General features: G+C 45.5%; 244 protein-coding genes, 3 pseudogenes and 1 riboswitch (2 of these 248 running past the window's edge). Of the genes and pseudogenes, 190 read left to right on the top strand and 57 right to left on the bottom strand.

Annotated features, from left to right (window positions below; genetic code table 11):
- The 3 genes from ACUTVW_RS01990 to ACUTVW_RS02000 form a co-directional block, all read left to right on the top strand.
- Positions 1–184, top strand: the end of a protein-coding gene (locus ACUTVW_RS01990) for a pilus assembly protein (RefSeq protein WP_445644960.1). Its footprint begins 788 nt before the window's first position; 184 of the gene's 972 nt are visible here — the last part of the coding sequence; the start codon falls outside the window, past its left edge; it ends in the stop codon at positions 182–184.
- Positions 185–199: 15 nt separating this feature from the next.
- Positions 200–703, top strand: coding sequence for an A24 family peptidase (locus tag ACUTVW_RS01995; protein ID WP_445644232.1), 504 nt, complete (start codon positions 200–202; stop codon positions 701–703).
- Positions 704–825: 122 nt separating this feature from the next.
- Positions 826–2,547 (top strand): DUF6382 domain-containing protein, encoded by a 1,722-nt coding sequence (locus ACUTVW_RS02000; RefSeq protein WP_445644233.1) that lies wholly within the window; start codon positions 826–828, stop codon positions 2,545–2,547.
- A 25-nt stretch (positions 2,548–2,572) separates the two neighbouring features.
- On the opposite strand, the gene ACUTVW_RS02005 is transcribed toward ACUTVW_RS02000, so the two are convergent.
- Together ACUTVW_RS02005 and ACUTVW_RS02010 are read right to left on the bottom strand one after the other, a co-directional pair.
- The gene (locus tag ACUTVW_RS02005; RefSeq protein ID WP_445644234.1) at positions 2,573–3,484 is read right to left on the bottom strand and encodes a TIGR01777 family oxidoreductase; all 912 of its coding nucleotides are present in this window, start codon (positions 3,482–3,484) and stop codon (positions 2,573–2,575) included.
- Positions 3,485–3,658: 174 nt separating this feature from the next.
- On the bottom strand, positions 3,659–4,126 hold the full coding sequence (locus ACUTVW_RS02010) for a DUF2621 domain-containing protein (RefSeq protein ID WP_445644235.1): 468 nt from the start codon (positions 4,124–4,126) through the stop codon (positions 3,659–3,661).
- Between the two features lie 168 nt (positions 4,127–4,294).
- Between ACUTVW_RS02010 and ACUTVW_RS02015 the strand changes: the two genes are divergently transcribed.
- The gene (locus ACUTVW_RS02015) at positions 4,295–5,401 is read left to right on the top strand and encodes a deoxyribonuclease IV (protein ID WP_445644236.1); all 1,107 of its coding nucleotides are present in this window, start codon (positions 4,295–4,297) and stop codon (positions 5,399–5,401) included.
- A gap of 66 nt (positions 5,402–5,467) precedes the next feature.
- On the top strand, positions 5,468–6,361 hold the full coding sequence (purU, locus tag ACUTVW_RS02020) for a formyltetrahydrofolate deformylase (protein WP_445644237.1): 894 nt from the start codon (positions 5,468–5,470) through the stop codon (positions 6,359–6,361).
- 107 nt (positions 6,362–6,468) lie between these two features.
- On the opposite strand, the gene ACUTVW_RS02025 is transcribed toward purU, so the two are convergent.
- Positions 6,469–6,948 carry a hypothetical protein gene (locus ACUTVW_RS02025; protein ID WP_445644238.1) on the bottom strand — a complete coding sequence of 160 codons (480 nt, stop codon included), beginning with the start codon at positions 6,946–6,948 and terminating at the stop codon, positions 6,469–6,471.
- Positions 6,949–7,481: 533 nt separating this feature from the next.
- Between ACUTVW_RS02025 and tkt the strand changes: the two genes are divergently transcribed.
- From tkt to ACUTVW_RS02050, 5 genes are all read left to right on the top strand, one after another.
- Positions 7,482–9,524, top strand: coding sequence for a transketolase (tkt, locus tag ACUTVW_RS02030; protein WP_445644239.1), 2,043 nt, complete (start codon positions 7,482–7,484; stop codon positions 9,522–9,524).
- 154 nt (positions 9,525–9,678) lie between these two features.
- Positions 9,679–9,996: a pyrimidine/purine nucleoside phosphorylase gene (ppnP, locus tag ACUTVW_RS02035; RefSeq protein ID WP_090918062.1), complete on the top strand. Its 318-nt coding sequence runs from the start codon at positions 9,679–9,681 to the stop codon at positions 9,994–9,996.
- Positions 9,997–10,178: 182 nt separating this feature from the next.
- Positions 10,179–11,534 carry a glucose-6-phosphate isomerase gene (locus ACUTVW_RS02040; RefSeq protein ID WP_090918059.1) on the top strand — a complete coding sequence of 452 codons (1,356 nt, stop codon included), beginning with the start codon at positions 10,179–10,181 and terminating at the stop codon, positions 11,532–11,534.
- A gap of 168 nt (positions 11,535–11,702) precedes the next feature.
- Entirely contained in the window at positions 11,703–12,335 is a 633-nt protein-coding gene (locus ACUTVW_RS02045; RefSeq protein ID WP_445644961.1) for a YigZ family protein, read from the top strand.
- 5 nt (positions 12,336–12,340) lie between these two features.
- Positions 12,341–12,943, top strand: a complete 603-nt coding sequence (locus ACUTVW_RS02050) for a TetR/AcrR family transcriptional regulator (protein ID WP_445644240.1) — start codon at positions 12,341–12,343, stop codon at positions 12,941–12,943.
- A 175-nt stretch (positions 12,944–13,118) separates the two neighbouring features.
- On the opposite strand, the gene ACUTVW_RS02055 is transcribed toward ACUTVW_RS02050, so the two are convergent.
- A complete protein-coding gene (locus tag ACUTVW_RS02055; RefSeq protein ID WP_445644241.1) occupies positions 13,119–13,520 on the bottom strand; it encodes a secondary thiamine-phosphate synthase enzyme YjbQ in 402 nt (133 codons plus the stop codon).
- Between the two features lie 408 nt (positions 13,521–13,928).
- Here ACUTVW_RS02055 and cysT point away from each other — a divergent pair, with 408 nt between their 5' ends.
- The 11 genes from cysT to ACUTVW_RS02110 all read left to right on the top strand — a co-directional run bounded on the left by cysT (position 13,929) and on the right by ACUTVW_RS02110 (position 23,158).
- Positions 13,929–14,744: a sulfate ABC transporter permease subunit CysT gene (gene cysT / locus ACUTVW_RS02060; RefSeq protein WP_445644242.1), complete on the top strand. Its 816-nt coding sequence runs from the start codon at positions 13,929–13,931 to the stop codon at positions 14,742–14,744.
- The gene (locus ACUTVW_RS02065; RefSeq protein WP_445644243.1) at positions 14,741–15,538 is read left to right on the top strand and encodes a sulfate ABC transporter permease subunit; all 798 of its coding nucleotides are present in this window, start codon (positions 14,741–14,743) and stop codon (positions 15,536–15,538) included. The genes cysT and ACUTVW_RS02065 overlap by 4 nt, the downstream gene beginning before the upstream one ends.
- A 1-nt stretch (position 15,539) precedes the next feature.
- Positions 15,540–16,604: a sulfate/molybdate ABC transporter ATP-binding protein gene (locus ACUTVW_RS02070; protein WP_090918047.1), complete on the top strand. Its 1,065-nt coding sequence runs from the start codon at positions 15,540–15,542 to the stop codon at positions 16,602–16,604.
- 46 nt (positions 16,605–16,650) lie between these two features.
- Positions 16,651–17,718 (top strand): sulfate ABC transporter substrate-binding protein, encoded by a 1,068-nt coding sequence (locus ACUTVW_RS02075; RefSeq protein WP_445644244.1) that lies wholly within the window; start codon positions 16,651–16,653, stop codon positions 17,716–17,718.
- Between the two features lie 190 nt (positions 17,719–17,908).
- Positions 17,909–18,355 (top strand): hypothetical protein, encoded by a 447-nt coding sequence (locus ACUTVW_RS02080; protein WP_445644245.1) that lies wholly within the window; start codon positions 17,909–17,911, stop codon positions 18,353–18,355.
- A 195-nt stretch (positions 18,356–18,550) separates the two neighbouring features.
- The gene (locus ACUTVW_RS02085; protein WP_445644246.1) at positions 18,551–19,345 is read left to right on the top strand and encodes an MBL fold metallo-hydrolase; all 795 of its coding nucleotides are present in this window, start codon (positions 18,551–18,553) and stop codon (positions 19,343–19,345) included.
- A 133-nt stretch (positions 19,346–19,478) separates the two neighbouring features.
- Complete coding sequence (locus ACUTVW_RS02090) at positions 19,479–20,441, top strand: RNA polymerase sigma factor (RefSeq protein ID WP_445644247.1); 963 nt, start codon at positions 19,479–19,481, stop codon at positions 20,439–20,441.
- Entirely contained in the window at positions 20,407–21,042 is a 636-nt protein-coding gene (gene clpP / locus ACUTVW_RS02095) for an ATP-dependent Clp endopeptidase proteolytic subunit ClpP (RefSeq protein ID WP_445644248.1), read from the top strand. The genes ACUTVW_RS02090 and clpP overlap by 35 nt, the downstream gene beginning before the upstream one ends.
- Positions 21,043–21,292: 250 nt before the next feature.
- A complete protein-coding gene (locus tag ACUTVW_RS02100; RefSeq protein WP_445644249.1) occupies positions 21,293–21,667 on the top strand; it encodes a GntR family transcriptional regulator in 375 nt (124 codons plus the stop codon).
- 5 nt (positions 21,668–21,672) lie between these two features.
- Positions 21,673–22,539 carry an ABC transporter ATP-binding protein gene (locus ACUTVW_RS02105; protein ID WP_445644250.1) on the top strand — a complete coding sequence of 289 codons (867 nt, stop codon included), beginning with the start codon at positions 21,673–21,675 and terminating at the stop codon, positions 22,537–22,539.
- Positions 22,532–23,158: an ABC-2 transporter permease gene (locus ACUTVW_RS02110; RefSeq protein WP_445644251.1), complete on the top strand. Its 627-nt coding sequence runs from the start codon at positions 22,532–22,534 to the stop codon at positions 23,156–23,158. The genes ACUTVW_RS02105 and ACUTVW_RS02110 overlap by 8 nt, the downstream gene beginning before the upstream one ends.
- Before the next feature lie 347 nt (positions 23,159–23,505).
- Here ACUTVW_RS02110 and ACUTVW_RS02115 read toward each other — a convergent pair whose 3' ends face one another.
- Positions 23,506–24,927, bottom strand: coding sequence for an aminotransferase-like domain-containing protein (locus ACUTVW_RS02115; RefSeq protein WP_445644252.1), 1,422 nt, complete (start codon positions 24,925–24,927; stop codon positions 23,506–23,508).
- 119 nt (positions 24,928–25,046) lie between these two features.
- Here ACUTVW_RS02115 and ACUTVW_RS02120 point away from each other — a divergent pair, with 119 nt between their 5' ends.
- Positions 25,047–25,970, top strand: coding sequence for a DMT family transporter (locus tag ACUTVW_RS02120; protein WP_445644253.1), 924 nt, complete (start codon positions 25,047–25,049; stop codon positions 25,968–25,970).
- A gap of 323 nt (positions 25,971–26,293) precedes the next feature.
- Here ACUTVW_RS02120 and ACUTVW_RS02125 read toward each other — a convergent pair whose 3' ends face one another.
- Both ACUTVW_RS02125 and ACUTVW_RS02130 read right to left on the bottom strand, forming a co-directional pair.
- Complete coding sequence (locus ACUTVW_RS02125; protein WP_445644254.1) at positions 26,294–27,097, bottom strand: Cof-type HAD-IIB family hydrolase; 804 nt, start codon at positions 27,095–27,097, stop codon at positions 26,294–26,296.
- 287 nt (positions 27,098–27,384) lie between these two features.
- Entirely contained in the window at positions 27,385–28,389 is a 1,005-nt protein-coding gene (locus tag ACUTVW_RS02130; protein ID WP_434752400.1) for a lipoate--protein ligase, read from the bottom strand.
- Between the two features lie 259 nt (positions 28,390–28,648).
- Here ACUTVW_RS02130 and cobD point away from each other — a divergent pair, with 259 nt between their 5' ends.
- The 11 genes from cobD (at position 28,649) to ACUTVW_RS02185 (ending at position 39,876) form a co-directional block, all read left to right on the top strand.
- Positions 28,649–29,764 (top strand): threonine-phosphate decarboxylase CobD, encoded by a 1,116-nt coding sequence (gene cobD, locus ACUTVW_RS02135; protein ID WP_445644255.1) that lies wholly within the window; start codon positions 28,649–28,651, stop codon positions 29,762–29,764.
- Complete coding sequence (locus tag ACUTVW_RS02140) at positions 29,761–30,546, top strand: adenosylcobinamide amidohydrolase (protein ID WP_445644256.1); 786 nt, start codon at positions 29,761–29,763, stop codon at positions 30,544–30,546. Before cobD ends, ACUTVW_RS02140 begins: the two co-directional genes overlap by 4 nt.
- A gap of 47 nt (positions 30,547–30,593) precedes the next feature.
- Positions 30,594–31,574, top strand: coding sequence for an adenosylcobinamide-phosphate synthase CbiB (cbiB, locus tag ACUTVW_RS02145; RefSeq protein ID WP_445644962.1), 981 nt, complete (start codon positions 30,594–30,596; stop codon positions 31,572–31,574).
- Positions 31,565–32,275 (top strand): histidine phosphatase family protein, encoded by a 711-nt coding sequence (locus tag ACUTVW_RS02150; RefSeq protein ID WP_445644257.1) that lies wholly within the window; start codon positions 31,565–31,567, stop codon positions 32,273–32,275. The genes cbiB and ACUTVW_RS02150 overlap by 10 nt, the downstream gene beginning before the upstream one ends.
- A gap of 174 nt (positions 32,276–32,449) precedes the next feature.
- Positions 32,450–32,586, top strand: a riboswitch (cobalamin riboswitch).
- Between the two features lie 245 nt (positions 32,587–32,831).
- A complete protein-coding gene (locus ACUTVW_RS02155) occupies positions 32,832–33,824 on the top strand; it encodes an ABC transporter substrate-binding protein (RefSeq protein WP_445644963.1) in 993 nt (330 codons plus the stop codon).
- Positions 33,821–34,867: a FecCD family ABC transporter permease gene (locus ACUTVW_RS02160; protein WP_445644258.1), complete on the top strand. Its 1,047-nt coding sequence runs from the start codon at positions 33,821–33,823 to the stop codon at positions 34,865–34,867. The genes ACUTVW_RS02155 and ACUTVW_RS02160 overlap by 4 nt, the downstream gene beginning before the upstream one ends.
- Positions 34,864–35,661, top strand: coding sequence for an ABC transporter ATP-binding protein (locus tag ACUTVW_RS02165; protein WP_445644259.1), 798 nt, complete (start codon positions 34,864–34,866; stop codon positions 35,659–35,661). The genes ACUTVW_RS02160 and ACUTVW_RS02165 overlap by 4 nt, the downstream gene beginning before the upstream one ends.
- A 46-nt stretch (positions 35,662–35,707) precedes the next feature.
- Positions 35,708–36,763 (top strand): nicotinate-nucleotide--dimethylbenzimidazole phosphoribosyltransferase, encoded by a 1,056-nt coding sequence (gene cobT, locus ACUTVW_RS02170; protein WP_445644260.1) that lies wholly within the window; start codon positions 35,708–35,710, stop codon positions 36,761–36,763.
- Positions 36,760–37,320, top strand: coding sequence for a bifunctional adenosylcobinamide kinase/adenosylcobinamide-phosphate guanylyltransferase (gene cobU / locus ACUTVW_RS02175; protein WP_445644261.1), 561 nt, complete (start codon positions 36,760–36,762; stop codon positions 37,318–37,320). Before cobT ends, cobU begins: the two co-directional genes overlap by 4 nt.
- 23 nt (positions 37,321–37,343) lie before the next feature.
- Positions 37,344–38,216, top strand: a complete 873-nt coding sequence (gene cobS / locus ACUTVW_RS02180; RefSeq protein ID WP_445644964.1) for an adenosylcobinamide-GDP ribazoletransferase — start codon at positions 37,344–37,346, stop codon at positions 38,214–38,216.
- A gap of 115 nt (positions 38,217–38,331) precedes the next feature.
- Positions 38,332–39,876, top strand: coding sequence for a cobyric acid synthase (locus tag ACUTVW_RS02185; RefSeq protein ID WP_445644965.1), 1,545 nt, complete (start codon positions 38,332–38,334; stop codon positions 39,874–39,876).
- A gap of 217 nt (positions 39,877–40,093) precedes the next feature.
- Here ACUTVW_RS02185 and ACUTVW_RS02190 read toward each other — a convergent pair whose 3' ends face one another.
- The gene (locus ACUTVW_RS02190) at positions 40,094–41,794 is read right to left on the bottom strand and encodes a methyl-accepting chemotaxis protein (RefSeq protein WP_445644262.1); all 1,701 of its coding nucleotides are present in this window, start codon (positions 41,792–41,794) and stop codon (positions 40,094–40,096) included.
- A 348-nt stretch (positions 41,795–42,142) separates the two neighbouring features.
- On the opposite strand from ACUTVW_RS02190, the gene ACUTVW_RS02195 reads away from it, so the two are divergent.
- The 3 genes from ACUTVW_RS02195 (at position 42,143) to ACUTVW_RS02205 (ending at position 45,193) form a co-directional block, all read left to right on the top strand.
- On the top strand, positions 42,143–43,540 hold the full coding sequence (locus ACUTVW_RS02195) for an L-cystine transporter (RefSeq protein ID WP_445644263.1): 1,398 nt from the start codon (positions 42,143–42,145) through the stop codon (positions 43,538–43,540).
- 379 nt (positions 43,541–43,919) lie between these two features.
- A complete protein-coding gene (locus ACUTVW_RS02200; RefSeq protein WP_445644264.1) occupies positions 43,920–44,603 on the top strand; it encodes a queuosine precursor transporter in 684 nt (227 codons plus the stop codon).
- A 236-nt stretch (positions 44,604–44,839) separates the two neighbouring features.
- On the top strand, positions 44,840–45,193 hold the full coding sequence (locus tag ACUTVW_RS02205; protein WP_445644265.1) for a hypothetical protein: 354 nt from the start codon (positions 44,840–44,842) through the stop codon (positions 45,191–45,193).
- A gap of 221 nt (positions 45,194–45,414) precedes the next feature.
- On the opposite strand, the gene ACUTVW_RS02210 is transcribed toward ACUTVW_RS02205, so the two are convergent.
- Positions 45,415–46,503 (bottom strand): M24 family metallopeptidase, encoded by a 1,089-nt coding sequence (locus ACUTVW_RS02210; RefSeq protein ID WP_445644266.1) that lies wholly within the window; start codon positions 46,501–46,503, stop codon positions 45,415–45,417.
- Between the two features lie 383 nt (positions 46,504–46,886).
- Here ACUTVW_RS02210 and ACUTVW_RS02215 point away from each other — a divergent pair, with 383 nt between their 5' ends.
- Complete coding sequence (locus tag ACUTVW_RS02215; RefSeq protein WP_445644267.1) at positions 46,887–48,095, top strand: PQQ-dependent sugar dehydrogenase; 1,209 nt, start codon at positions 46,887–46,889, stop codon at positions 48,093–48,095.
- A 1,000-nt stretch (positions 48,096–49,095) separates the two neighbouring features.
- Here the strand turns inward: ACUTVW_RS02215 and ACUTVW_RS02220 are convergent.
- Positions 49,096–49,830 carry an MBL fold metallo-hydrolase gene (locus ACUTVW_RS02220; RefSeq protein ID WP_445644268.1) on the bottom strand — a complete coding sequence of 245 codons (735 nt, stop codon included), beginning with the start codon at positions 49,828–49,830 and terminating at the stop codon, positions 49,096–49,098.
- Between the two features lie 132 nt (positions 49,831–49,962).
- Positions 49,963–50,511, bottom strand: coding sequence for a hypothetical protein (locus ACUTVW_RS02225; protein ID WP_445644269.1), 549 nt, complete (start codon positions 50,509–50,511; stop codon positions 49,963–49,965).
- Positions 50,512–50,667: 156 nt separating this feature from the next.
- On the opposite strand from ACUTVW_RS02225, the gene ACUTVW_RS02230 reads away from it, so the two are divergent.
- Positions 50,668–51,531, top strand: coding sequence for an SDR family oxidoreductase (locus tag ACUTVW_RS02230; RefSeq protein ID WP_445644270.1), 864 nt, complete (start codon positions 50,668–50,670; stop codon positions 51,529–51,531).
- 21 nt (positions 51,532–51,552) lie between these two features.
- Here ACUTVW_RS02230 and thrS read toward each other — a convergent pair whose 3' ends face one another.
- The 3 genes from thrS to ACUTVW_RS02245 form a co-directional block, all read right to left on the bottom strand.
- Positions 51,553–53,562 carry a threonine--tRNA ligase gene (gene thrS / locus ACUTVW_RS02235; RefSeq protein WP_445644271.1) on the bottom strand — a complete coding sequence of 670 codons (2,010 nt, stop codon included), beginning with the start codon at positions 53,560–53,562 and terminating at the stop codon, positions 51,553–51,555.
- A gap of 549 nt (positions 53,563–54,111) precedes the next feature.
- Positions 54,112–55,875, bottom strand: a complete 1,764-nt coding sequence (locus ACUTVW_RS02240; protein WP_445644272.1) for a sensor histidine kinase — start codon at positions 55,873–55,875, stop codon at positions 54,112–54,114.
- Complete coding sequence (locus ACUTVW_RS02245; RefSeq protein WP_445644273.1) at positions 55,872–56,633, bottom strand: response regulator transcription factor; 762 nt, start codon at positions 56,631–56,633, stop codon at positions 55,872–55,874. The genes ACUTVW_RS02240 and ACUTVW_RS02245 overlap by 4 nt, the downstream gene beginning before the upstream one ends.
- A 220-nt stretch (positions 56,634–56,853) precedes the next feature.
- Between ACUTVW_RS02245 and ACUTVW_RS02250 the strand changes: the two genes are divergently transcribed.
- Both ACUTVW_RS02250 and ACUTVW_RS02255 read left to right on the top strand, forming a co-directional pair.
- On the top strand, positions 56,854–57,912 hold the full coding sequence (locus ACUTVW_RS02250; protein ID WP_445644274.1) for a M23 family metallopeptidase: 1,059 nt from the start codon (positions 56,854–56,856) through the stop codon (positions 57,910–57,912).
- Between the two features lie 163 nt (positions 57,913–58,075).
- Positions 58,076–58,603, top strand: coding sequence for a GNAT family N-acetyltransferase (locus ACUTVW_RS02255; RefSeq protein ID WP_445644275.1), 528 nt, complete (start codon positions 58,076–58,078; stop codon positions 58,601–58,603).
- A gap of 87 nt (positions 58,604–58,690) precedes the next feature.
- On the opposite strand, the gene ACUTVW_RS02260 is transcribed toward ACUTVW_RS02255, so the two are convergent.
- Positions 58,691–59,185 (bottom strand): DinB family protein, encoded by a 495-nt coding sequence (locus ACUTVW_RS02260; RefSeq protein WP_445644276.1) that lies wholly within the window; start codon positions 59,183–59,185, stop codon positions 58,691–58,693.
- A gap of 279 nt (positions 59,186–59,464) precedes the next feature.
- Between ACUTVW_RS02260 and ACUTVW_RS02265 the strand changes: the two genes are divergently transcribed.
- The 9 genes from ACUTVW_RS02265 (at position 59,465) to ACUTVW_RS02305 (ending at position 68,051) form a co-directional block, all read left to right on the top strand.
- Entirely contained in the window at positions 59,465–59,884 is a 420-nt protein-coding gene (locus tag ACUTVW_RS02265; protein ID WP_445644277.1) for a hypothetical protein, read from the top strand.
- On the top strand, positions 59,881–61,170 hold the full coding sequence (locus tag ACUTVW_RS02270) for an ammonium transporter (RefSeq protein WP_445644278.1): 1,290 nt from the start codon (positions 59,881–59,883) through the stop codon (positions 61,168–61,170). Before ACUTVW_RS02265 ends, ACUTVW_RS02270 begins: the two co-directional genes overlap by 4 nt.
- Before the next feature lie 146 nt (positions 61,171–61,316).
- A complete protein-coding gene (locus ACUTVW_RS02275; protein ID WP_445644279.1) occupies positions 61,317–62,267 on the top strand; it encodes a DUF1963 domain-containing protein in 951 nt (316 codons plus the stop codon).
- 223 nt (positions 62,268–62,490) lie between these two features.
- Entirely contained in the window at positions 62,491–62,949 is a 459-nt protein-coding gene (locus ACUTVW_RS02280) for a DinB family protein (protein WP_445644280.1), read from the top strand.
- Between the two features lie 119 nt (positions 62,950–63,068).
- Positions 63,069–63,773 carry a response regulator transcription factor gene (locus tag ACUTVW_RS02285; protein ID WP_445644281.1) on the top strand — a complete coding sequence of 235 codons (705 nt, stop codon included), beginning with the start codon at positions 63,069–63,071 and terminating at the stop codon, positions 63,771–63,773.
- A gap of 30 nt (positions 63,774–63,803) precedes the next feature.
- Positions 63,804–64,937 (top strand): sensor histidine kinase, encoded by a 1,134-nt coding sequence (locus tag ACUTVW_RS02290; protein ID WP_445644282.1) that lies wholly within the window; start codon positions 63,804–63,806, stop codon positions 64,935–64,937.
- A 140-nt stretch (positions 64,938–65,077) separates the two neighbouring features.
- Positions 65,078–65,518, top strand: a complete 441-nt coding sequence (locus ACUTVW_RS02295; RefSeq protein WP_445644283.1) for a hypothetical protein — start codon at positions 65,078–65,080, stop codon at positions 65,516–65,518.
- The gene (locus ACUTVW_RS02300) at positions 65,512–67,389 is read left to right on the top strand and encodes a transglycosylase domain-containing protein (RefSeq protein WP_445644284.1); all 1,878 of its coding nucleotides are present in this window, start codon (positions 65,512–65,514) and stop codon (positions 67,387–67,389) included. Before ACUTVW_RS02295 ends, ACUTVW_RS02300 begins: the two co-directional genes overlap by 7 nt.
- Before the next feature lie 116 nt (positions 67,390–67,505).
- Positions 67,506–68,051 carry a DUF2569 domain-containing protein gene (locus tag ACUTVW_RS02305; RefSeq protein WP_445644285.1) on the top strand — a complete coding sequence of 182 codons (546 nt, stop codon included), beginning with the start codon at positions 67,506–67,508 and terminating at the stop codon, positions 68,049–68,051.
- A gap of 140 nt (positions 68,052–68,191) precedes the next feature.
- Here the strand turns inward: ACUTVW_RS02305 and ACUTVW_RS02310 are convergent, their stop codons facing one another.
- From ACUTVW_RS02310 to ACUTVW_RS02365, 12 genes and pseudogenes are all read right to left on the bottom strand, one after another.
- On the bottom strand, positions 68,192–68,650 hold the full coding sequence (locus ACUTVW_RS02310; RefSeq protein WP_434752369.1) for a threonine/serine exporter family protein: 459 nt from the start codon (positions 68,648–68,650) through the stop codon (positions 68,192–68,194).
- A gap of 18 nt (positions 68,651–68,668) precedes the next feature.
- Positions 68,669–69,448, bottom strand: a complete 780-nt coding sequence (locus tag ACUTVW_RS02315) for a threonine/serine exporter family protein (protein ID WP_445644966.1) — start codon at positions 69,446–69,448, stop codon at positions 68,669–68,671.
- 194 nt (positions 69,449–69,642) lie between these two features.
- On the bottom strand, positions 69,643–69,948 hold the full coding sequence (locus ACUTVW_RS02320; protein ID WP_445644286.1) for a hypothetical protein: 306 nt from the start codon (positions 69,946–69,948) through the stop codon (positions 69,643–69,645).
- A 145-nt stretch (positions 69,949–70,093) separates the two neighbouring features.
- Complete coding sequence (locus ACUTVW_RS02325; RefSeq protein WP_445644287.1) at positions 70,094–71,431, bottom strand: DUF4179 domain-containing protein; 1,338 nt, start codon at positions 71,429–71,431, stop codon at positions 70,094–70,096.
- A complete protein-coding gene (locus ACUTVW_RS02330) occupies positions 71,428–71,943 on the bottom strand; it encodes a sigma-70 family RNA polymerase sigma factor (RefSeq protein ID WP_445644288.1) in 516 nt (171 codons plus the stop codon). The genes ACUTVW_RS02325 and ACUTVW_RS02330 overlap by 4 nt, the downstream gene beginning before the upstream one ends.
- Positions 71,944–72,217: 274 nt before the next feature.
- Positions 72,218–72,754 carry an ankyrin repeat domain-containing protein gene (locus tag ACUTVW_RS02335; RefSeq protein WP_445644289.1) on the bottom strand — a complete coding sequence of 179 codons (537 nt, stop codon included), beginning with the start codon at positions 72,752–72,754 and terminating at the stop codon, positions 72,218–72,220.
- 68 nt (positions 72,755–72,822) lie between these two features.
- Complete coding sequence (locus ACUTVW_RS02340; protein ID WP_445644967.1) at positions 72,823–73,245, bottom strand: NUDIX domain-containing protein; 423 nt, start codon at positions 73,243–73,245, stop codon at positions 72,823–72,825.
- A 108-nt stretch (positions 73,246–73,353) separates the two neighbouring features.
- Positions 73,354–73,884: pseudogene (locus tag ACUTVW_RS02345) on the bottom strand (GNAT family N-acetyltransferase); the annotation flags it as partial.
- 191 nt (positions 73,885–74,075) lie between these two features.
- A complete protein-coding gene (flgB, locus tag ACUTVW_RS02350; RefSeq protein ID WP_090917944.1) occupies positions 74,076–74,486 on the bottom strand; it encodes a flagellar basal body rod protein FlgB in 411 nt (136 codons plus the stop codon).
- Between the two features lie 236 nt (positions 74,487–74,722).
- Positions 74,723–75,538 carry an adenosylmethionine decarboxylase gene (speD, locus tag ACUTVW_RS02355; RefSeq protein ID WP_445644290.1) on the bottom strand — a complete coding sequence of 272 codons (816 nt, stop codon included), beginning with the start codon at positions 75,536–75,538 and terminating at the stop codon, positions 74,723–74,725.
- Positions 75,539–75,739: 201 nt separating this feature from the next.
- A complete protein-coding gene (locus tag ACUTVW_RS02360) occupies positions 75,740–76,318 on the bottom strand; it encodes a DUF1273 domain-containing protein (RefSeq protein WP_445644291.1) in 579 nt (192 codons plus the stop codon).
- A gap of 81 nt (positions 76,319–76,399) precedes the next feature.
- Positions 76,400–77,533 (bottom strand): RluA family pseudouridine synthase, encoded by a 1,134-nt coding sequence (locus ACUTVW_RS02365; RefSeq protein ID WP_445644292.1) that lies wholly within the window; start codon positions 77,531–77,533, stop codon positions 76,400–76,402.
- 190 nt (positions 77,534–77,723) lie between these two features.
- Here ACUTVW_RS02365 and ACUTVW_RS02370 point away from each other — a divergent pair, with 190 nt between their 5' ends.
- The gene (locus tag ACUTVW_RS02370; protein WP_445644293.1) at positions 77,724–78,131 is read left to right on the top strand and encodes a hypothetical protein; all 408 of its coding nucleotides are present in this window, start codon (positions 77,724–77,726) and stop codon (positions 78,129–78,131) included.
- A 279-nt stretch (positions 78,132–78,410) separates the two neighbouring features.
- Here ACUTVW_RS02370 and ACUTVW_RS02375 read toward each other — a convergent pair whose 3' ends face one another.
- Positions 78,411–79,121 carry a GT-D fold domain-containing glycosyltransferase gene (locus ACUTVW_RS02375; RefSeq protein ID WP_445644294.1) on the bottom strand — a complete coding sequence of 237 codons (711 nt, stop codon included), beginning with the start codon at positions 79,119–79,121 and terminating at the stop codon, positions 78,411–78,413.
- 319 nt (positions 79,122–79,440) lie between these two features.
- Here ACUTVW_RS02375 and ACUTVW_RS02380 point away from each other — a divergent pair, with 319 nt between their 5' ends.
- From ACUTVW_RS02380 to ACUTVW_RS02400, 5 genes are all read left to right on the top strand, one after another.
- Positions 79,441–80,130, top strand: coding sequence for a glycosyltransferase (locus tag ACUTVW_RS02380; RefSeq protein ID WP_445644295.1), 690 nt, complete (start codon positions 79,441–79,443; stop codon positions 80,128–80,130).
- Between the two features lie 17 nt (positions 80,131–80,147).
- Positions 80,148–81,137 carry a polysaccharide biosynthesis protein gene (locus tag ACUTVW_RS02385; protein WP_445644296.1) on the top strand — a complete coding sequence of 330 codons (990 nt, stop codon included), beginning with the start codon at positions 80,148–80,150 and terminating at the stop codon, positions 81,135–81,137.
- A gap of 34 nt (positions 81,138–81,171) precedes the next feature.
- Positions 81,172–83,067: a nucleotide sugar dehydrogenase gene (locus ACUTVW_RS02390; RefSeq protein WP_445644297.1), complete on the top strand. Its 1,896-nt coding sequence runs from the start codon at positions 81,172–81,174 to the stop codon at positions 83,065–83,067.
- Complete coding sequence (locus tag ACUTVW_RS02395) at positions 83,054–83,800, top strand: class I SAM-dependent methyltransferase (protein ID WP_445644298.1); 747 nt, start codon at positions 83,054–83,056, stop codon at positions 83,798–83,800. Before ACUTVW_RS02390 ends, ACUTVW_RS02395 begins: the two co-directional genes overlap by 14 nt.
- A 999-nt stretch (positions 83,801–84,799) precedes the next feature.
- Entirely contained in the window at positions 84,800–85,906 is a 1,107-nt protein-coding gene (locus ACUTVW_RS02400) for a glycosyltransferase (RefSeq protein ID WP_445644299.1), read from the top strand.
- 329 nt (positions 85,907–86,235) lie between these two features.
- On the opposite strand, the gene ACUTVW_RS02405 is transcribed toward ACUTVW_RS02400, so the two are convergent.
- Both ACUTVW_RS02405 and ACUTVW_RS02410 read right to left on the bottom strand, forming a co-directional pair.
- Positions 86,236–86,766 (bottom strand): DUF5412 family protein, encoded by a 531-nt coding sequence (locus ACUTVW_RS02405; RefSeq protein WP_445644300.1) that lies wholly within the window; start codon positions 86,764–86,766, stop codon positions 86,236–86,238.
- Positions 86,767–86,776: 10 nt separating this feature from the next.
- Positions 86,777–87,670 (bottom strand): AraC family transcriptional regulator, encoded by an 894-nt coding sequence (locus ACUTVW_RS02410; RefSeq protein WP_445644301.1) that lies wholly within the window; start codon positions 87,668–87,670, stop codon positions 86,777–86,779.
- A 121-nt stretch (positions 87,671–87,791) separates the two neighbouring features.
- On the opposite strand from ACUTVW_RS02410, the gene ACUTVW_RS02415 reads away from it, so the two are divergent.
- The 24 genes and pseudogenes from ACUTVW_RS02415 (at position 87,792) to ACUTVW_RS02530 (ending at position 111,999) form a co-directional block, all read left to right on the top strand.
- Positions 87,792–89,645, top strand: coding sequence for an ABC transporter ATP-binding protein (locus tag ACUTVW_RS02415; protein WP_445644302.1), 1,854 nt, complete (start codon positions 87,792–87,794; stop codon positions 89,643–89,645).
- A gap of 109 nt (positions 89,646–89,754) precedes the next feature.
- Entirely contained in the window at positions 89,755–91,638 is a 1,884-nt protein-coding gene (locus tag ACUTVW_RS02420; protein ID WP_445644303.1) for an ABC transporter ATP-binding protein, read from the top strand.
- A gap of 95 nt (positions 91,639–91,733) precedes the next feature.
- Positions 91,734–92,576: an Rpn family recombination-promoting nuclease/putative transposase gene (locus ACUTVW_RS02425; RefSeq protein WP_445644304.1), complete on the top strand. Its 843-nt coding sequence runs from the start codon at positions 91,734–91,736 to the stop codon at positions 92,574–92,576.
- Between the two features lie 331 nt (positions 92,577–92,907).
- A complete protein-coding gene (recQ, locus tag ACUTVW_RS02430) occupies positions 92,908–94,788 on the top strand; it encodes a DNA helicase RecQ (protein ID WP_445644305.1) in 1,881 nt (626 codons plus the stop codon).
- A 1,242-nt stretch (positions 94,789–96,030) separates the two neighbouring features.
- A complete protein-coding gene (locus ACUTVW_RS02435; RefSeq protein ID WP_445644306.1) occupies positions 96,031–98,073 on the top strand; it encodes a B12-binding domain-containing radical SAM protein in 2,043 nt (680 codons plus the stop codon).
- 131 nt (positions 98,074–98,204) lie between these two features.
- Positions 98,205–99,314, top strand: a complete 1,110-nt coding sequence (locus ACUTVW_RS02440; RefSeq protein WP_445644307.1) for a tyrosine-type recombinase/integrase — start codon at positions 98,205–98,207, stop codon at positions 99,312–99,314.
- Between the two features lie 156 nt (positions 99,315–99,470).
- Positions 99,471–100,979, top strand: coding sequence for an SIR2 family protein (locus tag ACUTVW_RS02445; protein WP_445644308.1), 1,509 nt, complete (start codon positions 99,471–99,473; stop codon positions 100,977–100,979).
- Positions 100,980–101,158: 179 nt separating this feature from the next.
- Positions 101,159–101,827 (top strand): hypothetical protein, encoded by a 669-nt coding sequence (locus ACUTVW_RS02450; protein ID WP_445644309.1) that lies wholly within the window; start codon positions 101,159–101,161, stop codon positions 101,825–101,827.
- A 190-nt stretch (positions 101,828–102,017) separates the two neighbouring features.
- Positions 102,018–102,491, top strand: coding sequence for a hypothetical protein (locus ACUTVW_RS02455; protein WP_445644310.1), 474 nt, complete (start codon positions 102,018–102,020; stop codon positions 102,489–102,491).
- 150 nt (positions 102,492–102,641) lie between these two features.
- Positions 102,642–103,355 (top strand): hypothetical protein, encoded by a 714-nt coding sequence (locus ACUTVW_RS02460; protein ID WP_445644311.1) that lies wholly within the window; start codon positions 102,642–102,644, stop codon positions 103,353–103,355.
- A gap of 179 nt (positions 103,356–103,534) precedes the next feature.
- Positions 103,535–104,032 carry a DUF6933 domain-containing protein gene (locus tag ACUTVW_RS02465; protein WP_445644312.1) on the top strand — a complete coding sequence of 166 codons (498 nt, stop codon included), beginning with the start codon at positions 103,535–103,537 and terminating at the stop codon, positions 104,030–104,032.
- Between the two features lie 16 nt (positions 104,033–104,048).
- Positions 104,049–104,390: pseudogene (locus ACUTVW_RS02470) on the top strand (GNAT family N-acetyltransferase); the annotation flags it as partial.
- A 264-nt stretch (positions 104,391–104,654) separates the two neighbouring features.
- Positions 104,655–105,452 carry a phosphotransferase gene (locus ACUTVW_RS02475; RefSeq protein WP_445644313.1) on the top strand — a complete coding sequence of 266 codons (798 nt, stop codon included), beginning with the start codon at positions 104,655–104,657 and terminating at the stop codon, positions 105,450–105,452.
- 44 nt (positions 105,453–105,496) lie between these two features.
- Positions 105,497–105,985 carry a hypothetical protein gene (locus ACUTVW_RS02480; protein ID WP_445644314.1) on the top strand — a complete coding sequence of 163 codons (489 nt, stop codon included), beginning with the start codon at positions 105,497–105,499 and terminating at the stop codon, positions 105,983–105,985.
- 45 nt (positions 105,986–106,030) lie between these two features.
- Positions 106,031–106,453, top strand: a complete 423-nt coding sequence (locus ACUTVW_RS02485) for a GNAT family N-acetyltransferase (RefSeq protein ID WP_445644315.1) — start codon at positions 106,031–106,033, stop codon at positions 106,451–106,453.
- A 73-nt stretch (positions 106,454–106,526) separates the two neighbouring features.
- On the top strand, positions 106,527–107,294 hold the full coding sequence (locus ACUTVW_RS02490) for a nucleotidyltransferase domain-containing protein (RefSeq protein ID WP_445644316.1): 768 nt from the start codon (positions 106,527–106,529) through the stop codon (positions 107,292–107,294).
- A gap of 16 nt (positions 107,295–107,310) precedes the next feature.
- The gene (locus ACUTVW_RS02495; protein ID WP_445644317.1) at positions 107,311–107,703 is read left to right on the top strand and encodes a hypothetical protein; all 393 of its coding nucleotides are present in this window, start codon (positions 107,311–107,313) and stop codon (positions 107,701–107,703) included.
- Between the two features lie 49 nt (positions 107,704–107,752).
- Entirely contained in the window at positions 107,753–108,310 is a 558-nt protein-coding gene (locus ACUTVW_RS02500; RefSeq protein ID WP_445644318.1) for a shikimate kinase, read from the top strand.
- A 193-nt stretch (positions 108,311–108,503) separates the two neighbouring features.
- Complete coding sequence (locus ACUTVW_RS02505; RefSeq protein ID WP_445644319.1) at positions 108,504–108,923, top strand: DUF7674 family protein; 420 nt, start codon at positions 108,504–108,506, stop codon at positions 108,921–108,923.
- A gap of 158 nt (positions 108,924–109,081) precedes the next feature.
- Positions 109,082–109,663, top strand: a complete 582-nt coding sequence (locus ACUTVW_RS02510) for a DJ-1/PfpI family protein (protein WP_445644320.1) — start codon at positions 109,082–109,084, stop codon at positions 109,661–109,663.
- Between the two features lie 198 nt (positions 109,664–109,861).
- Positions 109,862–109,963 carry a hypothetical protein gene (locus tag ACUTVW_RS02515; protein WP_445644968.1) on the top strand — a complete coding sequence of 34 codons (102 nt, stop codon included), beginning with the start codon at positions 109,862–109,864 and terminating at the stop codon, positions 109,961–109,963.
- Between the two features lie 169 nt (positions 109,964–110,132).
- A complete protein-coding gene (locus ACUTVW_RS02520) occupies positions 110,133–110,642 on the top strand; it encodes a hypothetical protein (RefSeq protein ID WP_445644321.1) in 510 nt (169 codons plus the stop codon).
- Positions 110,643–110,814: 172 nt separating this feature from the next.
- Positions 110,815–111,252: a GNAT family N-acetyltransferase gene (locus tag ACUTVW_RS02525; RefSeq protein WP_445644322.1), complete on the top strand. Its 438-nt coding sequence runs from the start codon at positions 110,815–110,817 to the stop codon at positions 111,250–111,252.
- A gap of 438 nt (positions 111,253–111,690) precedes the next feature.
- Positions 111,691–111,999 carry a DUF4367 domain-containing protein gene (locus ACUTVW_RS02530; RefSeq protein ID WP_445644323.1) on the top strand — a complete coding sequence of 103 codons (309 nt, stop codon included), beginning with the start codon at positions 111,691–111,693 and terminating at the stop codon, positions 111,997–111,999.
- Positions 112,000–112,135: 136 nt separating this feature from the next.
- On the opposite strand, the gene ACUTVW_RS02535 is transcribed toward ACUTVW_RS02530, so the two are convergent.
- Complete coding sequence (locus ACUTVW_RS02535) at positions 112,136–112,819, bottom strand: hypothetical protein (RefSeq protein ID WP_445644324.1); 684 nt, start codon at positions 112,817–112,819, stop codon at positions 112,136–112,138.
- Positions 112,820–113,025: 206 nt separating this feature from the next.
- On the opposite strand from ACUTVW_RS02535, the gene ACUTVW_RS02540 reads away from it, so the two are divergent.
- The 3 genes from ACUTVW_RS02540 to ACUTVW_RS02550 are packed head-to-tail and all read left to right on the top strand — an operon-like array spanning position 113,026 to position 114,149.
- On the top strand, positions 113,026–113,238 hold the full coding sequence (locus tag ACUTVW_RS02540) for a hypothetical protein (protein WP_445644325.1): 213 nt from the start codon (positions 113,026–113,028) through the stop codon (positions 113,236–113,238).
- Between the two features lie 44 nt (positions 113,239–113,282).
- Entirely contained in the window at positions 113,283–113,612 is a 330-nt protein-coding gene (locus ACUTVW_RS02545; RefSeq protein ID WP_445644326.1) for a DUF3024 domain-containing protein, read from the top strand.
- A 57-nt stretch (positions 113,613–113,669) separates the two neighbouring features.
- Entirely contained in the window at positions 113,670–114,149 is a 480-nt protein-coding gene (locus tag ACUTVW_RS02550) for a hypothetical protein (protein WP_445644327.1), read from the top strand.
- Positions 114,150–114,418: 269 nt separating this feature from the next.
- On the opposite strand, the gene ACUTVW_RS02555 is transcribed toward ACUTVW_RS02550, so the two are convergent.
- Positions 114,419–114,883: a hypothetical protein gene (locus ACUTVW_RS02555; RefSeq protein ID WP_445644328.1), complete on the bottom strand. Its 465-nt coding sequence runs from the start codon at positions 114,881–114,883 to the stop codon at positions 114,419–114,421.
- A gap of 132 nt (positions 114,884–115,015) precedes the next feature.
- Between ACUTVW_RS02555 and ACUTVW_RS02560 the strand changes: the two genes are divergently transcribed.
- The 9 genes from ACUTVW_RS02560 to ACUTVW_RS02600 all read left to right on the top strand — a co-directional run bounded on the left by ACUTVW_RS02560 (position 115,016) and on the right by ACUTVW_RS02600 (position 121,627).
- A complete protein-coding gene (locus ACUTVW_RS02560) occupies positions 115,016–115,582 on the top strand; it encodes a histidine phosphatase family protein (protein ID WP_445644329.1) in 567 nt (188 codons plus the stop codon).
- A 13-nt stretch (positions 115,583–115,595) separates the two neighbouring features.
- Positions 115,596–116,129 carry a hypothetical protein gene (locus ACUTVW_RS02565; RefSeq protein ID WP_445644330.1) on the top strand — a complete coding sequence of 178 codons (534 nt, stop codon included), beginning with the start codon at positions 115,596–115,598 and terminating at the stop codon, positions 116,127–116,129.
- Positions 116,126–116,719: a hypothetical protein gene (locus tag ACUTVW_RS02570; protein ID WP_445644331.1), complete on the top strand. Its 594-nt coding sequence runs from the start codon at positions 116,126–116,128 to the stop codon at positions 116,717–116,719. The genes ACUTVW_RS02565 and ACUTVW_RS02570 overlap by 4 nt, the downstream gene beginning before the upstream one ends.
- 277 nt (positions 116,720–116,996) lie before the next feature.
- Entirely contained in the window at positions 116,997–117,824 is an 828-nt protein-coding gene (locus ACUTVW_RS02575; RefSeq protein WP_445644332.1) for a transporter substrate-binding domain-containing protein, read from the top strand.
- A 27-nt stretch (positions 117,825–117,851) separates the two neighbouring features.
- Positions 117,852–118,547 carry an amino acid ABC transporter permease gene (locus ACUTVW_RS02580; RefSeq protein WP_445644333.1) on the top strand — a complete coding sequence of 232 codons (696 nt, stop codon included), beginning with the start codon at positions 117,852–117,854 and terminating at the stop codon, positions 118,545–118,547.
- The gene (locus tag ACUTVW_RS02585; RefSeq protein WP_445644334.1) at positions 118,544–119,254 is read left to right on the top strand and encodes an amino acid ABC transporter permease; all 711 of its coding nucleotides are present in this window, start codon (positions 118,544–118,546) and stop codon (positions 119,252–119,254) included. The genes ACUTVW_RS02580 and ACUTVW_RS02585 overlap by 4 nt, the downstream gene beginning before the upstream one ends.
- Entirely contained in the window at positions 119,251–120,003 is a 753-nt protein-coding gene (locus ACUTVW_RS02590) for an amino acid ABC transporter ATP-binding protein (RefSeq protein ID WP_445644335.1), read from the top strand. The genes ACUTVW_RS02585 and ACUTVW_RS02590 overlap by 4 nt, the downstream gene beginning before the upstream one ends.
- Before the next feature lie 51 nt (positions 120,004–120,054).
- On the top strand, positions 120,055–121,065 hold the full coding sequence (locus ACUTVW_RS02595) for an LLM class flavin-dependent oxidoreductase (RefSeq protein ID WP_445644336.1): 1,011 nt from the start codon (positions 120,055–120,057) through the stop codon (positions 121,063–121,065).
- A 67-nt stretch (positions 121,066–121,132) separates the two neighbouring features.
- Positions 121,133–121,627, top strand: coding sequence for a DinB family protein (locus ACUTVW_RS02600; protein ID WP_445644337.1), 495 nt, complete (start codon positions 121,133–121,135; stop codon positions 121,625–121,627).
- Between the two features lie 158 nt (positions 121,628–121,785).
- Here ACUTVW_RS02600 and ACUTVW_RS02605 read toward each other — a convergent pair whose 3' ends face one another.
- Both ACUTVW_RS02605 and ACUTVW_RS02610 read right to left on the bottom strand, forming a co-directional pair.
- Complete coding sequence (locus ACUTVW_RS02605) at positions 121,786–122,157, bottom strand: hypothetical protein (protein WP_445644338.1); 372 nt, start codon at positions 122,155–122,157, stop codon at positions 121,786–121,788.
- Between the two features lie 127 nt (positions 122,158–122,284).
- Positions 122,285–122,986 (bottom strand): NAD(P)-dependent oxidoreductase, encoded by a 702-nt coding sequence (locus tag ACUTVW_RS02610; RefSeq protein WP_445644339.1) that lies wholly within the window; start codon positions 122,984–122,986, stop codon positions 122,285–122,287.
- Positions 122,987–123,136: 150 nt separating this feature from the next.
- On the opposite strand from ACUTVW_RS02610, the gene ACUTVW_RS02615 reads away from it, so the two are divergent.
- The 5 genes from ACUTVW_RS02615 to ACUTVW_RS02635 all read left to right on the top strand — a co-directional run bounded on the left by ACUTVW_RS02615 (position 123,137) and on the right by ACUTVW_RS02635 (position 127,789).
- Positions 123,137–123,733, top strand: a complete 597-nt coding sequence (locus ACUTVW_RS02615) for a TetR/AcrR family transcriptional regulator (RefSeq protein WP_445644340.1) — start codon at positions 123,137–123,139, stop codon at positions 123,731–123,733.
- A gap of 34 nt (positions 123,734–123,767) precedes the next feature.
- Positions 123,768–124,046 carry a hypothetical protein gene (locus tag ACUTVW_RS02620; protein ID WP_445644341.1) on the top strand — a complete coding sequence of 93 codons (279 nt, stop codon included), beginning with the start codon at positions 123,768–123,770 and terminating at the stop codon, positions 124,044–124,046.
- 151 nt (positions 124,047–124,197) lie between these two features.
- The gene (locus tag ACUTVW_RS02625; protein WP_445644342.1) at positions 124,198–125,238 is read left to right on the top strand and encodes an ABC transporter substrate-binding protein; all 1,041 of its coding nucleotides are present in this window, start codon (positions 124,198–124,200) and stop codon (positions 125,236–125,238) included.
- 1 nt (position 125,239) lies between these two features.
- Positions 125,240–126,016 carry a (2Fe-2S)-binding protein gene (locus ACUTVW_RS02630; RefSeq protein WP_445644343.1) on the top strand — a complete coding sequence of 259 codons (777 nt, stop codon included), beginning with the start codon at positions 125,240–125,242 and terminating at the stop codon, positions 126,014–126,016.
- A gap of 45 nt (positions 126,017–126,061) precedes the next feature.
- Entirely contained in the window at positions 126,062–127,789 is a 1,728-nt protein-coding gene (locus ACUTVW_RS02635) for a helix-turn-helix domain-containing protein (protein ID WP_445644344.1), read from the top strand.
- 239 nt (positions 127,790–128,028) lie between these two features.
- Here the strand turns inward: ACUTVW_RS02635 and ACUTVW_RS02640 are convergent, their stop codons facing one another.
- A complete protein-coding gene (locus ACUTVW_RS02640) occupies positions 128,029–128,349 on the bottom strand; it encodes a hypothetical protein (RefSeq protein ID WP_445644345.1) in 321 nt (106 codons plus the stop codon).
- 103 nt (positions 128,350–128,452) lie between these two features.
- On the opposite strand from ACUTVW_RS02640, the gene ACUTVW_RS02645 reads away from it, so the two are divergent.
- Positions 128,453–129,841 carry a lipase family protein gene (locus tag ACUTVW_RS02645; protein WP_445644346.1) on the top strand — a complete coding sequence of 463 codons (1,389 nt, stop codon included), beginning with the start codon at positions 128,453–128,455 and terminating at the stop codon, positions 129,839–129,841.
- A gap of 1 nt (position 129,842) precedes the next feature.
- Positions 129,843–130,148, top strand: coding sequence for a WXG100 family type VII secretion target (locus tag ACUTVW_RS02650; protein WP_111272579.1), 306 nt, complete (start codon positions 129,843–129,845; stop codon positions 130,146–130,148).
- Between the two features lie 343 nt (positions 130,149–130,491).
- Here the strand turns inward: ACUTVW_RS02650 and ACUTVW_RS02655 are convergent, their stop codons facing one another.
- On the bottom strand, positions 130,492–130,932 hold the full coding sequence (locus ACUTVW_RS02655; protein WP_445644347.1) for a hypothetical protein: 441 nt from the start codon (positions 130,930–130,932) through the stop codon (positions 130,492–130,494).
- A gap of 424 nt (positions 130,933–131,356) precedes the next feature.
- On the opposite strand from ACUTVW_RS02655, the gene ACUTVW_RS02660 reads away from it, so the two are divergent.
- The 8 genes from ACUTVW_RS02660 to ACUTVW_RS02695 all read left to right on the top strand — a co-directional run bounded on the left by ACUTVW_RS02660 (position 131,357) and on the right by ACUTVW_RS02695 (position 141,787).
- A complete protein-coding gene (locus ACUTVW_RS02660) occupies positions 131,357–131,599 on the top strand; it encodes a hypothetical protein (RefSeq protein ID WP_445644348.1) in 243 nt (80 codons plus the stop codon).
- The gene (locus tag ACUTVW_RS02665; RefSeq protein WP_445644349.1) at positions 131,596–132,048 is read left to right on the top strand and encodes a hypothetical protein; all 453 of its coding nucleotides are present in this window, start codon (positions 131,596–131,598) and stop codon (positions 132,046–132,048) included. The genes ACUTVW_RS02660 and ACUTVW_RS02665 overlap by 4 nt, the downstream gene beginning before the upstream one ends.
- 731 nt (positions 132,049–132,779) lie before the next feature.
- Entirely contained in the window at positions 132,780–133,403 is a 624-nt protein-coding gene (locus ACUTVW_RS02670; protein ID WP_445644350.1) for an SLATT domain-containing protein, read from the top strand.
- A gap of 337 nt (positions 133,404–133,740) precedes the next feature.
- Positions 133,741–134,604 (top strand): HNH endonuclease, encoded by an 864-nt coding sequence (locus ACUTVW_RS02675; RefSeq protein ID WP_445644351.1) that lies wholly within the window; start codon positions 133,741–133,743, stop codon positions 134,602–134,604.
- A 151-nt stretch (positions 134,605–134,755) separates the two neighbouring features.
- A complete protein-coding gene (locus ACUTVW_RS02680; RefSeq protein ID WP_445644352.1) occupies positions 134,756–136,345 on the top strand; it encodes an RNA-directed DNA polymerase in 1,590 nt (529 codons plus the stop codon).
- A gap of 151 nt (positions 136,346–136,496) precedes the next feature.
- Positions 136,497–138,482 (top strand): ATP-dependent nuclease, encoded by a 1,986-nt coding sequence (locus tag ACUTVW_RS02685; RefSeq protein WP_445644353.1) that lies wholly within the window; start codon positions 136,497–136,499, stop codon positions 138,480–138,482.
- Complete coding sequence (locus tag ACUTVW_RS02690; protein ID WP_445644354.1) at positions 138,483–140,441, top strand: UvrD-helicase domain-containing protein; 1,959 nt, start codon at positions 138,483–138,485, stop codon at positions 140,439–140,441.
- 59 nt (positions 140,442–140,500) lie between these two features.
- On the top strand, positions 140,501–141,787 hold the full coding sequence (locus tag ACUTVW_RS02695) for an FRG domain-containing protein (RefSeq protein ID WP_445644355.1): 1,287 nt from the start codon (positions 140,501–140,503) through the stop codon (positions 141,785–141,787).
- A 68-nt stretch (positions 141,788–141,855) separates the two neighbouring features.
- On the opposite strand, the gene ACUTVW_RS02700 is transcribed toward ACUTVW_RS02695, so the two are convergent.
- A complete protein-coding gene (locus ACUTVW_RS02700; RefSeq protein ID WP_445644356.1) occupies positions 141,856–142,107 on the bottom strand; it encodes a helix-turn-helix domain-containing protein in 252 nt (83 codons plus the stop codon).
- A 163-nt stretch (positions 142,108–142,270) separates the two neighbouring features.
- Between ACUTVW_RS02700 and ACUTVW_RS02705 the strand changes: the two genes are divergently transcribed.
- Both ACUTVW_RS02705 and ACUTVW_RS02710 read left to right on the top strand, forming a co-directional pair.
- On the top strand, positions 142,271–142,459 hold the full coding sequence (locus ACUTVW_RS02705; RefSeq protein WP_154887164.1) for an aspartyl-phosphate phosphatase Spo0E family protein: 189 nt from the start codon (positions 142,271–142,273) through the stop codon (positions 142,457–142,459).
- Between the two features lie 32 nt (positions 142,460–142,491).
- On the top strand, positions 142,492–142,797 hold the full coding sequence (locus ACUTVW_RS02710) for a hypothetical protein (RefSeq protein WP_445644357.1): 306 nt from the start codon (positions 142,492–142,494) through the stop codon (positions 142,795–142,797).
- A gap of 208 nt (positions 142,798–143,005) precedes the next feature.
- Here ACUTVW_RS02710 and ACUTVW_RS02715 read toward each other — a convergent pair whose 3' ends face one another.
- Positions 143,006–144,685 carry an ABC transporter substrate-binding protein gene (locus tag ACUTVW_RS02715; RefSeq protein ID WP_445644358.1) on the bottom strand — a complete coding sequence of 560 codons (1,680 nt, stop codon included), beginning with the start codon at positions 144,683–144,685 and terminating at the stop codon, positions 143,006–143,008.
- A gap of 309 nt (positions 144,686–144,994) precedes the next feature.
- Positions 144,995–146,602, bottom strand: coding sequence for a response regulator transcription factor (locus tag ACUTVW_RS02720; RefSeq protein ID WP_445644359.1), 1,608 nt, complete (start codon positions 146,600–146,602; stop codon positions 144,995–144,997).
- A gap of 372 nt (positions 146,603–146,974) precedes the next feature.
- Between ACUTVW_RS02720 and ACUTVW_RS02725 the strand changes: the two genes are divergently transcribed.
- The gene (locus ACUTVW_RS02725; protein ID WP_445644360.1) at positions 146,975–147,919 is read left to right on the top strand and encodes an alpha/beta hydrolase; all 945 of its coding nucleotides are present in this window, start codon (positions 146,975–146,977) and stop codon (positions 147,917–147,919) included.
- 262 nt (positions 147,920–148,181) lie between these two features.
- On the opposite strand, the gene ACUTVW_RS02730 is transcribed toward ACUTVW_RS02725, so the two are convergent.
- Positions 148,182–149,969 (bottom strand): histidine kinase, encoded by a 1,788-nt coding sequence (locus ACUTVW_RS02730; RefSeq protein ID WP_445644361.1) that lies wholly within the window; start codon positions 149,967–149,969, stop codon positions 148,182–148,184.
- 492 nt (positions 149,970–150,461) lie between these two features.
- Between ACUTVW_RS02730 and ACUTVW_RS02735 the strand changes: the two genes are divergently transcribed.
- The 3 genes from ACUTVW_RS02735 to ACUTVW_RS02745 all read left to right on the top strand — a co-directional run bounded on the left by ACUTVW_RS02735 (position 150,462) and on the right by ACUTVW_RS02745 (position 154,033).
- Positions 150,462–151,319, top strand: a complete 858-nt coding sequence (locus ACUTVW_RS02735) for an ABC transporter permease (protein WP_445644969.1) — start codon at positions 150,462–150,464, stop codon at positions 151,317–151,319.
- 19 nt (positions 151,320–151,338) lie between these two features.
- Positions 151,339–152,211, top strand: a complete 873-nt coding sequence (locus tag ACUTVW_RS02740) for a carbohydrate ABC transporter permease (protein ID WP_090921935.1) — start codon at positions 151,339–151,341, stop codon at positions 152,209–152,211.
- Positions 152,212–153,391: 1,180 nt separating this feature from the next.
- Entirely contained in the window at positions 153,392–154,033 is a 642-nt protein-coding gene (locus ACUTVW_RS02745) for a FusB/FusC family EF-G-binding protein (RefSeq protein WP_445644362.1), read from the top strand.
- A 233-nt stretch (positions 154,034–154,266) separates the two neighbouring features.
- Here the strand turns inward: ACUTVW_RS02745 and ACUTVW_RS02750 are convergent, their stop codons facing one another.
- Positions 154,267–154,863 (bottom strand): NAD(P)H oxidoreductase, encoded by a 597-nt coding sequence (locus tag ACUTVW_RS02750; protein ID WP_445644363.1) that lies wholly within the window; start codon positions 154,861–154,863, stop codon positions 154,267–154,269.
- 262 nt (positions 154,864–155,125) lie between these two features.
- Between ACUTVW_RS02750 and ACUTVW_RS02755 the strand changes: the two genes are divergently transcribed.
- Both ACUTVW_RS02755 and ACUTVW_RS02760 read left to right on the top strand, forming a co-directional pair.
- Complete coding sequence (locus tag ACUTVW_RS02755) at positions 155,126–155,500, top strand: winged helix-turn-helix transcriptional regulator (RefSeq protein ID WP_445644364.1); 375 nt, start codon at positions 155,126–155,128, stop codon at positions 155,498–155,500.
- A 609-nt stretch (positions 155,501–156,109) separates the two neighbouring features.
- A complete protein-coding gene (locus ACUTVW_RS02760; RefSeq protein ID WP_445644365.1) occupies positions 156,110–156,976 on the top strand; it encodes a DUF4085 family protein in 867 nt (288 codons plus the stop codon).
- Positions 156,977–156,997: 21 nt separating this feature from the next.
- On the opposite strand, the gene ACUTVW_RS02765 is transcribed toward ACUTVW_RS02760, so the two are convergent.
- A complete protein-coding gene (locus tag ACUTVW_RS02765) occupies positions 156,998–158,614 on the bottom strand; it encodes a helix-turn-helix domain-containing protein (protein ID WP_445644366.1) in 1,617 nt (538 codons plus the stop codon).
- A 99-nt stretch (positions 158,615–158,713) separates the two neighbouring features.
- Positions 158,714–159,736 (bottom strand): ABC transporter substrate-binding protein, encoded by a 1,023-nt coding sequence (locus ACUTVW_RS02770; RefSeq protein ID WP_445644367.1) that lies wholly within the window; start codon positions 159,734–159,736, stop codon positions 158,714–158,716.
- A 550-nt stretch (positions 159,737–160,286) separates the two neighbouring features.
- On the opposite strand from ACUTVW_RS02770, the gene ACUTVW_RS02775 reads away from it, so the two are divergent.
- The 3 genes from ACUTVW_RS02775 to ACUTVW_RS02785 are packed head-to-tail and all read left to right on the top strand — an operon-like array spanning position 160,287 to position 162,231.
- Entirely contained in the window at positions 160,287–160,931 is a 645-nt protein-coding gene (locus tag ACUTVW_RS02775) for a hypothetical protein (protein WP_445644368.1), read from the top strand.
- Complete coding sequence (locus tag ACUTVW_RS02780; protein WP_445644369.1) at positions 160,931–161,701, top strand: hypothetical protein; 771 nt, start codon at positions 160,931–160,933, stop codon at positions 161,699–161,701. The genes ACUTVW_RS02775 and ACUTVW_RS02780 overlap by 1 nt, the downstream gene beginning before the upstream one ends.
- Positions 161,702–161,703: 2 nt before the next feature.
- On the top strand, positions 161,704–162,231 hold the full coding sequence (locus ACUTVW_RS02785; protein ID WP_445644370.1) for a hypothetical protein: 528 nt from the start codon (positions 161,704–161,706) through the stop codon (positions 162,229–162,231).
- Positions 162,232–162,425: 194 nt separating this feature from the next.
- Here the strand turns inward: ACUTVW_RS02785 and ACUTVW_RS02790 are convergent.
- Positions 162,426–162,644: pseudogene (locus tag ACUTVW_RS02790) on the bottom strand (IS4 family transposase); the annotation flags it as partial.
- A 350-nt stretch (positions 162,645–162,994) separates the two neighbouring features.
- On the opposite strand from ACUTVW_RS02790, the gene ACUTVW_RS02795 reads away from it, so the two are divergent.
- The 4 genes from ACUTVW_RS02795 to ACUTVW_RS02810 all read left to right on the top strand — a co-directional run bounded on the left by ACUTVW_RS02795 (position 162,995) and on the right by ACUTVW_RS02810 (position 165,064).
- Positions 162,995–163,207, top strand: coding sequence for a hypothetical protein (locus ACUTVW_RS02795; protein ID WP_445644371.1), 213 nt, complete (start codon positions 162,995–162,997; stop codon positions 163,205–163,207).
- 80 nt (positions 163,208–163,287) lie between these two features.
- Entirely contained in the window at positions 163,288–163,833 is a 546-nt protein-coding gene (locus tag ACUTVW_RS02800) for an HAD-IIIA family hydrolase (protein WP_445644372.1), read from the top strand.
- A 4-nt stretch (positions 163,834–163,837) separates the two neighbouring features.
- Complete coding sequence (locus tag ACUTVW_RS02805; protein ID WP_445644373.1) at positions 163,838–164,155, top strand: hypothetical protein; 318 nt, start codon at positions 163,838–163,840, stop codon at positions 164,153–164,155.
- Between the two features lie 45 nt (positions 164,156–164,200).
- Positions 164,201–165,064 (top strand): phosphotransferase, encoded by an 864-nt coding sequence (locus ACUTVW_RS02810; RefSeq protein WP_445644374.1) that lies wholly within the window; start codon positions 164,201–164,203, stop codon positions 165,062–165,064.
- Between the two features lie 54 nt (positions 165,065–165,118).
- Here the strand turns inward: ACUTVW_RS02810 and ACUTVW_RS02815 are convergent, their stop codons facing one another.
- Genes ACUTVW_RS02815 through ACUTVW_RS02825 form a run of 3 tightly spaced genes read right to left on the bottom strand, consistent with a single transcriptional unit; the run spans position 165,119 to position 168,283 of the window.
- On the bottom strand, positions 165,119–166,207 hold the full coding sequence (locus ACUTVW_RS02815; protein WP_445644375.1) for an ABC transporter substrate-binding protein: 1,089 nt from the start codon (positions 166,205–166,207) through the stop codon (positions 165,119–165,121).
- 25 nt (positions 166,208–166,232) lie between these two features.
- Positions 166,233–167,237 carry a FecCD family ABC transporter permease gene (locus tag ACUTVW_RS02820; RefSeq protein WP_445644376.1) on the bottom strand — a complete coding sequence of 335 codons (1,005 nt, stop codon included), beginning with the start codon at positions 167,235–167,237 and terminating at the stop codon, positions 166,233–166,235.
- Positions 167,234–168,283 (bottom strand): FecCD family ABC transporter permease, encoded by a 1,050-nt coding sequence (locus ACUTVW_RS02825; protein WP_445644377.1) that lies wholly within the window; start codon positions 168,281–168,283, stop codon positions 167,234–167,236. The genes ACUTVW_RS02820 and ACUTVW_RS02825 overlap by 4 nt, the downstream gene beginning before the upstream one ends.
- Before the next feature lie 103 nt (positions 168,284–168,386).
- On the opposite strand from ACUTVW_RS02825, the gene ACUTVW_RS02830 reads away from it, so the two are divergent.
- From ACUTVW_RS02830 to ACUTVW_RS02845, 4 genes are all read left to right on the top strand, one after another.
- Positions 168,387–169,067 (top strand): response regulator transcription factor, encoded by a 681-nt coding sequence (locus ACUTVW_RS02830; RefSeq protein ID WP_445644378.1) that lies wholly within the window; start codon positions 168,387–168,389, stop codon positions 169,065–169,067.
- Positions 169,064–170,842 (top strand): sensor histidine kinase, encoded by a 1,779-nt coding sequence (locus tag ACUTVW_RS02835; RefSeq protein ID WP_445644379.1) that lies wholly within the window; start codon positions 169,064–169,066, stop codon positions 170,840–170,842. The genes ACUTVW_RS02830 and ACUTVW_RS02835 overlap by 4 nt, the downstream gene beginning before the upstream one ends.
- 377 nt (positions 170,843–171,219) lie before the next feature.
- Positions 171,220–172,065: a hypothetical protein gene (locus ACUTVW_RS02840; protein ID WP_445644380.1), complete on the top strand. Its 846-nt coding sequence runs from the start codon at positions 171,220–171,222 to the stop codon at positions 172,063–172,065.
- 101 nt (positions 172,066–172,166) lie between these two features.
- Positions 172,167–172,547 carry a VOC family protein gene (locus tag ACUTVW_RS02845; protein WP_445644381.1) on the top strand — a complete coding sequence of 127 codons (381 nt, stop codon included), beginning with the start codon at positions 172,167–172,169 and terminating at the stop codon, positions 172,545–172,547.
- Positions 172,548–172,635: 88 nt separating this feature from the next.
- Here ACUTVW_RS02845 and ACUTVW_RS02850 read toward each other — a convergent pair whose 3' ends face one another.
- Positions 172,636–173,619: a cation diffusion facilitator family transporter gene (locus ACUTVW_RS02850; RefSeq protein WP_445644382.1), complete on the bottom strand. Its 984-nt coding sequence runs from the start codon at positions 173,617–173,619 to the stop codon at positions 172,636–172,638.
- Positions 173,620–173,939: 320 nt separating this feature from the next.
- Here ACUTVW_RS02850 and ACUTVW_RS02855 point away from each other — a divergent pair, with 320 nt between their 5' ends.
- The 8 genes from ACUTVW_RS02855 (at position 173,940) to ACUTVW_RS02890 (ending at position 180,011) form a co-directional block, all read left to right on the top strand.
- Entirely contained in the window at positions 173,940–174,617 is a 678-nt protein-coding gene (locus ACUTVW_RS02855) for a response regulator transcription factor (protein ID WP_445644383.1), read from the top strand.
- Complete coding sequence (locus ACUTVW_RS02860; protein ID WP_445644384.1) at positions 174,614–176,002, top strand: sensor histidine kinase; 1,389 nt, start codon at positions 174,614–174,616, stop codon at positions 176,000–176,002. The genes ACUTVW_RS02855 and ACUTVW_RS02860 overlap by 4 nt, the downstream gene beginning before the upstream one ends.
- Positions 176,003–176,069: 67 nt before the next feature.
- Positions 176,070–177,344 (top strand): ABC transporter permease, encoded by a 1,275-nt coding sequence (locus tag ACUTVW_RS02865; protein ID WP_445644385.1) that lies wholly within the window; start codon positions 176,070–176,072, stop codon positions 177,342–177,344.
- The gene (locus ACUTVW_RS02870; protein WP_445644386.1) at positions 177,341–178,018 is read left to right on the top strand and encodes an ABC transporter ATP-binding protein; all 678 of its coding nucleotides are present in this window, start codon (positions 177,341–177,343) and stop codon (positions 178,016–178,018) included. Before ACUTVW_RS02865 ends, ACUTVW_RS02870 begins: the two co-directional genes overlap by 4 nt.
- A gap of 144 nt (positions 178,019–178,162) precedes the next feature.
- Positions 178,163–178,708 carry an NUDIX hydrolase gene (locus ACUTVW_RS02875; RefSeq protein WP_445644387.1) on the top strand — a complete coding sequence of 182 codons (546 nt, stop codon included), beginning with the start codon at positions 178,163–178,165 and terminating at the stop codon, positions 178,706–178,708.
- A gap of 84 nt (positions 178,709–178,792) precedes the next feature.
- Positions 178,793–179,299 (top strand): DUF4275 family protein, encoded by a 507-nt coding sequence (locus tag ACUTVW_RS02880; protein ID WP_445644388.1) that lies wholly within the window; start codon positions 178,793–178,795, stop codon positions 179,297–179,299.
- A 64-nt stretch (positions 179,300–179,363) separates the two neighbouring features.
- The gene (locus ACUTVW_RS02885; RefSeq protein ID WP_445644970.1) at positions 179,364–179,687 is read left to right on the top strand and encodes a DUF4304 domain-containing protein; all 324 of its coding nucleotides are present in this window, start codon (positions 179,364–179,366) and stop codon (positions 179,685–179,687) included.
- Positions 179,688–179,717: 30 nt separating this feature from the next.
- Entirely contained in the window at positions 179,718–180,011 is a 294-nt protein-coding gene (locus tag ACUTVW_RS02890; RefSeq protein ID WP_145328731.1) for an RNA polymerase alpha subunit C-terminal domain-containing protein, read from the top strand.
- A 49-nt stretch (positions 180,012–180,060) separates the two neighbouring features.
- On the opposite strand, the gene ACUTVW_RS02895 is transcribed toward ACUTVW_RS02890, so the two are convergent.
- Complete coding sequence (locus ACUTVW_RS02895) at positions 180,061–181,005, bottom strand: hypothetical protein (RefSeq protein WP_445644389.1); 945 nt, start codon at positions 181,003–181,005, stop codon at positions 180,061–180,063.
- Positions 181,006–181,259: 254 nt separating this feature from the next.
- On the opposite strand from ACUTVW_RS02895, the gene ACUTVW_RS02900 reads away from it, so the two are divergent.
- The 32 genes from ACUTVW_RS02900 (at position 181,260) to ACUTVW_RS03055 (ending at position 201,838) form a co-directional block, all read left to right on the top strand.
- Positions 181,260–181,781 (top strand): DUF2569 domain-containing protein, encoded by a 522-nt coding sequence (locus tag ACUTVW_RS02900; RefSeq protein ID WP_445644390.1) that lies wholly within the window; start codon positions 181,260–181,262, stop codon positions 181,779–181,781.
- A gap of 32 nt (positions 181,782–181,813) precedes the next feature.
- Positions 181,814–182,431 (top strand): histidine phosphatase family protein, encoded by a 618-nt coding sequence (locus ACUTVW_RS02905; protein WP_445644391.1) that lies wholly within the window; start codon positions 181,814–181,816, stop codon positions 182,429–182,431.
- Between the two features lie 69 nt (positions 182,432–182,500).
- Entirely contained in the window at positions 182,501–183,157 is a 657-nt protein-coding gene (locus tag ACUTVW_RS02910; RefSeq protein ID WP_445644392.1) for a pyridoxine/pyridoxamine 5'-phosphate oxidase, read from the top strand.
- Between the two features lie 160 nt (positions 183,158–183,317).
- Positions 183,318–184,268 carry a radical SAM protein gene (locus ACUTVW_RS02915; protein WP_445644393.1) on the top strand — a complete coding sequence of 317 codons (951 nt, stop codon included), beginning with the start codon at positions 183,318–183,320 and terminating at the stop codon, positions 184,266–184,268.
- A 174-nt stretch (positions 184,269–184,442) separates the two neighbouring features.
- Positions 184,443–185,465 (top strand): phosphodiester glycosidase family protein, encoded by a 1,023-nt coding sequence (locus tag ACUTVW_RS02920; RefSeq protein WP_445644394.1) that lies wholly within the window; start codon positions 184,443–184,445, stop codon positions 185,463–185,465.
- Position 185,466: 1 nt separating this feature from the next.
- Positions 185,467–186,480 (top strand): GtrA family protein, encoded by a 1,014-nt coding sequence (locus ACUTVW_RS02925; RefSeq protein ID WP_445644395.1) that lies wholly within the window; start codon positions 185,467–185,469, stop codon positions 186,478–186,480.
- A 214-nt stretch (positions 186,481–186,694) separates the two neighbouring features.
- On the top strand, positions 186,695–187,408 hold the full coding sequence (locus ACUTVW_RS02930; protein ID WP_445644396.1) for an AAA family ATPase: 714 nt from the start codon (positions 186,695–186,697) through the stop codon (positions 187,406–187,408).
- Between the two features lie 60 nt (positions 187,409–187,468).
- Positions 187,469–187,957 carry a cysteine hydrolase family protein gene (locus tag ACUTVW_RS02935; protein WP_445644397.1) on the top strand — a complete coding sequence of 163 codons (489 nt, stop codon included), beginning with the start codon at positions 187,469–187,471 and terminating at the stop codon, positions 187,955–187,957.
- Between the two features lie 67 nt (positions 187,958–188,024).
- Positions 188,025–188,249, top strand: coding sequence for a hypothetical protein (locus ACUTVW_RS02940; protein ID WP_445644398.1), 225 nt, complete (start codon positions 188,025–188,027; stop codon positions 188,247–188,249).
- Between the two features lie 31 nt (positions 188,250–188,280).
- Positions 188,281–188,763: a GNAT family N-acetyltransferase gene (locus tag ACUTVW_RS02945; protein WP_445644399.1), complete on the top strand. Its 483-nt coding sequence runs from the start codon at positions 188,281–188,283 to the stop codon at positions 188,761–188,763.
- A 13-nt stretch (positions 188,764–188,776) separates the two neighbouring features.
- Entirely contained in the window at positions 188,777–189,229 is a 453-nt protein-coding gene (locus tag ACUTVW_RS02950) for a hypothetical protein (protein WP_445644400.1), read from the top strand.
- 24 nt (positions 189,230–189,253) lie between these two features.
- Entirely contained in the window at positions 189,254–189,742 is a 489-nt protein-coding gene (locus tag ACUTVW_RS02955) for a hypothetical protein (RefSeq protein ID WP_445644401.1), read from the top strand.
- A 312-nt stretch (positions 189,743–190,054) separates the two neighbouring features.
- On the top strand, positions 190,055–190,453 hold the full coding sequence (locus tag ACUTVW_RS02960) for a hypothetical protein (protein ID WP_445644402.1): 399 nt from the start codon (positions 190,055–190,057) through the stop codon (positions 190,451–190,453).
- A gap of 21 nt (positions 190,454–190,474) precedes the next feature.
- The gene (locus ACUTVW_RS02965; protein WP_445644403.1) at positions 190,475–190,825 is read left to right on the top strand and encodes an immunity protein Imm33 domain-containing protein; all 351 of its coding nucleotides are present in this window, start codon (positions 190,475–190,477) and stop codon (positions 190,823–190,825) included.
- Positions 190,826–191,066: 241 nt separating this feature from the next.
- A complete protein-coding gene (locus ACUTVW_RS02970; RefSeq protein WP_445644404.1) occupies positions 191,067–191,573 on the top strand; it encodes a hypothetical protein in 507 nt (168 codons plus the stop codon).
- Positions 191,574–191,605: 32 nt separating this feature from the next.
- Positions 191,606–191,857, top strand: a complete 252-nt coding sequence (locus tag ACUTVW_RS02975) for a DUF7660 family protein (RefSeq protein WP_445644405.1) — start codon at positions 191,606–191,608, stop codon at positions 191,855–191,857.
- 52 nt (positions 191,858–191,909) lie between these two features.
- Positions 191,910–192,107: a hypothetical protein gene (locus ACUTVW_RS02980; protein WP_445644406.1), complete on the top strand. Its 198-nt coding sequence runs from the start codon at positions 191,910–191,912 to the stop codon at positions 192,105–192,107.
- Between the two features lie 349 nt (positions 192,108–192,456).
- Positions 192,457–192,849: a hypothetical protein gene (locus ACUTVW_RS02985; RefSeq protein WP_445644407.1), complete on the top strand. Its 393-nt coding sequence runs from the start codon at positions 192,457–192,459 to the stop codon at positions 192,847–192,849.
- Positions 192,850–192,930: 81 nt separating this feature from the next.
- Positions 192,931–193,479 carry a GNAT family N-acetyltransferase gene (locus ACUTVW_RS02990; RefSeq protein ID WP_445644408.1) on the top strand — a complete coding sequence of 183 codons (549 nt, stop codon included), beginning with the start codon at positions 192,931–192,933 and terminating at the stop codon, positions 193,477–193,479.
- Between the two features lie 43 nt (positions 193,480–193,522).
- The gene (locus ACUTVW_RS02995) at positions 193,523–194,167 is read left to right on the top strand and encodes a Type 1 glutamine amidotransferase-like domain-containing protein (RefSeq protein WP_445644409.1); all 645 of its coding nucleotides are present in this window, start codon (positions 193,523–193,525) and stop codon (positions 194,165–194,167) included.
- 135 nt (positions 194,168–194,302) lie between these two features.
- On the top strand, positions 194,303–194,575 hold the full coding sequence (locus tag ACUTVW_RS03000; RefSeq protein ID WP_445644410.1) for a hypothetical protein: 273 nt from the start codon (positions 194,303–194,305) through the stop codon (positions 194,573–194,575).
- A gap of 25 nt (positions 194,576–194,600) precedes the next feature.
- Positions 194,601–195,221: an HD domain-containing protein gene (locus ACUTVW_RS03005; RefSeq protein WP_445644411.1), complete on the top strand. Its 621-nt coding sequence runs from the start codon at positions 194,601–194,603 to the stop codon at positions 195,219–195,221.
- Positions 195,222–195,266: 45 nt separating this feature from the next.
- Positions 195,267–195,731 carry an NUDIX hydrolase gene (locus ACUTVW_RS03010; protein ID WP_445644412.1) on the top strand — a complete coding sequence of 155 codons (465 nt, stop codon included), beginning with the start codon at positions 195,267–195,269 and terminating at the stop codon, positions 195,729–195,731.
- Entirely contained in the window at positions 195,732–195,911 is a 180-nt protein-coding gene (locus ACUTVW_RS03015; RefSeq protein WP_445644413.1) for a hypothetical protein, read from the top strand. It begins immediately after the preceding gene.
- A gap of 95 nt (positions 195,912–196,006) precedes the next feature.
- Positions 196,007–196,795: a hypothetical protein gene (locus ACUTVW_RS03020; protein ID WP_445644414.1), complete on the top strand. Its 789-nt coding sequence runs from the start codon at positions 196,007–196,009 to the stop codon at positions 196,793–196,795.
- A gap of 114 nt (positions 196,796–196,909) precedes the next feature.
- Entirely contained in the window at positions 196,910–197,359 is a 450-nt protein-coding gene (locus ACUTVW_RS03025) for a hypothetical protein (protein ID WP_445644415.1), read from the top strand.
- A 62-nt stretch (positions 197,360–197,421) separates the two neighbouring features.
- A complete protein-coding gene (locus ACUTVW_RS03030) occupies positions 197,422–197,982 on the top strand; it encodes a GNAT family N-acetyltransferase (RefSeq protein ID WP_445644416.1) in 561 nt (186 codons plus the stop codon).
- 137 nt (positions 197,983–198,119) lie between these two features.
- The gene (locus ACUTVW_RS03035) at positions 198,120–198,659 is read left to right on the top strand and encodes a PH domain-containing protein (protein WP_445644417.1); all 540 of its coding nucleotides are present in this window, start codon (positions 198,120–198,122) and stop codon (positions 198,657–198,659) included.
- Positions 198,656–200,248 (top strand): PH domain-containing protein, encoded by a 1,593-nt coding sequence (locus tag ACUTVW_RS03040; RefSeq protein ID WP_445644418.1) that lies wholly within the window; start codon positions 198,656–198,658, stop codon positions 200,246–200,248. The genes ACUTVW_RS03035 and ACUTVW_RS03040 overlap by 4 nt, the downstream gene beginning before the upstream one ends.
- 113 nt (positions 200,249–200,361) lie before the next feature.
- A complete protein-coding gene (locus tag ACUTVW_RS03045) occupies positions 200,362–200,724 on the top strand; it encodes a DUF3139 domain-containing protein (RefSeq protein ID WP_445644419.1) in 363 nt (120 codons plus the stop codon).
- 27 nt (positions 200,725–200,751) lie between these two features.
- Positions 200,752–201,537, top strand: coding sequence for a Cof-type HAD-IIB family hydrolase (locus ACUTVW_RS03050; protein WP_445644420.1), 786 nt, complete (start codon positions 200,752–200,754; stop codon positions 201,535–201,537).
- 166 nt (positions 201,538–201,703) lie between these two features.
- Entirely contained in the window at positions 201,704–201,838 is a 135-nt protein-coding gene (locus ACUTVW_RS03055; protein WP_244159351.1) for a YHYH domain-containing protein, read from the top strand.
- Between the two features lie 134 nt (positions 201,839–201,972).
- Here ACUTVW_RS03055 and ACUTVW_RS03060 read toward each other — a convergent pair whose 3' ends face one another.
- Positions 201,973–203,130: a glycosyltransferase family 4 protein gene (locus tag ACUTVW_RS03060; RefSeq protein ID WP_445644421.1), complete on the bottom strand. Its 1,158-nt coding sequence runs from the start codon at positions 203,128–203,130 to the stop codon at positions 201,973–201,975.
- Between the two features lie 179 nt (positions 203,131–203,309).
- Here ACUTVW_RS03060 and ACUTVW_RS03065 point away from each other — a divergent pair, with 179 nt between their 5' ends.
- Positions 203,310–203,879, top strand: coding sequence for a DMP19 family protein (locus tag ACUTVW_RS03065; protein WP_445644422.1), 570 nt, complete (start codon positions 203,310–203,312; stop codon positions 203,877–203,879).
- A 19-nt stretch (positions 203,880–203,898) separates the two neighbouring features.
- Entirely contained in the window at positions 203,899–204,180 is a 282-nt protein-coding gene (locus ACUTVW_RS03070) for a hypothetical protein (RefSeq protein WP_445644423.1), read from the top strand.
- A gap of 72 nt (positions 204,181–204,252) precedes the next feature.
- On the opposite strand, the gene ACUTVW_RS03075 is transcribed toward ACUTVW_RS03070, so the two are convergent.
- Complete coding sequence (locus ACUTVW_RS03075; RefSeq protein WP_445644424.1) at positions 204,253–205,026, bottom strand: sporulation protein; 774 nt, start codon at positions 205,024–205,026, stop codon at positions 204,253–204,255.
- 164 nt (positions 205,027–205,190) lie between these two features.
- Between ACUTVW_RS03075 and ACUTVW_RS03080 the strand changes: the two genes are divergently transcribed.
- The 12 genes from ACUTVW_RS03080 (at position 205,191) to ACUTVW_RS03135 (ending at position 214,087) form a co-directional block, all read left to right on the top strand.
- Positions 205,191–205,868: a class I SAM-dependent methyltransferase gene (locus tag ACUTVW_RS03080; RefSeq protein ID WP_445644425.1), complete on the top strand. Its 678-nt coding sequence runs from the start codon at positions 205,191–205,193 to the stop codon at positions 205,866–205,868.
- An 80-nt stretch (positions 205,869–205,948) separates the two neighbouring features.
- Positions 205,949–206,485, top strand: coding sequence for a GNAT family N-acetyltransferase (locus tag ACUTVW_RS03085; protein WP_445644971.1), 537 nt, complete (start codon positions 205,949–205,951; stop codon positions 206,483–206,485).
- 69 nt (positions 206,486–206,554) lie between these two features.
- A complete protein-coding gene (locus ACUTVW_RS03090) occupies positions 206,555–207,079 on the top strand; it encodes a YfiT family bacillithiol transferase (RefSeq protein WP_445644426.1) in 525 nt (174 codons plus the stop codon).
- Positions 207,080–207,154: 75 nt separating this feature from the next.
- Entirely contained in the window at positions 207,155–207,664 is a 510-nt protein-coding gene (locus ACUTVW_RS03095) for a GNAT family N-acetyltransferase (RefSeq protein WP_445644427.1), read from the top strand.
- 164 nt (positions 207,665–207,828) lie between these two features.
- Positions 207,829–208,218, top strand: coding sequence for a VOC family protein (locus tag ACUTVW_RS03100; protein ID WP_445644428.1), 390 nt, complete (start codon positions 207,829–207,831; stop codon positions 208,216–208,218).
- A 249-nt stretch (positions 208,219–208,467) separates the two neighbouring features.
- Entirely contained in the window at positions 208,468–209,184 is a 717-nt protein-coding gene (locus ACUTVW_RS03105; RefSeq protein WP_445644429.1) for a class I SAM-dependent methyltransferase, read from the top strand.
- A gap of 15 nt (positions 209,185–209,199) precedes the next feature.
- Positions 209,200–209,946: an SDR family NAD(P)-dependent oxidoreductase gene (locus ACUTVW_RS03110; RefSeq protein WP_445644430.1), complete on the top strand. Its 747-nt coding sequence runs from the start codon at positions 209,200–209,202 to the stop codon at positions 209,944–209,946.
- A complete protein-coding gene (locus tag ACUTVW_RS03115) occupies positions 209,943–210,395 on the top strand; it encodes a GNAT family N-acetyltransferase (protein ID WP_445644431.1) in 453 nt (150 codons plus the stop codon). The genes ACUTVW_RS03110 and ACUTVW_RS03115 overlap by 4 nt, the downstream gene beginning before the upstream one ends.
- Positions 210,392–210,841, top strand: a complete 450-nt coding sequence (locus ACUTVW_RS03120) for a GNAT family N-acetyltransferase (protein ID WP_445644432.1) — start codon at positions 210,392–210,394, stop codon at positions 210,839–210,841. Before ACUTVW_RS03115 ends, ACUTVW_RS03120 begins: the two co-directional genes overlap by 4 nt.
- 89 nt (positions 210,842–210,930) lie before the next feature.
- Complete coding sequence (locus ACUTVW_RS03125; RefSeq protein ID WP_445644433.1) at positions 210,931–211,353, top strand: hypothetical protein; 423 nt, start codon at positions 210,931–210,933, stop codon at positions 211,351–211,353.
- An 85-nt stretch (positions 211,354–211,438) separates the two neighbouring features.
- Positions 211,439–212,659, top strand: a complete 1,221-nt coding sequence (locus ACUTVW_RS03130) for an RtcB family protein (RefSeq protein ID WP_445644434.1) — start codon at positions 211,439–211,441, stop codon at positions 212,657–212,659.
- 249 nt (positions 212,660–212,908) lie between these two features.
- Complete coding sequence (locus ACUTVW_RS03135) at positions 212,909–214,087, top strand: DUF4272 domain-containing protein (protein ID WP_445644435.1); 1,179 nt, start codon at positions 212,909–212,911, stop codon at positions 214,085–214,087.
- Between the two features lie 79 nt (positions 214,088–214,166).
- On the opposite strand, the gene ACUTVW_RS03140 is transcribed toward ACUTVW_RS03135, so the two are convergent.
- On the bottom strand, positions 214,167–214,436 hold the full coding sequence (locus tag ACUTVW_RS03140) for a SunI/YnzG family protein (protein ID WP_445644436.1): 270 nt from the start codon (positions 214,434–214,436) through the stop codon (positions 214,167–214,169).
- Positions 214,437–214,645: 209 nt separating this feature from the next.
- Between ACUTVW_RS03140 and ACUTVW_RS03145 the strand changes: the two genes are divergently transcribed.
- Positions 214,646–215,203 (top strand): hypothetical protein, encoded by a 558-nt coding sequence (locus tag ACUTVW_RS03145; protein ID WP_445644437.1) that lies wholly within the window; start codon positions 214,646–214,648, stop codon positions 215,201–215,203.
- Here the strand turns inward: ACUTVW_RS03145 and ACUTVW_RS03150 are convergent.
- The 3 genes from ACUTVW_RS03150 to ACUTVW_RS03160 all read right to left on the bottom strand — a co-directional run bounded on the left by ACUTVW_RS03150 (position 215,197) and on the right by ACUTVW_RS03160 (position 217,790).
- Positions 215,197–216,312 carry an MFS transporter gene (locus ACUTVW_RS03150; RefSeq protein WP_445644438.1) on the bottom strand — a complete coding sequence of 372 codons (1,116 nt, stop codon included), beginning with the start codon at positions 216,310–216,312 and terminating at the stop codon, positions 215,197–215,199. The genes ACUTVW_RS03145 and ACUTVW_RS03150 overlap by 7 nt on opposite strands.
- Before the next feature lie 89 nt (positions 216,313–216,401).
- Positions 216,402–216,935 (bottom strand): TetR/AcrR family transcriptional regulator, encoded by a 534-nt coding sequence (locus tag ACUTVW_RS03155; protein ID WP_445644439.1) that lies wholly within the window; start codon positions 216,933–216,935, stop codon positions 216,402–216,404.
- Positions 216,936–217,019: 84 nt separating this feature from the next.
- Positions 217,020–217,790, bottom strand: a complete 771-nt coding sequence (locus ACUTVW_RS03160; RefSeq protein WP_445644440.1) for a DeoR/GlpR family DNA-binding transcription regulator — start codon at positions 217,788–217,790, stop codon at positions 217,020–217,022.
- A 324-nt stretch (positions 217,791–218,114) separates the two neighbouring features.
- On the opposite strand from ACUTVW_RS03160, the gene ACUTVW_RS03165 reads away from it, so the two are divergent.
- From ACUTVW_RS03165 to ACUTVW_RS03180, 4 genes are all read left to right on the top strand, one after another.
- On the top strand, positions 218,115–219,074 hold the full coding sequence (locus tag ACUTVW_RS03165; RefSeq protein WP_445644441.1) for a metallophosphoesterase family protein: 960 nt from the start codon (positions 218,115–218,117) through the stop codon (positions 219,072–219,074).
- Between the two features lie 17 nt (positions 219,075–219,091).
- The gene (locus ACUTVW_RS03170) at positions 219,092–219,949 is read left to right on the top strand and encodes a DMT family transporter (protein ID WP_445644442.1); all 858 of its coding nucleotides are present in this window, start codon (positions 219,092–219,094) and stop codon (positions 219,947–219,949) included.
- A 144-nt stretch (positions 219,950–220,093) separates the two neighbouring features.
- Positions 220,094–220,948, top strand: coding sequence for an effector binding domain-containing protein (locus ACUTVW_RS03175; RefSeq protein ID WP_445644443.1), 855 nt, complete (start codon positions 220,094–220,096; stop codon positions 220,946–220,948).
- Between the two features lie 497 nt (positions 220,949–221,445).
- A complete protein-coding gene (locus tag ACUTVW_RS03180) occupies positions 221,446–222,009 on the top strand; it encodes a YdcF family protein (protein WP_445644444.1) in 564 nt (187 codons plus the stop codon).
- Positions 222,010–222,104: 95 nt separating this feature from the next.
- Here ACUTVW_RS03180 and ACUTVW_RS03185 read toward each other — a convergent pair whose 3' ends face one another.
- Positions 222,105–223,457 (bottom strand): M56 family metallopeptidase, encoded by a 1,353-nt coding sequence (locus ACUTVW_RS03185; protein WP_445644445.1) that lies wholly within the window; start codon positions 223,455–223,457, stop codon positions 222,105–222,107.
- A gap of 9 nt (positions 223,458–223,466) precedes the next feature.
- A complete protein-coding gene (locus ACUTVW_RS03190; RefSeq protein WP_445644446.1) occupies positions 223,467–223,841 on the bottom strand; it encodes a BlaI/MecI/CopY family transcriptional regulator in 375 nt (124 codons plus the stop codon).
- Positions 223,842–224,106: 265 nt separating this feature from the next.
- On the opposite strand from ACUTVW_RS03190, the gene ACUTVW_RS03195 reads away from it, so the two are divergent.
- The 6 genes from ACUTVW_RS03195 to ACUTVW_RS03220 form a co-directional block, all read left to right on the top strand.
- Complete coding sequence (locus ACUTVW_RS03195) at positions 224,107–224,574, top strand: hypothetical protein (protein ID WP_445644447.1); 468 nt, start codon at positions 224,107–224,109, stop codon at positions 224,572–224,574.
- 130 nt (positions 224,575–224,704) lie between these two features.
- Positions 224,705–225,595 carry a TIGR01777 family oxidoreductase gene (locus ACUTVW_RS03200; RefSeq protein ID WP_445644448.1) on the top strand — a complete coding sequence of 297 codons (891 nt, stop codon included), beginning with the start codon at positions 224,705–224,707 and terminating at the stop codon, positions 225,593–225,595.
- 209 nt (positions 225,596–225,804) lie between these two features.
- Positions 225,805–226,806, top strand: a complete 1,002-nt coding sequence (locus ACUTVW_RS03205; protein ID WP_445644449.1) for a beta-ketoacyl-ACP synthase III — start codon at positions 225,805–225,807, stop codon at positions 226,804–226,806.
- Positions 226,796–228,037, top strand: a complete 1,242-nt coding sequence (locus ACUTVW_RS03210; RefSeq protein WP_445644450.1) for an ATP-grasp domain-containing protein — start codon at positions 226,796–226,798, stop codon at positions 228,035–228,037. Before ACUTVW_RS03205 ends, ACUTVW_RS03210 begins: the two co-directional genes overlap by 11 nt.
- On the top strand, positions 228,034–229,044 hold the full coding sequence (locus ACUTVW_RS03215) for an NAD-dependent epimerase/dehydratase family protein (protein WP_445644451.1): 1,011 nt from the start codon (positions 228,034–228,036) through the stop codon (positions 229,042–229,044). Before ACUTVW_RS03210 ends, ACUTVW_RS03215 begins: the two co-directional genes overlap by 4 nt.
- Positions 229,022–229,517 carry the 5' portion of an MBL fold metallo-hydrolase gene (locus tag ACUTVW_RS03220; protein WP_445644452.1) on the top strand. Its footprint extends 389 nt past the window's final position, so 496 of the gene's 885 nt are visible here — the first part of the coding sequence; the start codon lies at positions 229,022–229,024; its stop codon lies off the right edge, out of view. The genes ACUTVW_RS03215 and ACUTVW_RS03220 overlap by 23 nt, the downstream gene beginning before the upstream one ends.

Genomic DNA, 229,517 nt, shown 5'->3' on the forward strand with positions numbered 1-229,517 from the left:
TTTTTACAAGTCTGGTGAGAGTTCCGCGAAGCATATTGGCTGGGCCGTTGCCGACGAAAATGGAGTGATAGAGTGGACGTGGTTTGTTGGCACTCGAACAACGGAAGGCACATGGAGTTTTGTAGTAGAGACGGCTGAAGGTGCCACGACGGAAACTTCGTTCACAGTAGCATCCAGAAAATAAGGAGAGATGATATAGATGGAATGGTTTTATATGATCTGTTGTGTATATCTTCTGGTCGCCTTCGTAACGGATATACGCTCTATGAAAATTCCAAATCGGCTGACTCTGCCCGTAACGGCAGCGGGTGTGTTAACACATCTTGCATGGGGAGGTTGGGATGGTATGGTGTTCTCTTTGGCTGGATTTGCCGCCGGTTTCGGGATGTTGTTTTTGATGTACGCCATTGGTGCAGTTGGTGCAGGAGATGTGAAATTGTTTGGGGGGATAGGCGCGTGGACGGGATTTACATTTGGTGTACATGTGATCATATACTCGATCTTGTACGCTGGCGTGATTGGTTTAGTCATTCTTTTATTTCGCAGAGATGCGGCGAAGCGAATACGCAGCATGGCTATTAATCTAATCCGTTTCTTTAAGCTGGGTTCTCTTAAACTGGTGAGCCACGAAAAAACATTGAAGTTTCCGTTTATGCTTGCTGTGCTGCCGGGTTTCATCAGCTCATGGATTTATATGACGTGATAGTTATTCTGTCACGGGAGTACTAGGGATAACAGCTTTCGGAAGGTTGTTCTATCGCCTTAGTAACTGTCCGAATAATCATTCGTTTAATTTATTAATAGCAATGGAAAGTGAGGATCGGCATGTATGGATTAACGAGGGATTTTGTACGTAATGGTGGAGCATTTATGATCTTGGAAAAAGCAGACGGACTGCGGTTGGAGGAGCTCAGCAGGGTACAGTTCGGTATGTTATCGTCCAATCGAATTCCCCGCTTTCTGTCAGTACATACGCGGGAGATTGATCAAAATGTTACGCTGCAATATGACATCTCCGGTTATAAGATGTTGTCCCAAATGTTGAAGTCAGGTCAGATCGGCTTGCCGGTGTTGTACCATCTTTTATTCCAGTTGGCAGATACGCTTGTAGAGTGCAGACAGTACATGCTGGAGCCGAAAAATTTATGGATTCAGGAGGACTACATCTTCATTCAAGGATCTATTGAGCAGGGGGAGCTTGGTCTAGTTTACGTACCCATGATGAACACTCAGCAGAAGGATCATACTCCGCAGTTATTCCGTGATCTGGTGATCAGGCTTATGGCACATGTTCAGGAATTGCAAGGAGAGGGAATACAACGTGTGTTGCAGCTATGTGATGACGAGCGGTGGGATATTCAGCAGTTACGTGAGCTTTTACTGGAATTATGTACAGGCCATTTGGTACGACCAAGAGACATTCAGCAGCTAGAAAAAGAAAACGAGGTCAACTTTATTAATTATAATAAGCCTGATATAGATCAATCAGAGGTTCATCCGCGTCAGCAACAGCAGTTCATCCAGCCGGATTTAGATGTTGACGATATCCATCGCCGTCCAAATTCTTTTTTACACAGGCGAACAGCGGGACAGCCTTCTGTTGTTAACTCACCCCGCATCCATCAGAGAGAGGATTCTACTCGCATAGAGTCACTTTCACCTTTATTTGTGACCACAGAACAGGAAAACGTGGAGATTGAAGAGCAAAGTTCGGCTCCCAACTCCTCACGTACAACATACATCTGGCTAATTTGTATGCTCGCTATGGCATTAGTATGGAGGTTTATCTACATGGAACATCCAGGGCAGAACGGAATGATTCTCTCTATATCGCTAAGTATGGGGTTAATTGCGGTGGCAAGCTGGATGTGGAAGAAAACGGGCGATTTCCGAAATAAACCTGGCTTTCATCATTCTTTATTTTTATCCGTCCTGGGCAGGAAAAAAGATAAGGGGGCTAAAGCCGAAGAGGAAATGTTTCAGGAGAGTTGGCGCTGGAATACGGTGGACCAGACCAAAAAAGAAAAGAATCCCTCGATAGATGTTTTAGCTGTAGACACTATTTATGAAGAGCGTATACCTCTTCGTCCAGATCTGCCTGAAACGTTATATACAGAGGAGCAGAGAAGAGAGAGTAGTAACACTTCTCGGCTCCAATTCACGGCTCCAGCCGTAGAGGCAACAGTCAACCTTCAGCAACTGGCGCCCTCAGCGACGGAAAGTAAAAGTTCTAATGTACCATCTTGTTATCTGGAACGAACCTTAAACAAAGGTGAACGGAGCGAACGTGTAGAAGTGAGGGGAGCCTCTTTTGTCATTGGAAGAGCTGCAGATATGGTTCAATGTGTGGATAGTTCGACAGGTGTATCCCGTGCTCATGTGGAATTGAGCCGAAGCCAGTCCGGTTATGTGATCAAAGATTTGGGCTCCGTTAACGGTACGATACTTCAAGGAAATTTGCTGGCTCCCTACAAAGAATATCTACTGACGGACGGGGATACGTTCATCCTGGCCGAATCGGTCTACGTTTATCGAGTGGCAGGATGAACATTACAGTGCATTGTTTTCCCGTTTAGTCTGACAACCCTCGGTGCTTCAAGTCCTCCAGAGCCTGGATCAATGTGGGGAAAGTGAACTTGAAACCGTGATCCAAGGATTTTTTCGGAATGACCCGCTGCCCTTGAAGCAGGACGACGGATAGTTCACCAACCAATGTTTTGATCAGGAAGCCGGGTACAGGGAACCAATGAGGACGATGGTAGACTTTACCTACGGTACGGCCGAATTCATCATTAGTCACCGGGTTGGGAGATGAGGCATTAACCGGGCCTGAAATTTCCTTGTTGTGAATCGAAAAATCGATCATTCGAACGATATCCATAATGTGAATCCAGCTGGTCCACTGTTTACCGCTGCCGATCTTGCCGCCAAATCCCAGCATATACGGCAGTTTCATCAATGGGAATGCCCCTTTTTTATGACCCAGAACGAGACTGACACGGATTTTGACCAGTCTTACATCCCGGATGGCATCGGCAGCAACCTCCCACTGTTCCGAGACGCGAGATGGGAAATTCATCGACCTTTGCGGGCTGCTCTCATCAAAGGTTTCATCGGGTGAAGTTCCGTAGATTGCCATGGCCGAAGCCTGAACAACGACTTCCGGCTTTTGTTTTAGCGATTCGACCAGCCTGGCAACCCGGGCAACGGTTGTAACCCTGGATTCTACAATCTCCAGCTTAGCCTTCGTTGTCCAGCGCTGGTTCAAAGTTTCGCCCGCAAGATTCACGAGAGCGTCGAACCCTTCCAGTTCCTGTGGCATTTCTTCAAGCTGTTCCCAAGATATATATGTAAGGTTTTTACTCGGATTATGCATGTCAGGAAGTTTACGAGTGATTACTTTCACATGGTGTCCGGCCTGTAGCCAGTAATCCACAAGAGCGCCTCCTACAAATCCGGTTCCCCCGCAAATGGCAATTTTCATATGGAACATCCTCTCTAATGGGGTCAAAAAGCCCCGCAGGGTAAGTTGAAAAGGTGGAGAAGACTTACCGAACGGAGCTAATATGTGTTTAATTTAACCAAAACGGTGCCGTATCTAACGATGCTGGCATGTTTATTTTTCAACCTGTTCCACTCTGTATACTTACTCCAATGATTATTTCATCAAATGGCGATAAGGTGTATAGTCAATTTTATTTTTCTCAAGAAATTTAACCAGAAATTTGTTGTCCCGCTTTGGTGTCGCAATGATGTAACCTTTAATGCAATGATCTCTGGATACTTCGCTGGCATGATCTTCCACGGCAATTTTACCAATCTCGGCTGCAATGGAATGTTTGGCAATGTCGCGAAAAGGGCCGGGTACAGGCTCAACGAGCTGATCCAGAAAAGCCTTCGCTTCATCCGTCCACAAGTGCCGGCTTGTCTCCACCCAGTGATTCTGCCAATCAAGCTTCGACTTTCCGTCAGCCTTCGGCAGCACCTTGAGGAACTTGCGCATCATGAAAAATCCACCTATGCACATGCTGCCAAGCAGCAAAAGCGTCCAGAACGCAATCGTATTCATAAACCAGTTACTGGGGGAACTGTTCGTTAAAAGCTGGGCGTAGGTATTAAAAATCATTGCGGAATCACCTCGGTTTATTGATTTTCACGGCATGATAATAATGCGTCTTATATTCCGTAGTTAGCTGTCAAAAATAGCCTCTCATCCGAATTATATCGCATTTCTAGATTTATTTCGATAATCGCGTTATGATAAGGGATAATTCAGAAAAAGGGGGATCTATTGATGCTGAAAATTGGCTCCCACGTGTCCTTTTCGGACAAGGGATTATTAAGTGCAACGAAGGAAGCGTCCTCGTACGGTTCCAGTTCGTTTATGATATATACGGGTGCACCGCAGAATACACGCCGTAAGCCTATTGAATCCATGTTTATTGAGGAAGGCAAGCTGGCGATGGAGGCAGGTGGATTCGAGGAGATTGTTGTTCATGCTCCCTATATCATCAATCTGGGCTCTTACAAGGACAGCACATATGGACTGGCTGTGGATTTCCTTCAGGAGGAAATTCGCCGTACTCACGCCATTGGTGTGAAAAACATTGTATTGCATCCTGGCGCTTTTACGGACAAAGATGCCCATTACGGTATCGAACGCATTGCACAAGGTTTGAATGAAGTGCTGGATGGCATTCAGGAGACGGATGTGAATATTGCGCTGGAGACGATGGCTGGCAAAGGAACCGAGATGGGACGCAGTTTCGAGGAACTCGCACAGATTATTGAGAAAGTGAAACATCACGAACGTCTGACGGTGTGTATGGATACATGTCACATTCATGATGCCGGTTATGACATTGTCAATGATCTGGATGGTGTACTTGATCATTTTGATCGAACGGTTGGACTTGATCGTATTGCTGTAATGCACATTAACGATAGCAAAAATGCTATCGGCGCACACAAAGACCGTCATACACCGATTGGGTCGGGCTGGATTGGTTTTGAAGCCATCAACCGCATTGTAAACCATGAGAAACTGCATAATCGTCCATTCATTCTGGAGACGCCCTGGATTGGTAAAGATGCCAAAACGCAACGACCAATGTATGAAATTGAAATCGCATTGCTGCGAGGCGATGTGGAAGGCCGTTTTGGTCAGGAGTTCCTGAGTGAAGTAGAGCAACTGAAGCATTTCTTCAAAGGCAAAGAGCTGGATTCCCGTGCTTATGTGCTTGACGTGTGGACATTGCTCAAAAATGATGCCAAAGCCAAAAAAGCTGATCCGCGTGAACCGCTGGAACGTTTGTATGACATGGTAACGGAGGCATCATTGTTCCCGCATTTGAATGAAGAACAAATCAATCATCGCTTGATTGCTTGGCTTGCAGGGTAATCCCTGCAAGTCTTGCCTGATATAGTTCATGTATGTTTTGTCTAATTAAGGAGGAAGATTAACCCGATGGAGATTCATGCGAAACAAACACGACCTGATGATCAAAACCGCGCCAATCGAGCGCGTATGCTTATTTCCTGTCCGGATGGTCCGGGAATTGTAGCCGCGGTATCACACTTTTTGCACCAGCACGGTGCCAACATTGTACAGTCTGACCAGTATACGATGGATCCGGCAGGCGGCATGTTCTTTATGCGGATCGAATTCGATCTTCCGCAGCTGGGGAGCAATCTGGCGAAGCTGGAAGCAGATTTTGCCGAAGTTGCGGCACGCTTCAAGATGGAGTGGTCTCTTTCCGCAGTAAGCCGCAAAAAAAGACTGGCTATTTTTGTATCCAAAGAGGATCACTGTCTGGTCGAGTTGCTCTGGCAATGGCAGGCGGGTGATCTCGACGCCGATATTGCGCTTGTAGTCAGCAACCACCTGGACATGAAGGATTATGTGGAATCATTCGGCATCCCGTATCACCATATCCCCGTTACAGCGGATACGAAAAAAGAAGCGGAGCAGCGTCAGCTGGAAGTCATCGGCGATGATGTGGATGTGATTATTCTTGCCCGTTATATGCAGATTATCTCTCCGATGTTTATCGAGCATTACCGCAATCGCATTATCAACATTCATCACTCGTTCTTGCCGGCTTTTGTGGGAGGAAAACCGTATGCTCAGGCTTATAACCGTGGTGTCAAAATCATTGGCGCAACGGCGCATTATGTAACCGAAGAGCTAGATGGTGGCCCGATCATTGAACAGGACGTACAGCGTGTAAGCCACGGGGATAATGTGCCTGAATTGAAACGCATTGGACGTACCATCGAACGTGTTGTGCTTGCGCGTGCTGTGAAATGGCATGTGGAAGACCGTGTTCTTGTACATGAAAATAAAACAGTCGTATTTTAAGTCTAAGTTTACACTTTAATACTGCGCAAGGTTGATCCGTAACCTCGCAAGAGAATTAGAAGTGTAATCACTCAGAGAATATGCACTATAAGCCAAGCGGCTCCGGTTCAATGATGAACCGGGTGCCGCTTTTTGGCGTGCATGTATTTTCCACATAGACCTAGCAAAGCACCAAAAAGAAGATGGCCAACTACCCAATAGAAAATCGCAACAGCGTCATTCAGATCGGGCACACGTGGGGATAAGGGAGACAAAGGGATATACAACAGGGAAGAGACGGCACCGATAAATATTCCTCTGCTGACTGGACGGCCTGAACGTCTGATCCACCATATGTAGAAAATCCCGATGACAACGGATACAGCAAGATGCAGGGAAAATTCGATCCATTCCGGCAGACGCGGAGGGAGCCCCGGCACGAAATCAATGTTCAACAACAAGGTATATACCTTTTCACCAGTTATTGTCTGAACAGCTTTCAGAAACAGCCCCAGAAAAACACCGCTGACGATTCCGGTTATGATCCCGGAAAACAAGGGTAATGATGATTTTAATGAACGAGACGGGTGTCGCACAGCATCTGACATTTCAACCCCTCCTTGGAATGAAGCATATCTATTACTTGAAAAATAAACCCTTCACCTTGCTCTCGAATCCGAAGATACAGACTAGAACTTGCAAATTTCACGTTAACCTCTAAAATATGTATGGTTTTCGGGTTAAAGGTTATACTTCATCCGATGGATTAGGGCGTATCTTGAAACCGACTGAAGCGCATCTTTTACCGCCTTTTCGCCCCCTGCTGCATCACTTTCTCTTGACGTGCCCCGGCACGCCTGCGGTAAACATCCTGGCTTGGAACGAAAAATTCGGCAAAATTGGCTTCCTTCAGCGTTTTCAGACACACCCTAGCAAGGTTTCATGATGATCACCTGAATTTTCCGTAACTTTCTAAAAGAAGGTTATGGAAAAGCTTCACGTCAAGTGATACAATACAAAAGTGAATAAGTCAAAATGAAACATTCAAGCGGATTTACTTATTGTTTATGCGGTTTGCTTGTATGATGAGAGGGATTCGCTTGCGCACCCGACTTATCTAAAGACATGAGGAGGACAAACCATGACTGACAAGAACGAAGCGATTCAAAAGGACGAGAACACTACAATCGACAACCTGTCGATTACAACCGTACGTACTTTGGCGATTGATGCAATTGAGAAGGCAAACTCCGGACACCCGGGTATGCCGATGGGCTCCGCTCCGATGGGATACCAGCTTTTTGCAAAAACGATGACTCATAACCCGGACCACCCGACTTGGATTAACCGGGACCGCTTTGTGCTATCCGCAGGACATGGTTCCATGTTGCTGTACAGCTTGCTGCACCTGAGCGGATACGACCTTCCAATGGAAGAGTTGAAACAATTCCGTCAATGGGGAAGCAAAACTCCGGGTCACCCGGAATTCGGACATACAGCTGGTGTTGATGCGACGACCGGACCACTGGGTCAAGGTATTGCTATGGCCGTTGGTATGGCAATGGCTGAAGCTCAACTGGGCGCAACCTACAACAAAGACAAATTCAACGTTGTTGATCACTACACATATGCAATCTGCGGTGATGGCGACTTGATGGAAGGCGTATCTCATGAATCAGCTTCCCTGGCTGGGCGTCTGGGCCTTGGTAAACTGATCATGTTGTTCGACTCCAACGACATCACGCTGGACGGCAAACTGGATCTTTCTTCTTCCGAAAGCATCGCTAAACGTTTTGATGCGTATGGCTGGCAAGTGCTGCGTGTTGAAGACGGTAACGATCTGCCTGCAATTGAAAAAGCAATCAAAGAAGGTCAAGCAGATACAGCGCGTCCTACATTGATCGAAGTGAAAACCGTTATTGGTTACGGTAGCCCGAACAAACAAGGTAAAGGCGGCCACGGCGGTACTCACGGATCTCCACTGGGTGCAGAAGAAGCTAAACTGACCAAAGAATATTATAAATGGGTGTACGAAGAAAACTTCCACGTACCAGCTGAAGTTCGCGATCACTTTGCTCAAGTAAAAGAGAACGGTATTGCTGCAAACAAAGCTTGGGACGCGCAATTTGCTGAGTACAAAAAAGCATACCCTGAACTGGCTGCTCAGTTCGAAACAGCGATCAACGGTGACCTTCCGGAAGGCTGGGATCGTGATCTGCCGAAATATGCGGCAACGGACAAAGCATTGTCTACGCGTGTAGCTTCCGGTAACGCTCTGAACGGTCTTGCACACAATGTGCCTCATCTGACAGGTGGTTCCGCTGACCTGGAAAGCTCCACAATGACTCACCTGAACAACCTGACCAACTTTAGCCCGGAAGACTATTCCGGCCGTAACATCTACTTCGGTATCCGTGAATTCGGTATGGCTGGAGCGATGAACGGTATGGCACTGCACAGCGGTGTGAAAGTATTCGGCGGTACGTTCTTCGTATTTACCGACTACCTGCGTCCGGCTGTTCGTCTGGCTGCTCTGATGGGATTGCCTGTAACGTACGTCCTGACTCATGACAGTATCGCTGTTGGTGAAGATGGTCCTACGCATGAACCGATCGAGCAATTGGCTTCCCTGCGTATCATCCCGAATCTGACAGTGATTCGTCCGGCTGACGGTAACGAAACTTCTGCAGCTTGGGCATACGCACTGGAGAACAAGAGCAATCCGGTTGCACTGGTGCTGACTCGTCAAAACTTGCCGATCCTCGAAGGAACGGTAGAGGGTGCACGTGAGAACGTGAAACGTGGTGCTTATGTGGTATCCGATGCTAAAGACGGCAAAGCGGTAGCGCAAATTATTGCTACAGGTTCTGAAGTACAGCTGGCTGTTAAAGCTCAAGCTGCACTGGCTGAGCAAGGTGTTCAAGTTCGCGTAATCAGCATGCCAAGCTGGGATCTGTTCGAGAAACAAGACAAAGCTTACAAAGAGTCCGTTCTTCTTCCGGATGTTAAAGCTCGTCTGGCAATCGAAATGGCTTATCCAATGGGCTGGGAAAAATATGTTGGAGATCAAGGTGACATTCTCGGAATCAGCACATTCGGTGCTTCCGCGCCTGGCGACCGTGTAATCCAGGAATATGGTTTTACTGTGGATAATGTAGTTAGCCGCGTAAAAGCATTGCTGTAATAAAAGCTCTATACTTCAAAAGTCTGTCATGGGCCGAACGTCTTCCGGCGCTCTAGGCTCATGACAGTTGTTATTTCTACAGAGACATGGGCGGCATAACTGTCCTGATCTGTGTTGCCTTTTGTTTTCATTAACTTCAGGGGAGCGGGTACGCATGTCACAATTCGATCAAGTCAGTGTAGTTAAAAAGGCCAACATTTATTATGATGGTCAGGTAACCAGCAGAACGGTTATTTTGGGGGATGGCAGCAAAGTGACGCTGGGCATCATGCTTCCGGGCAACTATGAGTTCGGCACAGATTCCCGCGAAATTATGGAGATTCTGTCCGGCGATCTGAGAGTATTGCTTCCTGGTGAAGAAGAGTGGCAAGAGATTCAAGGCCAAGCTACATTCCACGTGCCTGCCGAATCCAAATTTAAACTGGAGATACGCAGCGTTACCGACTACGTCTGCTCGTACCCGGCGGAATAACACAAGAAGGGGAACTCGAACCGCAGTGCTGCGGATTCGATTTGCCCTTTTTGCTTCTTGATTGTTAACAGTCAAGTTCATCCGTAAGCTTGTCAGCAAGGTGGATTTGAAGTATCCTTAGGACAAGTTGTTTAACATGGAAAACGGAATTATTATACCGATATCAGGAGGTTTTTGAGATCATGGCAAAAAAAGTGACATTTGATTATAGTACAGCTTTGCAATTTGTAAACCAGCACGAAGTAGACTATTTCGCTGAACCGATCCGCTTGGCTCACGAGCAACTTCATAACGGTACAGGAACAGGTTCCGACTATCTCGGATGGATCGACCTTCCGACAGCATATGACAAAGAAGAATTTGCCCGCATTCAAAAAGCGGCTGCAAAAATCCAAAGTGATTCCGAAGTGCTGATCGTTATCGGTATCGGTGGATCATACCTGGGTGCACGCGCAGCGATCGAGATGCTGACCCATTCCTTCTACAACAACTTGCCGAAAGATAAACGCAAAACACCTGAGATTTATTTTGCAGGTAACAACATCAGCTCCACGTATGTGACACACTTGCTGGATCTGGTAGAAGGCAAAGACTTCTCCGTGAACGTTATTTCCAAATCCGGTACAACAACTGAACCGGCAATTGCATTCCGTATTTTCCGTGCAGCTCTGGAGAAAAAATACGGGAAAGAGGAAGCTCGCAAACGCATCTACGCAACAACAGATAAAGAGCGCGGAGCACTCAAAAAGCTGGCGAATGAAGAAGGTTATGAATCTTTCATCATCCCGGATGATGTAGGCGGACGTTATTCCGTACTTACAGCCGTAGGTTTGCTGCCAATTGCAACAGCGGGTATCAACATCGAAGAAATGATGCAAGGTGCAGCCGACGCATCCAAAGAATACAGCAATCCAAATGTAGCTGAGAACGAAGCATATCAATATGCTGCAGTTCGTAACGCATTGTATCGCAAAGGCAAAGGCACAGAGATTCTTGTTAACTATGAGCCATCCTTGCACTTTGTATCCGAGTGGTGGAAACAGCTCTTTGGTGAAAGTGAAGGTAAGGACTACAAAGGGATCTACCCGGCATCCGTAGATTTTTCCACAGACTTGCACTCTATGGGTCAATTCATTCAGGAAGGTAGCCGAAACATTTTCGAAACCGTTATTCAAGTCGCTGAAGTATCCGAGCACATCTCCATTGAAGCTGATGCGGATGATCTGGATGGCCTGAACTTCCTGGAAGGAAAAACGATGGATTTCGTTAACAAAAAAGCATTCCAAGGAACGTTGCTCGCACATACGGATGGTCAAGTTCCCAATCTGATTGTGAACATTCCAGATATGACTCCATATTCGTTCGGATATCTGGTATACTTCTTTGAAAAAGCATGCGGCATCAGCGGATATCTGCTGGGTGTGAATCCATTTGACCAACCGGGTGTGGAAGCATACAAGAAAAACATGTTCGCACTGCTGGGCAAACCAGGCTTTGAAGAAGAGAAAGCAGCGCTTGAAGCGAGACTTTCCGAATAATTCTGGGCTCTGCTCATATAGTTAAATAAGGATTGTTAAGTCCATCCGGGAATGCGTCCTTTTGCAGGGGACGGTTCCGGGATGTAAATTAACCAAGGCAGTTCATCCGCAATATGCGGGGAACTGCTTTCTTGTAAAATGGATGATTTACGGAAAGTTGGATTGGAAATGATAGAACGTTATCGAACGGTTCGGAGATCAGGGCAGCTGGAAATCGTGATCAAAAAATCACGGTTTATCGGTCATGTTATGCCAGTCACAACCGAGGAGGAAGCGATTGCTTTTATTGATGATATCAAGAAGAAACATTGGAATGCGACACATAACTGCTCGGCGTACATGATTGGCGAGCGGGATGAGATTCAGAAGCAGTCTGATGACGGGGAACCGAGCGGTACAGCAGGTAAACCCATTCTTGAAGTGATCAAGAATCAGCAATTAAAGAATGTAGCCATTGTGGTAACCCGTTACTTCGGTGGAATTATGCTTGGTGCCGGCGGGCTGATCCGTGCGTATACGGATGGGGCTGTGGCAGCAATTGAGGCAGGAGAAGCAATTACCAATTTGCTGCATCGAGAAGTGTTTGTAGAGCTGGATTATACGTGGCTTGGAAAAGTGGGAAATGAGTTAAGAAGCCGGGAAGTGCGTACAGGTGAAACTGCTTTCACCGATAAGGTTACGTTAACTTGTCTTCCGCCGGATAGTGAAACCGAGGCATTTATGGCCTGGATCACGGATTTGACGCAAGGGCAATCCCGGATCACGGAGGGACAGCGGCTTTATTTTATTGAAGGGGAATAAAATATATGGCTAGAAGAGCAGTCGAACAGGAGTTGTCGAGGGAGCGGATACTGGAGGCGGCGAGGCATCTTTTTATTACCAAAGGATACCGCGCCATTTCGATGCGAAGCATCGGTCAGCATCTGGGCTATAGTCATGGGTCGCTGTATTATCATTTTAAGGAAAAAGCAGAGTTGTTCTATGCGATCGTGGTAGAGGATTTCAACCATCTGGGACATCTACTATTACAAGCCATGGTCAGGCCGGTTGCAGGCGGCGTGAACAAAGTTGAGCATATTTTGATGGAGTTTATTCGATTTGGTCTGGAGAATCCGTATCAATACGAGATTATGTTTATGATTCGGGACGAGGAATTATTGTCTTATTGTCGTACCGAGCAGGGGCGTTGTTTCGAATTGTTCGCGTCGATCATTCGGCAGTATATGCAGGAAGAGGGCTGTGCCGAAGAAGATATTCAGCATGTGCCGCGTACTTTGTTTCTGGCTATGCACGGCTTCATATCGTATCATATTCAAGACCGTTTAACGTTTGCAGAGATCGAATCCTCTGCGTTGTCTCATGTGAAAGTATTGTGCCGTAACTTGGGTCAGCAGCCTGGCGTGCAATAATTGACGCTTTTGCCTGCCCCTACACTTCAAGGCGGTGATTGGTCATAACGTTAACTCTTTATTACGTTATCATGCGAAAGATATATTGCTTATACGCAGAAGACGAAGACAGGCGCTTCCTAACCCCGGTACAGGGTCAAGCGCCTGTTTGTGTTCCTCTTGTTTGAAACAAGACCTAACCTTCCATGATCTTGATAAAATACTCCCGGTTACGCGGTCCGTCAAATTCGCAAAAATAGATCCCTTGCCAGCGTCCGAGGAGCAGTCTGCCTTCGTGCAGGATAACGGTCTGTGACGGACCGCTAGTTATTGATTTGAGATGAGAGGCTGTATTGCCCTCAGCGTGACGATACTCGGGATGTTCCCAGGGGTACACCTCATCCAGACGTAACAGTACATCATGTTTTACATCAGGGTCTGCATTTTCATTAATGGCAATCCCGGCTGTAGTGTGGGGACAGTAGATAAGCACGGTTCCATTCTGCACACCGCTGCTTTGCACAACCTGTTGGATATCCCGTGTGATATCCTTCATCTCATCTCTTGCAGATGTGGATATACTCTTCGTATATAACATCAGAGATCACTCCTTCACGTTGTAATTGTGCCTCCATTTTAACTCTTTCGATTGTAACTTAACCACGTAAGCGAAACAAACCGCACGAGATAACATCTGTACATCAATGATTAATGTGAAATTGGAAACATACAAATGTGTGAACACATTGAACAAATTTTCGCCAATGAAATATATTTAATCACTATGGTAAAATAAGAAATATTTGTTTAATCCGGGCATTAAACAGTTCGAATAAAAGCATTGACGATCAGCACTGCAAACTGGTAAAGTATCAGATAAGCAAAAAACCAAGTAGACTAATGGGAATAATAATAAAGTAAACTTATCCAACTTAGGGAAATGTCGTATGAAGTCAGGTAGACTGCCGACCGGAGCCAAAGCCGGAGGCTGGGAGGGAACACAGCAATGAACACCGTTCTTCGTCACAAGGGATGGACCTGGGGATTTCGTAGTACCGTATTATTATATTTTATCGTACTTATTGTACTTCCAATCATCGGTGTGTACGCCAATTCCTTCTCTGAAGGATGGAGCAATTTTGCTGAGAGCATCATGGACCCGATCGCATGGAAGGCGGTCCTGTTAACGGTTCGTCTGGCCGTGGTCGCCGCTTTAATTAATGTGATCTTAGGAACCATGATTGCCTGGGTGTTAACCAGATATCGATTCGTTGGCAGATCATTTCTTAACAGCCTGGTTGATCTTCCTTTTGCCCTGCCAACCGCTGTAGGTGGTCTGATGATTATGCTGCTGCTCGGCCCGATCAGTGCTGTTGGGAAACTGGCTGAATCAATGGGTTTCGAAATTGTATTTCATCAGCCTGCGATTGTGGTCGCGATGACCTTTGTTACCTTTCCTTTTGTCATTCGCGCAGTACAGCCTTTGCTGGAAGAGATCGATCCTTCCGAGGAAGAGGCCTCATACACGATGGGCGCTTCCAAGGCTCGCACATTCATGCAAGTCATTCTGCCATCCATGGCTCCCGGCATGATTAGCGGCGGGATGTTAGCTTTTTCCAGAGCGCTTGCTGAATTCGGTGCCGTTGTGCTGGTTGCTGGCAATATTCCGGGCAGAACGCTGACGGCTTCCGTTTTTATCTATGGTGAGATTGAAAGTGATAACCCGACAGGGGCGGCCGCGGTATCCGTTTTGCTGCTCACGCTCTCCTTCCTGATCCTCTGGCTGATCAATCTGGTACAGATGCGGGGGAGAAGACGATGAGAAAATGGTTAATCGGACTGACATATGCCGTATTTACCCTGCTGCTGATCATTCCACTTGGTCGTATATTGATCGGAGCATTTGAGGATGGTGCAGGTGGATTTGTAAAAGGTATTATGCGTCCCGAAGCGCTGCACGCACTGATGATGACCGGACTCGTTGTACTGGTGGTGACCCTGTTAAATACATTGTTTGGCATCATGATGGCACTCTATCTGGTTCGTGCGGGCTGGTTGAGTGACCGCGTCAAAGGGCTGCTGAACAGCGTTGTGGATCTGCCCTATGCCGTATCACCGGTTATTGGCGGCTTGATGATCGTTTTAATGCTTGGACCGAACAGCATCATGGGGGGATTTTTTGAAGGCATCGGATTTAATGTGGTTTATGCGTTCCCGGGCATGGTGATTGCCACATTGTTCGTCACGTTCCCGCTGATGGTAAGAGAGGTTATGCCTGTCCTGCAGGAGCTGGGTTCCCAGCAAGAAGAGGCGGCTTCCACGCTTGGAGCCTATGGCTGGAGAACGTTCTGGAGTGTTACCTGGCCTTCGATCCGCTGGGCGGTGGTTTACGGTCTAGTTCTGACGGTAGCACGCTCATTGGGAGAATTCGGGGCGGTATTGGTCGTATCCGGTAACATTATGAACAAAACGCAGACGGCAACAACGCTGGTATATCAGGATGTAGAGAATTTTAACGTGTCGGCTGCAAACGGTGTGGCATTGGTGCTGGTAACCTTCTCCGTAGGACTGCTGCTCCTGATGGAATGGGCCAAGAAGCGAAAGGAAGTGCATTGAGATGCATGTAGAAGTTCGTGATCTGAACAAACATTTCGGTGATTTTCATGCGGTGAAGGATGTCTCGTTCGATATTGCCAAAGGCCATCTGATCGGTCTGCTCGGCCCCAGCGGAGGCGGGAAAACGTCGATTCTGCGTATGCTCGCAGGGCTTGAAAGCCCAGGGTCGGGCGAAATCCGCTTCCACGGAAAAGTCGTGAATCATCTGCCGCCTCAAGAGCGAGGCATTGGATTTGTATTTCAGAACTATGCGTTGTTCAAACATATGAGTGTTTTTGATAATATTGCGTTTGGTCTCAAGGTGAAAAAGACACCCAAAGCCCAGATTCGTGATCGCGTGATGGAACTCGTTGAGCTGACTGGGCTGAAAGGTTTCGAACAGCGTTATCCGCACCAGTTGTCCGGTGGACAGCGTCAACGTGTGGCCTTCGCCAGAGCGCTTGCGCCTGAGCCGCAGTTACTGCTTCTGGACGAACCGTTTGCCGCCATTGATGCAAAGATCCGTCAAGAGCTTCGTTCATGGCTGCGTGAGTTGATCGAGCGGGTGGGCATTACATCGATCTTTGTTACTCACGACCAGGATGAAGCGATTGAAGTGGCAGACGAGATCATGATTATTAGCCAAGGCCGTTTGGAGCAAAAGGGTACCCCTTGGGATATTTATAAAAATCCGCAGACCCCATTCGTGGCGACTTTTATTGGGGAGTCCACGGTGGTAGAGGATGCCTCTCAGCTAAAAGGTTTCGAGCATGCTGTGCAAGGTGGCAATACACGTGCGCTGATCAGACCGGAGTATATCGAGATTGGACTCAAAAACGAGTTCACGATGTTGTCTGCAACGGAAAAAGGGATTGTGAAACATCTTCACTTCCGCGGTAGTGAATGGATGGTTGAAGTTGAGGTGGAGGGACATAAGCTCATCACCTATCGCTCATTGGAGAAAACGACACTGGAGATCGGGCAAACGATCCGTGTGCTTGTGCACCGCGCCTATTTGTTCAACGACTCGGAGAGCTGGGTTGTTGAGAACCGACTGAAGGAAGATCCGATGCCTGTCATGATCTAAAGCCTGTTATTTTAAGAAAAAAGCAGAAATGAAAGAAGGTGCGGCCATGCAGACGAGCCAAAACAAAAAGAAATGTATACCTCTATACGTGATCCTGATGCTTGTGCTCGTCTGTGTGACTGCCGGATGCAGCAAGCAGGAGCCAGGGCAGCCAGCCGGGGTTTCGAGTGGGGATTCATCGCATACACTGGTGATCGGTGCATATAGCGTAGCGAAGGATGCGGTAGGTGAACTGTTGCCCAAGTTCCAGGCAGAATGGAAAGCCAAAACGGGACAGACCATTAATTTTCAAGAGTCTTATGAAGCCTCAGGAACTCAAGCCAGAGCGATCGTCGGCGGTTTCGAAGCGGATGTAGCCTTGCTGGCGATGGAAAGTGACATCGATAAACTGGTGAAGGCCAAGCTGGTCACTGCGGATTGGAAACAAACGCCGAATGAGGGCATGATTACCCGTTCGATTGTTGTGCTGGGTACTAGAGCAGGCAATCCACTGGGAATTAAAGACTTTCAGGATTTAACCAAACCCGGTGTGAAGGTGTTGTATCCTAACCCGAAAACATCCGGCGGTGCACAGTGGGATATTAATGCTATTTACGGTGCAGGACTAAAGCTGTCGGAGGAGAAAGAGGGCAAGAAAGATCCTGCCGCAGCGAAAGCATTTCTGGAAGAGGTGCACCAGAACGTTGAATCCCTGGATAAGAGTGGCCGTTCCTCGATGGCGGCATTTGAATATGGTGTAGGGGACGTCATCGTAACGTATGAAAATGAGTTGCTTGCCCGAATTGCAAAGGGTGTAGATTATGATATCGTAGTGCCCAAAAATACGATACTCATCGAAAATCCCGCAGTGGTGGTGGATAAATACGCGGACAAACACGGCAATCGGGAGCTGGCGGAAGCCTTTATCGCATACTTGCGAACGCCTGAAGCACAGCGCATTTTTGCGAAACACGGCTTCCGCTCCGTAGATCCGGACGTATTTGCCGAGACGAAAGAATCGTTCCCGACACCAGCGGGGCTGTTCGATATCAACTATCTGGGTGGATGGGATGAGGTTCGTAAGACGCTCTATTCCAAGCGCGGAGTCTGGTATCAGGTGCTGGCGGGGCTGTAACCGCTACTCTCCAGGTTATTCTGTCATCGGAGTGTTCTGTGTAAGAGAGATTAATTCAGCTTATACAGGAATGCAAACCTTCATTTTTCGGCATGCCGAGATGGAGGTTTTTTACTACGAAAAGGTTATAATAGAAAGTATACTAATACACATGTTGGCATAATTGTAATTGCAGAAAGGCGTGACCGTAATGAGTACAGAGATCAAATTATCCCAAAGCACAGCGATTCGACTGGAGCAGGCCCGCGGCAAGGGCATGTCAGAAGCGGATATATTAGAAGCGATTCAAGCCAAGGATGTAGCGGCATTTGATAGCGTATCGGAGGAGCATTATCGGTACGATACGTTTTTCTCTTATGCAGACGAGCATGGTGAGAATCTGGAAGGTGCTCTTCGGAACGGGTATCGAATTACGTTTAATACTCGCGGCGGACTTGGCATCTGGCTGGAAAAAGCATTTAATCTGCAAGCAGACAAGGATTTCGCGGTGGGTGAAGGGGTTATCACCGGTTTGCAGTTGACCGCAGAACAGGCTGAGGTGTTAGAGCAACGTCTGGCATGGAACTGGGTCATCACGGATGCCCAAGATGTTCCTGCTGGCCGTGAACTGACGTTGAAACTGCGTGCGCTGGTGTGAGCGGACGCATACGGAACCATCGTGTCTGATGCTGGACTTCTCCAGCGAGGTCAGACGACAGACTTTCCCGGCTAGCTGTGATGAGCTGCAGCGGGAGAGTCTTTTTTTTGCAAAAGCGGAGGTAGGGGATTACAATTTACATAGAATATTTGGACTGAGCTGAATCGGCTTCAGGGATCGAGAGGGGAATGCGGAATGAATCAGCTCACATTTCTGGGCACGGGCGATGCCATGGGTGTTCCACGGGTGTATTGTGATTGCGAGGTGTGTACGGAGGCAAGAATCACAGGTGAAAATCGGCGGAAACGCTCGTCTGTTCTGATTCATGAGGGCGGTGATGTTCGAGACAGGCAGGAAGACGCGATGTTTATGATCGACTGCGGGCCGGACTGGCGTTCTCAGATGGAAGATCAGGGGATGCGGATGGTGCATACGCTGCTGATTACACATGCGCATTTTGATCATATTGGCGGTTTGCCGGAATGGGCAGATGCGTGCCGCTGGCTAGGAGTGAAGGGCAGTCTATATGCTCCGCGTGAGGTGATTGTTACGATTCAGGGACAGTTTCCGTGGCTCGCTCGTCATATGGATTTTCTGGAAACGGACAATGGGATTGAACTCGGCGGATGGAAGGTGCGCTCATGGAAGGTGTGCCATGGACATAACGGATTTTCGTATGCTTACCGACTGGATCATGAGGGGTATGCGTGGGCGTACTGTTCGGATGCGATCGATTTGAAGCAAAATGAGAAGGAACTGTTACATGGACTGGATCTATTGGTGCTGGGCACGAGTTTTGTGCATGAGCTGGCGGAGTTTTCGACGCGCTCGGTGTATGATATGCAGGAGGCGCAGGAGCTTTTGCGAGAGTTGAAGCCGGGACACACCTTTTTTACACATATGTCCCATGATGTTGATGTACGGCAGAGTTACGATCTGGATCAGGGCATTACGGTAGCACGTACGGGAATGACGGTGAAGCTTGGATAGGGCGCGACTGGAGAATGAGTTTGGCAAAAATAAAAGAAGAAGAGCGTATCCTTTACAGGAGGTTCTTCGTTTACATAGTGAAAGTCATCTGAAATTACCATCAATCAGGAACCAGCAAAGGGGGGCCCCCGAGATGGCCTTTGTGAAGTCCGTAGAATGTGAAGTCAACAAACTACAGTATGAGTGGAGTAACACGCGTAGTTACTACACGACAAATGATGTTAAAAATGCAGAAAAAACCAATGAAATTTACGGAACGATAGCCCTGCATGAAACAAATCTAGCTGACAGCACAAATGATGATAAGAAAAGTAAGCCCGACCCTACATTACACGATGTATTGCCTGATCTGATGGGTTCGCTCTATGCATATTGCATGTCACTGACCAAATCGGTGACGGAGACAGAGGATCTGGTACAGGAAACCTGTCTCAAGGGCTTATCATCTGCGGCAGTGCAACCTTCGGAAAGAACGGGAGCGTTTAACTGGGAGGCATATCTGATCCGTATTGCACGCAATACATGGATTGACGGAATTCGCAAGCAAGAGAAGCTACGCTCTATTCTGGGTGATATGAAACTTGTCATGTCCGAATTTACGGAAGAAGAATCATTTGAAGAGCTGGAGTCTGCGGTGCAGCTTCTCGTTCACACCTTGTCACCGTGGCAGCGAACGATCTATTTATTACGTGAAATCATGGGATATAAGGCGGCAGAGACAGCTGAGATGTTGAGTACAACGGAAGGTGCGGTAAAAGCGGCATTAAACCGTGCCCGCACAACCTTAAGCAAGGTGAGGTATCAATTTGAGCAAACCGGGATGGATGCTACGTTGGAACAAGGTGCGATGGAAGGTTGTACTCAGCTGGATCAAGAGCAACTCCGCAGCTATCTGAGGGCTTTTCGCCTGGGAGATACGGCGCGTCTTATTGATCTGTGCCTCAATCGCACGGATGATCCGATGGCTGTGGCAGGTACAATTCTACAGCAAACTCTGCCGTCTCCATCCATGCAGCCAGTGATGTACGGAAATGCCACTTACGGCATGAATTTGATGCCATATGGAGGCGGGTATACGGTCATCATGGCTGCCTAATGATAAGGAGGCAAAACATATGAACGTAGTACCTTATGTTGTGGAACAGACCGCTCGCGGTGAGCGGAGTTATGATATTTATTCACGTTTGCTGAAAGACCGCATCATTATGGTGTCGGGTGAGATTGAGGATCAGATGGCCAATGCCATCGTGGCTCAATTGTTATTTCTGACTGCAGAAGATCCGGATAAGGATATTCAGATGTATATTAACAGTCCGGGGGGATCGGTGACAGCAGGATTCTCGATCTATGATACGATGCAGTTTGTGAAGCCGGATGTGTCCACGATCTGCACAGGTATGGCGGCGAGCTTTGGAGCAATCTTGCTGGTAGGTGGAGCTAAAGGGAAACGGATGGCACTGCCCAATAGCGAAATTATGATTCATCAGCCCCTTGGCGGCACCCGGGGACAGGCAGCAGATATGTTGATCCATGCCAAGCGGATTATCGAGCACCGCCAGCGTCTGAATCAGTTGCTTGCAGACCACACGGGCCAGTCACTGGAGCGGATTGAAAAAGACTCGGATCGAGATTATTTCCTCACCGCAGCCGAAGCAGTGGAATACGGTCTGGTGGATAAGGTGATTACAGGCGCATAGCATGATCCGAGATGAAAGTGAAAAACTAGATAGACAGAAAAATGAATAAATCGAATACAAGCTGCTAGAGCAACATTTGCTCTAGTTCAGCGTTCCTTAAGGGATGACAGGAGACTGTTTTCCTTTTTTTGTGTTATAGAAGAGAAAAAAATGATTAAGGTGTTGACCTTAACCAAGCATAGTGTATATATTATATATATACACTATGCTTGGTTGTTTACATGAAGCAACGGCAATGAGGTGAAAGAATATGAATATACGGATATCCAACGCATCAAGCGACCCGATCTATATCCAGATTTTATCCCAGATCCGGCAGAGTATTCTGAACGGAGAGCTGGCAGCAGGAGATAGTCTGCCTTCAATTCGGCAGCTTGCGAAGGATTTACAAGTTAGCGTTATTACAACGAAGCGTGTATACGAAGAGTTGGAGAAGGAGCAACTGATTGATTCAGTCGTCGGTAAGGGGAGTTTTGTATCCGGTGCGAATCAGGATTTTATCCGAGAGAGACGTATGAAACAATTGGAAACGAAGATGCTTGAAGTTATTCAGGATAGCAAAGAACTAGGTATGAGCTCGCAGGATTTGATTCATCATCTTATTTTGCTGTTAGAGGAGGAATAATTACGATGAATGCTATAGAGTTGCGAAATGTTACGAAAGCTTACCCTTTATTCAAGGTGGATAACATATCCATGGATGTGAAACAGGGATTTATCACAGGGCTCATCGGCCCGAACGGAGCAGGAAAGAGCACGCTCATCAAGATGATTACGGGATTAATCCATCCCGATCAGGGAACATTGCGGACGCTGGGCAGCGAGATGCCGAGTGGTGAAGTGTATGTGAAGCAGCGACTCGGGGTTGTGTCGGATGAATGCTTTTATTATGAACATCTGACGATCCGGGAGATGGCACGTATGATTGCTCCTTTTTACACTCATTGGAATAAGGCCTTGTTTGAGAATTACTTGGAGCAGTTTGAATTGTCTCCCAAAAAGAAAATCAAGGATCTGTCTAAAGGTATGAAGATCAAGTTTTCGCTGGCTGTGGCCTTGTCGCATGAGGCCGATCTGCTCGTGATGGATGAACCGACATCCGGTCTCGATCCGGTATTCCGGCGGGAGTTGCTTGATCTGCTGGCTGGTATGATTCAGGACGAGACCAAATCCATCATTTTCTCCACACACATTACAACAGATCTGGAGCGTATCGCGGACTATATTGCGTTTGTGAACCGAGGCAAGCTGATATTTAATGAGGCAAAAGACGATGTGCTTGAACGATACACCATTGTCAAAGGAGATATGGAACTGTTGGATGCCGATACCCGGCGTCAGTTCGTTGGCATACGTGAAACAACGGTTGGTTTTGAAGCATTGTCGGATAACAAAGAAGAGGCGCAACGACTATTTGGAAGTGAGGCTCTTTTACACAGACCGGCCCTGGAAGACTTGATTTATTTCACGGCAAAAGGAGGACGTCAGCATGCTTAATCTGCTTCGCAAAGACGTTATTGCACTGAAAAGCTCCCTGTGGATCATTGCTCTGTATCTGATTGTTTTCTGCTGGGCGTTTATTCCGAAGAGTGAGATGTCCATGTACTTTGTGGGGATTTATACGGCTTTTGGTTCGACCATGCTAGCTACGATGATTGATATCAAAAACCATAATCATAACTTTCTGGTTACCCTTCCAGTGAGTCGTAAACAGATTGTACAAGCGAAATACCTGTCTACCATTCTGTATGCATTGTTTGGAGTCCTTACATCCTACGGAATTCACAAGCTGATTAACCTGAATTATCCCGAACTCAACAAACCTCATTACTCACTATTGGATATTATCATTTCTATGGGTATGGTGCTTGTGTTGATATCCATCTACATGCCGCTTTTCTATGCACTTAGCAAAAAGGGAGCAGGCATCATCAATACCATCTTTTTGGTCAGCTTAATTGTTTTGGCTCAGCCGGCTGCGTTTCTTCTCCATGTGGCAAGTGATAAAGGGCTGACTACGGCCCCGGTCATAACGGGAGCTTCCGTGGGCATTATAGTTCTGTTTCTCATGTCGTATCTTGTTACGATTCGTCTGTTTGAGAGAAAGGATCTGTAAGCGGAGGCAGGTCGAGCGCTAACGATCACAGATGACCCTATTTTCTGCTTTTCAGATGATTTGAAAATGTAACGATCTCAGGAGACGCTATTTTAGGTATTTTGATGGAAAATGGGCAAAATTCGCACGTTTTCATTGAAATAGCGTCACTGGTGATCGTTACATTTTTTTTGTGAAAAACACCTAAATAAGGCTTCTGATGATCGTTAGCGTCGGGATGAGGTGAACTTCGACTTGCCGAGGTTTAATTGACTCCTCAAACTTCGTATCCGGCTTGGATTCGGGTGTTCCTTCGTTTCTCTGTTGCTCTTACGAGTTATCTTCGTCGATCCCAAACTAACTTTGTCTTAACTTTTCGCCGTCAAGGTGATCAGTCTATCCATACCTTCCCGAATCTGCTGCTCCCGGACGTAGGAGAAGGAGAGGCGTAGCTTGCGACTGCCCGATGCGTGCGAGGGATCAAACACGGTGCCAGGTACAAAAGCAATGGAGTGCTCCATGCTTTGGTGCAGCAGTCTACCTGTGTCAATCCTCTCCGGAAGCTCGGCCCAGATGTTCAGACCACCCTCGGGGCGTGTCCACGTCCAGTCCGTCTCCAGTAAACACTGCTCCATCACTTCCATTCGCAGCTGAAGCGCGGTCCGCAGTTTGGACAGATGTTGATGCATGCGTTCCGATTGGAAATATCGAAGAAACAGCTTCTGATTCAGCAGCGGTGATCCGTTGTCAGTCAAAGCTTTGATCGCTTGTAGCCCTGGCATGAGATGTGGACGGCACATAATAGCTGCGATGCGCAACCCCGGAACTACGTATTTACTATAGCTGCGAATATACAACGTATGCCCGGAGGTATCGTAAGTGAAGATGGGCGCTGGCGGTTTCTCTTTAAAATAAATATCATACGTGCTGTCGTCCTCCACCAGATAACAGCCATATTGTTCAGCCAGTTCGGGCAGCTGTTTACGCTGCTCTACAGAAATGCTGATGCCCGTTGGGTTTTGAAACGTCGGTGTCATATAAAAGAGACGTGGCTTCTCTGTTTTCATCAGATGCTCAATCTGCTCCAGATCGTACCCCTCGGGATGGATGTCGGTAAAAACAAGCCGTGCGCCCTGTTTGCGGAAAATTTCCATGGCAGGTCCGTAAGTTGGTCGCTCAATCAGTACCCGATCTCCGGGTTTGACCAGTGCACGGGAGATGACATCAATCGCCTGTTGAGCACCGGATGTAATCAGCACTTCGTCAGAGGACAGGTAGAAGCGTTCCTTCGCCGTCAGATGACTTGCCAGACTGCTACGCAGTTCGAGATCACCTTGAATGGTTGAATAGGTGCCCAGTAGACGAGGGTATTGATCCAGCAGGTCGCGCATTAACTCACCCCAATAGCGGTTGGGCAGTAGTGCAGGATCGATCAATGATTTGGAAAACTGATATTCAGCTTCCAACGATTGCACTCGATCCAGTGTATCCCAATGGAGCCATGCCGACACCGATGGATCATCCGCCCGATCCGTAAGCGCTAGTGGTTTCGCTGGGCTGACGAAATAACCGGACTTGTCTTTGACATAGACAATCCCGCGCTGCTTTAAATCCTGATACGCTTTGAACACCGTAAGCCGATGTACGCCGAGCAGTTCGGACAGGCTTCGTACCGAAGGCAGTTTTTCCTGTTCAGCCCACTCACCTGCTTCGATCCGCACCATGAGATAATGGATGACTTGCTCATACCGTTTCATGCTGTTATCTGTCATCATTAACGTTTTGCCCACCCGATTCACGCTCCTTATGAACTCATTGTAACAGCTTATGAAGGAAAACTGTTCTGTTTTGTTCGTTCTGTTCTGTAGACCATGAGCTATGATGGAGAACAGATAAAGGAGTGGTTAACATGGTGGGGATTGCATTTACCGTAATGTGTCTCGTTTTTGGAACAACGTTTCTGGCGATTAAAATTGGAGTAGAGGCAGGCATGCCGCCTTTTCTATCAGCGGGGCTGCGCTTTCTGATCGCGGGAGCTTTAATGTTTGCATGGATGTGGATGAAGGGCAAAGTGAATCTGTCCCTATTGTTCCGCAAAGAAATGCTGATTACAGGTGCAGGTTTGACGTTTGCCACGTTTGCCACATTATACTGGGCGGAGCAACATGTCAGCTCAGGGGTTGGAGCAATTCTTTCGGCTACAGGGCCGCTAATGATTATGCTGATGCAAACGGCAGTGTTACGGCAGAAAACATCTTCGCGTATGATTATAGGCTGCCTGATTGGCTTTACAGGTGTGGTACTCGTCGTATTACCAGGAGTATCGCTCGGGGCGGGTTCACTATTTTTGTGGGGATGTATTGCTGTATTAGTGGGAGAAGTCTGCTATTCGGCAGGTACTTTATACTCCAAAAAGGTCATCCATCAGTTTAGCGAGATGAGTCCTGTTGCGATCAATGCGGTGCAGATGATGTATGGCGGTGCGTTGTTATTCATCCTGTCGGCGTTAACCGAGTCATGGAATATGTCGGCACTGGATGTACTGCCTGCGGTGTCCTCCGTGATCTATCTGACGGTCATCGGCTCGATGGTAGGACACAGTCTGTTCTATTGGATCATGTCACGCACGAATCCGCTGTTCCCGGCTACCTGGTTGTATATCTCTCCACCGATTGCGGTCGGACTTGGTGCGATAGTCTATGGGGAGCATGTTAGCTGGGTGACGTGGATCGGTGTGGGTCTGGTTATCTCGGGTCTGCTGGCTATGAATGAGAAGGTGAGCGGCTGGTTGAAGAAAAGAAAGGCAGAAACAGTGCTGGTACAAGGTTCCTAGAATACCAGGTGAATCTCCTCTATAGTATGATAGGAAAAAGTCTTTCTTTGAGGAGTCTTGTGTAGTTATGAGGAAAATCTTCCTGAATTTCGTAGCCAGTATGGTTCTTTCTATCTTGGTATTCATTCTTGTTTTATTTTTCGTTCATATATCAGATTCAACGAATATCATGGTTTCGGTTGGGATTACTATTTCATTACAACTCTCTTTCTTAACCGCAGTATTGCTTGCCAAAAATAAAAAGTAAACTAGAAAAAATAAAGCCCGGAACCACAATCATCGTGGTATCCGGACTTTATTTTTTCTGCACAACTGCTTATGTTTTACTCTGCATTCAGTACAAACTTCTCAATCACTTCTTTTACGCCGTCTTCATTGTTGCTCGCCGTAATGTAGTCTGCCAGATCTTTCAGCGCAGGGATGGCGTTGCCCATCGCTACACCGAGTCCAGCCACTTCCAGCATCTCGTGATCGTTCCATGAGTCACCGATGGCGATACATTCACTAAGCTGATGACCGAAATGGTCAGCCAAGAACGTTAGAGCATGGCCTTTGGTACCTTCTTTGTGCATAATTTCGAGGAAATACGGCTTGGACTTGGTGATGTGCACTTCAGATCCCAGCAGTTCACGAAGCTCAACAGCCACTTGATCCAGATAGTCTGGCTCGTCGATGATGAGCAGTTTTGGTGTTGGTTGTTCAATGACTTTGATAAAGTCGGATTCGATGTAATATTGTGTGCCGTTTAACTTGGCGTAATCGAGCAGTTTTTGATTTTCTTCACGAGCATACAGCTTGTCGTCGATGTACGTTTGCAGATGCAGGTTTTTCTCCAGGCAGTAGTCGAACAATTTACGTGAAGCCTCTTGAGGCACATAGCGCTCATAGAGTACTTTTTCGTCAAGCAGGTTTTTCACCAAAGCACCTTGATACGTAATGATCGGCACGTTCAGCTTGGTTTGACGTGCAAGTGCCTGTGCGGAAGCGTAAGCACGTCCTGTCGCGAGGGTTACTACTACTCCGTGTGCTACCGCTTGCTCCAAAGCCGTTTGCGTAGCGGGTGTAACTTCTTTGTTGTCGTTGATGAGGGTGTCGTCGATGTCGATAGCGATGAGTTTGTAAGTCATATGATGTTTCTCTCCTTTTTTATCTGGTTCTATATTTATTGAACGAAATAGTCTCACGCAAAAACTCCGATGACAGAATAACCTTTCAATCACTGTTATCCCCAGATTTTTTGAATCCTCTATGTAAGGGGAAAATCCGGTGATAAGCGTATGCTTCCGATGCAGCTTTCTTGCAGAAAGCTTTTAGGCGACCGCTTCGCTTTTCCAGGTTTTTTCTGTCCTCTCCGTTGCTGTGATTCTATTTCGTTCAAACAATCGATATCCATCTATATTTCGTATTTCCTTTGTTACTCCTCCAGAAAAACAAGGCCGATAAAGTCTTCCAGCTCCAGGTTGCCGAAGTAATGTTTTACATCCAGACCTTCCAGTGCGGAGCGCACTTCAGTCTCGTCATAACGCTTGCCACGCAGCATATCCTCGATATCTGCCACATCGCCAACCCCGAAGAAATCGCCGAAGATTTTGATATCTTCAATGCGTCCATCCTTGATGTTCATGCGCAGATCGATGATGCCAACCGGGAATTTGCGAGTGTGTTTCACATTGCTTTCCGGTGACAGACCGTAGTTCCAGTCCCAGTTGTTATAACGCTCGGCAGAGATTTCTTTGATTTTGTCCCAGTCTTTCTCGGTCAGCTTGTACTGAGGAACGTCCTGCGGCTCCATGCGGAAGATATGACGTAACAGCTCATCACGGAACTCTTCAATCGTCAGATTGCTGTCAATCAGATCACGAATGTTGGCCACCCGGCTACGAACCGATTTGGTGCTTTTGGATTTGAATTTCTCCGGATTCACATTCAGGGATGCCTGAACATGCTCCAGATTCAGATCAAACATCAAAGTGCCGTGACTGAACATGCGACCACGGGTAGCAAATTGGGCGTTGCCCGAAATTTTCTTTTCGCCGACTTGGAGATCATTACGCCCGGTCAACTCGGCATTAACACCAAGCTCGTGCAGGGCTTCAACCACAGGCTGGGTGAATTTGCGGAAGTTATGGAAGGATTGACCGTCATCCGCCGTAATGAAACTGAAGTTCAGGTTGCCCAGATCATGATACACCGCGCCGCCCCCGGAAAGACGACGAACCACTTGTACACCGTTATCCTGAACGTACTCGATATTAATTTCTTCAATGGTATTTTGGTGTTTACCGATAATGATCGACGGACGGTTGATGTAAAACAATAGATAGCTATCATCTTCCATCGGCAGATGCTTCAGAATGTACTCCTCAATTGCAAGGTTTACAGAAGGATCTGTAATGCCCTGGTTATCTACAAACAGCATGGTCATTCCTCCATTAATGTATGTGAGAGGCGTGAAGCCTCCTATGTAGCGATACTTGTATCCTTGATTCAGAAACAGAATCTCTGAAATTCCTCTTCTATTGTAAACGAATTGTCGTTGGGACACAAAGAAAACACGTTGATGCCATTTATTTTGATACAACTCTTACAGGCGGATGAATTCAAAAACAATACAGGATTGACCCATCCCTCCTATGCCATCCATAATAAAAAGAACAGACAGAGAGGATGACGGAAGAATGACAGGTAATATTGAAGTGTTCGGACATGGCGGAGATGTGGAGACAGCGGCTTCGCGGTTTGGAGGCCATGCGGCGGATTTCCTCGATTACAGCGCCAATATTAACCCGTTAGGACCGCCCAAAGAGGTGCTCGAAGCTTTACAGCAAGGTCTGCGTTCGGTGCTTCGTTATCCTGATCCGGGTCATCGGGAATTCAAAGCACTGCTGAGCGAACATTTGGGGGTAACACAAGAGCAAATTTCCGTAGGCAATGGCGCGGCTGAAAGTATGGCATTGATTCTGCTGGCACTTGGTCCGCGCAAGGTTGGAACAGTGGAACCAGGTTTCTCGGAATATCGCGCTTTGGCACAGCAATTCGGTGCAGAGATCATACATACTACAGGTCGGGAAGAGTTGAATTGGCAGGCGAGACCCGAAGATATCGAACAGTTGATGGAAAAGGTAGATTTGCTTTTTCTCGGACAGCCAAACAATCCAAATGGGGTGCAATATCCGGCGGAGGTGCTTCACAGGTTGGCTCGCAAAGCCGAAGCAACGAATACGGTGCTCGTTATGGACGAGGCCTTTATTGATTTTATTCCAGCGGCCCAGCGTCAGTCTCTTGCTCCGCATTTGCATAAATACCCGCATGTGATCATCATCCGTTCAATGACCAAGTTTTATGCGATTCCAGGTCTGCGACTTGGATACGCCATGGGCAGCGCGAAATATATACGGGCCATGACAGAAAAACAGGTTACCTGGAGTGTGAACGGATTAGCACTCATCGCAGGAGAAGCTTGTCTGCGCAGCGGTGAACGTTTCGAACAGGATACGATATCGCAAATTACGCTTGAACGGACACGATTAATTACGGCGCTGGAGGCACATCGATATAGCGTGACGCCGGGTGAAGCGAATTTTATTCTGGCGTGTGTGCCAGAACCCTGGACGGCAGCTTCCATGCAGGAAGCTTTGGGGCGACAGAGGATTCTAATTCGCAACTGTTCGATGTATCCCGGCCTTGATGCAGGGCATGTACGCTTCGCGGTGAAAGGGGCAGAAGCCAACGACAGGTTGCTTGAAGTGCTGGGAAGTGTGCTTGAACGAAAAGAGGGAGGGAAGCGGTCATGACACTCCCGTTTTATAACTATTTTACATATGGAAAAATAGAAGAGAATATCTATGCGTCTTCTTCCTGGCCGGGGCTGCATATATCTGCTCATGAACGGCATATCAAAGCTCAGAGCGCAGATCCTGCTCTTGCGCTGTCCAGCGCGGTTTATGGCGGCGGGATGCTCGCATTGAACCGCGTCTTTAACATCTATGTGGACAAACACTACCGTTGTGATGATCCGCGACGTGATATCGCGGAGGCGTTGAGGGACTGGCAAGAGCCAGCAGATCAATGTGCCGGATTATTAACTGCGGTCAGGCTGGAGCATACCTCCATTGAGGAATATACAAGTCCGGAATTTGGGCTATTGTGCTGTACGACTGCGGGTGTATCGAATGCTGCAAGGGCAGGTTCGGAGAGAACCGTTTTTGATGTGCATGGGAAAAAAGAAAAGCCGCCATATATCCCTGGCACGATTAATATCATGCTCTGGTTTAATGGACAGATGACCCCAGGGGCAATGGTCAATGCGGTACAGACGGCAGTGGAGGCCAAAGCCGCAGCACTTGCGGATGCAGGTATTGCTGATTCGGAGAACGGACTTCCTGCCACAGGCACAACAACCGATGCGATTGTGCTCGCTGTAGGTCAACCTACTGCAGATGATAGCCAGCCGCTTCACACCTACACGGGGACAGCAACAGTTTTGGGTGCGGCTATTGGCAGACTGGTATATGATACGGTGACAGAAAGCCTTGAAGCTGGACTGCAATGGAAAGAGAGGATCGGGCAGCAATGATGACATTGGAATTGGAACCGTTATGGGCATCATCGTTCTGGGTCGGCATGGCGGGAGCCTGGATCATCATTCTCGCGTATATATTAGACCGATGCATCGGAGACCCGCGCTGGATTCCGCATCCGGTCATTGGTATGGGGAAAGGCATCTCGGCACTGGAGCGTGTGATCCGGGCGCGAGTGAACACGGATGCGAGTTTGAAAAAAGCCGGAGTCCTGTTCCCCTTCTTGATCGCAGGGGGTTCTTTTGCTGTCACTTGGGGGATTCTGCTTCTGCTTGGTATGATCCATCCGATCTTAGCGATCGCAGCCGAAATCATTCTTATCGCGACGACGATTGCGTCCAAAGGCCTGCGTGATGCAGGTATGGAAGTATACCGCCACTTGAAGCAGCAGGATTGGCCTGCCGCACGGCATTCACTCGGTATGATTGTTGGACGGGATACGGCACATCTGGACGAGCCTGAGGTCGTTCGGGGGACAGTGGAGACGGTTGCGGAAAATATTGTGGATGCCATTGTATCCCCTCTATTCTATGCCCTCATTGGTGGTGCTCCGCTGGCTATGGCCTACCGTGCTGTCAACACGCTGGATTCCATGGTTGGTTATAAAAACGACAAATATCTGCATCTCGGCTGGGCCTCTGCCCGGCTAGATGATTGGGCGAACTGGATTCCTGCGCGCATTACTGCTGCGCTGTTAGTTCTAGGCGCGTGGGTGTTGAAGATGGATGCCAGAGGTGCAGCGCGAATGGTTGCCCGGGACGCGAGATTGCATCCCAGCCCGAATAGTGGTTTTCCCGAATCGGCAGTAGCTGGAGCGCTCGGCATTCGGCTGGGCGGCCATAATGTGTATCATGGTGTTTCTTCGTTTCGTGCTTATATGGGCGAGGCTGCACGGCCGATGGGGGCTGAAGATATTGTGCAAACGACACGGCTGATGTTCTGGTCGGCTGGAGCCTTTGTAGTGTTTTGTTTCTTGGTGACCTTGGGTGTGTGGCTGGCAGGAGGGGCACTGTTATGGCAATAAAGATAGGACACGAGCAACGAGAGTCAGAACCGGATAAATCACAACAGGATAGATCGCAACACGGTGGCCTGCAGCGTAGCATTGTGCTGATTCGTCATGGAACAACCCGGTGGAATGTGGAAAAAAAATATCTGGGGCATACCGACATCGGTCTGCTGCCTGATGCACAAGAAGAGCTCGCTTCGCTACGTCAGCAGTGCCGCGACCTCACTTGGGACGATGTGTATTGCAGCGATCTGCTTCGCTGCCGACAGACGCTGGCACAGATTGCGCCGCAGGTTGCCGAGCAGACGAAGTTTGATGCGCGCCTGCGCGAGAATGATTTTGGACTGTGGGAAGGCATGACTTACGAGCAACTGAAAAACAACCTTCAGTATCGGAACTGGATTGATCATCCACAGGAGGTTACACCACCTGAAGGTGAAACGTGGCAGGCATTTGCGGGACGGATCGATTCTTTTCTGCAAGATCATATGGGGTCGGAGGGGGAGTTTTCACAAAGAATTTCATGTGGAAATTCATACAGGACACTAATCGTAACACATGGCGGAGTTATCCGTTATATGTTATCCAGGCTCATCGATGGCGTAAAGTTCTGGGATACACATGTAATCCCCGGACAAGCCATTCAGGTTGATATGGAAAAGCAGGGAGAACACTGGCTTGGCAGACGAGTAAATTTTCCACCTGTCGGGTTGTAAGGTGATGCAATATACCCTATAATCACAACAGAAGTGTGACTCCCGTACGGACATATGTTGTGTGATGGCTTATGATGTCTGAGCTGACGTGATTCGTGCGAAGAACACTGCGACTAGTTTGATCTGAGTTAACCATCTATAACGACCAAGGGTCCCGAGTGCAATGCAGTTGCTCATGATGAGCAAGGACAAGCTTCACTATGCGCACAAGGGTAAAATGGGGAAGCTGGTGCAAATCCGGCACGGTCCCGCCACTGTGAAACAGGAGCAATCCTGTAAGTCAGATTACCAGCCCTGGACGTACAAGCCGATGTTCCTTCGAGGAAAGGACAACGTTTCGGGCTATTTCTATGTGCATGAACAGCTATCTTGCTGCACATGTACAGATGGCCATATGCGAGACGTCATCCCTGATCCTTGTTTAAGGATGAGGGATTTTTCTTGTTGTACACGATGTGATGGAGTCATCTTATACACGTATAACGGAGAGTGGCATCGTGTATATAACAAAAGCAACAACAATAGTACAGATAGAGAAGGGGAGAATGAATCAATGATGAAGAACTGGAAATCACTGGCATCCTTGCTGAGCGCAGCGATGCTTGCACTCGCGCTGGCTGGATGCGGTAATGCCGCAACAAAAGAAGGAGCGGGTAGCTCAAAGCAACCTGCACAGGAGCAGTCTCAGGAACAGACGCAAACGGATCTCAAAACCCAATATCCACTGACGATTACGGATGCAACGGGTGAGTCTTTCACTTTTGAAAAGGCACCAACCAAAATTGTCTCGGTATCTCCGGCTGAAACGGAGTCTTTGTTTGCTCTCGGACTGGACAAAGAGATCGTAGGTGTGTCTGATTATGACGATTATCCGGAAGCGGCAAAAACAAAAGCGAAAATGGGCGGTATTACCAAGCCGAATGAAGAATCCATTATCGCAGCAAATGCGGATATTGTATTCACAGGTATTTCAATGAGCGAGGATGCGGTGAAAAAGTTACGAGATCTGGGCATTACTATTTTCAAAACGGATCCTAAATCCATCGACGATGTCATGAAAAATATCGAAACATTTGGTAAAATTACTGATCATCAGGAGCAGGCACAAAAGCTGGTTACACAGATGAAGCAGGATGTAACAGATGTAACTGAAGCAGTGAAAACCGTAAAACCAGAGGACAAGAAAAAAGTATACATCGAGTTCTCCCCAGGCTGGACGGTAGGTAAAGGTGAGTTCATGGATGAACTGATCAATGTAGCCGGGGGTACCAATATTGCTGCTGACAAAGAAGGCTGGTATGAAATTAACGAAGAAAATGTCATTGCCTCCAACCCGGATGTTATTCTGTACGCAAACGATGTTGTAGACGAGAATTCCAAAACGCTGGATCAGATCATCAAGTCGCGTAGCGGCTGGGATCAAATTACAGCGGTGAAAAACAATGCTGTGATTGGATTGGATGCCAACTTATTGAGCCGTCCAGGACCACGTGTAACCCAAGGGTTGAAAGAAGTAGCCAAAGCGATCTATCCTGTCCTGTTCAAATGAGCAGAAAACTGATCCTGCTCGGAACGATGGGCATGGCGCTGCTGGTGCTTACCGTGCTCATCTGCACGGGCATTGGTTCAGTAGCGCTGCCGATCCGGGACATCGCAGGCATTCTCATTCACAAAATGCCATGGGTGGGTGAGTGGATCACACCCGACTGGAGCAAGGCGGCCGAACAGATTATCTGGAAAGTGCGCTTCCCGCGTGTCTTGTTGGCCGTGCTTGTCGGTGCTTCGCTAGCGATTGCAGGTGCAGGTTTTCAAGGTGTGCTGCGCAATCCGCTCGCTGATCCATTTACACTGGGGGTCTCCTCAGGAGCTTCGGTGGGAGCGGCATTCCTGATTTTCTTTGGACTGCAGTATGCGCTGATTGGCATATGGACGCTGCCGCTGGTTGCTTTTTTGACCGGGATCGTTACGTTATGGTTTGTATTGTCGCTGGCTCGTGAAGGGCGTAAAATACCAACGCATAGCCTGATTCTGGCAGGTGTGGTCATGCAAAGTTTCCTGGGTGCAGTTGTTTCCTTTCTGTCAACGATGTCCAAGCAGACGATTAATGAAATTATATACTGGACGATGGGAAGTCTGGCACTACGCGGGTGGTCGTATACGGCCATCCTTTTCCCGTATTTCCTGCTTGGACTAATCTTTCTGTGGAGTAGAGCGCGTTCACTAAATGTTCTGGCACTGGGTGAACGTCAGGCAGCACATATCGGTGTGGGTGTGGACAGACTCAAGCTATCCGTGCTTGCTGTGGGTACACTGCTCACCGCAGGGGCTGTCTCCGTTTCGGGTGTCATCGGTTTTGTTGGCCTAGTTATTCCGCATATTTTACGGTTACTTGTAGGGCCGGACTACCGACTATTGTTGCCTCTGTCTGCAATAGGTGGAGCGATTTTTATGGTATGGGCAGACACGATTGCCCGCTCCTTGCTCGCACCAACGGAAATTCCGCTGGGTGTCGTGACCGCTTTTGTCGGCGCTCCGTTTTTCGCCTACTTGCTCCACCGAAACAAAAAGCTGCAGAGGGGGATGATGCCGTGAGTGGTGCAACAGTGCTGGTATCTGTTACTGAAGCTGGCAAAACCTATGGTGATCATCGCGCCTTACAGTCTATCGACTGGCAAGTTAACGAAGGAGACTGGTGGGGTGTCGTCGGTCCGAATGGAAGTGGTAAGTCGACATTGCTCCAGCTTATAGCAGGAACGGAATCATTAAGTGAAGGTCAGATCAGCATCGAGGGTCGTGATATCGGATCATACAGCCGTAAGGATCTGTCACGGATGATCGCGGTTTTGCAGCAAGATGGTTTGCCTGCGATCTCCTATCCTGTCCGAGATGTTGTCGAAATGGGACGATACCCCTACCAGAACTGGTTGGGCCGGGAATCGGCGGATGGAGCCCTTGTGGTCGACAGAGTGCTTGATGAGTTGGGACTCATGGAACTGGCAGACCGGCCGCTCGATTCCCTGAGTGGTGGACAACGGCAGCGTGTAGCTCTCGCCAAGGTGATGGCACAGGAGCCGCGTCTGTTACTGCTGGATGAACCAACGACATTTCTTGATATCAAATATCAATTGCAATTTATGGAGTTACTGGCTGCATGGCAGCAGAAGAGCAAGATTACGATTGTAGCGGTGCTGCATGATCTCAATCTGGCTGCATTGTTTTGCGATCATATTTTGGCTTTGCGAGAAGGCTGTGTAGCAGGCAAGGGTACACCTCACAGCTTAATGACGGAAGAGCAGATTCATGAGGTTTTTCGTGTTACACCTGCGATGGTGCCCCATCCGGATCATGCCGTTCCTCAACTGCTGCTGCGGCGGGACAAGTATTGAATGAAGCGGGAGAACCCCCTATTTTGACGAAGGAAGTGCGAGTGGTATGAAGAATGAACAGGTGTTGGGACAATTATTGAACAAGATTACGGCTCCTGACCAAAATATTGCTGCGGCAACGTCTGCCCATGTGGATATACTGACGAAGCCACCCGGCAGTCTCGGTAAATTGGAAGACCTGGTGATTCGACTGGCAGGCATGACAGGCAACGCACGTCCACGCTTTGATCGCAGAGCTGTTATCGTAATGGCTGCGGATCATGGCGTGGTGGCAGAAGGGATAAGCGCTTTTCCAGCCGAGGTTACACCTCAGATGGTCATGAATTTTCTGGCTGGAGGTGCAGCAGTCAATGTACTTGCTCGTCATGCCAGAGCAGAAGTGATCTGTGTTGATATCGGCGTGAATGCTGACCTTGAACATGCAGACCTGCTCTCCCGCAACATTCGCAAAGGTACTGCCAATATGGCCCAAGAAGCGGCGATGACTCGGGATGAGGCGATTCAGGCTATTTTAGTAGGCGTGGACGTGGTTACTGCGGAGGTGGCCAAAGGAACACAATTGTTTGTCACCGGAGAGATGGGGATTGGTAACACCACGGCCAGTGCTGCAGTAATGAGTGCGCTCACCGGAGTTGAACCCACGGCTGCGGTGGGACGAGGAACAGGTTTGGATGATGCAGGGGTGCTTCGCAAGGCTGCTGTCATAAGTCAGGCTCTGAGTGTAAACACCCCAGACCCCGAAGATGCGCTGGATGTGCTATGCAAGGTAGGTGGACTGGAGATTGCCGGACTTACCGGTGTTATTCTTGCAGCCTCGGTCCATCGATGTCCGGTTGTTGTTGATGGCTTCATCTCTACAGCTGCGGCTTTGATCGCGAGACAACTGGCACCGCAAAGTACAGCTTATATGATCGCTTCCCATACTTCACATGAGAATGGCCATGCGGCTCTGTTGCGTGAACTTGATATGAAACCGATGTTGGATCTGGACATGCGTCTGGGCGAGGGAACAGGCGGAGTGCTCAGTCTGCATCTGATTGATGCGGCGTGTTTGCTTTTGAATGAGATGGCAACCTTTGCAAGTGCGGGTGTGTCCCGATGAGTGTATTAGTTACCGGCGGGGCGCGTAGCGGTAAAAGTTCATTTGCCGAGCGACTCTGTATGCAGCGTTCCTCAGAGGCTTGGTATGTCGCAACAGCCCAGGCGTATGATGACGAGATGCGTGAACGCATTGCCATGCACCAGAAGCAGCGCGAAGAATCGGGTTACCTGTGGCGCACGATGGAAGAACCGCTGGCTCTGTCTGCTCTGATCAACCGAATGGGTGAAGGGCATAGCGGGACTTCCGCACCTACAATCCTTGTGGACTGTCTGACGCTCTGGCTAACGAATGTTTTGCTGGCCCATGAGCATGACGAAAGTCATGTGTTACAAGGTCATCTGGATGCGCTGGTTGAAGCGATTCGATCCTATCCCGGTTTACTTGTGCTGGTTACCAATGAAGTAGGGGACGGCATTGTACCGGAGTATAAGCTTGGCCGCGTTTACCGTGATCTGGCAGGCGTGCTCAATCAGCGGATTGCAGCGATTTGCCGTGAAGTGTTTCTTGTGACAGTGGGCATTGCGATTGAATTAAAAAGTAAGGAGTATCACTTATGAAGGATGGCTCAGCGGGCTCAGCCGTGCCGCAGCGGAAACACGCGGCAGCAGCGGCCTTTCAGTTTCTGTCCCGATTCCCTGTGAAAATGCAGCTCGATTTTGTGCCGCGATTGCTGCGCGAAAGTGTGGTGTATTATCCCCTTGTCGGCGCTGCAATCGGTCTATTCGTCTGGCTTGTCGGTGCCCTGAGCGGTGCCCTGCTTCCGGCTTTTCCCGCAGCGGTTCTGACCTTGACCGTATGGGTCTGGCTTACCGGGGGATTACATCTCGATGGGTGGATGGATACAGCGGATGGCCTGCTCAGTCACCGTAACCGTGAGCGAATGCTGGAGATCATGAAGGACAGCCGCGTGGGAGCCATGGGTGTCATTGCCTGTGTGCTGTTGTTAATGATGAAGGCGTCACTGATCGCGGACTTCGTTGCTCGCGGCAACTGGGTATACGGTGCGCTGCTGGTTCTGCCCATGATCTGGAGCCGATGGTTTATGGTCTATGCCATGTCAGCTTGGCCTAATGCGCGCGGGGAGGATGGCCTTGCCGTTTTATTCAAAGGTCTGGGAGAGCGGAAGGAAGTTCAGCGGGCACGCAGCGCTGCCATCGGACTGACGTTGATCGCAGGAGTTGTGACCATTGCTGCCGTGTGGCTGTTTAAGCCCGATATGGTAATTGCCGATGCCATAGTCAGCGGGTTTGGATCACTCCCGTGGTGGCTGTATCCTGTAACGGCAGTTATTATACTGCCTGCGGCTTGTTATTTAATCGGGCGATTCGTCGCTACACGGATCAGTGCACGGCTCGGAGGTCTCACTGGAGATACATATGGTGCCATGAATGAGCTATTGGAAGTGGCTTTGTTGATCGTGTTAAGCGTGCTTCAAGGGCTGTTTTGGTTGTAGATGTATGCTGTTGGGGATTTTTGTATGATAGTTTCGTTACACAGTAAGTTCATCTTACGGAAGACTGGGGTGATGAAGCGTGGAAGATCAGGTCAAACAACCAGCGGCTGTACTCATGCTGCAAGGAACGGCTTCCGACGTAGGTAAAAGTGTCATTACAACAGCACTGTGCCGGATTTTCAAGCAAGATGGCTTCAAACCCGCCCCGTTCAAGTCACAGAATATGGCGCTGAATTCTTATGTCACGGAAGACGGCAAGGAGATTGGGCGGGCGCAGGGTGCGCAGGCCGAAGCCTGCGGCATTGAAGCAACGACCGATATGAATCCGATTCTAATCAAACCCGTGCGAGATATGCATTCACAGATTGTGGTGCATGGTGTACCTTTTGCCCAGATGAGTGCTTCGGATTATCGTCAGCATTTCTTACCTGAAGCGAAACAGACTGTAATGGACGCATTAAATCGGCTGCGCGACACTTACGACATCGTATTGATGGAGGGTGCAGGCAGTCCGGCTGAGATTAATCTGAAAGATCGGGATATTGTGAACATGAATCTGGCGGGCTGGGCTGATGCACCGGTGATTCTGATCTCGGACATTGACCGCGGCGGTGTATTTGCCTCGATTGTTGGTACGCTGGAACTGCTGGAGCCGCATGAAGTAGCACGTGTAAAAGGGTTCATTATCAACAAGTTCAGAGGCGATCTCTCTCTGCTGCAGCCTGGACTGGACTGGCTTGAAGAACGGACAGGCATCCCTGTCCTGGGCGTGCTGCCATACATAAGAGATATTCAGATTGAAGCAGAAGATTCGGTGGTGCTGGATTCCCTGCGATATGGAAAAAAGGAACATACAGAACTGGATATCGCCGTAATCCGTTATCCACGCATTGCTAACTTCACGGACTTTGATACGTTGTCCCGTGAACCGGACGTGAATGTGCGTTACGTGACTTCACCGGAGGAGCTGGGTAACCCGGATGCCATTATTTTACCCGGCACAAAGGATACGATCGGTGATCTGTTATTTCTCCGGGAGTCTGGATTGGAACAAGCGATTAATCATCAGATCAGACTTGAGCATGTGCAGCTTGTAGGCATATGTGGTGGGTATCAGATGTTGGGACAACACTTGCTTGATCCATATGCAGTTGAAGCACATCAGGCCCAAGAAGCCTTAGGGCTTGGCAGACTGCCGTTGTCGACAACGTTTCTCCAGCATAAACAGACCGTCAGAGCTTCGGGAAGCGTACAGCCTGCACATCCCATCCGGCTGCATGGCGGAAAAGACGCTAAACCTTTCACAGTACCTGTTAACGGTTATGAAATTCATATGGGTGTAACGGAATGTCATGAACCTGAACAGGTAACCGCCTTGTTTGAAATCGCTCATGCTGGTGGATCAGCCTTCCTGGAAGGCTGGGGCACGACAGACGGTAAAGTGTGGGGGACGTATCTGCATGGTCTGTTTGAGAGCGACCCATTCCGGCGTTCCTGGCTGAACGGTCTGCGGGAGTCAAAAGGATTAATATCGCTGGAGGAAACCTACAATGCACAGGAGGGCAAGGAAATGGAATTTGATCGGGTAGCTGCGTCACTCCGCTCGTCACTGGATATGAAGCGAGTGTATGAGATCACAGGTGTGAGACAGCCTGAATAATGGATTCGCGGACTTTATACGATCATGATTGAAGTAGATTATCTGGAAAGTTAGGCTGAATGAGTCATAGGCACAAAACACCCCCATGATGGGCAACTCGTTCATTCTGAACGAAATTGCTATTATGGGGGTGTTTGTTTATTCGAGGAATCACACTGTTTAGTTTAGCTCATGCAGGGTTAAAGATATTTGTTCGTTATGGATGATGCGTAATCGTTTAGTCGATCTTAAATTTCTTCATAGCGGTTTGTAGTTCAACGGCTTGTTCATGCAGATGACGCACCGTGTTAGAATGAGAGTCCATCTCACCCAGTTGCATGTCTGCGGTAGCTGCAATCTGCTCCATGTTCTCACGGGACTTGGATGTAATCTGTGCTGTTTCTTCCACCGAAGCACTGACTTCTTCTGCGCCTGCAGAAACCTGTTGTGTGGAGGAAGAGACGGTTTGAATCGTGAGATTCACATTCTGGATCAATTCATTCAGCTGTTTGAAGGCTGAGCCAGCCTGCTGTACGACGACTGTGCCTGAACCGATCTCTTCCGTTACCCGGTTCATCGCACTCACGGAGCGTTCCGCATCTTCACGGATTGTACCGAGATAATCTGAGATTTCTTCGGTCGCCGTCTTGGATTGTTCCGCCAGTTTACGGACTTCTCCAGCGACAACGGCGAATCCACGTCCGTGTTCACCAGCACGGGCAGCTTCAATGGAAGCGTTAAGGGATAGCATATTAATCTGTCTCGTAATTTCAAAAATAGAACCGAGAATCGTACCGATTGCAATGGAGCGTTCATTCATCGTTTCAATGTAACGCAGCGATTCGCTGGCCGTCTGTCCGACACGTTCCATCTGATCCACTGCATTCTGAGCCAGTTGATTACCGTTAAGCGCCTCGCTTGCAGCTTCATTGATCTGTTCGGATACTTCTGCAGCAGAAGTGGCGATATGCATAATTCCCTGCGTGATCTCTTCCATGGCTCTGGCGTTCTCAGATGCACTGGAAGCAATGCTGACGCTGCCCTTACCGGCTTCTTCTGCAGCCTGGCTAGAGTTCTGTACCATACCGGACATCGATTGGACACGCTCAAGCAAGTCATTCGAACCCACAACCACTTCATTGGAGGTAGAGAGGGCGCGGCTGATCATTTCTTTGAGATTATGTGTCATCGTCTGGAAGCTGAAGGCCAGTTGGGCGATTTCATCCCTGCCCTTAAACTGAAGCTCAGCCGTCAGATCACCTTGGGAGATTCGTTTGCTATGTTCTACGAGTGCAATGATCGGTTTGGTTACTCTTTTGATCATATTAGTAGAAATGAGCCAGCCAAGGACAAACACCAATGCGGTAATACCCAGGCACAACCAGAAAATCTGAGCAATTTTATCCTGGACAAACTTGGCATCCATACTGACGGCCATAAGCATATTGCTTCCGGCAATCGGTATATAAGCGGCTTTATGTATTCCGTAAGAATCAGAGAAAACAGGGCTGATAACCACTTGTTTCTTCTCGCTTGCTTCGATCATTGCAGGTTCTACATCCATGGGGTCCCCGGCTTTAAACTTGGAGTCGATGTTAGCTACAACAATGTTTGCTTTACCATCCTGCACAGCAACGACGTATGCAGCATTCAGGCTGTGTTCCTTGGATTGATCTGCCAGATAGGAACCTACCGTCGTAGCTGCACCTTCAGCGCCTGCTCCGCCGCCTTGGATCTGCAATATCTGGGATGAGGATGTATTTTTGTAAATATCCTGAATGGACGTATTCAAAACCTTGTCGAACTGAGGAAGCACGTAACTTTGAATAATATTCATCGATACTGCATAAAAACTGATACTGAACAACAGGGAAGCAACCAGCAACACAAGGAATAGCGTCCCCCTGATTTTGCCGGCAACGGTTCGTTTGCGAAACATAGAATCATCCTTTCACGTCATCTTGAAAAACATTGTCCCTTATTCAGTTATCTTATGGCCTTCTTACTAACGAATAAAGACCTATTTTTCGTATTTGTATAACCTTGGAATAAGCGGATATACCTATTTTACAAAATTAACCGAAGGTTGAATAGAAGGATTTTCATAAAACTGCATAAAAATTTTCATGATTTATGAATCCATAACATGTTTATTACATAATATCAATTAATACCTACCAGAATAGTTTGATATGTGTTATATTGTTCATTGTCTCACTTGGAGGCATCATTTAAATAGAAAAAAATCGGTTTACCCGGTTATACATGTCTGAGGAGGAACTAAGTAATGAGTACATTTCAAATCATTGTGAATGTAGTGGTCATGCTGGCGCTGCTGGGTGTCCTCTACTGGATGCAGAAGAAACACATTTCGTTTACAAAGCGCGTATTCGCGGGTCTCGGTATGGGGGTCGTGTATGGTGTCATACTGCAACTGATCTACACATCGGGTTCCGATGTCATTGTAAAATCAGTCGATTGGTTCAATCTGGTCGGTTCGGGATATGTTCGTTTGTTACAAATGGTCGTGATTCCACTCATCATGGTGTCGATTATCTCGGCAATCATGAACCTGAAGGGCAAACAAAACCTTGGTAAAATGAGTTTTTCGATTATTGCGATTCTGTTGATCACCACGGCCATTGCTGCAGGAGTCAGTATTGTTACAAGTCTCGGTTTCAACTTGACTTCCATTGAGATTCAAGGAGGAGATCGGGAGAACGCGCAGATTCAGAAAGTGGAAGAGCGTCTGGCTGATGTGAAAGATCAGACGATTCCACAGCAGGTGCTGGAGTTTATTCCTTCCAATCCATTTGCGGATATGACAGGTGAACGCCGTACATCTACGCTCGCTGTTGTTATCTTCTCAGCCTTTATCGGAGTGGCTGTTCTAGGACTGGATCGTAAAAAACCGCAGCAGGCGGAAACATTCCGCGGTATGGTGAATGCCGTCTATGCGGTTGTGATGCGAATTGTGACGCTGGTGCTGAGGCTTACGCCTTACGGAATTCTCGCACTTATTACGAAGGTCACAGCAACAACCAATGCGGAAGAGATCTTGAAGCTCATTAAATTCGTGATTGCGTCTTACGTGGCACTTGCGGTCATGTTTGTCATTCACCTGATTATCATCACGCTGTCAGGTTTCAACCCGGTTACGTACTTGAAAAAGGTACTGCCAACACTGGTATTTGCTTTTACATCCCGTTCAAGCGCAGCAGCCATTCCGCTGAATGTGGAGACACAGACGAAGAAGCTGGGGGTATCGGACGGGATTGCGAACTTGGCTGCAAGCTTTGGTGCGACCATTGGGCAAAACGGCTGCGCCGGGATCTATCCGGCCATGCTGGCGGTGATGGTTGCTCCGACGGTGGGGATCGATCCGCTGAGCTGGGACTTCATCGTAACGTTGATCCTCGTGGTCATGATCAGTTCGTTTGGTGTGGCTGGCGTCGGCGGCGGGGCAACCTTCGCTTCCCTGATCGTGCTGTCCACAATGAACCTGCCGGTGGCTTTGGTTGGATTGCTCATCTCTGTTGAGCCGCTGATCGACATGGGTCGTACAGCGCTTAACGTGAATGGTTCCATGACATCCGGACTGCTGACTAGCAAAATTTTGAAAGAAAACGATCGGGATACGTTTAACGATCAGAGTCGTCAACTCGATTCTCCGGCTCACGCGTAAGCCGGGCTTGCGCCGCACAGCTTGTGTATTAGGTGATGCAGAGTGCGCAGAGCGATCTGCAATAGAAGTTGATGCAAGGCCGTCCTTCGGAGACATTCCGAAGGGCGGCTTTTGCGTTTCGAGATTACACGAGAACGTGCAGGATAGGCACGGGTGGTGGAAGTCTTTTTTCAATAGAGAAGGGGGATCGGGGGGATGGCGGGTATAGAGCGTGTGAGGATATATGTGTTGGGTTAACGGTGTTATGCAACGCTGGAGGGATTTAGTGCTGTTCAATGGGGCGTAAATATGATAGAGTTATTCATGTTTTGGCGCTGCGCCAAACCGCGGTTCGTAACCATCCCGCGTAATCAAAACTAGGAAGGCAGTGTGTGAGTTCATGTTTAATTTGGTTTGGGGAGCGGTATTCGTTCTCGTGACGTATGGATTTTTTCTTTTGTGTTATCGCTTGTTTGGCAAAAAAGGCTTGTATGCCTGGATTGGTGTAGCAACAGTGATTGCCAATATTCAGGTGACCAAAACGATAGATATTATGGGGATCGTGCTGACGCTGGGGAACACGATGTATGTGAGCATGTATCTGACCAGTGACCTTCTCAATGAGAAGTATGGGGCGGAAGAGGCGCGGAAAGCGGTGTGGTTTGGATTTTTCACGCTGATTATGACCACCGTTCTGATGCAGATGGTGTTGTTCTTTAATGCGGCACCGACGGATTTTGCACAGGAATCGATGGAGAAATTGTTTGGCCTGCTGCCACGTCTGGCGCTCGGTAGTCTGTCGGCGTATTTTATCAGTCAGTTTCTGGATGTCCGGTTGTTCAGTTGGCTACGTAAAATAGCACCAGGACGTAATCAGCTATGGATCCGCACCAATGGCAGCTCCATTATCAGTTCTTTTGTGGATACACTGGTTTTCTGTACGGTTGCTTTTGTGTTTATCTATCCATGGGATATTTGGCTGGAAATTTTCCTGACGACATATCTGATCAAGTTTTTGCTGACTGCGGTCGGAACGCCATTTCTGTATGCCGCACGTAACTTTAAGTTTAATGATGAGGCGTAATGGCTAAATACGATTAATCAAGGATTAATCTTTAACATCCCCCTGCGTAGCCAGTTGCAATTTGGACTCCGCAGGGGGATAATTTATAGAGAGAACGTTCCTCGGATAGAAGGAACAATCTTTTAAGTTTTTATAAGATATTTTATAAGAAAGCTAGAGCTTATATTATGAATGATTCGTTCGCATGGGCGGTGTATCCTAAGCCAGGCGATTACATAAAACGAGGGGGACTGAGCATGTATTCCACACTGCGCTATAAACTGGAGAGCAATGGCACAACCTATGAGAATGAGAGTCTTAATGCCTCGGTATTTGTGGATTTGATCACTGATCTGGAATTGCATGATTTTGTAGTTCTGCAACCGTCAGATCTGGTAGAGGGAAGTATGTATTTGCAGGCAGCTTCGCTTGAGGAACCGGGGCACATGGTGGTAGAGACCCGTTTGCAGGAAGGGGAGGACGGATTTCGGCATTACAGCTACACGACGGCAGATACAACGAAGGTGATTCAGTGGTTTTTGGATTACTGGGGGAAGCAGGAGCTTCCAAAGCTGGACGATTGGCAGGATATAACTCATGAAATGCACTAACGGATAGTGAGCTTGAGCAATGATGTAGTACGGATTGCATATATTTCACGGCAGCCGTCCGATCTACAAGGTCAAGATTACACCAGATGTGCTTGAGTAACGTTTGATATGTGAAACGATCCATAAAAAATCCAGCAAACCATGAAAATATGGCTTGCTGGATTTTTTGGCGTTCCTTGTTGTTATGTTCGTGTATGTTCTGCGATATTCCGAAATATAGCTCAGTCCGTCAGGATTTGCAGTTCTTTGGAATACGTAGTAAGCACCTCTATACCTGTCTCGGTGACAAGTACATCGTCCTCGATCCGCACACCGCCTGCTGCGGTGTAAATACCCGGTTCAATGGTAAATACGGTTCCGGCCTGAAGCAAATCCATGTTCTCTCCATGCAGGGAAGGATACTCGTGCACATCAATACCGAGTCCATGCCCGACACGGTGCATAAAACGCTCGCCGTATCCGGCATCAATCGTCACCTGACGAGCTGCACGGTCAACAGATGCGCAGGTAATACCCGGCTTAACTACCTGAATAGCGGCTTGGTTGGCAGCGAGCACTGTATTATAAATAGTTCGCAGTTCCGTCGAAATGTCTCCGAATGCAAAAGTACGCGTAATGTCTGACGCATATCCACCAGCGTACACACCCATATCAAACATAAGCAGGTCTCCATGTTGCAGTTTGCGATCCCCAGGTGTACCATGCGGCAGTCCGGTTTTAGGCCCGGTAAGGACCATGGTATCAAAAGAAGGGCCGTCCGCACCGAGTTTCTTCATCTGATATTCCATCTCGGCGACCAGCTCAATTTCGGTAACACCTGCACGTACATGTGTAAGACCTTGGCGCAGCGTTTCTTCAATTAAATAGATCGCATGGCGAATGCGAGCGACTTCATCCGGCGTTTTGTTCACACGCAGCGCGCGCAGCAATGAACCAACATCTTCAAAATTTGCACCGCCGAGTGCGGAGCTTAACTGCTCATAACGAGAGACGGTGACGTATTCTTTTTCCAAACCTACACGGCTCAGACGTCCCTGATATCGATCAAACAACGCATAGGGATTATCCGTGTCCGAATGTGTAGCAATGTTGGATACCGAAGAAGCGGCAGCCGCAGCATCGGCGTCCAGAGCAGGTACGATCAATAAAGGGTCTTCACCGCGTGCCAGCATCAGGCCCATAAAACGTTCATGCGGATTGCTTGCGTACCCGGTCAGATAATAAATATGTTTGGGATCGGTAATTAACATAGCGTCGAGCCCTTGCCCGGACAGGTCGGCTTCCAGCCTTGATAAAGGAGTTTGATTCATGATAGATATGTCCACCTTTCCTATGTACGCTCTTTTAAATACATCGCGTTTTTCTTAACACTTTAGCGTCTCTTCCCTCTATTATAGAAGAAGTTGAAAAAATTCTAAACCGGCAGTGGCTTATGAGCCAGAGAATACATGTTTTTACCGTTTAGGTGAAGAGTGGCAAGGGTAATACAGGGCGAAACCGCTTTACAGATCGTGTGTCAGGTGGAGTAAGAGATATAGATATACAGTTATACTAGATAAATAAAGAATTGGAACAAAGACATAAACTCCCCCATAAGACGCGTCACGACTTCGGGCCATATACGATATGTTGGAAGAAAGGAATCCTTTTTTATACCTAATGAAATTAAACCGAAAGGGGATTTTGATTCATTATGAACAATCGATTAACTATGCCGCTGTATGCCACTTTGCTTAGCATGGCTCTGTTAACCACATCGTGCGGACCCGACAATCCGATTCCAGATTCGCAACAGTTGTCTCAAGGAGAGGGATCTGGTCAAGGTCAGACGGCAACTGAAGGCAATAATGAAAAGGATACTGGAGAGATCGAGGATCAGGGGAGTGCAGTAGTGCCATATCAGGCTTCTGTAATGGTGAAGGGACTGAATGCACCTTGGGAGATCGTGGCGGTTGCAGATGGACGGATGTTTGTGACGGAGCGGCCGGGGGTGATTCGAGTCATTACGGATGGAAAGCTGGAGACCGAGCCGCTGATTGAATTCAAAGCACCTTTTAATGAAGAAGGAGAAGGCGGGTTGCTTGGGCTGGAGGCAGATCCGGACTTTGAGAGTAACGGTTATTTGTATGTGTACCACTCGTATCTGGACGGGCAGGATATTGCCAATCGCGTGCTGCGCTTGAAAGTGACGGATGGAAAAGCGGTGATCGACAAAGAGCTGCTGACGGGTATTCCAGGCGGGGTCAACCATAACGGCGGACGAATCAAAATCGGCCCGGATCAGCTGCTATATATCACTACAGGCGAGCGTTATGAACCGGAACTGGCACAGAACCAGGATAGCCTTGGTGGAAAAATACTGCGTATAGGTCTCGATGGATCGGTCCCTTCAGATAACCCTTGGCCGAATTCCCTTGTATACACTATGGGACATCGAAACGCTCAAGGGCTGGCATGGAACCCGGATAACGGGTATCTCTATGCGACCGAGCACGGTCAGCGTAACCATGACGAGATTAACCGGATTGTTGCCGGGGAGAACTATGGCTGGCCCGAAGTAGAAGGCGACGACGATGATAACGGAACCTATCAGGCTCCGCTGGCACATAGCGGGAATGATACCTGGGCGCCTTCGGGTGTAGCTTTCATCACGGAAGGCCCGTGGGCGGGTTCATTGGTAGCGGCGAATCTGAGAGGCGAGCAGCTGCTACGAGTTGTATTGTCCGAAGACGGTACGAAGGTCGAGCAGGTGATACCCTTTTTCGAAGAGGAGTGGGGACGTATACGTAATGTTAGCGCCGGTGAAGACGGTAAACTGTACGTGCTGACCAACAATCGCGATGGCCGAGGCTCGCCGCGTGACGGGGATGACAAGCTGATTGTGCTTACCCCGGAAAGGTAGCCGGTTATTTTAGGCTGGGTGAGTGGCTGGCTGGATGGATGGAGAAAGTGAGAGGGTGAGGGAGAGTGGAAGTAACAGGGGAATGGAGAAGACGTGGCTAATTTGGAGTTAGGATGTTAAAGAGTCACAAGAGTCCAAAGGTCACAAAGGTCACAAAAGTCACAGGACAGAGAGTAGGTGGCTGGATTGAAGTGATAGGATTTGGCGTAACGTTGGTTAACTGGCTCCACTTTTTATTCTAACGATCACAGGAGAGCTTATTTTGAGGTTTTTGGATGTTTGAAAAATCTAACGATCCTCAGAAACGCTATTTCATCGAAAATGCACATAATGGAGCGGAAACATCAGTAATTCGAGTAAATAAGGTCTCTGGTGATCGTTAGAAAATAAAAGGTGGCGAACCAGGCCAAATAAGGCTTCTGGTGATCGTTAGAATTCAGGCGAACTGAATGGAAGGCGCATGAAGGTACATGAAGGCATATGAGGGAACATGAAAGCGCATACGTAGCATCGGGTAAGGGAGGGCTGCCCTCGCTCGATATGAATCTGTCAGAACTGGCTATGTCCATACGTTGAATTCAGAAAAAGCTGTCCATGCCAGTATTAAGGCGCAGGACAGCTTTTAATTACAGGAAACGCAGCGATAAAGGAAAGTACGCGTCACGCCATAAATTTTGTGTAAACCTGTAAGGTGTGAAGACGCAATAGTGTAACGCTTAAGTTCCAACTTGCGCATTCAACGTGTGCAGTCACGGATTATAACCTAAAGCTCCACTACACATTGCATTGCACTGCACAGTACTACACTACACTACACTATGCTGTACTGTTCTGTATTCGGGGATGATTTCGCTAAAACAGGCTGTAGAGCTCCTGTTGATGTAACGCTACAGCTCCACTGTGGCATACCCTTGAACTGTAACCTTAAGCCTAAGCATCGTCTCACGCAACTAAACGCTTAAGCTAAACTGTGCCGCATACCCGCAGATGTTCAAAACACTTAGGCTTCCGGCTGCTCGCTAAGCTCCGCAATGCGTTTTTCAGGCTCTTGGATAAACGCTCCGCCATGGTAGCAGAGTACTTTGTCCACGTTCAGACTTGTCAGTTTTTTCAGACTGCGCAGTGCTTCCGGCATGTCCGGTGTAGCTGGAGGCGCTGGGCCGACGAGTTCATCGTCTACGACGCGCAGTTCATCGGCAGCAAGCAGGAACCGCTGCTCACCCAAATAGAGACACAGGTGACCTGGTGTATGTCCTGGTGTATGGATGACCTGTATTCCGCCTTGGAGCGGGAGAATGTCACCGTCCGCGAGTGTTCTGTCGATGTTAATCTCAGGCAGCTGCATCAGAAGCTGATCCGCCAAAGCCAGCACAGGGGCAGACAGCATAGCACGGCGCTCCGGTGTGAATTTGATCAGAGGTTTTGCACCCGTCAGATACGGGATTTCATCCGCATGAGCCCATACCTCAAGCCCTTGAACAGCATCCAGCAGAGCGCCCAGATTGCCAATGTGGTCAATATCCTGATGGGTAATAATGACACGTTTGATGTCAGAAAGAGGTACGTTTAAGTCTTCGAGTGCAGCTTGTAACTCGGCAAATTGGCCGATCATGCCCGTGTCTATCAGCGTGTACCCGTCTTCGTCATGAAGCAGCACCGGATGAATCGGGCTATTACCCGAAGGTGTTGGAATGTTAAGTGTCAGCACCGTGATGGATGGTATAGTTTGGCTCATAAAATTTCCGGAAGTGAATCCGGAACACCTCCTTTTAAGGCTTGTATTTTCAGAAAGGGACTGTAAATCTGCGTATACATCTGTTCATTTACCCATTCTGCATCATGCAACGCGCAAGTAATTACGTACTCTTTATTCTGAATCTGAATGTTCATAGTTCAGATGTTTTCTATATTTTTTCACCGCATGTAAAATCGTTTCAAACGTCTCTTCCTCATTGCTTCCGTCCTTAACGATGGCTACAAACGAGAAGTTTTCGTGAACCAAACGGTTCCTTGTCTGGAACGCCTGATGAAGCGCTATGCCGCATGGTTCTTTGCCGGCTTTCAAAGCAATATGCTGCTTGCCTAGTTCAGCCTCCAGCATTTCCATGTTGGAACGTGCCCGGTAGGCAGGAGTTTTCATCAGCTGAGTCGAATTAAACTTTTTTTGATACGTACGTTTGTAGAGTTGTAATAACATCTGTTCCATGATGGAGCATAACTCGATGGTTAGCGAAGCGTATCTCCGGTTTTTGCGTTTGCGGGCAAACTCGCTTGATTGTTCGTCATCCAGCCATTCGTATTCTTCATATATGGAGGAATCGTCATGGTTCAGAATATCGTGATATTCCTGTTCGAGCCGTTTAATCTCAAGCTTGGCAAGTTTCTTGACGTGTTTGAAATCCTCTTGGGTTAGCATACGACTTGTCCTCCCATGGGTACCGAGATGTGAATGGAACATGATCTAATCCTGATGTATAGGTGATCGCTTCATTATCTCATATTCTGGAACATAATGCTTCAGCGCTTGGTCAAAATAATTCAAGGAACCTCCGGTTCAGAAGGGAAGGACAACATGTCCATTCAGACAGCAATCGTTACAGGAGCCAACTCCGGTATGGGGCTGACAACGACCATTGAACTTGCAAAACAAGGATATCACGTCATTATGGCCTGCCGCAGTGAGAAAAGAGGGCAAGAGGCGCTTCAACAAGCTTTGCAACAGTCCGGTTCTTCCGAGATCGAGCTGATGCTGTGTGACCTCGGGTCGCTGGATAGCATACGTCAGTTTGCACGCCATTATCGTGAGCGCTTCGATCACCTGGACGCACTGGTGAATAATGCGGGCGTAGTGATGGTGAAACGTAAAGAAACGTCAGACGGTTTTGAGCAAAGCATCGGCATTAATCACCTTGGACACTTCCTGCTCACGCTGCTTCTGATTGAACCATTGAAAGCTGCCAAGCAAGGACGAATTGTGAATGTATCTTCAGGTGCATACAAGGTTGGAAAAATTCATTTTGATGATCCCCATCTAACAAAAGGTTATAATCCGATCAAAAGTTATGCCCAGTCTAAACTGGCAAACGTATTTTTTACCCGTGCCCTTGCCCGTAAGCTCGCCGGGACTTCGGTTACCGCAAACTGTTTACATCCAGGTGCGGTAGGAACCAGCATCGGGGTGGATCGCAACACCGGATTCGGTACCCGCATCATGGCGCTGGCAGCCAAGCTCCCGTTTTTCCTGACACCGGAAGAGGGTGCCCGGACAGCCATTTATCTGGCAACAAGTCCGGACGTCATCGGGTTGACCGGGCGATATTTCTACCAGCAGAAGGAGCAGCGACTGAAAGATCATGCCCTGGATGATGCGGCAGCCGAGCGATTATGGACATGGAGCGAAGAGCAGGTGGGTTTGCAGCCTGACGAAAGGTTTTAACATGTCATAAGTCAGCATCCCTCAACGTTTACTCTTCACCGCCTGCTGAACCATCTCGATAAACGCAGCAACAAGTTGAATGCCTTGATCTCCCTCACCGTACGCACGGACAGAGGCAGACGAGGCATTTTTCTCTTGTTCGCCAAGTACAAGTGAATAAGGAACTTTCTCCATCTGGGCTTCACGGATTTTGTATCCGAGCTTTTCGCTGCGAAGATCTGTTTCCACACGTATACCTGCCGCCCGCAGCTGGCTTTGCACCTGAAGTGCATAGTCCGCGTAATGATCCGATACGGGAATCAGCTTTACCTGTATAGGAGCCAGCCAGAGCGGGAATGCGCCTGCATAATGCTCTGTCAGAATGCCGATAAAGCGGTCAATGGAGCCGTAAATCGCTCTGTGGATGACAACCGGGCGATGTCTCAGGCCATCCTCGCCAATGTAAGTAAGATCGAATTTCTCCGGCATTTGAAAATCAAGCTGGATTGTTCCGCACTGCCAGCTGCGCTTCAGCGCATCAAGGATATGAAAGTCAATCTTCGGCCCATAGAAGGCGCCGTCGCCCTCGTTAACGCGGTACTCCACACCGCGGGCGTCTAACACATTGCGTAGTGCCTGCTCCGCCTGATCCCACAATTCCTCCGAGCCCATAGAATCCTCAGGGCGTGTGGATAGCTCGATTTTATAATCAAACCCAAAAATGTCGTACATCCGTCCGATTAGGGAAATCGCCCGATTAATCTCGTCTTCGATCTGTTCAGGCATCACATAGATATGGGCATCGTCCTGACAGAATGTCCGCACACGCATCATGCCATTCAGGGCACCTGAGAATTCATGCCGATGAACCTGACCGAATTCCATCATGCGAATGGGTAATTCGCGATAGGAATGCAGTGTGTTTTTGAAAATCAGCATATGTCCCGGGCAGTTCATCGGTTTCAAGGCGAATGTAGCATCGTCCACGTCCGCAAAGTACATGTTGTCCTTATAGTGTTCCCAGTGACCTGATTGTTCCCACAGACGGTTGTTCATCATTAGCGGAGTGCGAACTTCCTGGTACCCTTCCTGCAATTGCAGTTCCCGTGAAAATTGCTCCAGCTCTGTACGAACAGTCATGCCTTTAGGCAGATAGAAGGGCATACCGGGTGCTTCTTCAGAGAACATAAATAGCTCCAGCTCTTTGCCAAGCTTACGGTGATCCCGTTTTTTCGCTTCTTCCAGCATGTGAAGGTGTTCTTGCAGCTGTGCTTTGTTCGGAAAAGCAGTGCCATAGATGCGCTGCATCATTTTATTGTCCGAATTACCCCGCCAGTAGGCGCCTGCGACATTCAGCAGTTTAAACGCTTTGATCCGCCCAGTGGATGGAAGATGCGGGCCGCGGCACAAGTCGAAAAACTCACCCTGCTCATAGATTGAAAGTTCAGCATCTTCTGGCAGGTCGCGGATAAGCTCAAGTTTGTATGGATCATCGCTTGCTTCGAATAGTTCCAAGGCTTGCGCCCGGCTAACCACCTTACGGCAGATTGGCCAATTTTCCTGAATGATCTTGTTCATTTCACGCTCAATGGCTGCAAGGTCACCGATGGAAAGGGAGTGCTCCAGATCGACATCATAGTAGAATCCATCTTCAATGACAGGGCCGATGCCCAGCTTCACCTGGTCTGCGCCATACAACCGTTTCAGTGCCTGTGCCAGCACATGGGCTGTGCTATGACGATATCTGTGCACACCTTGCTCGCTGTCCAATGTAACAATGACCAAATCGCAGTCCTGTTCCAGTTTCTCGCTCAGATCAACATTTCGCTCATTCACGATACCGCCGATGGCCTGTTTGCCAAGGCTTGTGCTGATCGAAGAGGCGACTTCGCCGACAGTGATGCCTGCCTTGTAAGTACGAACAGCCCCGCCTTGCAACTGGACTTCAATCTTTTCAATCGAGGATTCCGCTGCCAACGATTCTGCTGCTGCATGCTGCTCTCCCAAGGATGAATGCTCGCTTGCATGCTCCCGTTTTTTCTCTTGACTCATGTGAACCACTCTCCAATATTTTTGATGGAAGCGCAAAAAACACCCGTCCCGGAAAAGGGACGAGTGCGCTTGGCTCGTGGTTCCACCCTAATTTGGTTATGCTGCATTCCGCTCTCGGCCAGCCGCCGCAAACAGGAACCATCATAACCCTCATTGGAATCCGTTATCGGGGATCAGGCGGTGAACTCTACTGACCGTACATGTAGCCATCTTGCGAAATCATCGATTGAAAGAATGTATGGAAGATGATCTGCGCATTGTCGGTACATCGTCGAAGGTTCGAGGTCACGGCTGCAGAGGGGTAACTTCGCTCCGTTCGCTGAAGAAGGTTTCACCAATCCCTTCTCTCTCTGGGCAGCACGCAATCGAAGTCATGTCTCTGGTCATCGCCAAATATGAATGGGTGCAACGAACTGAATCACACAGATGAATTTCAGATAAGTTGATCCCGTAAATTACAAATGTAGTTCAATGTTGGAACAGGTGTTACTTGAGTGTCGATTATAAAGACTGAAAATGGAAAGGTCAAGCGGAATGTTCGAATACAGATTAACTGCTTTCTTTTCCGCTATGCATCCAGATTAATCGAATCGTTGTTCCTTCGCCAGGTGTGGATAACACTTCAATTCGACCTTTCATCGCCTCGATTAAGCCTCTGGTGACCGCCATGCCGAGTCCTGATCCAACATCACTAGTGCCCGTATCCGTACCGCGATAATATCGTTCGAATAGTTTCCACACCGTCTCCGGGCTCATGCCTTGTCCATGATCAGCAAACTCGATGGTGAATTCGCCTTCTTGTTCCCCGGCATGTACACGAACAACTAGAATAGAGCCGGGCGGGTTGTGAAGCAGAGCATTAGCCGTGAGATTATCTACGATTCGTTCAAAAGAAGGAATGTGCACCAGCCCGTAGACAGGCGTGTGAGCAGGTTGGAACAGAATACGTCCTTCGCCATAAGCCGGGTTACGCTCAGCCCGTTGAACGAGATCATGGAGTAGCGCATTTACGTCAGTTCGTGCTACTTCGGGTTGATACCCTCCACTCCGTAGACGATAGGTCATAGCAAGATCGTTCACAAGCCTGTCCATATACATGGATTTGTCCACCATAATTCCTGCGAATTCCCGGACTTCTTCTGTAGACCAGCTATACTTGTCAGCCTCCAGCATATGAGCATATCCCTGGATAGAAGATAGAGGGGTTTTGAGATCATGGGTAATGCCTGCAATCCATTCTTCCCGCAGGGCGTCCGTCTGTTTCCGTTGTTCTTCATCCTGCTTGAGTGTATGGGACAAGGCCTGCATGGAATGAAGTACCTCACCATAGACCTGATATTTCCGCTTCCACTTTCCATTGCGACGCTGGCTCCGGGGAATACCCGAAACCCCCGTAGGCTCCTCGTAATGTCCTTGCTCGAGACGCTGCAACCACTGAAGCATATGTAACATCGGGGAACCGAAGCGATTCGCGTACCACAACGCAAGCAAAACCAGCAGAACAACGATGGACAGAATCAGGACGATCAGAGCAGGTTCAAGAATAAAAGCGTATGGATTCTGCTTCTCAACGACAGTTGAATCAATCCGTACACTTACCATCCAGGTCGTTTCGTTTTGGTTATCGTACCATGTGGCGACCGATATACCTGAACGATTCGGATAACGAACCTGGAGAACGAGATCTTGAATGCTGTACTGAATGGGTACACCCACAGCCGGTTTATTATAAGAGACGATTTCTTTTCCGTAGGCATCCAATATTTGAATATAGGCATCTGCCTTGCGGATGGTCTTCTGTTCAGCAGGTTTCACAGTCAGTTTGCCGTTATCGTACGAAAGCTTTGCACGAATCCCATCCAGTAAGAACTTGGCTGTATTCCGTTCTCCGTACAACAAAGTAAAATACTTTCCGTCCTTCTCCCGGATCAACATGGCGAGCTGATAGGGGAACGGTTTATTGGCCTCCCAGTACGCAATCAATTCTCCGGGTTTGTAGTGGTCTGGTACATCGGACGGGACATGATAATCGTCAATGACATAGCCTTTTTCATCCAGAACCTGAAGCCAGCCATGATTTTTATCCACCTGCTTGAGCAGATCGGGATCGTATCGTATCGTGTTATCGGGCAGGATCTCGGCAGTATTAATGAGCTGATCCAATCCGTTATTGGCAAAGTCATCGACCAGATTCACTTCATTCACTTTCTGCAAAACCCAGAAGGTGGCGAGTGATCCTAGTACAATAATCAGGATCACGGTACCGGTAAGCATGCCGATGAACCGGGTCATTAATTTACGGCGGATGCTCATGTCTGCGACACATTGCCAGGCTGGATCAGTTTGTACCCCAGACCACGCACATTGACGAGAAACGCCGGATTGGAAGGATCGGCTTCAATGCGTTCGCGAATGCGATGGATATGCACCATAACGGTGTTGTCGTCGCTGATGGCTTCAGAGCCCCAGACCCGTTCATACAGTTCCGATTTGGTGAAGATTCGGTTCGGATTTTTGCAGAAAAAGAGCAGTAACTGGAACACGAGTGCCGGACAGGTTACAGCCTGTCCCTCAACCCGCAGCTCTCCTGCCAGTTCAAGCACCTGAAATCGTCCCAAATCATATATGCCTTGCTTCGTACGAGGAGATGACGTTTTTACGTGTTGTGAAGTGTTTTGTTGAACCGCTGCAGCTTTAGAAGGTAAATAACGATTCAGCAGTGACTTGATCCGTGCGACTACTTCAAGCGGATTGAACGGTTTGGCTACATAATCATCGCCGCCAACGGCAAAGCCGGTCAGCTTGTCATAGTCCGTTGTTTTGGCGGTCAGGAACAGAATAGGTGCATCCGTGACCTGTCGTAGAAAAGGGCAGATTTCCAAGCCGCTTTTGCCTGGAAGCATAATGTCGAGCACGATACAATGGTACGTTTTATTGTTGCATGCTTCGAGCGCAGCTTCACCTGTAGTCACCGTATCAATGTCGAGAAACTGCTCTTTGAGCAACACCGTTTTGAGCATATGCAGAATTGCTTGTTCATCATCAACAATCAGTAATGAGACTTGATCCATTGTGCAGAGTTGACCTCCTCGTATTTCCTTTTCCGTATATTGCCCATCATATCATTCTTGTGACCACTTGGGATGCATGTTGCCTTAACAGTACCTTAATTATGAAGCTAAGGGAGCAGTGACAAGTTTAACTGAATGTAAGCAAGGGTTAGACGAAGCATAAGACTCATGATGTAGATTTAACGTAAGGAAGCTAAGATAAACAGAAAGGGTGTTGATTATGAATAAGAAATGGAAACTGCTTTTATTAACGTTGGCAGCATTTGCTGTACTATCCGCTTGCACAAGTAACAAGATCACTTCAGATGAAGCAGAACAGGCCGAGAAGCAAGCTACAGAGCAGGCATCTGGGCAGAAGGATAACCAAAGTGATACAGCTGGCAAAGAACAGAATGAAGGTCTGAAGGATAATAAGGCCGTATCACCAGACAATCTCATTGATACACTGACGAATGGTTCGAAGGATGCGATCTATGAGCAGTTTACTCCTGAAATGAAGCAAGCCGTCTCTTTGAAAGATTTTAAGTCCTCTGCTGACAGCTTTTTGAAGGGAGTGAAGTCGTGGGCTCCGGATTATCGTACCGAGATGAACGGTTTGACGGAATATGCATGGGTCGACGATACTGGAACCAAGGGCATCCGTGCTTATTTCACGGAAGATCATCAGATTGCCGGATTAAGTATTACTCTACTGGAATCTCATCCGGATACAGATAACAAGCTGACCAAGACTGAGTTTCAGTTCCCGATGAAAGGAGAGATGTATGTCTTCTGGGGAGGTCATAATGTCATGGCAAATTACCATTACGAGCATGAGACGCAGCGCTATGCACTCGATATAGTTCAGACGAAAGACGGAGCGAGTTATCAGGGCGATGCCAAGGATAATGCCAATTACTATGCTTTTGGTAAACCACTCTATGCAGCTGCAGATGGTACGGTAGTGGAGATTAAAAACGATATTGAGGATAATGTGCCTGGCGTGATGAATCCGGAACAACCGGCGGGGAACTATGTAGTTATCGATCATGGCAACAAGGAATACAGCATTACGGGTCATATCAAAAAAGGCAGTGTAGCTGTGAAAAAAGGGGATAAAGTCAAGCAGGGTGATCGGATTGGCGATCTCGGTAATTCGGGTAACTCCAGCGAAGCTCACCTGCATTTCCAGGTATCGGATGGGCCGGATCTATTTACTTCGCAATCACTTAATATCCGCTGGGCCGATCAAAGCCAGGAGTTAACGCGGGGAAATACGGTTCAGGGATTGCCTGAGTAAGCAGGGAAATGCGGCACTATTTTTGGATAACGCTTGGTGTGTAGGTATGGATACTCTATATGCTGTACGCCAGCTTCCCTTTTCCATTATAATAACCTCTATAATTATAGCCTTGAACTTGGTTGTGAATGAGATTAGAGCTGGATAAGTGGAGGGAATAGGGATGGCACTGGACAAGGTACAGATTGAATACGCACGTCAGGAAGATTTACAGCGGATTGTTGAAATTTATAACTCTACGATTGAGAGCCGTATGGCAACGGCAGATTTGGAGCCGGTGACGGTAGAACAGCGCTTGCCATGGTTTAACGAACATACACCGGATCGTCGCCCTCTGTGGGTGATGAAGCGGGATGGACAGGTTGTTGCATGGGCTAGCCTAAGTTCATTCTATGGGCGTCCGGCTTACAATGGCACGGTAGAAGTCAGCGTATACGTAGATCAGCAGTGTCGTGGAATTGGGGCCGGTGGACGGCTGTTGAATACCGTATTTGAGGCTTGTCCCGCGCTGGGAGTCACGACGATTTTGGGATTTGTATTCGGGCATAACGAGCCGAGTCTGGGTTTATTACGCAAGCATGGCTTTGAACAGTGGGGATTTTATCCCGAGGTAGCTGTGCTGGATGGTGTGAACCGGGATCTCGTAATTATGGGTAAAAAAATAGAAGCAGGCCGCACGAGTGCGACTTAACCCAAACATAGCAAACCCTCCGTATCCACCGTAAAGTGGAATGCGGAGGGTTTTTCATCCTTTTACCTGATTCTAATTAAACGCATCTCACAAACCAAGCTGCTGCTTGATTTCCCGAATCTGTCCCAGATGGCGTTCCTCGTGGTAACTCGTAAAATCGATCCATTGTGCAAGATCCATCTCACCAAATACCGGATGAGGGAAAGATTTGCTGCGCAGCAGAGCCGTATCATGCTCTTGTGCAAACTGTTCCAGCGCACGATGGGACGAAGCCAGATCACTGCGCACATCTGCAAGTGACTCAGGCGCAGCGGGTGGCTGAACATGAGGAGGAGCTTCCACGGATCTGCTGCGATCCAGAGACAGCTCGTAAGGTTTTTTATCGACGGGCACATGTTGTTCTTTTTCCAAGGCAAGACGTGCTTGATTCGTAATTACATTTTCCATCAGATTCAAGTGCCGTAACACCTGCATGATGCTCCACCGTTCGGGGGAAGGCTTCCGGTTCAATTGCTCCTCTTCGAGTCCTGAGACGGTTTCCCAGATTTGATTTCGGATTTCGTCATTGCGTTCAAACATCATTAACATCCTCTCTGCAGGTTTATTAAAATAGTCATTATAGCTTGTATATGTCCAATAGGACATATGAAACCCTGTTTATCCAGCATAGAGCATAAAACGAGTAAAAGCCAATATCACCTATGAAAACCCTTGTTAGAAGAATAAATGATGGAAATAAAAAACATACCCGTCTATTGGGTATGCTGAGTGATATAAAAGACGAAAAAAAGATTGACGGGCACACCCCGGCAAACTATAATCGGTACAAGTAACTTGATATGTAAGGAGTCCTGACATGATATGTTAGTAATCGACGAGGTGTATCACCATACAGCATTGCAAATATCATCGTCCGATCTATTGTACCTTATCGAACGGTTGAAGGTCAAAAAGGAAAATGAGATCGAAACGCTCAAGCAGAAGATTGAACAGTTTGATCAAAAACGACGAGCTGAGGAAGTGGCATATCAGTCGCTATCGCCTGTTCGCAAATGGTTTGCAGGGCGCCCGGCTTCCCATCACCAGGCGGTGGAATATATGGTGCAGGTGAAGGAACGGTTTCGCAAGATGGAGCAGATTCGCAGACGTATCCGTGACCTCGATCTGATCATGGAACGCATTCAAATTGCTGATCATAACCAGCAAGAAGAGGTTGAACTATCGCCTGAAACGATTCGCGAAATCAGACAGCTAAGTGAAACGGAGGATGTACAAGCATGACTTTGGAGACGTTAAGCTCCGGAATCGACACGGTCTGGGTTGTACTCAGCGCAGCGATGATTTTGTTGATGGAGGGTGGATTTGCCCTATTGGAAGCTGGTTTTGTACGTTATAAAAATAGTGTGAATATCATTATGAAGGTATTCGCTGATATTACCATTGGTACGTTATTGTTCTATGCCATTGGTTTTGGCCTGATGTACGGTTCAGATGCAGGTGGGTTCATAGGGGTGACAGGATTTTTCCTGAACGGTGATCTTTCTCATCTGAACGTACCGGTGTCATTGGAGACGTTCTGGCTGTTCCAGGCCGCATTTACCATTGCCGTCATTTCGATTGTATCCGGTGCAGTAGCTGAGCGGATCAATTTCCGTGCATACCTGCTCTATATCATCCTGATGACGGCAATCATCTATCCCATTGGCGGACACTGGGCGTGGGGCGGCGGATGGCTCGGTCAGCTGGGCATGCAGGATTTTGCTGGTTCGGCAGTAATCCACGCATTAGGCGGTTTCTCCGCACTGGCGGCGGCGATCATCATCGGGCCACGCAAAGGTAAATACACGCCGCTTGGTGTAAGTGCGATTGCCCTGCCGAGTAATCTGCCGCTGGCCTCGGTAGGGGCATTTCTGCTGTGGTTCGGCTGGTTTGGTTTTAACGCAGGCAGTACATTGAGCGCCACAGATGTCAGAATCGGTCACATCGCCATCGTGACGATGCTGTCTGCGGCAGCGGGCGGTGCGGCTACGCTGCTGTACACCTTATTCCGCTTTAACCGTTCCGATGCCCCTTCCGTGATTAACGGTTCACTTGCAGGACTGGTGGGCATCACGGCGGGCTGTGCATTTGTAGGTGATCTGGCAGCCATATTCATCGGCGCTGTCTCCGGTCTGTTGATGATGGCGGCAACCAACTGGCTGGATCGCATGCGGATTGATGATCCGGTTGGTGCTTTCCCGGTTCATGCAGTCTCGGGGATGTGGGGCACGATTGCTGTAGGTCTGTTTGCCACAGATGGTGGTTTGTTCATGGGCGGCGGCTGGAGGCTTCTTGGTGTTCAGGCGTTAGGCCTGACGGCTCTGGTCATCTGGGGGTTTGCGATGACCTGGCTCGGACTGAAACTCATCGGGAAAGTGGTATCTGTCCGTTCGACCGAGGAGGAGGAAGACCTCGGATTGGATATCAGTTATCATGGGGTGATGGCTGCGCACCAGTCGCATGAATTTCTGGATGGTGAGGAGCATATGATTGCATATCAAGAGAAGTCTTCTGATTCAAATCGATAACATTTGTATAGGAAGAGATAGGGGCTGACGAAGGTCAGCCTCTTTTTTACACAGAAAGCAGGGAAAAATGACAAGGCGGAAGAATATACAGGTGTATAGATGAATAAGTCTCAGCATAGGTGTAACGTCAAAAAGGGAGGATCTATATGATTAAGCCGGAACAATGTGAACGTCTGACTAGAAAAGCACGTAAAACCCTCGAGGAAGAATACAATCTCGGTGCTGTTGCCGATCTGGTACTGGACGCTGGGCGCTGGGGTATTCGCCTGGATGTATCCACGCCGGATGAGTATCGCAGAACAGGAAATTCGCGTGTAGGTGGACATCCTGATTTGCCCGCTGATCTGGAATGGCCGCTTACGAAGGATGGGGTACCGATGACTTTTCTGGCCCAGCTGAATATGGTGGATCTGTCTCCGTATACGCCGAATGACGGACGCGGAACGTTGCCGGAGCGGGGCATGTTGTACTTTTTCATTGGGGGGGCGGATGCTGCCTATCCGATCGAACATCGCGTGATCTATGAACCCTCTACGAATAACCTTGTAAAACGTGAGCCTGACGGGGTTACTGCACTTGGAGGAGAACCTACGGTAGCTCATTCTGTTACGGTTTTACCTAACCTTGAGGTTCCTACATATGCATATGTAGACGCTGCGGCGTTGAATGAACGTGATCATGTTTTAACGACAGAGTCCGAAGAAGGTAGTGCTCCGGAAGGAAGTTTGTATGACCGCTATCTGGAATTTGAATCGGATTGGAACCATCCTAGCCCGCTCAATTGGGGCGGCATGTTTGGTTACCCGGAGGGACAGCACCCTGATGCAGAGCACCAGGCCTTGAGCTATATCGAGCTGGGTGAGACGTACAACGGCAACGAGCAGGAATGTGTGAAGAAGTTGACGGCTCATTATGCCGGAGATGAAGAGCGCACATGGGAAGAATTATCTGACACGTTGCTGCTGTTAAAAATAGATACGCATGATGCCATCGGTTTTCAGTGGCATGATAGCGGTGAATTGCAGTTTTTCATTCGAGGCGTAGATTTGGAGAATGAACAGTTTGATCATACTTGCTGTTCGATCTATTCCAGTTAAGTTATTTTTATATACTGTTCAAGTGCCATTCCATAAATTAGGTGAATAATTATTCAATAGTTGTAACAAAATGTCCTGAATTCCGTCTATAAGAGGAGGAGGGACTTTTTTTGTGCGCATATGTTAATTAGAGGCGCCACTATGTTTAAATACTTAGAAGAAGTTGCTGACTTGAAATGAGATCATACGTTCCGTATAATGGGATTAAAAGGGGGTGAAGAGGATGATTCAGTCTGCATTCAAACATATTGATACAGCGGTTGCGTCTTTAGTGGATATTTGCGGTCAATTAAGTGAAGAAGATTTGGAACTGAAACCAATCGAGGGGAAGCGTTCAATAAGGGAATTGCTCTCGCATCTGGCCTTAGTCTGCCGTGCAGATCTGTACATATCCGAAGGTGCGTCGGAGGAAGAGATGGCTCTATTTTATCAAGAGAACCAAGTGTGCTCCGTGAACCAGATCAAGCTTGCACTTATTGAGAATCGAAACTTTCTGTATCAGCGGTACATGCAGTTTACTACCGAAGAGTTGCTTCATGTAACAACATCCTATTGGGGAGCTTCCTATACTCGTTTGGAATGGTTGCTTGAGATGATGGGGCATATGTACCATCACAGGGGGCAACTCTATACGATGTTAAGCTTGACGGAAAGAGAACCGAAAACGGCGATGTTTGCATAAACGAATACATATAATCCAATCAATACATATGATATATAAGAAATAAGGTCCATGAACGGCTACCACAGAGAGTATGTGTTAAACTTATGTAATACGTGTAAGTAGAAAGGGAATATGCCGTGGCACAACCAGCATCCATACTGCTTGTCGATGATGAGCAAGATATTATTAAATTAATGAAGATCTATTTTGATAATGAAGGATACCGGATTTTCACAGCGAATGATGGAAGACAGGCTCTGGAACTGCTTAAGACGGAAGTGATTGATCTTATTATCCTGGACGTTATGATGCCGAATATGGACGGGATTGAAGCTTGTATGAAGATTCGTGAAGAGCAGAAGATGCCCATTATTATGCTATCTGCAAAAAGCACAGACATCGATAAGATTACAGGTTTAAGTATTGGCGCCGATGATTATTTAACCAAGCCGTTCAATCCGCTTGAACTTGTAGCGCGGGCTAAATCCCAGCTTCGCAGGTACCATACGTTTAACGAAGGTAGAGAAAGCAAGGAGCATGAGTGGGTAATTGATGATCTGATTATCAATACCGATACACATGAAGTATGGGTAGATGACAAACCAGTGCATCTGACACCCCGTGAATTCGCTGTGCTGGAACTACTGGCTCGTCATCAAGGGTCGGTGCTTAGTATGGAACAGATTTACCGCCAAGTCTGGAAAGAAGATTTCATGGAGTCCAACAATACCGTTATGGTGCACATTCGTAAAGTCCGTGAGAAGATTGAACAGGACAGTAAACATCCCAAATTCATTCAGACGGTATGGGGTGTCGGGTACAAAATGATTAAACCGATGTGAGTTGAATGTTACGAGCAGGGAGTCTCTACAATGAATTCAAAACTGATTAATACCGTGCGCTGGAAGTTTATTTACGCATTTCTGTTGAGTGGCATTCTGACAGCAGTGATATTATACGGAGCAGGCAAAGTGGGCGAGACCATTCTGGGAAACCAGCGCTACCCGAATTACACGCTTTCAGGACAAGCTGTTCGGTGGCTGGTGAATCATATCGGCTCGGTTCCATTGATGATAGCTGTAGGAATTATCTGTTTTGTGCTGTTTTTCTTCCTGTTTACCCGCAAAGTGATGGTTGTGCTGGACGAGATCACGGCTGGTATTCAAGAAGTAGCGAAAGGAGAACTGTCACATCGGATTCAGGTTAAGACTTCCGATGAGTTCGGCGTGGTTGCGGCAAGCATCAATCAGATGGCAGAGCAACTGCAGCGATCCCTTCAGGAGGAGCGAAGTGCAGTTGCGGCCAAGAATGATCTGATTACAGGTATTTCGCATGATCTGAGAACACCCTTAACCTCCATTCTCGGATTTTTGGAGTATATTGAAAAGGATCGGTATCAGGATGAATTAGAAATGCGTTATTACGTCAGTATCGCTTATGAGAAATCTCTGACATTGCGCAAGCTGATTGATGATTTGTTCGAGTATACACGAGTAAGCGGCGGAAGTCTGCCATTGTCTTTGAAGCCACTCAATCTGGCCCCATTCCTGATGCAGCTCGCAGAAGAATTTGCTCCAATGCTTGAAGAGGCAGGTATGACGTATACGATTGTTGGTGGCCAGGAGCCATTATGGATTCAGGCAGCTCCAGGAGAACTGGTTCGAGCTTACGAGAATCTGTTCAGCAATGCGATTCGTTACGGCTCACAGGGGAAATTGATGGAGATTGGTCTTGCTCTTGAAGAGGGGGAGGCGGTTGTACGTATCAGCAATTACGGAGAACCGATCCCGGCTCAGGACTTGCCACATCTGTTTGAACGTTTCTACCGGATAGATAAATCACGTTCTCGGGATACCGGAGGTACAGGGCTGGGACTGGCCATCGCCAAATCAATGATTGAATTGCACCATGGACAGATTACGGCTTACAGTGAGCAGGGCAGGACAGATTTTATAACCCGTTTCCCGGTTATACAACCTCCAGTCCATACAGCAATGGAAGAGTAGAGAATCTCTCACATCTTACATTTTCTCATTAAGCATAAGTTTAAATTAAGAATTTGATAAGAAGTTAACAATGCTTCTATAAGAACTATTCGGTATGCTACCTCTATTACTTTATTAGAAGTATGGGGAGGATACCGAGGATGAATTCAAGATTTAATACGGTTCGAATGAGATACATATATATCTGTGGAGCAAGTGCGGTTCTCAGCGCGGTGCTTCTTTTTGTTGCGTACCAGATCATGAGATTGGTCTATCGCTTGATGTACCAAGAGGCAGCTTGGTTTACTCATATGGTACATTGGTGCATTAATCATATAGGGAAGAAGCCGCTCCTACTGCTTGTTGCGGGAGGATTGTTTACTTTGTTTTTCTGGATTCGCTCTCAGAAAATAGCCGAAGACATGGGGATACTTGTGCGAGCGACCCATGAACTTGCAAGTGGTCGGATTCCTGCGTCGATCGGTGTCTTGAGCAGTGGTGAGTTACGGCAATTAAGTGAACAGATCAACACAGTTGCGGCTCTCATGGCGAATAGAGGCAGCTCTTCGACCAAGGGTGAATCAGAGGAAAGACGATGTTAAGTTCAAGGTTCAAGCGCTCCATGTATCGATTCTATGATATCGCTGTTGTTGCAGCGGTTCTGATGGTATTGCTGTATGTTTATCTGTTTTCGTATGGAAAAATCGTCATTCATCATCAACCCGAAGCAATGCAGCGCGTTTCGTCGACGTTAATTCTGGATGAGGCAGGAATTGAAATCGTTAGATTGACAACGCCGAACCGGGGGTATACCACGTATGTCAGTCTATCTGAAGTGCCGGATATGATGAAACAGGCCTTTTTAGTTACTGAGGATCGGCGTTTCTATCGACATGCCGGGTTAGACGTCATTGGTGTTGGTAGAGCCATGTTGCAAAATATGATACATATGAATTGGAGTCAGGGTGGAAGCTCCATTACACAGCAACTGGCGAGAAATCTATATCTGAACGGTAGCAAGACCATCACCCGTAAAATAAACGAGTTATCTATCGCCATCGAGATGGAAAAGAAGTATTCGAAAAATGAAATTTTAGAAATGTATCTGAACCAGATTTACATGGGGCGGCAGCAGTATGGAATCAAGGCAGCAGCATGGCGTTATTTCGGTGTGAATGATCTGAATCAACTGAAACTATGGCAGATCGCTACGCTTGCCGGTATTCCTAAAGGTCCGTCCATTTATAATCCGGTAGATAACGAAACTCTTTCTCAAGAGCGACGCAGTGTAGTACTGTCACTCATGCATGAGCAGGGAATCATTACTCGCAAGCAGATGCAGGAGGCAGCAGCTGTGAAGTACCAACCATATCTTTCGAGTACGGGGAGCCTGTCAACTGCACTAACATCAGGACTGGAGCAACCATCCTATATATCTGCAGTGGATGCAGTAATGAAAGAGGCTTCACTCCTGACTGGCAAGAGGGAGGCAGAGATACGCTCAGCAGGATGGACGATCCAAACAGGGTTGAATGGAAACACGCAACGAGCCATGGAGACAACCTTTGCAGAGGCTGTCTGGTTCCCGGATGATCGAGAGAATGAACAGGTGCAGGCTAGTATGGTTATTCTTGATCAACATAATGGTGAAGTAAAGGGGATGATGGGTGGTCGAAACCCTGTCAAGGGAGATGTGAATCGGGCCTTGATAGATGCAAGGCAGCCTGGATCAGTGTTTAAACCTGTCATCGTTTATGGACCTGCACTAGAGTCTGGACAATTCGATCCAGCAAGTATGCTGCCTGACAGGCCTATGCGTTACGGGGGTTATCAGCCCAGCAATGTGGGAGGCAGGTACCGAGGTACGGTATCATTATCCGAGGCACTGCATCGTTCGTTTAATGCACCCGCGGTATGGCTGCTGCATGAAATCGGGTTGAAACAGGCGAAGGGGTTCGCTCAACGGTTGGGGATTGAGCTACAGGATGACGATATGAATCTGTCCGTCGCTCTTGGGGGATTACATCAGGGAGTTTCTCCGATGAAATTAGCGCAGGCATATGCTGTTTTTGCCAATGACGGGAAGCTGAATCATGCGCATCTTATACGTAAAATCACCGATCCCCAAGGGAGAGTTATATATAAGTACAGCTCTGAAAATAAACAAGTCATCACGAGGCGAACAGCTCAAGAGATGACAAATATGCTGCAGCTTGTCGTGAGCCAAGGAACGGGAAAGCGTGCGAAGTTGCCTCTGGATCATGTGGCTGGTAAAACGGGTACGACACAGGCAGCCTTTGCCAATGCGCCCAAGGGAGCGAATCGGGACATCTGGTTTGCCGGGTATACACGGGAATGGACGGGGGTAGTGTGGATGGGGTTCGATTATACTGATGCGAAACATTACTTAAAGTCTGGAAGTGGAACCGCAGCAGAGTTGTTCGGGACGGTGATGAAACGGAGCAAGCGATGAAAGAAAGAAAAGTTTGTAATCGTGCTCAATCTAGCAGGAAATGTTCGCCTTTTAATAACACAACATACAGATGTTGAGCTATAATAGATGTTCTCATATTGAATAAGGAGGATATCATGGATAGTGGATATGGTAAGCAGGATGAAGAAATAGATACACGTTCGTCCAAAAGTGGCACCCGGCCTGAACTTCCAGGTATCTCTGGCCTGGGCGGCTGGTTGATTTTAATCCAGATTAGTCTTTGGGCCTCCCTGGTATTTTTACTTTCGGATATCTCAAGTGTTACTGTAATTATGGATCCGGCACGATGGGAAGGCAGTCGCGGTGTTGATCCGCAGCTATATGCGGAAGTCATAAGGCCCCTTCTGTGGTTTGGATTCATCAGCAGCGTTATTCTATTCGTCATGGTTGTTGTGAATCTTGTTTTGTTGTACCGCAGAAAGCGGCTGTTCCCACGGTTGATGATTGTACAGTACATCGTCAATGTGATTATCGGTGTGATGACCTGGATTCTCATTGCGCAAAACGAGGTGGGAAGGGAAGAACATGTGCTGGATGCAACACCTGCGTTTAATCTGATCGTTCGCTCACTGCTGACATGCTGTATTTTTATTCCCTATTTCCTCAAGTCGGTACGTGTAAAAAATACGTTTATCAAGTAGGCGAGAATGAGAATGATCTGATTGTGATCTGATCTGGAAAACGAAAAGACCCATAGGATACAAGATCGGAGCTTCGTCAAGACTCCAGCTTGTGGACCATGGGCTTTTTTTTGCGAGATGATTTACTTATGTCAGGAGGATCATTTGGAGGTTGACTTGACGCGAGCTGAACGAGAAAAGCTCTGGATCATTTGGTTTAATACCTCGGATAATACAAGTCCAACGGCGATGGCACCCGATAACATCAGTGCTTTGGCAGCCATCTCCATGGCACCACTATAGTCATTTTGCACAAAGCTGCGCATCGCATTATATGCCAGTCCTCCCGGCACAAGAGGAATGATGCCAGCCACGCTGAAAATAATGACGGGTGCACGAAACATGCGAGAGAACAGCTGACTGATGACACCCACAGCAATCGTTGCTGCCAGCGTGGCAGGAACGGCGTCTGCTGCATATTCGAGCACAATATAAATGATCCAGCCAATCATCCCGACAAAGCCCCCGTGAAGCAACATACGCCTTGGTGCATTAAAGATAATGCCAAACGCGGCCGAAGCGACAAAGCTGGTTAAGGCTTGTTCAATAAAATGCAGCATATCCTGCAACCCTCCGTCTTACATCAAAAGTGAAAATACAACGGCAATGCCTGTACCGATGGCAAAAGCAGTCAGAAAAGCCTCAGCGCCCTTGGATAAACCGGATACGAGATGCCCGGCCATCAAGTCACGTACAGCATTGGTAATAAGCAGTCCTGGCACGAGTGGCATGACGGAACCGATAATAATTTTATCCCGCTCAAAGCCTGCTCCAATATCCACCAGGAAAAAGGCAAGCATGCCGATCACAAAGGAGGCTGTAAGCTCAGCAAAGAATTTCACACGCACCCAGCGGTGGAAAAGAATGACCGCAGCGTAACCGATCCCGCCGCAGATCAGTGCTGGCAGAAAATCACCCCAACCTCCGCCGAACATAATGGTAAAGCATGAACTGGATAAAGCAGCGGCACCTAGCTGCACAGCATACGAATAACCGGAAGGTTTTCGTTCAATTTCCAGCAGTAGATTATGGGCTTCCTGAACGGTCAACTGCCCTTGTCCGATACGTCGTGAGACGGCATTGACTTCAGATACTTTATCGAGGTCAGTTGTTCGCTCAGAGATACGAATCAACTTGGCTGGTTCGGTGGCGTCTACAGAGAAAAAGATGCCTGTAGGCACAACATAACTATGTGAATGCGGGAGACCTAGTGCAGCAGCCATTCGCTTCATCGTATCTTCAACGCGGTACGTTTCACCCCCGCTTTGCAGCATGATTTTGCCGGCAAGCAGACAGATGGCGATGACTTGGGATTGTTCCGATGCTTCCGTAGAAGCGTATTGGCTTTGGTTACTCATCTCCGGTTCGGATTCAACGGGAGAGTTTGTTTCATGACGTATGTATTCCAACCGGATCAAGCTCCGTTTCATATGAGATAAGGCGTGGTATCGTCACCATTGTATCATATTTCACACGCTCACAAGCAATCCCGGAATATGTAATAAAAAGCCTCGCCCGATCCCCGAAAGGAAAGAGACGAAGCCTTTGGACTTTACATCAACAGGGTGATGACAAGCAATTCATACAGCACGAGCGGCAGAATCGTTGGGCCAAACAAGGCACGCGGTTCGGGATAACCATGCATTGGCGTCACTTGGAGGTACAGAATACCGCGATCCGCACTAATAATGACACCTTCCCAGACCTGACCGTCGATGTTCTGGACTTGTACTTTTTTGCCGACGTGCTGACGAGCCGTATGATGCAGCGAATTCCGCACACTTTGCACGGATTGCAGCATCGGTTGATTGGCCTGATACACAACGCGAGCGGATGGTGTGGATGGTGATTCAGACATGATGCACAACCCTTCCTCGAAATAAAATTCTTCTTTCTTCAAGGTATGCATCTGCCTACAAAAGGTGATTACACATATGTCATGTGTAGTTCTCCACGACCGCTTTCGTAATTGACCTGCCCCAGTGCGCCATTAACAAAGTTTATTAGGGATTTACAGGGATTTCGAGTGAGAAAGGTGACTTTATTTTTGACGGATAGGTAGCAATTTTCATCCGAAGCTCACCCTGTAATTTTGCACCATTTTCGATGGTGATGGAAACCGTCGTGTGATCCTGACCTTTCCCGTAACCTGGACTCCAACTTGCGCCAGGGGTTTCGTAAGATTTACCTGTGCTGTCTTTTACCTTGTTGAAATTAAAGACGAAACTATTTTCCATGTTGTCAGGAACAGAAAAATCAATAATGAGATCTTTACCTTGCACTTTGCTGCCAAGCATCTGAAGTCCAAAAGGGCCGCCAGCGACCTCACGTGTCTTCAAGTTTAGGCTGAAATCCAGCTCCTTTTTATCGAGACCTGAGAACCCGGAACCTTGCAAGGTCAGCTTTTTGGGTTTGGCAAAATACATGCTTTCAAAATAGATGGAACGTGTATCTTCCCCGATGGAGGTGTCGGTTCTCCAGGCGCGTCCTTGTTCATCAACCAATTGTAAATCGCTGAGACCAAAGATTTTCTTGGTATTGCTTGGATCCATCTGTACATCAAGCACCAGCCGGGTTGGATATATGGTGGCCTGTTTCACCTGGATACGTTGTCCATCAATGACTAAGCTTTCGTTCACAGGGATGATCTTTTTCATACCTTTGGTCAGATTTTTATCTACGGGTAGGGTTACTTTCCATACGCCTGGATGGGCATTGTCTCTCGATTTGAAAACCACCGTTAACACATCAGGAGGAGAAGCTTTGTCGGTGAAGACGACATCAATAAAGTTTTCATACCCCTGATCATCTGAATCAGAGTGAGGTGCGGAATACCCAAAACCAACAGGAAGATCTTTACCATTTCCATCAAGCAAGTCGATGTCATAGTCGAATTTCTCTATATTTTTCATGCCTTTCATCTTATAAAAAATAACCATGCGCGAGTCGTCTGTGATAATACCTTCCACGGTTACAGAACCCCCGTCATGCTCGTCGGTGATCCCGACTTTTTGTAACAGGGACTGATCGATCGCCATCATTAATCCTTTGTCTTGCCGAATCAGGCTGACGACACCTTCCATGCCAGGCAGTTGCTCGACAAAGGACGCAAAGGCAGGAGATACCCGAATACAGCCTGTGAACAATAAAATCAGGGCAGCTGCCGAAATAGAGCTTGTTAACCAGCGCAGCTTTGTTTTTCGTTTGTTGGAAGCTTGGCGAATTCCGGCCTGAACAGCTTGTGATGCTGTCAGATCGGGAACGTGCATCGTATCGTATTCGGCCTTACGTGCTTGAAGACGGGTCTCCAAATCTTCGAACGGATTTTGTTTGTCGGTCATGATAAGATCTCTCCTTTCGGTTCAAGTTGATTTCGGAGCTTGCCAAGCGCGCGGTGCAGTCGTGATTTGACCGTGCCTGCCGGGATTTCGAGAATGTCAGCGACTTCGGTCAGCGAGAAACCTTCGAAATAACTTAGAATAATAATTTGTTTGTATTCCGGTTCCAGGGCAGCGACTGCAGCGGCCAGATCAGGGTCTTCAGGGCGATCCCAGCGACTGGATTCCCGAATTTCCGTAACGGGGCTAAATCGAAATTTGCGTTTGCGTTCATCTGCACAGTAATTCAGAAGAATACGGATCAGCCATGTGCTGAAGTAAGAGGGCTCTTTCAGTTTTTTAAGTTTGCGGAACGCGCGGTAGGTTGTTTCCTGTATCGCTTCCAGTGCATCGCCCTCATTGTGCAAATATGCGAAGGCGATCCGGTACAGGCGGTTCTGATGCATGTTCATTAAGGCTGCAAAAGCAGCAGCATCCCCCTTTTGTGCAGCTCGCGTAAGTTCGGTAGGGGTCACAAGGCTCCTCCTTTGCTGATGTTGTTTCGTATTAGACAGAGAAAGTCCCCAAACGGTTCTTGTATTTTCAAAAAAATATGAATGTATTCCATTTCACAAAAGTGTCTATTGCATTATACAGCAAAAAAACCGGCAGACCTCCTATGGGCATTGCTGCTCCAATACGAGTCTAACGGTTATCCGAGTGGCCTCAAAAATATTCCCAAACACAATTTTGAGTCTCAAGTGTAGATGGAATTACAGGCTATAGTAGCTTAGATCCGTCCACTTTAACTCAGGGAAGCTTCGCCATTACTTCCTGCAATCGAGTCACGACAGAGGTGTTACCTCGTTGCTCCGCAATGTCCAGAGCCGTTTCACCTGAAATATTGGGTGCCATAGGATCGGCTCCATATTCAAGCAACATGTCGATAATCACTGTCTGATCGGTATGAAAGGCTGCGGTATGCAGTGCATGCTGTCCATCACTGTCAGCGATGCTTGTAGATGCGCCATGTTCAAGCAATAGTCGAATCACTTCCGCAGAACGTTCTCCAGCCAGTGCAGCGTGTAAGGCTGTGTTGCAAGGAATAAAGGAAATCAGAGAGTGGGAGACGCTATCCACATCAGCTCCGTGTTTGATAAGGGTATGTACACTTTCTTTTTTCCCATAGTGTGCGGCATATCCCAGAGGTGTCAATCCATCCTTGTTTTCTGTGTTCGCCAGTTCCGGGTGCACATCAAGCAGGGACTGAAGTGTTGCCACATCGCCATCTTGTGCGGCTTGGAATAACTGAGTAACCTGTTGTGTTTGCGGTTTCGCATCTGTCATTTGTACTAACCTCCGTTTTCGTATAAAAGGCACGGATTATTGCAATATTGTATTTCCCGTAAAGGTATTCATCGTGAGCTATCGGTGTCGTTCTTCTGTGTGTATTGCCGCTTCGCTGCTTCCAATGCCGGGATGGCAAAGCTGGCGAGTGGAGAAGGCAACTCATGAAGCGGGAACCAGCCGATCTCACCGATCGCTCCGCCTTCTTCCAGATTGCGAGCCACCCCGCTGATGACCTGGGTAGAGTAGATCATGGAGATCCAATGTTCATGTAGCTCAGGACGAATGGTTTCAGCAGTACAGAGTAAACCATCGATAGCGATATTCAGATTGACTTCTTCTTTAATCTCGCGAATCACAGCGGTTTCGAGCGTTTCATACGCATCGACTTTCCCGCCGGGAATGCTCCAGGTATGCTGCTCCGGGGCACGATTACGCCAAACCAGCAGTACTTCCTTCCGTTCATTAAGAATTACAGCACCTACGCCAATCCGGGGAATAACATTGGAGGTGTTGCTGACACTGGCAGAACCTGCGGTGCGGTCAGCCGGTGTAACAACCGCTGGTTGAAATGAAACCGGATATCCTGTCTGAGCAGACCAATCCGTAGCGAGAATACTCATTGAGATCAGATCGTACTGTGTACCATCTCGAAGAACAGCAGCACGATGTCGACCTTCTTCTCGGAATCCGGCTTTCAAGTACGCTCTCCTTGCGGCTTCATTGTATTCAATCACGTCCAGAGCGATCCGATTCAAGTTTAATTCATGGAACGCATATCGCAAAATCAAGGCCAATGCGTCACTGCCATAACCCTTACCACGATCGCGCTCATTCCCAATACCAATAGCCAGCTGTGCAGAGCGATTGTTCCATTCAATCCGATAGATGGCGACAAATCCGAGAAAGCGGTTATCCTCCAAGGTGCGCAGTGCAAATTCGAAATCTTGACCGTTGCGAACCGAAGACGCTCCAGTTTCATCCGATGTTTGTGGAGTCGCAATATCTGTATCCAAGTTACGCATATAATCATAGTTCTCCGTGAAATGTGCGATCTGAACACGATCTTCAGGGCAAGGTGGTGCGAGTCTAACCTTAGAGCCTTGAAAAGCATTGTAATGACGAGCCATGTTGCACCTCTTTTACAGGAAATAAGTTCCTTCGTTTTTAACATTATACTACAGTTAGAGATATTACCGAACTTACACATTGATCACCAAGGCTTGGCGACGAAGAGGTAGGTAGGATAAGAGCAAAGGACAACGGGAGAACAGAGATTTTTACACAAAAAAAACAGCCACAAGGGCTGCTGTATAGGCTTTTATTTTAAATCATTCAATAAATTTTTCATTTTTTTGTAATGTCCGCTGACGCGATCAGCCATGTAGTTATACATGAGTTGATTCTCGGAAAGCATAGCCATCTCCCGGTCAATATCTACATTGTTGTTGTTATTGTTCATGGCTGTTTCGTTGTTCTGCATCACTCGGTACTGCACGATGGAGGCATTGGGATTGCTGACGGGAAAATGTTTCTCATGCGTGCGTTGCATCCGGAGTTGTCCGGTTTTACCGTTCTCGATGATACGTCTAAGCTCATCTTGAAACTCAACGGTGGTCTTTTTGTAATTGGGCGTATCGGCGTTAGCAATGTTGTTCGTGATGGCTGCATGTCGCGCGTTTAAGGCTTGCAGAAGGGATTCATTACGCTTGGTCGTATTCGTTTCAATCATACCCTAGTCCTCCTTCACCGCATCCGAGTGCAGTTCTCTCTATTTTAAGAAATTCGCGCGCACACTGTCAATATGTTCAAAGTAACATATGGCGGGTGGGCTCACCGTCACAGCCGAAATAAACAACAATAAAGACAAGTATATGACCCAAATATGTGCTTCCGTGAAGGAAGTCAGCAGGATCAGAATCACTTGTCTTTATTCATGATGACATCACTCCTGACTGGTCTGTCCAATCAGGAAGAACGGTCTATATTTTTGCCGTAATAAATTTCGTCCATCTCCAGCTTCAGCCACTCGGTGATTTCCTGCTGCTCGGCTTTACTAAGCTTCTCCTTAGTGTAACCGAACAGATAATTATCCAGATCAAATTCCTTGAGCTTACATTTGGTGTGGAAAATATTCTCCTGATAGACGTTCACGTCAATCATATCAAAGCCGCTTTTGATCTCGTCCGGAATGTAATTCTGAATCGAACTGATCTCATGGTCAATAAACAGCTTGCGACCGCTCGTATCCCTTGTAAAACCGCGTACCCGGTAATCCATAATCATAATGTCCGTATCAAAAGAATGAATCAGGTAATTCAGCGCTTTCAGCGGTGAAATCTCACCACAGGTCGACACATCGATATCGGCACGGAAGGTGCTGATGCCCTCGCTGGGGTGGAATTCGGGATACGTATGCACTGTAATGTGACTTTTATCCAGCTGCATGACGACATTATCGGGCAGGGGTCCAGGCGATTCATCGAAGGATTCTTCGGGAATCTCGACAATAGGGCCTTCCGAGACCAGCATCGTTACACTGGCGCCTTGGGGAACATAATCCTGCTGCGCGACATTCAGGACGTGTGCTCCGATGATGTCCGATACATTTTTCAAAATATGAGTCAGTCGGTCTGCGTTATATTGTTCATCGATATATTCAATGTAAGCTTCACGTTCTTCTTTGGTCTTGGTGTAACAGATATCGTACATATTGAAACTGAGTGACTTGGTGAGGTTGTTGAACCCGTGCAGCTGAATGCGCTGCTCTGGCGTTAAAGTCATGGTTGCAGTTCCCCTTTATCCCATACGACATAAAAATCGCAGTTTTAATACTACTTATACCCAACCTTGCCCGAAAAAAAACATGAGTTTCCCATTTGTGGCGAGCGGACGTACTCCTTGAGTTCAGCTTAAGAGTCCAATAAAAACGGAGTCCAGTCAGAAAAAAATACTGCACAGCAATTTGCCGTACAGCATCCAAAGTTAGAAGGGGATGTCCCCATCATAAGCAAAATCATTCATACGTTCTTCCTCCGCGACAGATTGAATATCCTCGGAAGTTACCGTAATGATGGGATAATGCTCGTTTTGTTGTTTTTTGATGGCCTTTTCTTTTACAAAACGTGGGCTACCTTCGCCGGCATCTTCGTCATAGACGAGTAGCAGACCATCGCTTTTGCGCAGCAGCAGATCGTCCCGTGCGGTGAATTGCCATGGCCCGATATATGGCTGTTTGCTAATTGCACCATAATAGTCTACCCCAGCCAGAATGGAACGGTAGTACTCCTGCTTGTCTTCTTTCCATTGTTCCTCCGGGTTCTGAAAAGCAGTGATAATCGACAGCTTCAGATGTGGATAGCTCTGTTTCAGCTCCAACACAACCTCGCAGGCCCAAAGGTCGACACCGTATTGACCTGGAGTAAGCACCCATTCCAAGCCATCTTCCACAAGAGGTGTAAGGCGGGAGGCGATGGCTTTTTTAATGTAGGGTATGCCCTCATGCTTCTGACCGAAAATTTGCAGTTCATGTGCGCGGTAGCCGGTTATGAACAGGTTTTGCAAACGTGTTAACCTCCTTTCAGACGGACAATGAGTCCGTGAGGAACGGCATCTTAGTCGGTTGTCCGTCTTCGTATGAGCACGTTATTGTGCAGGTGTAGCTTCTCCGCGGAACGGATACAGGAATGGCTTCGGAATATCCGTTTCGAATGTCATCAGCTTGCCTGTCGTCGGATGGATGAATGACAGTACGCGTGCATGCAATCCCAGACGTCCAAGATCTCTCGTGCGTGCGCCGTATTTACGATCCCCGGCAATCGGATGTCCCAGGTCTTCCATATGCACACGAATCTGATTTTTACGACCCGTTTCCAGACGAACCTCCAGCAGGGAGAACTCACGGTTCGACTTCAGCCGTTTGTAATGCGTAACCGCATGTTGCCCGTCGTTTGGACGGGAACTGGAGTACATCTTGAGTGTTTTGGTTTCCTTGAGCCAAGAGGAGATCGTACCTTCTTCTTGAGCTACCGCGCCTTCAACCAGTGCGACATAAACACGGTCCTGTACGTTTTCTTTCCAGTTATTTTGCAGTTGCTGTTGAACCTCTTCGCTTTTGGCAAACATCATCACACCCGAGGTGTCCCGATCCAGACGATGCACGATGAAAATCCGGTTCAGTTCGTTGGTACGACGCACATGTGACATCAGCTGGCGATAAGCGGTCAGATCATCACTTTTATCCGCTGCGATGGACAATAATCCCGCTTCCTTGCGAATAACAATGATGTCGTCGTCTTCATGCAAAATGTTAATGCCCGTCAGGGAAGGAGCGGCGACTGCACCTTCTTTGCTGATGAACACGACCTGTCCAGGCGTCAGCGGCTCATTAAACTTGGTCACCACTTTCTCATTCACGGATACTTGCCCACGACCCAAAATGGATTTTACGGCATTTCGTCCGGACTTCAGATGTTTCAGCAGGAAATTCAGCAGTTCATCCGGTTCCGTTACTTTGTACTGACGTGGCGGTTCGGACTTGCGATAGTGTGCATTGCCTGGACGCTTGGATGTTTTAGCCGGTTTGGCGACTTTACCACCGCTTTTTGCAGGCGCCGCGGACGAATGGGAAGCTGAAACCTTATTCGTATCCTCTCCCGAGCGAGGGGAATTCGGTTTGGATGATGAAGTATTGGAGCGGCCGGAATGCGGCTTGGAAGAACCTCCGTATGATTTTCCTTTGGCAGATGTACCGCCAGTTGAGCGTTTGCGTTTATTCATAAATAACTATCTCCTTCTGAACAGCCTGTACCCTTTGTGTGCATACGATCCGTTCATTTCGTTATGCAGTTCAATATACCATTATCCGCACGGAATTAAAAATAGGTTCATCAAATCTGCCAACCATCCAATCCGAAGAGATTTCAGATTCATAGGATATGATATCCCATAGCATTGGAGGTGTTACTTCATGGGCGTGTTTCTCGATATGAGAACCTCGGAGAACTCGGGATACGTAGGGGCACCAGGCTTACCTTTGTCTGAATCTCCTGAACCCTTCGGTGTAATCGGTCTTCAGACCCAGGGGGTCATTAATCCGATCATTACCTTCAACGGCACGGTAGGTGTTACGGGAGAACTGGGCGATACGTTTGTTGTAGAGATTGTGCGTGGTTTTGTGTACGACCCGTTCTTCATCATCTATCGTGCAGAAGGTACAATCGGACAAAATGGCGGAGCCGAGTTCCATTCGTTTACAGCTCAGGATTTGGCTGCACCACCAGCGCTGGAAAATGTATATACGTCGTTCATCTCCGGTGTATCCACAGCTGTGCGAACGGGACCGGAGATGTTCTACGGTATTGCCGCGACCAACTAAAGGAGCTTTGAAAGACTTTAGAGAGACCATCTTATAGTAACGTTTGTTGTACCCGTTTCAGCTACATTGCAATCAAGATCATTCCAATCAAGATATAACTCAAAATCCCCGCCTTCGTAGGCGGGGATTTTGAGTTTGAGATGAAGCGGGATTGTAAGAGCATTGATTTATAAGAGAGAGTTGAAAGTAATTGATATAGAAGGAAAGGGAGAAGTAGAGATATACAAACGGAGCTATCGATCATGGGAATGAAGAAGAACTGAAAACAGTAGATGGAACTTAGTTGGCGCGTCCTTTCAAAATCATGTTGTTGGCTTTGCCGAAATCGATGGCGACTTTACCTGCCAGTGCTGCTGTTCGTTCTGCAAGAATGACGGCGTTAACCCCGCAAGAGAACAGAGCAACATCAAAGTCATCCTGATGGGTTTGAATCCATTGCAAGGTCTCATCCATCTGATCATAGTTGTCAAAAGCCAGTGTACTTACGATGTCGAGGTGATAAGGCTCCTTAACGAGTGCGGCCTGTAACTCATCCAGTTCACGCGTTACAAGCAACACACGTTTGCCGGCAAGCATCTGCCAAAACCGAGGTACTTGCACAAGTTCACGATTCACACAAGCATGACAGGTGAGCGCAGGCGCGATGCCGTAGTGAGCAAAGATCATATCGGTCAGCGGCCGCTTAAGGTAATCCGGAGCCTTGATGGTGCTGTCTCCACGTGGAAGGACACCCACAATGGTGGCTCTTTTCAACGAAGCAGCGACTTCGTCCCGCATCTTCAGGTTGGGAAGCCGCAGTCCCTTTTGTCCGAGATTGGCTTTGACCGCCCAGCGTTCTTGTAGCACCTGCTCCATAGGCCATACGGATTCTTGTGACATGACAATATTTTCGCCATCTCCCACACGCACGAGAGAGAATGGACGCTGCTCGCTCAAGGCTGTTTCAAGCTGATCCAGCACACCCTGCATTTCCAGATAAATCGAATTCATTTGAATGCCTGCCCCCTTTGAAAATAAAGCTCCTCTATTCTATGTTGCAAGAGAAACCGTGATCTGTGTGTTAGACCCTTAAGAGATAACTTGGGATGTATATCAATCTATTTATAAGAAATTCAGTACATATGTCGGTGCCGGAATGTTTGAGCTTTCATACGTTATACAGTGCTGACATTTTAAGAGAGTATTTACGTGAAAGGGATCAGCGCGAGGAAAGAGTTTTGTAGATGCTAGCTTTCATTTTCGAAAACTATGAAAACGACTGTACTCGGCTCGGCCAAACGGGCTTACAGCGTTCATGAGGAGGAAGGGTATGTCCAGGAAAGTTGTGATTGAGATTAACTTCAATAACTACGGGTTAGATCCGCAGCGGCTGACCCGCGAATGGCTGGAGCGTCGCATGACGATTTTTCGCACGTTTACACTGCACTGCCTCAAGGCCCAGACGAATCAGGATTTCCTGACGGTAGTGAAGCTTTCGAAGGAATCCGGAGAACTGATGCAGGAGATTCTGGCGGGGCAGGAGCCGCTGCCTTCGAATATTCGTTTTGGAACTCATATTGAGAGTGTGCGAGCCATATTGGAGTTTGCCAAAGATGTAGAGGACATCTACATTGCCCGTCTGGATTCGGATGATCTGTATCACAAAACATTTGTGCAACAGCTCTATGATGTGCAGCCGCAGCCGGGTACGATGGCGCTGATCAACCAGAATGGTTATCTGTGGGACAGCGTAAACAATGAGATGGCTCCGGCATTTCACCGTTCACCTCAATTTTATGTATATCTCTACAAAACGGCGGAATATGCCGCTGGATATCGTGTTAAACTTCCGGGCCGAGGCACGCATGGCAATGTCATCGATTTGCCGCATGAACTGCTTGCACCGCGGAACTACGTTAATATCGTGCATGCCAGCAATACGTCGGTCAAAAAAGTACCGCCTAAAGACCGCTTGAGCCGCGAAGAGATGGCGCAGGTTTTACGTGAATTCATGATCTGAACAGGAGGGATTCATCCATGATTCAAGGACAAACGATTCTGATCACCGGAGGAACGGGCTCCTGGGGCCAGAAGCTAACGGAGGTACTGCTCGCGCAGAACCCGGCGGAGATTCGACTGCTGTCTCGGAACGAGTATGCTCAGATTGCAATGCAGCGGGAGTTCAATCATGATCCGCGTCTGCGTTTTATCATTGGAGATATTCGGGATTACCGAGCAGTGGAGGAGGCATGCCAAGGTGTAGATGTGCTCTTTCATCTGGCCGCGCTCAAGCATGTTCCGGTCTGTGAGGATCAGCCAGATGAAGCATTTAAAACAAATGTGATTGGGACACAGAATATTATTCGGGCGGCCATCCGTATGGGGATTCCAAAAGTCATTGACGTATCCACCGACAAGGCAGTCGATCCGATTAACGTATATGGCATGACCAAAGCGCTGGGTGAAAAAATGATGATTCGTGCCAACTGGCTGAGCGAGAAAACGCGTTTTGTATGTATCCGCGGCGGCAATGTGCTGGGTACAAGCGGCAGTGTAGTGCCTTTGTTCCAGCGGCAGATTGATGAAGGCAAAAGCCTGACCATCACGGACGAAGGCATGACTCGCTTTTTCCTGACACGTACCGAGGCCATTCATTTATTGCTCAAAGCAGCGGAAGCGGCGGTGGGCGGAGAAACCTTCGTCATGAAAATGAAAGCTTGCAATATGACCGAACTGGCTTCCGTCATGCTCGAACAGGCAGGTCGCCCGTCAGGCGATTACAAAGTGACAGGCATCCGTCCGGGGGAGAAGCTGCACGAAGTGCTGATCTCGCCATTTGAAGCACCGCGTACTCGCCAGTACGATGCGCAGTATTATGTCATTTTGCCAGAGCATCCCGACCAAGGACTGACGAAGCATTATGATCCGTTGCCACATGTGAAGTTCGACCAGTATCGCTCAGACAGTGAAATGATGAATAAACCGGCGATTGCAGCATTTCTGCGGGCAGGAGGGTATATCAACTAACGGAAGGGAGGCGGAACGTTTGGAGGTGGAAGAGATGAGTGAAAACAGCCTGTATCCCGAAGAGAAAGGGCAAGAAGAAAAGGAGAAGCAGGCACAGGCTCCAGCAGAGCACCGTGGCCGGAAACAGCAGCGATTAAAACAGCTCTACCCGAAACCGCAGAAGACCACGCTTCAATGCATTCATGACCGCTCCCTGAAGGCTGTTGTCATCGGTCTTGGTTACGTGGGTCTGCCGATGGCCGTTGAGATGGCACAGTCCGGTTACCAGGTGCACGGTATCGATATTGATGCAGCTAAAGTGGCAAAGCTCCGCGCAGGTCATTCCTATATCATTGGCATTGAAGATGAGGTAATTCAATCGCTGCTGGAAGCGAATTTGTTGACGGCAGGTACAGATTATGCGGCAGTAGCTAACGCGGATGTCATCGTAATCTGTGTACCGACTCCGTTAACGGATGAACATCAGCCGGATATATCTTATATTTCATCAGCCGTGGGGGGCATGATCCCCTATCTCCAGCAGGCTAGCCTTGTTATTCTGGAGAGCACCACGTATCCGGGCACGACGGAAGAGCATGTGAAACAGCCCGTAGAAGCAGCGCGCGGCTGGACTGCAGGTGAACATTTCCATGTCTGTTATTCTCCGGAGCGAGTCGATCCGGGCAGTGTGCATTACGGGGTGAAAAACACTCCGAAAATCATCGGCGGTTCGACTCCCGCCTGTCTGAGTTATGGAACACAATTCTACGGTTCGTTTCTGAACGAAGTCGTGCCTGTTAGCTCGACAACGGTTGCCGAGACAGCCAAACTGTTCGAAAATACGTTTCGCAGCGTAAACATTGCGCTGGTTAACGAGTTAACCCCGGCTTGTGAGCAGATGGGCGTGGATATCTGGGAGGTGTTACAGGCAGCGGCAACGAAGCCGTTTGGATATATGCCGTTTTATCCTGGACCGGGTATTGGCGGGCACTGCATTCCGATTGATCCGATCTATCTATCATGGGCAGCCAATCGCCAGGGATCGGAGCTGCGGTTCATTGAGCTTGCAGATGCGACGAACCGGCAGATGCCAGATCACGTAGTTCAGCGTGCAGCAGCCCTGCTGGAACAACGTGGTCATTCTATTCGCGGCGCCCGCGTTGTACTGGCGGGTATGGCGTACAAAAAAGATATTGACGACCTGCGCGAATCCCCTGCGCTCGACGTCTTTCGGCTACTGAGCGCAGCGGGCGCCGACGTTGTTTTCACCGATCCGATGGTGCCCGTATTCCGTCAAGATGATGGCTCCATGCTCCAGTCCAGGCCTGCTTCGCCCGAATTGTGGACATGGGCTGATCTGGTGATCATCACAACCGACCACTCTGCGTTTGATTACCAGGAGATGGCGGATCATGCACCGCTTATTTTTGATACACGCAACGCCACGGCTGGATACCAAGGAGACCATATCGTTGTACTCGGTCAACCGGAGCGAAATGACCATGGGAGAGTACACAGCTTGGAGCAGGAGAAGGGTCAGGGTGCTGAAAGGGAAAAGGGTGTCCAATCAGAATATCTAAAACATGCAGGCCATGAGGAACATGAGAAATATGAAGAAGTTGTGGAAGATGCTGAACTTGCGGAAACAGAACATGTAGAGCATGAGGAACAGGGGATGGAGAAAGAGGAATTTCAAGATACAGAGCATGAAGCGTCAGGATCGAAAGGTCATAGTAACAGCGGCCAGACCACGAGAGAGAAAGATTCAGCAGGGGCAGACGTAAAAGGACAAAATGAAAGATATCCGGGTACGAAACGCGAGAGCGTTCCCTCGGGTGAAGGTGCAGAGAAAGAGAACGGTGAATCGCATGGAATCCAAGACGATGGCTGGGCGGATCAAGATATGAAAAATGTGCACGGGAAAACGGGAGATGGCTATGGCAAATCATGATCGGGTGAACGAACGTTATTACGGAGAGATTAATTCCGAAGATTCTCATGAAGCGACGAGGACCCGTGTGCACTGGATGTGCCGGGAAACCACAGGCAAACGTATTTTGGATGTGGGATGCAGCCAGGGAATTACGTCTATTTTGCTGGGGCGTGAAGGCTTTCGGGTGACAGGCGTGGATTTGGAGGAGGAAAGTATCCGCTATGCGCAAGAGGAGCTGGCTAAAGAATCCAAGCCCGTCCGCAACCATGTCGATTTCCGCATGCTGGACATCACGCAATGGAAGGCGAGAACTACGTTTGACACTGTCCTGCTAGGGGAAGTGCTGGAACATTTTGCTCATCCGGAGACACTGCTGTTGCAGATTCACCGGCTGCTTGGAGAGGAAGGTACACTCATCGTTACCGTTCCTTATGGCTATCATCCATTCTATGATCATAAGCAGACGTTCTATGCGAGTAATCTGGCGATGTGTTTATTACCGTATTTTGAAGTATGGAAACTGGAAGTGCATCATAAATATCTATGTTGTGTGGCGCGTAAACGGCAGAAAGTACAGCTTGATATCAAACCTGCCGTGAATCAAGTGCTGGATTGGATGAAGCTGGATCATACTCATTTTGTAGAGGTCGAGCAGCAACATCTACGCTCCATGAAACAGCGTAAAAAAGCGCTGGACAGTGCCGTGGATCAGCTGAAACGGCTTCGTCGTCAGGAGAATGAGGAAGGGTAAGTGGAGAAGCAGCGTCGTTAGACCAACACCAACACCAACACCTTAAACCTGACATGAGCAACTGTAGCATTAGTATGTGGTGACACCAGTAACAAAACTACAATCACAGTGGTAGTACGGTAACTACACAAACACTAACTACACAAACACTAACTACACAAACACTAACTACACAAACACTAACTACACAAACACTAACTACACAAACACTAACTACACAAACACTAACTACACAAACACTAACCTTTACTCCTCACGCTTTACAAAAAAAAGGTAACTGCTCTAACTCAAGTACCACTATCAGCGACTGCAGAAGAAGAACGGACACTGCACACAACTCTCATCGTGAACATCAACATTAACCACGAAATCAAGCCTAACAGCAGCAACTGTACCACTAGCATGTGGACCATCGACACGATTAGAAATAACGCAATCACATCAACACTACGGTACTAGCACACTAACAGCACTAGCTAAACGAACAATAACTTCACAAACCACACAAACCACACAAACCACACAAACCACACAAACCACACAAACCCTAACCTTAACTCCCCACACTTTACAAAAAAGTAACTGCGCTAACTCAAGTATCAATATCACCGACCACACTCTTAGCATGAGTACCACCTACACTTAAAGTCAGCAGCAGTAGCAACACTCCCAGTACCAGTACCAATTACTGTAGAGAATATAGCGTATTCATGAGGCAAGTTTTTCTAACGATCACCAGAAGCCTTATTTAGGTCATTTTGAAGCTCACAGAATTCTAACGATCACCAGCGACGTTATTTGCTTTAAATTCAGTGATTTCCCTCAAATTTTGGCCTGAAATACGAAAATAGGCTCATCTGTGATCGTTAGATTTTCAAAAGCGCTGAAATGTGCTAAATAGCGTCATCTGTGATCGTTAGAAATTCTAGATTTTTACAAGTTGCTTAATCTCTTTGGTTGTGTGAATCAGTACGCGTACGGCAGGAAGGGGCTCAAAACGTGATCACCATCAGTTTGTGTATGATTGTGAAGAACGAAGAACGCACACTGGCAAGGTGTCTTGAATCGGTGGCTGACCTTATGGATGAGATTATTATTCTGGATACGGGGTCGTCGGATCGAACGATGGACATCGCTGCAAAGTATACCGACCGGGTCTATACGTATACATGGAATGAGGACTTTGCTGCAGCGCGGAATGAGTCATTCGCCCGAGCCACACAGGAGTATATCCTGTGGCTGGATGCGGATGACGTGCTGTTGCCCGCGGAACGGGCTAAGCTTGCCGTGTTGAAGGAGCAGCTGCCGTCCGGAGGCAAGACGGCGGGTGTGATTATGGGTTATACGCTGGCCGAGGGGCCGGAGGGAAGTCCGCTGGTAGCGGACCGCCGGCTTCGCCTGGTCAGGCGGGATGCCGGTTGCCGCTGGCATGGCCGGCTGCACGAGCAGCTGCGCTTCCCGCAAGGCGAGGTTTTTACGGCAGATATTGCCGTCACCCATCGCCGCGAGGCGGGCAATCATTCGGCGCGAAACGTGCGCATTCTGCGCAAATGGATCGCCGAAGAGGGCATAGCCCAGGGACGCCTGCTGTTCTACTATGCAGGCGAATGTTATGACCGCCAGCGCTACGCGGCGGCGGCACGCGGTTACGCGAAGCTGCTGGAGCAGCCCAGCGGTTACCGCGAAGATCGGCTCATTGCCTGCGCAAGGCTGGCGGAATGTTATGAGCGGCTTGGCGAGCCGGGCCGTAAGCTGGGCGCATTGCTGCAGTCGTTCCAGTACGACTTGCCGCATGCCGATTTCTGCTGCGCCATTGCCGCCTGCTTCCATGAGCGGCAAGAGATCGTCACCGCCATCTATTGGTATATGCAGGCGGTGGATGTGAGCAGCCGCGATCCGGGTCTGCGCCCCGTACCTGCGGCATGCCGCACGTGGCTGCCACATGCCCGGCTCTCGCTCTGTTATGCCCATTTGGGCAACTGGGAGCAGGCGCTTTTGCATAACACCAAAGCTAGACATTATCTGCCGGATGATCCAGGCCTGATCGGGAATCGGGAGAAGCTCGAAGCCGTGATTCGCAAACAGCGGAAAGAAAGCGAAGGGTAACATATGGAAGAAGGAACAAATACGGAAAGTGAAGATGAGGTATTCAACAGAATGAAGCTAGCAATCCATTGCTGAAACGGAATCATAATAGTTTTCAAATATAGCAACCAGATTAGCAATCAAATATAGCATTCAAATAATGGTCTTACTACAGAGGCCTAATAAAAAGCAAACCCCGTTTAGCCGAGAAAGTCGGTAAACGGGGTTTGCTTTTTACTTTGTTTTAGTATGAACAGTGTATACCAAGTTTAAAACAACTGAACTTATCGTTCATAACCATTTTCCCAAGCGAAGTTGTCATGACATGATATTTCATCAGCACATGTTGATCACGATTCAGGTGACAAACATCGGACATACTGGTCTTTTGTGCGCAAGCTGCTGCAAGCCCAGCCCCATCCATCATAAATTTCTTCATCTATATTCAAGGTAACCGTCTCGTTACTATACTCGCTCCAGTTTTCAATGCGAAGGGTATTGTCACTTTCCCATTCGAGGTGATTTCCGCCATGAAACTCTGCGCGATAGATGCTTTTGGCATTCGAAGCGTTTGAATCCGCTGTTTTCCGTACGTCTACCCAGATCGTCACCCCGCCTGCTGCGCCGCCGTAGGGAACACCGTATAGTTCGGCCGTGTATTCCCCATTTGGGGATGACATGGACGAGCTCAGATCGCCCTCACCCGAACGATCAAATGTGGAAAGATAGGGCCGGAGCGTAAAGAAAAGCGTTAACGCCACGATGGGCAACATAAACAAGGCGATGAATATTGAAGTGTTTGGATGCCTGAGAACCCAAGATTGGTGTGCGTTTATCGGAGATGAATCCGGGCGAGGAGTTCTATCTTTTGTCGTAATCATGCACCTTCCTTTAGAGCGTAATCTGTTTGGCAGGGATATAAATATCCAGTTCTCCGTAATGCTCCTGGGCTAGACTGCCGTCTATTCTTTCAAAATAATAAGCATCACTTTTGCTGTATCCGGAATGACTTTGCCAGTATTCATCGATAAACGTCCATACACTATCCAGATGATCGATATTAATCAGGCTTGGATGGAAATCACAGACAAACTTGAACACGGCATACTGATTGGCAGGTACTTCGATGCCGTTCAGTTCTTCGGGGATCTCTTCCAAACTCGTAACTTCAACAGATGGCTGATAGGTACTGTAGTGTTCTTTAATCTCACTGGTCAATCCAATGTATACGTTGTCGTGCAGCACGTTAGGGATCAGATGAAAGTACTTTTCGTAAAAAAGGTTGCCTGCGGAATTGGATTTATAATATTCCTCGTTATCCACATATCGAATCCGGGATTGCTGACCGATAAGCTTCATCGCAGGTTTCCGTACATAAATCGGATGAAAAATGTATCCATACGGAAGGATCGTAATCATCGACGAAGTCATACGAGCCGTAAACTGTAAATCACCAGCACCCTGTTTGCGGTATTGCAGGGGGGTTATCCCAAAGGCCTGTTTGAAAGCCCGAATGTAAGACTGCTCATGTTCAAAAGAATAATGTCCGCTAATATCGATAATTTTCCAGTTCAGATCGACCAGTTGCTCCAGACTACGGGCTAATTTGCGAGCACGAATATACTCTCCAGGTAACTGGCCGCTGGCATGTTTAAACATGCGATGCAGATGGAATTTGGAGATGTGGGTTATCGATGCAAGATGATCGAGTGTCAGCTTCTCATGAATATGGTCTTCTATGTAATCAAACAACGTATCCAATGTCTGTAGTAGATCTGGTTGCATATAGAAACTCCTTATTTCGTCCTGATTTATAGGGGATAGCAAGAAATGTTCATTTTTTCCTTATCACTGATGATATCATAACCAGATACTTAATTTGATGACAAGATTGGAGTAATTACATATGTTAGCCGACCAAACGATAACAGACAAAAGAACGTATAAGCCTATCCAAATACTGACACGGTTATGGACATTAACCGGAAAATATCGCATGTTCATCATCCCACTGCTCATTGCAGCTTTGGCCGCCTCGCTGGTAGAAGTAGGATATCTGGAATCCATTCGCAGATTGGTCAAAGGCGCAGCGGAATCACAGTTTTCTCTAATGTATTCAGGGTTGATCATCGGCTTTTCGATTGTCGTGCTACGTGTCATTGTAAGCCTATTCACAACATGGTCGGAGACGTTATTGAAACAGAAGACCCAGGTGTTTTTACAGTCCAGGCTGCTACATTCCCTTGCACGAACAGATACACAAGAACTGGCAAAGTATCATACGGGGGATCTCACATCCAGAGTATGGACTTCAGCTACGGAGGCTCAGAAAGGCATCAATCAACACGGGATAGAACTTGCGAAAAATATGATTCAATTGCTTCTGGCATTTGCCTATTTCAGCTGGGTGAACCTGCAACTTGCTCTTGCCATTATTGCGTTCACATTAATCTATCCGCTGGTAACGGCAGGACTTGGAAGAAAACTGCAGCGAGAACATGACCGATTGAATGCAAGTGCAGCGGAGAGGGATGAATTGCTTACGGATATCATTCAAGCCCCGGTGGAAATCCGCAGCTACGGACTTTCGGGTTATATGCAGCAGCAGTTTAGCAGACGAATGAATCAAGTATTTAAGCGTACGATGTCTGTTTCGGTTTTACAGCGTATGACGGAGGCTGCTGCACGGGTTTCTACTTACGGGGGCATGATCCTGATTTTGTATCTCGGTGGAATACAGGTGTTGCATGGACATATGGATGTGGGTGGATTGGCGGCTTTTCTCGTCGCAAGCAGTCAGTTGACACGTCCGATTGAAGCACTGTCAGGGCTATGGAGTAAAGTGATTGGATCGGCTTCTCAGGCGGCTCGTGTGTTTGAAATGTTGGATTTGGAAAAAAAGAAACCAGCTGCCGCTCAGCCGCAGCTCAAGTTTATGACCCAAGGTGTTCATGTAGACAAGGTATTCTACAGATATGCAGAGCAAGAAAAAGTGTTATCGAACATTTCTTTTACAGCCGCCAAAGGCAAACTTACGGTAATTACAGGCCCTAGTGGATGCGGAAAAACAACTTTACTTAAAGTGATAGCTGGTTTACATGCACCTGCGAGCGGTTCAATCCAGATGAATAATCCAAATAACTCAAATAATTCAGCGCTTGCCTATAAGGACTCTGTGGGATTGGCGGCCCTTAAATACCCTGATCAGGACATAGAAAGGGGTATAAAGCACGTTTATGTTCCACAACAAGCCTTCATTTTCTCAGGAACCGTAGAGGAGAATATTAGATTTGGCGCAGAAGGTTTGTCTGCTGAAGAGGTGCAGCTTGCTGCCCGTATGACTCTTGCTCATGACACCATTATGAACCAGACGGACGGTTACAAGACAGAGCTTCAGCCGCAAGGGGGACACATGTCTGGCGGAGAACTTCAACGGATCAGTCTCGCCAGAGCAGTGTTAAGAAAACCGGAAATTTTATTGCTGGATGAACCAACCTCCTCACAAGACCCGTGGCATGAGCAACAGTTGAATGAGCTATTTACGGTTTTAGCAACAGAGTATGACACAACGATTATAGCTGTCACTCATCGGTTATCTTTGATTGAGCGCGCAGATCAGGTGATCTACATGCGGGATGGAGAGGTTGTTGACATGGGTACTCACCGTGAACTGCTGAATCGTGAGAATGGTTACCTTGCTTACCTTGCGGAGCAGAATGCAGAAGAACGAATAGATGAAGAAATGCCAGAACGGATATAAACAGATCGAAAGAGATACAAGGTCGATAGAGAAGTAAGACGGTGCACATGAAGCAGCAGTGTCGATGGAAAATGAACATGGCGCATAGAGGTGGAGGGCAAGATCACAGATGGAAGAGCACTATAAGAACAATGATGTAGAGGGAAATAAACCTATATATGGAGAGGAACATAAGCGCATAGATGAAGAGGGACATCATAACAGTGATGGAGATCAGGATATGAATAAGGCCAAGGAAACAGCATCTCTGAGAAAGGTTTGGCCGATTATTGTGCGCTTTATGAAGCCCTATAGATGGGCGGTAATCATTATGTTTCTTTTTATTGCGGCGGACGCGGTGTTCGATTGGGGTCTGGCCTTTGTGCAGGGATTTTTCGTTGATGCAATCCATGACGGAGGACAGGAGAAATTGAATGCTACGGCGATAACCTTTATCGCAGTGTTGATCGGGTTTATCGCATTACTGGCGATGCATCGCTATGTGCTTGTACGGTTTAAAGAATCCATGCATAGAGACATGTCGATGAACCTGCTCCAGCTTTTCAACCGGATGCCTTATCCATGGGTTCGGAGACAGAAGTCAGGGGATGTGATGCTGCGAATCAAGGAAGATACCAAGCATGGTGCAGAAGTCGTGGAGGCGATGGCAGAAGGAGTGACGGTCGTTTTTATTTTCGTTCTCTCGCTGGGGTACTTGTATCGCGCAGATGCATGGGTTGCAGTCATTGCACTTGTCAGTGCGGCGGCGATCTGGTTTACGGCAAGGGTATATGACCAGCGCATTATAAGGTTATCGGATGAAGTGGAATCCATGGAGGGTGAGTCACAGCAGCAGATTCAGCAATACATGGAAGGTGTTCCTGTGATCCAGGCATATAACGCTTCGCCATGGTTTCTCACACGCTTGCGTATGCAGCAACAATCACTTAACCGAGTACAGGCGAAGCTGCAGATGACCTTAAGCATATCCGATAATGTGGCGATGGCCGTATTTGGTCTGGCTCAATTGGTAGCATTATTTCTGATTGCTTTAGCTGCAGCGAGGGGCGCTTTGTCACCGGGAATGGTTGTGGCAAGCAGCTTGCTGTTTGAACTTGTCGTATGGCCTGTATTAGGCTTGTCCAGTCAGTGGAGCCAGATGCAGTCTAGTATAGGTGCATTTGGTCGCATCTCCACATGGCTGAATCTAGCGCAGCGAGCGGAACAAAATGAAGTAAAAGAATACAATTCAGGACACAGAGAACTTCCGCAAAATGAACAGCCTATCCTGACACTGGATCAGGTCACGGTATTGGATGAAAGCAGCGGTCGAACGATCCTGGATCGGATTACGCTTAGATTGGTACCCGGTGAACTGGTGGCAGTAGTGGGTAGCAGCGGAGCCGGGAAGTCCACACTATGTCAAGTATGTGCAGGGCTAATCAAGCCGACTTTTGGACGTGTGATGCTGGGGAACGAGGATGTAGCGCAGATTATGGCTCAGGATCAACAATCCCGGCTAACGTATATGCCGCAGTCTCCTGCTTTTTTTACGGGAACGATTGAAGAGAATATTCGTCTTGGCAGGGACGCTACATTAAATGAAGTGAAACTTTCAGCGGGACAGGCTGGTTTACATGAATTTATTGAGGATCAGGAAGGCCAGTATGATGCGATTTTGCAAGAAAAAGGAGCTAATCTTTCCGGAGGACAACGCCAGCGTCTGTCTCTTGCCCGGCTCATGGTGAGATCCTCAGATGTGTATATTTTGGATGAACCCACATCATCGCTGGATAACCGGACGGAACAGTTGGTCATGAAACAACTTCGCCGCTTCGTGCAAGGGAAAACGGGATTACTGGTGACTCATCGCATGGAGCTCGCCCGTCAATGTTACCGGATTCTAGTGATGAATCAAGGACGAATTGCTGAGGATGGCACGCATGAGCAACTGATGGAGCGAAAAGGCTTGTACTATCGCATGAATGTTAGGGATGCAGCGTCGGGGGAGTGAGACTGGAAGAAGGAAGTAACTTGCAATACTTAGTTCATTATGCAATTAACTAGACCGGACGTGGTATAATGTATAGAAACGGAGTTGATGGTCAGATGGCTGATTTGCTTGATCCACGGAACGATTTTGTTTTCAAGCGTATTTTTGGTAGTGAGGAAAACAAAGATGTGCTGCTTGTGTTCTTAAACCGAACGTTTGCGGAATCAGGTGACCCACCGTTGACGGAGATTGTACTTCTCAACCCGTATACAAATAAAGATGCTCCCCTAGACAAACAGTCGATTTTTGATATTTGGGCTAAAACGTCAGAAGGTAAGCTGAAAAACATTGAGATGCAGCTGTTTAATAAATACGATATTGAGAAAAGAACCCTGTACTATTGGAGTAAGCGTTACTCTAGCCAGTTGCAGGAAGGACAGTCCTATAAAGAACTGAAGAAGTGTGTTACGATTAATATTCTAAATTATTCATTTATTTCCAACAATCGATATCATAATATCTTTCATCTGAGAGAAGATCACACTGGACTTGAACTGAGTGATGATATAGAAGTACACTTTATGGAACTTTCCAAGCTTGACGCTCAATCAGTCCCTATAGAAGGAGGGTTAATTAACTGGCTTTTGTTCTTAAAGGGTGCTGACAAATCCAATTGGGAGGTGTTGCAAATGAATGAGCCGACATTGAAAAAAGCGATGGATACATTGGAGTTCCTAAGTCAAGATCAGGAGGCGCGTCGTTTGTATGAGGCGCGTCAAAAGTACTTGCATGATGAGGCCTCGATGATTGAATGGGCTACGGAAAAAGGATTGGCTCAAGGAGAACAAAAAAAAGCTTTGGAGATTGCCCAAAACATGCTTTCACTAGGAATTGACATTTCGGTTATCGTCAAAGCCAGCGGTTTAACAGAGTCCGAGGTCAAAGCGCTTAAAAGCTAAAGCTGTTTGATAGATAGAACTGTTTAAAAGCTAAAACCGCATGTGACAGCTAAAATAGTTTGTTATGAAAAGGAAAGCAGCCGTTTGTCTCCACCCGGGATGAACGGTTGTTTTATTTGTGTGCGAGAAGATTCAGGTTTTTACATTAAAACGCGGTTGCTCATTCGGGCTGTGCCCGTTAAACTAAAGAGAGCGGCGTTTTGCTTGACGGACAAGTCATGAGAACGCCATTTTGTTGTCAGGGATGCGGCGCTGGTGCCGCGTTTGGATGTCAGAATCGGATAGAACCAAGCCGGTGCAGGAACACCGGTGACAAGTAAGGAGTCTTTACATGAGTGTGCAAGCACCTACTTTAGAAGAGGCGCAGGGTCTCCTGCAAAAATATTATGGTTACCCCGATTTTCGTGAGGGTCAAAAAAAGATCGTTTCCAGCCTGCTCGAATATGAGGATACGCTGGGGATTATGCCAACCGGAGGCGGGAAGTCAATCTGTTACCAGATTCCCGCCCTGTTATATCCGGGGCTGACGCTGGTCGTCTCCCCGTTAATATCATTGATGAAAGACCAGGTCGATGCGCTGACGACCGCGGGCATTGCCGCCGCTTATATTAATAGTACGTTAAGCGGCAGAGAAGTGAATGAGCGCATCCGCGCGGCGCAGCGCGGTGAGCTGAAGTTGCTCTACGTCGCGCCGGAGCGACTGGAGCTGGACTGGTTCCGCGAGGAGATGGGGCAGCTGCCGATCTCTTGCGTTGCCGTAGATGAGGCCCACTGTGTGTCACAGTGGGGTCATGATTTTCGGACAAGCTACCTGGCGGTAGCGCCGTTTGTGGATAGTTTGCCGGAGCGGCCGGTGGTTGCGGCCTTTACGGCGACAGCGACGCCCGAGGTCATGGGCGATATTCTGCGGCTCCTGCGTTTGCAGGACCCGCAGACGTATGTGACCGGACTAGGGCGAGATAATCTGGCGTTTAGCGTGCTACGCGGCGAGAGCAAAAAGGATTTCGTCTTGAACTACGCGCGCGAGCATGCCAGCGAGCCAGGTATTGTATACGCCGCGACCCGTAAGGACGTGGACGATCTGCATCAGCGTTTACTGCAGGCAGGTTTGCCCGCAGGACGTTACCATGCAGGCATGACGGACGATGATCGGGCTCAGAGCCAGGAACAGTTTTTGTACGATGATATCCGCGTGATGGTGGCAACGAATGCATTCGGGATGGGGATCGATAAGTCCAACGTACGTTATGTACTTCATTACAGCATGCCGAAGAATATGGAGGCGTATGTACAGGAAGCCGGACGTGCAGGACGGGATGGTGAGCCGAGTCAGTGTATTTTGCTATTCGGAGCACAGGACATCATTACTCAGAAGTTCCTGATTGAGCAGAACCCGATGGAGGGTGACCGCAAAGCGAACGATTACCGCAAGTTGCAACAGATGGTGGATTACTGTTATACCACACGCTGTCTGCGAAGCGCGCAGCTGGATTACTTCGGTGAAGTGCACGAGGACAAGCCATGCGGCATTTGCAGTTCCTGTACAGACGAACGTGAGCTGGTGGATATGACCATTGATGCGCAAAAAATATTCAGCTGCATTCACCGCATGCGTGAACGCTACGGGGTATCTCTTGTGGCTTCGGTACTCAAGGGTTCCCGTGCCAAAAAAGTATTGGACTACGGCTTCGATTCCTTGCCGACGTACGGCGTCATGGGCAATCGTACAGAGCGCGAAATTGCCGAGATCATCAACGTGATGGTATCCGAAGGTTACCTGATGTTGTCCGAGGGACAATATCCCGTAGTACGTCTGCAGCCGCTGGCGGTGGAAGTACTAAAAGGTCAACGCGAAGTCATGCAGCGTGTCGTACGGAAAACAGCGGCTACAGCTTCCGGTACGAACTACGGCGGACGCCGCGGACGTGATGCAATGCCTTCGGCTGTGAACGAAACTGTGTTTGAGCAGTTACGCCTGATCCGCCGTGATCTGGCCGCCAAAGAACATGTACCATCCTATATCATCTTCAATGATGCCACTTTGCGCGAGATGAGTGTGGTATGTCCGAAGACAGAACGTGACATGCTGACGATTAAAGGGGTCGGTGAAGTGAAGTACCGTAAGTACGGACTGCCGTTCCTTGAATTCTTCCAGAAGCAATCGGGCGAAGAAGTGGATACAGACGATGACGCTTTTTATGAATATGAGTGATATATGTTAGTGATATATGATAGTGAATATGTCGTGAGTGATGAAAGATGAGGATAAATGACAAGAGACAAGTAATGTCTGATCTGTGATCAGCGACCTGTGCCTGAAGACTAATTTTAAAAGATTAAAACCTAAAACCTAGAGATTAGAGATTGTACTAAAGTTTAGGAAATAGGAATTAGACACAGACAGAGATATGGGAAGAAGCAGAAGCAATATAAATTGAACTAAGAAAACGACATTATGCCGACTAACTGTCCATGATCGTCAAAGGGCGCTGTAATGGGGCAAGAATACCAGCCTTGTTATGCTGCTCAAGTAGAGGATGGAAGGCTAACGATCCCCATGGAGCTTATTTGCCCTGAATCGGGGACATTTGAAATCTAACGATCTCCAGGAAGCTTATTTCATTCAAAATTCTGAAAAATGAGTCTGATTAAGCTGATTTCAGCAGAATAGCGTCCCTGGGGATCGTTAGAGTTTTCCAAAGCTCGAATATGCCGAAATAAGGCTTCTCCTGATCGTTAGCGCTTGCAGCAGAGGGTCGCGGACTTGCACTAGCCATAGGCGATGGGTAGTGCCGATGGATGATATTTGCTGGTGAGCCTGAATTGGTAAGCATATCAGAATTGGATTATGTACATTCTTTAGTTCAACTTATATAGATCAGAATAGGAACGAACTCAGAAAGTAATACATGTATCTCATGAAGTGTGTCCCTGCAGAGTAGACAAAATGGATGAGATTGTCTTTTAAAGGGTGGACATTGGCGTTAAAAGTTACTAAGGAGTATTGGCACATTATATAGTGATTTTTATGGGATTGAGTCTATATATTGTATTTTTTGTTGGGTGGAGAGTGTATGTGTTTTTAAAAGAGGTGTCCACTCTTTGAAGGACAAAAATCGAATATGTCTGTGATAGGCGGACTCATTGGCATTGTGCGAGCTTGGTAATGGCAAAGGTATAAGTTAGGATGTAGTGAAGGTGCTAAAGGTCGGTGTACGGACGATAGGAATTAGACTAGTCGATTAATACATGGAAGATTAACAAATCGGTTGCGAGTCTGGCGCGTGGTGCGTGTACTGGCGGAAGTTGGTGTGGTTTTGTGCAAGTGTGGCCATAGATAAGGCTCGGACTTGCGTAGAGGTTTATCTGAACAGCATCCAGGGCAGGATGGCTGTGGAGCTTTACTTTTCCCAAAAAATATGTGGTCTGGGTGTCCAGGCAAAGGTTGTGAACCATGAAGGTAATTTTATCGACTTTGAATGCAAAGTACATCCATACCTCGCTGGCGCTGCGGTGTTTGAAGGCGTACAGTGAGAAGGATTTTGATATTGAACTCGCGGAGTATACGATCAAAGACCCGGTCATGAATATTGTGTCGGATCTGTACCAACGCGGTGCGGATGTGATTGGGTTTTCGTGTTACATCTGGAACATTGAAGAGACGATCAAGGTGATTGATAATTTGAAAAAGGTTATGCCTGACGTGAAAATTTTGCTGGGCGGGCCGGAGGTGTCCTACGACACCGAATATTGGATGAACCGGATTCCTAATGTCGATTTTATCGTCATGGGTGAAGGGGAAGAGACGCTGCATCAGCTTTTGACGGAGCTGGAGGGCAGTAAAAAGTTCCATTTTGTATATGGACTGGCGTATCGCAAAGGGGAAGAGGTTATTCTCATGCCAGGACGTCCGAAAGCGGACTTAAATGATCTGCCGTCGCCGCATCGCTTTGAAGAGGATATCCCGGAACTCGGGAAGCGGGTTGTTTATTTCGAGACCAGCCGGGGCTGTCCGTTTAGTTGTCAGTTCTGTCTGTCCAGTATTGAGGTCGGCGTGCGGTATTACGATATCGAGCGGACGAAGTCGGACATTCTGTACCTGATCGAGAAGGGTGCGAAGCTGATTAAGTTTGTAGACCGGACGTTTAACATTAAACGGGATTATGCGATGGAGATGTTTAAGTTTCTGATCGAGAATCATCAAGGAACGGTGTTTCAGTTTGAAATTACGGCTGATATCATGCGTCCTGAGGTGCTCGATTATTTGGCAGAGAATGCGCCGCCGGGTACATTCAGGTTCGAAATTGGGGTACAGTCCACGAATGATCCGACGAATGAACTGGTGAAACGCCGCCAGAACTTTGCCAAGCTGAGTCGTACGGTGAATAAAGTCAAAGCCAGCGGCAAGATCGACCAGCATTTGGATCTGATCGCCGGATTGCCGGAGGAAGATTATAATACGTTCCGCAAGACGTTTAACGATGTGTTTGCCTTGGGGCCGGAAGAGCTACAGCTTGGGTTCCTCAAAATGCTTCGCGGTACGGGACTTCGTCTGGATGCAGAAAAGTACAATTATACGTATATGGATCACGCGCCGTATGAGATTTTGGGCAGTGACGTGTTGCCGTTTAGCGACATCGTTCGCCTGAAACGCCTGGAGGATGTGCTGGAAAAATACTGGAACGCACACCGGATGGATCATACGCTGAAGTATTTGATGGAGCAGGAGTTTGATTCGCCGTTTGATTTCTTCCAAGCGTTTGGCGATTACTGGGAGGGTCAGGGCTGGCAGAAGATCGGGCATCAGTTAGAGGATTTGTTCACTCGTCTGCATAGTTTCCTAGAGTCGCGAAACACGCCGCACATGGATATTGTGCTTGGTCTGATGAAGCTGGATTATTTCCTGGGACATAAGTACAAGCCGCGTAAAATCTGGTGGGACGATGTGCTCCAGAAAGATCAATGGGCAGGCTATATGAAAACGTTGGCTGAACGTCCAGAGGACGTTCGATTGCCGCGTGTTGCCGGTGCCTCTGGCTCGGCATGGCTGGAAAGCAGCGGCGCGAGTGGAACGGCCGCTGCAGGAACTTCGGCGGCTGCCGGAGAGGACACTGCCGCAGATGCGGCGGGTGTGATCGGCAGCCACGCCGGGGATGTTGCGTCGCTGGCAGCGCGCGACGCAGTGGAGTCCGCCGCGGATGGAGCGGCGGACATGGGGCACGGCAACGCTTCGCGTGCGTTGCCGATGACCTCGGCCATGACCGCACAGACGGTCATGGGTGCCCGTGTTTTCGCCGATCTGGGACTCGGCGAAAAGGAACTGCAGAAGCACGCCGTACTGGACGTGCTTCCGTTCCGGCTTGAGCGTGTGCTTGCTGGCGCCAGCCCGCTTGCCGCGAAAGGCCAGACGCTGCTGGTTGTCGTATACCAGCAGCACGAAGACCAGCAGGCGCAGTATTACACATTGCCGCTGGGAGAAGAAGCCGCTGCTATGTAGGTGCAGCGACCATATTTCCGAAAGCATCGGAAGATCATTGGATTCCCTTACGGGATGAAGATGATCTTCCTTTTTTATTTTCCAAATTCAATAGAATTCATATATCCAATGGAGCTGAAGGAGAATGTCGTATGAACAACCGAACAGAAGCTTCTATCATACTAACCAAAGGTTCTGCTGATACATTGCATGTGCAAATTCCATATAATACGGTGCACATTCAGCGCATTCGTCAGGTAACAGGGAGAAGGTGGGAGACTGATGCAAAACGCTGGATCATTCCCTACTCAGACGCATCTCTTCAGGAGTTTACAAAGCACTTTGATGCGCTAGATGTAGAGATTTCCCCGGAGTTGTGGGTGGAGAGTGAGATATTGAGAAACTGGAAGTTAAGAGGGGAACATCCCAAATGGAAAAGAGATGAGTTGCTGCAAGCTCTGAAATTAAGAGGATATAGTCGGAAAACGATTAAAGCATACTATAATCAGATTGAACGATTTGTGGCCAGTTTTCCTCAGATCGATACAGAAATCCATACATCTCATGTTCAGACATATTGTTTAAGTTTACTTGAGCGAGGAATTTCCCATTCGAGTGTGAATCAGACGATTAGTGCGATTCGATTCTATAGTAAACATGTTCTCCATAATCCTACAGCGATCCAATTTATACGCCCCAAAAAGCAGATGAAGCTACCCAATGTTATGTCCGAAACAGAAGTCACCCAATTGCTGAAAGCTGTGACTAATCTCAAGCACAAGACAATTCTTTATCTAACCTATTCGGCAGGGCTTCGAGTCGGCGAAGTCGTTCGTCTATGCTATAGTGATCTGGATATTGAGCGTCAGACCATTATCGTAAGGCAGGGAAAAGGTCAAAAGGATCGAAGAACTCTTCTCTCCCATCTTGCTTGGGAGATTGTACAGAGGTACATCACCGAATATAAAACCGATCGTTGGTTGTTTCCAGGACAATCTTCAGATCGACATCTTACGGAGCGCAGTGTACAAAAGGTTTTTGAAGAAGCTAGACAACGAGCAGGTATTGTAAAAAAGTGTAGCATTCATGCTTTGCGGCACTCATTCGCTACACATTTGCTGGAAAACGGAACAGACCTGCGCTATATTCAGGAGCTTCTTGGTCATACGAGTGCACAAACAACGCAAAGATATACGCATGTCAGCACAAAAAATATTCAGCGTATTCAAAGTCCATTGGATCGTATGGACATGGGAGATTGAATACCTCAAACTTCTCCCTTTTTCACCAAATTTTTCTTCGCAAATACCCCCCCATAGGTTATCATATACGTAGTTCAGATATTACTTTGGAAGTGTGATATTTACGAAGTACATAAATTAGATGTTAGATGAAATTACTATAGAGGACTGATAAAAATGGAATTGAATAAAATAATAGAATCTTTATTGGAAGAGAATAAAACAAAAAGATCTTACGAAATGTTAGAGGCACTCGTTATGAAAGTGTTACAAGAATATTTTCATGAAAGAGGTAAGGAGTTAATCCCTAGTTATATTATAAAAAATGATTTTTATTATGGAGAGTTTGATGGCTATGCCCCAGAGGGAATTGAGAATCTTGAAGGTCCTACAATTTTTGAAACTAAATTTTATAGAAGTAAGACGTCCATGAATAAATTGTTTTTTAAGGAAAACGTAGGAAAAATAAATAATAGAATAATGAAAAGTGGTTTGGAAGTTAGGAATATTGTATTTATTATTACGTTAGAGCTTACTGAAAAAGAAAAGGAGAAGTTACAAGAACAATTTAATAAACAAGAAAGCATTAATATCGAAATATGGGATCTTATCAACTTAACAAAAATATTTGAGTTATACCCCCAGACAGTTAATGAAGTATACGAGAATATATCTAAATTGTTGATAAATAATAAAATATCTACAAGTATAAAAGAAAGTAAAAATGATTGGAAAAGCAAACAAAGAACCAACATCGAACAATTAAAAAAGGCATATGTAGATGACGATTTAGTATTGTTTTTAGGGGCTGGTGTCTCAATAGATGCAAAGATTGCATCATGGGATGATTTAGTTAATGATCTGTTAGTTAATTTGATAGGAAGCAAACTAAGTGAACATAATGTGAATTTAAATGAAGAAGAGAAAGCTTTTATTGTAAAAAAGCTAAAGGCATCTAATGGTAACTCACCATTACTAATGGCTAGATATATCAGAAAAGGTTTAGAGGATTTATTCGGTAAAATACTTATTGAAATACTTTATAAGAATTCTGTAGATACTTCCGACCTTCTTGATGAAATTGCTCAGTTATGCTTGCCAGTAAGGAATAGAGTAGGCATTAGAGGAGTTGTTAATTATAATTTTGATGATTTAGTAGAATATAACTTAAAAAGATACAAAATTAAATTCAGATCTATTTATAGAGAAGCTGACTTACCATTACCAGATGAACTTGGCATTTATCATGTTCATGGATTCTTGCCCAGAAATTCTGATGAATACGATAGCTTATCTAAATCTTTACTTGTGTTTTCTGAAGAAGGGTATCATGATTTAATGCTTGATCCTTACAATTGGTCAAATTTAGTGCAACTTAATTATTTAAGAGAAAATACTTGCTTATTCATTGGTTTATCCATGACTGATCCAAATATAAGAAGATTACTAGATATAGCAGTGAGAAAACAGGAAGAAAATATGTATAAGCATTTTGTTTTTATGAAGCGTGACTCATATGTAAGAGAAGATTACGATAAAACTAATATTCATAATGCTAGTATAGAGAAATTCGATATTGTAAATCAAAACTTGCAAGAAGATTACTACAAGGAATTAGGGCTTAATATTGTTTGGTACGACTCATATGAAGAAATACCAAAACTTATAAAACAAATAAAAGAGTAATGTGAGATTAATCTAAGAAGAAAGTAACTTCATCTAACATAATATTCACGCTGCGGACATACGTCCTTGGCCCGGCATTCGCCGGATACTCGACATGCGTCGAGTCGTGAATACAGGAACGTTAAAAGAAATCGGCGCTAAGCAATTAAAACTAGAAGTACAAATTGGAGGAATAATAATTGTTTTCTGATTTTAGATACAATCCTAACTCAAAACAAGTTCATGATTTTTGGAAAGACAATTTCAATAATTTAAATGATTTTTATGTGAATTGGGAAACAAAATCTTATGAATTGAAACTTGCTTCTGAATTGATTTATCAAGAATTTAAAAGTGCAGTGGATACTCTTGTAAGTCAAATAAATGTTGATGAAGAAGAAGATGAGTCACTTATCTATAGACAAAGTTTTGGATCAATATGGATGATGTTATGTGGGTATAGTTTAGAATGCCTTGTGAAAGGAATGTATTTCATTGTAAACCCAAATGATAATATTAGGGATGGTAAAGTAGTAGTTGATTGGAAAGGATCTGGTCACGACCTAATAACTCTTATGAATCTGTACAATGAAATTGTAACAGAGGAAATCAGAATTAGTTTAAATGAAAATGAAATAAGTTATTTGAGGAGAGCTAGTGAGAATTCATTATGGATAGGGAAATATCCTTTACCTAAAAAATATCAGAACACAATTCCAGTATTACAAGAAGGCGAAGGATATGCACCACTTGGATTAATTAATGTTAAAGGAGATAAAGATATTTACGAAGAGATTTATAAAAAATTACAACAGCTTTTTGAAACTTGCTATAAGGAGAAAAAAGCAGAAATTCAAAAAGAAGAATAATATTTTAGTATTTCAATGAAGGCACCAACATCTTATAACATAATATTCAAGCAGCGGCTCCTTCGGAGCCTTGGTCTGCGGATGGATTTCGGAGAGGGATTTCAGCAGACAGCCCCTTCGGGGCTCATGAATACAAGAACGTTATATGAAACTATTTGAATTCTATAAAAAGGAATAGAGAGGACATTTTATGAAGATTAAAAACAAAAGTGCAATAAGTGATAAATATTTGGAATTAATAGATAAGATTTATAAAGAAGATAAATCGTTAAGTTTGGACGATACAATTAATACCTTCAAAAAGGTGGAAGACCATTTTGACAAGTATAGTATTGACGAATTACTTTATTTGAAATCAGAATTGAACGGAATATTAGAAGATTTAAAGCAAGTAGCTATAATAACAGGTTTTATGTCATTAGTATTTTCTATAATATTACTTTTTATTAATTCTTCTGTTGAATTCATGTCTTCAAATTTTCCTGAAAAAAATATTATGTTATTAAATTGGATTAAATACATAATTATTTTAGTAGTATGTCTAACTATACTTATTTCCTTTGGTAAGATACTTATGCGTTATAGTGTTAGATATAGAAGACTAAATATAGTTAATAATATACTTAATAACTATATTGAAAAATACAAAAAAGAGAAAGAATAAATGTATCCTAGATAAAGAAAATAGCATCATATAACACGATATTCACGCTGCGGACATTCGTCCTTGGTCCGGCATTCGCCGGACACCTAGCATACGCCAGGTCGTGAATACAGGAACGTTAGATGATATATCAGAGTGGAGGTTTTTAAGATGAAGAATCAATTAGAACTTCGTGACAGCTTTACTAGGTCACTTTTTAATGAATCAAAAGACCTGAACATTGATTTGTCAGAAGTAGTCATTGATAATGTTCTGGAGAATGAGATTGTTAAGGAAATTCCTATCGTGAAATCGATTGTCGCTGCTACAAATATAGGACTCAGAATCAAGGAAAGGCACTTTGCAAAGAAATCTTTATTGCTACTGAAACAATTTTGGAACTCTTCAATAGCTGAGGAAGAACTTAATAAATTCAAGTCTCGTTTAAACAGTGACCCAAAATATACAGCGAAGGTTATGGAACAACTTTTAATTATTCTTGATAGATATATTGAAGAAGAAAAAGCAGTAATTATGGGTAAGTTGCTTGCATCACATGTGAATGACAAACTAAATGAAGAAGAATTTTTTGAATATATAATAATATTAGATCAGTTGTACGTAACTGATTTTAAAGTATTGAGAATGTACTATGACAAAACAATGGAATTTGAAAGCAATACGCATATTAAGTTTATCAATTTTGAAAAAGATGAAGGAATTAAAATTAACAGCTCAGTTCAGCGACTAAGAACTCATGGCTTCTTAGATAGAAACAATGCAGCGAAGTTAAGTGGCGGCCTTAAAGATTCAGTAGATGTAGAATCAAGAATAAACTCATTTGGTATTAAATTTTGTGAATATGGATTACTCGAAGAAGTCTGATACATCATCTAACATAGTACTCACGCTGTGGGACTTTCGCCCCTTGGTTGTCAGATGTATAATCATGGAAGTAGTCCAGACAACACGCGACCTAGCCGAAGATAGAAGCTATCTAAAGCTGGGTCGCGTCGTGAATACAGGAACGTTAGGCGAAATCAGTAAGAGAAGGGGACAACATAATGCTTGCACTAAGACTTACCAAAGACTTATTGAAAGATATGAAAGTGACTCCAGTTGAAGATATCAATGCAGCTCTGTTTTTAAGCTGGCATGTAAATATTTATAACTTGAATAAACGAAAACACATTGTTTTTGTGAACGATTTAACTAGATTAGCTATTATCATTGATGGAATTAGAACAGGGCAAATAGAGCGGTTGAAAGAAAAATTTATGATAACTCTTCGGGAATACTTACTCCGAGAGGGCGTTAATGAAAGTCTTATCAATAGATATTTTGCGAATAGCGAAGAAGTAGTTATCTCGAAAACAAACAATAGAAGCGTCCTAGGAACTATGAAAGAAGTTACGTGGTTTATTGAAGATGATTTTCACGATAACATTGAACGCATGAAGTGGCTAAATAGAATGATTCATAAACCAATAGATTACAAGGAACCGATCAATTATTTTAAAGAATCCTTATGGAATATTAACAACTACAACATAATTATCTGAGGCTTTTGGAGATTCCGAGTTTTGGGCTAGGGAGTATCTGAGCCATACTAAAGAGTCATCACGTATTACGTATATTGCTATGGACCGTCTGACACCCGTAGGCATGATTAGAGTTAATTGTCTTCATACGAATACTGCCATTATCCATGATTTTTGTGTGCTTCCCGCATTTCAGGGGAGGGGATATGGCCGTGAAATTCTTTCGAAGGTAGTTGATTTCTTGCAAAATCAAGAGTACTCTCCAATCCGCTTGAGTGTAGTTACTCAAAATAGACGTGCATTAAGTCTGTATCAGTCCATAGGATTTGATGTGTCTGCGGAATCTCTTTATTATGTGATCCCTATGGATGACCTTTAGTTGATTAAGTTCAGGAAATGAACGGGATACAAATTTAAAATCTTAATGATATATCAAAGTATCAAAGATAACGCTGAAATTCTATAACATAGTATTCATGCTGCAGGGTTATCCCCCTTGATTGTCAGATGCTAATCATGGAAGGAAGCTCAGACAACAAATGACCCAGCCTAAGATAAGAGCTATCTAAGGCTGGGTCATTTTATTAATACAGGAATGTTAAAGGAAATCAGCGCATGACACAAAAATGAGGGGAACAAAACCATGGATAACAGATTATCTATACCAAGTAAATTAATCAATCTATCGGAATTAATGAGTGCCACAGCCATTGAAAAAGGAAGGCATTATCAATCGGTGTGCATTTTGGAGTTTAGTAATTCTATAAAGTATGTATTGAAAGAAAAAAATGTTGAAGATTCCGGTAGTTTGATGGACGAAGCAGAAAGATTAAAATGGCTCAATGATATAGTTCCAGTTCCTAAAGTTGTTGGTTATTTAAAGGAGAACGGAAAGGAACATTTAGTTATGACCTACATAGAGGGCTGTACCGCAGAAGAATACAAGCAGGAAGCGGGGCAAAAAAGTCTAGGTTATATTCTGGGAGAGGGATTAAGAACAATACACAATATCTCCATTCATAATTGTCATTTCAACGATAATTTGCCGGATAAGCTTATTGATATGGTAAGGAAGAATATTACTGAGAGAAAACATGAAGTCAAGGATGCTATTAACAAGTCATTTCCCAATCATACCATTGAGCAATTGATGGATTTCTTGGAAATGTATAAAGCGTCGACAGAAGAACTGGTTTTTACGCATGGTGATTATGGTTCGGGAAACGTTATGTTACATAAGGGGCGTATTGCAGCATTTATTGATGTAGGAGCATCTGGGATATCCGATCCGTACTATGATATTTATTATCTTGTAAAAAGTCTTACATTTTATACGGATAAGGAAGAAGAAGTAGATGAGTTTATGAAAGGATATGGCATATCGGAATTAGATGAGAATAAAATGAAATTTCATCAGATCATTGATATTTTATTGTTGTGAGTACGTTACGTTATCTGATATCTTTCATGAGGTGAATGTATCTAATGATAAAATTAAATATAAAAGTATTGAGCTTGATCTTATTTTTAATTTTGCCTGCCTGTTCGGCCAGTAATGAAAAAGATCCTTCTGACTCCATCTTTCAGGTTGGCGTAGATGAGATTGAAAATGTTAAGGTCAACGAAACTTTTCAATTCGTAGGGTATTTGAAAAATTCATCAAAAAAGACAGTGGAGATATCTCATGGATCAGGTATGTTCAGTTATGAGATTTATAATGAAGCTGGCGAGAGAATCCTTCCAAAAGTAAACGTGCTATTAGAACACGCTATTGGCTATCAGGTTGAGCTTCGACCAGGTGAAGTATATAGAAACAATGGACAAGATCAACGAAGTAAGGAATATTATGAATTCGTTATCCAGCAGCTAGGCAATTACAAAGTTAAAACACATGTCGAATTTATGATGAATAATGATGGCAAGCAAAAGAAAATAAGCTTATGGAGTGAATCCAAAGAATTTCAAGTGCAGTAGAGGATTGCAGGGGAACTCAACATAAATTTATCTGAGGTGATTTCAATGGAAGTACAAATACTCAATAAACAAATTAGTGTAGAAGAATATATGAATCTGAGGGAAATCGTGGGATGGGGTAATCCTGAAAATATAGAGGCCATTGAACGTGGATTAAAGAACACGTTATATTCCATCTGTATAGAGGTTGAAGAGCAGACCATAGGATATGGAAGAATCGTAGGCGACGGTGGGTTTACTTTTTACATACAAGACATTATCGTGTTACCTTCCTATCAGAGGCTAGGTTTAGGCAACAAAATAATGACGGAACTGATGGAGTATATTACAAGTACGTATCCGCCCGGAAGTTCAGTCGGACTCATGTCAGCAAAAGGCAAAGAGGATTTTTATAAGAAATTTGGATTCGTGGAGAGACCCAATGAAAGTTATGGTGCAGGGATGATCCAATACTTAAAGAAACCATAGTAGAGACATTTCGAGCAAGAGAAATTCACCGGACACATAGCTGAAAGAAGTTCTTAGTTTAGGAGGAATTCATATGATATTAGAAAAAGTTATAAAACAAATTAATATACAAAGTGAATATAAGGATTTGGTTGCTACGTATGTAGAGCATATCCTGAACGAATTCAAAGATAAGATTCATAGCATTTATATGTGTGGCTCGATTCCAAAAGGAACGGCTCAACCTTATAAGTCAGATGCAGACTTTACGATTGTATGTGCAAATCCCGAAGATATTGATTACGAAAGATTGTCAAATATCAAAGATAAGCTTTTGGAAGAATACCCATTTGTCACGAAGATGGATACGATCATTTGCTCGATGGATGATGTATTAAGTAGGCCGAATGATTGGGGTTTTTGGGTTAAGATCATTTGTGTTTGCATACATGGGGAGGACATTGGTGAAAAAGTACCCCCGATCATTATCTCTCCAGAATTCATTTTAGACTTAAATACAGATACCAAGGAGGAAGTGGATCGCGTACATCGTTCACTTTCTAATGCTACTGATGACGCGCTGAAAACTAGATATACTAAAGGTTACTCGAAGAGATTACTTCGCGCATTATATTCATTGATTATCGAAGGTACAGGGGTATGGGAAGACGACATAACGAAGATGAAAAATGCGATATTGAACTATTGCGAGATTGACCCCGCTTTAGTTGAATATCTGTATGCTTGTTACTTGGATAGTCGTCATGTACCTGTTGAAGAGTTTCTAAGAAATGCAGAGGAAGTATATCGCTATTTCGAGAATGCCTTACATACAATGGCTGCTTCCAGAAATTCAAAATGAATGTGAGGTGGGACAGATGAAGGAGGCTACTCCTAAATATGTTGAACAAGCATCCATGGAAAGTCTCATACAAAAGTTGAATCTGCCGCCACTCACTCCATTTTCACAGGACTGGGAGTATACGTCGGCTGATGCATCGAGATTAGATGAATTTATTACGTATTACGAGAATCATCAATTAAACGACAATGAGAAATTTACACTGATGATCATTATGATCTCTTCATTGGATGACTACCTTTCCGAAGGAAAAGGAACGGATGGTCACAAACTATGGAATAGAATAAAACAAAATCTACGTAAAGACTATGAGTTACATATCCATACTATTAATTATTGGGCTCAAGATGAGAGCGATCTGGAAGATTGTTTTGCAGTCACACCTTTTGTAAGAGAAATAAGAACCTAAAATATAAGTGCAGTGATTTCAACAGATTTTAAGAACAGGGGTGATTACTATGAAGTTCATACTGATCTTTGGCCCACAGGCCGTTGGGAAGATGACGGTTGGTCATGAATTAACGAAAATAACGGAATTAAAATTGTTTCACAATCATATGTCGATTGAGTTGTTTCATCCCTTTTTTGGTTTTGGTAGTGAAACCTGGAGGTTATCAAGTATCGTAAGAAGAGAACTTTTTGAATCATTCGCAAGCAGCAACCAGTATGGACTTATTTTCACTTACGTTTGGGGGTTTGATCTTCAAGAAGACTGGGAATTCGTGCAGCAAACATGTAACATCTTTGAAACGAATGAAGCAGAAGTTTATTTTGTTGAATTAGAGTCAACGATCGAAGAAAGATTAAAACGAAATACAACGGCATTTAGACTTGATCAAAAACCAACAAAAAGAAATATTGAAAATTCTGAAATGGATTTAATTAAAACGATGGAAAAACATAGACTCAATTCTAACGAAGGAGAAATTACTAGAGAGAACTATTTGAGAATCAATAATACACATTTAAGTGCAGATGAAGTTGCAAGATTAATTAAAGATGCATTTGATTTATAGTACTTGTGGAGTATTTTTGAGAAGTTGCCAATTTCATATAACATCATATCCACATTTAGAACCTGCCGGCGCTCGGTTCGCAAGAAGCGAGTGGCAAGCGAGAAGATTTAGTGGGCATATGTGTACCTACTAACTGCATCGCGACCATCAAATAGTTGGAACAAAGATCTCGAATCTGAAGGTGAATACTACAATGATTGAAAAAGAAGAAATCATGGACAGGTTATTAATAGCCGTGCCCTCCTATAAGGATAGATACGAACGGTACATCCAAGAGAACTATGAACTTGGGGAAGAGAGATTGATCTATGTCGATATAAATGACTTCGTCAAACATATTATTGAGTGTTATCAACGAAAAAAGACGGATGAATTCGATGAATTATTCGAAGTCATTGAAAAGCTTCATACGGATGGAGATCCTTATGTTAAAGAATTTGCTACAGTCGGTATTCTTGAATCATTTCAGAACCAATTATTGGATGAGAATATTGAGAATAGTGAATTTGAAAAATGTTTAAAACCAGAATCAATACGATGGTGGAATCATTTAATTGACTTTTGGAATGGAAAAACTCCATACATTGGAGGACCGATTAAGGAGCAATCATAATTTTGGATGTTAATTGATGTTGAACACAGTTCGTTTTGGCACCCTGTATGGGGAGAACGACTAGGTGATTTAAAAGGGGCATTTCATAATTCAAAAACCAGATAAATTCAAGACAATTTCTAGAAGTGAATCACTTGATATTGGAGAGGAATGATTTTATGAAGATGGCATTCATTTTATTCAATGGAGTAACATTTCTTGATTTTGTTGGTTTCTATGATGTTATTTATCGATTGAACTTATTCCAGCAAACCAAAGGAACAACATGGGACATTTGTGGACTGACTGAGGAAGTGACAGATGAGCTTGGGATGAGTGTAAAGGTGAACGTAATAAAACCTGATTTATCTCAATATGATCTTGTTTTTATTCCAGGAGGTATGGGAACTAGAAAACTAAAAGAAGATACTGAATTTGTGGATTGGATTCGAACAGCCGAATCGGTAAGTTACAAAATCTCGGTTTGTACGGGTTCACTTTTATTAGGGGCTGCCGGTTTTTTGAATGACAAGATAGCAACAACCCATCCTAATGTATATGAATTACTTGAGCCTTACTGCAAAGAAGTAGTTAAAACAAGAATCGTTAAAGATGGAAACGTGATAACTGCCGGAGGAGTAGCGACATCGATTGATTTGGGACTATATTTAATTGAATTGTTTGCAGGTCAAGAAGAGGCAAATGTAGTAAAGAAACAAATTGATTATCCCTATACTGCAGTAGGAATCATTGAAGTGTAGGCTTTTCAAGCCGTGTTCTCTACCCTCCCTGGTGCACGAGAGGAGAGTCTTTCCCAGTAAGAGAATTTAGATGGACACAATACAGATATGAGGTGAGACATTTGAAGTATTTCTTCGGGGTGTTAACTATCTTTGGAATAACAGTGCCCTACCATGGCGTTTATTCCTTGGATTGGTGAAAACGGATTCAATCTGACGATGCTAATCAATGAGGCAAGACAGAATCGAATTAGCGAGTTTGCTTGGTTAGATGTGTTAATTTCAGCAGTTGTTTTGATTGGATTTATCATAAATGACTAGAAGATGAATCATGCCAGAATTCAGCGAAGTTATTTGAAGAAGGCTTTGCCGACCGATAACATAAGCTCAAGCTTTACGCTGTAGGTATCCGTTCTAAGCCCAAGTAGTTGCCGTCATTAAGAATAACTGAGCTGTGATCGATTATACTTATACGCTAGGAGGGATAATATTGCGAGTAAGTACATTTCTCGAAGGAAAAGATTATAAATTTGAAAGTGTGGAATATTTTTCTCCAGAAATCAAAGCGCTAGTGGTTGATCATCATATCAATGTCACACAAGGAGAAAGTGAAAATATTGCGAACATACATGTTCAATATAACGAGAGCTTGTCCTTTCAATGTAAAGTAATTGATTTATATCAGGAGCATTCACCAAAGATTACATGGATCCAACATAGTTACGTTACGGATACATCGAATGATGATTTTGATTATGAGGATGTTATGCCTCCCTTTGGTGTTGTAGAGTTATGTGAAATGGATATGAAATGCGATTCGGATTGTTCAAAAGTTATGATCCAGGCGTTGTTCCAAATGACGTTTAACTTCTTGCTGGAATATCTCGATTTGATTGTTTTCCATTCAAGGGAAGTTACGAATAATATAGATGAAGAGAACATGAGATTTAAGCGTTTCATGATCAACGGAGAATTATATTACAGGTCGACTGTTTACTAAGTATATTAATATGAAGAAAAAGAGAGTGGAATTGTATGTGATAGTATTTTGATCACGCTGAAGAATGAACAAGTTTTATATGGAAAATATAAAGTGGATAGATAATTCCTTTCGGTAGCGATCGAGAAAAGAAGCCGATGGAATCACTTAATATATTTTATGGAGGTCAATTATGGATGTTGTAATTCGAGAAATCCAAGACACTGATTATTCTGATCTAGTAATGTTATGGAATAATGACTTAAACAGTCCAACCGTTACTTCTGAAAATGTAACTGCACGGGTTGAAAGACTGAAATCAAATGAGAATTACAAAATAGTAGTTGCCTTACTAGATAACAAGGTAATAGGTTGTATTTCAATGGTACAAATCATGGCTTTAGAATACGAAAAAGGATACTTACAAATTAATGGTCTGGTTGTTCAAGAAAATGTTCAACAAAAAGGAGTAGGCACTAAACTAATTAACCATGCCGAGGATTTTGCTTCAAAGAACGGACTTTCTTACATGATATTGAATTGTGGATTTCAACGAACAAAAGCACATGAATTTTACGAATCCAAAGGGTTTGATAGATTATCCTATTGTTTCACGAAAGCGGTCCAGTGAGGTTAGATAAAATGGGGCGAAGTGCCACAGTGTAATGAAATATAGAGGGGTAATTCCAGATGATCATAGAAACTGAAATGACAATTGAAAGATTAAAAGACCTCGTACGTTTAGGAACAAAGCATTTAAAAAAAGTCGAAGTTACGGAATATGGACATATTCATAATTTCAATTTTAACGGAATGATCTTTGATGAATGTATATGCATAAGCTAGAAAAAGGAGTACATATGAAACATGCTAAAGCATTTGTCATACTGATTCTAGTCATCATCAGAGGAGTGAGCATGGTTGGATATTAAAAATCAAAATGGTGAAACGTTGACTCAATGGCAGCCCAGATTTCCCTCAGATGTTGAAGTACAGTCTATTCAGGTCTATCATGGATTCGATAATTTAACACCAAATGAGATTGATGCTATGGCCGAGGAAAGTAGATGTGATCGTCCGCGACCTTAAGCCCAATACTAAGCTTGTAGGCGTCAGTATCACATATAAAGAGTATGACACGTTTAAACTTCACATATTTAGTACGACTAAAAGTCGAATTGACCTGCCTGAAGATGAATTGTCTCAGGTTAAGCGACTAGAGGTACGGGATGCTGAAGCGTACTATTTTTTGAACAACGGAACAGCTCACTTGATTTGGATTGAAGAGGGATTCAGTCGGGCGCTGCAATATGAACTCATTGGCAAACAGGTATCCGAAGAAATCCTGATTCAAATCGCAGAAACGATGTCTAATTAATATACTCTCACCAGATAGGCTGTACGGCATCATATAGCAGAAAAAGCGCCATGACGATGCGGTCATGGCGCTTTTTTGTATACATTACATCTGTGCATTACACCTTAAGCATTACCTCTATGCAAGTGTGGTGTATTTAAAATACTTTTACATCACCAAATTGGTAGGGAGTAGGGTTCAATTTTGCATTTGGATATGCACCGTACTGCGAGGAACCATCCCAAAAATGCCATTTGAAAGTTGTTCCTACTAATCCAATAGACTCATAGACTAATCCTTTATTCGCGCTTGCGGCTTGTGCTAATCTGGATAGTTCTTGTCCGGTATGAACCGTGGAAAGCATGTCATATGCTGTATATCCCCAAGAGAAGAGGGCCAAGTATGGAATGAGCTTTGTTGCGACAGCTTGTCCATACTTTTCAGCTAATTTTTTCTTAGCGATCTGAATACCGTATGAGGCTGCCATTTCAGTTCCGACTTTCACATATTCTTTAGACATATCAAGACCGACAGACAGGGCTAACGCGTTGTATTGTTTCTTGACCATATCCGGGGAAAGAAATTTCACTTCTCTGCGTACCTGATATCCGAGAGCAGCAATTTGAGTGCTGGAAAAATTACGATCTTGGAGATATTTAAAATCCATTTTGGTATGTGTGAACTTTCCACCATTAGGCATTTTAATGATCAAATTAGTCGATGCAGCATGTGCTGTTTGTCCAAAACCGGGAGCAACTGTTGTAAACATGACGATAAATCCTAACAAAACCAAAGAAACTTTCATCGTAAAGCGAGTGAGTGTGCTAGATTTGTGTGACAAAGAAAAACCTCCATACTTGTTGTATTCACAATATTAACAGGTAAATTTTGTGTCATTCCATATTACCATTTGTGGAAAAATTGTAAATAAGACTTATTGACTGGTATAAAAGAACTAATAGAACTAAAAGGCTCCATTGTTGAGCTCTATTAGAATTTTGTGTAGAATGCAAGTACTAACGTATGCTTTAACAGGAGGATTACGGTATGACCAAGAATATGATCAAACGTATGGTTGATATTGCTGCGATCATTGCTGTAGGAATCGTTGTATATGTAGGATACTTTGTGTTTTTTGACAAACCCGATAATCAGGTAGAGATTACTTCCCTGTATGTGAAAATGGGATATGCTTTTCTCGCGTTATTCATTATTTTACTTCTAAGAATGTTCGTAAACCGAAATAAAAGTAAACCCTAGTAAACATTCCAAACTTAAGTTAATTAGATCAGGAGAGTTGAAACATGGATGATTTCACGAAAAGACGAATACAAAAAATATTGAACACTTATACTGAGAATGCTATACCAGAGGAACTCAAAAGTCAGATTAAAATGGGCTATAAAATGCGAGGCAACAATGTAACGCTGTTCCAGGAAAGACAAGCCTTTCGGAGTGAGGATTGGGTGCAGTTACCGTACGCACAGTTTAGATTAGTAGAAAACGTATGGAAGGTGTACTGGCAGGATAGTAAGGGGAAATGGCATTTTGTCGATGACATCAAACCGAGTGAGAATTTTGAGGCGCTACTTGAGATTGTAGATCAAGGCCATGATGGAATGTTCGAGCGTTAAATGGCCTTTGAGGACATTCCTGAGGAATGGGCGCAGTATTACATTAGGGAGGATATCATGGATATTCTAACCAAGCAGTTGAAGCTGGAAGAGCTTAGTGATTTGAAATATGAAGTGCATATTGGAGACTCCAAGGCAGCGAGTTATTGCAAGACCATGATTTTAAAGTTTGTAGGTGAATATGGTTATGGTTCTGGTGGAAATTCAGATGCCAGCTATATGTGTGCAATAGGCAAAGCGGTTTTGGAAGCCTGGGAACCAGCGGGTTTGATCCTTGATTTCAGTGAACTGACCTATGAATGGGGAGATCAACTCGAAAATGTGTTCTACATTGGTGAGGATCAGTATCGTAACATCCCTTTTCCTGTAGCACTTATTGTAGGCGAACACTCGGAAGAAGCGATCAGAACGTTAATATTAGGTGTATACAGTGATCAGACCACCGAGGATATTGACTGGGTGCATCGTGATCTGAACAGCGCATGGACATTTATTGAGGAAAAATTGACGGAGTATGATCGAGATAAACGATTGTGAAATCTGTCGTGATAGGTAAAGTGTAAAGAAATCCAAATGAAAAAGCCCCAACGTTTGGGGCTAACTCCAATTCCATGTTAATTCATCGATAAAGACCTATGGGAGGATAGAGTCACATGGTTAAGAATCCTGATTCAGGTTGTACTTTTTCATAACGAAGTCACGGAACGTCGAATACTCAGATAATTGTTGAGATGATGAGGATTCAGGTAAGCTATATTGGCTTACGCCTTCCAAGCTGAATTTTCCCAAGTTATCATTAATCAAACCTAGTCACCATAGGAGTTTCTCAGCAAAAATAGCACACTTGGTTCATTCTTCTGCAGTTCTACATAATCATTTGCCGTATACTTGACTTTCCCATCCAAGCTGACAGGTTCAATGACTGTCAATTCAGTCAGATCTGAAGTGAAATCCTCAGGTTTCTTTAGTATTTGCTCAATCTTGATGTTGGTGTTGGTGTGGAAGGATTGCATGGTTCCATCATCAAATGCAGTTATCACATGCTCACGGTCTGCAAACCCGTCTGTTGCATAACCAAGCACGATTAACTCAGCAAACTCATGTAGCTTTTCCACTTCACTGAAGGTGATGGAGTTGGCCGATAGATTGACTACGGTATAAACACTTTTCTCCGGTTTGGATTGAATATTCATATATGTGATAATCGATACAGTGACGACGACTATACATACAACGAATATTAGAACAGATCTCTTTTGGAATGAAAACATTAGCTTATCCTCTCTTAGATATTCTTTTCTCCACTTCTACTATTACATAAATGAGAATTATTGCAAATTATTTATAGGAGTAAAAACTGATAGATGAATGGATTTAGGATATGAAACCGAAGGAGTTTTTTTATGAAAACAATTGTTTATATGGTCAGACATGCGGAGTCACCGTATAACGAAGGAACAGAAAGAACAAGAGGACTGACCTTGAAGGGCAGGGAGAATGCAGCCAAAGTAACAGAGATATTAAGGGAAGTAGGGATACATACCATCATTTCAAGTCCGTATGCGAGAGCTGTTCTAACTTTGGAGGGGCTGGCAACGGCTTTGGGGCTAGATATTCAGCTCATGGAGGATATCCGAGAAAGGCATTTTTCAGATGAGGCTATTGCGGATGAGGACTTTAGTGCTATCACGGAAAGAATCTTTGCTGACCGTGAGTATGCATTGCCCGGAGGCGAGTCTAACAAGGTGTGCCAGCATAGAGCTGTGAGCGGTTTGAAACAGATTTTAGAAGAGTATTCCGGGAAAAAAGTAGCGATCGGCACACACGGACATGTCATGACGTTAATGATAAATGCCTTTGATCCAACGTACGGAGTGGACTTTATCAATCAGATGAAGAAACCGGATATCTATCAATTGCAATTTGACGGGATGAGATTAGAGAAAGTCACTAGACTGTGGGAAGAATAGGAGGATTGTTCCTATGAAGATTGAACCTACCAAAGAGTTTGCTTGTAAGCTGGGGATCATGCTTGAGAGTAAATTAATCTGGTACAAACACTTTCAACTCTTTTGTGATGATATTATTCTGGAATATGAGAAGCCACCATACTGGATCATTGAATTAGCAACAGTGAAATATCAAGGTGACGCGATTGGAATCGTTAACAGAAATATTCACTCCGAACCTTTTATCGATGAATATCTTAACTCATTATACGATCATTACATCGCTTGTTTGTATATGAAGTACGATCGAAGAGAAATATCCTGGGCCAGCTTTCTGCTCGCTTCCGGACAGTATGCTGATCTTTACCAGGCAGTGAAAGTGGAGTGCGAATATTTCTATGAACTGTTAAATGAATATGAGGCTGAAGAGTTCGACATGGAGCTTGAGCACAAACAAAGTGAAGAGATTCGGGATACGTTTCGGAACGAGATCACGGAAATGCAGGAGATATATGACGTGTTCAGGTTGTATTTTAAACAATATATCAGGAAGGAAAGAGAAGCATGAAGCTTTTTCATGGAAAAGTAACCAGCGATGTACCGCAGATGCCTGCGATGCCGTCTATATGTACACCTCTGGGCACCGTCGAATTCTCGATTTCAGTCTCAAACCAATCTTATCTTCCAACAGGTCACGCGAGGCTCACCAGCGGTGGGTGGTTGTATAAGTATTACTACGACTTATGGGACTGTGAACTCGCGATTTGTAGAATGGATGTAGAACTTGCTTGCGATCAGGCAGTAGATGAATGCTGGGGAGCTGTATTCCGAATCCAACCGAAGAGTGGACACCAGATTGATGAGTGTAGCTTTACGGCCTCGTGGAAAGAGGGATATAACTGGACAAGCTGTGGATCGGATACTGGAGAAGGACTCGAAGCGATTGAATATAAAAATCAAACCGACCAGTTACATATCGGTACACAAGACGGAACGCTGTTAATGATGAGGAGAAACCAAGGGGATCGTATTCCGAAATCCCATGGTGCAGGTATTGATGTTGAAGCACTGGGATACCTCCTGAGTTCTGGAAAAGGGGCGGCTAGTTATAGTTTCATAAGGGTTTTAGACATGTTGAACCTAACGATTCTTCGTTAGGTTTTTTCTTGTTTCTCCGAGATCATCGTTAGATAACGATATAACCATCAGGTTTAGTGTAGAAGTCGTCTATATTATGCAAGTAGGCACTCGCGGTCCTGCTAAGGTAAGGTGTAATCGCACCGATCGAATATTTTATTTATATATAGAATTGTTCTATAAGTATATCCGTTGACGATGTTCCTGTTGGAATGCTATTTTTAGATCAATTAATTCCTAGTTAACATGTAAGAATTAGTGGTTTAAAATAATCGCACACATAACGGGGGAGAAAAACATGAAAAAAGGGTCTGTTCTAACACTTACAACTGCAATCGTATTGGCGCTCACAGGATGCAGTACCGGGGGAGATACGAAGACAGCATCGGGAGCTGGCGGAGCCAAAGAACCAACCAAGATTATTGTGGGAACAGGCACGCAATTTCCGAATGTCGCTTTTATTGACGAAAATAACAAGTTGACGGGATATGATGTGGAACTCGTCAGAGAAATTGATAAACGGCTTGATGATTACGAGTTCGATCTGCAGACGATGGAGTTCACGAACTTGTTGCTCAGCCTCGAAACGAACAAAATTGACATGGTCGCGCATCAGATGGAGAAAAACCCGGAGCGCGAACAGAAATATTTATTCAATAAAGAAGCATATTCCCACTGGAAGAACAAAATCGCGGTTCTCAAAGATGACAATACCATTCATTCCATTGATGATCTGAAAGGCAAAAAAGTGCTAACGACAGCAACCAGTGCCCAGGCCATCTTGCTGGAAAACTACAACAAGCAGAATAACAATGCACTGGATATTGTGTATTCAAGCGGTGTGGCCAACGATTCCATCGCACAGCTTAAGGCTGGACGGGTTGCAGCGTTTGTAGCAGCGGACTTTACGCTCCCACTCATTGATCCGAACGGCGATCTGAAACTGGTCGGTCCACCACTCAGTGAATCGGATACCCTGTTTATGTTCCGTAAGGATGATCCTGAAGAACAGAAACTTGCGGATCGCATCGATGAAGCACTCAAGGAAATCAAGGCAGACGGTACATTGAAGAAACTGAGTGAGCAGTGGCTTGGCTTTGATGCTACGCAATCGGAAACGAAATAACACGTACAGGAAAGGCAGGTCGCAACGATGGGTGCACCATTTGAATTCAGTTATGTCATCGACTACTTTGTAAAGCTCCTACCCACCACCAGTACTACGCTTCTCATTGTAGTTAGTGCAATGGTGCTTGGTCTAATCATCAGCTCCATCGCGGCACTGCCGCAGATGTACAATATTCCGGTGCTGAAACAGCTGTCTAAGCTGTATGTGTCCTTTTTTCGCGGAACACCAATCTTGATTCAGCTGTTTTTGTTCTATTACGGTGTGCCGGAAATTTTGGGTTTGTTCGGTATTAATGCGAACCGTGCACCTGCCATCTACTTTGTCATTATGACTTACTCGCTCAATAGTGGAGCATTTATGGTGGAGATGATTAGGGCTTCCGTCGCCTCCGTGGATCGGGGGCAGGTCGAAGCGGCTTATGCCATGGGCATGTCTGGCCCACAAGCGTTCTTCCGGATTGTATTGCCCCAGGCGTATGTGACGGCACTGCCTATATTCGCCAACATGGTGATTGGCAGCTTGAAGGACACATCCCTTGCGTTCAGTGTGGGTGTTATGGAGATGACGGGCAAATCGTCTACACTGGCAACGATCTCTCGTCATTTTATTGAAGCGTATATCTCGCTGGCGCTCATTTATTTTGTTTTGAGTTTTGTGCTGGAGAGGGTGTTCGGTGTACTTGAGCGGAAAGTGCAGAAGAGGGGGTTTGCTCCAATATGAGCTTTGATGCTTCCTTTGTCTGGACTGCGTTCGTGCAACTTCTCGGTGTCATCCCGACTACACTGGCGATCACGGCGGTCTCGGTGGTGCTTGGTTTTATCATCGGCACAGCGGTTGCCCTTCTCCGTCAGTTTCGGATTCCTGTACTGAGCCAGCTGGCGACGGCCTATGTCACCTTTATTCGCGGTACACCGATGATTACACATCTGCTACTGATCTATTTTGGACTGCCGATGATTATTGACAGCGTGTCTTCATCACTCGGACTGGGGTTCAACTCCTCTTCTATTCCATTGATCGGTTTTGCTTATCTAGCGTTCTCGATTACGGCTGGTGCTTATGCATCAGAGATTGTCAGATCCGGCTTGCTCGCGGTGGATCGCGGTCAGATCGAAGCGGCGTATTCACTGGGTATGACAGCGACGAAGGCACTTCGCAGAATTGTGTTGCCGCAGGCTTTTGCAGCCAGTCTACCCAACATTTCAAACATGCTGATTGGCATGTTACATGGATCTACACTGGCATTTGCGGTCTCGGTGGTAGAGATTAACGCCAAGGCACAAATTGTCGCATCGACCAACTGGAAATTTTTCGAGGCGTATGTGGCGGCAGCCATCATCTTCTGGGGTCTGACCGTCATGATTGAAAGACTGACCGCAGTGGCAGAGAAGCGGTTCAGATCGTACAACCGGGGAGGCGTGTCATGATTGAACTCAAGCAAATACACAAAAGCTTCGGAGACAATAAGGTGCTGTCAGGAATCGATCTGAAGGTGGCACGCGGAGAGGTCGTTGCGATTCTGGGACCCAGTGGATCAGGCAAAACAATGCTTCTGCGCTGCATGAACTATTTGGAAAAACCGGATTCCGGGCATATCACTCTCGGTGACTTTACCTTGGATTACGGCAAGCACGCCAAAAAGGATATCCATGCCTTACGCCAAAAATCAGCGATGGTATTCCAGCAATATAATCTGTTCCGCCACAAAACCGCGTTACAAAATGTGATGGAAGGACTGGTGGCTATCCGCAAAGTGGCTAAAGAGGAAGCGCGGACGCGGAGTGTCGCTTTGCTTGAAAAGGTAGGTCTCGGAAACAAGCTCGATTCATACCCTAGCCAGCTTTCAGGTGGACAGCAGCAACGTGTCGGGATCGCCCGGGCGCTTGCGATGAACCCAGAGGTGATTTTGTTCGACGAACCGACTTCGGCGCTGGACCCGGAACTTGTAGGTGAGGTGCTGGCGGTTATTCGCCAGATTGCAGAGGAAGGCATAACGATGATTATCGTAACTCACGAGATGGGTTTTGCACAGGAAGTGGCGAACCATGTTGTATTTATGGATGGCGGGGTCATTGTGGAAGAAGGAGAGCCGAAGCAGCTGTTCCGCTATCCAAAAGAAGAACGTACGAAGCAGTTTCTCAAACGCATTACACCGGATACTGCATATTCCATATAAGAAAACGGGATAGAAACAGTCATTCTAAGGGAGAGCTGAGGGGGAAGAGATATGTCATTTACATTAGGGATTTTGGATCAAAGCATTGTGTTTCCGGGTCAGTCGGCTGCGGAGGCGTTAAAAAATACCGTAGAACTGGCGAAGCTTGGCGAATCACTTGGATATGACCGGTTTTGGGTAGCGGAGCACCACGACTCGGAAGGTGTTGCCGGATCATCACCGGAAGTGCTCGTGTCGTACTTGCTTGCTCAGACTCAAAAAATCCGGATTGGCTCCGGTGGTGTGATGCTCCAGCATTATAGCCCATATAAGGTGGCCGAAAGCTTCAATGTGCTTGCGACACTGGCTCCGGGACGGGTTGAGCTAGGAATCGGTCGTGCCCCAGGCGGCTTGCCTCGTTCCACAAAGGCGTTGCAAAAGGGAATAGCCGAGCCGGAAACGCTGGATGACAAACTGGTGGAACTGAGAAACTTCCTGAACGCTCCGGCAAGTGAAACCCATGCGCAGCCAGGACTGACAGCGCACCCGTTACCGGGGCAGCCGGCACGTGTTTATATGCTGGGCACGAGTGTTTCCAGTGCAGAACTGGCAGCCAAGCAGGGGCTACCTTATGCGTTCGCACTGTTCATCAACAGTGATCCCGAAACGGCACGCACCGCACTGGATACGTATCGCACGCAGTTTAACACGGAACAAGGCGGAGAGCCTGAAGCTATTCTGGCCTTGTCGGTCATTGCTGCAGATACGGAAGAAGAGGCGAATGCGCTGGCGGGACAGCACAAAACGGTGCGTGCAACGCTGGCGAGTGGCAAAACGGTGAATGTGCAGACGTTGGAGCAGGCAGCGGAATTCGCTAGACAGGCGGGTGAATCGTATACGGCAGTTGAGCACGAAGCGGACATTACACGCGGGACCAAGGAAACGGTACGGAAGCGGTTGCTGGAGCTGTCGGAGGAATATGACGTGAACAGCTTTGTGTTTACAACGATTATTCCTGATTTTGAACAACGGGTACGTTCATTCCAATTGCTGAAAGAAGCATTTACAGGGGAACTGGTGTAAGCACATCAATTCCAATTCCTATAAGCCTTATTTAAGTTAAACTTATATAGATCGGAGAGCGGTAAACATGGGAAACACAACAGTGAAGACGGAATCAATTATATCGGCATATGTACACGCTTATGAAGAGATTGAACAGGAGATTGTGGATCTGACCGAGCAACAGTTGAGGTGGAAGTCTTCTCCATCCTCCTGGAGTGTTACCGAAGTGCTGGCACATCTGGTGGACCACAGTGTCGTCGTTTCCTTTCGCATCCGTGAAATACTAGCGGGATCACAGGCGACGTTGCCTGGTTTTAACCAGGATGCATGGGTTGCCGGACAAAAAGCAAATGAGGAGCAGATCTCTCAGCTGATCACGATTGCTAATGGTCTGGTGCTGTATAATTCAGGACTACTGGAGCGGCTAAGCGAGGAAGAATGGGAGAAAACCGGCGTTAACTTCAAAGGCGAGACGGTATCTCTAGCCGCGATCATTCCGGCTTTTGTCGCTCATGTGCAGAACCATCTCAACCAGATTGGCAGAATCAAGCAAGAGTGGGTCGAAAAGCAGGTGCAGTGATAGGGAATGCGGTGGTCAGAGCGACGGGAAGGCAGGCATCCGTTATGTCTAAGTCCGCTATGTCTATGATTCTATGATGGATAAGGATCTGGAATTGAATAGGAAGTGGCCCGGAAGTAACCAGAAGGAGCTTAGCTCAACTTGGCTTCAGATGAAAGTCAGGGCTGGGGCCAAATCTTTCTTTTAGCGTTGTCATTCCCTACTAAGTAGATTTCACCAATATTACCATAAGTATTAGTGAACGAGATGTTGAAGTCCTTATGACCTCTGATCGGAAGTTTGCTGCCTTTGATCTGGATGAATAGTGAATGATCATGATGTGTGATGTTGTAACCGTGATATTTGCTGATACTGTCTCCGAATCCACCTTGTATCGTAATAAGTTCAGGAGAAACTTCAGTCTTGGTAACCATAATCTCTTCCGGATCGACAACCTTGTTTAACATATAGAATCCAATGATAATAGGAAAAGCAATAATGACAACGGTGAAAACTATAGTGATATACTTCCTATTTAGTTGCATACTCATGATTCACCTCATAGTTAGATGATATGAATCGATGTCTCAGTTATTATTGGGGCATCGATTTTTTGTTTTTAAACAAAGGCCTACATAGAGTATATAAGAAGTTGAACGAACCTCCAATCCGAACGACCTATCTTCCTATATTCACAATTTTCCCGGTCCAATCGGGCTGGCTGACTGCCGCACGTACTAGCCCATCCGCACAATCTGCAAAAGGAAGTGCAGCAACTGGATTGATGCGAGCGAGTGGGCCAGCCGTGTATTTCAAGTTCCTTTCCGCATACTGAAGCACGGATGCACGCATGATGACCCATTCGAGATCACTTTGGATGAGCGCTTGTTCCGCGATACTTTTATCTTGAATGGCCTTCCAAAAAATACGGCGCATCAGACGCACGGCGAGACGGTTGACATAAGAAAGCTCACTCCCATCGCTCAAATTAATGCCACTCTGCATCACCATACGTTTAACCCCTGTATGCTGACAGGCCGCAATAATATTTGGAATTCCCACAGACATGACCGTACCTGGTGAGAAATTAGCCTTCATTGTACGTAAACCGGCACTGAGATTACCCAAGCCCTTCTTGGCGGAGGTGGATGATACATTGAGGGGAGGGCCTATACAACTGATGACAGCTTCTACCCCTGAAATGGCCTGAATCATAACAGGTAAATCGAACACATCCCCTTTTCTAACGGTAAGTCCTTCTGTTGGAGCAATGGCTTCGGGACGACGAGCAACGGCAATAACTTCATGCCCCAATGCAAGGGCGCGTTCGATCACTTTTTTTCCCGTTCCTCCGGTAGCCCCAATGACTGCAATTTTCATATGGATAAACTCCATTTCTTAATGTTCTTACTGTGAATTAGTGCACAGTAGTGTATTATTTATCATCTATGTATAATGGTATACGTAAATAAAAATCTTACAATGGCTAAAAAGCTGGATTGCGTGCAATTGTGCACAGATGGTTTGAAAGTGCGTATTAACAATGAAGAAAAAGGGTGGTATGAAGTGGTAAAGGTGGATCGAAGGATACGAAAATCCCAAGAAGCGATCAAAACGGCGGTTATTGAACTGATGATGAACAAAGATTTTGATCATATTACGATCCAGGACATTTCAGACAAAGCGGATATCAGCCGCAGAACGATCTATCTCCATTACACGGATAAATTCGATCTTCTGAATAAACTCATCACCGAGCATATTGAGAATTTGCGTGAAATCTGTGAATCTACGGAGATGGACACGGGTTATAACAACATGGTATTTATGTGGTTTGACTATTTTGAGAAGCATTTTTTATTTTTCTCCGCATTGCTGGCGAGTAAAGGCAGTTCTTTTTTTCGGAAGCAGTTTCTGGACTTTTTTATCCATGAATTACAGAACGGGAACGAGAGCGATCCAGCTGTTATGAACACCGAATTAATGAAAGACCAGATTGTGGAGGTTCAGTTTGTGGGGGGAGCAATCATTGGGGTCGTCGAATGGTGGTTTACGCATGAAAGACCTCTCCCACCTTCCGTAATGGCTGAACGTATAGGAGCAATGCTTGAACGAAATCTGGATTGAATCCTTAATAATATTTCTTTGGAGGAGATCCACTATGAATTCAGAAGAGCATATTCAAAAAATGTTACATACTATCATTCAGAACGCACAATCCATCATTAACGATCAAGGAAAGCAATCCTTCGGCTCACTGGAATATTTCCTGGGACATATTAGGGAGTATCGAGATGAAAAGAAGTACCTGACAGAGGATTGGCAGTTCCGTACACCGCGCTGGCTGGGGGAGTATGGCAATACGCCGGAGGAAGAAGAACTTCTTGCAGACATTTACCGTCTTCAGGCTTACATTGCTGAGAAATTAAAAGGCGGATAGTAGATAGGTAAAATATCAATCACGATGTCGCATTAGTCCGACTGAAATGTCGCAAAAGTACATGGTAACACGATACACAGATCGTTTATACTCTCTTTATGTTTCGATAATGAAAATCATTATCACTAGTATACATAAGGGGGATTTACAAATGAAACAAGGAACAAACGGGCAAGCTGCCGGAAGCAAAGGCTATCTTGCTCACAAATCACGATTACTGATGGGCTTGATGTTGGCCCTGATTCTAGTCCTGACGGCGTGCGGTGCCGGAACAGGTACAGATAGCGGTAAACAATCTACGGCAACGCCTTCAGATACACCTGCGAGTACGGAGACGAAGACAGACGGCGCTTTTCCAGTAACGATCAAGGGTATGAAGGGTGACATCACTCTAAATGAAAAACCGAAGAAAGTGGCCGTGCTGGATGTTAAGTTTTTGGATCAAATGTTAGCGGTTGGCGAAAAGCCAGCAGGTAGTGTTATCGCTGGAGGGAACACCGATTTTCCAGAATACTTGGGTGATCAGGCAAGTGGCGTTGAAGTTCTCGGTACACGGGACGAGCCTAACCTGGAAGCGATTGTAGCACTCGACCCGGATCTGATCATCATGACCGACTTCCAAGAGAAGCAGTATGAGAGTGTAAGTAAAATTGCACCTACCCTGGTACTCGATTTCTACGAAGACTGGCGTGATACGTTAGCTACAGTAGCTAAGATTACGGACAAGCAAGACGAAGCAGAGAAAGTGCGCACAGCGTATGAAGAGAAAGTGGCAGGAATGAAAACGAAACTGACTGAGAAGCTGGGTGATGAGACGGTAGCATTGATTCGTCCGCGTAAAGAAGGTATTCGTGTTCATGGCATCGAGCACCGCACAGGCGGCATTCTGTATAATGATCTGGGCTTGAAAATGCCTGCACTCGTTGAAGGAATCAAGGATGATACTTCCGTAGAAATCTCGATGGAGAAAGTGCCTGAGATTGGGGCAGATCGTTATTTTGTCCTGTCGGATGAACTGTTTGCCGCAGAAGCAGAGGCGATGGTGAATAATCCCGTATGGAAGTCTTTGGATGCTGTGAAAAATAACCGTACTTATGATGTAAACTCCACACTATGGATCGCATACTACGGACCGCTTGCGATTAATCTGATTGTAGATCAGGCATCGGAAGCCCTGCTGGGATCGAACTAATATGAGCCGATATCTCTCAACAGACGTATGGAAAGAGACGGTGGAGGATCATTCGATTTTGCTTGGCGAGCCGCCTGAACATAGCGTCCGTAGCATTGCGCTGAGTGAGCTGCATGACGAAGAGGCGTGCCGAGAGTATATCAGCTGGTTTCAACATTATATCGATGCACCAGACATGAAGGTTGCCGCTTCCATGTTAGCCAAGCGACTTGGCTATGTATGGACGACTCCGCTCGTGATTGCGATGACATTTCATCATCAGCATGTAACCTTTCAGCTGGAGAACAGCTTTCTCTATCATCCGAAGCTCGAAGAACATGAGGAGGGTACACGATTTCCTTTTCTAGCGGTGAACGAGCTTCGGGCTGAAGAGCTGACGGGAGACAGACACGTTTGGCGCGAAAAGGCAGTTCAGGAGATGTTTGCAGTACAGCTTACACCTCTGTTAAAGACACTTGCTGCGATTGCACCCCTTTCGATGAGTATTCTCTGGGAGAATATCATGGTACGGATCGGGCGACTATTCGCTCCTGATGAAGGTGAGACGGAGCAGGAACGTAAGATCATTCGAGAGGACTTCGCCTATCTGACGCAGGTGGCGTCCGGGCAAGTGTTTGGTGAGAGGAAGAATCCGTTGACCCGTTTCACCGATTGTAAGGACAATGTACATGTTGCCAAAAGTGAGCGGCTTACCTGCTGTTTCTATTATCAAATGTCAGGGGAATATTGCCTCAAATGTCCGAAAATTGACAATGAGAAAGAATCTCAACTACAATGACAAAAGCAATGATTATACCGATGCGATTGTCAGGAGATGAGAGAAATGCCGCTGCAAGAACAGACAAGTGGTTGGAGTGATACAGCAATCAAGATGCTGGACGGATATAGCGGTACTTTGCAGACAGGCAGTGTTTTACACGAAACCAATGTAACTTCTAATGTACTGCTGCTGGCATACGGAGGGGAAGGGGAGCTTGCAATGGATGGCGAAGGTTGCCACATTGGAGCTTCTTTTGCCTGTCATGCGGTGAAGGGATCATCCTACACGTTGACGGCCAGATCAGAGGACATTCATTATATTGTGATCAAATACAAGGCTTCTTCCATGGAGGGAGCCTCTATTGTTATGCCTTCATACCGCAAACACCCGCTGCGCAGATCATTTGTGCAGAACTCGGCAACCAACGCGGAATGGATCGAGAATGCGGAAAAAATAGTAGCCAAATGGCGCCGCGGCGAAGGACTGGAACGATTCTATGCCAACGCTTTGCTCCAGGGCATGATTTACGAGCTGATCATGGCCTATGAACGCGGTCAGGGGGGAACGGAGTCCGATATGGTGGATGTGGTCGCTTCCTATATTGCGTCGCACTATCGTCAGAACCTGGAACTCAAAGAGCTGGCTGCCCTCGCGGGTTGTAGTGTAAGACAGCTGCAGCGCCGTTTCAAACAAGAAAAGCATCTCGGACCGATGGAGTACGTCATTCAGCTACGCATGGAAAGTGCCTCACGGATGTTGCGTCATACGGATGCTTCGATTGGTGAGATTGCAGACAAGCTGGGCTATCGGGATATGTATTATTTCAGCAGAGCATTTAAAAAGTATTACGGCGTTCCACCGTTGCATTATCGGCATGCGGTCGCTTCTAAAACGGATGCAGACTATGCGGATGCCTTATTGCAAAACCGCACTGCTTCATCCTATGAATCTTCCCAAGGCCCGGTCATCTGTCATATGAAAGGGGAGTACAACGTCACCGAAACACCGCAGCGTATCGCTGTCCTTGATGTGCAGTATGCAGATCATTTGCTTGCGCTGGGCTTGGCTCCGGTAGGAAGTGTCGGACTAGGAAGCAGCGTGTTATCTTTCCCCCAGTCCCTTCGGGCAGGACTCCAGGACACCGAATTACTAGGTACATATGAATATCCTGATCTGCCTGCGATAGAACGACTTGCGCCGGATCTGATTATCTGCACCGAGGTGCATGAGCAGTATCTTGAAAGATTAAGTGGAATTGCTCCAGTGCTCATGTTCAAACGCAATGAAAACTGGCAAACGATCCTTAGTCTGTTCGGTGAACTGATAGGCAAGCGAGCAGAAGCCAAGCAGATTATTACGGACTATCTTCGCAGAACGGCTTTGCTGGCTGAGGAATTAGCTACGGTATTGGTGGGCAAAAGTGTGGCCCTGATCCGTCCGCTAGACTCTCTCGTTCGTGTGCATTCCGCCGCTCATCGCACAGGTGCGGTGCTGTACCGTGATCTGGGTCTGCCTGTACCATTGTTTGTGGCAGACACCTCCGATACGGCCTATCATATCTCGGTTGAGAGATTACCCGCAGTGCAGGCAAGGCACTACTTTTTGCTGAGTAATGAACTTATGCAGGACGGGATATCTGCGACAGAGGAGCGGGTTTTGGGAATGCTTAGTGGGGGTGAAGAGCAGCGACAGCGAGTGCATTCCGTGGATGCAGCGACCTGGATTGGGTGCTATGGGCCGATGGGGATTAATGGGATTGTGGATCAGGTTGAGCAGGCGTTGTTGGGGTGAGGGGGAGTTACATTGTGACTCCCCTGTTTACGTAGATCCAAAATATATTGGGTTAGTAGATAACTTCTTCAAACAGAGATATATCATAGTTTGAGAACATAATTATTCTATTATGTAGATCGCATTTGTTTCTCTATTTTATATTGTTATGGGAACGTTGACAGATGTAATTGACGAAAGATACAATCCATATATTCCCTATAATTTCAAAAGCATTTATATAAATATACTTCAACGCTCTATTTGGAATCTGTTTTCTTGGATATTCCATCAGGAAGCGATAGTGTCTCAACACTTAATGGATCGTAGTTCACGAAAACAAATACCTTCTTTTTCTTATCGCCTTCAATGTAGCCGTGGAGGCCTAACGACTTGCTTAGATCGGGAGGAGAGAATTTATGCTCCGTAAAACGAACGGTCACACCGTATTTTTCGAGAACATAATCTGCAGCGAATTTCTCTGCTGAGGATACAATCGTCTTTTCCTCTTCGGAGGCACAGGCTCCAAGCAAGAGAGATGAGATGATTAAGATTACAAACAGCAAGAAAGGTTTTCTCAAAAGGGACACCTCAACTTTCATAGACTGGTATTAATATACTATAAAGATTGAATTATCACTAGTTTACATAATCATATTGAAATGTTCAATTCAGGAGGTACTTATGCGGAACGATTACATTAGCGATGAGTTGTATCAGAAAATATCTAACCTTGCTTACCAAGACAACATTTCTTCCGGAGCACCTCTTAAAGATGAGGGAGATTATGTACAATGGAAGGTCATTGAACCTGAAGGTGCGAAGCTCCACAATAAAGTGTCGGGTTTCGATTCTATCGTCCTCCACAACGATCAGACGAATCAGATTGTCATCGGTTACCGCGGAACGGAGCCAGATGGGAATTGGCTTGGGAGAGCGGCTGATTACGAAACGGACGTTTTCGATGTTTTAGGTGGACGTACCAGAGAACTGGAGGATGCCGTAACTGACCCGAATCATCATAACATTTTTAAGAAAAGCTTTATTCAATCGATTAAGGACGATATCGATTGGCATAACAATCAATTCCATGAGGCAGAAGTGCTTTATGAACAAGTCAAAGCAAAATATCCTGACGCAAGTATTTCTCTTACAGGACATTCGCTTGGAGGTGGTTTGGCGCAATATGTGGCAGCACGACAGGATTTGCCTGCTATGACATACAGTGCTCCGAGTGTAACCAATCTGCTGGACGATGCAAGCTTGGCGAAAGTGAATGAGGGTTACTACGATAAAAAAGTGGTAAACATCGTTCATCCTAACGATTCAGTAGGTGCAGGGGGACTGCTCGAATATGACAGGCATGTTGGTAGCACATACTACAAAGGCCAGGATTTTGACTCGGCCAATGCGATGTACCAAAACTGGAGACTGCAATTCCAGCTTATGCTGCCTATTCGTCCGATGGGCCCCAGTGGCCCGTTAGTTACATACAACTTCCCAATCGATATTGATCTGGACAAGTTTCAGGTCGGCAATATTATCCGCTTGATGGACTCATTTTCTAAAAAAGAAGGTAAAGGCTATCACTCCATGAACCAATATCAGTTTGATCAACAGGGGAACTTGGTCGGTCCACTTATTGATCGTGCCACGGGGCAGCAAATTGATATCTCACCACGCTGGAATACTTATCAGGAATCACGGGAGGTTTTATCAAACCTCTTTGGCGGAGTGTTGGCGCCCTTAATTGCAGTTGCCGCCTATGGGAAGTCAGGTCAAGGTGGCGGTACAATCCGATTGACACCGGAGGAGCTAGCGCAGGCAGCTAGGGAAATGCGCCTTAGTCTGGACGGATTCACCAATGATGCACAAGCTTCCATCCGGATGTTCGAGGCGTATACTTCCACAAGTGAGAGCGATTCCTTTACCCCAATTGCTTACAATGCTACAGCGACACTAGAACGAATTAACCGTTGGTATCAGGAATCGATCAGCGAGATTGCAGAGTATATTGAACGAAAGCACGAAGATTTCGTTCAAGCAGATCAGTTCTTAACAGGAGGTAAGTGACATGGGAAGAATATCGGTATCTTTATCCGATCTGAGAAGAGCCGTTCAGCAATGTGAGCAGTTACAGGAGCGCTTAATGCAGCAGGAGCAGAAAATGCGTTCAATACATAGCAGACTAGAGCAAGATTGGGCAGGAAATGCTGCCACAACGCTAGGATTCAAAATGCAATCTTTCCTGAACGGGACATCCAGCCGAATGGATGAGTTGGAAGCGCATAAAGAAGCGCTGCGACGTTACATCCACAGGATGGAGGAAGCTGATCGTGAGGATCGTAGAGATTACAGGGAACACAGTATGCTGAGATGAGATTTTAGAAGAGCGGTATGTGGATGCCACTGCAACACGGATCAGCAGAGGGGGTAAGGAAAAGAGCCTGAATCCTAATTCTTGAAAGTATGATGGTACTTTGCAGACAAGCGGTGTTTTACACAAATAGTGTAACTTCTCACTTAACATTTATATTCAATTTTCACGGTAATTCACCTCTGTCTTGTATTCGCAGGTATGCATGATAGGAAGCCTAAGAATGTGCAAGAAAAAAAGAATCGGCGAACCGATTCTTAAAGGTAATTTTTTTCTTAAGGCGTTAAAAATAATTTTCACATGATAGCAAAATCTACATCAATTTAACCGAGTAGATAAGCTTATCTCAATCTTGTACTTCATGATAATTACCAGTCCACGGATCAAAAACGTATGAATTTACTTCTGAATTTTTTTCCACTGAGAACATATAACCTTTTTTAATTTCATTAGATTCATCTTCAATTAACGTATTCTTCTGTTTATTAACCACATAAGGTTCTTCTAAATTCTGAGTGACCTTATCTACCGCACTTTCATACGTGTATTGAGGAAGTGTGGTTATCGCATAAATTGGGATAAATATCAAAAAGAGTGTTTGTAAAAAAAATACTATTTCTTTACGTTTTTTTCTTAGTTGAACTTTGAAGAAATAACTCAGCACCATGAAAAAAACTAACACTCCAATGAAAGGAAAAAGCTCCAAAATATTATTGTAACGATATTGTAAAAAAAGTAAAAAGGACACTTCTATCAGACAAGCAATAATGATTATTTTTCTATACATTGTATCTCCTTTGAATAAGTAGTTGAAGCCAAGCATTGTAGCTCCGATTATGCAAAGATCAGTAAGCCCTGCTACTTGAAGCACTTAAAATACCAACAATCAGAAGACAAGAAAAAAGACGTAAATAATTCTTTTGTACGAACACTCCTTTAAATAATATACTTTAAAACGTTTTATATCCAATCATTTCCTAATGTAATTACATCATATCATTTAAGGCAAATGATCATCTTTTCACCATGAGCTGTTTTAAAGAAAGTCCGACCTCCTACCAAGCGAATTTGGTGTTTAAATTAAGTGAAGGTATATCGCCTCCGTCTTTGTCTCGAATGTAATGCTAGGATACAGGAATGATATATGAAGTAAGGGGATATGTTAAAATGATAGAAAGTTGATCCATTAAGAAAAATAGGAGGTATAACACATGAAATGGCAGGAAGTGAGAGAACGGTTCCCTGACCAATTTGTCCTAGTTTCCATCATTCAATATCATGAGGAAGATAACAAAAAAATCGTAGATGAAGTTGCACCGATTCGTACTGTATCCGAACAAGATGCAAATAAAGAGTTTTTTCGAGTAGAGCCTGGTAATGTTGTGTATCATACTTCAAATCCAGACTTTGTGATTCATCTCCGCAAAGATCCATTAATGAGAGTGAGACATTGAACGGATATGGAGCAAAAGATTTAGAAGGAGAGCCTATGAGCGAAAGAGCTGAAAAGAAATTGAAAATGCAATTTGGCTTCATCTTAATATTTGTTTTTATCACTGGCGTGCAAATAATTGTCAAAAACTACTTCGTTAATCCTCCCCCTGCATGGACAATTGGATTATCCATTTCTTGTTTTATTATATTTTGTATACTTGGGCTGCTAACCTACCTTGATCTCAAGAACCAAGAACAATTCGTAACCATTGGACAAATCGTAGATGTGAAAAAGGATACAAATATCATCATCGTTAAAGGGCTGGGGCGAGGTCATCGAAAAATATTAATAAGAGATAGTCATATCCTGAATATGATGAAGCCAGATGAACTGATCGAAATCACGAGATTGAAATATACTAAGATGATAACGAAGAAAGTGTATCAGGACAAAGAGCTACAACTTTGATCAAGTGATTAAAGAGTTTTAGTTTTTTTATAAATCGTTGACGGTAGTAATTTTAATTCTACTGAATGTTATTCTTTATTTGAGGAACGCCATCGTTATAGTGGTTCGATTGTTTATTATTATTCATCAGAACAAATTTATTAGTAGTACAGCACAAGTATGAAGGCATCGGAAGGTAGCTTGAATCCCTATGGGATGAGAAAGGCTTTCCTTTTTGTTTTGACATCTAACATTGAAAATACTCGACGTATTCAAATTCATTTGGAACGTAGGGATACGAAGAAATGTATATCAAATAAATTTCCCTTTTTTCACCAAATTTTTCTCCGCTAAAATCACCACATAGGTTATCATAAATGTAGTTCCGATATTACGTTGAATGTGTGGTATTTACGAAGTATATAAATAAGATGTTAAGCGTAACTTCTGGAAGAGCATATTTAAAAACGAGTAAGAAGCAGATAATTGTTGAAGAATGGATTAGATCGAAGCGTATTCGGAACAGAAGCGAGCGCGGCAGATGAAGAGATGAGTAAGTAAACTCGGATTGAGGAATATTCAGGGATCTGATGAAAAGATTAACATTATATTCAAGCAGCGTCTCCGATGGAGCCTTGGTCTGCGGGAAGGAATTCGAAGAGGGATTTCAGCAAACAACCCCTTTGGGGTTCATGAATACCGGAACGTTATACAAAATCCTTGCAAAAAGATATTAAGAAGGAGAAGATTGGATGAATTCATCGGAAGATAACTCACTGAAGACTCAAAAAGGTGTATTTCAGGATTTGAAAAGAAGGTTAAGGACTACTAGGAAAGCAAGAATAAATGCATCAAAACGATTAAGAAAAAAACATGAATTGTATGAGAAGACTACACATGTATATTCGGTTGTTATTTTGGTGCTTTCTATTTGGTTCATTGGGGATAATGGAAGTGATGATTACAATCTATTTGTCACAAAAATATTACTCATATTATCACTGGCGCTTACATTTTTTACAATGTATATAAATACAAAAAATTATAAAGAAAGAGCTAGTGAATTCGAAACTAATTATCAGAATCTTGATATTCTATTGAATAAAATAGATAGAATTGAATCGGAATCTATTGAAATTGATAACGAGATGCTTAAGGAATTACATAGAGAGTACGAGAAACTATTGTTAGAAAAGGAAAACCATCAAGATATTGATTACATGATTTCTAGCGATAAGTTACAAGAAAAGTTCAAAATACAGATATGTATTTACAGGCTGAAAACATTTTTGATTAGTCTACTTGTTGTCATACATCCAATTGTTCTTTTAGGTTTTATTTTATTGGTAAACTTATTGCTTCGGAAGTTCTTGTGATTTTGTGGGAAGTTCGAGGTAGGCGAGGACATAGAGAACGAAGACCAATGAAAATCAAAGGACATAAAAAAGAAGAACAATTAGATCCCAAATACACATAAAAACTGATAATGCTGATGGAACGATTGGAAGATCAGAGAGCAATGTTCAGTAGATTCAAAGAAGGCAAGACCGTCCGATAACAACATATTCGAGCAGTTATCTCCTGTCGGAATCTTGGTCTGCGGGATGGATGTCAGGGAGGCAGTTCAGCAGACAACCCCATTGGGATTCGTGAATACAGTTAACGTTATGAGAATTGCTACAAATACTATGAGCTTCTTTAGGGGATAAATTCATGAGAGATATTGAAGTGTGGGCAGACCAAATAAACTGGGATAAAAGAATAAAGGCTGTATGTAAGCCATGTTGGGAGCTAAAGTATTGTCCTTATGGGCCGATTGTTGAAGATTTCCCATTGAAAAAAGACCGAGATGATCATAGCTGTAGAATCTTTGGTCATGATTGCCCGGTTTTTTATGTATCTGAACCATTAACTGAAACAAAAGAATTAAGAAATGTTAGTCGAAACATCCAGAGACCAGTGCAATTTCGAGTCATGAAACGTGACAATCAGATATGCAGAGTATGTGGCCAAGCAGTCAAAGATGAAGATATTGAGTTTGATCATATAATCCCTTTTTCTAAAGGAGGAAGTTCGGACGAACATAATATTAGGTTGCTTTGTTCAACTTGTAATAAGAAAAAGAGCAATAATTTTGAAGATGAATATTTGGTGAGAAACTCCTCTGAACATACAATGAAACCCACTACTCTTTCAATACTTGAAGTATTGCTTAATTCAATTGACTTTTATCATGATTTTGTCAATGATCATAACAAAGAACCTGAAATAGAAGATTTCCAAAAAATCTTCTATAAAAGTGATAGAAAATTTGCTGAAATAATGACCAGTGTTACAAAAGACATCGTTAGATTTTTTAAGTCGGATATACCAACTGAAATGAATAAAAAGTTGTTCAATGCATTAAAAATGCGATGGGGATTTAAAGACGGATCTTTGTATTACATCGAAGGAGTTGCTGAAAAGACCAAGATTGAAATAGAAAAAATCATAGTTGAAGAGAAGTATTTCATTCAACTGCTTGGTTGGAATATCCCTCTTAATCAAAACAATAGGACAAAATGGAAGGCCATGTAGTAATAATCGAATAGTAGCATCTCATAACATTATATTCATGTATATCCCACTTCGTCAGACGTTGTGAATATGGGAACGTTATCAGAAATTCATGAAATCAATATCACAAAAAGGCATATTTTCATAGTCAAGAGATGAAAGGGGAAGTACTGTGAAGCTCAAACAAGAATCCATAAAATGGGCTATTGATCATCTGCAATTAGAAAAAGATACAGATCTATTTCCAAGCCCTAAAGAAATAAATGTCTTTTATGATCTTAAAGAGAAGGTGATAACAAGGTTAAAAGATTACGAAATAACAAAACATCAATTTAGTCCCGCGCGAAGATTCGTTATACCCAAAACAGAACTGTCATATAGAATTGCAACTCAGCTAGATCCAATTGATAGTCTTTTAATAGCAGCGGTTATCTTTGAATACGGTCGTTTGATCGAGAATCGTAGGAGACCCAAGGAAGAAAATACAGTATTTAGTTATAGATTCGCTCCAAAGGAAGATGGAACCTTTTATAGTAATGAAAATTCATGGAAAGAATTTTGGACATCCTGCTTACAAAAAAGTAAGAGAAAAAGATACGTAGTTCAAATGGATATATCAGATTTCTATAATCAGATTTACCATCATACTGTAGAAAATCAATTGGGTGAGTCAGGATTACCAAATTCAATAATTAAATTTATCATGCGTTTGCTGGAGGACGTCACAAAAACAGTATCTAGAGGTATACCTATTGGACCGCATTCTTCACATTTGCTTGCTGAAATGACCTTAATCCCAATAGATGATAGTTTATCTATAAAAGGAATCGACTTTTGTCGCTATGCAGATGATATATATGTATTTTGCGACAATGAAAAAGAAGCTCAAATTACTGTTTATCAGATGGCTGAAATATTGGATAAGCAACAAAAGCTAGTATTACAAAACCAAAAAACTGATATCATTAAATCAGAAGCATTCGCTCAAATTTGCGAAAATATGCTAAATGATAATCCATTAAATGAAAATGAGAATCAAATGATTAAGGTCTTAAAAAAGTACACCATTGGTTCCTATAAAGGAATAGATTTTAGACAACTAGACCCAGAGGATCAGGAATTATTTGCAGATTATAACATCAATGAAATTTTAGAAAAATATCTAAATGTAATTGAACCAGATTATAAGAAAATTAGATGGTTATATAGAAGGCTGGGTCAATTAGGAGCACCAGGTGGTATTGAATATACAATAGACAATATTAATAAATTAATTCCAGCCATTAGTGATGTTTGCCATTACTTGATTTCAGCAAGTAGAAACTTTGAAGATGATTTTCTAACATTGGGTGATCAGGTAGTAACAATACTTGAGGATGAGCTTATTCAGGCCAACGAGTATTTCTATATAGCGCTTTTGAACTTATTTGCGTGCAATTCTGATCTAAATCATTTAAAAAAATTGCTTTCATTATATAAATCTTCTTCACCAGAAGCTAAAAGAAAGATTATCTTTGCCGCTCATGAGGCTGGGGCTTCTACATGGATACGGGAACTTAAAGAACTATACTCGGCTTTAGATCCTTGGAGTCGTAGAGCTATGTTAATTGCATGTCAAATTCTACCCGAAGATGAAAGAACTCACTATCTAAAGCACATTAAGAAAACACATCCTTTAAGTTTGTCAGAGGAGTTAGTCATTGAGTGGTCCATTAATAATAAAAAGTACAATATAGTTACAATTGATGAAATGGATATATGAAGTGATTTTGGGAGAAAGTAAAAAAAACTCATTCCTACATATGTCAATTAACTTGAAACATAATTCAATAAAGGAACATACGACTCATATCTTGTGATGAGTTTCAGATCTCACCTGATTTTATAAAGGAATATTAATGGAGGGTTTTAAATTGCACATATCAAAATTGACCATATCAGGGTATAAGAATTCTAAAGAGAAATCAGAAATTAAGCTTAATAACGGGCTTAATGTATTAGTAGGAGAGAATGGTTCAGGAAAAACTACAATCATTAATGCATTAAGGCTTATCCTTCGAGAAAATGAGTTCTCATACATGAATATCAATGAGGATGATTTTTTCAGGTCTTTGGATAAAGAATATTCAGCTCCCAAAATTAGAATTGATCTTTCTTTTGATTCTCTTGACTCTGATGAACAAGTAACGTTTCTAACTTGGTGTGATGCTGAATTCAGAGCACAACTGCATTTGGAGGTTAACTCAAATCCTAATAGAAAAGGTTATTATAAAAAAGAGATTTGGGGGGGAGCTTCAAAATCAAGTATTTTTGAAGAAGAAACTTTTGAATGCATCGATTGTATTTATTTACCCCCTCTACGAGATGCAGAAGAAAAGTTAGTTAACGGTAAGAGATCAAGATTGGCTCAACTATTAAAAAAGCAGTATGGCGATAATAAGGAGACGCTAGTACAAAACGTAAGTAGGTTCAATGAACAAATTACTAGCAACACTGATAATAATTACAATGAAATTGAAACAGCAAAGAATAATATAAATAAAAAGCTTACTGAGACTTTGGGAGAACGACTTGGACAAAGTATAAACCTACAATTCGCGGAGACAACCTTCAATAAAATTGTAGAGAGCATTAAAATGGTTTTTTTTCCAGGTATCCAGCAGAGTGATCCAGATAAGTTCAGGGATATTGCTACAAATAGTTTAGGTTACAACAATTTGTTATACATAGCTACCGTTTTTGCGGAACTTGAATTGTTAAAAGATAATAACACGATAACTGTTTTACTAATTGAAGAGCCCGAAGCTCACCTTCATCCTCAACTTCAAGTCAAATTCATAAAGTATCTGGAAGAAGTAACCCAGAAACTTGGAAATACACAGGTTATTATTACTACTCATTCGCCAGTACTAGCCTCTTCAATGGATGTAGATAACTTAATTCATGTTGCTCAAAGGGAAGAGAAAATTGTTGCGACACCATTAAGAAATGTTGCATTGGGTGAAAGTAAAAACTATATTAATCGATGGTTAGATGTTACAAAATCGACTTTGCTTTTCTCAAAAGGAATTATACTAGTAGAGGGTATAAGTGAGGCAATGCTTATTCCTACGTTTGCAAAGATAGTTTTAGCTAGACATAATAAGATTGCTTTGCTTAATTCAGGAAAATTTTTACCAAATTCCTTGGAAGAGGCAGGTGTATCCGTAGTCAATATAAACGGAATTAATTTTAAACATTTTATGAAGATGTTTTCAAATTGTGATGGGTCCTCAAGTGAAGTGAAGTTACCTATTTATTGTTCTGGAATTACAGACAATGATCCACCAAGGATCAAGGAATTTGTTTATGACAAAGATGGCGAACTAAAAAAAAATAAAGAAGGTGAGCCTCTAACTGTGCTAAAAGATATATTTCCTCTTCCAAGTGAAACACCAACTGGAGCCAATAGTGCGTTGCAGTTAAAAAATGATATTAATAAAAGCAAATGGGGGCGTTTATACGCTTCTCCTTTGAAAACTTTTGAATACGATTTAGCAATCGAAGAAAACACATGTCAAATGGCTAAAGTGCTTCATGATCTATGGCCTAATGTAGGAACAATAAAAAAACATTGTGTTAAAATTATTGAAACGAATAATCAATACGAGCAAGACGAGCACTGTTTGAAAGATGATGCAGAATTCATTTTAAAACATATCGATTGTGACGAGGTAGGAAAAGGTATATATTCACAAGGATTAACAGATTTTTTAGAATTACAAATAAAAGAGAAAATGGATAGCGTGAATGAAAAAAAATCTAATATAGTTGATGTGTTAACTGAAGTAAGTGAGATAATAAATGTTCCTGCATACATCGAAAAAGCAATTTTATGGGCATGTAAAGGAGATGAATAGATGGACAAGAAAGAAATGGAACAAGAAATAATAAGTGCTTTGTGTAGAAAGAATCAGTTAATTGAATCATATGTATCTATGATACAAACTAAAGTGAAGGAGAAAACTAAACAGCAATTAGAATATGTGCTATCGCCTAGAACGGAAAATATATTTTTGGAGGCTTGTGCCGGTAGCGGGAAAACCGAAGTTGTTGGAATGAAGACTGCATATGAGATAAGTAAGTGGAATTACAAAAATAAGGGAATAGCTGTATTAACTTTCACTAACGAAGCTGCGGATACTATTAGACAAAGGGTTGAAAGTTTTTTAGGAACAACGTCTGTGTATCCTCACCACATTGGAACTTTATCAGGATTTATACATGGTTTTATTGCACAAAGTTTTGGCTATAAACATTTTAGACACAAAGATAGAGGAGGTGATACTTCCTATAGATTAATTGATAAAAATTTGGATGTTTTTGATAATCATTGGTTGAAAAAGTACAAGCTTCCCTATACTAACTTTAGTTCCACTAGACAGGATTTTTACGCAAATCAAGTTTACTATGATCATGAAATTAATGATTTAGTTATTTATAAATCAGAAAGTCATAAATTTACATTAAAGGAATACTATGAATCTGTTGAAGTTCAAGACTTCATTCAAAAATATAGAAAAAAGATGGGCAAAAATCATTTACTAGGGTTTGGCTATATAAAAGAAGAAATTAAAAAAACAAAAAAACTTTTTTTAGAAGATGGCTTTGCTAATTTTGAAGATATGAATAATATAGCATACGGGGTATTAAAACATAATTCTCAAGCAACTGCTTTATTGGCTTCACGATTTCCCGTTATTCTCATAGACGAATGTCAAGATCTATCGTGGATTGAGATTAAGATTCTTGATCTGCTTAAAGCGAAGGGCTCCAGTCTTCACTTTATAGGTGACCTTAATCAATCCATCTATCAGTTTAAAAATGCTAATCCCGTAACAACCAAAAACTATTTGTCTGATTTTGTGAAATACTACTTAACAGATAATTTTAGAAGTTGTAATTCGATAGTACATACATCAAATAAATTATTAGGGATTAAATTACCTATTCGTGGTTTAGAGGTCGAAAAAATTGGGGAAAGAAGCGTTTGCTACATAGAATATAATGATCTTTCCTCAGTAATTCAACTATATATTAATTTCCTACATGAGGTGAAAATTACTTGCGATAGGTCTGCGATATTGGTAAGACAGCAATCACTGAAACGAGATTTAGAAATGGATGCTAAAGAAAGTAAACATCTAATTCTAGATGCTATACAACTTTGGGTAGAAAATACACCTAAGTCACGTTTGTTGGCATTAGAACTTGCGGGTAAGCACATTCAGAAGTGGTTTGAGGGAGCCAAAACTAAAAGTAATTATTATTGTCCAACTGCGATTGAATCTGCTTATAATTGGAGAGTTTTTATTAAAGACTTTTTGGAAAGTTGCTCCTCGCATCATGAATTAGTTGAAATTGAAAATACAGACTACACCACATGGTACAGGAACTTTAATAGATACTTTTTAAGTATAATTCAGGATACTTATGAATCATTAAAGAATTTCGATAAAACTCAAAGAGATTTTATCAATTTGCCAAATCTAATTTCCCCCCGCGGTACAGCAAAAAAAATAATTACTCCATATAATACAGTAGATAATTTAAACTTGTTATCAATAAATACTATTCACTCGGTTAAGGGTAAGGATTTTGATAGTGTAATGGTGGTCTCGAGTCGCCGAAATACAGGGAGCGGGCATTGGAAGCAGTGGATCGAAAAGGAATTAGAATCTAGTAGGATAGCCTACGTTGCAAATACTAGGGCAAAATATTCACTAGTATGGGCGGTTCCTGTATTAAAGAAAGAAGAAAGAGAAAAGCTTGAGGCTTATGGTTTCAGAAGTGCAAATTTAAGCAATGTTTTGCCATAAATTAATAGCTAAAAAATTAAAATATATCAAGAGGAGTATTAAATTTTCTTCGGAGGTGCATGGGCTTGTTTTTCTTCTTTTTTTCCAATCCATACGAAAATCGCTATATTAAGAAAGCTTGTCAGATTATTTTCGCTGACAAGCTTTTAAAGGATGGTTATTGTGACATCGGGCAGTTTCTTAAGTTGCAGTTCAAGAAAGATGATATCCAATTAAAGCTTAAAGAAGCAAATTCTCCATTCGTTAAGCTATATATTAAGCCTTTCCCGAAGAAAGATACATTCGATATTGAAATATCAGAATTCACCAATAATCATCTGAAAAACAACTCCCCGGATTCAATGAGTTATTTAGAGGCACAAGCACTGATAAATTGGATTTTTAGATCTGCAGGTAACTCAGCAGACAGAGAGGGGATGGTAAAAGATTTGATTGAAGGACTGGGGACAGAATTTGGGTCGAATGAAGATTATAGCGTTGCAGAAGGGCGAGTAATTTTTAATAAATCTCGAGTAGAGATAAATTTTATTGATTCAATTGAGGAATTTAACAAGTCTATTAAGAATAACGGAATACTTAACGGAGATTTTTACTATCGCGGACATTCACAAGTAAATTATTCACTCACCCCTTCTGTAATGAGGAGGAAAAGTTGGAAAGAGCATGAGTGTGATATGTACAATGAATTAATGATTCAGTGTCCTCAAGATTTTGAAAGAATTAAAACTCATTTAGATGTTCTGGTACACATGCAACATTACGGTTTGCCAACAAGGTTATTAGACATAACTCGTAATCCCTTGGTTGCAATGTATTTTGCATGTGAGCAGGACAACGGGTCATTGGGGGAAATTATTACTTTCCAGGTTGATCGAAAAAATATTAAGTATCCAAATAGTGATACCATTTCATTACTTGCAAGTTTACCGCTTTTTAGCAATGAAGATCAGAAAAAATTTTACAACTATGCTTCCGATTCAAAAATTGATAAAAAGGAATTCAATAAAAAAATAGATCGTTTGCTCCATGAAGTTAAGAGTGAAAAACCTGCCTTCAGAGATGAGGTTGACAAAGAAGATTTGTTAAACTGTTTTGTAGTTCTGCCTCCGAAATCGAATAATCGAATAATTAAGCAAGACGGAGCATTTATTCTCTGTGGCTTGGCAGAAGATAACTCTGTGGCTCTGAATACTTTAAGATATAATGATAGTTCAAACAAAACAGTTGTTTATATTGTGAGTAATAAAACGGACATTTTGGAGCAACTTGAGAGATTTTCAATTAACAAAGCCAGCCTTTTCCCTGAAATTGATGATGTAGCGGATTTTATTAAGTGCAAATATTAGACTGAGCAGCACTTGGAGCAGAAGAACAAGATTCTCGAAGAGTTTTGTTCCTCTGCTGTTTTATTCCTTCAATCCCTAACTTCCCCAAGCAAATACCCCACAGATATCTCCAAAGCTTTGGCAATGATAACAACTTCATAGTCCTGAACTAGACGATATTGACCTTCCAATCGTGAGAGACTGGTCTGACTGATATCCAAACCCAATGTTTGCAATCTTGCAAGGAACTCACGTTGTTTTATTCCTTTGCTTTTACGGATGGCTACGACTTTGGAGCCGATAATATTTTTATCGCCAGGCGGTTCTTGTCTATGCTTCATTATGTACACCTCTCATTTCAACCAAATTGTATGAGAAATAATGGTTGTTTTAATGTGGATATCGAATTAAAATAAAATAAACCGATAATCGCATTAAAACGATTGCCCATGTCTAGTCTTAACAAGACATGATGCAATTTAGACCCATCAGAGAGGTGCATGTATGAGCCGGTTGCTTGACTTATTGGAAGAGGAACGGCGCAAGCTTAATCAGCTTGGTGAGGCATCCTTGAAGCAAGCGATTCCGTTGTGGGACAATCCTGCGGTTCAGGAGCAGAGCCGGAGGGTGGATGAACTGGTGGCACGAGTTAGTGAAACGAAGGCGAAACATAGTCGAGTGGTACGGCAATGAGCGAAGTACATAATGCGTAGGGAGGAGAAGCTATGGATTTTCCGCCGTGGATGCAGCGAGCGGTTCAGGCAAGGCTGGATGAGGTGACTGCCCGGATCGAGCATGATCCTGAACTGAGTCGTGTATGTGGGGAAACCGATGAAGCATTTGAAGCTTTGTTTGCTGGCAAGGATGTCGAGCAGACAACTGAATATGCTGAATGGGAGAATCGTTACATTGTTAGCAGAGGCATAGAGAATGAACGGTTGTATATGCAGGGGCTGCGAGATGGTATTCAGTTAACGGTATCCTTGCTAGGCCAGTCGATGTTGGTGGAGAGAGGGCATGAATCTGACTAACGCTAGTTGATTTACGAACTTAGCAGTGTGAAAAGCCCGTGCATGCTTACATAGTTAGCTTGGTAAGGATACACGGGCTTGATCCACTAATGCGAACCCATAAACCATGGGGGGAGCGACCCCGCTCTACACTTAAAAACCCGAGCCGAAGCGTGAATAAACGCTTCGGCTCGGGTTTTAATGCTTTACTTTTCCCAACAACAAATCCTTACTTCCCACTCACCGACTTGAACCATTCATTCACCTCTTGGGTGATCTGGTCGCCGCCGTTGGATTTCCAGTTCGTGACGAATTGATCGAATGCATCGATTGGCAGTTTGCCGTAGATGATTTTGTTGAAGGTTTCGAGCTCGGACTGACGGAGCAGGTTCCACTTGGATACCATGGTTGGTGTGGCTGCGCCAGTGAAATAGTTTTGTTTGCGGATGTCGATCTGGGACATCACGACTTTACCTGCGTACCAGTTTTCCGGTTTACGGAATTCAGCCATTTGTTTCTCGTAAGGTGTCTCAGCTTTCTCGCCGTTCGCGAGTTTCACGAGTGTTTTCATGTACAGGTCCGGAATACGCGCCGGGCCGGTCAGGAACGGGAATTCGTTGGAGAAGTCTTTGATCTTCTCTTTGTCACTGGTCGGTTTACCGTCTACGACATCCCAGTCATAACCTTTCGCAAAGCCGTACTCGTACGGGCTTCCCGCTTTCGGGTTCGCGAGGTTTTCCAGCAGATAGTTGTAATACAGGAAAATCGCTTCCGGGTGCTTCGCGTCTTTGTTGATCATGATACTTGCGTTGACGCCAGAGTTCTGCCATTTCGTACCGATCTTGCCGTCTGGACCAGCTGGAACAGGGTAGGCTTTGTATTTCGAGCCAGGTACGTTCTTCAGCAGGTCTGGAGCAGGCCAGTCCGGTACCCAGTTTGCGCCAGGCAGGATGCCGGCTTTGCCAGCTGTCCAGCTCTCAGCGGATTTACCTTCGTCCCATAGTGCGGAGTCAGCGTGGATATATCCTTTTTCCATCCATTCAGCCAGCTTGGCAAGGGCTTGTTTTGCACCCGGGTTCACGGAGCCGTACTCCAGATTGCCGTTTGCGTCTTTGTTCCATTGTTCTTCAATTGTGCCGTATGCACCGAACAACCAGTCGAGTCCACCCATCCAGGTGTTGGTGTTATTTTTCAGCGAGATGGCCAGCGGGAATACTTTGTCTGGAGACAGACCGTCCGGGTTCTCGTTTTTGAATTTGTCCATGATGTTCTCAAGGTCTGCGATGGTTTTTGGCGCTTGCAGGTTCAGCTTCTCCATCCAGTCCTCACGGAGCCAGAGCAGGGTATCGTCGTTATCCGTGTACTCCATGATTGGCATGTTGTATTTCTTACCGTCCTTCGTGAACGGGTACCACAGCTCAGGATGTGCTGCTGCGTGATCTTTCAACGTCTTGCTTGCGTACTTCTCGAACAGCTCATCAATGGCGATGAATTGACCGGAGTCGATCAGCTGATTCGTCAGTACCGCGTTCGTTGGCACGGTTACGAAATCAGGCAGCTTCTCGCCGGACGCAATCGCCAGCTGCAGCTTCTGTCTGTATTGATCGTCAGTGGCCGGATACCACGTATCTTTGTGCTTCATACCCAACGTTTCGAGCATCCAACGGTCATGTACGTTATTCTCTTTGGTATCGCCATGAGCGTATTTTTTCGGCATCAGCACGGAGCTGAATTCGATGGGCGGGTCGTATTTTCCTTTGGCAAACGCCGCTTCCGCTTCCGCAGAGCCGACAGCCTCTTGTGTATCATTCGTGCCTTTCTCACTGGCTGACCCGCCACTGCCGCATGCAGTGATGGTGATAAGCGCGATAACCGTGAGCAAGGACCACCATGTTTTGAATTTGATCATTGTTCAATCCCCCTACGATGTATGATCTTTATAAATGCGTGTTCAAAAAGGCCGGTTTTCAGTACCGAGAAGATGGGATGAAGCTAGAAATGGAGTAGCGGAGCGTAGATAAGAGCTACGTGAGCAACGGACATTTCGGCTGAATCCCATATTCGATGTTGATGATGCCGTGAGGCATTCTTCGTAATCAAAAGCGGACTTTTTGAACAACCTCTACAAGTGTAACTGTACCAAGTAGAGCGGGAGCGCATCTATATGAGTTTGTTAGTTTCGATAGGACTCTCTTAGTGAAAGTGTAAAAACTTTGGTTTAATGCTGATCGCGGTACTCTTGGGGTGTCACGCCGAATTGACGTTTGAACACTTTGATAAAATACGCCGGGTCCATGTAGCCTATCTCCAAGCTGATCTCATATACTTTCTTTGTGGTCGTGACCAGCTTGTGGCAAGCTCGATCCATGCGTAGGCGGGCGATATATTCACTGATGCCTTCGCCAGTCTCAATCTTATAAATCTTGGACAGATGTGTTGGATGCAGGTTCACATGATCTGCAAGCACACGTAAAGACACGTCCAGATGAAGGTTTTTATCGGTAAACTCCTGAATCTTCTTCACATACTCTGACCGGGTATCTTTGACTTCGTTAGACGTACCTTCTTTGAGTTTGGCGAGTACGCCGAGCGACCATTTGCGCAGTTTGCCGATGGTGGAGAAAACTTCGCCACTTTGCAGTTGCTCGATCTCACTGCCCATTAGACCTGCCAGGGTGAGCTTGTTCCGATGAGCCAGGTTCGTGAAAGCAGCGGTGATGAGGAATCCGGCCTCCATACAGTGTTCCCATGATTCGGACCATTTTTCGTCCAGTTCGGCGCAGACGGCATGGATTTTGTCTTCCGCGGCATCCCATTGGCCGCTTTCCAGTAGTTGAATGAAGGTAGGCGGAGTGTACAGCACGTCCAGCGGACCTTGTGCCGCTGGTGCTTCGACATCGGTCACCCGCATGACGAATTCACGCTCATCCCCGACGATCTGGCGGAAATTGGCGGAAGCCTGACGGAAGCGATCGTAGATCTGTTCCGGGAAGGTGAACCACTCGGTCATGACAATGGAGAGGGAGCCTTTCAGAAACTGTTTTACTTTGGATTGAAGCTGAATCGAGAGCTTTTCCAGAATGGTTTCTTTTCCAATATCGCCGTTCGCTTCTTTCAATTGCAGCAAAAACACAACATACCCGTGCTCTTCCTTCACACCCCACACGTGCATAAACTCACCCATAATCTCTTCCGCCATGTTGATAATGGCATATTCGATCAGGGTCTGATCATGGCTGTCGTAGTGGCCGAACTCATTATCCATACGGACCAGCATCAGCGCGGCATCTCCGGTGTGGAAGGGCAGGTCGTAGTTGTCGAGCTTACGCTCCCATTCGCTGGCGGAGAACCGACGTCCTTGTAATGTCTCCAACAAAAGGCGTCCACGCAAATGCGGCAAATTCTCGCGCAGGGTAAACTGCGTTCGCGACAGGGAGCTGACAAGCGCCCATTCATTGTTCAACTGGTCGATGGCCTTCTGCACTGCACCGATGATTTCGTCATCTGTCGGCGGTTTGAGGAGGTAGTCCACGGCTCCGTGCTGGATGGCTTTCTTGGCATAATCGAATTCGGAATAACCGGATAGGAGGATGCATTTTATTTTTTTGTCCCGGATACGGATGCGTTCGATCAGCTCTATACCTGTCATTTCCGGCATCTGAATGTCCGAGATTACGATATCAATAGGGTGAGTTTCAATGAGTTGCAGGGCTTCGCGAGCGGAGTATGCCCGGTGAACCTGTTCGATCCCGAGCGTGTGCCAGGGTTTAGTCATGGACAGGTTGTCCACCCAGTGTGCTTCGTCGTCTACGATGATCATTTGCATGTTGCTTTGTCTCCTTGCTTGAGGGTTTACACGCTTCTAAGCTGACATGTGTTGCAAGCAGTATATCACACCACAATTCGCTTCTCTATGGAAAGAGTTCCGTGCACATCTGCGCTTGAAAAAAAGATTGAATAATCAATATTTATGTATAGTCATCCGATATATAGGGTGAAATTACATTGCTAAATTCCTCCTTAGAGAAGTAGGATGAATATGTATGAACAGTCACTCAGCAAGTGGCAATCTTGAAGCCGATGAGGAACTACAGAAATACATAAAGAAAAAAATGACAACGATGACGAAGAGACGAACAAAAAAGAAGAAAAAGAAAAACAAATGAGAAGAGAAAATGTATCATTACGGGGGGATTTTGTGAGTACGGCAAATCATTTTAATTTTAAATCGGACGAAGGAACTCGAATCCATGTGTATAACTGGCTACCTGCGAGTGACATTCAGGTCAAAGGAGTGGTGCAGATCTGTCACGGCATGGCGGAGACGGCGGCTCGGTATGAGCGTTTTGCACTGGAACTGAATCGGAATGGATACATCGTGTACATCCACGACCAGCGCGGGCATGGCAAGACGGCAGAGGTTCTGGAAAGCGTAGGGTATTTGGCAGATCGCGACGGATTCGAGTGGATGGTGCATGATCTGTATAAACTGACTGGTATCATTAAGAAGAAGTATCCTGAACTCCCTTTATTTCTGATGGGGCATAGCATGGGTTCCTTCGTTACGCAGCGGTATCTGATGCTCTATGGCGAAGAGCTAGACGGGGTTATCTTATCGGGTTCTACGCTGCATGTGCGCTTTATTCTTCATGCGGCTGCGCTGTTAACCAAAGAAGAGGTTCGGCGCCGCGGCAGACGTGTACCGAGCCAGCGGATGAACAAGTTGTCCTTCGGCAGCTACAACGATGCGTTCAAGCCAGTCCGCACCGAATTTGACTGGCTTAGCCGAGATGCGGAAGAGGTGGATAAATATATCCGTGATCCGTTCTGTGGAGCGGTATTTACGACAGGATTTTTCGCAGACTTTTTCACTGGACTCAAAAAGCTGGGGATTAAAAGCAATCTGAATCTGGTGCGCAAAGACTTGCCAATTTATATCTTCGCTGGAGACAAGGACCCGGTAGGCAGCTTTGGCAAAGGCATTATCCGGCTGTACAACGCCTATAAACAGCAGGGCATCGATAACGTGACATACAAGCTGTATCCGGGTGGACGACATGAGATGCTGAACGAAACGAACCGGGACGAGGTTACTACGGATATAGTGAGTTGGTTGAATGAGCGGATGAGCAAGAAAGTATAGACGTAGTGCCAAATGGAAGAAAGAAAGCAAGAAGATAGCAAAAAGTGTAGCAAAGAGGATAGCAAAAAGTATACGAAAAGATACCAAAAAGAAGGGAAAAACGCCTTTACCATCGCCAGAATTGGCGGGTAGAAGGCGTTTTTTATTACGTGCAATCGTTATGCTAGGCCCTTAAGGGTTAATGTGGCGCTCATCGTTCCACTCCTGAAGCATTTACGTTAGGTTAATCTGTCTTTATCTATCCGCCTGAGTCGTTCCCACGTTACTTGTCAGTGTCTTCGCTCGGGATTTCCCAGACGATTTCGGTGCGGAAGCCGCCGAGTGGGGATGGGCCGAACAACAGGTAGGAATGACTGCCAAAAGTATGGATCATACGCTGATACGTATTCCACAGGCCGCAGCCTACTTCATCTTGTAATGGCTCCAGCATTTCCTGGTTCAACGCTTCGTACTGCTCCGGCGTGAGGCCGGGGCCGTCGTCATCGATATAGATTTTGCCAAAGCCATTCGCACTTTCCCCAGTAATACGAATCTCCCCGGAGGTATACGACTTTCCAATCCCATGAATCACCGAGTTCTCAACCATCGGTTGCAACATTAAACGTGGCACCGACTGGGAAAGCATATGCTTAGGAATATCGATGTGATATTCAATACGGCCGTTGCGCAGCTTCTGAATATCCAGATAGTTAATGAGAAGCTTGATTTCTTCCTGCAATGAAGAGGTTTCCCGTTCCATTCGGGTGGTATAGCGATAGTAAGCACTCAGGTTATGCGCCATAGACACCACGGCTTGTTCGTCCTTCATCTGTGCCATGTTGATAATGTAACCGAGACAGTTATATAGAAAATGCGGATTAATCTGTGCCTGGAGCTGCTTCAGCGTAGCTTCTCTGGCTCGTATTTTTTCCTGAAACACATTTTCGATCAGATCCTGAATCTGGTGGGACATGTCATTGAAACGGTGGAACAAGAATGAAAACTCATTCTGGTTGTTGCTGTGCAAACGCACGGAGTAATCACCTTGCTGCACGCGGCGCAGACCTTTGATGAGCTTCTTGATCGGATACTGCACATTGCGATACAGAAGGATGGACGCGGAAATGCCCACAACAAGCAGCAAAATCATGCAGACATAGAACAGATTGCGACTCAGCGAAATCGGCTGCAAAATCTGATACAGCGGCACGACATCCACCAGATGCCAGTCCAGATAAGTGGATTTGACGGTGCTGACGAGATAGTTTTTGCTGTCCAGTTCCACCACATCTTGCGTTGTATTTTCGAGCGAATGGGTATCCAGATAACGGATCAGTTCTCCAGATAACTGCTTGTCTGCGGTGCGGTTCAGAATAGGGGCATTGCCTTTGTGATAAAAGAATGGATCGCCTTGTCCACCTGCCTTGTAGGTGTCGAGCATATTCTGAATGTTCTCATGGCTAAAGCTGGCTTCAATGACCAGATTACTGCCTGTGAGCATGCCTGGTTGTGCTAATGAATCCGTATAGAACCAGTAAAAGGATTGCATGGCGTCTTTCGAATCGGTGGAATGATCCCCGTAGGTCCATTGTCCGCTCATATTTTTTTTCAAATACGCCTCATCATAACCTGTATCGCGGGTGTAGTTCGCAATCACCTCTTTGTTCTGCTGGGAGTACACCGCGTAGCGGGTAGGCCAGAGATCGGTCACGCCGGTCTGGAGCGTCATTTTCTCCTGAATGATATACCGGGTCTGCATCTGATCATATTTATCCTGCCACAGGTTCAAGCCATTAAAGGCACGCACATTCGGATCACGCGAGAGAATGAGGCTGAAATCCATCATCTGATTGATGCGGGAATCGATCTGACTGGACAGAAACGTGAGTTGCTTGGTGTTCGAGACCTGCAGTTCTTTGCTGACGACGTCATATGTGACGTTGTTCGAATAGGTGTACATGATCAGAATCGGGATGAACAGAATGATGATTAACAGATTGATTTTAGCGAAAAGGCTGAAGCGGGATCGGATTCCTTTTTGAAAAACCTTAAAGCGCTCCCATGTATACATAAAAAGTCTCCCTTATATTCACATCTAACTATATTGATGGCCCTTTTTCTCACACGTTAACGGAGAGGGCAGAAAAAAACCGGAAAAGCAACGCGGTCGCTTACAAGCTTTCTGCAAGAAAGCTGCATCGGAAGCATACGCTTATCACCGGATTTTCCCCTTGAAAAGGGAATGAAAAAAATCTGGGGATAACGGCGATTGGAGGTTTATTCTGCCATCGGAGTGTCTCGTGTGAGGAATGGATGCTTATCAATATAGATCAAACTAACAAAACCCTATCCACCCTAACAATGTTATATAGTCAGACCTCGGAATGGCTTGATACTATTTATATCAGAGAAGCCCAAGACACACAAAAACTTTTTTTGGGAACAGGAGAAGGTTCATATGGAGGCTAAAATAGAGGGTCAACGGCTCCCGCAGGCGAATGTCGGCAACAAGCTGGAAAAAAAGAAGAAAAAACGTTACAAACAGCCGTGGATATTGCACTTCATGGTGCTTCCAGCGGCCATTATGGTCTTTATATTTTCATATATTCCGATGTCAGGTATTCTAATGGCCTTTCAGGATTATAAGCCCGCGTTGGGCTTCAGTGGTTCGGAGTGGGTGGGGCTGAAGCATTTCGAGTATATGTGGACCAATGATTATTTCCTGCAAATTACGTGGAACACACTATTCTTTGCCTGCTCGAAAATCATCATGAATCTGATCATTCCGTTTATCTTTGCCCTATTGCTCAATGAGGTGCGGAAGATGGCGCTGAAACGTACGATCCAGACACTGGTGTATCTGCCGCACTTCTTGTCCTGGGTGACGCTGTCCGGTATTCTGATCGATATTCTGGCACAGACGGGAATATTAAATCAGTTTCTGGTGTCGGTGTTTGGCATCAAACCGATTTTCTTCCTCGGGGACGGCAATTGGTTCCGGTTCACCGTCATTCTCAGTGATGTGTGGAAAGAGTTTGGTTTCAACACGATCATCTTCCTTGCAGCATTGGCGGGCATCAACCCGTCTCTGTATGAAGCGGCTGAAGTGGATGGGGCGGGGCGCTGGAAACAGACGATGTATATCACTATTCCTGCACTCATTCCCATCGGAATCGTTATTGCTACGCTGGCACTGGGCAACGTGCTGAACGCCAACTTTGACCAAATCTTCAATCTGTACAGCCCATTAATCTATCAGCAAGCGGATATTATCGATACGTTCGTGTATCGCGAAGGTCTGCTCAGTGGACAGTTCAGCTTTGCAACGGCGGTCAATCTGTTTAAATCGGTCATCAGTCTGATCCTCATTGTGATCTCGTACCGACTGGCGTATCGTTTTGCCGGATACCGAATTTTCTAAGAAAGGATGATGATGAACCATGTATCATAAAACGTTACCTTATCGCATTTTCAGCATCTTCAACAATGTGTTTCTAACCATCCTTTCGGTGCTCTGCTTGCTGCCGCTGTATCACTTGCTGATGGTATCACTTAGTTCGTCCGCCCCTGCGAATGCAGGGCTCGTGACTTTCTGGCCAATTGGATTTACGTTCGAAGCGTACGCCAAGACGTTTGATAACTCCAACTTCTTGTCCTCGCTCTGGGTATCGGTGGAGCGGACGGTGCTGGGCACCGGGCTTGCACTCATCGTCAATACGCTTGCGGCGTATGCTCTGTCGAAGGAGACGCGTGTGTTCCGCGCGCGTAATGTCTACCTGTGGTATTTTGTCATCACGATGCTGTTCAGTGGGGGCCTGATTCCGGGGTATATCCTCATTCTGAAGCTGGGTCTGATGAACACACTGTGGGCACTAATTCTTCCAGGTCTGGTAGCTGTGTTCAACATCATTCTGCTGCTGAACTTCTTCCGCACGGTGCCGAAGGATCTGGAAGAGGCTGCATTTATTGATGGCGCAGGTCATTTCCAGTCGTTTATCAAAATTTATCTGCCCGTGTCCGTGCCGGTTATTGCTACCGTGTCTCTGTTCATGATGGTGGGGCACTGGAATGCATATTTCGACGGGATTATCTACATCCGTGACTCGGAGAAGTTGCCTCTGGCGACATTTATGCAGACGATCATCGTGCAGGGCGACATGACCAAGATGGACCCGCAAGCGATTGCGAACCTGTCCCAGCGGACCATCCGGGCATCACAAATTTTCATCAGCGCACTGCCGATCTTGCTCGTGTATCCGTTCCTGCAACGTTACTTTGTAAGCGGAATTGTGGTCGGGGCTGTGAAGGAGTAGGGACGTAACATCGGAGTTTCGATGGAGTGCCCGGTGTAAATCTTATTAGTTCAACCGGTATACCATTGTGAAAAGAAAGCTGCCAAACTGGGGAAGGCCAGGGAGGCGGCTTCTTTATGATGTAAATATTTTCAATCTTATTAATTTGTTATAAGATAGTACCAATCCATGATGGAAGTGAGGTTATAGTTTTGATACCTCCATATGTTGTAGACCTCTAGGTACGTTACTGCTTATACCTTATTTTAGGTAAATCTAAAGTACGTGCCGGGGATGTTATTGTTCAAAGATAACGACGAAATGCAAGCATGGGAAATGCAACAGCTAGACAAGGATCTGGGTACATCGAAGAGAATTAAAAGAGATTTCGATCCTAGAATCAAAAAATTAAATGAGTATCGAAACCACAGAAAAACCAAGTATTATTATAATAACGAGGTTAAGTCCATTCGAAGACTCACTCAAAGAAGCTTTCGCAAACAATTCAAACAGAACATGCTTGATGAAGAATTTTATCGTCCAATACCTCATGATTATCGTACGTATGGTTGGTTGTCTTACTAAATAGAAAGAGAGAAGAAATTCTTTCTTCAGGCTGTCGAGAAAGTCTCGACAGCTATTTTTTGTACATTTATACATTCAATTCAACACGCTACGCGTTAATATTTTGAAGTGGACGATATCGGAATCAGGTTTGGTTTGGAAGACGAAATTGTAACGAGTTATGGCATAGAGGAAAAGAGTATGTTTTTAGTAAACGGATTGATGGCATGCAGGTAGATGGGTTTATTTTAAAAGACGTGCCTATATAATTCACTTCATTTAAGTACCATAATATTAACGGATTGTTAGGTTTGGACATACTTATTAAAGGTAAATTCATTCTGAATCTAGACAATTTCGAGCTGAATCAGTGAACATAAACCGCATTGCCCATCTCCCTCCATCCTGCTATAATGCCCGTATATTAAATGCATTGGGGGTTATGACGTGGCAATATGGACTGTGCCGGATTGCTCGTTCGCTAGAAAGCCTTACGCAAAGCCTGAATAGGGGCGGACTTTGTGTAGGGCGCGACATAATGAGATCGTGTGCCCTGAAATCAACACCAATATCATGGTTCGACCCGCAGGCTTTGCACCTTATTTGCTTGACCACTATAAATAAGGGGCTGAAGGCCATGAACACACCATTTATTCATAATCATCAATATAACTTCATTTATAAACAAGCCGAATTTCTGTTAAAAACGCTGCGCTCGGTCGTGGACCCCAAAGTTTTGGATACGGTCCGCTACACTGTCAGTACGAATGCCGTAGGCATCTTCGATCATCTGACGTCGGAACAAAAACAGCTGCTGGAGCAGCTATCCATGTATAATACGCCACATGACGTGCAGCAATATTTGAATCAGCTTGAAGCATATCTGATTCCTTACCCTCAGGTCACAGCTAAGCAGATTCAAAAGCTCTTTCCAAAGGCGAAGAAGCTCAAGCTGCCTGATCTGGAATCTATCGATTATGCACACACCACGTACCTGAGATGGATCGATATTGCGACAAGCCGCTTGTTCATTGTGTATCCGCATGAAGGCAAGTTCCTCGGGATTGAGGGACGCCTTGCCGCCACGAACAAGAAGGGATACTGCATGTTCTGTCACCGCCATCAGGAGCTTGGATTCTACAACGTGAAGACCAAGGCGCAGTCTGCGGACAACTTTGCGTCGATGGGTCAGTATGTGTGTATGGATGACAAGGCGTGTAACGAGAGCATTACGGATATTAGCATGCTGGAGAGATTCTTGCTGGCGACAATGAAATAAAGCTGAAGAGTCGTGTACAGCGAATATATTGTAAAACGAAGGTAGTATCGTTAAGCAGCACGAAACACCAAAAGGTCGCTCGGTAGAGCGGCCTTTTTGATGTGTAATACCGGATTCTTACTTACCAAAACCGCTCTTGAAAAGCGGAAACGGGTGATCTATTTTTCCAAAAGCGAAGCGGCATAGGGAGAATTACATGTGTTCAATGGTGAACGTTACACAAGTATTTCAATTTATGTTGCTGACCGTTCGGCAGGAGCGCTAACATAGTTCAGTCCCAACTCATACGCCTGATTCAACAGTTCCTCATAGTGTTCCGGCGGAGCATCCACCGTTTCATACAGGAATTCAACCTTTGAATTAGAGACACCGCAGTAATCGGCGATACCGACATTGAGCAGGTTTTGAATGGATTCACCGTAGTTGCGTTTATTCATCTGTTCTTCCGTCACACCGGAGAGAGCGATCCATAGAATTTGCTCATGATGCAACTTGTTCGAACCATAGGCAAAACTGTTGTTCATGACGCGGTCAATGTATCCTTTCAGCATCGCTGGCAGATGCCACCACCACAGAGGGAAGACAAAAGCAATCGCATCGTGTTTCTGGAGTCGCTTCATCTCCGTTTCAATCTGAGGGGAGTAGCGCTGATTATCTTGTGCATAGTCTGGTTCATCTTCTGCTCGCAGGATCGGATCAAAACCAATCTCATGTAAATCCACGATTTCGGCTTGATGACCTGCTTCTGTCAGGCCTTGAACGAAACGATCGGTGACCTGAAAGGTCAGGGAATCTTTGCGCGAATGAGATACCACCACTAATACGTTCATTATTAATCACAACCTTTCTGGAGCTTGGTTCGGTAGCCATAGCTCCTCTGCTGATGCTATTATAAACAGAGTTGAAAACATCTGGAAGTACGCACTTTATTGTTCTATAGGGAGATGAAAGTACCCTAGGAGCATGAAATTTGAACGTGAAACTTAACTGTACCTTGATGGAAATGTCATGATTGAAGAACCCTGAAATAAAGAAACATGATATAAAGGCCATGACATGAGGGTCAGAGAGATAACGGAGGGGTAGAGCGAGATGGAAGAGGGCAAGAAGAATGGCGAGGTTCTCAAGAAATATAGGGTTGGTGTTGAAGCGGCGCTGGAAGTGATGGGTGGCAAGTGGAAGCCGCTCATTATTTATCATTTGTTTACAGGTTGCAAAAGAACGTCGGAGCTGAAACGCTTAATCCCCGAGATTACGCAGAAAATGCTGACAACACAGCTCAGGGCACTTGAAAAGGATGAGATTGTGCAGCGTAAGGTGTACTCTGAGGTTCCTCCCCGGGTGGAATATGAGCTGACAGCATATGGATTGGGACTTAAACCCGCGCTGGATCTTCTGTGTTACTGGGGAGAAGAGCATCTGGATAAGGTTTACGGGGATAAGTCAAAGGTGCTGGAGGATTTTTAATTCCAGGAAACGTGAAGGACAGGGGAGAGAATCGGTAGAACATACAACGAATGCTCAAGGAGTAAGCAAAATAAGTTGCAGATTAATACAGGAAATAAAGAGGAGGAATAACTTATCACATATAAGACGATTTATCCAAGAACTGTATTGAACCTGATATGTATGTTGATGATAGAAATCATTTTATCTAGAAGTGTTTTTACTAGCGGAAACGGTGTGTTGAAGTACTTCGGTTTATTCTTGTTCGTCTATGTTTTAGTTTTCATTGTCTTTCTCATTCATCGGTTATTGTTCACCAAACCAAGCATTACGCTGGAAAGTGATCATATCATCTCTACCCAATTACAGAAATACGATGCATCTCAGATTGAGTGTATTTATATGAACTACAGACGAATCGGGTTTAAACGCTATGGCAAACGGATTGTGCCAATGGATTTATGCTTTTATTTTAAGAGAGATCAAGAAACCGCAGGTGTAGAAGCAGTCCGTGAATGGGCCGCGCGGAACGACAAAGAAATCAAATTTAAATTTTTTCAAACCTGGGGGTAGTCCTCGGATTGAACGTGTAAACATCTACAGTTAACTCATATAGCAGGAGAGATGCCCATGAAATATCTAACAAAAGAGTGGTACGAAACGTGCCAGCAGACAGGGCTTCATTTTGGCATGAGAGTACATAAAGGAGCGGCTTTGCATGACGAGGCTCTTTTTCAAAGACTATACAAACGGAAGGAAAAAGAGCATGTAAAGTTTCAGCGTGAGATGTATGATACCGATCCTCGTTTCATGCTAGAGCAGGAGGGTCAAGTTATGACGCGTGCAGACAAAGCATTTAGCGGTGAAGAGATCACGGCAGAAGATCAGATGGTGTATCATATGCCACCGGAAGAGCGAGCGCATATTGAGAAGCTGATTGCCGAGTATGATGCCCGTCCTGCATTTGATGAGAAGCAATGTAAAGACAACTATAAAGAATCAATGGCGTGGAACTTCCAATACCATGCGGAGAAGTTACCCTCGGAAATCTTGGAGCCAATAGCGGATATCCGTGTGTTTGCACTGGGATATTGCACGAGTGAAGTCATGCAGAAGCTTAAGGAACAGAGTGCAAGAAATACAAAAGAGATGGAAGCTGTATTAGAAGAGTATAGAGAAACCATGTTGAACCAGGGTATTTCGAATGAAATTCGCCGCAAGGTGCAGTTCCATGATTGTGAGGTGACAGAACTACGCACGGGTGACGATCTGGTTATCTGTTTTGACAACCGTGGCGGCTTCACTGACATCCATAAACTTACGCTGACGGCACCTGAAATTCTCAAGCAAGAGGGAGAAATGGTTGGCAGTCATTGGCTGTATGAGGAGCTGTACCGGATCGATAACGGGTACGAACTGCATGTTCTTTTGGACGGAGAACCCATGCCTGAATTGATTGTACGTTGTGCCGATATTGTTGCCGAAATATTAGAATGATACTGAGCCAACAGATGCACATCATCCGTTGGCGAGTAGATTCATCCCGTCATCCAGTTGGCCGGAAAGCGAAAGCACATCGTAGAAAATCCATTTGTCGGGATCGATCATCTGCACCTTGCCTTGACGAACTGCGGTTAGCTGTCTCCATATCGGATTGCGCTGCAGTTGGTTATACGTTAGCCCAGCTTCCTCACCATATACAATGACCAAGAAACGATCGGCCTCATATTGCCAGAGTTGTTCAACCGTTACCTGTCTTCCATATTGGTTAGGGTGCTCTACCAGCAGGTTACGAACAAGCGGGGGTGGCTTTAAACCAAAGGAGCCATACATAATTTCACCCACATTGCGATCTCCAAGCACGAATAATTCGTTCCCTTCAATGACCAAGAGGCCTACGGTCTCATGGGTATTTATATGAGGTTTAATCCGGCGTTGCGCGTACTCTCGTTTCAACTCATATTCGTTAATCCAGTTGTGTGCCTGCTTCTCCATCCCAAGCAGATCACCGATCGCTTGTAAATGCTCAGTCGCATGCAGACGCATCCATGGAATCGATACCAAGGGAGCGATACGTTCCAGTTGTTGCTGATGTTCCACATCAAGCGTATCACAACTGATAATAAGATCAGGTTTCAGCGCATGCATCTTGTCGTAATAGAATGTGGATTTGTCTCCGATACTTGTGATGTTATCTGCCAGTTTTTGAGCATAATAACCCAGATGATAGGCAGGTGCCCCGATGGGTTGAATACCAAGTGCGAGCAGAGTGCATACATAGCTCATGGACATAATTTTGTACTGGCGTGTGTTTACATATACGCGTGGCGGGACACCGGTTAGCTGTTTGAAGCGCCGATTAAAGTAATAACTGTCACGATAACCCACCTGCTCGGCGATTTCAGTAAGTGATTTTCTGGAAACAAGCAGCAGTTCTTTGGCTTTGCGTATGCGTAGAGAAGACACGTGTTCATGAGGCGTTGAACCAGTTATTTTTTTGAATAAACGGATGTAATGCTTAATGCCTATTCCAGTCTGCTCGGCTAACTGCCTCGTGCTGATCTCCTCGTTATAATGATCCATCAAAAAAGAAATACTCTGTTCCACGGCTTGCATGGCGGTGACCGTTTCAGATACAACCCTATTTTGCTTCAGCAGTGCGTACATCAGTTTCTGAAAACGAAAATGATATTCAACCTGTTCTTCCTCACTTACAGTATCTTTCATCGTAATCAGCTTCCGCATGGTTGAAATCGTACGACGAATGGGCTCAATCATCAGTTCCCTATTATTGAAACGGAGCAGAAGGTCGTTACCCGGCTCTGCACCAATGATGTCAAAGGTCATACATAGGTACTGCAAGGATTTCTGATCTTCTCCAGCTGTAATAATGACCGGTTTGCTACCAGGTGCAATGGAGTAGCTGCCCCCAGTCGTGAGCTTATAAGAACGGTCATCAATATGGATTTTGCCCGATCCCTCAGATACAATGATTAGCCTGTGGCTCAGACTGACATTCAGAGGTATTTCAAGAAGGTGGTTAATCTCCAGGGATACAATATCAATTAATCTGAAAAAGCAGGAATGGAAGGCAGTGGACTGCTGGGAGCTACTGCTCGTAGAGTTTTTGATCATGAACGTTCGAATTCCTCCTGCGTAAATGAGAATTATTATCACTATTCTAAAGACAAAAAAGAAGCTAGTCAACCATTCGGCAGACCAGCTTCTTCTGTATCAATTTGCATCGATAATTGCCTTCTTGACGTCTTCGAGTTTCTTCTCGTATGCGAGAGGACCATTCGTAATCCATACGTCGCCGCGAACCTCATAGACATGACCTTGTTGAACAGCAGGGAGTCGTTTCCATAGCTTGCTTTCTTGCAGTTCCTTGGCCTGTTCCGCTCGGCCTCCATCTACGGCGAGGAAAATATAATCGGCATCGATCTGTGGAATAGTTTCCATTGAAATGGTCTGAATGTCCTTATCTTCACCCCACGCCAGCTTCCGGACAATAGGTGCGGGCTCCAGTCCGAAATCACCATATAGGGCAGTCCCTACTTGACCACCAGGACCACCATATAATCGGATTTCTTTGCTGGCATGAATACGGACCATTGCAGCTGTCTTTCCTTTAGACGCGGCCTGTAATTGTTGCTTGGCAAGCTTTGTTTCCGCTTCGCGTTTCTGAATAACAGCGTCCGCTTGTTCTTTTTTACCGAGCAAATCAGCAACAAGGAGAAGGTTCTTTTTCCAGTTCTGCGGATACTGAATTTCACTTCCGGTGAATACATAGGTTGGTGCAATTTTGGATAACTTCTCGTAGGTACCTTCTTCTGCCCAACCCTGAAAGCCAAGGATAATGAGATCCGGCTGTGCTGCCATAATGGCCTCAAAATTAAAAGCGGCTGTATCCAGTTTTGGCACATCTTTTAAGTAGTCTTCAAGATAAGTCTGGTAATAGGTGCCACTGGAGTATTGCATTATCGGTTTGACGCCAAGCGCACTCATCTCATCTTCAACGAATAATCCAATGACTCTCTGAGGATGCTCCGGGATTTCAATTTTGCCGAGGATATGCTGGACGGTTCGTGTTCCTGTTGTTTGATTTTGGGCAGAGGAAGTGGCAGGTTCCGGTTGGACCCCACTTGCCTCTGTACCTTCTTTTACTTTTCCCGCGCCGCTGCATGCAACAAGCACCAAGCTAAGTACAATCATCATGCTAAATATAGATAAGCCTTTTTTATGATATGCCATCATGTTCACTTCTCCCACTGATATTTATTCTCATTTGTATACTTTGCTTATCATAAATAGCCGAACAGATTAGTTCAATGGACTTTTGAGATGGAATTATCATTTTTTGAAATATGTCCAATATGTACATGTTACAATGCATTTGCCTCAAATCTCTAAACAAACTCTTAATATGGCTGGGTAAACCGAAACCCATTCCTTTAATTGAGAAAATACAGCTGTTTTGTTCTTCTTGGTTTTCGCTTGGGACAGTTCAAGAAATAAACTTATGAGTTACTGGAGCGCGGTCTGTAGTCCAAATCACGGATCTCGTCCGCAAAGAGAAAGAAAAGTCCTCCTGGAGATCGGTCATCATTCGGTTCAGACAGGGAATGTTCATTAAATTTCCCTTACGCACGCAAGGGTTTAAGTCACTTTTCCAGGTGCGAAATTTGGGTATTCAATAAATAATTTTATAGAAAATGTATTTTATTAATTTAATATATGGTATCATATTAACCATTGTCTGTTGGATAATAGTGTTAATTTCATTACAATGTTTGGAGGAATATCTATGAAAAAGAAAACTTTAATCACAACTGGTTCCTTTCTTGGCATAGCCATTGTATCAAGTATCAGTTTATTAGTGGGCAGTGGAGCATCTACCCCTGATCCTTTTGACACAGCAAAGCCTGTTTCACTTCAAATGAAAGAAGAATATAATCCATCCGAAATACCTCCAGGATTTAATTCAGAGGAAAATGAGAAAACTGCAAAAAGCTTAGGCATTAACCGTAGCGACAACGCCAGTATCATGTCGATAAGTAATAATGCAAATTCACTAACGCTTAATCAGGAAATCCAGAAAGAAGGAGATATCTTTACAGGTGACGGGGGGACAGGAGAAATAGTCATCGAAGGAAAGAAACATCAATTTACAATTAATAGTTCTAATATCGCTCATACTGAGTTAAAGAATGGTAACAACCTGTTAACTGGAACTTTAGAAACTGAATTAGTAGATATGAATGGCAAGGCTCTTCCTACAACCATTAGTTTCACAAGAATTGTAGAAACAGGAGATCAATTTTCTTATGTAGCCATAGGTACGATTGAAGAAGGTCCTGTCGTGTTATCTTTCGGTAACGAAGATTTCGGAACGGAGGAAATCCGCAATTTTATTAAAGAAAATGCAAATATCGAGGAGGAGGTATTGTAGTGTTAAAATATAACAAATTCCTTATTTCATTTGTTGCATTAATCATGTTCGTTGTTCTGACTTCATCATTGCATGCTCATGCTGCCAATCTAAAAGTACATCATAAAGGAAATGCACATAGTTCCTATATTGGGGGAAGCACTCCGGCAATAAATGGTTGGAGTACTGTAGTTATTTCAACATCTTCAATAATGGATTCTAATAAAAGACAAGGTCGAACTAAAGTTCAAGCATGGGCTAGACTGGATACCATTCAAAAACATTATGGAACTTATTACGCTGCAACAGTGTCAGCTATAGAAACGAAGATGAAATCAACAACAGCAAGTAGCAATGTTGCTTTCGATGTATTAGGAACAAATCCTGGTCATAAAGTTTCTTCTCATAATATAGATACAACCATTTTTGATATAATCGATTATAATGTGCCAGGAGTAGGTATCGTAGGTAATATTGTGAATGTTCTGTCTAATGGAATAAAATCAGGGACAGATCAAGATATTTCCAATTCCAAAAACGCCACATTAACTTTTTTAAATCCAACAAACGCAAGCTTATCTAACAATGTTAGTTGGAAAGATGCCAACAGATCGATAGGATCTAATTCGAAATCTGGTGTTACAACTGAATTTAATTTCAGAGTATTAAATGGTGTGCAAGTCCATGTTGCTCCTCAGGCTAGAGTACAATACGGACTTTATCGGTCTACAAGTTTAACCCCGTTAAAAATCTGGTCTGCGCCAGCGTATGTTAATCATGCGTTAAATTAACAATGATGAACAAACCGTACACTAAACCAATTCTTTTTGTTGTTGTTGTTTTCATAATTTTCTCAGGAATTCTTCTTATAAATTGGACTCTCACGAAGGAAGCGAAAAACAAAGAAAATTTAAATTACTATACCAGCTTTGTTTCGAGTGTCCAGTCATTGGATAAAACGATGTCCCAAATCAATCAGGATAAGAAAGATAACGAGCTGGCTGCTCTAATGTTTGATAATTATACTTCGATCCTTTTTGTAAATGAGAGATTAGAGCTATTAAAGAACAACTCTTCCATGTCAGCAGACCTCAACTCTTTACAAAACGACCTATCTCTGTTTAAAAATTATTATGAACCTCTTGTAAGAAACCAAATCACTAATGGGGGAAATCTGGATACTCAGATTTATGAACAAATGCGGGAGCATTTTCATTTATTCAGTACTACATTACCGGCAAAGTACGAGGATTCGAAAGAGTTTGCTCAGCAGTTTTATAAAGCAGTAGAACATCTTAAAGCCTTAGTCCATTTGATATAATCATTTATTCAAAAAAACTCCTGATGGTATGTATTTCATCATCAGGAGTTTCTTTGTTTATCTACTATCAGTAAGACTTCGTCCCTGGAGAAATGTACCTTGAGAATTGAACCATGCCATAGTTAATAACTCAACTTTCGTAGCTCAATCTCTAAACAAACCCTTGATATAGCTTAGCTGGGCAAACCGGAGATTCATTCCTGTAGTTGACAAAAAATAGCCGATTTGTTTTTCTTCGTTTTTGCCTGAGACATTGCGAGAAACAAACGCATGAGCTGCGAAAGAGCGGTATGGTAATCCAGATCACGGACTTCATCGGCGGAGAGGAAAAAAAGTTCTCCGAGTGTTCGGTTATCGCTCGACTGACGTCGTTCGTAGTCTATGGCCAAATATCGACTGAGGACAATCGTAGATGACTAAATAAGCGATTCGAAATGGCGCACGATGCGAAGACTAAAGGCTTTTAAAAAGCGCCGCCAAGCAAAAAAAGCTTGATTTAAGAAACGATATACAACTTCTTTACCAGGGCTGGAAAGACCGAAAAATTTAGAAATGCCCGCTGTCGTAAGATTTCCAATATGAAGATTGACAAAACGTTTAGAAAAGCGAGACTGTGCAGACAGGGAATGTTGTTATAACATAGGGTTACGCACTCAAGGGTTTAAGTCATTTTTCTAGGTGCGAAAGTTGAGTTAATAATATGAATTGAATTATGTTTTGTCAGGCACATAAGTTCATAGACACCAAGGAGATGTACACGACTATGGAGTTATTTACAGCTTTAATTTCCGTTTTTGTATTTATTATTTCCGTGCTTATTGTTGCAGCGATTGTTCGCTATGCCGTGGATTCATCCAAAACATCCAGAAAACTGGATATGCTGATGAAGGAAGTACGCGACTTGAGAGCAGAAGTTAGAATGCTTCAACATACCAAAGGGCAGGACAGTCAACATATTATTGATGAAAAAGTGTAATAGCTGTGTGAAGCGGTGAGACCTTTAAGTTAGTGAATAGTGGTTAAAACAATAACTTAAATCGGGAGTGAACAAACCTTATGACTGCAATTCCAAACGTTCAGGCTGTTTTTATCGACAGAGATGGCACGATCGGGGGTACAGGACATTTTATTCATCCAAGAGACTTTGAGTTATATCCGAATGCGCAGGAAGCGATTATGCTCTTAAAACAAAACGGAATGAAGGTATTTGCACTCACCAATCAACACCGAATTTCACGCGGACAAGCAACGGTTCAGGAGTTTGAACAGCAGTTTCAGGAATACGGATTTGATCAGGCCTATATCTGCTGCCATGAAGAAGAATGCGGCTGCCGAAAGCCTAAACCGGGCATGTTACTTCAGGCCGCTGAGCATCACGATTTGGATTTGACGAAGTGTATTGTCATTGGCGATGTGGGCGAAACAGACATGCTTGCTGCGCATGCTGTAGGAGCCACGAAGATTATAGTGAGAACAGGCTGGGGCGAATCCTCGTTAACGAAGTTCAGAGATAAGTGGGCCCAGACGGAGCCGGATTATATTGCAGCTGATATCTTGGAGGCAGTGCATTGGATTATTGGAAATTTCGTTTATAAGGAGTGAGCGTATGATTTCAAGAACATGGCATGGAGCGGTACCGCTTGAGAACAAGGAAGCTTTTTTGGAATACGAGGTTGAAACAGGTGTGAAAGATACACTTGCCGTCAAGGGAAATCGCGGAGCGTATCTGAAAGTGGTTGAGCAAGGAGCCTATGCCCACTTTTTTCTGTGCACCATGTGGGAGGATATGGAGTCGATGATGGCATTTGCAGGGCCTGAGCCTACCATTGCTGTGACGTATCCGAAGGATGAGGAGCTTGGTTTGATCTCTGATCCAATTGTGATTATACAGGAAGTGACCAGTGCAGATAGTCCGTTCGATTAAAAGAGAAGTTGCTTGCAAAAATGAGATGGGATACAGGAGAAAGATATGATAAATATGAACCCGAGCATCAAGGAGATCAACGAGCTTTTTCAAAAGCACAGCATTAGCGAATACATCGTGGGAGCAAAACAGTTGTCAGGAACGACGGCTGGTCGGGTGTTCAGGCTACTTGCGAGCTCGGGCGAACAGTACATTTTGAAATGGGATGATCCGGAGGACATTCGTGTTACATGTCAGTTTCTGAATACATACAGTGAAGTGATGCTGTTGCCAAAGGTTCTTTTTACGAGTTCGGACAACACTTATTTTGCATACAGCTTTATGGAAGGTGAGACTCATAACCATGGGGGAGCGAAGAAAGTATGGTTAACCCGGCTTGTGAACGAGCTGTTGAATACATATGTGCGTCTGCCGGATACGAAGCGATGGGGAAGAATGGGGTATCCACGTGAGACATGGAAGGCATTCAATCAGATTAGTATTGATGAGGCGAGAGAGAATCTTGGTGATGTGCTTACAGCGGAAGATTACAATCTGGTTCAATCTACAGTGAATCGTCTGTTTCATGAGGATGAAACGGGGAGATTTCTTTTGCATGGGGATGCAGGTGTTCATAATATTGTGTTTGAGCAAAAGAAACTGATTGGGGTCATTGACCCATCTCCGATGGTTGGCCCCGTGATATATGACTTCCTGTATGCCTTTTGTTCCTCCCCGGATGACCTCGACCCGACATTGTTATGGGATGTATTCGGTCATCTTGAGCAGGTGACTATGAATAAGTCCAGATTGATGGAAGAAACGCTGGTTCATCTATACTGCCGGATTGGTCTCAGCAACAAACATCATCCACAGGACCTGCCTGATTATCTTAAAGCGTGGGATTTGTGGAAACGGCATATAACATAAAGCCAACCTTCGCTTGGAAGGTTGGCTTTACTATTGCAGATAAGGAAAATCATATTATTTGGTAAAGAACGGAATAGCCTCTTTCAGAATTTCTTCACCCGACAGAGGGCCTTTACCTAATGCCCATATTTCATCATTAACTACCAGCACATGTTTATCTTTGACCGCTTTGATCGATTGGAAGGTGCTGTTGCCCATCCATTTATCCAGGTCGGCCTTCGCCCCATAGATGACCAGATAGTCCGGGTTTTCCTGCACGAGAGTTTCCAGGTCTACATCGGCTACGTCGATCTTGCCCGGGGTCTGCTGTTGACTGGACTTGTTTTCATCGAAGCTGTATTCCGCACCGATTTTCTCCAGCAGGGTGGCGATATAGGATGTTTTCATCCAGATGTAAAAGTTTTTCTCCAGTGCTTTTACAACGATAACTTTAGGTGTGCCCTGGATTTGAGCGTGGGTCTTTTCAATGTTCTGGTTCAGTTCAGTCATGACCTGATCATGTTCTTTTTCTTTGCCAAGCAAGGTTCCCAGCACAGCGAAGTTCTGCTCCATGTCTTTGTAACCGTTCGTATAGAGCGCGATGGTTGGTGCAATTTTCTCCAGATCCTCACGAATGGCTCCGTGCACATCGGCATTGGCGACAATCAGATCGGGCTTGAGGGAAGAGATCACTTCCAGATTCGGCTGCTGGTGATTTCCAACAAAGGTGTAGTCTTTCACCTGATCTTTCAGATAACCCAGAACTTCCGCTTTATAAGAGCCTGCAATCCCTGCTGGCGTTACACCAAGGGAGACGAGTTCATCCGTGAAGGAGAAATGCAGGGTAACGATTTTTTTGGGCGATGCAGGGAGTTTGGTTTCTCCCCAAGCGTTCTTTACAACAAACGAACCATCTGAATTGGATGTGATGGACGGACCTGTTGTGGCGTTGGCTTCGTTTGAACCTTGGTCTGAGGATGATGAGGCGGTAGAAGGAGAAGTGGACGCATTACCACTATCCGTTTTACTCGTGCCATTGGCAGAAGCCGCTGACTCTTTGTCCGATGTAACCCCAGCAGTATTGCCAGCCGTTCCTCCGCCACATGCGGTGAGAACTAGTACAAGAGTTAAGAGAATTACCGTAAATAATGATGTTCGTTTCATTGGGATGAACCCTCCATATTGAAAATTATTTTTTCTGTCCTTGCTTGATAATGAGGTATACAAAATAAGGTGCGCCGATTAATGATGTAATGATGCCAACGGGAATCTCCATCGGAGGGATCAGAATGCGGCCAATCATATCGCCTAGCATGACAAGTAACGCGCCGAGCGCCGCCGTAAATGGCAGGGAACGGATGAAGTTCTCTCCAACGAGCTTGTGGGACAGATGAGGAATAATCAGTCCAACAAAGCTGAGATTACCCGATATGCTGGCTGAGCTTGCGGATAAAGCGAGAGCCACGATCAACAACATCGTTCGCACCATGCGAACCCGGGTGCCTAAGGACACCAGTACGGCTTCATCCAGCTTCAAGACATTTAAATACCTTACGAGCAACATGGCGGCTAACAATCCTACTGCTGTCCATGGCCATAACATCTCCACATGTTGCAAGCTGCGTGCATATAAGCTGCCTTTAAGCCAGACCAGTGCCTGACTGGAACTCATGGCATATTTAACGATAAGCATTTTGATGATGGCCTGTAATGCAGAACTAACGGCTATACCCACAAGAGCGAGACGGATCATGGATGTGCCCTGGCGGCGATAAGCGAGCAGGAAAATGATCAGACTTGCCGCTGCCGAACCTGCCATAGAATAGAAAGGCAGCCAGATTGCGGGTGTTAACGGCGCAAGTAAAATAATGACTACGGTCACCAGCCCGCCACCTGCTGTTGCCCCGATGACATCAGGTGAAGCCAGAGGATTACGCAGGACAGTTTGCAGGATGGCACCTGCGACAGATGCAGCAATGCCTACAAGCATGGCGCAGAGAACACGAGGCAACCGAAGCTCAACAATCGTGCCGGATTGCGCTTGAAACTGGTCGATGATTTCACGGAACGTAACGGGGGTTGCCCCGAAACGAAGCGACAGGATGAATACTAGCGCTATCAAGAATAAGACTGCGGTCATCAGTGCAGCAAAGCTCCAGTTGGATCGGGAGGGCGGATTTTTTAAACGTGTCATGAACGTTTCCTCCCGCGCATGCGCATGAGCACGATGAAGAATGGTGCTCCAATAAACGCAGTAATAAGTCCAACCGGTGCTTCCAGCGGATAGAAAAGCAGACGTCCGATCAGATCGGCATACACGAGAAGCACACTGCCTGTCAGCGCGGCGAGTGGTACAATCACCCGATAATCGATACCTGTTAACGTCCGAATAATATGTACTGCCATTAAGCCAATGAACCCGATGGGGCCGCATATCGCCGTTGCTGCGCCAACAAGCACAATAGTGGCTACCATGATTCCGCTCCGTACCATGGTTAACCGTTGTCCGACAGATATCGCTGTATCCTCACCCATAGACAATACATTTAACTGGGACGCAAACAAGCAACAAAAGATACTGACGGGAACGAGAGTGAATAGCGAGAACATGACATCTTCCCAGGACATGCCCGACAGATCACCAGCCATCCAGCGGAGCAGTTGATACAGATCAGTATCATGGAATATGATCAGCGTGGTGGTCATTGAACTAAAGAACAGACTGTTCACGAGCCCGGTGAGCACCACACTGCTAGAACTGAAGCGACTTCGCACACTGAGCACATAAATGAGAATCCCGCTGAGTGCTGTTCCCAACATGGAAGCCGTTACGGTGAAAAAACGGAATGTCTGGAACTGCATCAGCACCATCAGCGCAGCAATCGCCATATTGGCCCCCTGATTAATACCCATAACCTCCGGGTCTGCCAGATCATTCGATGTTAAAGACTGAAGCAGACATCCCGCAATACCGAGTCCGGCACCAACAAGTACCGCAGCGAGAATTCGGGGCAGTCTAATCGTGGTTACCGAGCGAATCAGGGATTCGTTGTCCGTCCAGGCGAACCAGTTGAACAGGATCGGTTCCTTGCGACTGGGTTGTAGATGAAAGATCATGGCCAGATATGCGCCCGCAACAAGCAGGATAAGTAATATCAGGCCGATCCAGATGGGCTTCGACAGGCCTAGATGTTTTCGTACGGCAGAAGCACGAGATGAATTATGAAATGAAAGAAACATGCCGGATTACGTTCATCCCCTTTTCGTTTTTAATGAAAATGATTATCATTGTTGATATAATACATAACAGTTGTGTGATTCATGTGTGTTTAGGAGGAAAATTGTGAGACGTTCCGTTTTATTAATAGAAGATGAAGAATCCATTCGTGAGCTGGTCACGGATTACTTCAAGCAATCCGCTTGGCAAGTTATTGAAGCAGCTAACGGGGAAGAAGCACTTGAACTGTTCAATGCCTGTCCTCCTGACTTGGTGATTGTAGATCTGATGATTCCCAAAGTGAGTGGCTGGAATGTGTGCCGGCAGATTCGCTCTCAGTCTACCGTGCCCATCATTATCCTTACTGCAAAATCGGAAGAAGAGAATAAGCTGCTAGGCTTTGAGCTAGGTGCCGACGATTATGTGACGAAACCGTTCAGCCCGCGAGTGCTGGTTGCCCGCGCGGAGACATTAATGAAACGTGTGGACAATACAGTGGGACAGGAAGATCCGATCATTTCTTTTGGCAATATAAAGGTATATGAGCGAAAACGCGTAGTGGAGTCAGATGGTCAGCCTGTAGAGCTGTCCTATAAGGAATATGATGTGTTGCTACACCTGCTCAGGCATCGAAACTTCCCTTTGACGCGTGAACATTTGTTAAATCAGGTGTGGGGTGTGGACTATTTTGGCGACCCTCGCGTGGTGGATACTCATATCAAAAATTTGCGTAAAAAGCTGGGGGCAGACGCTTGTTATATTCGTACGGTGTTTCGCATCGGATACAAGTTTGAGGTTGAATCGTGAAAACGAGAGGGATCGTATTTAAGCTTTTTGCTGCCAATCTTGTATTTTATATCGTTTTCTTTGCAACGGTTGTGGCAGGACATTTCTGGTTCTTTGAACGATTCTATCAGCATGAGCGAGCCAGTGATTTGGGTAAAAAGCTAGCATCCTTCGCTATGGACTATGCCCGGCATAAATGGCCTGAGGAGAAAACACCCATGGTGATGGGCAGTTTCATAACACAAAATCATGTGCAAATGGCGGTTCTAAGTAAAGAGGGTGAGGTTCGCTACGATAACCCGTTTCGAATTCAACTGAACACGGATAAGGGACAATCGCTACCTGTGGCCGTTTCCTTTTTTCCAGACATCTCGGCTCTGACTTCGTATGGCTTGCAGCCTGGTGATCGCGTGACGGTGCAAGGTGCTTATTACATGGAGCAGGGAAATGCGCTGTTCTCGCCTTATGTCATTCGTAGAGAAGGGTCACCGGCGGTGGGGGTGCTTCCTCACAACGCCGATCGGGAAGGCGTCATAGAGATTAGTGGCACCGTAAACTCGGTATTGTTGCCTGCGCCGGGTCAGTGGAATAACAGGGAAGGTATTATGGCGGCTGCGCTACGCGTGTGGTTTCCTTTACCGGAAGTAGAGCGGGAGCAGCTGGATCGGGGCGAAGCATTTCATACCGAATGGAAGGAACCGGTGAGCGGTGTGCATAATCTGGTGTTTGTGCAACCGATTGTTCGTGATGGTAAGGTCGTGGAGTATCTGTTTGCTCTAACGCCCTTGACGCAGCTTGGGGAGGCATTTGGCGCGCTGGAGGTGTATTATGCCTTTTTCAGTATTGCCGGAGGGCTACTGCTGATGGTGGTTCTGTCCTTTTTCTTCTCCAAAATCGTTTCACGTCCGTTATTACAATTGAATCGTGATGCGGCCCGCATGGCAAATCTGGATTTCACGGCCATGGCCCCAATTCGGAGTAAGGATGAGCTGGGTAGTCTGTCCGAAAGTCTCGTCAGTCTTTCTTCCAATCTGGACAGTACGCTGAAGGAGCTTCAACTCACGAACGAGAAACTGGTGCTGGAGATGGAATATAAAAGCCGGATGGAGCAGTTGCAGAAACGTTTTGTGTCGGATGCTTCGCATGAATTAAAGACACCCATCAGTGTGGTGAAGGGATATGCGGAAGGACTTCTGGATCAGATCGCGGAAAATAAACGTGAGCGTTATATTCGTACCATTTTGCGAGAAGCCGATCGGATGGAAAAGCTGGTGCTCGATATGTTGGAATTGACCCGGCTAGAGGCTGGCGCGGTGAAGCTACGTATGGAATCTTTTACGGCGGATCAACTTGTAGCTGAATGTGTGGAGAAGATGAGACAACTCGCCAAGGCTAAGCAGATGAAGTTCGAGGTGCAGGGTGACCGCGATGTACATGTCTGGGCAGATGCCGAGAAGATGCAGCAGGTCTTGCTGAATTATGTGAGTAATGCGATTCGAAACGGGAATGAAGGAAGTAGCATACGGATAGATATGCAGCATGATCGTGAGCATGAACAAGTATATATTTCTGTAGAAAATGAAGGGCCGTCCATTGCAGAGCATGAGCTGACACGGATATGGGATCGGTTCTACCGCGAAGAGGATGCGCGCAGTCGTCAAGCCGGTGGAACCGGGCTGGGGTTATCTATCGTGAAGGAGATTATCCAACTGCATCAGCAGTCCTATGGTGTAGCGAATACGCCGAATGGCGTAAAATTTTATTTTACGCTGCAAAGGTCGTCGGATGATGAATGATTGTTCCTGAAAGCACTGGTCAATAATCGGATTTCTGTGGCTGGAGTACTGTTGAAATAAAAGGGATCGTGGAAATGTTTATCAGCTTATAAGAAGAGGGCCTTGGCTTAAAGCCAGGGCTCCATTTATTTCATTTCAACACTTCACGGAGAGGATGAATATTTATTACACCTAAAACAGGGTATCGTCAAGACTTAAGTAGTACTCCATCCAAAAGCTTGAAAATGTACTTTATTGGAGCAAAATCAGCTAAATAGCGTCTTTGGTGATCGTTAGCGTTTTAGTTGAGGAAGGATACAATGAAAATGAACATCGTTCCATTCAACAATTCAAACAGTTAATGATGGTCAATGATGTATTACGGAGGAGGGAGTATTATGACGAGCAATTATAAGATTCCTGAATTGTTGCAAGATATGATGGATTGGGAGCAGGAAATCAAGCACGAAGTACCCTATCTGGAGACACCTACAGGTTATTTTCTCCAATTCGATCCTTATGATCACGGGGGTTACTGGAGTTCTCCTGCGGATGCGATCGTGTTTGCCAATACAGGCATGGACGGCATTCATTATTCATTTTTGACGGACTTTGGATATGCTTCTGATCTGAGTTTAGCACCTGTAATTCGTGTAGACCCAATGGATTTTGGTAACTATGCGAGGATTGTGGCCAGCAATATCCGAGAATTTTTTACTCTTGTCTTTTCAGGCTATGAGGGATTGCTTCTAAATGAATTTGAATCGAAACAACAGTACCTGAACTATGTCATAGAGCAAGAGGATGAGGCGCGCGAAAGTGAATACTTTGACGGGAAACGCTGGGATCTTGAAAAAAACAAGATTCGGAACTTGGCTATGCAGCGATTTGATCTTCAGCCCATCTCCGACGGATACTCATACATTCAGGAAGCGCGGCAGATCAGACGTGGTGAAGTCATTATCGACACACTAGATGGCCTTGGCGTTGCGCTGGGGGAAGATTTAGTGAGTGATTGTAAGAGAGCGGAGCCTCATCCGTGGCATGAGAAAGAAATTCCATACGATCAAAAGGAGCAATTAAAATCCTACATATCGAGCGCAGATCAGATGGGTCTGTTTAGTTTAATCCGGGACAGTCAGGCACAAGGGTTAGATGACCCTGATGTATACCGAGCGATGAAAGATCGGCTCGTTTCATTTGGTCTGATGATGGAAGCGCAAAAGCTCATGCACTTCAGGTAAAACGTGTTGAAACCTAGACGTAATTTTATTTTACCTATAAAATGGTATTATAAAACGAAACATAGTTTCATTGAGTGAAACTTAATAGGAGGATGAATCAAATGGCCTATCATTTCAATGGCATTGATCATGTGCAGTTGGCTGCTCCTGAAGGTTGCGAGAAGGAAGCTAGAGATTTTTTTAATCAAATTCTTGGATGGACAGAAATTCCAAAGCCTGCACTGTTGCAAAAACGCGGCGGTGTGTGGTTTCAATGCGGCGTCCATCAGGTTCATATCGGTGTGCAACATGATTTCGTACCTGCTTCCAAAGCCCATCCGGCCTTTCATGTCCAGAATCTAGAGCAGCTGCGTGAACACCTGCACAAGTACGGTATCGAAGCCGTAGATGATGAAGCAAGAGCAGACGAGGGAGTACGGCGTTTTTATCTGAATGATCCCTTCGGGAATCGACTGGAGTTTCTGGAATTCATTGCAGTATAAACAGCAAAAAACAGGGCGATCCCTTAACGGGAACCGTCCTGTTTTGCCTTATCCTAATAAAAGGGAGTATCCGCTAACCTGCAACACATTAATGATGGTGATGCGCATGTGCATCGGGTGCGTCCCCTTTGACGGTGCAAAGGACCGAGGTATCGTGAAGATGCTTTTCAGACTCAACCTGCAACGTGACGTGTTTGATCTCTTTGTGCTCCAGCAAATGTTCGATCTTCTGTACAAGCACCTCGGATGCATATACATCCATCGTTCCATCTACCACGATATGGGCAGTCAGTGCGTTCAGGTTGCTGGTGATCGACCAGACGTGAACATCGTGAACACCTTTGACGCCATCCACCTGCTGAATCGTCTGCACCAAATCGTTCACATCGACGTTTGAGGGTGTGCCTTCCATGAGAATGTGCAAGGAAGATTTGGTGACATAAAATCCACTGCGTAATACCAGCACCGCAACAATGACACTCGCCAGCGGATCTGCCCAGCCCCAGCCGAAGAACATCATCAGCAGAGCAGCAGCAATTGCACCGATAGACCCCAGCATGTCACTGATCACGTGTAGATAAGCCCCGCGCATGTTCAGGTTGCCCTCGGTATCGCTGCCACGCATCATGATCCAGGCGACCAGAATGTTCACGAGCAATCCGATTGTACTGATAATCAGCATGCCCATCGTTGCCACTTCAGGCGGGTGGATAAAGCGGCCAATCGCTTCGTAAAAAATGTAAAGCGCAATCGCAATTAACGTGACGCCGTTTAGTGTGGCCGCTAAAATCTCGAAACGTCTGTAACCGTAGGTTTTACCTGTATTGACGGCTTTTTCCCCGAAAGTGAATGCCAGTAAGGCAATCCCAAGCGCGATAGAGTCCGAGAGCATATGACCCGCATCGGAGATGAGTGCCAAACTATTGGTGATAAATCCCCCGAAGGCTTCCACGATCATGTACAACGTAATAATAATGAAGGAAAAGAGCAGTACTTTTTTATTATTCGTGCCGTGCGCGTGATTGTGTCCATGATCGTGGGTATGATTGTGCCTATGTTGTTGTCCTGACATTGTAATCCTCTCCTTTGGAACGATCCTCTGTTATGTATGTTGCGTGATCATATAGCGTTACGTGTTACTTGTGGATGTGTTGCTGATCATTCTTGTAATACGGTTCACTCCTATTTATATGAACATATGAGCGATCATTCATGTGTTGTAAACTTATTATAATTCGGCCTCATAGTAGTGTCAACCAGATTTGCGAAAATATAAACATGCATCCACACAGACAGCTGTACTGTCAACTGCACCATTTAGATGCACTGGCTAATGGCTTCGTTTTTGTGCTACCATCGGGGCAGGATCACTATAGAAGGGCGGACTACGAGATGAAACATCTGCTGCTAGCAGACGATGATGCTAATATTCGTGCACTACTGCGCCATGTGATGACGAAGGAGGGATACCGGGTCCATGAAGCACAGGATGGTATGGAGGCGGTCAAAATGATACAGGAGACACCCATCGATCTCGCGATCCTGGATGTGATGATGCCAGGCATGGACGGACTTGAACTGTGTGATTACATACGTCAGCATTACGACATTCCTATTATATTGCTGACCGCAAGGGATCAGCTGGCAGACAAGAAAGAAGGATATTTGCGGGGCACGGATGAGTATGTGACCAAACCATTCGAACCTGAAGAACTGGTGTACCGGGTCAAAGCATTGTTTCGACGATATCATCGAACTTCCAGTGATATGATTCGCATGAACCGGATCGTGATTGACCGCAACAATGTGGAAGTGAGCGATGGACAGTCCATTCTTTTTCTACCAATGAAGGAGTTTGAACTCCTCTCACAGCTTGCGCAGTTTCCGGGGCGCCTGTTCTCACGTGATGAACTCATTCGGCTCATCTGGGGGGCGGATTATGAAGGGGATGACCGAACGGTCGACGTACATATCAAGCGGTTGCGTGACCGCTTTGCGGATTATACAGATGATTTTGTGATTCAGACGGTGCGGGGCATTGGATACAAAATCGAGGTGAAATCGCATTGAGATCGTTATACGTTCGCATATTTCTCATTACGGTGGCGGTGATTATCGTCAGCAGTGTGCTCGGGTTCTTTTTCTCCAACATCTATTATCACGCTAAACTCAAAGACTTCAACGATGAGAAGTTGGTCGGTATCGCCATGGACATGAAAAAGTTTGCCGAAGAGCAGCCTGAGCCGGGTACGGTAGAGCGATATCTTCACAACGCAGCGGCATTAGGATACGAAATCTATGTTACCGATGGTCAAGGCGATGATCAGTTTTACGGCCGTGAATTCCGCGAAAAGGAGTTGGACAGGAAGGCTGTTCGTCTGGTACTGGGCGGCGATGTGTATCATGGCGTGGCCGAGTTTCCGAGCCAACCGTTTATTACCGGATTTTTTGACAATCAATTAAGTAATACGGTTGGTGTTCCGCTACAAGTGGGTGAGACTCCATATGCTATGTTCATGCGTCCTGATATCATTTTGCAATTTGGGGAACTGCGGATTTTCTTTGCGCTCATTGGGACATTAACGGTTGGCATCAGTGTACTGATCTTTCTGTTCAGCACGCGTTACCTGGTGAATCCGATTGAACGACTATCCGAAGCGACGAAACGAATCGCACAAGGCAATTATAATCTGAAATTAAATACAGCAAGACGTGACGAAATCGGGCAACTCGCCCAGCACTTTATGACGATGAGTCGTGAATTGGAACGGGTGGATCAGGCGCGGCAGCAGTTTGTGTCCAACGTATCTCATGAGATACAGTCGCCATTAACTTCGATTCAGGGGTTTGCCCAATTGGTGGGGGATCGGGAATTGCCGGAGCAGGAGAGGGCGCATTACGCATCAATTATTGAAGAGGAGAGTCGTCATCTCTCGTTACTGAGCAAACAATTGCTTCTACTGTCTTCGCTTGAACAGGGAAATGAAGATATGACGCAAACCCAAACTACCTTCCCGCTGAGAGGCCAATTCCGTCAGGCGGTTCAAGTGTTGCAATGGCAATTGGAGGAGAAAGAGTTATCCCTGCGCATGTCTGTGCCGGAATCCATAAAGATTACAGGCAATGAAGTGCTGCTCATGCAGGTGTGGATGAATCTGCTGGGTAATGCGGTACAGCATCTGCCGAAAGGCCGTAGCATTGCGATTCGGGCAGAGCAGACGGACAAGGCGTGTATTGTTCATATTCAGGATACCGGAGACGGCATCGCAGCGGAGCATCTACCGTTCCTGTTTGATCGTTTCTACCGTGTGGATCATGCGCGTGAACGTTCTTCTGGTCGGACTGGCCTCGGCCTTGCGATTGTGCAGAAGATTATCCGCATTCATCACGGCACGATTGAGGTGTCCAGTTCAGCCGAAGGCACGCTCTTTACGGTAACTCTTCCGCAGATGTAATGAGTTATTCATTTTCCGTTCATTTTCACCTCCTATACTTGGGTTATCAAGAGGGAGGTCAGAGTATATGTACTTGGCTATACGGGAAATGAGATTTGCAAAAGGACGATACGCTTTGATTGCCACCATCATGGTGCTGGTTTCGTTTCTGGTGTTGTTTGTAACCGGACTTGCGCAGGGGCTGTCGTATGATAACGCGGCTTCGATTAAAAATATGGCAGCAACCCACTTTGTTCTCGAACAGGATTCGAATCATCGATTCACTCGTTCACAGGTGGGCCAGCAGGAGCTGGATGAGGCACGTGCTGTCGTTGGACAGGATAATGCCGAGCCGCTTGGGGTACGAATGACTACAGTCAGCCCGGCGGACGATACCAAGAAGATCGATGTTACCCTATTCATGGTGAACCCGGGAAGCTGGCTGGCGCCAACGGTTACCGAAGGCAATGCGATCAACGATCAGTCTGCGGGGCAGATAGTGGTAGATCAGAAGCTGGCGAAATCCGGCGTCACGATCGGCACGGTTCTGGTGGATCAAGCCTCGGGGACGGAGTGGACGGTGAGTGGTTTTGTGCAAAATGAATCGTTCAGTCACGCGCCGGTGTTGTTCCTCAATGAGCAGGAATGGCTTGCGTTGCAAGCTGGATCACGTACTGTACAGGCGTCACCTACAACAGGTGGAGTAGAAGCAAAATCGGGAGCAGGTACGATTGAAGCGAGTGCTGGAACAAGCGTGATCACTAAAGCGGACACGGGGGCTACTGGTAATGAAAATGCAACGAGCAATACAACGGCAATCGGTACATCGACTCCATCTGGTTCACCAAGTACGCCAATATACAATGCCATCGCAGTCAAAGATGCCAATGATCAGGCGAACAAGCTGAGCGCCGCATTGCCTAAGACAGAGATCATCACCAAATCGGATGCCGTATCCGCCATTCCGGGTTACAAGGAGGAGCAGGGCTCACTGCTGATGATGATTGCGTTTCTATATGTAATCTCGGCATTTGTACTGGCGGTATTTTTCTACGTCATTACGATTCAGAAGACCAGTCAATTTGGCATTTTAAAAGCGATTGGAACACGAAACGGTTATCTGGCAGGCAGTGTGTCGTTACAGGTGTTGTTGTTGTCCGTCGGTAGTCTGGTGATTAGCGTATTGCTTGTGCGGCTGTTCGAATCTGTTCTTCCAGCATCCATGCCATTTCAGTTAGGGGTACCCACGCTTGCATTAACTTGTGCGTTATTTATCCTGATGTCGATGGCAGGTTCGTTATTCTCGGTGTGGAAAGTTACTAAAATTGATGCACTCGATGCGATTGGGAGGACGGCAGCATGAGAAACCGACTGGAATTACAAGGTGTTACACAGACATTTGATGACGGTGGCAGCCAGCGCACGATTCTGGATCAGCTTGATCTGCAGGTCGCAGAAGGAGAACTTGTCGCGGTGATGGGACCTTCGGGTTCAGGCAAAAGTACATTTCTGTCCATTGCAGGGGCACTGCTCGAACCCACGGACGGGAAGGTATTGCTGGATGGTACTTCGATTATGGGCAAAAGTAAAACAGACATCTCGGATGTTCGGCTGCGCCAGCTCGGATTTATTTTTCAAAGTGCGAATCTGATTCCTTACCTGAAGGTGGAGGAGCAGCTATTCGTGGTTGCGAAGCTTGCGGGTATGGACAAAAGTAAAGCCGAGCGCCGTGCAAGTGAACTGCTGGAGACGGTGGGCCTGTCCCATCGGCGCAAAGCATACACCGACAAGCTGTCCGGCGGGGAACGCCAGCGCGTTGCCATTGCGCGGGCGCTGATGAATGATCCGGCCGTGCTACTGGCGGATGAACCGACGGCCAGCCTGGATGCGGAGCGCGGGCTGGATATTGTAGGCACGATTGCACGGCTCGTGAAGGAGCAGGGCAAGAGTGCAGTGATGGTTACGCATGATGAGCGGATTTTGCCGCTCTGTAGCCGGGTTCTTTTTTTGGAAAACGGAAAGCTGGTTCAGCATTAGAAGATTGTGAATGTGAGGGTCACAGGCTCCTGCGGGGGAGGTGGCCTTCTTTTTGTGTTTTCGACTATAATTGGAAGTGTATGGAGTATACGTCATAGATATGAACGATTCATTACAGCTTGAATTACACAGGGAGAGGATCGGATGCGAATGAACAGCATGAATGCAGAACGATTTCCGGCACTGAGCACGTCGATCCATTGGGGAATCATTGAAGCGGAGTTTAGGTTGGGCGAGCTTGTGGATGAATCTCTGGTGAGTAATGTGAGCATTATTCCGTTTGTCGGAGAACAGTGTGTCGTGTTTCAACTGGATAATGGACTGTGGGAACTGCCCGGAGGAACCTTGGAAGTAGGAGAGCATTACATGGACGGTTTGAAACGTGAACTGATGGAAGAATTAGGGGCTGAGCTGCGTTCTTATCAGGTTTTTGGACAATTCCACTGCACGTCCAGTGCTCTTGAGCCATATCGACCGCATATTCCGCATCCGAATTTTGTGAGGGTGATAGGTTACGGGGATGTGGAACGGGTCGGCGATCCACTCAATCCCGAGGATGGAGAACAGGTGGTAGCGGTTGAGTTGGTCCAGATTGATGAAGCGGTACGGCGTTTCCGGGAACAGAACCGACATGATATTGCCGAGATGTACCAACTAGCCTATGTATTGCGAAAAGCAGATAAAGGCTGATGTAGACGCAAGGTATTGTGGCCGTTTTGAAGTATGATTTTGTAAAGTATCTACAAACGTATCTGCATAAAGGGAGGGTTACCTATGGTTCGGGAAGAGATTAATCGGATGCTTGATGTGCTACCGGAAAGTGAACTCAACGTGGCGTACTCACGCATTGAAATGGTGTACCGCAAATATATGTATGAGAAAATGATCGCAGACAAAGGTGTGCAAGTAACTGAGTTTTGTGAGGAGTCTGAGGAAATTATTCAGCGTTGGGATGTGGTGTTTGCACATAACCTGGATGAACTTTCGAAAGAAACGATCTATTACAGCCAGTACAAATGGCATATGTTCAGTTACAAACAGCAGGAGTGTTTGGAAGGGGAAGCAGCGCGAGCTGCCTTCGATGCCGAAGAGAAGACCGACTTATATGTGATGTATCAGCATACGCCGTTTGTCCAGATCTATGAGAACGCAAGCGCTGTCGTTGCAGCTGATTTTGATGAGCAACAGGATATCTATATTTTTGACAAGGCGTTCACATGGACGTATGTACATACGCATGAATCGATGTGCGGTCCTTATTTTTATAAAATCGAGGCATAGAGGGAGGGAGTTCTGTTGCAGGAGCTGTTTAAAGAGATCATCATGGACGAAGTGAAACCTTTATATTGCCCGGCAGGGCTACTCCAAAAAAGATCTAAACTTTCGTAAAGCCGAGGGGCATCTTATCTACAAGTTCAATATTCAAAAAGCAAAATATAATATCGTGAGCCAGGTTCAGTTTTATATTAACTGCATGATCCATTCCACCGAACTTGCCGAACTGCGGATCGTTGCGCCGAGTGGAGTGGTACTGGAGGAGCAATCTCATTTCACCTGCCGGATTGCGGATATTGTTCCGTCTGCGCCGGATCAATACTCACTAATGCCTGAGATCGACCGGGCCATCTTTTCCAAATCACTGTTATCCCATCTGGAAGAAGCCGATTAAAAATAAGGATTATAGAGGAGGAAAGCCCGTATGACAAACGCTAAAGGAACACGGCGAACCTGTGAGAAGGGGCATACTTTTGTTAAAAAGAGTGATTGTTCGACTTGCCCCAAGTGTGAGGCGGAACGGAAACCAAAGGAGGGGTTTATGAGTCTGCTCTCTGCTCCGGTAAGACGAGCACTTGAAGCAGAAGGAATAATGACTTTACCGAAACTTGCCGAGTATACGGAGAAGGAGATTCTGAAGCTGCATGGGATCGGGCCTTCATCTATGCCCATATTGCGCAAATCGCTGGAGGAAGAGGGATTGTCTTTTAAGGCATGATCTTGAGCTTTTTCCCAATCGTTTTCCTCATTCCTCAGCTCATTGGAAGCTACTCTATAACAGATAACAGTTCTTCCATCGTGACTTGATACAGCAAGTTCCCCTCACTCAGCAGCAGGTGATCCCGGCGAAAATCCTGTCGTGCCTGTTGGAAGGGGCGCTTTTTTTCGTTTAACAACTTGAATTTCGTTCCCTTGGTGAGGCTACCAGGCTTCTGCATTTTCTTGAAAATAAATGTTCCATGCTTCCCGTACCCGGCATCAAACAGGAAATGATATCCATCCGTACAGAAACCGGAGGAACCTGATATATCCGGATTCAGGAAGTTCACTCGAGGAGACTCCGGTTGGATTGCTCCCGAAATACAGCCAAGTGTAAAGTCGGTATAATAGTAGAACCAGACTTCTTCTTCGTTCACCACATTGAGTGCATAACAGTCGGCAATATCGGCGCTATTATTTTTATAGAGTACATTCCCGTATGCGTCCCAAGCTAGCAATCCACTCTCTCCAACGGGCTGAGCCCAGCCATAGTTACCAAAAATGCCTTCATCGAAGTAACTGGTCCAGATCGTTCCACGCTCCGTCACCTGTACACTCTGAATCCCGTCTCCTAGCAAAAATTCACGAATCGTTGTGCCTTCCATATCACACACTTTGGCATTCAGATCAAATTGATCCTTCCCGTAATAGGTGCAGCGCGCTCCCACCAGCAGTAGATGTTCTTGCAGAGGCTGTACGTAATGATAGTGATATTGTTGTCCCCGGATGACAACTTCCTCCACGTGTTGATCCGATACGATCAGCACTTTGTACGTATAGCTCTCGTTGAGTTTGGTTTGCACAAACATACCTTGTTTTCGTTCTGGAAGTTTATTGATAAGTAGTATATATGCAAGGCCGTCATGTCCCCACTGTACGGAGACGATATCGAAACCTTCGGTGTAACTGGAGATATCGGCAAAAGGCAGTAATGTTAATTTTGGATCAGGCATGGCTAAATCCCCCTTCATTATTATAAGCAAATCATAAAGCAGCATCTTCGACTGCTGTTGATATGTTGAATTATGACATGAGCAGACTAGACGGAACATGGTGCAAGTATAACGATTCCGAAAAAGAGAGGATAGAAAATATTGGGTATGCCTCTTTTCTCTGCTGTAGTACAATAAGGGAGCTGTGTCAATTTTTATAAGAAATCTATAATGGCTTATGAACAGCATGAGAAAAGGAAAAGGAAGTGTTAGAAGTGCAACAAGAACCTCTACAAGAATCATTACAAGAATCAATGAGAGAACACCGCCCACTTGGTGTGTCTGGGCTCGGAGGATGGCTGATCCTTATCCAGATTGGGTTGTGGTTCACAGTAATTATGCTCTTGGTACAGATCAATCAGTCTATTTTACCTATCTTAAACGCAGAGACATGGGAGATTCTAACTGCGAAGGATTCAGGTTATTATCACCCGCTTTGGGCTCCGATAATTATTTTTGAAGCTGTGTTTAACCTATTGTTTCTGGTATTTACGGTGTACGTCATGCTTGCTTTCTATCGAAAGAAAGCAATGCTTCCACGTCTGATGATTATTTTTTACAGTCTCAGCCTCACCGTTGGAGTTGTGGATTATTTGCTGCTCTATCAGATTCCGATGGCAAGAGAACTCGAAGATGGAAGTTCAATTCGGGACATTGCACGTTCTGTCATTGCTTGTGCGATTTGGATTCCGTATTTTAAGAAATCTGAACGGGTGCAGAATACGTTTGTTCGTTAAATGATGAGACAGCGAAAAGGTGACAGTACACAATGAAGATTTTTCTGGTTCGGCATGGTGCAGATGAAGAAGGATATCGCGGAGGATGGAGTCAGAGAGGTCTTACCGAAGCCGGTGTTATTCAGTCCAGGGCATTAGGAACGTATCTGCATGAGCATGCAGAGCCATATGATATTCAAACGGTGATAAGCAGTGATCTTCCTCGTGCGGTGCAGACAAGCAGAGCGATTGAAGAGTCATTGGGTATTCAAGGCATCTATACATCCGACTGGCGTGAGATGAACAATGGTGAATTGGCGGGTATGCTCCATACGGAAGCGGAAGAAAAGTACCCGGGGATTTATTTTAATACGCTCAAGATGGATACTGCTTTTCCGGGCGGAGAAAGTCCGATTTATTTTTATACTAGAATAAGAAATGCGTTCGAAAATCTATGTATGCAACTCGAAGCGAAGCAGATAAAATCCAATGTTCTTCTCGTTACCCACGGAGGTGTGATTAATATTCTGTATTATGTGCTGGCGAGTAGAGAGTGGAGCAATACGTCCAGCTTTTATCCCATTGATAACACGAGCATTCATACGATTGAGAAAACAAAGAATGGATGGAGTATACTAGACACAAATACAATTCCTCATTGGAGACCGTAAAGCAGCTAAGCTTCTGCATGTTGCTATCCTTATCTCGATATAAAACTGAAGAAGTAAGGAGGCAGACAGATGAGCGGTAAACCGGAAGACCTGTTGCATCATTTAAAATCTTTATCTGGACCATTCCCCATTTGGAATATGGAACAGCTGCCGGATCAGCCGGGAGAGTTATTTCTGGATTGGTTAAGACTGGCTATCGAAAATAATGAAAAAGAGCCCCATGCCATGACGCTCTCTACCGTAGATCAACATGGTTATCCAGATGCGAGGGTTTTAATTTTGAAAAACATGATTCAGGATACCTTCTATTTTGCATCCAGCTTGGACAGTCGAAAAGGCCAGCAGCTGAAGGATAATCCACGGGTGGCACTTACCTTCTACTGGCCTTCATTAGGAAGACAGATTCGAATCAGGGGAATTGCTCAAGATGAAGGAGACGAAGCAGGGGCAAAGGACTTCCGGAAACGCAATCCTGGAGCCAAAGCAGTAGCTATGACGGAGCGCCAAAGTCAGCTATTGGATCGTGAGGAAGAGTTGAATGTGTCCATTGAGATTCAGAAGAAACGGCTTCAGGAGAACCCTGATTTCGCTGCGCCTCATTGGCGGTTATATGCTGTACATGCACAGCAAGTAGAGTTTTGGCAGGGGGATACCGATCGGAAACATATACGCGTTCAATATAATTGGCAGGAAGGACATTGGCAAAGGAATAGGCTGTGGCCTTGATTTTACAGGCTCATAGAGGCAACATATTAGAATGATTTCTTAGGCCTAGCCTTCGTGAACGTACATAATGTCATAGCCCCTGCGGAATATCTTCCACTATAATTTTCAGGTTATCAGGACGTGGATCTGAAATGCTGAAAGATAAGTAGGGGGAAGGGTTATGACGATCAGAAATAAATACAAAGCACTTGAACTGGAGAATCCCGGCGTCTACGAGCTGGAGGGATTAGAGGTAGGGGTGACTTCGAATTGCAATTATAAATGCGACTACTGCTGTGCCTACAATCGAGACGATGGCGAGTGTATTAATAGCGCAGAGGTTATCCGCATTATTCGTGAGCTTCCACATCTCAAGCGGGTACGCCTGTCAGGTGGCGAGGTGACGCTGAAATATCAGGATTGTCTGGAGATTGTAACGTACTGTGCAGCACATGGTATCGATACACAACTCAATACAAATGCCAGCCTTCTGACAGAGGACAGAATCATAGCATTACGGGATGCTGGTTTGTCCAACATCCATATTTCTTTCAATTACACGGATGCGGAATCGTACGCTGCATACTACCGTGTGCATCCACGTATGTACGAGAGATTAGAGCGTAATATCCGTCTGTGTACGGAGCTGGGTTTGGAAACCGTACTGGAAACGTTGCTGTTCAAAGGCAATCAGGACCAGATGCTGGCGATTAGCGATAAAGTTTATGATCTGGGTGTGCGTATTCATGAGATTCAGAACAGCATCAAGATGCCACACACCGATTGGAGCCAGATTGTCTCCAAAGAGTCGTTGGTTCAATCCGTCACGGCGTTAATCGAACATAAAAAGCAGGATACGACGCTCTATTTTACATGTATGGATCGGTTTGCCGAACAATTGAATCTGCGTGAACAGCCAGGTGTATATTTTTCGAACTGTGTGGATGGTACGAAACAATTACACTTGCATGGTAACGGGGACATCCTGATCTGTGAACTGTGCCATCCGGTGGTCATTGGTAACATTTATAGTGGTACGTCATTGAAGGATATCTATACGCAGCAGCCCGCTGCGCTAACGGATTTTATCAAAAACCGGCCTTGTCCGGCGTACGATGCGTTGTTTGCATAGGTAAATCCAATTTCAACTATGAGGTCTTCTACTTTCCTTTAACGGAAACGGGAGGCCTCTTTAAATTTAAAGATAAACTCATGGTCATCTAACCTCTTTCGTTTCAGATTCATTTAAGTTACCGGTCCTAATATGGCATTAGAACGTAAATGAATCTGGAGAGGTGAATGTTACATGGGCAAACTCTTTGAAAAACACAATCGGAAAGATCAACATAGCATTCCTGTTTCCCGAAAAAAACACAGGTGGCTTACCATTACCCTTGTAGCTGTAATTGTTATAGGCAGTATTCTGTACAGCCTGGCTGACCGATATTTAATTCGCCATGTACAGGTGGTTGTGGCTGATGATAATACGGCAGTTACTCGTTCAAGTGCGGATGCTGCATCTGAGGGAACTGCAGGTACAAATCCAACTACGACTGCAACGGATGTACATGCCACATCGGATGACTGGAATTACAGCAGTGACGATCTAAAGATTCAGATTCAGAAAATGCAGACAGGGTCTGGATCGGATCAGATTACGTATTATGTAGCTGATGTACAGGCGAAGGACGCGAGCAGTTTGCGAAGTGCGCTGGCGGACAATAGCTTTGGCACCAATATCACGGAGGACACATCAGAGATTGCCGAAGCAAACAACGCGATCTTTGCGATAAACGGTGACTATTACGGATTCCGTGAGGATGGTGTCATTATCCGTAATGGCGTGTTATATCGTGATAGCCCAACTAGAGATGCCTTAGCCTTGTTTAATGACGGGACGATCCAAACGTATGACGAAAATGATATTTCCTCTGCTGAACTCCTGGCAGAAGGAGTAACGAATACATTATCCTTTGGGCCGATTCTGGTGCAGAACGGTGAAATTACCAGTGATTTCAGTCGTGTGAAAATTGACAGTAACTTTGGCAATCGCTCTATCCAGGATGCGAATCCTCGAACAGCCATCGGCATGATTGCGGCAAACCATTATGTGTTTGTTGTGGTTGATGGAAGACAGGATGACAGCAGGGGCATGACACTGGCTGAACTTGCCCAGACGATGAAAGACCTGGGCGCAACCGAGGCGTATAATCTTGACGGCGGTGGTTCATCCACTATGTATTTTATGGGCAGGGTTGTGAACAATCCTTTGGGACGTAATCAGGAGCGTGGCGTAAGTGACATTCTGTATCTGACGGAGGCACAATAATATGACCATCCTTATTCCATCCTATGAACCTGACGTTCGTTTATTGAATCTGGTTATGCAGTTACAGACATTTAAGCTTGGGCCTATTGTTATCGTGGATGATGGCAGCGGGGCCGAATACCGTGGAGTTTTCGAGACAGCTGAAGCGTATGGTTGTACAGTGCTGACTCATGAGGTCAATCGTGGCAAAGGCCGGGCGCTGAAGACCGGCTTCCAATATATTAGAGAGCATGGACCGCAAGGCGGAGTGGTATGCGCAGATAGTGACGGGCAACATCTGCCGCATGATATTCGCAGCATCTTTGAGATACTGCTTGCGCAGACAAGCCCTGGCATTGTATTAGGAAGTCGTCGCTTTACAGGTAAGGTGCCTGCCCGAAGTCGTTTCGGTAACCGTGTTACCCGTACTGTATTTTCGCTGACAACAGGCAGTAAGGTGTATGATACACAGACGGGACTTCGTGGTTTTCCATATGCAATGCTGGACTGGCTGTGCCAAATTCCCGGAGAACGGTTTGAGTATGAGATGAACATGTTGCTAACCGCACATAAGGAAGGATATGAAATTACAGAAGAATTCATTGATACGGTCTATCTGGACCACAATGCGTCATCCCATTTCCGTCCTTTGGCAGACTCGTTTCGAATATACATGCCCATTCTGATGTTTAGTACTTCTTCTGTCTTATCTGCTCTGATTGATTTTGGATTATTATTTATCATGCAGTATTTCACACAGCATCTGTTCTTGTCTGTCGTAACAGCAAGGCTCTGTAGCTCCATGTTCAACTACACCATGAATCGCAAATACGTATTTTCCGCGGATCGAGACTCCAAGATCAGGCAGTCTTTACCGAAATATTTCTCGCTTGTGTTGTTCGTACTACTGCTAAACTACGGTTTGTTATATCTATATAATGAACAACTGATTATTCCACTAATAGCAGCTAAAATTCTGACGGAAATTTCAATCTTTGTGTTCAGCTACTGGGCACAGCGAAGATTTGTATTTTAATTAGCCTAAGGATAAGGATCGTGTGCATCTGTTTTAGTTCTTAAATACGGTGCTTTGCTCGAGAACAAGTGTGTACAGCTACATGGAAAAGGAACATAAAGAGTGAGCCAACTGGCTCGCTCTTTTTCAGTTGAGGCGGTTTCCAAAATATTGGATTATAGGGTACGATGGAGATAGAGGTTAACGTGAAGGAACCTATGGCAGGGGGGAGATTATGTATCTTCGAAGTGTTGAATTAATGTCGGACAAGATTGAGCAACCTGGGGAATATCCCTTTAGTATCCCCTCGATTCATTCCATGGGGCGACTGGAGTTTAGCAATAACGTTACGTTTTTTGTTGGTGAAAATGGATCTGGAAAATCAACATTGCTGGAAGGCATCGCTCATCAATGTGAATTTAATACCGCCGGAGGCGGGCGGAATAATGTGTTTGAAACACATGCATCTGAGTCCTCACTAGGAGACTATCTAAGACTGGCCTGGTTGCCTAAAATGGCAAACGGTTTCTTCTTGCGATCGGAATCGTTCTATCAATTTGCATCCCATGTGGATGAGATGCCCGAATCGCTTCGATATTATGGAGGACGTTCGCTGCATGAGCAATCCCATGGGGAGTCTTTTCTTAACTTGTTCATCAACCGTTTCAGTTCCAAAGGGATTTATCTGCTTGACGAGCCAGAGGCTGCTTTGTCTCCAGCCCGGCAGCTCTCGTTGCTGCGAATTATTCATGACTTGTCGAGTACTTCGCAATTTATCATTGCGACACATTCTCCAATTCTGCTCGGGTATCCGGGGGCCAATATTTTAAGTTTTGACGATGGACATATTCACGAGATTGGGTATGAGGATACAGATCATTATCAGATCACTCGCAGCTTTCTGGAGAACCGGGATCGAATGTTGCATGAATTATTCAAGGATGATTAGCTTGATAACGACAAGCAGAACCAACGAATTAAACCGTTAGACAATAGAAGGAGCGATCGGATGAAAACAGGATTGTTAATTGTGGATATGCAAGAGAGTATTGTGCGTCAAAAAATGGATCAGAAGGCTATAGACCATGCCTGCGAATATATTAATCATGTCGCGAACGTGCTTCGCTCTAATGATCATGTGGTCGTGCATATTCAAGATGTGGAAGGCATGGAGGGAGCAGAACCCGAACAGTATCAGGTCATTCCTGAGATTGATGTGGATGGCGAGGATATTACGATCACCAAAGAGAGTTCCAATGCATTCTGGCAGACCAATCTGGAGCAGACGCTCAAAGTTCTAGGCGTTGAACTGCTCATTATATCCGGATTTGCCGCAGAAGAGTGTGTCTTGTTCACATACAATGGGGCTATGGAGCGCGGATTCAGACCCGTAATGTTACAGAACGGCATTCTTAGCACACATCCCGAGGCTATATCCTCCACATACAGGGATCGCAACGTGATCTCGTACCCGGTGGTCGATCATTTGATCGGATAACGGATATTATAAATGGAACTTACTGTTCATCAAGATGCTGATTTTATTCTCAAAGGGGGAAAAGCAAATGGATGGATACTACATTGCTTTATTGATAGTCCTCTCTGGCGCAGGTCTGATCTGGACGGTCAAGGGCATAAAGAATAAGGTACGGCTGATGGTGTTTTTCGGAGTCATCCTAACTCTGGCACCTATACTCATTATTATGGGCTGGATGGCTTGGTTACCGCTGATAAGTTCCGTTGCGCTTGTTGTTTCTTGGTGTGTGCGGAAAGAGGTAAGAAGGGCATAAGCAAATGCCCCGCTGATAAGGGAGAGAGAGCATGGAAAAAGGCATTCGTTTGGTGCATTATGAAGAACGATATCATCAGACTTTAACCCGGTTTACGTTGAAAAATGAACAAGTTCACTTTACGGCATTGCCTGCCCAAGTGATTGAAGAGGCTAAGATGAATCCGGACAAAGATCCGGTTGTTATTTTATATCAGGCTGTGCCTGTAGGGTTCTTTGTTTTACATCAAGGTTCAGAATACGTGGAGCCCGCGGAATCGGATCGCAAAATACTCATTCGTGCGCTGTCGATCTCGGAGCAGTATCAGGGTAAAGGGTACGCACTGGAAGCGATGAAGAAACTGCCTGCTTGGGTACGTGAGTTTCATCCGGAGATTGACGAAATCATTCTTGCTGTGAATGAAGCGAATAAGGCTGCTTATCAGTTGTATGTAAAATCTGGTTTTCTTGACCTTGGGTTGACCCGAATGGGCAGCCGCGGTATTCAGCATATTTTGCACTACAGCATGAGGTAGGGAGGCAACATAGATGGACATCAAGATGAAGCTGGAGCCGCATGGCTGGCTGGATATAGAGATTGAATCCGATCAGGAGGAGCGTATTGAAATTCCGGTTTCCTGGTTGTCGGATGCCTTGGGGGATATGGCTAGTCGACTCGTTGCCCTACATAAAGGTGCGGAAGAAGTTGTCATGGTGATGCAGACGGAGCCAGGAGAGTTTCGATTCAGAATCAAGAAAACCGCTCAGGCACGGGTTCGATTTATGGTGTACAAGATGCATGACAATTTTAGCTCACAGATGGTCACAGAAGGTGCTTTGCTGATGTCAGAGGAATTAACTCTGGTTAAGCTAACGAAATTATTTTATCGGGAATTCAGTAAGATAAGGGAATTAGGGCTAGAAGAATATAAGACACGATGGAGCTATGAATTCCCTAATGATGCCTATGCACGAATCGGCCGAGTTGTTCAAATCAAGTAAACAGTGAATAGAGAGGAGCTTGTAATGAAGGCTGAGATCAGAAAAGAAGATTTAGATTCGCAAAGACTAAGCTGGCTGTGTATTGAACCGATGTTGCTCTCCGTCCGCGGACAGAGTATGGATGCCAAAAGAGAGGTATACCTGCGGCTAAACGAAGGGCAAAAAGCACTATACCTGTTTTACTCCTATCACAATCACACCACAAGTCTGGCAGAGTTTTATTGGTTCTCAGCGTATAATATCATTGATCTGCGAAGCTGGGATGGAATCAGACGAGGCATGCGCTTCTTTCAGCTAACGGTAATGATTGATGTACTGGATGATATTGAAGCTCTTATAACGGATGCGAAAAAATCCGGAGAAACGTGGCACGAAGTATCGCCAACCGATTTGGAGCATGATCCTCAGTTGCTTCAGCAGACGGAGCTGTTATACGCAGCATATCAGGAGGCTTCCCAGCAAGCGATCACGACGATGAATGAGTGGGTTCGACAGCATCCAGAGTTGTTTTAGAGGTTAAGGCAGAGGCATAGAAAAACGAGCAAAATGTCGTAAAACTACTCTGAAGAGTAGTTTTTTTGTTTTTAAATGCAACATAGCAACAGGTTCATGCAACAAAACGTAATATCGTGGGAAGTGTGCTAGCGGATATGTAATATGAATGGTGAGAGGAGGGCCACGTGTGAAAGTCATATTTGGTTCCCTGGAATGTGGCTACTATCTATTGTGCTACACGTTATTGCATTTTATTTTTATGCTAGAATAGATAGCAGGAAAAAAGCGGAAAAATTAAACGATATTCTAAAGTAAGCAAGGTGAACAGAGATGAATGAAGATGAGCTTTTGCAAGTATACGGACTGGAGCCTCACAAGAAACATCGGGAATTAATTCGTCAGTTGCTGAAGCAGGAGATGCATCACCGGGAAGCAGAGGATCATGAAGTTCTGAAACTGCTGTGCATCATGTTGTTTGCTATCGGGAACGTAGAGGACACAGAACTGATCTGGCAGGCCAAACGAAAAAATCAGGACACAGTCAGTTATATTGATGTGCAGCTGCTTTGCGGTGCAGGGTTTGACGCAACTATCGTGTATCTGGAAAAAAAGGGCGGTGAACAAGCACATAATCAGGTGCTTTATCTGAAGAATTGCGAGCCGTACGACTTTGTGGATTTCTCCAAAGACGAATGGTTTTCAGGATACAAAGCCTATTACGGCATCTGATGCCATGGAGGGAGGAAGATTGTGAAGCAGGAGAACGTTATACACGTACAGAAGCAACTGTGTGAGAAATACCATGCAGACTATGTTCCGAGCGAACCCTACCTGAAGGTAGGGATTGCTTGGAACGTGAAGGAAAAGCGTGAACCCATTCACGGGATGCGAATTCAGCCAGAAGGCGATACCACGGGGTGGTACATTTGGGCAGAGGAATACTTGGAAGCCGATGATTTCTTTGTCCCTCTGCACGTTACACATATCGACGAATGGGATGCGAAGATTAGTCGATATCTCGGACTTGCTCCGGGGTGGAGGTTCCTGATTGCCGAGGATTACGAGGATGTATGGTTTGATGAAGGGCTGCTTAATAGATAAGAAAGGGGGGACAGGGATATTGAATAGGTTTGTGAATAAATAACCGAGTTAGCGCGCTTGCATATAGCATGGATATCCATGCAGGCAGCGTGTTTTTTATGTCAGGAGGGGATGTAGTCTGGAAGTGGATATGTTTCCTCAGCATTCGCAAATCCCACATTATGGGTTATGATGTACCTGGGAGAAGATTTTACAGTGATTAGGAAGTCTTATGATAGAAAATGAATCAGAGGTGAAAAGAATGATTTATAAGTTGGCCTGTATCATTGGCATGATGTTACTTGTAACGGCCTGTCAGAATCAAACAGAACCTAACAACGCCCAAAAACCGGCTGTAGAAGTAAATACGAATGATGAATCTGTGGGCCAAGGCGAGCTAAACGTTTCATCTCCACAAGATGAAGTTGTGCCGCCCGAGTATTTGGATGAGAGCAAGTATTCTGGTGATAAGCTGGAAATTGTCAAACTAATGAATGCACGTATGCGTTATTTATATGAACAAGATGAAAAGGGATATATGAGCCTGTTTGCTCCGGAATCTCCATTCTCAGGCATGCCGAATCAAACAGTCCGCAAAATTACTTCCATGGGTGACATTACGATTACCGAACAGAAAAAGCTCTATCAAGGTGTTGTGATCATTACGGAATTGAGAGAAGGGGACATTGAGGACAGCCCCATCATGGTGTTTTGGAAAAAGAAAGCGGATGGTGATGCTGCAAAGTGGATCATTGCGGATATCGATTAACAAGTACAACATGAAAGAAGGTACAGAATCTCGTGCAGAAGACATTATTTGAACTTGTAAATGAAGTGCAGGATGAAGAGAGTTTTATTGTTTTTCTGAGTGTGTTGAGCAAGGATCGGCAAAGCTGTGTCGATGAATGGCAGCACGACTCGATAGAGTCATTTTTGGAAGCTGCGGCAGACTGGGGGCAGGAATCGGTTAACGGATTAACGCATTATGAGAAACCCGACAACCCTTGGAAGCGCTGTGCACAGATCATGTACATGGGCAAATTTTATGAGTAATTGGTAGAACTACAGGCAACTAAGAAGGATACATAACGGAGGTTTGTTGAAGATGGAATTTTTAGAGATAAGTTTGGTTGTTGTAACGATACTGCTGTTCGTCCTGGGTGCGATTAGTAAACGTAGATCATTCATCAGGTGGGGGTTCGCAAGCCTCCTTCTGCTAGTTGTTTTGTTTATTCCGTCGTTTGTGAACGGATTCCAGAATGGATTGATTGAAGGATGGACGGCTCGACGGCTGATTCGGTGAACAGAAATATATCGTATATGCAAGACAACAGCCGATTTAACTTTCTTGTTGCCGGAATGAACCTGAGTTTAAAGGTTTGGAGCGCGATGGCGAATTAACGTTTCGCTGGTTTCCGATCCAAGAGGCAGAGCAGATGGAAATTTATCCTGTGTTTTTGCGAAAAGAACTCGTTAATCTTCGCAGGAAAGTATTCAATCACAGCGACTCTTGGAAAAATTAAATTTTATGAAGTCGGACGAATTGAAGGACGGTCTTTTTTATTACACATTACATAGGAAATAGGTAGTTTATCGTTAGTGACTGATCTTTCGAAATCGAACGGTACATTCTGAATCAATAGGGGGTTCACATGAAGTCCATTTCCCTTTCATTTTCGATACTATTAGCCAGTTTTATTTTGGGAGTGTCGTTTATTATTGGCTCTATGCTGCTCATGAATCAGGACAAAGATCAAAGTAATGGAACACTGAATCAGACAGCGGAACAGCAGACGCTCTTGCCTGACAAGGTTTTGTTGACACTGAAAGAGACGGCTACATATCTGGGCATGAACGAAGATCAGGTGATGAGTATCATTAAAACAGAACAGAGCAGTTTGAATGCTTTTCACCACTTTGAGGGGAAAATGTTCCCCTTTATCAAAGTTCAAGATCAGTTTTATGTAAGCCGGGTTGAACTGGATTTGTGGATACAAGATGCTTCAAGCAACCATCGTAGATACCTTAATGGGCAATTGCAATAATTAGGGCATGTAACGTTAGTCGTATCTTCTGATCATGTACGTATATATGGTTATCCTTAGAGAGGAGAAATAGACACTAGTATGGAAATCATCGGACAACAGATTCGGATCACTAGCTTAAATGAGCAGGATATGGATTTTATATGCGAACTGGAATGTGATGCAAGCTTTTGGACTTATGAGGAGAGTGTGGAAACGAAGGTAGAGAATGTGAAGGAGAAGTACCGGAGTCACTTCCCCGTTGAGGGCGAGACACCGTATGCGTATGATTTTGTTATCCGTCGCTTGAATGATGCCAGTGAAACACCAGTGGGCATCGTTCAAATGTGGAGTTACGTTGATTTTCGTAGAAGCTGGGAACTTGGTTTCGCGGTGTTGCCTGAATATTCAGGAAAAGGGCACGGAAGCGAGGCGACTCGGTTATTGCTGCAATTCGCTTTTGACGAATTAAAGGCACATAAGGTCGTGGGCATGTGTAATGCCGAAAATGTAAGGTCAGCGGCTTTAATGCAGCATGTAGCCATGACCAGAGAAGCCATTTTTAAGGAAGAGTTAAGGTGGCAGGATAAGTGGACAGATCAGTACTTTTTCTCCATTTTGGACAGAGAGTTCAAGAGACATGAAGTGTGAATAAGGCAGAAGTAATCCATTACAAGCTGAGGGGGTTAATCTAGTGGCAAGGCGTAAACTGGTTTTGCTTAGCGATCTGTATTTTGAACCCAATGATGAACTGAATGAGAGATTTCGAAGCTTGTTCCAGCACAAAAAGCCTTCAATCGGTTACATCCCTTCCTGTTCCGACCCGCAGCGAATCTATGTCGAGTACACTCGGCGTTTTTATCGCCAGTTTGGGGTTGAAGATGTGCAGTATTATGATCTCGATACCGAGTATGAGGAAATCATGCTGGACTCGCTTTTCCAATGTGATGCGATTCATTTATCTGGCGGGAATACGTTTTATTTTCTTAGTTTGCTACAGCAACGAAATATGTTTGAACAGCTACGTTCCTATGTCAGTGACGGTGGTATTTTGATTGGGGTGAGCGCGGGTAGTATTCTGATGACACCTACGATTCAAATAGCTGGATACGGTGAGGATGCAGACGAGAATCATATCGGTTTGACTGATTTTCAAGCTCTTGCTCTTGTTGATTTCGAGTTTGCACCCCATTGGGATCGTTCGGAAGAGATGATGAATACATTCAGAGAATACGCTCAAAACCATCAAACCAAGGTATATGTGTGCCCGGATGGTGGAGCTGTTGTTGTTGAAAATGAATCACTTGAATTATACGGCGGGGCAATTCCTGCTTTGTAAAGAGAGGAATGTCTAACCAAATATAACGGGGAACGTGAATCAGTCTATGTGTATCATGCACCCTTAAGGGATTATGCCGAGTATATGCTCAGACAAATTCATGAAGCTATGCAAGCTTAAAGGAGAACATGACAGATGAAAGAGTCTCAACGAATCAAATGGGAGAAACAATTAAAGCAAGGCAAAAGGTACCATATTCTCGTACGCGGCGTTCTCGGCTGGGGTCTGCCTTTGGCTTTTCTGTACACCTTGGTGATGACGTCATGGAACGGACAACGTTTAACCCTGGATGGTGAGTTTTATGTAAACTTACTGACTGCACTGGTTCTGTTTCCAGCTGCTGGTATCTGGTATGGTGCCTGGACGTGGAAAATCTTGAAAATGAAATTAGAGCAAGGCAGAAGATAGATGTTTCGGAAGAATCACACATCATATGGAGATCAAGGAGGGGAAGAGCGTGGATGAGACACTAGAGTCACAGATCCAATTTTTAATTGAAATTGACAAGCTGAAAACGATTGAACGAAGAACAAGAATTATTCATGGCGAACGGCTCGAAAATGATGCAGAACATTCTTGGCATCTAGCAATGATGGCATTAATATTGCATGGTCATTCGAACAAGGAGATCAATATTCTTAAAGTGATCAAGATGTTACTCGTGCATGACCTTGTTGAAATTGATGCCGGAGATACCTTTGCCTATGATACGCAAGGAAATATGGATAAACATGAACGGGAGCTTAAGGCTGCTCATCGATTGTTTGGTATATTGCCAGAAAACCAGGCTGAGGAACTGTTAGGTCTGTGGATGGAGTTTGAGACGAAAGAGACACCGGAAGCAAGATTTGCTTCGTCCCTGGATCGGCTGCAGCCCATCATTCATAATCATCAGAATGAAGGTGACACATGGCAGAAATATAACATTACAAGTGAGCAGGTGTTGAACAGGAATGCAGAGATTGCGAACGGATCTGCTACGTTGTGGAAGTATGCACAACAGATGGTGCAACATTCGGTAGATCAAGGTATTTTGAAGCAATCTGGATCCTAATTATACGGGTACTGTTTCACTTACATTTGGACTCAGGAGGCGAACATGGGGTACATCACGGATTTACGAAAACTGGTGGGAACACGGCCTTTAATTATGGCTGGTTCGTGTGTACTGGTGTTTAACGAGCAGGGTCACCTGCTGCTCCAGAAACGAACAGATAGCTTGGATTGGGGTACCATTGGCGGTTCGCTTGAACCGGGGGAATCGTTGGAAGAGGCTGCTGCGCGTGAACTCTACGAAGAAGCTGGACTGCGAGCGGAGTCTTACAAGCTAATTACCGTATTTTCAGGTCAGGATATGTATTACCGTTATCCGCACGGAGATGAAGTCTACAATGTGATGGCGATCTATGAAGCAGGTGGCACAACGGGCAGTCCAACGGTGATGGATGATGAAGGGTTAGAGCTCAGGTACTTCGACTTGACTCAGCCGATACCTGACATCAATCCATTCACCAAATATGTGCTGTCAAAAGCGGGATATATCAAAAGCTGGGAGGACGAATAAATGGATGGTATTGGTTTCGGTTTTGGTTTTGGTTCGTTAATTTCCATCGCTATTGTTCTAGTTAATCTATTGTTATATGGCTTGGGTGTCTATGCATTAATTTTATTTATCAAGCTTGCCAAGCGAGGGATTCAGGCTCTGGACATTTATTTATATGAGAAACGCGGAGGGCGTTATTAATCTCCCCGCACAACATTATCATTTTTCTCTCAGTGATTTACGGATGCCGATTTAGTATGATGAGGGTATCATCTTGCAAAGAGAGAGGGTTAGACATGGATACATTTTTGCAGCAAATTAACGAGTTGAATGAGCTTCAGATCGAGCTGGTCAGCCTGCATCCTTTTTTTGCAGAACATCATCCGGTTGTTGTAGCGCATGAGTCGTTGTTATATATCTATGATTATTCATCTAAATCCGGGCAATACGAATGGGTCAAAACTGTCCCGGATGACCTGTACATTCCTGATGACTGTCTCGGTGCAATGTCTGTACATCATATGGATAATCGCATGTGCGCGATTGTGACGGCTTCTGTTTTCAAAGATTCAGAGCAGAAGGTTTTTCTGTTCCATGAATACGTGCATTGTTCTGTCTATGGAAAATACGAGGAACGCATCGTTGACCGTCTGCAGATTAAACATAAAATGACCCAGTTAAAGCGTGTAACCTGGGAGATCGATTACGAATTCCCGTACGAAGATGAGATTGTTGCTGGACGAATTGAATCTCTTCTATCTGCGTTGAAAAGTGAGAATTTACAGCAAATTCAGGTGGCGCGAACGGCATTGTTCCAATCTCTTACAGAAGAGCAAGCGGAATATTGGAGCTGGCTGGAATGGAATGAAGGAGTAGCAAGGTATATCGAGAATTTGATTCGAGCCAAGTATGAATTGCATCCTAATCATTATGGCGATACAGCACCATTTAACCGCCTCGTATTTTACGAGTGTGGATCGGAATATATCCGTTTGCTGGTAAAGGAGCAACCTGCGTATCATACGGATCTGGAGAAGTTGTTTGACCGGATGCAGGCGGAGAGATTGGCAGATTTGGTGAGCTAACGAAAGGCGAATGATGGTAAGCATGTGATACATTACCGAAGAGGTTGTACAAGCTTTTGTTCAAAAAACAGTCCCGCGCTTAATCGACTTATTAGCGGAATGGGAGGCCTTTAGGTGAGACATATCGGAATGTTGCTTCTATTCTTCAGCGTCATATTCATTGCAGCGTGCGGCGGCAACGATTCGAGTGAAATGGGCTCCAAAGAGGCTGAGGAATTAGAACGGAGTGAAGGGATTCCTACGTTAATTACGTTATCGTGTAATCAAGCTCACTTCTCTAAAACGTGCCGCGATATAGAATTTGACCGCGCTGACGAGATTCAAATCGTGACCGAAGCCATATTCAGAGCCGAGCGTATGCAGGGGGCCATTGATTATGCTGCTGAGTACATGATGAACATCACCTATGCAGACGGCTCCGTCACTCGGTACGATCTGTCACTGGGTACAGATCCAAAAGCACAAGGTTTGCTTGTAAACCAGGAGGACACGATGACTGGATATACGATCCCTCTAGAAAACGCGAATCAACTCAGACAAATCATTCAGCGACGTACGGACTAAATTGAACGGATAGATAAGCAACATGAACACAGGCTTACAGATGGAATGGAGATGCAGGTAAGTTGATAACAATCGGAACACTGACGACAGCAGATGTGGATGGAGCATATCATATTTTTGAGACAACGATTCCAGAGGCATACCGTCAGGAAGGAATCGGATCACTTCTGGATGAAATTCAGGAAGAGATCGAACATAAAAAGGCCGTAGTACAAGCTGTTTTGCAGCATGAATCTGATCTTGAACCAACGACGACGAGTCCCTTTTTCCTTGTTGCTCGGAAAGAAGGTAAGGTCGTGGGTACGATCTCATATGGCCCTTGCGGGAAAGTCGTTCAGGAATGCACGAACCATCGTCTGGATCACGTTGGAACGCTGGGCTCATTGTATATTTTACCTGAACTGCAAGGGCAGGGCATTGGTTCTGCGCTTATTACAGCACTGGTCAACGAACTTCAGGTTCGAGGTATCACCCAATTTTGTCTGGACAGCGGTTATCGGATTGCACAGCAGAAGTGGCGGCAGAAGTTCGGAGAGCCCTATGTTGTGACGAAGGACTACTGGGGCGAAGGCAGCGAAAATATGGTATGGTTGTGTGAGGTGCGGGATTTTACTGGAAAATAAACGAAAATAAAAGATGACCCCCTGCACGTGAACAGGAGTCATCTTTTTTCTTTTTCCCTCTTGCTGCATCGATACATCGGCATGATCGTACAGTATATAAACAAAAAGAGAAGAGAAGGAAGGAGAGACCGTTTAGGATGACAGAAACAACAGGAACAGAAGGAACGGAAGCAACAGAAGGAACAGAAGTACGGATTACACCGCAGCAGAAACTTTCCCCGCATGCCGTAAGTCTGTGGAGAGTCAGTGCCATCATCTACAATGTAATTGGTTTCGTTGTGTTGGCTGCGCTGCTCGTACTGGATTCGGTCTATGATTGGAGACCATGGATCGGCTGGATTTTATGGGGAGTCACAATCTTATCGGTTTGTTATGCCGTTTGGGATATATTTTTGCAGCCGGTATGGATGTATCGTTATTGGTTTTATAGTGTTAACACGGAGTTTTTACAGCTCAAGCACGGTGCGTTGAACAAGGTACATCAGGTGATTCCGATGGCCAAGGTACAATCCGTTTCGACGAATCAGGGGCCTTTAATGCGAAAATACGGACTGTATTCGGTATCCATCGGAACGATGGGTTCTTCTCATCATATCCCGGCCTTGCCGGAAGATGTGGCATTTGCGCTGCGTAACCAAATCGCGGATTACGCCCAGATCAACGAGGTGGATGAATGACGGAGATGAAACGACATCATGTACTGAGCTTGTTGTGGAGTCTGGGTAGTCTGATCAAAAGCACATTTGCCTTCATTCTGTTTTTATTCGTATTCCGTGCAGGGTCAGATTCGACATGGGTTTTCTATGCAAGAGTCATTTTTTATATGGGTATCTCCATCGCGCTGGTGTCCATTCTTTGGAGATGGTTTACAACCCGTTATTCCGCAGATGAGAAGGCCTTCCATATCTACACGGGGGCATTCAGTCGAACCCGCAGAACCATCCCGTATACGAAAGTGCAAAATGTGAATCGGCATACGAGCTTTTTTCATCGCTTGTTTGGTGTGACCTCTTTACGCTTCGAAACGGGTATCAAGGGTGATGATGCGACATTTCAGCTGAAGGTCGTTTCGGTTTCTGAAGCAGAACAGCTAGAGAAGCAGGTATCTCATCATTTATCCGAGGACCAAGTTACGGTTGAGGGAATCATGGATGATGAGCAGGATGCAAAGGATGAGAAAAGCCTACGTAAAGAGCAGTATATCGAAACTGGAGAACGAGCAGGTAGTGACGTAAGCACAAATGCCAATGCCGATTACAATGACAATGGAATTAAAGTCACACTCGACCGTGTCGTTCACTATCGTTCAACGCGCAAAGATGTGTTCAAAGCTTCATTTACCTCGTTCAGCTTTCTGGTGCTGATCCCCATCTTAATCTCCTTGTATTCAACGGTGAAGGATTTCTTCCCGAAGGAAACCGTAACCGAAAGTCTGGTATTATCCTGGCTTGAATCATGGTGGGTGATGAGTCTGATCATCCTGGTGCTGATCATCGTATCGATCGGACTTGGAATTGCTCGTACCTTTGTGAAATATGGAGATTTTCAGATTACGTCCGATGACAAGCGGATTTATATTACGAAGGGCATGCTGGAAAAGACGTCGTTCTCGATCCAGAAAGATCGTGTACAGGCCGTCAAGATTACACAGTCCCCGATGAAAAGAATGCTGGGTCTTGCGGAGGTAGAACTTACGACTGCAGGTAGTTTGGGTGAAGCTGGACAGGAGATGAATTCGTTATATCCTTTTTTGCCTGTGAAAGAGGCCCATCGCATTATTGAAGAAATTCTGCCTTCCTACCATGTTACGGAGGAGATGGAGATGCTGCCGCGGAGAGCGTTGTGGCTGCGTTTGCTTAAACCAAACTGGTTGTGGATCATCGTCACGGGTATGCTGGCATACTTCAAACCGGTTATATTCGGGATTGAACACGCATGGTGGATGATTTCATTGCTACTGCTTGTGTGGATCGCAACGTGCAGGGTGGTCAATTTTTATCATACGCGATATGTATTGAACGATCACTTTATTCAGTTTCGCTCAGGAGCGCTGACTTCGACACTGTTTCTGTCCAAGCGGGAGAAGGTCATCGAAATCAAGATTACACGCCATCCCTTGCAGCGGAAGCTGGGCCTTGCTTCTATCCATACCGTGAACCGTGCTAAACCTGTGATGCACCATCATGTTAACGATATACCGGTTAACGTGGCTGGCACATTCCAGATGTGGTACATGGCACGTTCCCAAGAGGTGTTGACTCGGTAGGCAAACTAAGAAAGGCAAACAATGACAGCGAGTGAAGATACACCGTGCACAGAATGAGGTTTATTTTCTCTTGCTTTCGTTCTGAGTTTTCCATTTTAGTAAGGGGCGATAAGGTGAATAAAACGAAAAAGATCGTATCATGGACGATTGGCATTACGCTCATTGTATTGATTCTCACGCCGTTTATTTATGTAAAAGTCAACAAAATGATCTATGCACATCGTGTCACAACGTATTTAACGGAGCAGAAACAATATTCTCCTGATGAGATTGAATCCATAGAAGGCGTCTGGAGTGTTAAACTGCCACCCTTTCTTGCTGTAGTGAAGTTTAAGGATGAACCGGATGTGGAGTATATATATTTTGCACATAATGATGTGATTCAGTTTAGCCATCGCATTTCGGAAGAGGCGCAGAAGAGCGGTAAAACGAAATCAGATCTGAAGCATTTTGCGCCGACAGACGACCAGCAGTAGAGGAGAAGAGGAAGAGGATGAGGGTTGATGAAAAAAGTAATAAAAGCTGTATTTTTGGATGTGGACGGTACGTTGCTTAGTGAACAAGATCGCAGTCTCTCCAAGTGTACCGAAGAGTCCATTCGCAGGTTAATCCAAAAAGGAATTCATATCATCCTTGTGACGGGCAGACCACATCATCTATGTGAAGAGTTTAAGCATCTTGGCATAGATACGGTTATTTCAGCTAATGGAGCTTTGGTTACTTGCCGTGGTGAAATCATTCATAAATCCATTCTTTCTTCAACCATGGTTAGGGAATTCAGTCATTTTGCTGAGTCTCAGGGACATGCACTTTCCTACTTTACGGAGTCTTTTGGCATGAACGGAACTGGTCGGACGGATCATCATGTGATAGTTGCTCTTCGAGAGACACTTGGAATGATGGAATATGCGGAACAGATCATGACGCTCGATGAGGAAATATACTGTATGTGTTTATACGCAAATGAGGAGCAGACAAACCGATATAAAGAACAGTTTCCTTATTTGCGATTTGTACGATTCCATCCGTACGTTTGCAATGTGCTAGAAGCGGGTGAAGTCAGTAAATCTGTAGCGGCTCAGAAAGTTCTAACTCACCTAAATATACGCAGAGAGGATACGATGGCTTTTGGGGATGGAGAGAACGATATAGATCTACTAACTTATGTGGGCGTAGGTGTCGCTATGGGAAACGCTGGAGAGCGTGTTAAGCAAAGTGCGGACTACGTCACGCTGAAAGCGAGTGAGGATGGAATAACTCATGCGTTGAGGCACTACAAGCTTATATAAAGGGACTTTAGTTGGAATAAGGGATATCCATATTGTGGATTCTTATGTAAAATGAAATGAAGTGAAGTGAAGTGAAGTGAAGTGAGAAAGCCCTAAAGCATAGGGCGTCAAAAGAAAGGTGAATGTTAATATGAAAAAAGGTTTTATACTCATTTTATCGCTGGTTATGCTTATCGGTGTATCCTCCTCGGCGTATGCACATCCTGGCCGATTGGACAAAAACGGTGGACACAAGTGCTCCGCAAAATCGATTAAAAAAGGTCTGTGCACAGGCTATCATTATCATAAAAAGAAAAAGTAGTTTCGGGGGTGGCCAAAGCAGGCATGAATACGATCTGGAGGAAGGTAAACCAGCCTTGGCCAGAGGAGATTGAGACAACGACGTTACATACAATCCAGCAACTTCGAGAATTGAAAACCTTGCTCTAGCAAAATTTATGCCGTATGGATTCGATCTTTCCCCCGTCTCTGACGTTGCTGGGTGGCCTCTTCGTAATCTTCAATCAGGGTGTCAAAAATCTGCTCCCAGGATCGCTGTTCTGCAAGTTTCCGGCCTTCAAGTCCCATCTTTTTCAGCAGTTCCGAAGAGTCGACTCGTAAGCCAATCTCTCTTATAAATGCGCCTACGTTACCCGGCTCGACAAGTATGCCGCTGCGTTGATGTACGACAAGGTCTTTGACTCCGCCGGCGTTAGCAGCCAGTACGGGAAGTCCCGAGGCCATGGCTTCCAGCACAACATTGCCGAAGGTCTCTGTACAAGAAGGAAAGACAAACAGATCTGCTGATGCATACATCGATGCAAGCTCATCACCATGCAAATATCCTGTGAACGTAACATTGGCGGGCGCTTGCTGTTGCATCTTGGGAAGGGCAGGCCCATCACCGACAATGATCCAGTGAACATGGGTTTGTAGTTCTGCGGGCAATTGTTGCATCGTGGCTGTCAGGGTGGCTATATCTTTTTCCGGAGAGATGCGTCCAACGTAGAGCAGGATGAGAGGTGCGGTGATCTGATACCGTTCGCGAATGCTGGGGATTCGTTTGCATGGAGAATAGAGGTTACAATCAATACCGCGAGACCAGAGCTTGAGCCGCCGAATCCCCTGAGACTGTAAGGTGTACATCGTGTCTTGGGACGGAACGAATGTAGTATCACAGGTGCGATGAAACCACTTGATGTACTTCCAGTAGAGTGGGATGACACTTCCAAGCTTGTAATAATTGAGATAACGATCAAAGTGGGTGTGATAAGAGATGACGTGTGGAAGGTTGAACTTGAGTGCATATCTCAGGCCAAGCAGCCCCATGTTAAACGGTGTAGCGACATGAAGCAGATCAGGCTGAAATTCCTGTAGCTGTTTATAGGCAGTTACTCTGCTGGGAAAAGCGATTCGGCATTCGGGATACAGAAAAAAGGGGATATTGATTACGGAGCTTACGGGAGCTTCAACGTTTCCTTCCATGATGGATTGGGATGTAAACAGCAGATGTTCTATATTTCTGCGATTCAGATGGTTGCTTAGACGATGGAGTGTTCCTGCGACACCATTGGTTTCTGGAAGATAAGTATCTGTGAACAAGGCTAGACGCATCCTTACCCCTCCCTAAACTTGTGATGCCAAGATCATAACAGCGAATTATTTTCCATGAGTCAAATGCATGTTAACTTGGCGCGATTTCTTTTCTATACAGCATATTCTGGTATGATGGAGAGACGTGGCGGCGCAGATCATAACTACGCTATATAGAGAGATACAGGAGGATAAGTGAGATGAACAAGTTACAGGAAGAAATGGCGGAGTTGATGCCGCTTGCAGGCATCGAAGAGATGTCAGGCGAAGAAATGGTGGGCAGCATTGCGATGGATATGTACCGGGCTGAATTTGCCACGATTCGGGAACAAGTTTCAGAACTCCCTGTAGTAATACGAGATATTATGCTGATTATTGATCTGGATACGGAACTATCCATGAATGGATTGACCGGTTATTTGGAAAATGCCAGCGGAAAGCATCTGAGAGAGGTCATCGAAGCGTTAAACCGAAGTGGCAATGAGACAGATGCGATGATTTTGCAAAAGGTGGAACAACTCTTGAAGCAACAAGGAATCACGCCAGAACAACTCAGAGAGAACGTGGAACGTCTGTCCGAGCACGACATATCGACAAGTTTGCAGACACATGGGACACAGATCCATGAGTTATTACAGCAGGTAGAGCAGGAAGGTCAACATTTAAGCTTTCAAGCGGATAATGAAGAAGTTTTCGATTTGCTGTACCAGTATGTAGACGAGCATAAAGATGAATTAAAGCAGCAACTGGAGCAGTTTCTCGTTCTATAAGAATAAGGGGGAGAAATGAATGCGTCTGAACAAACGTGTGGGGATTAAAACCATTATCGTTAGCTTTATTTTCATACTTTTGTTAGTGGTTTGGAAAGTAGCCCAAGGTATGTTTTTAACATTACAGCACGTCCAGCAAGGTACACCATTACAAACCTCTGGTGCGACATCGCAAATTGACTTTGGACATGTGGCAAGTGGAAGCAGTTGGATGATAACCCTAAGTGTTGGTGGTATATTCCTTTTGGCTATGGCGTATTATGTTGTTCGTTCTTATGTTGTGGGAAAAAACAAGAGATAAAGAGACTAGCCCTTGGCATCAGATGGATACATAGCCAGGGGCTGCTCTGTTGATGTTTTGCATGTTCGTAGTCTATAGATGCTCTGAAATAATCTCTTCCAAGGCTTGTGCGACGGAACGTGCACCACGCTCCAGATGTCTCTCGTGCAGTTGCAGGCGCACATAGGTCTCATCCGTACCCATGGCTTCGGAGAGCATTCCGCTAAGTCCACGTGCACGACGGTCGATCTGTATCAACAGTTCCAGGGAATTCCCCATTGGATAGAAGAGGACTTCAAGTTCATCCAGATATCCGCGAAACTTGGTGGTCGGCACAAACTCAAACTCTTGTACAAACGGCAGATTGCCACCGAGCCTTGGAGCATAATCATTGGTTACTTCACGAAGTTTGAATCCCAGCATATCCATGGCATCCAGAACGATCTCCATCTCCCTGGAAGGCACAACATGAATAAGGTCCCGATCTGATGGGTCTACTGCGCTAGAGATGTCGAGCCCCGTTTCCACCCATACTTCTGCACGGTGTAGTGTAATCGGTAGATTTTCCGGTAGATCGAATTGAAAGCTCTTTTCCAGTTTTGCACCAGGCTGCAGGGTGAACCCCTCGGTGAGCAGATATTTGGCTACAACAGAGGTTTCCTTCACTTTGCGATCATTACTTTCCCGAATGTAGTGCGTTTTGATTAATAGATAAATCCGATCGACCTGCTGCTGCACATCCCCGCCTTCAATGAACACAATTCCTGACATCGTTCCACCGGGAATGACTTCTGTCGTATGTAATTCCGTATTCACTTTCGCTGCACCTACACCAACACTGGCCAACATCTTCTTAAAAAATGACATGCAAGTAACCTCCAGATTCAATGGATTATGATGGGGGAAATATGATTTCGAGCATAATACGGGCGATGAAATAGATGCGTTTCAATTTTTACAAGAACAGGGGAATCTGTATGGTTTCGCCCGAATGTTACTTTAGGATCAAGATTCCAGATAGGAGGATGTCTATGAGTATGGAGTGGTACGATATGATTGCACGACGTAATGGTGGATACAGAGCCCGGGCACAGTACAGATGGGAGGGGAAGTCCGCAGAAGAAATGTTCGAAGAGCGGCTGATCCAGTTACTGCCTGCGTATACATCGGTCCTTGATGCAGGCTGTGGACACGGTGACTTTACTCTTAAAATGGCGGCACATGCTACTCATATAACAGGGTTCGATAACTCGGAAGAGATGATTAAAATAGCCCAGGAAAGTTTGGAGTCCAGTGTCATTCAGAATGTGAATTTTATCTGTGCAACAACAAAGGAAGAACTGCCTTTTCAGGATGAACAGTTCGGCTTGATCTACAATCGTAGAGGCCCCACCTCGATTATTGAATACGGAAGACTTCTCCCTCAGGGAGGCCTGCTGTTTGGAATACATACGGATGTTACCAAGGTTCGTGAACGATTGGAACGTAACCTTTACGAGCAGATTGAGATCGAAGAACATCATGAGGCACTTATGGTTTTTCCTGACGAAAATGAGTTTGCTCTCTTCCTTGCAGACGTTCCGGGTAACCCGGATTACACAAGCTCTGAGTTTCGTGAACAATTGCAAACCAAGTTAAAGGAACATACGATCGATGGGAAAATAGCCGTTCGAGAGCATAAATATATATGGAAGGCTGTAAAAGCGTAAGGAGATGGAAAGAATGACGCCAATAAATGGTGTCATGTCATTAGCCATTCTGTGGGATTCGGGGAGGGGATGAAATGAATATCGTATATCAAGTGGGAAAATTGGCAGTTCGCCTGCTACAGACGGAGGATGAGCAGTTGCTAGTCAAATGGTTGTCTGACCCGGAGGTTCTGCAGTATTACGAAGGTCGGGATCAGCCGCATGATCTGGAGCTTGTGAGGGCGCATTTTTACAATCAGGATGATGAGGCTGCCCGTTGTATTGTGGAATATGACGGTCGGCCGATCGGATACATTCAGTTCTACGAACTTGAGTCAGAGGAACGTGCGGCGTATGGTTATGCTGACAATGATGAAATCATCTACGGGACCGATCAGTTTATCGGGGAAACGGATTGCTGGAACATAGGCCTTGGCACACGACTGGTGAATTCTATGACAGCGTATTTGACTGGAGAGAAATACGCCCGGAGAATTGTTATGGACCCGCAAGCCTGGAACGAACGTGCGTTATCTTGTTACAAGAAGTGTGGATTCAAAAAGGTTAAACAGCTGCCACAGCATGAACTGCATGAAGGACAGATGAGAGATTGCTGGCTGATGGAGTATGCTCCATAAAATAGCATAGGGAGTTTTTTTGTGGTAATATGTGGTAAACAAATCCACAGGGAGTACGGGGGAAATGAGATGGACTTTAGATATCCGATTGGACAGTTCACACATGAAGGTGAGGTAACGCTAGCTCAGAGGCAGCAATGGATTCAAGATATCGCAGACTTGCCAGAACGTGCGAGAGGAGCAATAGACGGACTGAATGAAGAACAGCTAAGTCTGCCATATCGGGAGGGCGGCTGGATGCTGAGACAAGTCATTCACCACATGGCAGATAGTCATATGAACAGTGTGATTCGCTTCAAGCTCGCTTTGACAGAGGATACGCCCACGATACGCCCTTATTATGAAGAGCGCTGGGCAGAACTGAGTGATTCGAGAGATCTGAACGTGGAGTTTTCCCTCCAGCTTTTAGATGCACTGCATCGTCGCTGGACGGCACTGTTAAACTCATTCTCGGAAGATGACTATGCCAAACAGTTCTACAGTCCTTCATCGAAGAATACGATGAGACTGGATTATTGTGTGGGACTGTATGCATGGCATGGCAAACATCATGTTGCCCAGATCACTTCGCTTCGAGATCGACTGGGAATTTAGAAAGAAAGTATAGTAAACTTTCCTCGCCGTACAGGTGTTACTTATACAAAAGGCTGTATCAGAAGGGAGAACATCATGAGTAAAGTACATATTCGCCATTTAACGAAGCAGGACGCGCAAGTCATCTCGGAGGCATTTCAGGAACAGGGGTGGCACAAACCGCTAGAATTATATGAACGGTATTGGGAAGAACAGCAGAACGGGAAACGCGTGACTCTGATCGCCGAATCGAACGGCGAATTTGCCGGTTATGTCAATGTGATCTGGACTTCGGGTTATCCTTCATTTCAGGAACAAGGCATCCCGGAGATCAACGATTTTAATGTGCTGATGAAGTTCCAACGGCAAGGGATCGGTTCGAAGCTGATGGATCACGCCGAGAACGTGGTAAGGGAACGCTCTGGCGTGGCAGGCATTGGTGTAGGTGTATATGCAGATTATGGAAAAGCTCAGGTGTTATACGCACATCGTGGATATATTCCAGACGGACGGGGGCTTCACCGAGATGATCATTACCTTCAGCCAGGAGAAGAGACGATTATTGACGATGATGTGGTGCTGTATTTGACCAAAAAACTGTTGTGATTCTAGATCAGTTGAACCGAAGAACGAGATGTGGCTGATGAAACGTCTAGCTTCTCTAAATTGTTTATCTTCAAACAGGACATGCGTGTTATACTCAACTGGAATCTGAGGCAATCTAGAATAGATGTAACCGGAGATGACTTGATTAGAGGAGTGGTAAATGCATGTTTAGCAGAGTAGGCCAGATTATGTTGTACGTCAATAACCAGGATGAATCGCTGGCTTTCTGGACGGAAGTAGCTGGATTCCATATCGTGGATGAGGTCATCCTTGATGAAGGTATGCGATGGATTGAAGTTGCGCCTGCGAAAGACTCACAGACAAGCATCATTTTGCATGATAAAGAGGTCGTGGCACGTATGTCGGCCGAGCTAAATTTGGGGACACCTTCGTTGATGTTTTTCACTGATGACCTTGATCGGTTATATGCCGATTTGGCCGCTAAACATGTAACGGTTGGGGAAGTTATAGAGATGCCAACAGGGCGTGTCTTTAATTTTGCTGATAATGAGAAGAACTACTTTGCTGTGATGGAGCGCAAGGTTAAAAAATAGACGATTAAACAACGGTACAGCGGTTATTTTATAGCGGGAATATCAAGCGGGTGACATACCATGTCGCTCGCTTTTTTGTGTGGGGAAACAATGAATATTCTACCAAAATTAAACTTGGAAAATAGAGAATGATTGGTTAAAAATGTTATAATAGAGTGTAATTGATTGCGCAAGATTCATGGAACAATCACATGAAAACTGTAATGAAAAATATTCATCTATAGCTGTGAAATAGGAGGAAATCAGACTTTGGAAAAAACAATAAAAAGTGTGCAGGATCTCTATGATATGCTGGATGCGGATTTCAGATCGGCCAAGCAATTTTGGGAGCCGTTCTATGAGGATCGGGACAGACCGATTCCATTTTTTCCAAACAAGCCAGATGAGAATCTGGTCGCTGAAGTAGAAGCGGGAAGGTTAAGAGGCGGCAGAGCACTGGAGCTGGGATGTGGCCCCGGCCGGAATGCGTTGTATCTAGCTCGCCACGGTTATCGGATCGATGCTTATGATCTGTCAGAGACAGCGATTGCCTGGGCAAAGGAACGGTCAGTGGAAGAACATCTGGATGTACGCTTTGAATGTCGATCGGTGTTCGAACTGGCACCAGAGCAAGAATATGATTTGGTCTATGATTCGGGCTGCCTGCACCATCTGTTGCCGCATCAGCGTATTTCTTACATCAAGATGATCCATCGTGCGCTGAAGCCGGGAGGTCTGTTTGGTATGACTTGTTTTGCACCGGGATTTGGCGATCAGGGTGGGCCGGAACATGTGATGGACGATTGGGAAGTGTACCGTGAAAAGACGATGCGGGGCGGGCTTGCTTTTACGGAGGAGAAACTTCGGTATTTGCTGGAGGAAGAATTTGAGTGTGTGGAATTTCGTCCCATGAAGGCGATGGGGCAGGAAGAGCCGTATTTTGGTTTGCCTATTTTGTGGGTGACGTTGTGGAGAAAAAAACAATAGAGAGGCGGAGAGCATATGGGGAACAGAATCTTTATTATCACAGGCACGTCCAAAGGAATTGGCAGACAGCTTGCAGAACTTTGTTTGGAAAAAGGGGATACAGTCTATGGCATAGCACGCGGAGCATCCGACTTGGGCAATACGTACGAACGGTACACTCATGTCCAGTTCGACCTTGAAGACATTCATCGTATTGACGACTTGATCTCGGGCATATTGGAGCAGATTTCACTAGTTTCCGCGGAATGCATCGGACTTATTAATAATGCAGCAATGCTTGAACCGTTGAAACCTATGGATCAGTGCCTCGCAGAAGAGATTAGTGTTCATCTGAATATTAGCTTGGCTGCGCCGATGATTCTGACATCCTCTTTTATCCGTTACACCAATCATATGACGGCGCGGCGAAAAATTATTAATGTCAGTTCTGCTTCGGGTAGTTATCCGGCGCCTTCCATGGCAGCCTATTGTACATCAAAGGCAGGAATCAACATGTTCACACAGTGTGTGGCGATGGAACAAACATCACAGCCTAATCCAGTGGAGATTATTACCTTCGATCCTGGCATGGTGGATACGGAATTACAGGCTGTGGCGAGAGGAAAGGATGCAGAAGAGTTTGCATTGTCTGGCGTATTCCGGGATGTGTACGAGTCGGGTCAACTCCGATCTCCGGGTGATGTGGCACAGGCTATTCTGGAGTTGTTGGAGGACAGCAGTAATAACATGGTTAAGTTAACAGGAGGTTTGCAAGAAAATTGACTAGTCCAAACATTACACCAAGTACCGAAGCAGATTCCGCATATGTCCGCCAGCAATTGGTCGCCTATAATGCGGCACATGTGAGCGAGGCTTTAAGGAACAGATACGAGGAGCTTCATTTTCATATTCGAAACGAGGCAGGGCAGATTGTAGCAGGGGTACTGAGCACCTTATGCTGGAACTGGGTCGAGCTAGATATCCTGTGGGTAGATGCCAAGGAAAGGCATAAGGGTTATGGTACACAGCTACTTCAGGAGATTGAACGTTTGGCCCGGGAAAAGGGCTGTGATTTTATTATGCTGAACACGTTCTCCTACCAGGCCCCCGAATTTTACCAAAAGCACGGGTACGAGCTGATGACGTTGATCGACAATGCGCCTACTGGACACCAGCATTACTATTTCAAGAAGGATCTTATCACACCAGAAGGAGCAGAGACATCACGATGATTACAATTAAGCAGATTGAAGCGCAGGATTTGCCAAGGTTAAACCAGCTATATCATGAATTGATGGGCACACCGTCCAATGAACAGCAAATGAATGAGCAGATGATGCAAAAGACGTTGCAACAAATGAAGAAACAGAGTCACTACTATGTGCTTGGAGCATATGATCAGGATGAACTTGTTGGATCGGTTATGGGGGTTGAGTGCTTGGATCTGCTGGGTGCTTGCGAGCCATTTATGGTCGTGGAGAATGTCATTGTCTCTGAACGGGTGCGCAGGCAGGGCATTGGACAGAAGCTGATGCTTAAGATCGAACATATTGCCAAAGATCTGGGATGTGCATACATCATTCTGGTGTCTGGAGATCAACGCAAAGAAGCACATCGATTTTATGAAAAACTGGGTTTTAGGGATGAGGTGGTTCAGGGATACCGAAAACATTTATAAGTTGCAGTAAGGGCGGAAGGATTACTTCAGAAGCATGGCGAATAAGGCATAGTCTTACTGAATGAACAGAATAAGAGGGAGGTACTCTTGTGTTCAAAAAATGGGCTAATGTCTTTATGATTCTGGCACTTGTCTTTGCTGTGTGTTCTCCAACGTCTTATGCTGCAGCCAAATCAGTCAAAGTCACGGTTACGCTTGTCAGTGCGGAACTGGTCGAGAATAACTCGGTCGGTAATGAGTGGGCAATCGGCGCAAGTGTGAACGGGAAAGAGCTGGAAGAAGGTTCATCCGTGACACTGAATATGAAGCCGAGTGGTACGTTGAAGTTGGAGGCTCTTGCGGAAGAGCAGGACAAAATTCCGGATTACGGCAGTAAAAGCACGAATGTGAAACTTTCTTCGTTCTCCAAATCAACCAGTAAGACATTGGCGGTTGTAGTGACGGAGAACAGAGGCCGATATTCGGGTAACACGGCGACGTGGGAGTTTAAGTTTAAGATTACAAAGAAGTAGGTGAGGAAAAAAGAGAGCGAATCCTTAGCGGACGTTCTCTTTTTTGTTAAACTAAGGGAAAGAATACATAGGAGGTTACCAAAACATGCGTATCGTGGATAACATCAAAGTTTGGGGGGAACCGCTGGAGAATGCCGTAAGTCAGGCGGTGACTTGTTCCAAATATGGGGATGTGATGGGTGTAGCCTTAATGGCCGATCATCACAAGGGATATTCGCAGCCGATTGGCGGGGTCGTTGCTTACCGCAACATGATTAGCCCTTCAGGAGTGGGGTACGATATTGCCTGCGGCAACAAAGCCGTACGTACCAACCTGCTGTGGGACGATATTCGTGACCGTATTGCCGTCATTATGGATGATATTAATAGAACGATCTCTTTTGGCGTAGGCCGGAACAATCCAACTCCGGTGGAGCATGAGTTGTTTGACGATCCGAACTGGAAGCTCTTTGATTCCATCGAAGCCGGATTGCAGCAGAAGCTGAAGACATTGGCACGTAATCAACTTGGCACGGTGGGCAGCGGCAATCATTTTGTCGATGTTTTTGTGGAAGAGGAAACGGGAAAGGTATGGATTGCAAATCATTTTGGCAGCCGTGGCTTCGGGCATAAGGTGGCAAGTGGATTCCTTAACTTGGCGGCCGGACGGCAGTTCAGTGGCAAAGCACCGGGCGAATCCATGGATCAGCCCCCGACCCTGTTTGACCTGAACAGTGAAATGGGTGATATGTATTGGGCGGGTATGACACTAGCGGGTCGGTATGCCTATGCCGGACGGGATTACGTGATTGAGCAGGTGCTGGGTATCCTTGGAGCGAGAGCTGAATATGCCGTACATAATCATCATAACTTTGCTTGGAAAGAGCAGCATATGGGCGAAGAAGTCGTCGTTGTTCGTAAGGGAGCGACACCGCTTGCGCCAGGCCAGCTTGGTTTTGTTGGCGGGAGTATGGGCGATATTTCGGTGATTGTAGAGGGAATCGACAGTCAGGAGAATACCGAGTCTTTCCGCAGCACGGTTCACGGGGCAGGGCGCATGATGAGCCGTACACAGGCGGCAGGCAAAATGAACTACAAACTGCGCACGCGTATGGGCGGCGAAATTAGTGAAGAGCAGATGCAAGCTGCGATTCGTGCGTATGGTGTAGAGCTACGCGGAGCAGGTACAGATGAAAGCCCGTTTGTATATAAAAAATTGCAAGATGTGCTGCATGCGCACGCGAATACGCTGAAAATCAATCATGTCCTGCGCCCGGTAGGCGTGGCGATGGCTGGTGGTAATGAGTTTGACCCCTACAAGGACTAATCAAAAACCTTATCATCTTTTTTAACTATATAAGTTGAACTATTTTTTACACATTAACGGAGAAGACAGAAAAAACCTGAAGAAGCGAAGCGGTCGCCTTTATCACCGGGTTTTCCCCTTTGGAAAAGGGAATCACAAAAATCTGGGGATAACAGCGATTGGAAGGTTATTCTGTCTTAGGAGTGGCCTGTGTAAAATCTTTAGTCAACTTAACTAGAATTCAGACACAAGAAGGAGGGCGAACACCATATGAGAAACTGCGCGATATACAGCTCCCAGTTTGACTTGGATCAACTATATGAAATCATTCAATCCATTTACCCTGAGTCCGCTATCCAGCGGAGAGAAGACAAGACGTACATTCAGGTGACTCAGAAAAAGTGGTTCAGCAAGAAAACAAAAGGTTTCAACATGATGACGAGCCAGACGCACCCCGAAGAGTTCGGCACGATGATTCAAGGCATGCTTGGGTTTCTAAGTCAGATCGAGGGACGTAATGCGGCTCTTCAGGAAAAGGTACTGATTAAATGCTCCACCCTGAATATGGTGGTTGGCATTGAGACCGAGGAAGATATCTCGGAAGAGTTCTTTAACGAGTTATTACAATTAGCTGAAGCGCTGGACGCCGTCATTTTCTGGGGAGGGGGCTCCCTGTTGAATGCTCAAGGTCAGCTGCTTCTGGATGTGAACGGAGAATCCGAGGTAGAAGATTACAAGGTAACTGCACACACCAGTTATCTGGATGACACCCGTTCGCCTTCAGCGGATGCTGTAGAGCGTAAGGCGCGTTCTGAGCAGCAATTAGCGGCACTGGGGATTCCGTATAATGTTAATCTGCCGGCAAGATCGGGAGAACAAGACACGGAGATCCGAACGAAAGAAGAGGTAGCGCAGCGTGCCGTAGCTCTCTGCTTGGCCGCGCTCAAAGGCGAGTGTCTGGGATCAGGTGAAAGTGACGATGACACTGCAGCGCTTGTGCAGGAAGTGATCGATAAATATGATGCGTCCGCCTTCTTTTCGCCCGACGAAAAGTCGTTTCTGGATCAGCAGGGAGCAGAACAGCAAGAGGTCATTCGTTTCTCTTGGGGATATGAGGCATACCATGTGATGTTGTGGGCACTGGGGTACGTGGAGGAATTGGGTTCACCTACAGAGCTGTGTAATGTAAGTAAGGATGTTGGTTATTTACAGCAAAAGGACAGTTTCGCGGCATTTTTGTCGGGTTCTACCCTCCGCACCAAAGGTGAAATCTTGGACGAGGCAGACTTAATCTATCGGTACAACTGGGTGTGTGTGGATAGCCGAATCAAGGAAAGCACACCGCCTGCTGGACTGAATCCTGGTGTAGCTTATGAACGGCATCGCGCACTTAACTGGCTCATCTGTTATCTCGATCAAGCGTGGGACGAGGTACGTACGGATACGTAAATGAATGAAAAGAGCCATCGACTGGATTTTATCTGATCGGTGGCTCTTAACTATTAATGGAATTGAACCATTTGAAATACTAATTTGCGGAGCGAGATAACATAGCTTGGATCTGAGAAATTAGATTCACACTATTTGTAAATAAAATGTATGATTGATTTGTGGTGCGAATCAGAATTCGTTCGGTAGTACCACCGACAGGACCGATTCGAATCGCTGAGGGTTCACTGCCTCCATATGTATCATCCAGCGTGACAGATGTGATCCGAGCGAGGGGGATTTCATATTTGGATAACTGCCAGCGAATGATCAATTGATCCTCTACTTGTTTTGCGCTTACAGCAAACATAGGGTGACCTCCGTTTCTAAAAATCTGAAATAGTTGTACGTAAACGATAAATCCAGTTTATCATTTTTTGGTTAAAAATTCCTAATTAATAAAGATGAAGTCTAATTGGAATTACAACATAAGATATAGTCAACTATTGAGAGAGAGATCAACCGGGATCTAATCGGGGAAGTAGAAACAATCCAATGTTTTAATAGGAGATGATCTGTATGGAGCACCTCAATGGCTATCATTATTTTGACAAAAGGTTAGGCCCGTTCCGCAATCTCTCGAGCTTGTCTGAGAGAGAGGCCGAAGCAGCTTTACAACAGATTCGGGAGGAAGGCCGAGCCTTTGCAAGTCAGCGGTCATCCGACTACATAACAATAAGGCGAGGGCTTGAGCAGCTGGCATATGAGAAATTCACAGTTAAGACAGGAAAACCGGCACAAGACTATCCCCATTATCTAACGCTCGGTGTATGTCCTTGGCTAGAATCATGGTATAAAGAGCCAGATCATATCATCATTCCATGGGAGGAATTACCCGCAGAAGTTGTGAGTTTCACATATGGTGACCTCTTTCCAACGATGCGTTATGCTGACGGCAAACCTTACCGCCAGCAGGTGTATACCAAAGACGAAATCGTTGAACTAATACAAACCTACGGCTTGCCGCAGGAATGGAATCCGATGGGAGAACGGGGGCCTGAACGATACATTGAGGTGCAGGTCTGGGACAACCGTATCATTGAGAAGTATCGATATATCGATAAATCCACTCATTGAGCTGGTTTTACACGAAGGAATAGTCCCAGCAAACCAAGCAAAGCAAAAGCCATAAAAGCTGCGGTGCTCGAAAATACCTCAATGCTGTATCCTGCCATGAATGATCCTAGAAATTGTCCTACGCCTAGTGCGAGAAAGGCGAGACTAATCCCGATGGAAACATTCGGTTGGAACAGTCTCGTTGCCCATACAATAAATATACTGGTGAGAAAAATGTACGTGCTGCCGAACAGGGTAGCGGAAATCAGACTTGCTGTCATCGTTGGCAATAGAATTACACCCAGCGAAATGGATAATAACAGGATACCTATACGGTAAGACCAACCTAACTCGATCCGTTCTATAATCCGACCTGCACATCCGCCAAGTATTCCTGTCACGCCCATGACAATCCAGAACAGGACGGCTTCCGAATCGGAGGCCCCTTTTTCGTCCGTAAGAAAGTTCCGGGCAAAAGTCCAATAGATCGCAGAGCTTGCGCCGGTTAACAAACAAGCCATGAGTAAAGCTGATCCCGGTCTGGTCGGTCTCATGCAAGACCAGATGGACTTGGTGCAAGGAAGCGTTTTGGTTGCGGGAATGGCATGTCGGTTCCAGAGCAGAACGGTTATTCCGATGAGGGCGAACAGGATATAACTTAAACGCCAGTAATCGGTGAACAGCAAATAAAGCGGCCCGGAGACGGTGATGCCGAAACTGGTTCCTGTATTAATCCAACTGTTAGCCCTGGCGTGCAAGTCTGGCGCGAGTTCTGCGCTGACAGCATTCCCAAGGGCTGGGGATGCCCACCCTGTGCTGAGTCCGGCAAGAAAAACACTGACCGCAAGCAGCCAGGCATCATGGGACAAGCCAATGCCGATTAAGCCAAGAATAGCACTGATTCCTGCAAGCTGAATGACGTAATGATGCCCCTTGCGATTAATAATGAGCGGTGCAGACAGAAGTGCAAGACAATAAGCAATATAGGTTGCCGAGTTGATGGCCCCGGATGCCGATTCGGATAATTGTAATGCCTCGGAGATTTCTGGCATAAACAGTCCGTAACTGAAACGCCCAAAAGCATAACATACAGCGATCAGGGCAACGCCAGGCAGGACTATCTTTTTCATTACGATTCCACCGCCTTTTTTAGATAGAACGATCATTATATTTCTTGTGAAATAAAAAAGTGAGTTGAAATATGAACTCACCCTTTGTGTTATGAATTGAAACTATTTTGCGTCATGTGAATCAGTTCCCGGCAGACATCTGTTACATTTTCCGTTTCGGCCAGCGCCGTCGAACCCTCTAACAACAGCATAAATTGCATGATGTTCCGATCATTTGCTTCGGGATCACATTTTTTTATCAGGGTCATGACATGTTTTTTGTGCCCGTTCACCGTTTGCACGATGACATGATTCGGATCAGCCCCGAACTCTTCCTTCGCTCGTAAAAAAAGACATCCTCTGGCTTCATGCTCCATCAACCACTTGGCATGACCTTCAGCCAGATTGAGAAAGACGGACTGGGCCATGTTACCTGCATACAATCGTAGTTGCTCCAGATAGCGCTGCTCGCGGCGCAGAAGCACCTCGACAATCAGGTCATCTTTGGATGCAAAGTGATTGTATAACGTCATGATGGCTACGTCAGCATCGGTAATGATGCGTTTCAATCCAATGGCATGAAAGCCATGCAGATAGAATAAATCCTCGGACACGTTCAGGAGCATTTCTTTTTTGCTGCTCATGATCGCTGGCACACTCCCTTCACCCATTTTTATGTAAAAATAGAATGATCATTATATCCAAAATATAGAAAGCAGATTCTATTGTCAATCCGCAATCAAGGTTTCGATGTCCAGCCGTTGGAGATTTTCGATCCATTCAGCCGGGCAAGCTGAGTCGGTAATGACCATGGATATATGCTCAACAGGTGCAATCTTGGAAAACGTGGAGCGTCCAAATTTGGTATGATCCGCCACGAGGATCGCTTCCTCCGCCCGTTCCATCATTTTACGCGAGATCAAAGCTTCCTCCAGTGCATAATCCGTAATGCCATCCGTGAAGGAAACACCTCCTGCCGAGATGAACGACTTGTTGACTTTGAACTGACTTAACATTTCGTGTGCGACAGGACCGGTGGAGGCTTGAACCGCGGTGTGGATCTCACCTCCGGCAAAAACGATTTTACCAGCAAAGGATTCCAGAGCAACAGCCAGAATCGGTACGGAATTGGTGATCACCGTCACTTGGGAACGGTGCTGCAATTGACGCATGATTTCGAGTGTGGTTGTGCCATTATCGAGCATGATAGTCTCGCCGTCCTCAATCAAGGAAGCTGCTGCGACGGCAATGGCCTGTTTTTCTTGGAGCTGCAGCTGTGAACGCTTTTGAAAAGGAGCTTCGATCATGCCAGAGCGCACACGTACAGCACCTCCGTACACTTTACGCAGTTTGCCTTCTTTCTCCAGACGATCCAGATCCCGCCGAATGGTTTCCGTGGACACCTGAAAGTGCTGAGCTAGCGTTTGTACCTGAACTTTGCCTTGTGTGGCAAGCTGGGCAAGGATGGTGACTTTTCGTTCCTCGTATGTTAATGACATTCAAATCTGGCCTCCTTACGTTCTGGACGGTTGGTGTTTGTGTGGATTGTTGTTGTTTTTAATAGTGTAAGTTTGTGAAGAGAACTTGTCAATTTCATTTGTGTGGTTGTGAGAGAGCGTATTGACAGACCAATGATATGAGGATAATATCATACAAAACAACAAGAAACCACATTATAATACAGGGTATGAACAAGTCTATTGACGCCATATTCAGCAATACATATAACTAATCTATCAAACTGCATGAAACAAGTGAAAGTTCTTGCTCGTTTTCATTGAGATTTCATTGCGCATTCATGTGGTATTCGGGAGGACAGCATATTGAAACGACAACTTGCTTTTCGCGAAAACGGCACCTTCACCATCGTACAGTTTACCGATTTGCATTGGAAAGACGGCCGGCCTGAAGATCTCCGAACCCAGCGGATGATGCAAACCATCATCAAGCAGGAGCAGCCGGATCTGGTTGTGTTTACAGGAGATGTCATCTACACCGGGCCTGTCGATCCGGGGAATCAAGCGTGTGAGCATCCAGAGCAGGCTTTTCGCGATGCTGTCTCGGTTGTGGAGGAAAGTGGAGTTCCGTGGGCTTTTGTGTTTGGCAATCATGATGCCGAGCAGCGGATTACCCAAGCAGAGCTCATGCATGTTGTTCAGGAGCATAAACATAGCCTGACGGAAGCGGGGCCGCGTGACATTGCAGGAATGGGCAATTACACGCTGGAGATTGCCGGAGTGGATGGCCTTCCGGCAGCAGTGCTGTACCTGATCGATTCGGGGAGTTATTCGACTGTGGAATCGATTCCCGGTTATGGCTGGATTCAGCAGAGTCAGCTGCGGTGGCTGATGGATGAATCCACACGCGTTAATCCCGGCCGCGACCGCGGGGATAAGCTTCCAGCCTTGGCGTTTTTCCATATCCCGATTCCCGAATATCAGCTGATGTGGAACAGCCAAATTTGTTATGGCAACAAGTATGAACCGGTCTGCTGCGCACCAGTCAATTCGGGGTTATTCGCTACGTTGCTGGAGATGGGTGATGTAATGGGTACGTTCTGCGGGCACGATCATGTGAATGATTTCTACGGTCAGTATCACGGCATCCGTCTCTGTTATGGTCGTTCCAGCGGTCACAGTACATACGGAAGAGAAGGTATGCTGCGCGGAGGCCGCGTTATTCAGATACGTGCAGGTGAGCAGGCGTTTGATACCTGGCTTCGCCTGGAGGACGGATCGGTGGTGAAGGAACAGCCGGAGCATCAACCTGAGCAAGGGAAATAGAGAGGAACATAAACAACATGATTTTACCGTTAATTCTGGTACTTGCTTCCGGGATGGCGCATGCCGTCTGGAGTATGTTTACGAAGCGAAGTTTGAACAAAAGTGTTTTTCTATGGTCTATTATGATGATCCCGACCGTATTACTGTTGCCTGTGCTGGTGATGGAATTGTCTCGTGAATCGTTGACAACGTCAGCCTACTCACTGTTGATCGTGTCCATGGCACTGCAGGCGTTATATTCCTGGTTGTTGTCTCAGACCTATGAGCTGGGTGATCTATCGCAAATTTATCCGATTATGCGAGGCACAAGCACGTTGCTGGTGCCTTTGATCGGGGTTGCTTTTCTGGGAGAGAAGTTGTCGGGATACGGGTGGCTAGGTATTGCCTGCATGATTGCTGGTTTCACGGTTCTTAGCGGTGTGGTGAGCGGGAAGGGGGGATCAGGATCCGGGATGCAAGGGGCAAAGCCGGTTCTGATGGCTCTGTGCGTTGGATTATGTACGACAAGTTATGTATTTGTGGACAAATTAAATCTGCAGCATATTTCGCCACTGGCATTGCTTGAGGTTACGAATATTGGCTTTGTGGCCGGATTAACACCGGCACTACTCGCCTCAGGTGGTTTACGTCAGGAGTGGAAGGTGAATCGTTCGACCATTCTGCTCGGAGCTTTGCTGAACCCGGGGTCGTATCTGCTCTTTCTGTTTGCACTGGAACAGGCACCAATGTCCAGATTAGGCCCGCTTCGGGAAGTGGGTACGGTATTTGCTGCTTTTCTCGGGATATGGTTATTAAAAGAACAGCAGGGCATGAAACGCATCCTTTGTTCCATCGTTATTTTTGGTGGCATCCTGCTGATTGGCATGTGGGGATGATATAAGGGACAGAGTGATGTTTAGTCCTGTAGGGACATGAAATAGACATCGTATACCTCATGCTTATGCTGCGTACCGGACAGAGAAAAGCACAAAATGACAGGCCTCCGTGCGCATCTTCTTGTATTATAGGAGCAAGGAGTGATGAAGCACATGAAATGGGTCGAAGCGATACAGAAGACTATTCAATACATGGAAGAACATTTACTGGAGCCTATGACGGTAGAGCAGATTGCAGCGCAGGCGCATATGTCGGCGTTTCATTTTCAACGCATCTTTCATTTAATGACCGATGTTACCGTGGCAGAGTACATCAGGCGCAGAAGATTAACCCTGGCGGCCAATGAACTGTTGCAGGGTGATCCTAAAATTATGGATTTGGCCTTCAAGTATAGCTATGATACGCCTGAATCGTTCACCAAAGCTTATCGCAGACAACATGGAATATCACCAAGCGAAACCCGAAAGTCAGGTGCCTCAGTCCAGTCGTATAATCGACTCGTTATACAAGTCAGTTTACAAGGAGCAGAGCCAATGAAACATCATATTGTTGAACAAGAGGCATTTTCCATTGCAGGTATCAAACAACGGTTTTCATATGTGGATGGGCAGCACTTGCAGGGGATCGGCAGCATGTGGGAGGAAGCCTATAGCAGTGGTTTAGAGGATCGGATCGCTGCATTGAATAACGGGGTTATCCCAGGTTTGCTAGGGGTGTGTGTAGATCAGGGCGAGATAGAGGACAAGCAGATGGAGTACTGGATTGCAACAACGTATGAAGGGGAGCAACCGGAAGGGTTATCTACGTTAACGTTCCCTGCCAGCAAATGGGTGGTTTTCGAGGTAGAGGAACCAATGCCTCAGGGGATACAAAAGCTGTGGAAACGTATTGTAGGTGAATGGTTCCCTTCAAATTCGTACGAACATGCCTGGCTGCCTGAACTGGAGGTCTACCGCGGTATGAAACATGCGCCTCAAATCTGGATACCGATTAAATAGCCGGGTAGCAAGTATTAAATAGCTCGATAGGAAGTATTAAATAGCCAGGTAGTAAGTATTAAAAAGCCTCGATACTAAGTATTGAATATCTGGATCGTAAGCTTTAGTTATCTTTACCAATGATCATTAATCATTATGACATCACAACTCCGCTCAGGAACCGTGATTTTCAGGCGTGCATTCGTTTTGGATGTGCTGAAAATGACAGCTTGAGGGGAGTTGTTTATTTTATTCCAGGGTTAAAAACATGTTATATTGAAAGATAATGGATGCGGTCTACTGTAACGAGTGTGTGTGCCTAACGTACCGAAAGGAGTGTTGCTGTACTGATAAAGAAATTTTTACGGGAAAAAGGATATATTCTTGACCTGATCCTGCTAGCGTGTCTGGTTTTCTTTTTGATCTTCTGGGGTTGGAACTTTGCCGTCAAGTTTTTTACTCTTCTCGCAGCGACCTTTATTATATTAAGACGAATTGATTATGAGAAACACATCTGGTTGAAACGTGTACTGTTGGTTGCTTTCGGGATTGGTGCGGTTTCTTTTGTAATAATCGAAGCCCTTGTTTTTACCCAGCTGGGTTCGAAGGATGCGGATCGAGCGGATTATGTCATCATTCTCGGATCGGGCATCAAGGGAACGGAATTGTCATTGACCTTGAAGCAAAGGCTGGATGCCAGTCTGGATTACATTCGTAGTCACCCAGAGACACCAGTCATCGTATCCGGGGGGCAGGGGCCGGGGGAATCCATTCCCGAAGCGCTTGCGATGAAAAATTATCTGGTGGATCAGGGCATTGCGCCCGATCAAATCACTATGGAGGATCGCTCGACAAGCACGCAGGAGAACTTGGCTTTTTCTAAAAATATCATCCTTGCCTCCGGGCTGGAACATCCCAAAATTATGATTGTCACGAGCGACTACCATATGTTCAGATCAAAATATATCGCAGCCAAAAACGGCTATGCCGCAGAATATGGTATTTCCGCCCCTTCACCCGGGTATTTGAAACCGATCAATATGATTCGTGAATACTTTGGCGCAGTCAAGGCATTTCTATAATAAAACGAGAAACAGGGCGAAGCGGAATGAAGATGCTTCGTCCTGTTTCTCGTTTTAATAGGTGACCTATGCTTACAAGGCGTTCGCGACACCTCTTATTTTTCAGCAGGATCACTAGCCGCTCTAATTTCAGTAGCTGGGGTTGTGTCAGATCTGGAGGTGCCAGGAGAAGGGGCAACTTCAGCAACCTCATCCCTAGGGGCAGTAGCTCTGATCTCAGAAGGGCGTACCGAAGTATCTCTGGAAGATCTGACGGAAGGGGCAACTTCAGCAATCTCATCCCTAGGGGTAGTAGCCCTGATCTCAGAAGGGCGTACTGTAGTGCCTTTGGAAGAGCCAGCTGAAGGAGAAGCCTCAGCAACCTCATCCTTAGGCACAGTTACGCTCAACTCAGCAGCTTGGGATGAAGTTTTTTTGGAAATATCCGGTACAGGCACAGCTTCAGTTGCTTTTGATTCTACTTTGGGTGTGTGGTTAGATGCCCATACGGCTGTGGACGTACTTGCTACGGCAATCAGACATAAAGCTCCGATCGTGATCATCCGGTGCTTTTTATTCATTTTTTTCACATCAAACATCATTGTTAATCTCCTTTTGAGTTGTTTTCCTTCCCCGGAAAGGGAGGAGCAAAATTGTACAGGTACGTTTCTTGCGCCCGCCATCACGCTCAAAATCGTTTCTCCATAGCGCTTGCGATCTTCAAGGGACATTTTCTGCACTACCTTTTCATCACAAGAAAACTCACTCCACGTATGAATCTCCTGACGAAGAAGGTGAACCAGTGGATTGAACCAGTGCAGGGCGCTGACCAATAAAGTGATAGCCTTGACCCATAGGTCCTTTTGTTTAAGATGAGTTAATTCATGGTGATAAACCAGTCTCATATCCAGATGGATTGTACCGGATAGAGGTAAATAAATCGTGGGTTTAGTCAAACCAACCAGTACAGGACTTCGGAGAATCGGACTATAGGCCAGTTGAACGTGCCGCCGAATCCCCAGCTTTTTCTTCATGATCGGAAGCAAAAGGGCTGCTTCGCTGTTCTCTTGCACACCCGTTCGTGTACGTTTCAATTCATTGGTGAATTTGCGATAACAGGTGATCTGCCACGATGAATAAACGAGAACGCCCACTCCCCAAGCACCGAGCAGAACATAGGCCACAGTAGAAGGTATCGTCCATTCAGGTGCAGGAATTCCCCCAAACATGCTTCGCCCGCTGTCGGATGGTTTAACGGTTGTGTTTGATGTGTGTTGAAACAAGATTGCGAACCAGGGAATACCGAACGAGAGGGGCAGTACATAAAAAACGACAGCCATTTTACTCAGCCCGTAACGCCAGTGAGCCGGGAAAACGTGAACATTCAGAAAACGCAGTGCAAGGATGCAGGCTGTAGCCATGCTTCCGGCCATCGTCAACGCGACCAACAGTTCCAGAAAGATATTCATGTTAGGCACCTACTTTTCCGACAGCCATTTTTTTAATTCTGCAATGTCATCCTCTGAAAGCTTATCCCCGTCATACATGGCTGAAACCAGATTTTTAACAGAGCCTTGGTAGAGTCCATCGAGTACCGTTTTTGTTTTCTGGAGTTTGTAGTCTTCGGGCAGCAGAAGAGGTTCGTAATAGTTTGTACGCCCTTGTCTGGTTACCGTGAGCGCCCCCTTATCAACGAGTCTGGATAGAAAAGTAGAGATGGTCTGTGCTTTCCACGCTTTTCCTTTTTCATTAAACATGTCTAACAATTCGGAAGAAGTGACCGGAGGAGTACAAGACCAGATCACCTCCATCAATTCCAGCTCGGTTTCGGACCATTTTTGGGTTTGGTGCACCAAGAAGCACTCCTTTACATCGTTATGCGTCCATAACGAAAGTTGATTACTACACTACGTAGTACGTTTAAATTACTACAACGTGTAGTAATAGTCAAGCACGTGTTTGACAGCCCCTTGATTCTTCCTGTGCATCGCAGGCAGCATTGGAGAAAAGCGTGTTATACTATAGGTCTACAATAGATGAACGAGTCAGGAGTGAACCATCATTACAGCATTTCAATTAGCCGCTCTGGAGGAGCGAAAGGATATTTCAACGAACGAATTGCAAGAAATTATACGCATGCTTGCCCATGCGCCCTTATTATACGATGACGGTCAGCATATTCAGGTTCAGGATTATCTGGAAGGCCTTGAGGTGGAACTGACACATGACATTCGCCGTGCGGCAAATGAAATATTTGAATGGGGTGTCAAGGCTTGTCGCCGTTTCACGGATGTACTGGCCTATGAGCAGCTGCAAGATGTGCTTGGACTACAGGCAGAGTTGTGGCAGGAGGGTGTGCTAACACTGCGTGATTGGATGGAGTGGCTGAAGCAGATTGGCGAAGGGCAGCGAGCGCTACCCGTGTATAATTTTGAAGCTATATTGGGTGATCTGCCCGAAGGTTATATGATTCATGATTTTCATGATGAACTACAGGTTCGACTTGAACAGGATGTTACGAATGTCTGGGCAAACGAAGAGCGAAGCAGGTTATATGAAACGATTGGTGTGCAAGGAAGAGTCTGAGTGTAGCTTTCAGCTCTACAAAAATTTCGAGTTATATCAAACATCAAACGAAAGGGCCTCTTGTGTTGTTTAATCTGATATGAATGTACTGCATAATGGCACTGACCATCTGGGGAAATGAGGGGATACCATGAAAAAGGTTGTACTTGCTGGTGGGACGGGATTTGTTGGTCAGGATTTTGCACCCCGATTTAAAAAGCTGGGATATGATGTGCTTGTGATCTCACGCCAGCCCGGGCACATCGCCTGGGAAGATCGAGCAGCCATTATTGAAGCGCTTGAAGGTGCAGAGATGCTGATTAACTTGGCTGGAAAATCTGTGAATTGCCGCTACACGGAAGAGAATCGCAGAATCATTTTCGACTCCAGGACAGAAACCACACATATTCTTGGAGAAGCGATACTGGCATGTGCACAGCCACCTGAATTGTGGATTAACTCTAGTACGGCAACCATATACAGACATGCGGAAGATCGACCTATGACGGAAAAAGATGGCGAGATCGGCTCGGGTTTTTCCGTGGAGGTAGCCAAAGCATGGGAGCAGGCATTTTTCGGTTTCAATCTGCCTTCTACACGACAGATTGCGCTGCGCATTGCGATTGTACTTGGTGAAGGCGGGGTGATGGAACCGTTGACGAATCTGGTCCGATTTGGCCTGGGAGGAGCGCAGGGAGCAGGAACCCAGCAGTTTAGCTGGATTCATATTGAAGATCTGTTCCGCATGGTGAGGTTTGTACAAGAGCATCGAGAGCTGGAAGGTGTCTTTAATGCTTCGTCTCCTCATCCGGTGACCAATCGAGAACTGATGGCAAGTCTGCGGAAACAGATGGGTGCCCGCCTTGGACTTCCGTCTCCACGCTGGATGCTTGAACTTGGAGCCATATTCATCCGTACGGAAACGGAACTGGTACTTAAGAGCCGCTGGGTGATTCCTGATCGAATCGAAAAAGCAGGCTTCACGTTCACGTATGCTTCGCTGGATGCGGCGCTCGCTGATCTCCTCAAGCGAACCAAGTAACTCGCGGGCAGTAGACAAGCGGAAGCCCGATAGACACGTATTCTCACCACGTGTACACAATGTGCAGAAGATCATTCATATCGTAGCGGGGAGGGCAGAGCAATCTGCCCTTCTGTCCATTGCACCATTATTCAGTTGGAGGCATATGCGTTTAATGATTACTAGCATAAAATTTACATAAGACCTACGAAAGAGAAGAGGTTGGGCATATGCAACTTAGAAGAGTAAGAATCGCAGGTACAGGGAAATATCTGCCCCAGATGAAGGTGACGGATGAGGAATTGGATGAGCGTTTGAATGTACCGGCAGGCTGGGTCAGTAAAGCGACGGGGGTAGGTTGCCGTTATTACGCCTCGGATGAGGAGACCTCTTCCTACATGGGTGCGAGAGCAGCTGAAGCGGCTCTTGCCGATGCAGATCTGTCATTTGGAGAGATCGATTGTCTGGTATGTACAAGCGGCACGAAGGAACAGCCACTGCCAAGTACAGCTGTCTTTATTCAGCAGGCCATGGGAGAGGAAGAGTCGGGTGTGCCTGCCTTTGATATGGATGCGACCTGTCTGAGTTTTCTGAACGGCCTTGATGTCATCTCTTATATGGTGGATGCGGGACGTTACCAGCGTGTATTACTTGTAGCCACAGAGATTGCCTCAGCCGGATTGAACTGGAAAGACCCGGAAAGTGCCGCCTTGTTTGGGGATGGGGCTGCGGCAGTTATCATTGAGCGTACATCTGAAGAGTCGGGCTCACAGATCATACACGCATCTCTGCGCACATATAGCCGCGGAGCACGGTTTTCGGAGATTGCAGGCGGGGGGACAAGGCAACATGCAGCCCATTATAATCTGGAGCAGCCGGATCCATTTCTCTTTCATATGGATGGACAAGCCATTTTCCGTATGGCGTCCAAGCTGTTACCCGGCTTCATGAATGAGATGCTTCAAGCTTCCGGGAACCGGATGCAGGATTTCGGGCTTGTTATTCCTCATCAGGGAAGTGCAATGGCTATGCGTTTGATTCGCAAGAAGCTGGGTATCCCGGAAGAACGCTTCATGGATATTACACGAGGTCATGGCAACACCATTGCGGCATCCATTCCGATGGGACTGCACGAAGCCATCCATCAGCAACGAATACAGCGTGGTGACCGTGTATTGATGATTGGAACGGCGGCGGGTTTATCCTTGGGAGGACTCATCTTTGATTACTAGATTCGGACAACGTGGGCTTCAAGCGCAAGCTGGTCATTCATACAAGGTACTGCTTACTGGAGGCAGGGCTCCGGTGACGCTGGACTTGGCCCGCATGCTGCATCGGTCAGGCCATCTTGTATATATTGCAGAGAGTGTGGAGCGACATCTGTGCAGAACGTCCAGCGCGGTGGAGCGGTGTGCGCTTGTTCCACCGCCACGTCGTCAGACAGAAGATTACCTGTCAGCCTTGGAACAATGCATCAGGACATGGCAGATTGATCTGTTGATTCCGATGTGTGAGGAGGTATTTTATGTGGCTCAAGGAGTGGATCGGTTGCGGCAATATTGCCGTGTTCTGACGTCCCCTTTGCAGCAGTTACATGTCCTTCATCATAAATACGATTTTATTCAGCTTGCCAAGTCTATGGGACTGCCGGTTCCCGATACACATCTCATTCAAAGTCCGCAGGAGTGGCTGAAGACTCAGCATATCCTGGACGTGTCAGGTGAATGGGTCTGGAAGCCGGTATATTCCCGTTTTGCTGCCAAGGTGCGTATGCCGTTAGCTGGGGTGCGTAACGATCCGCCGGGGGAAGAGGAGTTATCTCCTGCTTTTCCTTGGGTTGCCCAGCAATACATCCATGGACGAGGACTGTGCACCTACAGTGTTGTGCATGAAGGCCAGTTGATTGCCCATGCCACCTATGACAGCCGATATCGAACAGGCCGTGTAGGTGCGAGTGTTTTTTTTGAACAGGTGCAGCATGAGGGTGTGCGAACGTGGGTACAGCAATTTGTGCTGACGGCAGGTTTTAGCGGGCAGATTGGTTTTGATTTTATCGAAGACCTGTCAGGTCAGGTGTACGCCATTGAGTGTAACCCGAGGGCAACCAGTGGCGTACATCTGTTTCATCCTGGTGATGGTTTGGTGCATGCATTGCTTGAACCTGAGGTGTTGTTAAACGAAAGAACAGAAGTTACCCCGCAGTCAGGTAGTGATAAAGCCATGCTTGCCCTACCCATGCTGGGGAGTGGCCTCAGGCAGATACCAGGAACCAAAGGCGGCTTGCGCGCTTGGAGAACAGCTTGGCGCAGTGCGAGGGATGTCGTGTATATACGGCGAGATTGGCGGCCTTTTTTCGAACAAGTCGCGGTAGTTCTTGCTGCCTGGCGTCTTGCACGTTCACAGCAGATCTCGCTGACGGAAGCATTGACTCACGACATAGAATGGAACGGTGAACAACGATGAAGAGAGCGCTAGTGACCGGGACTACGGGGTGTTTGGGTAGACATCTGGCGATCAGGCTTGCATCCGAAGGATGGGATGTTACGGGTATGGGGCGACAACAAGAGATCGGCGCAACTTTGGAAACAGCTGGAGTGCGTTTCGTGAAAGGAGATATCCGGGATCAGCAGGCTGTGAATGCAGCATGTGCGGGTCAGGATGTGGTGTTCCACTGCGCGGCGCTATCGTCACCATGGGGGAAATATCGGGATTTTTACAGCAGTAACGTGCAGGGAACGCAGAATCTGGTTGAAAGCTCTACACGCAGTCAGGTACAGCGGTTTGTGCATGTCTCGACGCCAAGTATATATTTTAACTACATCCCGCGGTATGAGGTTCATGAATCTGATCCGCTGCCAGCTAAACCTGCCAATCATTATGCGGCTACCAAACGTCTGGCTGAAGAGATCGTGTTGAACGCTCACGGAAAAGGACTGCCTTCGATCATCATCCGCCCGCGAGCTATTTTTGGGCCCTATGATCAGACGCTTTTCCCACGTATTGTTGCAGCGAATGCCAAACGAGGCGTGCCCATGATCGATGGCGGACAGGCATTGATTGACCTGACGTGCGTGGATAATGTGGTGGATGCCCTGATGCTGTGCAGTGAAACTTCTGACGATGCACTTGGGAGAGCCTACAATATTTCGAATGCAGATCCGAGACCGTTCGCCGAGTTGGTGGGGGCTCTGTTTGGCATGTTAGACATGCCGCTCCGGCATCGAAATATTCCTTACACGATGGCCTATGGAGTGGCTGGTCTGTTGGAGGGTGTTTATCGATTTATCCCTGCTCTGGGTGAGCCACCTCTCACCAGATACACGGTTGGATCTTTGGGTGTACCACAGACATTAAGCATAGTGGATGCAAAAGAGCAGTTGGGATTTACACCGCGAGTGTCTATTGAAGCGGGTTTGCAGCAATTTGCAGATTGGTGGAGGGCTAATCATGTTAACAACGATGCCGGTTAAGCTATATTTGGGCGCAGCAGGTTATTGTACACATCCTGAGTTTCTAACACTGCGAGGAGGGAGCTTACGAGCGGTCCCTTTTCCGGCAGGCTTTGCCTGTATCCTTCATCCGGATCATGGCCCCATTTTGCTGGACACGGGATATAGTTCTCGTTTCTTTGAAGAGACTGCTCGCCTGCCTAATGCCTTGTATCGTCATATCACACCCGTAGTATATCGGGAAGAAGATAGTGCTGTTCATTTTCTGGAGCGAATCGGGCTTAAGGCAACAGATATCCATTATGTCATTCTTTCGCATTTTCACGGGGATCATATCGCAGGCGTGAGGGACTTCCCGGAGGCCCGGTTTATTTATTTGCCAAGAGCGTATGATGCGGTTCGCTCCCTTGGTTCGATTGCGGCAGTGAAGGCTGGCTTTCTGGCTGGACTGCTCCCGGATGATTTTATCCAGCGATCAATGCCCGTGAACGATC

This window comes from Paenibacillus sp. TSA_86.1 (assembly GCF_052691815.1).

Bases quoted from the DNA above. Each gene is read 5' to 3' on its own strand.
- ACUTVW_RS02715 (WP_445644358.1), bottom strand. From the start codon at position 144,685: ATGATCAAATTCAAAACATGGTGGTCCTTGCTCACGGTTATCGCGCTT.
- ACUTVW_RS02005 (WP_445644234.1), bottom strand. From the start codon at position 3,484: ATGAAAATTGCCATTTGCGGGGGAACCGGATTTGTAGGAGGCGCTCTT.
- ACUTVW_RS02090 (WP_445644247.1), top strand. From the start codon at position 19,479: ATGGCCTTTGTGAAGTCCGTAGAATGTGAAGTCAACAAACTACAGTAT.
- ACUTVW_RS02895 (WP_445644389.1), bottom strand. From the start codon at position 181,005: ATGCCTGATCCAAAATTAACATTACTGCCTTTTGCCGATATCTCCAGT.
- ACUTVW_RS02690 (WP_445644354.1), top strand. From the start codon at position 138,483: ATGGACAAGAAAGAAATGGAACAAGAAATAATAAGTGCTTTGTGTAGA.
- ACUTVW_RS02560 (WP_445644329.1), top strand. From the start codon at position 115,016: ATGAAAACAATTGTTTATATGGTCAGACATGCGGAGTCACCGTATAAC.
- ACUTVW_RS02305 (WP_445644285.1), top strand. From the start codon at position 67,506: ATGGATAGTGGATATGGTAAGCAGGATGAAGAAATAGATACACGTTCG.
- cobU (WP_445644261.1), top strand. From the start codon at position 36,760: ATGAGTGTATTAGTTACCGGCGGGGCGCGTAGCGGTAAAAGTTCATTT.
- ACUTVW_RS02075 (WP_445644244.1), top strand. From the start codon at position 16,651: ATGCAGACGAGCCAAAACAAAAAGAAATGTATACCTCTATACGTGATC.
- ACUTVW_RS02875 (WP_445644387.1), top strand. From the start codon at position 178,163: ATGCGAATGAACAGCATGAATGCAGAACGATTTCCGGCACTGAGCACG.
- ACUTVW_RS02740 (WP_090921935.1), top strand. From the start codon at position 151,339: ATGTATCATAAAACGTTACCTTATCGCATTTTCAGCATCTTCAACAAT.
- ACUTVW_RS02485 (WP_445644315.1), top strand. From the start codon at position 106,031: ATGGAAGTACAAATACTCAATAAACAAATTAGTGTAGAAGAATATATG.
- ACUTVW_RS02210 (WP_445644266.1), bottom strand. From the start codon at position 46,503: ATGAATCAAACTCCTTTATCAAGGCTGGAAGCCGACCTGTCCGGGCAA.
- ACUTVW_RS02825 (WP_445644377.1), bottom strand. From the start codon at position 168,283: ATGTTTCTTTCATTTCATAATTCATCTCGTGCTTCTGCCGTACGAAAA.
- ACUTVW_RS03015 (WP_445644413.1), top strand. From the start codon at position 195,732: ATGGATGGTATTGGTTTCGGTTTTGGTTTTGGTTCGTTAATTTCCATC.
- ACUTVW_RS03145 (WP_445644437.1), top strand. From the start codon at position 214,646: ATGGAGCACCTCAATGGCTATCATTATTTTGACAAAAGGTTAGGCCCG.
- ACUTVW_RS02565 (WP_445644330.1), top strand. From the start codon at position 115,596: ATGAAGATTGAACCTACCAAAGAGTTTGCTTGTAAGCTGGGGATCATG.
- ACUTVW_RS02695 (WP_445644355.1), top strand. From the start codon at position 140,501: ATGGGCTTGTTTTTCTTCTTTTTTTCCAATCCATACGAAAATCGCTAT.
- ACUTVW_RS03005 (WP_445644411.1), top strand. From the start codon at position 194,601: ATGGAGATCAAGGAGGGGAAGAGCGTGGATGAGACACTAGAGTCACAG.
- ACUTVW_RS02055 (WP_445644241.1), bottom strand. From the start codon at position 13,520: ATGTTATATACGAAGAGTATATCCACATCTGCAAGAGATGAGATGAAG.
- ACUTVW_RS02710 (WP_445644357.1), top strand. From the start codon at position 142,492: ATGGATTTTCCGCCGTGGATGCAGCGAGCGGTTCAGGCAAGGCTGGAT.
- ACUTVW_RS02385 (WP_445644296.1), top strand. From the start codon at position 80,148: ATGATTCAAGGACAAACGATTCTGATCACCGGAGGAACGGGCTCCTGG.
- ACUTVW_RS02660 (WP_445644348.1), top strand. From the start codon at position 131,357: ATGAAATGGCAGGAAGTGAGAGAACGGTTCCCTGACCAATTTGTCCTA.
- ACUTVW_RS03075 (WP_445644424.1), bottom strand. From the start codon at position 205,026: ATGTCATTTTTTAAGAAGATGTTGGCCAGTGTTGGTGTAGGTGCAGCG.
- ACUTVW_RS02540 (WP_445644325.1), top strand. From the start codon at position 113,026: ATGACCAAGAATATGATCAAACGTATGGTTGATATTGCTGCGATCATT.
- ACUTVW_RS02320 (WP_445644286.1), bottom strand. From the start codon at position 69,948: ATGTCTGAATCACCATCCACACCATCCGCTCGCGTTGTGTATCAGGCC.
- ACUTVW_RS02160 (WP_445644258.1), top strand. From the start codon at position 33,821: ATGAGCAGAAAACTGATCCTGCTCGGAACGATGGGCATGGCGCTGCTG.
- ACUTVW_RS02300 (WP_445644284.1), top strand. From the start codon at position 65,512: ATGTTAAGTTCAAGGTTCAAGCGCTCCATGTATCGATTCTATGATATC.
- ACUTVW_RS02250 (WP_445644274.1), top strand. From the start codon at position 56,854: ATGAATAAGAAATGGAAACTGCTTTTATTAACGTTGGCAGCATTTGCT.
- ACUTVW_RS02280 (WP_445644280.1), top strand. From the start codon at position 62,491: ATGATTCAGTCTGCATTCAAACATATTGATACAGCGGTTGCGTCTTTA.
- ACUTVW_RS02370 (WP_445644293.1), top strand. From the start codon at position 77,724: ATGGGCGTGTTTCTCGATATGAGAACCTCGGAGAACTCGGGATACGTA.
- ACUTVW_RS02745 (WP_445644362.1), top strand. From the start codon at position 153,392: ATGAACACACCATTTATTCATAATCATCAATATAACTTCATTTATAAA.
- ACUTVW_RS02100 (WP_445644249.1), top strand. From the start codon at position 21,293: ATGAATATACGGATATCCAACGCATCAAGCGACCCGATCTATATCCAG.
- ACUTVW_RS02805 (WP_445644373.1), top strand. From the start codon at position 163,838: ATGATTTCAAGAACATGGCATGGAGCGGTACCGCTTGAGAACAAGGAA.
- ACUTVW_RS02720 (WP_445644359.1), bottom strand. From the start codon at position 146,602: ATGCAAATGATCATCGTAGACGACGAAGCACACTGGGTGGACAACCTG.
- ACUTVW_RS02515 (WP_445644968.1), top strand. From the start codon at position 109,862: ATGCTAATCAATGAGGCAAGACAGAATCGAATTAGCGAGTTTGCTTGG.
- ACUTVW_RS03090 (WP_445644426.1), top strand. From the start codon at position 206,555: ATGGACTTTAGATATCCGATTGGACAGTTCACACATGAAGGTGAGGTA.
- ACUTVW_RS02120 (WP_445644253.1), top strand. From the start codon at position 25,047: ATGGTGGGGATTGCATTTACCGTAATGTGTCTCGTTTTTGGAACAACG.
- ACUTVW_RS02920 (WP_445644394.1), top strand. From the start codon at position 184,443: ATGGGCAAACTCTTTGAAAAACACAATCGGAAAGATCAACATAGCATT.
- ACUTVW_RS02440 (WP_445644307.1), top strand. From the start codon at position 98,205: ATGAACAACCGAACAGAAGCTTCTATCATACTAACCAAAGGTTCTGCT.
- ACUTVW_RS02905 (WP_445644391.1), top strand. From the start codon at position 181,814: ATGAAGATTTTTCTGGTTCGGCATGGTGCAGATGAAGAAGGATATCGC.
- ACUTVW_RS02505 (WP_445644319.1), top strand. From the start codon at position 108,504: ATGATTGAAAAAGAAGAAATCATGGACAGGTTATTAATAGCCGTGCCC.
- ACUTVW_RS02480 (WP_445644314.1), top strand. From the start codon at position 105,497: ATGATAAAATTAAATATAAAAGTATTGAGCTTGATCTTATTTTTAATT.
- ACUTVW_RS03060 (WP_445644421.1), bottom strand. From the start codon at position 203,130: ATGCGTCTAGCCTTGTTCACAGATACTTATCTTCCAGAAACCAATGGT.
- ACUTVW_RS02000 (WP_445644233.1), top strand. From the start codon at position 826: ATGTATGGATTAACGAGGGATTTTGTACGTAATGGTGGAGCATTTATG.
- ACUTVW_RS02130 (WP_434752400.1), bottom strand. From the start codon at position 28,389: ATGCTGTTTGTAGATAACCAGGGCATTACAGATCCTTCTGTAAACCTT.
- ACUTVW_RS02195 (WP_445644263.1), top strand. From the start codon at position 42,143: ATGAGTACATTTCAAATCATTGTGAATGTAGTGGTCATGCTGGCGCTG.
- ACUTVW_RS02510 (WP_445644320.1), top strand. From the start codon at position 109,082: ATGAAGATGGCATTCATTTTATTCAATGGAGTAACATTTCTTGATTTT.
- ACUTVW_RS03135 (WP_445644435.1), top strand. From the start codon at position 212,909: ATGAGAAACTGCGCGATATACAGCTCCCAGTTTGACTTGGATCAACTA.
- speD (WP_445644290.1), bottom strand. From the start codon at position 75,538: ATGACTTTAACGCCAGAGCAGCGCATTCAGCTGCACGGGTTCAACAAC.
- tkt (WP_445644239.1), top strand. From the start codon at position 7,482: ATGACTGACAAGAACGAAGCGATTCAAAAGGACGAGAACACTACAATC.
- ACUTVW_RS02625 (WP_445644342.1), top strand. From the start codon at position 124,198: ATGAAACAAGGAACAAACGGGCAAGCTGCCGGAAGCAAAGGCTATCTT.
- ACUTVW_RS03070 (WP_445644423.1), top strand. From the start codon at position 203,899: ATGCGTCTGAACAAACGTGTGGGGATTAAAACCATTATCGTTAGCTTT.
- ACUTVW_RS03110 (WP_445644430.1), top strand. From the start codon at position 209,200: ATGGGGAACAGAATCTTTATTATCACAGGCACGTCCAAAGGAATTGGC.
- ACUTVW_RS02475 (WP_445644313.1), top strand. From the start codon at position 104,655: ATGGATAACAGATTATCTATACCAAGTAAATTAATCAATCTATCGGAA.
- recQ (WP_445644305.1), top strand. From the start codon at position 92,908: ATGAGTGTGCAAGCACCTACTTTAGAAGAGGCGCAGGGTCTCCTGCAA.
- ACUTVW_RS02590 (WP_445644335.1), top strand. From the start codon at position 119,251: ATGATTGAACTCAAGCAAATACACAAAAGCTTCGGAGACAATAAGGTG.
- ACUTVW_RS02595 (WP_445644336.1), top strand. From the start codon at position 120,055: ATGTCATTTACATTAGGGATTTTGGATCAAAGCATTGTGTTTCCGGGT.
- ACUTVW_RS03000 (WP_445644410.1), top strand. From the start codon at position 194,303: ATGAAAGAGTCTCAACGAATCAAATGGGAGAAACAATTAAAGCAAGGC.
- ACUTVW_RS02785 (WP_445644370.1), top strand. From the start codon at position 161,704: ATGATGAACAAACCGTACACTAAACCAATTCTTTTTGTTGTTGTTGTT.
- ACUTVW_RS02225 (WP_445644269.1), bottom strand. From the start codon at position 50,511: ATGCTAACCCAAGAGGATTTCAAACACGTCAAGAAACTTGCCAAGCTT.
- ACUTVW_RS02395 (WP_445644298.1), top strand. From the start codon at position 83,054: ATGGCAAATCATGATCGGGTGAACGAACGTTATTACGGAGAGATTAAT.
- ACUTVW_RS02140 (WP_445644256.1), top strand. From the start codon at position 29,761: ATGACACTCCCGTTTTATAACTATTTTACATATGGAAAAATAGAAGAG.
- ACUTVW_RS02730 (WP_445644361.1), bottom strand. From the start codon at position 149,969: ATGTATACATGGGAGCGCTTTAAGGTTTTTCAAAAAGGAATCCGATCC.
- ACUTVW_RS02840 (WP_445644380.1), top strand. From the start codon at position 171,220: ATGACGAGCAATTATAAGATTCCTGAATTGTTGCAAGATATGATGGAT.
- ACUTVW_RS02290 (WP_445644282.1), top strand. From the start codon at position 63,804: ATGAATTCAAAACTGATTAATACCGTGCGCTGGAAGTTTATTTACGCA.
- ACUTVW_RS02150 (WP_445644257.1), top strand. From the start codon at position 31,565: ATGGCAATAAAGATAGGACACGAGCAACGAGAGTCAGAACCGGATAAA.
- ACUTVW_RS02890 (WP_145328731.1), top strand. From the start codon at position 179,718: ATGACAAACGCTAAAGGAACACGGCGAACCTGTGAGAAGGGGCATACT.
- ACUTVW_RS02415 (WP_445644302.1), top strand. From the start codon at position 87,792: ATGTTAGCCGACCAAACGATAACAGACAAAAGAACGTATAAGCCTATC.
- ACUTVW_RS02315 (WP_445644966.1), bottom strand. From the start codon at position 69,448: ATGAGTAACCAAAGCCAATACGCTTCTACGGAAGCATCGGAACAATCC.
- ACUTVW_RS02865 (WP_445644385.1), top strand. From the start codon at position 176,070: ATGTACTTGGCTATACGGGAAATGAGATTTGCAAAAGGACGATACGCT.
- ACUTVW_RS03215 (WP_445644451.1), top strand. From the start codon at position 228,034: ATGAAGAGAGCGCTAGTGACCGGGACTACGGGGTGTTTGGGTAGACAT.
- ACUTVW_RS02630 (WP_445644343.1), top strand. From the start codon at position 125,240: ATGAGCCGATATCTCTCAACAGACGTATGGAAAGAGACGGTGGAGGAT.
- ACUTVW_RS02925 (WP_445644395.1), top strand. From the start codon at position 185,467: ATGACCATCCTTATTCCATCCTATGAACCTGACGTTCGTTTATTGAAT.
- ACUTVW_RS02310 (WP_434752369.1), bottom strand. From the start codon at position 68,650: ATGCTGCATTTTATTGAACAAGCCTTAACCAGCTTTGTCGCTTCGGCC.
- ACUTVW_RS02220 (WP_445644268.1), bottom strand. From the start codon at position 49,830: ATGAGCCAAACTATACCATCCATCACGGTGCTGACACTTAACATTCCA.
- ACUTVW_RS03140 (WP_445644436.1), bottom strand. From the start codon at position 214,436: ATGTTTGCTGTAAGCGCAAAACAAGTAGAGGATCAATTGATCATTCGC.
- thrS (WP_445644271.1), bottom strand. From the start codon at position 53,562: ATGAGTCAAGAGAAAAAACGGGAGCATGCAAGCGAGCATTCATCCTTG.
- ACUTVW_RS02930 (WP_445644396.1), top strand. From the start codon at position 186,695: ATGTATCTTCGAAGTGTTGAATTAATGTCGGACAAGATTGAGCAACCT.
- ACUTVW_RS02935 (WP_445644397.1), top strand. From the start codon at position 187,469: ATGAAAACAGGATTGTTAATTGTGGATATGCAAGAGAGTATTGTGCGT.
- ACUTVW_RS02960 (WP_445644402.1), top strand. From the start codon at position 190,055: ATGAATGAAGATGAGCTTTTGCAAGTATACGGACTGGAGCCTCACAAG.
- ACUTVW_RS02205 (WP_445644265.1), top strand. From the start codon at position 44,840: ATGTATTCCACACTGCGCTATAAACTGGAGAGCAATGGCACAACCTAT.
- ACUTVW_RS03155 (WP_445644439.1), bottom strand. From the start codon at position 216,935: ATGAGCAGCAAAAAAGAAATGCTCCTGAACGTGTCCGAGGATTTATTC.
- ACUTVW_RS02325 (WP_445644287.1), bottom strand. From the start codon at position 71,431: ATGACCGACAAACAAAATCCGTTCGAAGATTTGGAGACCCGTCTTCAA.
- ACUTVW_RS02525 (WP_445644322.1), top strand. From the start codon at position 110,815: ATGGATGTTGTAATTCGAGAAATCCAAGACACTGATTATTCTGATCTA.
- ACUTVW_RS02295 (WP_445644283.1), top strand. From the start codon at position 65,078: ATGAATTCAAGATTTAATACGGTTCGAATGAGATACATATATATCTGT.
- ACUTVW_RS02230 (WP_445644270.1), top strand. From the start codon at position 50,668: ATGTCCATTCAGACAGCAATCGTTACAGGAGCCAACTCCGGTATGGGG.
- cysT (WP_445644242.1), top strand. From the start codon at position 13,929: ATGAACACCGTTCTTCGTCACAAGGGATGGACCTGGGGATTTCGTAGT.
- ACUTVW_RS02080 (WP_445644245.1), top strand. From the start codon at position 17,909: ATGAGTACAGAGATCAAATTATCCCAAAGCACAGCGATTCGACTGGAG.
- ACUTVW_RS02105 (WP_445644250.1), top strand. From the start codon at position 21,673: ATGAATGCTATAGAGTTGCGAAATGTTACGAAAGCTTACCCTTTATTC.
- ACUTVW_RS02585 (WP_445644334.1), top strand. From the start codon at position 118,544: ATGAGCTTTGATGCTTCCTTTGTCTGGACTGCGTTCGTGCAACTTCTC.
- ACUTVW_RS02185 (WP_445644965.1), top strand. From the start codon at position 38,332: ATGCTGCAAGGAACGGCTTCCGACGTAGGTAAAAGTGTCATTACAACA.
- ACUTVW_RS02390 (WP_445644297.1), top strand. From the start codon at position 81,172: ATGAGTGAAAACAGCCTGTATCCCGAAGAGAAAGGGCAAGAAGAAAAG.
- ACUTVW_RS02970 (WP_445644404.1), top strand. From the start codon at position 191,067: ATGATTTATAAGTTGGCCTGTATCATTGGCATGATGTTACTTGTAACG.
- ACUTVW_RS02490 (WP_445644316.1), top strand. From the start codon at position 106,527: ATGATATTAGAAAAAGTTATAAAACAAATTAATATACAAAGTGAATAT.
- ACUTVW_RS01995 (WP_445644232.1), top strand. From the start codon at position 200: ATGGAATGGTTTTATATGATCTGTTGTGTATATCTTCTGGTCGCCTTC.
- ACUTVW_RS02635 (WP_445644344.1), top strand. From the start codon at position 126,062: ATGCCGCTGCAAGAACAGACAAGTGGTTGGAGTGATACAGCAATCAAG.
- ACUTVW_RS02675 (WP_445644351.1), top strand. From the start codon at position 133,741: ATGAGAGATATTGAAGTGTGGGCAGACCAAATAAACTGGGATAAAAGA.
- ACUTVW_RS03185 (WP_445644445.1), bottom strand. From the start codon at position 223,457: ATGAATATCTTTCTGGAACTGTTGGTCGCGTTGACGATGGCCGGAAGC.
- ACUTVW_RS02800 (WP_445644372.1), top strand. From the start codon at position 163,288: ATGACTGCAATTCCAAACGTTCAGGCTGTTTTTATCGACAGAGATGGC.
- ACUTVW_RS03200 (WP_445644448.1), top strand. From the start codon at position 224,705: ATGAAAAAGGTTGTACTTGCTGGTGGGACGGGATTTGTTGGTCAGGAT.
- ACUTVW_RS03020 (WP_445644414.1), top strand. From the start codon at position 196,007: ATGGATACATTTTTGCAGCAAATTAACGAGTTGAATGAGCTTCAGATC.
- ACUTVW_RS02755 (WP_445644364.1), top strand. From the start codon at position 155,126: ATGGAAGAGGGCAAGAAGAATGGCGAGGTTCTCAAGAAATATAGGGTT.
- ACUTVW_RS02155 (WP_445644963.1), top strand. From the start codon at position 32,832: ATGAAGAACTGGAAATCACTGGCATCCTTGCTGAGCGCAGCGATGCTT.
- ACUTVW_RS02500 (WP_445644318.1), top strand. From the start codon at position 107,753: ATGAAGTTCATACTGATCTTTGGCCCACAGGCCGTTGGGAAGATGACG.
- ACUTVW_RS02200 (WP_445644264.1), top strand. From the start codon at position 43,920: ATGTTTAATTTGGTTTGGGGAGCGGTATTCGTTCTCGTGACGTATGGA.
- ACUTVW_RS02495 (WP_445644317.1), top strand. From the start codon at position 107,311: ATGAAGGAGGCTACTCCTAAATATGTTGAACAAGCATCCATGGAAAGT.
- ACUTVW_RS02040 (WP_090918059.1), top strand. From the start codon at position 10,179: ATGGCAAAAAAAGTGACATTTGATTATAGTACAGCTTTGCAATTTGTA.
- ACUTVW_RS02435 (WP_445644306.1), top strand. From the start codon at position 96,031: ATGAAGGTAATTTTATCGACTTTGAATGCAAAGTACATCCATACCTCG.
- ACUTVW_RS02275 (WP_445644279.1), top strand. From the start codon at position 61,317: ATGATTAAGCCGGAACAATGTGAACGTCTGACTAGAAAAGCACGTAAA.
- ACUTVW_RS02980 (WP_445644406.1), top strand. From the start codon at position 191,910: ATGGAATTTTTAGAGATAAGTTTGGTTGTTGTAACGATACTGCTGTTC.
- ACUTVW_RS02125 (WP_445644254.1), bottom strand. From the start codon at position 27,097: ATGACTTACAAACTCATCGCTATCGACATCGACGACACCCTCATCAAC.
- ACUTVW_RS02705 (WP_154887164.1), top strand. From the start codon at position 142,271: ATGAGCCGGTTGCTTGACTTATTGGAAGAGGAACGGCGCAAGCTTAAT.
- ACUTVW_RS02380 (WP_445644295.1), top strand. From the start codon at position 79,441: ATGTCCAGGAAAGTTGTGATTGAGATTAACTTCAATAACTACGGGTTA.
- ACUTVW_RS02850 (WP_445644382.1), bottom strand. From the start codon at position 173,619: ATGTCAGGACAACAACATAGGCACAATCATACCCACGATCATGGACAC.
- ACUTVW_RS02065 (WP_445644243.1), top strand. From the start codon at position 14,741: ATGAGAAAATGGTTAATCGGACTGACATATGCCGTATTTACCCTGCTG.
- ACUTVW_RS02555 (WP_445644328.1), bottom strand. From the start codon at position 114,883: ATGTTTTCATTCCAAAAGAGATCTGTTCTAATATTCGTTGTATGTATA.
- ACUTVW_RS03010 (WP_445644412.1), top strand. From the start codon at position 195,267: ATGGGGTACATCACGGATTTACGAAAACTGGTGGGAACACGGCCTTTA.
- ACUTVW_RS02600 (WP_445644337.1), top strand. From the start codon at position 121,133: ATGGGAAACACAACAGTGAAGACGGAATCAATTATATCGGCATATGTA.
- ACUTVW_RS02735 (WP_445644969.1), top strand. From the start codon at position 150,462: ATGGTGCTTCCAGCGGCCATTATGGTCTTTATATTTTCATATATTCCG.
- ACUTVW_RS02815 (WP_445644375.1), bottom strand. From the start codon at position 166,207: ATGAAACGAACATCATTATTTACGGTAATTCTCTTAACTCTTGTACTA.
- ACUTVW_RS02955 (WP_445644401.1), top strand. From the start codon at position 189,254: ATGAAGGCTGAGATCAGAAAAGAAGATTTAGATTCGCAAAGACTAAGC.
- ACUTVW_RS02645 (WP_445644346.1), top strand. From the start codon at position 128,453: ATGCGGAACGATTACATTAGCGATGAGTTGTATCAGAAAATATCTAAC.
- ACUTVW_RS03175 (WP_445644443.1), top strand. From the start codon at position 220,094: ATGAAGCACATGAAATGGGTCGAAGCGATACAGAAGACTATTCAATAC.
- ACUTVW_RS02545 (WP_445644326.1), top strand. From the start codon at position 113,283: ATGGATGATTTCACGAAAAGACGAATACAAAAAATATTGAACACTTAT.
- ACUTVW_RS02795 (WP_445644371.1), top strand. From the start codon at position 162,995: ATGGAGTTATTTACAGCTTTAATTTCCGTTTTTGTATTTATTATTTCC.
- ACUTVW_RS02550 (WP_445644327.1), top strand. From the start codon at position 113,670: ATGGATATTCTAACCAAGCAGTTGAAGCTGGAAGAGCTTAGTGATTTG.
- ACUTVW_RS02270 (WP_445644278.1), top strand. From the start codon at position 59,881: ATGACTTTGGAGACGTTAAGCTCCGGAATCGACACGGTCTGGGTTGTA.
- ACUTVW_RS02985 (WP_445644407.1), top strand. From the start codon at position 192,457: ATGAAGTCCATTTCCCTTTCATTTTCGATACTATTAGCCAGTTTTATT.
- ACUTVW_RS02845 (WP_445644381.1), top strand. From the start codon at position 172,167: ATGGCCTATCATTTCAATGGCATTGATCATGTGCAGTTGGCTGCTCCT.
- purU (WP_445644237.1), top strand. From the start codon at position 5,468: ATGGAGATTCATGCGAAACAAACACGACCTGATGATCAAAACCGCGCC.
- ACUTVW_RS02775 (WP_445644368.1), top strand. From the start codon at position 160,287: ATGAAAAAGAAAACTTTAATCACAACTGGTTCCTTTCTTGGCATAGCC.
- flgB (WP_090917944.1), bottom strand. From the start codon at position 74,486: ATGATTGAAACGAATACGACCAAGCGTAATGAATCCCTTCTGCAAGCC.
- ACUTVW_RS02010 (WP_445644235.1), bottom strand. From the start codon at position 4,126: ATGATTTTTAATACCTACGCCCAGCTTTTAACGAACAGTTCCCCCAGT.
- ACUTVW_RS02620 (WP_445644341.1), top strand. From the start codon at position 123,768: ATGAATTCAGAAGAGCATATTCAAAAAATGTTACATACTATCATTCAG.
- ACUTVW_RS02700 (WP_445644356.1), bottom strand. From the start codon at position 142,107: ATGAAGCATAGACAAGAACCGCCTGGCGATAAAAATATTATCGGCTCC.
- ACUTVW_RS02605 (WP_445644338.1), bottom strand. From the start codon at position 122,157: ATGAGTATGCAACTAAATAGGAAGTATATCACTATAGTTTTCACCGTT.
- ACUTVW_RS02870 (WP_445644386.1), top strand. From the start codon at position 177,341: ATGAGAAACCGACTGGAATTACAAGGTGTTACACAGACATTTGATGAC.
- ACUTVW_RS03080 (WP_445644425.1), top strand. From the start codon at position 205,191: ATGAGTATGGAGTGGTACGATATGATTGCACGACGTAATGGTGGATAC.
- ACUTVW_RS03120 (WP_445644432.1), top strand. From the start codon at position 210,392: ATGATTACAATTAAGCAGATTGAAGCGCAGGATTTGCCAAGGTTAAAC.
- ACUTVW_RS02760 (WP_445644365.1), top strand. From the start codon at position 156,110: ATGAAATATCTAACAAAAGAGTGGTACGAAACGTGCCAGCAGACAGGG.
- ACUTVW_RS03065 (WP_445644422.1), top strand. From the start codon at position 203,310: ATGAACAAGTTACAGGAAGAAATGGCGGAGTTGATGCCGCTTGCAGGC.
- ACUTVW_RS02110 (WP_445644251.1), top strand. From the start codon at position 22,532: ATGCTTAATCTGCTTCGCAAAGACGTTATTGCACTGAAAAGCTCCCTG.
- ACUTVW_RS02910 (WP_445644392.1), top strand. From the start codon at position 182,501: ATGAGCGGTAAACCGGAAGACCTGTTGCATCATTTAAAATCTTTATCT.
- ACUTVW_RS02425 (WP_445644304.1), top strand. From the start codon at position 91,734: ATGGCTGATTTGCTTGATCCACGGAACGATTTTGTTTTCAAGCGTATT.
- ACUTVW_RS03160 (WP_445644440.1), bottom strand. From the start codon at position 217,790: ATGTCATTAACATACGAGGAACGAAAAGTCACCATCCTTGCCCAGCTT.
- ACUTVW_RS02085 (WP_445644246.1), top strand. From the start codon at position 18,551: ATGAATCAGCTCACATTTCTGGGCACGGGCGATGCCATGGGTGTTCCA.
- ACUTVW_RS02770 (WP_445644367.1), bottom strand. From the start codon at position 159,736: ATGATGGCATATCATAAAAAAGGCTTATCTATATTTAGCATGATGATT.
- ACUTVW_RS03150 (WP_445644438.1), bottom strand. From the start codon at position 216,312: ATGAAAAAGATAGTCCTGCCTGGCGTTGCCCTGATCGCTGTATGTTAT.
- ACUTVW_RS02215 (WP_445644267.1), top strand. From the start codon at position 46,887: ATGAACAATCGATTAACTATGCCGCTGTATGCCACTTTGCTTAGCATG.
- ACUTVW_RS02255 (WP_445644275.1), top strand. From the start codon at position 58,076: ATGGCACTGGACAAGGTACAGATTGAATACGCACGTCAGGAAGATTTA.
- ACUTVW_RS02455 (WP_445644310.1), top strand. From the start codon at position 102,018: ATGAAGATTAAAAACAAAAGTGCAATAAGTGATAAATATTTGGAATTA.
- ACUTVW_RS02750 (WP_445644363.1), bottom strand. From the start codon at position 154,863: ATGAACGTATTAGTGGTGGTATCTCATTCGCGCAAAGATTCCCTGACC.
- ACUTVW_RS03095 (WP_445644427.1), top strand. From the start codon at position 207,155: ATGAGTAAAGTACATATTCGCCATTTAACGAAGCAGGACGCGCAAGTC.
- ACUTVW_RS03170 (WP_445644442.1), top strand. From the start codon at position 219,092: ATGATTTTACCGTTAATTCTGGTACTTGCTTCCGGGATGGCGCATGCC.
- ACUTVW_RS02655 (WP_445644347.1), bottom strand. From the start codon at position 130,932: ATGTATAGAAAAATAATCATTATTGCTTGTCTGATAGAAGTGTCCTTT.
- ACUTVW_RS02245 (WP_445644273.1), bottom strand. From the start codon at position 56,633: ATGGATCAAGTCTCATTACTGATTGTTGATGATGAACAAGCAATTCTG.
- ACUTVW_RS03130 (WP_445644434.1), top strand. From the start codon at position 211,439: ATGCGTATCGTGGATAACATCAAAGTTTGGGGGGAACCGCTGGAGAAT.
- cbiB (WP_445644962.1), top strand. From the start codon at position 30,594: ATGGCGGGAGCCTGGATCATCATTCTCGCGTATATATTAGACCGATGC.
- ACUTVW_RS02465 (WP_445644312.1), top strand. From the start codon at position 103,535: ATGCTTGCACTAAGACTTACCAAAGACTTATTGAAAGATATGAAAGTG.
- ACUTVW_RS02950 (WP_445644400.1), top strand. From the start codon at position 188,777: ATGGACATCAAGATGAAGCTGGAGCCGCATGGCTGGCTGGATATAGAG.
- ACUTVW_RS03050 (WP_445644420.1), top strand. From the start codon at position 200,752: ATGAAAAAAGTAATAAAAGCTGTATTTTTGGATGTGGACGGTACGTTG.
- ACUTVW_RS02045 (WP_445644961.1), top strand. From the start codon at position 11,703: ATGATAGAACGTTATCGAACGGTTCGGAGATCAGGGCAGCTGGAAATC.
- ACUTVW_RS02855 (WP_445644383.1), top strand. From the start codon at position 173,940: ATGAAACATCTGCTGCTAGCAGACGATGATGCTAATATTCGTGCACTA.
- ACUTVW_RS02940 (WP_445644398.1), top strand. From the start codon at position 188,025: ATGGATGGATACTACATTGCTTTATTGATAGTCCTCTCTGGCGCAGGT.
- ACUTVW_RS02765 (WP_445644366.1), bottom strand. From the start codon at position 158,614: ATGATCAAAAACTCTACGAGCAGTAGCTCCCAGCAGTCCACTGCCTTC.
- ACUTVW_RS02025 (WP_445644238.1), bottom strand. From the start codon at position 6,948: ATGTCAGATGCTGTGCGACACCCGTCTCGTTCATTAAAATCATCATTA.
- cobD (WP_445644255.1), top strand. From the start codon at position 28,649: ATGACAGGTAATATTGAAGTGTTCGGACATGGCGGAGATGTGGAGACA.
- ACUTVW_RS02670 (WP_445644350.1), top strand. From the start codon at position 132,780: ATGAATTCATCGGAAGATAACTCACTGAAGACTCAAAAAGGTGTATTT.
- clpP (WP_445644248.1), top strand. From the start codon at position 20,407: ATGGAGGCGGGTATACGGTCATCATGGCTGCCTAATGATAAGGAGGCA.
- ACUTVW_RS02460 (WP_445644311.1), top strand. From the start codon at position 102,642: ATGAAGAATCAATTAGAACTTCGTGACAGCTTTACTAGGTCACTTTTT.
- ACUTVW_RS02650 (WP_111272579.1), top strand. From the start codon at position 129,843: ATGGGAAGAATATCGGTATCTTTATCCGATCTGAGAAGAGCCGTTCAG.
- ACUTVW_RS02335 (WP_445644289.1), bottom strand. From the start codon at position 72,754: ATGACAGATGCGAAACCGCAAACACAACAGGTTACTCAGTTATTCCAA.
- ACUTVW_RS02260 (WP_445644276.1), bottom strand. From the start codon at position 59,185: ATGATGTTTGAACGCAATGACGAAATCCGAAATCAAATCTGGGAAACC.
- cobT (WP_445644260.1), top strand. From the start codon at position 35,708: ATGAAGAATGAACAGGTGTTGGGACAATTATTGAACAAGATTACGGCT.
- ACUTVW_RS02050 (WP_445644240.1), top strand. From the start codon at position 12,341: ATGGCTAGAAGAGCAGTCGAACAGGAGTTGTCGAGGGAGCGGATACTG.
- ACUTVW_RS03055 (WP_244159351.1), top strand. From the start codon at position 201,704: ATGCTTATCGGTGTATCCTCCTCGGCGTATGCACATCCTGGCCGATTG.
- ACUTVW_RS02365 (WP_445644292.1), bottom strand. From the start codon at position 77,533: ATGAATAAACGCAAACGCTCAACTGGCGGTACATCTGCCAAAGGAAAA.
- ACUTVW_RS02580 (WP_445644333.1), top strand. From the start codon at position 117,852: ATGGGTGCACCATTTGAATTCAGTTATGTCATCGACTACTTTGTAAAG.
- ACUTVW_RS02945 (WP_445644399.1), top strand. From the start codon at position 188,281: ATGGAAAAAGGCATTCGTTTGGTGCATTATGAAGAACGATATCATCAG.
- ACUTVW_RS03035 (WP_445644417.1), top strand. From the start codon at position 198,120: ATGACAGAAACAACAGGAACAGAAGGAACGGAAGCAACAGAAGGAACA.
- ACUTVW_RS02445 (WP_445644308.1), top strand. From the start codon at position 99,471: ATGGAATTGAATAAAATAATAGAATCTTTATTGGAAGAGAATAAAACA.
- ACUTVW_RS02410 (WP_445644301.1), bottom strand. From the start codon at position 87,670: ATGCAACCAGATCTACTACAGACATTGGATACGTTGTTTGATTACATA.
- ACUTVW_RS02610 (WP_445644339.1), bottom strand. From the start codon at position 122,986: ATGAAAATTGCAGTCATTGGGGCTACCGGAGGAACGGGAAAAAAAGTG.
- ACUTVW_RS02375 (WP_445644294.1), bottom strand. From the start codon at position 79,121: ATGAATTCGATTTATCTGGAAATGCAGGGTGTGCTGGATCAGCTTGAA.
- ACUTVW_RS03100 (WP_445644428.1), top strand. From the start codon at position 207,829: ATGTTTAGCAGAGTAGGCCAGATTATGTTGTACGTCAATAACCAGGAT.
- ACUTVW_RS02880 (WP_445644388.1), top strand. From the start codon at position 178,793: ATGGTTCGGGAAGAGATTAATCGGATGCTTGATGTGCTACCGGAAAGT.
- ACUTVW_RS02015 (WP_445644236.1), top strand. From the start codon at position 4,295: ATGCTGAAAATTGGCTCCCACGTGTCCTTTTCGGACAAGGGATTATTA.
- ACUTVW_RS02575 (WP_445644332.1), top strand. From the start codon at position 116,997: ATGAAAAAAGGGTCTGTTCTAACACTTACAACTGCAATCGTATTGGCG.
- ACUTVW_RS02190 (WP_445644262.1), bottom strand. From the start codon at position 41,794: ATGTTTCGCAAACGAACCGTTGCCGGCAAAATCAGGGGGACGCTATTC.
- ACUTVW_RS02990 (WP_445644408.1), top strand. From the start codon at position 192,931: ATGGAAATCATCGGACAACAGATTCGGATCACTAGCTTAAATGAGCAG.
- ACUTVW_RS02810 (WP_445644374.1), top strand. From the start codon at position 164,201: ATGATAAATATGAACCCGAGCATCAAGGAGATCAACGAGCTTTTTCAA.
- ACUTVW_RS02820 (WP_445644376.1), bottom strand. From the start codon at position 167,237: ATGACACGTTTAAAAAATCCGCCCTCCCGATCCAACTGGAGCTTTGCT.
- ACUTVW_RS03040 (WP_445644418.1), top strand. From the start codon at position 198,656: ATGACGGAGATGAAACGACATCATGTACTGAGCTTGTTGTGGAGTCTG.
- ppnP (WP_090918062.1), top strand. From the start codon at position 9,679: ATGTCACAATTCGATCAAGTCAGTGTAGTTAAAAAGGCCAACATTTAT.
- ACUTVW_RS02570 (WP_445644331.1), top strand. From the start codon at position 116,126: ATGAAGCTTTTTCATGGAAAAGTAACCAGCGATGTACCGCAGATGCCT.
- ACUTVW_RS03205 (WP_445644449.1), top strand. From the start codon at position 225,805: ATGCAACTTAGAAGAGTAAGAATCGCAGGTACAGGGAAATATCTGCCC.
- ACUTVW_RS02240 (WP_445644272.1), bottom strand. From the start codon at position 55,875: ATGAGCATCCGCCGTAAATTAATGACCCGGTTCATCGGCATGCTTACC.
- ACUTVW_RS02405 (WP_445644300.1), bottom strand. From the start codon at position 86,766: ATGATTACGACAAAAGATAGAACTCCTCGCCCGGATTCATCTCCGATA.
- ACUTVW_RS02265 (WP_445644277.1), top strand. From the start codon at position 59,465: ATGTTAGTAATCGACGAGGTGTATCACCATACAGCATTGCAAATATCA.
- ACUTVW_RS02915 (WP_445644393.1), top strand. From the start codon at position 183,318: ATGACGATCAGAAATAAATACAAAGCACTTGAACTGGAGAATCCCGGC.
- ACUTVW_RS02070 (WP_090918047.1), top strand. From the start codon at position 15,540: ATGCATGTAGAAGTTCGTGATCTGAACAAACATTTCGGTGATTTTCAT.
- ACUTVW_RS02420 (WP_445644303.1), top strand. From the start codon at position 89,755: ATGGAAGAGCACTATAAGAACAATGATGTAGAGGGAAATAAACCTATA.